This is a genomic window from Pedococcus bigeumensis, assembly GCF_039531795.1.
Classification (GTDB): Bacteria; Actinomycetota; Actinomycetes; order Actinomycetales; family Dermatophilaceae; genus Pedococcus; species Pedococcus bigeumensis.
The window spans coordinates 1757179-1965275 of sequence record NZ_BAAAQS010000001.1 but is presented as its reverse complement, the minus strand read 5'-3'; the positions used below and the strand labels follow the sequence as shown (position 1 = coordinate 1965275).

Annotated in this window: 189 protein-coding genes, 3 tRNA genes, 3 rRNA genes, 1 other RNA gene, 1 pseudogene and 1 riboswitch (1 of these 198 running past the window's edge); of the genes and pseudogenes, 150 read left to right on the top strand and 47 right to left on the bottom strand. The window is 71.3% G+C overall.

What is annotated here, in order from left to right:
- From ABD262_RS09350 to ABD262_RS09335, 3 genes are all read right to left on the bottom strand, one after another.
- On the bottom strand, nucleotides 1-725 hold a 725-nt coding region (locus ABD262_RS09350; protein ID WP_344134447.1), incomplete at its 3' end, for a DUF222 domain-containing protein.
- 974 nt (nucleotides 726-1699) lie between these two features.
- On the bottom strand, nucleotides 1700-2329 hold the full coding sequence (locus ABD262_RS09340) for an alpha-ketoglutarate-dependent dioxygenase AlkB (RefSeq protein ID WP_344134445.1): 630 nt from the start codon (nucleotides 2327-2329) through the stop codon (nucleotides 1700-1702).
- Between the two features lie 33 nt (nucleotides 2330-2362).
- A complete protein-coding gene (locus ABD262_RS09335; RefSeq protein ID WP_344134442.1) occupies nucleotides 2363-2851 on the bottom strand; it encodes an HIT family protein in 489 nt (162 codons plus the stop codon).
- Between the two features lie 76 nt (nucleotides 2852-2927).
- Between ABD262_RS09335 and recO the strand changes: the two genes are divergently transcribed.
- Together recO and ABD262_RS09325 are read left to right on the top strand one after the other, a co-directional pair.
- Complete coding sequence (gene recO, locus ABD262_RS09330; protein ID WP_344134439.1) at nucleotides 2928-3767, top strand: DNA repair protein RecO; 840 nt, start codon at nucleotides 2928-2930, stop codon at nucleotides 3765-3767.
- Nucleotides 3764-4546 (top strand): isoprenyl transferase, encoded by a 783-nt coding sequence (locus ABD262_RS09325; protein ID WP_344134436.1) that lies wholly within the window; start codon nucleotides 3764-3766, stop codon nucleotides 4544-4546. Before recO ends, ABD262_RS09325 begins: the two co-directional genes overlap by 4 nt.
- On the opposite strand, the gene ABD262_RS09320 is transcribed toward ABD262_RS09325, so the two are convergent.
- The 6 genes from ABD262_RS09320 to ABD262_RS09295 are packed head-to-tail and all read right to left on the bottom strand — an operon-like array spanning nucleotide 4543 to nucleotide 9317.
- Nucleotides 4543-4959, bottom strand: coding sequence for a Fur family transcriptional regulator (locus tag ABD262_RS09320; protein WP_344134434.1), 417 nt, complete (start codon nucleotides 4957-4959; stop codon nucleotides 4543-4545). The two genes, ABD262_RS09325 and ABD262_RS09320, sit on opposite strands and share 4 nt — an antisense overlap.
- Complete coding sequence (locus ABD262_RS09315; protein ID WP_344134431.1) at nucleotides 4956-5951, bottom strand: metal ABC transporter permease; 996 nt, start codon at nucleotides 5949-5951, stop codon at nucleotides 4956-4958. The genes ABD262_RS09320 and ABD262_RS09315 overlap by 4 nt, the downstream gene beginning before the upstream one ends.
- Nucleotides 5951-6790: a metal ABC transporter ATP-binding protein gene (locus ABD262_RS09310; protein ID WP_344134428.1), complete on the bottom strand. Its 840-nt coding sequence runs from the start codon at nucleotides 6788-6790 to the stop codon at nucleotides 5951-5953. Before ABD262_RS09310 ends, ABD262_RS09315 begins: the two co-directional genes overlap by 1 nt.
- Nucleotides 6787-7761, bottom strand: a complete 975-nt coding sequence (locus ABD262_RS09305; RefSeq protein WP_344134425.1) for a metal ABC transporter substrate-binding protein — start codon at nucleotides 7759-7761, stop codon at nucleotides 6787-6789. The genes ABD262_RS09310 and ABD262_RS09305 overlap by 4 nt, the downstream gene beginning before the upstream one ends.
- Nucleotides 7762-7803: 42 nt before the next feature.
- A complete protein-coding gene (locus ABD262_RS09300; RefSeq protein ID WP_344134422.1) occupies nucleotides 7804-8088 on the bottom strand; it encodes a DUF6703 family protein in 285 nt (94 codons plus the stop codon).
- Between the two features lie 32 nt (nucleotides 8089-8120).
- A complete protein-coding gene (locus ABD262_RS09295; RefSeq protein WP_344134419.1) occupies nucleotides 8121-9317 on the bottom strand; it encodes an aminotransferase class I/II-fold pyridoxal phosphate-dependent enzyme in 1197 nt (398 codons plus the stop codon).
- Between the two features lie 92 nt (nucleotides 9318-9409).
- Between ABD262_RS09295 and ABD262_RS09290 the strand changes: the two genes are divergently transcribed.
- The 7 genes from ABD262_RS09290 to ABD262_RS09260 all read left to right on the top strand — a co-directional run bounded on the left by ABD262_RS09290 (nucleotide 9410) and on the right by ABD262_RS09260 (nucleotide 16439).
- Entirely contained in the window at nucleotides 9410-10801 is a 1392-nt protein-coding gene (locus ABD262_RS09290; RefSeq protein WP_344134416.1) for a glycine--tRNA ligase, read from the top strand.
- An 81-nt stretch (nucleotides 10802-10882) separates the two neighbouring features.
- The gene (locus ABD262_RS09285) at nucleotides 10883-11479 is read left to right on the top strand and encodes a SigE family RNA polymerase sigma factor (protein ID WP_344134413.1); all 597 of its coding nucleotides are present in this window, start codon (nucleotides 10883-10885) and stop codon (nucleotides 11477-11479) included.
- Nucleotides 11476-12741, top strand: a complete 1266-nt coding sequence (locus ABD262_RS09280; protein ID WP_344134410.1) for a hypothetical protein — start codon at nucleotides 11476-11478, stop codon at nucleotides 12739-12741. Before ABD262_RS09285 ends, ABD262_RS09280 begins: the two co-directional genes overlap by 4 nt.
- Before the next feature lie 68 nt (nucleotides 12742-12809).
- The gene (locus ABD262_RS09275) at nucleotides 12810-13757 is read left to right on the top strand and encodes an ABC transporter ATP-binding protein (protein ID WP_344134407.1); all 948 of its coding nucleotides are present in this window, start codon (nucleotides 12810-12812) and stop codon (nucleotides 13755-13757) included.
- A complete protein-coding gene (locus ABD262_RS09270) occupies nucleotides 13754-14554 on the top strand; it encodes an ABC transporter permease (protein WP_344134405.1) in 801 nt (266 codons plus the stop codon). Before ABD262_RS09275 ends, ABD262_RS09270 begins: the two co-directional genes overlap by 4 nt.
- 59 nt (nucleotides 14555-14613) lie before the next feature.
- A complete protein-coding gene (locus ABD262_RS09265; protein ID WP_344134402.1) occupies nucleotides 14614-15834 on the top strand; it encodes a sensor histidine kinase in 1221 nt (406 codons plus the stop codon).
- On the top strand, nucleotides 15831-16439 hold the full coding sequence (locus tag ABD262_RS09260) for a response regulator transcription factor (RefSeq protein ID WP_344134399.1): 609 nt from the start codon (nucleotides 15831-15833) through the stop codon (nucleotides 16437-16439). Before ABD262_RS09265 ends, ABD262_RS09260 begins: the two co-directional genes overlap by 4 nt.
- A 22-nt stretch (nucleotides 16440-16461) precedes the next feature.
- Here ABD262_RS09260 and ABD262_RS09255 read toward each other — a convergent pair whose 3' ends face one another.
- On the bottom strand, nucleotides 16462-17310 hold the full coding sequence (locus tag ABD262_RS09255; protein ID WP_344134396.1) for a sulfurtransferase: 849 nt from the start codon (nucleotides 17308-17310) through the stop codon (nucleotides 16462-16464).
- 38 nt (nucleotides 17311-17348) lie between these two features.
- On the opposite strand from ABD262_RS09255, the gene dusB reads away from it, so the two are divergent.
- Nucleotides 17349-18578 (top strand): tRNA dihydrouridine synthase DusB, encoded by a 1230-nt coding sequence (dusB, locus tag ABD262_RS09250; RefSeq protein WP_344134394.1) that lies wholly within the window; start codon nucleotides 17349-17351, stop codon nucleotides 18576-18578.
- A 110-nt stretch (nucleotides 18579-18688) separates the two neighbouring features.
- Nucleotides 18689-21082: an ATP-binding cassette domain-containing protein gene (locus ABD262_RS09245; protein WP_344134391.1), complete on the top strand. Its 2394-nt coding sequence runs from the start codon at nucleotides 18689-18691 to the stop codon at nucleotides 21080-21082.
- On the opposite strand, the gene pdxR is transcribed toward ABD262_RS09245, so the two are convergent.
- Entirely contained in the window at nucleotides 21067-22497 is a 1431-nt protein-coding gene (pdxR, locus tag ABD262_RS09240) for a MocR-like pyridoxine biosynthesis transcription factor PdxR (protein ID WP_344134388.1), read from the bottom strand. The two genes, ABD262_RS09245 and pdxR, sit on opposite strands and share 16 nt — an antisense overlap.
- Before the next feature lie 95 nt (nucleotides 22498-22592).
- Between pdxR and ABD262_RS09235 the strand changes: the two are divergent.
- A pseudogene (locus tag ABD262_RS09235) lies at nucleotides 22593-23897 on the top strand (amino acid permease); the annotation flags it as partial.
- Nucleotides 23898-23939: 42 nt separating this feature from the next.
- Here ABD262_RS09235 and ABD262_RS09230 read toward each other — a convergent pair.
- Nucleotides 23940-24500 (bottom strand): type 1 glutamine amidotransferase domain-containing protein, encoded by a 561-nt coding sequence (locus ABD262_RS09230; protein ID WP_344134385.1) that lies wholly within the window; start codon nucleotides 24498-24500, stop codon nucleotides 23940-23942.
- 93 nt (nucleotides 24501-24593) lie between these two features.
- Here ABD262_RS09230 and ABD262_RS09225 point away from each other — a divergent pair, with 93 nt between their 5' ends.
- The 5 genes from ABD262_RS09225 to ABD262_RS09205 all read left to right on the top strand — a co-directional run bounded on the left by ABD262_RS09225 (nucleotide 24594) and on the right by ABD262_RS09205 (nucleotide 29308).
- Nucleotides 24594-25286, top strand: a complete 693-nt coding sequence (locus ABD262_RS09225) for a YdeI/OmpD-associated family protein (protein ID WP_344134382.1) — start codon at nucleotides 24594-24596, stop codon at nucleotides 25284-25286.
- Between the two features lie 10 nt (nucleotides 25287-25296).
- Complete coding sequence (locus ABD262_RS09220; RefSeq protein WP_344134379.1) at nucleotides 25297-26535, top strand: deoxyguanosinetriphosphate triphosphohydrolase; 1239 nt, start codon at nucleotides 25297-25299, stop codon at nucleotides 26533-26535.
- 90 nt (nucleotides 26536-26625) lie between these two features.
- Nucleotides 26626-28623 (top strand): DNA primase, encoded by a 1998-nt coding sequence (gene dnaG, locus ABD262_RS09215; protein ID WP_344134376.1) that lies wholly within the window; start codon nucleotides 26626-26628, stop codon nucleotides 28621-28623.
- Complete coding sequence (locus ABD262_RS09210) at nucleotides 28623-29138, top strand: hypothetical protein (protein ID WP_344134373.1); 516 nt, start codon at nucleotides 28623-28625, stop codon at nucleotides 29136-29138. The genes dnaG and ABD262_RS09210 overlap by 1 nt, the downstream gene beginning before the upstream one ends.
- Nucleotides 29139-29232: 94 nt before the next feature.
- Nucleotides 29233-29308: transfer RNA gene (locus ABD262_RS09205), tRNA-Asn, on the top strand.
- 96 nt (nucleotides 29309-29404) lie between these two features.
- Here the strand turns inward: ABD262_RS09205 and ABD262_RS09200 are convergent.
- From ABD262_RS09200 to ABD262_RS09170, 7 genes are all read right to left on the bottom strand, one after another.
- Complete coding sequence (locus ABD262_RS09200; RefSeq protein WP_344134370.1) at nucleotides 29405-30280, bottom strand: amino acid ABC transporter permease; 876 nt, start codon at nucleotides 30278-30280, stop codon at nucleotides 29405-29407.
- Nucleotides 30277-30948: an amino acid ABC transporter permease gene (locus ABD262_RS09195; RefSeq protein ID WP_344134367.1), complete on the bottom strand. Its 672-nt coding sequence runs from the start codon at nucleotides 30946-30948 to the stop codon at nucleotides 30277-30279. The genes ABD262_RS09200 and ABD262_RS09195 overlap by 4 nt, the downstream gene beginning before the upstream one ends.
- 99 nt (nucleotides 30949-31047) lie before the next feature.
- Nucleotides 31048-31890, bottom strand: coding sequence for a glutamate ABC transporter substrate-binding protein (locus ABD262_RS09190; RefSeq protein WP_344134364.1), 843 nt, complete (start codon nucleotides 31888-31890; stop codon nucleotides 31048-31050).
- Between the two features lie 135 nt (nucleotides 31891-32025).
- Complete coding sequence (locus tag ABD262_RS09185; protein ID WP_425564822.1) at nucleotides 32026-32766, bottom strand: amino acid ABC transporter ATP-binding protein; 741 nt, start codon at nucleotides 32764-32766, stop codon at nucleotides 32026-32028.
- A gap of 201 nt (nucleotides 32767-32967) precedes the next feature.
- On the bottom strand, nucleotides 32968-33588 hold the full coding sequence (locus tag ABD262_RS09180; RefSeq protein ID WP_344134361.1) for an RNA polymerase sigma factor: 621 nt from the start codon (nucleotides 33586-33588) through the stop codon (nucleotides 32968-32970).
- 287 nt (nucleotides 33589-33875) lie between these two features.
- On the bottom strand, nucleotides 33876-36182 hold the full coding sequence (locus tag ABD262_RS09175; protein ID WP_344134357.1) for an ATP-binding protein: 2307 nt from the start codon (nucleotides 36180-36182) through the stop codon (nucleotides 33876-33878).
- A 174-nt stretch (nucleotides 36183-36356) separates the two neighbouring features.
- Nucleotides 36357-36430 (bottom strand) — tRNA-Ile (locus tag ABD262_RS09170).
- Nucleotides 36431-36682: 252 nt separating this feature from the next.
- Between ABD262_RS09170 and ABD262_RS09165 the strand changes: the two genes are divergently transcribed.
- Together ABD262_RS09165 and ABD262_RS09160 are read left to right on the top strand one after the other, a co-directional pair.
- Nucleotides 36683-37198 carry a DUF3145 domain-containing protein gene (locus tag ABD262_RS09165; RefSeq protein ID WP_344134354.1) on the top strand — a complete coding sequence of 172 codons (516 nt, stop codon included), beginning with the start codon at nucleotides 36683-36685 and terminating at the stop codon, nucleotides 37196-37198.
- 124 nt (nucleotides 37199-37322) lie between these two features.
- On the top strand, nucleotides 37323-37973 hold the full coding sequence (locus ABD262_RS09160) for a hypothetical protein (RefSeq protein WP_344134352.1): 651 nt from the start codon (nucleotides 37323-37325) through the stop codon (nucleotides 37971-37973).
- A 51-nt stretch (nucleotides 37974-38024) separates the two neighbouring features.
- Here ABD262_RS09160 and ABD262_RS09155 read toward each other — a convergent pair whose 3' ends face one another.
- From ABD262_RS09155 to fdhD, 10 genes are all read right to left on the bottom strand, one after another.
- Nucleotides 38025-38585: a hypothetical protein gene (locus ABD262_RS09155; RefSeq protein WP_344134348.1), complete on the bottom strand. Its 561-nt coding sequence runs from the start codon at nucleotides 38583-38585 to the stop codon at nucleotides 38025-38027.
- A 104-nt stretch (nucleotides 38586-38689) separates the two neighbouring features.
- Nucleotides 38690-39934 carry a beta-ketoacyl-ACP synthase II gene (fabF, locus tag ABD262_RS09150; RefSeq protein WP_344134345.1) on the bottom strand — a complete coding sequence of 415 codons (1245 nt, stop codon included), beginning with the start codon at nucleotides 39932-39934 and terminating at the stop codon, nucleotides 38690-38692.
- A gap of 130 nt (nucleotides 39935-40064) precedes the next feature.
- Complete coding sequence (locus ABD262_RS09145; RefSeq protein WP_056923461.1) at nucleotides 40065-40313, bottom strand: acyl carrier protein; 249 nt, start codon at nucleotides 40311-40313, stop codon at nucleotides 40065-40067.
- A gap of 96 nt (nucleotides 40314-40409) precedes the next feature.
- Entirely contained in the window at nucleotides 40410-41429 is a 1020-nt protein-coding gene (locus tag ABD262_RS09140) for a beta-ketoacyl-ACP synthase III (protein WP_344134339.1), read from the bottom strand.
- A 1-nt stretch (nucleotide 41430) separates the two neighbouring features.
- Nucleotides 41431-42399: an ACP S-malonyltransferase gene (locus ABD262_RS09135; RefSeq protein ID WP_344134336.1), complete on the bottom strand. Its 969-nt coding sequence runs from the start codon at nucleotides 42397-42399 to the stop codon at nucleotides 41431-41433.
- A 150-nt stretch (nucleotides 42400-42549) separates the two neighbouring features.
- Nucleotides 42550-43740 carry a PucR family transcriptional regulator gene (locus ABD262_RS09130; RefSeq protein ID WP_344134333.1) on the bottom strand — a complete coding sequence of 397 codons (1191 nt, stop codon included), beginning with the start codon at nucleotides 43738-43740 and terminating at the stop codon, nucleotides 42550-42552.
- A gap of 61 nt (nucleotides 43741-43801) precedes the next feature.
- Complete coding sequence (locus tag ABD262_RS09125; protein WP_344134633.1) at nucleotides 43802-44719, bottom strand: NAD-dependent epimerase/dehydratase family protein; 918 nt, start codon at nucleotides 44717-44719, stop codon at nucleotides 43802-43804.
- Between the two features lie 119 nt (nucleotides 44720-44838).
- Nucleotides 44839-47604 carry a pyruvate dehydrogenase (acetyl-transferring), homodimeric type gene (gene aceE, locus ABD262_RS09120; RefSeq protein ID WP_344134330.1) on the bottom strand — a complete coding sequence of 922 codons (2766 nt, stop codon included), beginning with the start codon at nucleotides 47602-47604 and terminating at the stop codon, nucleotides 44839-44841.
- Between the two features lie 145 nt (nucleotides 47605-47749).
- A complete protein-coding gene (locus ABD262_RS09115; protein WP_344134630.1) occupies nucleotides 47750-48316 on the bottom strand; it encodes an SDR family NAD(P)-dependent oxidoreductase in 567 nt (188 codons plus the stop codon).
- Nucleotides 48317-48573: 257 nt separating this feature from the next.
- Nucleotides 48574-49386: a formate dehydrogenase accessory sulfurtransferase FdhD gene (gene fdhD / locus ABD262_RS09110; protein WP_425564837.1), complete on the bottom strand. Its 813-nt coding sequence runs from the start codon at nucleotides 49384-49386 to the stop codon at nucleotides 48574-48576.
- Between the two features lie 92 nt (nucleotides 49387-49478).
- Here fdhD and ABD262_RS09105 point away from each other — a divergent pair, with 92 nt between their 5' ends.
- From ABD262_RS09105 to ABD262_RS09060, 10 genes are all read left to right on the top strand, one after another.
- Nucleotides 49479-50000 carry a PH domain-containing protein gene (locus ABD262_RS09105; protein WP_344134326.1) on the top strand — a complete coding sequence of 174 codons (522 nt, stop codon included), beginning with the start codon at nucleotides 49479-49481 and terminating at the stop codon, nucleotides 49998-50000.
- Entirely contained in the window at nucleotides 49997-51403 is a 1407-nt protein-coding gene (locus ABD262_RS09100) for a PH domain-containing protein (RefSeq protein ID WP_344134324.1), read from the top strand. The genes ABD262_RS09105 and ABD262_RS09100 overlap by 4 nt, the downstream gene beginning before the upstream one ends.
- Before the next feature lie 262 nt (nucleotides 51404-51665).
- A complete protein-coding gene (locus tag ABD262_RS09095) occupies nucleotides 51666-52055 on the top strand; it encodes a DUF3052 domain-containing protein (protein WP_344134321.1) in 390 nt (129 codons plus the stop codon).
- A gap of 22 nt (nucleotides 52056-52077) precedes the next feature.
- Nucleotides 52078-52548, top strand: a complete 471-nt coding sequence (locus ABD262_RS09090; RefSeq protein WP_344134318.1) for a peroxiredoxin — start codon at nucleotides 52078-52080, stop codon at nucleotides 52546-52548.
- Nucleotides 52549-52655: 107 nt separating this feature from the next.
- Nucleotides 52656-52728, top strand: a tRNA-Val gene (locus tag ABD262_RS09085).
- Nucleotide 52729: 1 nt separating this feature from the next.
- Nucleotides 52730-53590 carry a Nif3-like dinuclear metal center hexameric protein gene (locus tag ABD262_RS09080; protein WP_344134315.1) on the top strand — a complete coding sequence of 287 codons (861 nt, stop codon included), beginning with the start codon at nucleotides 52730-52732 and terminating at the stop codon, nucleotides 53588-53590.
- Complete coding sequence (locus ABD262_RS09075; protein WP_344134627.1) at nucleotides 53587-54327, top strand: zinc ribbon domain-containing protein; 741 nt, start codon at nucleotides 53587-53589, stop codon at nucleotides 54325-54327. The genes ABD262_RS09080 and ABD262_RS09075 overlap by 4 nt, the downstream gene beginning before the upstream one ends.
- 3 nt (nucleotides 54328-54330) lie before the next feature.
- Nucleotides 54331-55485 carry a bifunctional RNase H/acid phosphatase gene (locus ABD262_RS09070; protein ID WP_344134312.1) on the top strand — a complete coding sequence of 385 codons (1155 nt, stop codon included), beginning with the start codon at nucleotides 54331-54333 and terminating at the stop codon, nucleotides 55483-55485.
- Between the two features lie 79 nt (nucleotides 55486-55564).
- The gene (locus ABD262_RS09065; protein WP_344134309.1) at nucleotides 55565-56023 is read left to right on the top strand and encodes a rhodanese-like domain-containing protein; all 459 of its coding nucleotides are present in this window, start codon (nucleotides 55565-55567) and stop codon (nucleotides 56021-56023) included.
- Nucleotides 56020-57231 carry an O-succinylhomoserine sulfhydrylase gene (locus ABD262_RS09060; protein ID WP_344134306.1) on the top strand — a complete coding sequence of 404 codons (1212 nt, stop codon included), beginning with the start codon at nucleotides 56020-56022 and terminating at the stop codon, nucleotides 57229-57231. The genes ABD262_RS09065 and ABD262_RS09060 overlap by 4 nt, the downstream gene beginning before the upstream one ends.
- Before the next feature lie 4 nt (nucleotides 57232-57235).
- Here the strand turns inward: ABD262_RS09060 and ABD262_RS09055 are convergent, their stop codons facing one another.
- Complete coding sequence (locus tag ABD262_RS09055) at nucleotides 57236-58333, bottom strand: ArsB/NhaD family transporter (RefSeq protein WP_344134303.1); 1098 nt, start codon at nucleotides 58331-58333, stop codon at nucleotides 57236-57238.
- Between the two features lie 94 nt (nucleotides 58334-58427).
- Nucleotides 58428-59177 carry a YaaA family protein gene (locus ABD262_RS09050; protein ID WP_344134301.1) on the bottom strand — a complete coding sequence of 250 codons (750 nt, stop codon included), beginning with the start codon at nucleotides 59175-59177 and terminating at the stop codon, nucleotides 58428-58430.
- Between the two features lie 74 nt (nucleotides 59178-59251).
- Between ABD262_RS09050 and ABD262_RS09045 the strand changes: the two genes are divergently transcribed.
- From ABD262_RS09045 to ABD262_RS08955, 19 genes are all read left to right on the top strand, one after another.
- Entirely contained in the window at nucleotides 59252-60700 is a 1449-nt protein-coding gene (locus ABD262_RS09045; RefSeq protein ID WP_344134298.1) for an RNB domain-containing ribonuclease, read from the top strand.
- 58 nt (nucleotides 60701-60758) lie between these two features.
- Nucleotides 60759-61156, top strand: an RNA gene (rnpB, locus tag ABD262_RS09040) — RNase P RNA component class A.
- A 682-nt stretch (nucleotides 61157-61838) separates the two neighbouring features.
- Complete coding sequence (locus tag ABD262_RS09035; RefSeq protein ID WP_344134295.1) at nucleotides 61839-62270, top strand: DUF309 domain-containing protein; 432 nt, start codon at nucleotides 61839-61841, stop codon at nucleotides 62268-62270.
- Between the two features lie 184 nt (nucleotides 62271-62454).
- Entirely contained in the window at nucleotides 62455-63633 is a 1179-nt protein-coding gene (locus tag ABD262_RS09030) for a sugar ABC transporter substrate-binding protein (RefSeq protein ID WP_344134293.1), read from the top strand.
- Nucleotides 63634-65190 carry a sugar ABC transporter ATP-binding protein gene (locus ABD262_RS09025; protein ID WP_344134290.1) on the top strand — a complete coding sequence of 519 codons (1557 nt, stop codon included), beginning with the start codon at nucleotides 63634-63636 and terminating at the stop codon, nucleotides 65188-65190. It begins immediately after the preceding gene.
- Nucleotides 65187-66167 carry an ABC transporter permease gene (locus ABD262_RS09020; RefSeq protein ID WP_344134288.1) on the top strand — a complete coding sequence of 327 codons (981 nt, stop codon included), beginning with the start codon at nucleotides 65187-65189 and terminating at the stop codon, nucleotides 66165-66167. The genes ABD262_RS09025 and ABD262_RS09020 overlap by 4 nt, the downstream gene beginning before the upstream one ends.
- 8 nt (nucleotides 66168-66175) lie before the next feature.
- Entirely contained in the window at nucleotides 66176-67057 is an 882-nt protein-coding gene (locus ABD262_RS09015; RefSeq protein ID WP_344134285.1) for an enoyl-CoA hydratase/isomerase family protein, read from the top strand.
- Nucleotides 67044-68282 (top strand): CaiB/BaiF CoA transferase family protein, encoded by a 1239-nt coding sequence (locus ABD262_RS09010; protein ID WP_344134282.1) that lies wholly within the window; start codon nucleotides 67044-67046, stop codon nucleotides 68280-68282. Before ABD262_RS09015 ends, ABD262_RS09010 begins: the two co-directional genes overlap by 14 nt.
- Before the next feature lie 28 nt (nucleotides 68283-68310).
- A complete protein-coding gene (locus ABD262_RS09005) occupies nucleotides 68311-69012 on the top strand; it encodes a GntR family transcriptional regulator (RefSeq protein ID WP_344134279.1) in 702 nt (233 codons plus the stop codon).
- Nucleotides 69009-70418, top strand: a complete 1410-nt coding sequence (locus ABD262_RS09000; protein WP_344134276.1) for an amidase — start codon at nucleotides 69009-69011, stop codon at nucleotides 70416-70418. Before ABD262_RS09005 ends, ABD262_RS09000 begins: the two co-directional genes overlap by 4 nt.
- 16 nt (nucleotides 70419-70434) lie before the next feature.
- Nucleotides 70435-71529, top strand: a complete 1095-nt coding sequence (locus ABD262_RS08995) for a ring-opening amidohydrolase (RefSeq protein ID WP_344134274.1) — start codon at nucleotides 70435-70437, stop codon at nucleotides 71527-71529.
- Entirely contained in the window at nucleotides 71526-72272 is a 747-nt protein-coding gene (locus ABD262_RS08990; protein WP_344134272.1) for a (Fe-S)-binding protein, read from the top strand. Before ABD262_RS08995 ends, ABD262_RS08990 begins: the two co-directional genes overlap by 4 nt.
- Nucleotides 72269-73738, top strand: a complete 1470-nt coding sequence (locus ABD262_RS08985) for a LutB/LldF family L-lactate oxidation iron-sulfur protein (RefSeq protein WP_344134269.1) — start codon at nucleotides 72269-72271, stop codon at nucleotides 73736-73738. Before ABD262_RS08990 ends, ABD262_RS08985 begins: the two co-directional genes overlap by 4 nt.
- The gene (locus tag ABD262_RS08980; RefSeq protein ID WP_344134266.1) at nucleotides 73738-74358 is read left to right on the top strand and encodes a LutC/YkgG family protein; all 621 of its coding nucleotides are present in this window, start codon (nucleotides 73738-73740) and stop codon (nucleotides 74356-74358) included. Before ABD262_RS08985 ends, ABD262_RS08980 begins: the two co-directional genes overlap by 1 nt.
- A gap of 11 nt (nucleotides 74359-74369) precedes the next feature.
- Complete coding sequence (locus ABD262_RS08975) at nucleotides 74370-74882, top strand: gamma carbonic anhydrase family protein (protein WP_344134263.1); 513 nt, start codon at nucleotides 74370-74372, stop codon at nucleotides 74880-74882.
- A gap of 66 nt (nucleotides 74883-74948) precedes the next feature.
- On the top strand, nucleotides 74949-75608 hold the full coding sequence (locus tag ABD262_RS08970; protein WP_344134260.1) for an MBL fold metallo-hydrolase: 660 nt from the start codon (nucleotides 74949-74951) through the stop codon (nucleotides 75606-75608).
- A gap of 70 nt (nucleotides 75609-75678) precedes the next feature.
- Nucleotides 75679-75891, top strand: coding sequence for a hypothetical protein (locus ABD262_RS08965; protein WP_344134257.1), 213 nt, complete (start codon nucleotides 75679-75681; stop codon nucleotides 75889-75891).
- 17 nt (nucleotides 75892-75908) lie between these two features.
- Nucleotides 75909-76733, top strand: coding sequence for an ABC transporter ATP-binding protein (locus ABD262_RS08960; protein WP_344134254.1), 825 nt, complete (start codon nucleotides 75909-75911; stop codon nucleotides 76731-76733).
- Nucleotides 76709-78280, top strand: a complete 1572-nt coding sequence (locus ABD262_RS08955; RefSeq protein WP_344134251.1) for a hypothetical protein — start codon at nucleotides 76709-76711, stop codon at nucleotides 78278-78280. Before ABD262_RS08960 ends, ABD262_RS08955 begins: the two co-directional genes overlap by 25 nt.
- Before the next feature lie 60 nt (nucleotides 78281-78340).
- Here ABD262_RS08955 and ppgK read toward each other — a convergent pair whose 3' ends face one another.
- Nucleotides 78341-79114 carry a polyphosphate--glucose phosphotransferase gene (ppgK, locus tag ABD262_RS08950; RefSeq protein ID WP_344134248.1) on the bottom strand — a complete coding sequence of 258 codons (774 nt, stop codon included), beginning with the start codon at nucleotides 79112-79114 and terminating at the stop codon, nucleotides 78341-78343.
- Between the two features lie 29 nt (nucleotides 79115-79143).
- Nucleotides 79144-80007, bottom strand: coding sequence for a type I methionyl aminopeptidase (map, locus tag ABD262_RS08945; RefSeq protein WP_344134245.1), 864 nt, complete (start codon nucleotides 80005-80007; stop codon nucleotides 79144-79146).
- A 50-nt stretch (nucleotides 80008-80057) separates the two neighbouring features.
- Between map and ABD262_RS08940 the strand changes: the two genes are divergently transcribed.
- On the top strand, nucleotides 80058-80246 hold the full coding sequence (locus ABD262_RS08940; RefSeq protein ID WP_344134242.1) for a methionine aminopeptidase: 189 nt from the start codon (nucleotides 80058-80060) through the stop codon (nucleotides 80244-80246).
- 42 nt (nucleotides 80247-80288) lie between these two features.
- Here the strand turns inward: ABD262_RS08940 and ABD262_RS08935 are convergent, their stop codons facing one another.
- The gene (locus tag ABD262_RS08935; RefSeq protein WP_344134239.1) at nucleotides 80289-80915 is read right to left on the bottom strand and encodes a class I SAM-dependent methyltransferase; all 627 of its coding nucleotides are present in this window, start codon (nucleotides 80913-80915) and stop codon (nucleotides 80289-80291) included.
- Between the two features lie 98 nt (nucleotides 80916-81013).
- Nucleotides 81014-82021: a glucose-6-phosphate dehydrogenase (coenzyme-F420) gene (fgd, locus tag ABD262_RS08930; protein ID WP_344134237.1), complete on the bottom strand. Its 1008-nt coding sequence runs from the start codon at nucleotides 82019-82021 to the stop codon at nucleotides 81014-81016.
- 81 nt (nucleotides 82022-82102) lie between these two features.
- On the opposite strand from fgd, the gene ABD262_RS08925 reads away from it, so the two are divergent.
- Nucleotides 82103-83512 (top strand): ArgE/DapE family deacylase, encoded by a 1410-nt coding sequence (locus ABD262_RS08925; protein ID WP_344134234.1) that lies wholly within the window; start codon nucleotides 82103-82105, stop codon nucleotides 83510-83512.
- On the opposite strand, the gene ABD262_RS08920 is transcribed toward ABD262_RS08925, so the two are convergent.
- Entirely contained in the window at nucleotides 83509-84573 is a 1065-nt protein-coding gene (locus ABD262_RS08920) for a M36 family metallopeptidase (RefSeq protein WP_344134231.1), read from the bottom strand. The genes ABD262_RS08925 and ABD262_RS08920 overlap by 4 nt on opposite strands.
- Before the next feature lie 103 nt (nucleotides 84574-84676).
- On the bottom strand, nucleotides 84677-85576 hold the full coding sequence (gene panB, locus ABD262_RS08915) for a 3-methyl-2-oxobutanoate hydroxymethyltransferase (RefSeq protein WP_344134228.1): 900 nt from the start codon (nucleotides 85574-85576) through the stop codon (nucleotides 84677-84679).
- A 302-nt stretch (nucleotides 85577-85878) separates the two neighbouring features.
- On the opposite strand from panB, the gene ABD262_RS08910 reads away from it, so the two are divergent.
- Both ABD262_RS08910 and ABD262_RS08905 read left to right on the top strand, forming a co-directional pair.
- Entirely contained in the window at nucleotides 85879-88191 is a 2313-nt protein-coding gene (locus tag ABD262_RS08910) for an immune inhibitor A domain-containing protein (RefSeq protein ID WP_344134225.1), read from the top strand.
- A gap of 278 nt (nucleotides 88192-88469) precedes the next feature.
- Nucleotides 88470-88964, top strand: coding sequence for a hypothetical protein (locus tag ABD262_RS08905; RefSeq protein WP_344134220.1), 495 nt, complete (start codon nucleotides 88470-88472; stop codon nucleotides 88962-88964).
- Nucleotides 88965-89058: 94 nt separating this feature from the next.
- Here the strand turns inward: ABD262_RS08905 and ABD262_RS08900 are convergent, their stop codons facing one another.
- Entirely contained in the window at nucleotides 89059-91407 is a 2349-nt protein-coding gene (locus ABD262_RS08900; RefSeq protein ID WP_344134217.1) for an immune inhibitor A domain-containing protein, read from the bottom strand.
- Between the two features lie 376 nt (nucleotides 91408-91783).
- Here ABD262_RS08900 and ABD262_RS08895 point away from each other — a divergent pair, with 376 nt between their 5' ends.
- Complete coding sequence (locus ABD262_RS08895; RefSeq protein WP_344134214.1) at nucleotides 91784-93334, top strand: phytoene desaturase family protein; 1551 nt, start codon at nucleotides 91784-91786, stop codon at nucleotides 93332-93334.
- A gap of 10 nt (nucleotides 93335-93344) precedes the next feature.
- Here ABD262_RS08895 and ABD262_RS08890 read toward each other — a convergent pair whose 3' ends face one another.
- The gene (locus tag ABD262_RS08890) at nucleotides 93345-93851 is read right to left on the bottom strand and encodes a hypothetical protein (RefSeq protein ID WP_344134211.1); all 507 of its coding nucleotides are present in this window, start codon (nucleotides 93849-93851) and stop codon (nucleotides 93345-93347) included.
- Between the two features lie 217 nt (nucleotides 93852-94068).
- Between ABD262_RS08890 and ABD262_RS08885 the strand changes: the two genes are divergently transcribed.
- The 12 genes from ABD262_RS08885 (at nucleotide 94069) to ABD262_RS08830 (ending at nucleotide 108175) form a co-directional block, all read left to right on the top strand.
- Nucleotides 94069-95508: an HNH endonuclease signature motif containing protein gene (locus ABD262_RS08885; RefSeq protein WP_344134208.1), complete on the top strand. Its 1440-nt coding sequence runs from the start codon at nucleotides 94069-94071 to the stop codon at nucleotides 95506-95508.
- A 391-nt stretch (nucleotides 95509-95899) separates the two neighbouring features.
- A complete protein-coding gene (gene glnA / locus ABD262_RS08880) occupies nucleotides 95900-97237 on the top strand; it encodes a type I glutamate--ammonia ligase (RefSeq protein ID WP_344134205.1) in 1338 nt (445 codons plus the stop codon).
- Between the two features lie 64 nt (nucleotides 97238-97301).
- Complete coding sequence (locus ABD262_RS08875; protein WP_344134202.1) at nucleotides 97302-100331, top strand: bifunctional [glutamine synthetase] adenylyltransferase/[glutamine synthetase]-adenylyl-L-tyrosine phosphorylase; 3030 nt, start codon at nucleotides 97302-97304, stop codon at nucleotides 100329-100331.
- An 18-nt stretch (nucleotides 100332-100349) separates the two neighbouring features.
- Complete coding sequence (locus tag ABD262_RS08870; protein WP_344134200.1) at nucleotides 100350-101813, top strand: MFS transporter; 1464 nt, start codon at nucleotides 100350-100352, stop codon at nucleotides 101811-101813.
- A gap of 43 nt (nucleotides 101814-101856) precedes the next feature.
- Nucleotides 101857-103203: a histidinol dehydrogenase gene (gene hisD, locus ABD262_RS08865; RefSeq protein ID WP_344134197.1), complete on the top strand. Its 1347-nt coding sequence runs from the start codon at nucleotides 101857-101859 to the stop codon at nucleotides 103201-103203.
- Nucleotides 103204-103210: 7 nt separating this feature from the next.
- On the top strand, nucleotides 103211-104347 hold the full coding sequence (locus tag ABD262_RS08860) for a histidinol-phosphate transaminase (RefSeq protein ID WP_344134194.1): 1137 nt from the start codon (nucleotides 103211-103213) through the stop codon (nucleotides 104345-104347).
- 41 nt (nucleotides 104348-104388) lie between these two features.
- The gene (hisB, locus tag ABD262_RS08855; RefSeq protein WP_344134624.1) at nucleotides 104389-105021 is read left to right on the top strand and encodes an imidazoleglycerol-phosphate dehydratase HisB; all 633 of its coding nucleotides are present in this window, start codon (nucleotides 104389-104391) and stop codon (nucleotides 105019-105021) included.
- Complete coding sequence (locus ABD262_RS08850) at nucleotides 105018-105644, top strand: hypothetical protein (protein WP_344134191.1); 627 nt, start codon at nucleotides 105018-105020, stop codon at nucleotides 105642-105644. Before hisB ends, ABD262_RS08850 begins: the two co-directional genes overlap by 4 nt.
- Complete coding sequence (gene hisH / locus ABD262_RS08845) at nucleotides 105641-106279, top strand: imidazole glycerol phosphate synthase subunit HisH (RefSeq protein ID WP_344134188.1); 639 nt, start codon at nucleotides 105641-105643, stop codon at nucleotides 106277-106279. Before ABD262_RS08850 ends, hisH begins: the two co-directional genes overlap by 4 nt.
- Nucleotides 106276-106704 (top strand): hypothetical protein, encoded by a 429-nt coding sequence (locus ABD262_RS08840; protein WP_344134185.1) that lies wholly within the window; start codon nucleotides 106276-106278, stop codon nucleotides 106702-106704. The genes hisH and ABD262_RS08840 overlap by 4 nt, the downstream gene beginning before the upstream one ends.
- Complete coding sequence (gene priA, locus ABD262_RS08835) at nucleotides 106701-107435, top strand: bifunctional 1-(5-phosphoribosyl)-5-((5-phosphoribosylamino)methylideneamino)imidazole-4-carboxamide isomerase/phosphoribosylanthranilate isomerase PriA (RefSeq protein ID WP_344134182.1); 735 nt, start codon at nucleotides 106701-106703, stop codon at nucleotides 107433-107435. The genes ABD262_RS08840 and priA overlap by 4 nt, the downstream gene beginning before the upstream one ends.
- A complete protein-coding gene (locus ABD262_RS08830; protein ID WP_344134179.1) occupies nucleotides 107432-108175 on the top strand; it encodes an SseB family protein in 744 nt (247 codons plus the stop codon). The genes priA and ABD262_RS08830 overlap by 4 nt, the downstream gene beginning before the upstream one ends.
- A gap of 15 nt (nucleotides 108176-108190) precedes the next feature.
- On the opposite strand, the gene ABD262_RS08825 is transcribed toward ABD262_RS08830, so the two are convergent.
- Nucleotides 108191-108523 (bottom strand): DUF952 domain-containing protein, encoded by a 333-nt coding sequence (locus ABD262_RS08825; protein ID WP_344134176.1) that lies wholly within the window; start codon nucleotides 108521-108523, stop codon nucleotides 108191-108193.
- A gap of 217 nt (nucleotides 108524-108740) precedes the next feature.
- Here ABD262_RS08825 and ABD262_RS08820 point away from each other — a divergent pair, with 217 nt between their 5' ends.
- Complete coding sequence (locus ABD262_RS08820) at nucleotides 108741-109973, top strand: MFS transporter (protein ID WP_344134173.1); 1233 nt, start codon at nucleotides 108741-108743, stop codon at nucleotides 109971-109973.
- A gap of 51 nt (nucleotides 109974-110024) precedes the next feature.
- On the opposite strand, the gene ABD262_RS08815 is transcribed toward ABD262_RS08820, so the two are convergent.
- Entirely contained in the window at nucleotides 110025-110333 is a 309-nt protein-coding gene (locus ABD262_RS08815; protein ID WP_344134621.1) for a DUF1844 domain-containing protein, read from the bottom strand.
- Nucleotides 110334-110778: 445 nt separating this feature from the next.
- Here ABD262_RS08815 and infC point away from each other — a divergent pair, with 445 nt between their 5' ends.
- The 44 genes from infC to ABD262_RS08595 all read left to right on the top strand — a co-directional run bounded on the left by infC (nucleotide 110779) and on the right by ABD262_RS08595 (nucleotide 159660).
- The gene (gene infC, locus ABD262_RS08810; RefSeq protein WP_344134170.1) at nucleotides 110779-111489 is read left to right on the top strand and encodes a translation initiation factor IF-3; all 711 of its coding nucleotides are present in this window, start codon (nucleotides 110779-110781) and stop codon (nucleotides 111487-111489) included.
- Nucleotides 111490-111582: 93 nt separating this feature from the next.
- A complete protein-coding gene (gene rpmI / locus ABD262_RS08805) occupies nucleotides 111583-111777 on the top strand; it encodes a 50S ribosomal protein L35 (protein ID WP_091783194.1) in 195 nt (64 codons plus the stop codon).
- Between the two features lie 81 nt (nucleotides 111778-111858).
- Complete coding sequence (gene rplT / locus ABD262_RS08800; RefSeq protein WP_344134163.1) at nucleotides 111859-112245, top strand: 50S ribosomal protein L20; 387 nt, start codon at nucleotides 111859-111861, stop codon at nucleotides 112243-112245.
- A gap of 74 nt (nucleotides 112246-112319) precedes the next feature.
- Nucleotides 112320-113111 (top strand): TrmH family RNA methyltransferase, encoded by a 792-nt coding sequence (locus ABD262_RS08795; protein ID WP_344134160.1) that lies wholly within the window; start codon nucleotides 112320-112322, stop codon nucleotides 113109-113111.
- Between the two features lie 10 nt (nucleotides 113112-113121).
- Nucleotides 113122-114240, top strand: a complete 1119-nt coding sequence (locus tag ABD262_RS08790) for a sensor histidine kinase (RefSeq protein ID WP_344134157.1) — start codon at nucleotides 113122-113124, stop codon at nucleotides 114238-114240.
- A 337-nt stretch (nucleotides 114241-114577) separates the two neighbouring features.
- Entirely contained in the window at nucleotides 114578-115684 is a 1107-nt protein-coding gene (pheS, locus tag ABD262_RS08785) for a phenylalanine--tRNA ligase subunit alpha (RefSeq protein WP_344134154.1), read from the top strand.
- Nucleotides 115684-118266 (top strand): phenylalanine--tRNA ligase subunit beta, encoded by a 2583-nt coding sequence (gene pheT, locus ABD262_RS08780; RefSeq protein ID WP_344134151.1) that lies wholly within the window; start codon nucleotides 115684-115686, stop codon nucleotides 118264-118266. The genes pheS and pheT overlap by 1 nt, the downstream gene beginning before the upstream one ends.
- Nucleotides 118263-118997 (top strand): SDR family NAD(P)-dependent oxidoreductase, encoded by a 735-nt coding sequence (locus ABD262_RS08775; RefSeq protein ID WP_344134148.1) that lies wholly within the window; start codon nucleotides 118263-118265, stop codon nucleotides 118995-118997. The genes pheT and ABD262_RS08775 overlap by 4 nt, the downstream gene beginning before the upstream one ends.
- Nucleotides 118998-119078: 81 nt before the next feature.
- Nucleotides 119079-119864: a methyltransferase gene (locus ABD262_RS08770; protein ID WP_344134145.1), complete on the top strand. Its 786-nt coding sequence runs from the start codon at nucleotides 119079-119081 to the stop codon at nucleotides 119862-119864.
- 81 nt (nucleotides 119865-119945) lie between these two features.
- Nucleotides 119946-121016, top strand: a complete 1071-nt coding sequence (argC, locus tag ABD262_RS08765; protein ID WP_344134142.1) for an N-acetyl-gamma-glutamyl-phosphate reductase — start codon at nucleotides 119946-119948, stop codon at nucleotides 121014-121016.
- Nucleotides 121013-121423 (top strand): ACT domain-containing protein, encoded by a 411-nt coding sequence (locus ABD262_RS08760; RefSeq protein ID WP_344134140.1) that lies wholly within the window; start codon nucleotides 121013-121015, stop codon nucleotides 121421-121423. Before argC ends, ABD262_RS08760 begins: the two co-directional genes overlap by 4 nt.
- Entirely contained in the window at nucleotides 121420-122571 is a 1152-nt protein-coding gene (argJ, locus tag ABD262_RS08755) for a bifunctional glutamate N-acetyltransferase/amino-acid acetyltransferase ArgJ (protein ID WP_344134137.1), read from the top strand. The genes ABD262_RS08760 and argJ overlap by 4 nt, the downstream gene beginning before the upstream one ends.
- The gene (gene argB / locus ABD262_RS08750; protein WP_344134134.1) at nucleotides 122568-123551 is read left to right on the top strand and encodes an acetylglutamate kinase; all 984 of its coding nucleotides are present in this window, start codon (nucleotides 122568-122570) and stop codon (nucleotides 123549-123551) included. The genes argJ and argB overlap by 4 nt, the downstream gene beginning before the upstream one ends.
- On the top strand, nucleotides 123551-124759 hold the full coding sequence (locus tag ABD262_RS08745) for an acetylornithine transaminase (RefSeq protein WP_344134131.1): 1209 nt from the start codon (nucleotides 123551-123553) through the stop codon (nucleotides 124757-124759). The genes argB and ABD262_RS08745 overlap by 1 nt, the downstream gene beginning before the upstream one ends.
- Nucleotides 124756-125700, top strand: coding sequence for an ornithine carbamoyltransferase (gene argF / locus ABD262_RS08740; RefSeq protein WP_344134128.1), 945 nt, complete (start codon nucleotides 124756-124758; stop codon nucleotides 125698-125700). Before ABD262_RS08745 ends, argF begins: the two co-directional genes overlap by 4 nt.
- Nucleotides 125701-125704: 4 nt before the next feature.
- Nucleotides 125705-126214, top strand: a complete 510-nt coding sequence (locus ABD262_RS08735) for an arginine repressor (protein ID WP_344134125.1) — start codon at nucleotides 125705-125707, stop codon at nucleotides 126212-126214.
- A complete protein-coding gene (gene argH / locus ABD262_RS08730) occupies nucleotides 126211-127638 on the top strand; it encodes an argininosuccinate lyase (protein ID WP_344134122.1) in 1428 nt (475 codons plus the stop codon). The genes ABD262_RS08735 and argH overlap by 4 nt, the downstream gene beginning before the upstream one ends.
- Nucleotides 127639-127742: 104 nt before the next feature.
- Nucleotides 127743-128033, top strand: coding sequence for a hypothetical protein (locus ABD262_RS08725; protein WP_344134119.1), 291 nt, complete (start codon nucleotides 127743-127745; stop codon nucleotides 128031-128033).
- 1 nt (nucleotide 128034) lies between these two features.
- Nucleotides 128035-128850 carry a hypothetical protein gene (locus ABD262_RS08720; protein WP_344134116.1) on the top strand — a complete coding sequence of 272 codons (816 nt, stop codon included), beginning with the start codon at nucleotides 128035-128037 and terminating at the stop codon, nucleotides 128848-128850.
- 69 nt (nucleotides 128851-128919) lie between these two features.
- Entirely contained in the window at nucleotides 128920-130851 is a 1932-nt protein-coding gene (locus tag ABD262_RS08715) for a fumarate reductase/succinate dehydrogenase flavoprotein subunit (protein ID WP_344134113.1), read from the top strand.
- Nucleotides 130848-131600 (top strand): succinate dehydrogenase/fumarate reductase iron-sulfur subunit, encoded by a 753-nt coding sequence (locus ABD262_RS08710; protein WP_344134111.1) that lies wholly within the window; start codon nucleotides 130848-130850, stop codon nucleotides 131598-131600. The genes ABD262_RS08715 and ABD262_RS08710 overlap by 4 nt, the downstream gene beginning before the upstream one ends.
- Nucleotides 131564-132238: a DNA-3-methyladenine glycosylase gene (locus ABD262_RS08705; RefSeq protein WP_344134108.1), complete on the top strand. Its 675-nt coding sequence runs from the start codon at nucleotides 131564-131566 to the stop codon at nucleotides 132236-132238. The genes ABD262_RS08710 and ABD262_RS08705 overlap by 37 nt, the downstream gene beginning before the upstream one ends.
- 62 nt (nucleotides 132239-132300) lie before the next feature.
- Nucleotides 132301-133563, top strand: a complete 1263-nt coding sequence (gene tyrS, locus ABD262_RS08700) for a tyrosine--tRNA ligase (protein ID WP_344134618.1) — start codon at nucleotides 132301-132303, stop codon at nucleotides 133561-133563.
- Nucleotides 133564-134254: 691 nt separating this feature from the next.
- A 16S ribosomal RNA gene (locus ABD262_RS08695) occupies nucleotides 134255-135780 on the top strand.
- Nucleotides 135781-136143: 363 nt separating this feature from the next.
- A 23S ribosomal RNA gene (locus tag ABD262_RS08690) occupies nucleotides 136144-139257 on the top strand.
- A gap of 69 nt (nucleotides 139258-139326) precedes the next feature.
- Nucleotides 139327-139443, top strand: a 5S ribosomal RNA gene (rrf, locus tag ABD262_RS08685).
- Together the 16S, 23S and 5S rRNA genes form the textbook arrangement of a ribosomal RNA operon.
- A gap of 564 nt (nucleotides 139444-140007) precedes the next feature.
- Entirely contained in the window at nucleotides 140008-140736 is a 729-nt protein-coding gene (locus ABD262_RS08680; protein ID WP_344134106.1) for a tetratricopeptide repeat protein, read from the top strand.
- A complete protein-coding gene (locus tag ABD262_RS08675; RefSeq protein ID WP_344134103.1) occupies nucleotides 140726-141751 on the top strand; it encodes an HAD-IIA family hydrolase in 1026 nt (341 codons plus the stop codon). The genes ABD262_RS08680 and ABD262_RS08675 overlap by 11 nt, the downstream gene beginning before the upstream one ends.
- Nucleotides 141752-141799: 48 nt before the next feature.
- Nucleotides 141800-142483 carry a hypothetical protein gene (locus ABD262_RS08670; protein WP_344134100.1) on the top strand — a complete coding sequence of 228 codons (684 nt, stop codon included), beginning with the start codon at nucleotides 141800-141802 and terminating at the stop codon, nucleotides 142481-142483.
- Complete coding sequence (locus tag ABD262_RS08665; RefSeq protein ID WP_344134097.1) at nucleotides 142480-142770, top strand: hypothetical protein; 291 nt, start codon at nucleotides 142480-142482, stop codon at nucleotides 142768-142770. Before ABD262_RS08670 ends, ABD262_RS08665 begins: the two co-directional genes overlap by 4 nt.
- Nucleotides 142767-143618, top strand: coding sequence for a TlyA family RNA methyltransferase (locus tag ABD262_RS08660; RefSeq protein ID WP_344134094.1), 852 nt, complete (start codon nucleotides 142767-142769; stop codon nucleotides 143616-143618). Before ABD262_RS08665 ends, ABD262_RS08660 begins: the two co-directional genes overlap by 4 nt.
- An 85-nt stretch (nucleotides 143619-143703) precedes the next feature.
- Entirely contained in the window at nucleotides 143704-144696 is a 993-nt protein-coding gene (locus tag ABD262_RS08655) for an NAD kinase (protein WP_344134091.1), read from the top strand.
- Between the two features lie 166 nt (nucleotides 144697-144862).
- Nucleotides 144863-146584, top strand: coding sequence for a DNA repair protein RecN (gene recN / locus ABD262_RS08650; RefSeq protein ID WP_344134088.1), 1722 nt, complete (start codon nucleotides 144863-144865; stop codon nucleotides 146582-146584).
- Nucleotides 146585-146778: 194 nt separating this feature from the next.
- A complete protein-coding gene (gene steA, locus ABD262_RS08645) occupies nucleotides 146779-147963 on the top strand; it encodes a putative cytokinetic ring protein SteA (RefSeq protein ID WP_344134085.1) in 1185 nt (394 codons plus the stop codon).
- Nucleotides 147960-148901, top strand: a complete 942-nt coding sequence (locus tag ABD262_RS08640) for a copper transporter (protein ID WP_344134082.1) — start codon at nucleotides 147960-147962, stop codon at nucleotides 148899-148901. Before steA ends, ABD262_RS08640 begins: the two co-directional genes overlap by 4 nt.
- Nucleotides 148902-148906: 5 nt before the next feature.
- Nucleotides 148907-149749, top strand: a complete 843-nt coding sequence (locus tag ABD262_RS08635; RefSeq protein ID WP_344134079.1) for a hypothetical protein — start codon at nucleotides 148907-148909, stop codon at nucleotides 149747-149749.
- Complete coding sequence (gene murJ, locus ABD262_RS08630) at nucleotides 149746-151398, top strand: murein biosynthesis integral membrane protein MurJ (RefSeq protein WP_344134076.1); 1653 nt, start codon at nucleotides 149746-149748, stop codon at nucleotides 151396-151398. Before ABD262_RS08635 ends, murJ begins: the two co-directional genes overlap by 4 nt.
- Complete coding sequence (locus ABD262_RS08625; RefSeq protein ID WP_344134073.1) at nucleotides 151395-152510, top strand: glycosyltransferase family 4 protein; 1116 nt, start codon at nucleotides 151395-151397, stop codon at nucleotides 152508-152510. The genes murJ and ABD262_RS08625 overlap by 4 nt, the downstream gene beginning before the upstream one ends.
- A gap of 11 nt (nucleotides 152511-152521) precedes the next feature.
- Nucleotides 152522-154228 (top strand): CTP synthase, encoded by a 1707-nt coding sequence (gene pyrG / locus ABD262_RS08620; RefSeq protein ID WP_344134070.1) that lies wholly within the window; start codon nucleotides 152522-152524, stop codon nucleotides 154226-154228.
- Nucleotides 154225-154908 carry an NUDIX domain-containing protein gene (locus ABD262_RS08615; protein WP_344134068.1) on the top strand — a complete coding sequence of 228 codons (684 nt, stop codon included), beginning with the start codon at nucleotides 154225-154227 and terminating at the stop codon, nucleotides 154906-154908. The genes pyrG and ABD262_RS08615 overlap by 4 nt, the downstream gene beginning before the upstream one ends.
- 10 nt (nucleotides 154909-154918) lie before the next feature.
- Nucleotides 154919-155638, top strand: a complete 720-nt coding sequence (locus ABD262_RS08610) for a VOC family protein (protein ID WP_344134065.1) — start codon at nucleotides 154919-154921, stop codon at nucleotides 155636-155638.
- Complete coding sequence (locus ABD262_RS08605; RefSeq protein ID WP_344134059.1) at nucleotides 155635-156039, top strand: YchJ family protein; 405 nt, start codon at nucleotides 155635-155637, stop codon at nucleotides 156037-156039. The genes ABD262_RS08610 and ABD262_RS08605 overlap by 4 nt, the downstream gene beginning before the upstream one ends.
- 93 nt (nucleotides 156040-156132) lie before the next feature.
- Nucleotides 156133-157938 carry an aspartate--tRNA ligase gene (aspS, locus tag ABD262_RS08600; RefSeq protein WP_344134056.1) on the top strand — a complete coding sequence of 602 codons (1806 nt, stop codon included), beginning with the start codon at nucleotides 156133-156135 and terminating at the stop codon, nucleotides 157936-157938.
- Nucleotides 157939-158076: 138 nt separating this feature from the next.
- On the top strand, nucleotides 158077-159660 hold the full coding sequence (locus ABD262_RS08595; protein WP_344134053.1) for a hypothetical protein: 1584 nt from the start codon (nucleotides 158077-158079) through the stop codon (nucleotides 159658-159660).
- Between the two features lie 13 nt (nucleotides 159661-159673).
- Here ABD262_RS08595 and ABD262_RS08590 read toward each other — a convergent pair whose 3' ends face one another.
- The 4 genes from ABD262_RS08590 to ABD262_RS08575 form a co-directional block, all read right to left on the bottom strand.
- Nucleotides 159674-160498, bottom strand: coding sequence for an alpha/beta fold hydrolase (locus ABD262_RS08590; RefSeq protein ID WP_344134050.1), 825 nt, complete (start codon nucleotides 160496-160498; stop codon nucleotides 159674-159676).
- An 82-nt stretch (nucleotides 160499-160580) separates the two neighbouring features.
- Entirely contained in the window at nucleotides 160581-161414 is an 834-nt protein-coding gene (locus tag ABD262_RS08585) for a DUF427 domain-containing protein (protein WP_344134047.1), read from the bottom strand.
- 78 nt (nucleotides 161415-161492) lie between these two features.
- On the bottom strand, nucleotides 161493-162245 hold the full coding sequence (locus tag ABD262_RS08580; protein ID WP_344134044.1) for a GNAT family N-acetyltransferase: 753 nt from the start codon (nucleotides 162243-162245) through the stop codon (nucleotides 161493-161495).
- Nucleotides 162242-164461 (bottom strand): MMPL family transporter, encoded by a 2220-nt coding sequence (locus ABD262_RS08575; RefSeq protein WP_344134041.1) that lies wholly within the window; start codon nucleotides 164459-164461, stop codon nucleotides 162242-162244. The genes ABD262_RS08580 and ABD262_RS08575 overlap by 4 nt, the downstream gene beginning before the upstream one ends.
- A gap of 82 nt (nucleotides 164462-164543) precedes the next feature.
- Between ABD262_RS08575 and ABD262_RS08570 the strand changes: the two genes are divergently transcribed.
- The 12 genes from ABD262_RS08570 to ABD262_RS08515 all read left to right on the top strand — a co-directional run bounded on the left by ABD262_RS08570 (nucleotide 164544) and on the right by ABD262_RS08515 (nucleotide 176613).
- A complete protein-coding gene (locus ABD262_RS08570; protein WP_344134615.1) occupies nucleotides 164544-165878 on the top strand; it encodes a replication-associated recombination protein A in 1335 nt (444 codons plus the stop codon).
- Nucleotides 165879-165916: 38 nt separating this feature from the next.
- On the top strand, nucleotides 165917-166300 hold the full coding sequence (locus ABD262_RS08565) for a DUF948 domain-containing protein (protein ID WP_344134612.1): 384 nt from the start codon (nucleotides 165917-165919) through the stop codon (nucleotides 166298-166300).
- Between the two features lie 5 nt (nucleotides 166301-166305).
- A complete protein-coding gene (locus tag ABD262_RS08560; protein ID WP_344134039.1) occupies nucleotides 166306-166611 on the top strand; it encodes a DUF6167 family protein in 306 nt (101 codons plus the stop codon).
- A 111-nt stretch (nucleotides 166612-166722) separates the two neighbouring features.
- Nucleotides 166723-169425 (top strand): alanine--tRNA ligase, encoded by a 2703-nt coding sequence (gene alaS / locus ABD262_RS08555; RefSeq protein WP_344134036.1) that lies wholly within the window; start codon nucleotides 166723-166725, stop codon nucleotides 169423-169425.
- A gap of 20 nt (nucleotides 169426-169445) precedes the next feature.
- On the top strand, nucleotides 169446-169961 hold the full coding sequence (gene ruvX, locus ABD262_RS08550) for a Holliday junction resolvase RuvX (RefSeq protein WP_344134033.1): 516 nt from the start codon (nucleotides 169446-169448) through the stop codon (nucleotides 169959-169961).
- Nucleotides 169958-171163: an endolytic transglycosylase MltG gene (gene mltG / locus ABD262_RS08545; protein WP_344134030.1), complete on the top strand. Its 1206-nt coding sequence runs from the start codon at nucleotides 169958-169960 to the stop codon at nucleotides 171161-171163. Before ruvX ends, mltG begins: the two co-directional genes overlap by 4 nt.
- Complete coding sequence (locus ABD262_RS08540) at nucleotides 171156-171974, top strand: shikimate dehydrogenase (RefSeq protein WP_344134027.1); 819 nt, start codon at nucleotides 171156-171158, stop codon at nucleotides 171972-171974. Before mltG ends, ABD262_RS08540 begins: the two co-directional genes overlap by 8 nt.
- 13 nt (nucleotides 171975-171987) lie before the next feature.
- Entirely contained in the window at nucleotides 171988-172683 is a 696-nt protein-coding gene (locus tag ABD262_RS08535; protein ID WP_344134024.1) for a prepilin peptidase, read from the top strand.
- A gap of 37 nt (nucleotides 172684-172720) precedes the next feature.
- Entirely contained in the window at nucleotides 172721-173944 is a 1224-nt protein-coding gene (aroC, locus tag ABD262_RS08530) for a chorismate synthase (RefSeq protein ID WP_344134021.1), read from the top strand.
- A complete protein-coding gene (locus tag ABD262_RS08525) occupies nucleotides 173941-174474 on the top strand; it encodes a shikimate kinase (RefSeq protein ID WP_344134018.1) in 534 nt (177 codons plus the stop codon). Before aroC ends, ABD262_RS08525 begins: the two co-directional genes overlap by 4 nt.
- Nucleotides 174475-174487: 13 nt before the next feature.
- Entirely contained in the window at nucleotides 174488-175561 is a 1074-nt protein-coding gene (gene aroB / locus ABD262_RS08520; RefSeq protein WP_344134015.1) for a 3-dehydroquinate synthase, read from the top strand.
- Nucleotides 175562-175632: 71 nt separating this feature from the next.
- Complete coding sequence (locus ABD262_RS08515; RefSeq protein WP_344134012.1) at nucleotides 175633-176613, top strand: intradiol ring-cleavage dioxygenase; 981 nt, start codon at nucleotides 175633-175635, stop codon at nucleotides 176611-176613.
- A gap of 14 nt (nucleotides 176614-176627) precedes the next feature.
- On the opposite strand, the gene ABD262_RS08510 is transcribed toward ABD262_RS08515, so the two are convergent.
- A complete protein-coding gene (locus tag ABD262_RS08510; protein ID WP_344134609.1) occupies nucleotides 176628-177569 on the bottom strand; it encodes an aldo/keto reductase in 942 nt (313 codons plus the stop codon).
- 287 nt (nucleotides 177570-177856) lie between these two features.
- Between ABD262_RS08510 and efp the strand changes: the two genes are divergently transcribed.
- The 22 genes from efp to ABD262_RS08400 all read left to right on the top strand — a co-directional run bounded on the left by efp (nucleotide 177857) and on the right by ABD262_RS08400 (nucleotide 200865).
- Entirely contained in the window at nucleotides 177857-178417 is a 561-nt protein-coding gene (efp, locus tag ABD262_RS08505) for an elongation factor P (RefSeq protein WP_344134009.1), read from the top strand.
- A 17-nt stretch (nucleotides 178418-178434) separates the two neighbouring features.
- Complete coding sequence (gene nusB / locus ABD262_RS08500) at nucleotides 178435-178848, top strand: transcription antitermination factor NusB (protein ID WP_344134006.1); 414 nt, start codon at nucleotides 178435-178437, stop codon at nucleotides 178846-178848.
- Entirely contained in the window at nucleotides 178845-179351 is a 507-nt protein-coding gene (locus ABD262_RS08495) for a GNAT family N-acetyltransferase (RefSeq protein WP_344134003.1), read from the top strand. Before nusB ends, ABD262_RS08495 begins: the two co-directional genes overlap by 4 nt.
- Nucleotides 179352-179484: 133 nt before the next feature.
- The gene (pyrR, locus tag ABD262_RS08490; protein WP_344134000.1) at nucleotides 179485-180096 is read left to right on the top strand and encodes a bifunctional pyr operon transcriptional regulator/uracil phosphoribosyltransferase PyrR; all 612 of its coding nucleotides are present in this window, start codon (nucleotides 179485-179487) and stop codon (nucleotides 180094-180096) included.
- Nucleotides 180093-181127 (top strand): aspartate carbamoyltransferase catalytic subunit, encoded by a 1035-nt coding sequence (locus tag ABD262_RS08485; protein ID WP_344133997.1) that lies wholly within the window; start codon nucleotides 180093-180095, stop codon nucleotides 181125-181127. The genes pyrR and ABD262_RS08485 overlap by 4 nt, the downstream gene beginning before the upstream one ends.
- The gene (locus ABD262_RS08480) at nucleotides 181127-182416 is read left to right on the top strand and encodes a dihydroorotase (RefSeq protein WP_344133994.1); all 1290 of its coding nucleotides are present in this window, start codon (nucleotides 181127-181129) and stop codon (nucleotides 182414-182416) included. Before ABD262_RS08485 ends, ABD262_RS08480 begins: the two co-directional genes overlap by 1 nt.
- A complete protein-coding gene (locus ABD262_RS08475; protein WP_344133991.1) occupies nucleotides 182413-183102 on the top strand; it encodes a PH-like domain-containing protein in 690 nt (229 codons plus the stop codon). Before ABD262_RS08480 ends, ABD262_RS08475 begins: the two co-directional genes overlap by 4 nt.
- Nucleotides 183099-184370 carry a glutamine-hydrolyzing carbamoyl-phosphate synthase small subunit gene (carA, locus tag ABD262_RS08470; RefSeq protein WP_344133989.1) on the top strand — a complete coding sequence of 424 codons (1272 nt, stop codon included), beginning with the start codon at nucleotides 183099-183101 and terminating at the stop codon, nucleotides 184368-184370. The genes ABD262_RS08475 and carA overlap by 4 nt, the downstream gene beginning before the upstream one ends.
- Complete coding sequence (carB, locus tag ABD262_RS08465) at nucleotides 184370-187720, top strand: carbamoyl-phosphate synthase large subunit (protein WP_344133986.1); 3351 nt, start codon at nucleotides 184370-184372, stop codon at nucleotides 187718-187720. The genes carA and carB overlap by 1 nt, the downstream gene beginning before the upstream one ends.
- Complete coding sequence (locus ABD262_RS08460) at nucleotides 187717-188625, top strand: dihydroorotate dehydrogenase electron transfer subunit (protein ID WP_344133983.1); 909 nt, start codon at nucleotides 187717-187719, stop codon at nucleotides 188623-188625. Before carB ends, ABD262_RS08460 begins: the two co-directional genes overlap by 4 nt.
- A complete protein-coding gene (locus ABD262_RS08455) occupies nucleotides 188625-189581 on the top strand; it encodes a dihydroorotate dehydrogenase (RefSeq protein ID WP_344133981.1) in 957 nt (318 codons plus the stop codon). Before ABD262_RS08460 ends, ABD262_RS08455 begins: the two co-directional genes overlap by 1 nt.
- On the top strand, nucleotides 189578-190462 hold the full coding sequence (pyrF, locus tag ABD262_RS08450; RefSeq protein ID WP_344133978.1) for an orotidine-5'-phosphate decarboxylase: 885 nt from the start codon (nucleotides 189578-189580) through the stop codon (nucleotides 190460-190462). The genes ABD262_RS08455 and pyrF overlap by 4 nt, the downstream gene beginning before the upstream one ends.
- Before the next feature lie 167 nt (nucleotides 190463-190629).
- Nucleotides 190630-190947, top strand: a complete 318-nt coding sequence (gene mihF / locus ABD262_RS08445; RefSeq protein ID WP_056923337.1) for an integration host factor, actinobacterial type — start codon at nucleotides 190630-190632, stop codon at nucleotides 190945-190947.
- On the top strand, nucleotides 190944-191528 hold the full coding sequence (gene gmk / locus ABD262_RS08440) for a guanylate kinase (protein ID WP_344133975.1): 585 nt from the start codon (nucleotides 190944-190946) through the stop codon (nucleotides 191526-191528). Before mihF ends, gmk begins: the two co-directional genes overlap by 4 nt.
- Before the next feature lie 68 nt (nucleotides 191529-191596).
- A complete protein-coding gene (gene rpoZ, locus ABD262_RS08435) occupies nucleotides 191597-191860 on the top strand; it encodes a DNA-directed RNA polymerase subunit omega (protein WP_056923335.1) in 264 nt (87 codons plus the stop codon).
- Nucleotides 191861-191912: 52 nt separating this feature from the next.
- Entirely contained in the window at nucleotides 191913-193163 is a 1251-nt protein-coding gene (gene coaBC / locus ABD262_RS08430) for a bifunctional phosphopantothenoylcysteine decarboxylase/phosphopantothenate--cysteine ligase CoaBC (RefSeq protein WP_344133968.1), read from the top strand.
- Nucleotides 193164-193297: 134 nt separating this feature from the next.
- Nucleotides 193298-194518 (top strand): methionine adenosyltransferase, encoded by a 1221-nt coding sequence (metK, locus tag ABD262_RS08425; protein ID WP_344133966.1) that lies wholly within the window; start codon nucleotides 193298-193300, stop codon nucleotides 194516-194518.
- Nucleotides 194519-194545: 27 nt separating this feature from the next.
- Nucleotides 194546-196615, top strand: a complete 2070-nt coding sequence (locus tag ABD262_RS08420) for a primosomal protein N' (protein WP_344133963.1) — start codon at nucleotides 194546-194548, stop codon at nucleotides 196613-196615.
- 86 nt (nucleotides 196616-196701) lie between these two features.
- On the top strand, nucleotides 196702-197247 hold the full coding sequence (gene def / locus ABD262_RS08415; protein ID WP_344133960.1) for a peptide deformylase: 546 nt from the start codon (nucleotides 196702-196704) through the stop codon (nucleotides 197245-197247).
- Nucleotides 197247-198185, top strand: a complete 939-nt coding sequence (gene fmt / locus ABD262_RS08410) for a methionyl-tRNA formyltransferase (RefSeq protein ID WP_344133957.1) — start codon at nucleotides 197247-197249, stop codon at nucleotides 198183-198185. The genes def and fmt overlap by 1 nt, the downstream gene beginning before the upstream one ends.
- Complete coding sequence (locus ABD262_RS08405; protein ID WP_344133954.1) at nucleotides 198178-199752, top strand: RsmB/NOP family class I SAM-dependent RNA methyltransferase; 1575 nt, start codon at nucleotides 198178-198180, stop codon at nucleotides 199750-199752. Before fmt ends, ABD262_RS08405 begins: the two co-directional genes overlap by 8 nt.
- 51 nt (nucleotides 199753-199803) lie before the next feature.
- Entirely contained in the window at nucleotides 199804-200865 is a 1062-nt protein-coding gene (locus tag ABD262_RS08400; protein WP_344133951.1) for an LLM class flavin-dependent oxidoreductase, read from the top strand.
- A 103-nt stretch (nucleotides 200866-200968) separates the two neighbouring features.
- Here the strand turns inward: ABD262_RS08400 and ABD262_RS08395 are convergent, their stop codons facing one another.
- Nucleotides 200969-201979 (bottom strand): tetratricopeptide repeat protein, encoded by a 1011-nt coding sequence (locus tag ABD262_RS08395; protein ID WP_344133948.1) that lies wholly within the window; start codon nucleotides 201977-201979, stop codon nucleotides 200969-200971.
- Nucleotides 201980-202085: 106 nt separating this feature from the next.
- Between ABD262_RS08395 and rpe the strand changes: the two genes are divergently transcribed.
- The 6 genes from rpe to ABD262_RS08365 all read left to right on the top strand — a co-directional run.
- On the top strand, nucleotides 202086-202742 hold the full coding sequence (gene rpe / locus ABD262_RS08390) for a ribulose-phosphate 3-epimerase (RefSeq protein ID WP_344133945.1): 657 nt from the start codon (nucleotides 202086-202088) through the stop codon (nucleotides 202740-202742).
- A gap of 98 nt (nucleotides 202743-202840) precedes the next feature.
- Nucleotides 202841-204526, top strand: a complete 1686-nt coding sequence (locus ABD262_RS08385; RefSeq protein ID WP_344133942.1) for an MFS transporter — start codon at nucleotides 202841-202843, stop codon at nucleotides 204524-204526.
- Between the two features lie 57 nt (nucleotides 204527-204583).
- Nucleotides 204584-204714, top strand: a riboswitch (FMN riboswitch).
- Between the two features lie 121 nt (nucleotides 204715-204835).
- Complete coding sequence (gene ribD / locus ABD262_RS08380; RefSeq protein WP_344133939.1) at nucleotides 204836-205861, top strand: bifunctional diaminohydroxyphosphoribosylaminopyrimidine deaminase/5-amino-6-(5-phosphoribosylamino)uracil reductase RibD; 1026 nt, start codon at nucleotides 204836-204838, stop codon at nucleotides 205859-205861.
- The gene (locus ABD262_RS08375; RefSeq protein ID WP_344133936.1) at nucleotides 205861-206532 is read left to right on the top strand and encodes a riboflavin synthase; all 672 of its coding nucleotides are present in this window, start codon (nucleotides 205861-205863) and stop codon (nucleotides 206530-206532) included. Before ribD ends, ABD262_RS08375 begins: the two co-directional genes overlap by 1 nt.
- Complete coding sequence (locus tag ABD262_RS08370; protein ID WP_344133933.1) at nucleotides 206529-207245, top strand: nicotinamide mononucleotide transporter family protein; 717 nt, start codon at nucleotides 206529-206531, stop codon at nucleotides 207243-207245. Before ABD262_RS08375 ends, ABD262_RS08370 begins: the two co-directional genes overlap by 4 nt.
- Nucleotides 207242-208097, top strand: the 5' portion of a protein-coding gene (locus ABD262_RS08365) for a bifunctional 3,4-dihydroxy-2-butanone-4-phosphate synthase/GTP cyclohydrolase II (protein WP_344133930.1). Its footprint extends 371 nt past the window's final position; 856 of the gene's 1227 nt are visible here — the first part of the coding sequence; it begins with the start codon at nucleotides 207242-207244; its stop codon lies off the right edge, out of view. Before ABD262_RS08370 ends, ABD262_RS08365 begins: the two co-directional genes overlap by 4 nt.

The following is a 208097-nucleotide window of genomic DNA, read 5'->3' as shown; positions in this document are numbered from 1 at the left end:
GCCTGCTGGGCGAACCGGCGCGGGGAGGCGATCTGCTGGATGACCTTCTTCAGGATCTGCCCGGCGAGCGTGGGCACGGTGAATTGTCCGGTGGTCGTGCCGTCGTGGTTGTCGTGCAGGGTCAGCCTGGTCACGGCCAGGGCGCGCTCCTCCTCGCCGCGCAGCACGGTGTCCTCATGGGCGTCGACCTCGGCCTGCGACCGCTGCGCCGCCTCGAGGGCCCGGCGGGCCTTGCGCCGCAACGCGGCCGGGTCGAGGCGCTTGGCCACGGCCACGAGCGACCGTTCGATCGCAGCCCGCTCGGCGTCGTCGAGCCCGCTCGGCAGCTGCTGGGCGGTGGTGGCGATCACCAGCGCGTGCTCGGTGGTCACCTCGCCCTCGCCCAAAGCCGCCTTGGTGGCCGTCAGCCCGTCGTCGAGCGCGGTCGCCAGCGACACCTCCCGCGCCGCGGACGCGCTGTCCCGTCGGGACCGCGCGGCCAGCCAGGCCGCGGTGCCCGTCATCCCGGCGTCGGAGGCGACGTCGGACCTGTCCACCACGGCCACCAGGGACAGCTTGAGGGCCTGCATCCTCGTCACCGCCCGGTCCAGGTCGACGACGAGGCTCGACGCGGCATACCCATCAAGCTCCTCGACGGGCCCGACGCGGTCGAGCACGGCATGCACCTGGCCCACCGCATCGGCGGCTGCCAGGGGCGGCGCCGGATGGATGGGTGCGATGGCCATGGCTCATCCTATTCGAACATCTGTTCGAACGTCAACCCATAAACCTAGCCAGATGTGGCGAGGTGTCCCCCGCCTCACTGCTCGGCAGCCTGCGCGAGACCGCGCCCACAGCGAGCCCGAGCACGAGGAGGAGCAGCTGGTCCCAGGTGCGCTGGCACGACCCGCCCAACACGACCAGGTCGCCGTGGCCGAGTGCGAAGCACCTCGAGGGGCCCCACCGCGCGGGCGCAGCATCAGGGAGCCGGCCCAGCCGACCGAGAGGATGGCCACCATCGTGTCGAGGTCCTTGGACCGCCCGATCCGGTCGCCGTGCCACGCCACTCGGGCTGCTCGCTGGGCTCCGAGCTGCGCCGGGGGTCGCGCCCAGCCGGTCCTCAGCCAACTCTCAGGACGCCGGATCGATAGTGCGAGTCGTGGATGCCCACGGGTCGCGGCGAGGGCTCGCGAGGGGGTTGCTCGTGGCAGCCCGAGTCGCCTGCGGGCTACTCGGTGCCGTGCTGACGGCCACGGCCGTCGGGGCGCTCATCTGGCCGCGGTACCCGAACCTCGTCTTCGAGCGAGGTCCCGTGCTGTGGGGGTTCCTGCTGCCCCTCGGTGTCGTCGTGGCGGCCTGGGTGGTCGGAGACCGGCACAGGGCGGGGCCCGGCGAGGCCAGTGGGGCGCGCCGCCTGCTGCCGACGCGTCGCGATCGCCCTCGCGCCGTGGTCGGTGTCGGTGCTGGCTCGCTGCCTCGAGGGCGGTGGAGGTCGGCGGCGTCGGGCCTGTCGCTCTCGTTGGCTCCCCGTGCGCCGGAGGTGGCCCTGCTCTCCCTCGGCGTGCTTGGCATCCTCGTCTTCACGCTGGCCTTCCAGGGCCGCTCGCGCTACCTGCTCGCCTTCGTGCCGCTCGTCGTCGTCCTGGCCCTGACGGTCACCGGGCGGAGGAGGGGTGCGGGAGCGCAGCCCGCCGCACCCTCGAGGGGTACCGCCGAGGCGTCACCGGACGCCGCGGGGCCGGAACTGGATGGAGATCCGGGGACCGACGGCCTTCGTGGTCTTGGGGATGCTGTGGTCCCAGGTGCGCTGGCAGGAGCCGCCCATGACCACGAGGTCTCCGTGGCCGAGCGAGAAGCCCGTCGACGGGCCGCCGCCACGCGGTCGCAGCATGAGTGAGCGGGCCGAGCCCACCGACAGGATCGCCACCATCGTGTCGGAGTCCTTGGACCGGCCGATGCGGTCGCCGTGCCACGCCACCGAGTCGCGCCCGTCGCGGTAGAGGCAGAGGCCGGAGGTCACGAACGGCTCACCCAGCTCGGCGGCATAGTGGCGGCTCAGCGCTGCCCGGGCCTGGGCCAGCGCGGGGTGTGGCAGCGGCTCGTCCTCGTCGTAGAACTTGAGCAGGCGGGGGACGTCGACCACGCGGTCGTACATCTCGCGCCGCTCCGCGTGCCACGGGACCTCGTGGTGGAGCAGCTCGAACAACGTGTCGGCGCCGGCCAGCCACCCGGGCCGGTAGTCGACCCACGCCCCGCGGCTGAGCGGGGTGCGGTGCAGGCCGTCCTGGAGCGGGCGCAGGGCGATGTCGTCACCGGTGTCGAGCAGCGAGCCCTGGAATGCCGTGGACATGGCAGCACCATAACCCACGTTCGAACAGGTGTTCTAGTCCCTCGCGGGTGATCGTGGGACCTCCAGCTGCGCGGTGAGGTCGGCCCGCAGCGCGTCGTGGGCCGGCCCCAGCACCGTCGTGGGACTCGGGTCGCTCCAGTGGGTCGGGGGGTAGAGCCAGACCGGGCGGCGGACGGCGGGGTCGCCCTCCCACTCGTACCGCGGCCACACGTGCGCGTGCAGGAACGCGTCGGTGTTGCCGAGGATCTCGAGGTTGACCCGGCGGAAGCCGGGGTCCCGTCGCGCGCACACCCGCTCCACTGCGTCACCGAGCCGCTCCAGGTCGTCGAGGAAGGCGAGGCGACGAGGCCGGGGAAGGTCGCTGAGGCGGTCGACGCCCGGGGTGTCGCTGATCAGCACGCTGTAGCCCGGGAGGAACTGCACGTCACCGATCACGGCGAACCCGGCCGACAGGCGGCGCAGCACGGTCGGGTTGTCGCCGCGCAGGGCAGCGCCGACGCGGTCGGATCTCCAGTCGTCCATGCCGCGCGACGCTACCCGGCAGGGCGCGTCGGCACGGCATACCGGCTTCCGGGACGGGACTTGCGACAATGGGGTCATGCCCCTGTACCGCGACGAGGGAATCGTCCTGCGCACCCAGAAGCTGGGTGAGGCCGATCGCATCGTCACGCTCCTCACCCGTGGGCTGGGCAAGGTGCGGGTCGTCGGCAAGGGCGTGCGTCGCACCAAGAGCCGCTTCGGGGCCCGGCTCGAGCCGGCCATGATGGTCGACGTCCAGTGCTACGAGGGCCGCAACCTCGACACCGTGACCCAGGCCGAGTCGCTCGCCTCGTGGGGTGACGTGCTGGCCCGCGACTACACGACCTACACCGCAGCGGCTGCGATGCTCGAGACCGCGGACCGGCTGACCGAGGAGCGCGAGCCCAACCTCCAGCAGTACCTCCTGCTCCAGGGCGCACTGCGTTCCATGGCCGAGGGCCTGCACGACCCCGGGCTGGTCCTCGACGCCTACCTGCTCCGGGCGCTCGCCATCGCGGGCTGGGCACCGAGCTTCCACGACTGCGCCCGCTGCGGGGCCGAGGGTCCGCACCGCGCCTTCAACCTGGCGGCGGGTGGCACGGTGTGCCCGGTATGCCGTCCGGTCGGCTCCGCGGCGCCGGCGCCGCAGACCCTGTCGTTGCTGGCCGCCCTGCTCGCCGGCGACTGGGTCGTCGCCGACGCGTCGCAGGGACGGCACCGCAGGGAGGGCAGCACCCTGGCCAGTGCCTTCCTCCAGTGGCACCTCGAGAAGGGTGTGCGATCGTTGCGCCTCGTGGACCGACGCGACCCCGACGCCCAGCCGAGACTCGACTCCCGCGTGACGTGGGCACCCGCCCCCCTCAGCGTGGTGGACAAGGTCGAGGAAGCCCACGCCGCCGCTCAGGCAGCCCAAGCGTGAGCACGGCATACCCGAAGCCGTTCGCCCACCCGAGCGGAGCCCAACCGCCCTCTCTCCCAACCGAGCTCGTGCCGCGTCACGTCGCCATCGTCATGGACGGCAACGGACGGTGGGCCAACCAGCGGGGCCTCCCGCGCACCAAGGGGCACGAGGCCGGCGAGGCCGCGCTGCTCGACGTCACGGCCGGCGCGATCGAGGCCGGGGTGACCCACCTGTCCGCCTACGCCTTCTCGACCGAGAACTGGAAGCGCAGCCCCGACGAGGTGCGCTTCCTGATGGGCTTCAACCGTGACGTGATCCGCCGCCGCCGCGACCAGCTCCACGAGTGGGGCGTGCGCATGCGGTGGGTGGGCCGGCGTCCACGCCTCTGGGGCTCGGTCATCAAGGAGCTCGAGACGGCCCAGGAGCTCACCAAGGACAACACCGGGCTGACCCTCTACTTCTGCGTCAACTACGGCGGCCGGGCCGAGATCGCCGACGCGGTGCAGCGGATCGCCGAGCAGGTGCAGCGCGGCAAGCTCAAGCCGGGCTCGATCGACGAGAAGACCATCGCGCGCCACCTGCCGGAGCCCGACATGCCCGACGTCGACCTGTTCGTGCGGTCGTCGGGGGAGCAGCGGACCTCCAACTTCCTGCTGTGGCAGAGCGCCTACGCCGAGATGGTCTTCCAGGACACCCTCTGGCCCGACTACGACCGACGGCACCTGTGGGAGGCGATCCAGACCTACGCCGAGCGGGACCGCCGCTACGGCGGGGCGGTCGACCGGACGAAGACCTAGCGCGAGCAGTCCGCGCAGGTGCCGAAGATCTCCAGCGTGTGGTGGACGTCGGTGAACCCGTGCTGGGCACTGACCTTGTTGGCCCAGGCCTCGACGGTCGGGCCCTCGACCTCGACGGTGCGACCGCACGCGCGGCACACCAGGTGGTGGTGGTGGCCCGTCGAGCACGCCCGGTAGACGGCTTCACCGTCGTCGGTGCGCAGCATGTCGATCTCGCCGTCTGCGGCCATCGCCTGCAGGTTGCGGTAGACCGTGGCGAGGCCGACCGTGTCGCCGCCGTCACGCAGGATGGCGTGCAGCTCCTGCGCTGAACGGAACTCGTCGGTCTCGGCGAGCACGGCGGCCACCGCGGCGCGCTGCCGGGTGGGTTTACGGGTGCCCTCGAGGGCCGGGCGTTCGCGGGTGCCGGTCATGGCTGGGCCGCCTCCTTGGCCTGGTGGCTCGAGTCGTGCTCGTCGTAGTGGCCCTCGTGGGGGGCGTGCCGGTGGCCGTCGTGCACGTAGTCCACGTGATCCCCGTGGGCGACCGCCGGGTGGCCGCACTCAGGTCCGTGTTCGTGGTCGTGCCGCTCGGCCCGTCGGTGCTGGTGCGCGCGGGCCCTGGCGACCGCCGCGGTGACCGTGGCCGCCACGACGAAGAACCCGATGGCGAACAGGACGATCGTGCCGCCCGACGGGGTCTCCGCGTAGAACGAGGCGACCACCCCACCCACGCTGGAGACGACGCCGACCGCGACGGCCCAGCGGGTCGAGGCCCGGAAGCTGCGCCCGAGGAGCTGTGCGGTGGCGTTGGGGATGATCATCAGCGCGCTGATGAGCAGCAGCCCGACGACCCGCATCGACACGACGACGGTCACGGCGGTGAGCACGGCGAGCGCGACGTTGAGCCCGGTCACCGGGAGCCCGCTGGCCCGGGCGTACTCCTCGTCGTTGGCCACCGCGAACAGCCAGGGTCGCAGCAGCCAGGTGCCGACGAGCACGACCAGCGCCAGCCCTGCGAAGACCCAGAGGTCCTTCTGGTCGGCCGTGGTGATCGCCCCGAAGAGGTATGCCGTGAGGTTGGCCGGGCTGCTGCTGGGCGACTTGGCGATGATGACCACACCGGCGGCGATGCCGCCGTAGAACATCACCGCCAGGGCGATGTCGCCGCTGGTGCGACCGCGCCCGCGGATCAGCTCGATCGCGACCGCGGCCGCGACCGCAGCCACCAGGGCGGTGAGGACCGGGGCCTGCCCGGTGAGGACGCCGACGGCCACCCCGGCGAGCGCGACGTGGCCCATGCCGTCGCCGATCAGCGACAGCCTGCGCTGCACCAGGAAGACGCCCACGAGCGGGGCGGCGATGCCGACCAGGACCGCGGCGATCAGGGCCTGGCGCATGAAGTCGAGGGAGAGGAGCTCGCTCATCAGTGCACGCCTCCGCGGGGGTCGAGCGGGCCGGCTGAGGGTGCACCCGGGAGCCTGGGGGAGCGCACGCGGTTCTCGTCCTCGTGGTGGTGGTCGACCGACGAGGCGAACTCGCCCGTCCTGGAGGCGAACTCCTCACGTGAGCCGTCGAAGACGAGGTGCCCGCCCTGGACCACGACGATCCTGGTGACGATGTCGGCCAGGGCCGCGAGCTCGTGGGTGACGATGACCATCGTGGTGCCCCGGGCAGCCAGCCGGGCGAGGACCGCGGAAAGCACCTGCTGGTTGGCGGTGTCGACCCCCGCGGTCGGCTCGTCCATGAGGAGCACGTCGGGGTCGGAGGCGAGGGCCCGCGCGATGAGGACCCGCCGCTGCTGTCCGCCCGACAGCGTGGCGACGTCGGCGTGAGCCCGGTCGGCCAGCCCGACGACGTCGAGGGCGCGCTCGATGATCGCGGCGTCCGTCGACGACCGCAGCACCGGACGCCACCACCGGTGGTGCGAAAGGCGCCCGACGGCCACGATCTCGGCGACGGTCGCGCGCACCGACGCGGACAGCGTGTGCCGCTGGGGCACGTAGCCGAGCCGGGCGAAGTCGGTGAACGACGCGCGGGGCCGGCCGAACAGCTCGACGTCGCCGCCGAGGTGGTCGTTCAGACCGAGCAATCCGCGCACGAGGGTGGACTTGCCCGAGCCGTTGGGCCCCAGGACCGCCACCACCTCGCCCGGGTGGATCGCGAGGGTGGCGCCGGTGACGACCGCCTGGTCGGCGTAGCCGAAGGACGCGTGTCGCAGCTCGATGATGGGGGTGAGCGTGGTGGTGGCCCGGTCGGTCGTCATGAGCACTCCTGTCCGGCGCGCAGGACCTGCAGGTTGGCCCGCATCACGCTGGGGTAGTCGCGGCCGGCCGAGGCGGTGGTGATCCCCTCGATGGGGTCGAGCAGGGCCAGTCTGGCACCGGTCTCCCGGGCGATCGTGCGCGCCACGTCCTCGCTGACGAGCGTCTCGGCATACACGGTGCGGGCTCCGGTCTCGCGGATGTGGCGGGTGAGCTGGGCCATGGCGGCCGGGCTCGGTTCGGCGTCGGGGGTCAGCCCGGTGATCGACTCCTGGTGGAAGCCGTAGGTCCGGGCGAGGTAGCCGAATGCGGCGTGCGACGTGACCAGCTCGTCGACGGCACAGGACTCCAGGCCGCTGCGGAACTCGGCGTCCAGGGTGGTCATCGAGGCACGGAACGCCGCGGCGTTGACCCGGTATGCCGCGGCGTTGGCCGGGTCGCGCTCGGCCAGCCGGCCGGCGATGGCGTCGCCGACGTCTGCGTACCGCAGGGGGTCGAGCCAGAAGTGGGGGTCGCGGGCGCCGTGGTCGGCGTGCTGCTCCGTGGTCCCACCGGCGCCCTGGTCGGCGTGGTCGGCGTCGTCGTGGCCGTCGTCGACCGCGAGGAGGTCCAGGCGGGCCGCCGAGGACACGTCGAGGGCCGTCTTCGGCGCCTGGTCGTCGACCGCGGCGTCGACGGCCGGCTGGAAGTGCGACTCGTACACGACGACATCGGCCTGGGCGATCCGCGCGACCTGGCGCGGGCTCAGCTCGAGGTCGTGCGGCTCGGCGCCGGGCTTGGTCAGCCCGGTCACGGTGACGTGCTGGCCGCCGACCTGCTGCACGGCGTACTGCAGCGGGTAGAAGGCGGCGACGACCTGGAGGCGCCCGTCGTCGGCACCCGGGCCCGTGGTCACGCCGCACGCGGAGATCACGGCCGTGCACAGGGAGGTGCACAGCAGGCCCGCGAGCAGACCGAGGGGACGACGCGTCATGACAATGATTCTCATCTCAGATGAGAACGATTGTCAAAACTGTCAGCTGCGGGGGACCGCCTGGGTCACCGTGATGGCCACCGCGAGCAGCAGCACGGCCACTCGCCCGGCCCGTGCTCCGGAGTCGAGCGCGGGCCACGCCAGGTAGAGGGTCCAGGCGAGGAAGGCGACCACCACGGCCAGGAACAGCCAGCCCCAGCCCGGCACGAAGATCCCGGCCACCATGAGGGCGAGCACCACGAGGAACGGGACGGCTCGCGGCAGCCGGTTCAGGGCGTTGACGACGGGCAGGCTGGCGTCGGTGACGCTTTCACGCAGGGAGGACACGGGCGAAACCCTACGTCGTGACCACGCCGGTGTCAGACACTGCGGACCCCGGCGAGCACGGACTCGAAGCGCGGCAGGCTCGCCTCGATCGTGTCCATGGTGGCGGTCAGGCAGATCCGGAAGTAGCCCGGCGTCTCGAACAGCCGCCCGGGCATCACGAGCACCCCGGCGTCGGCGAGCAGGGCCACGAACGCCTCGTCGTCCTCGAGGGGCGACCGGGGGAAGAGGTAGAAGGTGCCCTCGGGGGTCGCGACGTCGTAGCCCATCTCGCGCAGGGCCCCGGCCATCCGGTCGCGCTTGGCCTGCAGGTGGGCCACGTCGAGCGACAGGGTCTCCAGCCGGGGGACGGCGTACTGCATCACGGCGTTCGGGAACAGCCAGCCCGCGGCCACCTGCAGGCTCTCGACGGCGTCGATGACCTGCTCGGCGTCCGGCATCTGCGGGGGCAGGGCGAGGTAGCCGAGCCGCTGGCCGGGAGCCAGCAGCGTCTTGCCGTAGCTGTAGCAGAGCATGGTGTGGGGGTAGAACTCCGCGGGACTGCGGAACCGCGCGCCGTCGAACACGATCCGGTTGTAGGGCTCGTCCGAGATGAGGTAGATCCGGCGGCCGTTGCGGGCCGAGGCGGTCTCCAGCAGGTCGGCCAGCGCGCGCAGGGTGGCCTCCGGGTAGATCCGACCGGTGGGGTTGTTGGGGGAGTTGACCACGACGAGCCGCGTGCGTGGCGTGATCGCGGCGGCGATGGCGTCCAGGTCGAGGTCGAACGTCTCGGCGTCGATCCTGACCTTGACCGGCACCAACCCGGCCTCGAGGGCCAGCGCCTCGTAGAGGAACCACGGTGGGAGGCTGTAGACGACCTCGTCGCCGGGATCGGCCACCGCCTTCATCGACAGCGTGATCGCCCCGAACCCCCCGGTGGTCATCCGGATCCGGTCGCCGGTCCACGGCAGGTCCACCACCTTGCGCAGCGACTCGGCCGCTGCCTCCTGCGCCTCGACGAGGCTGAACTTGTAGGCGAACCAGAGCTCGTCGCCCGGGACGGCTGCCGCGCGCAACGCCTCGACGTACTCGGGAAGGGGCATCTCGTGCGGGTCGCCGAAGGTGAAGTCCAGCACGCCGGGCTCGAGGCGGCGCTCCTGGTAGCCCGACTTCCGGGCGAACTCGAACAACATCCGGAACGGTGCGGCAGCGCCGATGTGGACGCTGCGCTCGGAGACGGGACGGTCGCTCACGGTGCCCCCTCGGTCGGTGGGTGTGCCGTCGAGCGTAGGCCGCACGGCATACCCCGTCGAGGGGCGAGCGGGCGCACAGTAGCCTTGCGCGCATGGCTGCACCCTCCACCGTCGACACCGTCGTCTCCCTCTGCAAGCGCCGCGGGTTCGTGTTCCCCTGTGGCGAGATCTACGGCGGCACGAGGTCCGCATGGGACTACGGTCCGCTCGGGGTGGAGCTGAAGGAGAACATCAAGCGGCAGTGGTGGCGGACCATGGTCACCGGTCGCGACGACGTCGTGGGCATCGACTCCTCGGTGATCCTGCCCCGCCAGACGTGGGAGGCCTCCGGCCACGTCGCCACCTTCTCCGACCCGCTGGTCGAGTGCCTGTCCTGCCACAAGCGGTTCCGTGCCGACCACCTCCAGGAGGCCGTCGCGGAGAAGAAGGGGATCGACAACCCCGACGACGTCAGCCTCACCGACGTCGCCTGCACCAACTGCGGCACGCGCGGCCAGTGGACCGAGCCGCGCCAGTTCTCCGGCCTGCTCAAGACCTACCTGGGGGTCGTCGAGGACGAGTCGGGCCTGCACTACCTGCGTCCCGAGACCGCCCAGGGCATCTTCCTCAACTTCCTCAACGTGATGAACTCCGCGCGACGCAAGCCGCCGTTCGGCATCGCCCAGACCGGCAAGAGCTTCCGCAACGAGATCACCCCGGGCAACTTCATCTTCCGGACCCGCGAGTTCGAGCAGATGGAGATGGAGTTCTTCGTCAAGCCGGGCGAGGACGAGGACTGGCACCAGTACTGGATCGACGAGCGCACCCGCTGGTACACCGACCTCGGCATCAACCCCGACAACCTGCGGCACTACGAGCACGCGGAGGAGAAGCTCAGCCACTACTCCAAGCGCACCGTCGACATCGAGTACCGGTTCGGCTTCACGGGCACCGAGTGGGGCGAGCTCGAGGGCATCGCCAACCGCACCGACTTCGACCTCAAGACCCACAGCGAGCACTCCGGCACCGACCTGGTCTACTTCGACCAGGCCAGCGGTGAGAAGTACACCCCCTACGTCATCGAGCCGGCGGCCGGACTCTCGCGCTCGCTGATGACCTTCCTCGTCGACGCCTACACCGAGGACGAGGCCCCCAACACCAAGGGCGGCGTCGACAAGCGGGTGGTGCTCAAGCTCGACAAGCGGCTCGCCCCGGTCAAGGCGGCCGTGCTGCCCCTGTCACGCAACGCCGACCTGTCGCCGAAGGCGCGCGACCTCGCGGCCACGCTGCGCCAGCACTGGAACATCGACTTCGACGACGCCGGCGCCATCGGTCGCCGCTACCGTCGCCAGGACGAGATCGGCACGCCGTTCTGCATCACGGTCGACTTCGACACCCTCGACGACCACGCCGTGACGATCCGCGAGCGCGACTCCATGGCCCAGGAGCGCGTGTCGCTCGACAAGGTCGAGGAGTACCTCGGCGGACGCCTCCTCGGCTGCTGACCGCGCTGGTTCCGCGCGGACGACCCCGGTCGGGTATGCCGCGCGCCAACCTTTTGGCGCACCCCGTGCGTTACTGGTGGCATGCAGCAGGAGGTGGACGAGGAGTTCGCACGCTACGTGCGGGCCCGACAACACCGCCTGCTGCGTGCCGCGTTCCTCGTCTGCGGTGACGTCCACCTCGCCGAGGACCTCCTGCAGAGCGCCCTGGCCAAGCTTGCCACCCGGTGGGAGCGGCTGCGCCACGAGAACCCGGACGCCTACGTCCGCAAGATCCTCTACCGCGACGCCGTGTCGTCGTGGCGCAGGACCCGGCGCGAGAGCCTGTCCCTCTTCCCCGAGCTCGAGCTCGGGGAGACCGTGCCGGACCGGTCGTCGCGGGCCGGGGAGCGCGTCGACCTGCTGCGAGCCCTCGGGCAGCTGACCCCCAAGCAACGAGCCGTCGTGGTGCTCAGGTTCTTCGAGGACCGCACCGAGGCGGACACCGCCGAGGCCCTCGGTGTGTCCGTGGGCACCGTGAAGAGCCAGACCCACGCCGCACTCGCCAGGCTGCGCACCCTGTTGCCGGACTTCGCGCCGCACCTGACCGGACCGCGGACTTCCGGCCCGCACCTGTCTGCACCGCACCTGTCCGCCCCGCCCCTGTCCGCACCGTCCCCCTCGACCGAGGAGCCGTCATGACCGACCGGGACCTGAGCGCCCTGCTGGAGCGGGCGGCGGAGGACGTCGTCGAGCTCGACTTCGCCGAGAACGCGTGGCGCGTGGCTCTCGCCGGTCGCCGGAGCCGCCGCCGTCGGGCCCTCACCGGCGCCGGCGCCGTGGCCGCGGCGGCGCTCGCCGTGACCGCGGTCCAGCTGGCCGGGACGGGCGACCCGACGCCACGTCCGGCCCTCTCGACCACCACCTCGTCGGCCGGGCGCGGCGTGCTGCCCGACGGCACGGCATACGCGGTCATGCCCCCGGAGGGCAAGGAGGCCGAGCTGCCCGACTTCGACGCCGGGCTGCCCTCGACCATCGACGTCCGCGCGCGGACCGAGGCGTTCTCGTGGGCCCGGCCCCCGGCCTCGGTCGTGGCCGTCTACCTGCGCCGGGACGGCGAGCGCTTCCACCCGGTGCTCGTCACGCGGGACGGCCACCAGGTGGAGGTGGGCGACGTCGACCTCGTCACGACCACCGACGCGGGCGGGAACCAGGCCACCCCGCTCGGGCCGCGGGCGGTCGGAGGAGGTGGTCGCTACGTCGTCTTCCCGCAGCGGGACCACGTCGTGCGGCTCGACACCCAGACGGGGACCACGGTGTCCTACCCGATCCCCTCGGAGCACGTGCAGTCGGCCGGCTGGAACGCTGCGGGCACCCTGGTCGTCGCGCGCGACGACCAGAACACCTGGACCGTCGACCCGGCCACCCCGGGCGCCTCGCCGGTCGCGGTGCGGGGCGGCTACGAAGGCACCTTCCGCGTCACGGCCACCGACACGGTGCCACCCGACGTCAGGGTGACCCGGTTCGACGCGAAGGGGAGGCCGCTGGGGTCCACGTCTGTGCGCAGTCCCGTGTTCGGGCTGTGGGGCGAGACGGTCAACACCGAGGGGCTGGCCGCCACCGGCGCCTTCTTCGACCAGAACATCACCTCGACCGTGATCCGCATGGGCTCGGGCCCGATCTACCAGGGACTGCTGGCCGTGGAGCCCTCGTCCGCCGTGGTCAAGGTCCTGCTCGCGCCCGAGAACCCCGATGGCCAGACCGGGCGGGTCAAGGACTGCTGCACCGTGCTCGGGTGGGCCGACGGCCAGACCGTCCTCTTCCAGTCGGTGGGCAGCCACGGTCGCTGGGTCCTGGCCTGGAAGACGACCACCGGCGAGGTGTTCGACGTCGCGCGGATCACCACCGGAGCGCCCGACGACCCCGAAACCCCGATCGCCCTCGACGTCGGCCGCCGAGACTGACAGAAGTCACGGTCGGCTCGTGACGAGTGTGTGACCAGGGGACGCGGGCTGGTGGAACGGTGGTGCGCATGTCACAGACGGTTCGCACCTCGACGACGCAGACACCGCCCTCGGCGGCCACCACCGCGCTGCCCGCCATCGAGCTCCGGGGGCTCACCAAGAGCTTCGGTGCCGTCCGCGCGGTGCGGGGGATCGACCTGACCGTGCGGCCGGGCGAGATCGTCGCCTTCCTCGGCCCGAACGGGGCCGGCAAGACCACGACGATCGACCTGATGCTCGGCCTCTCGCACCCGGACGGCGGGAGCGTGCAGGTCTACGGGATGGAGCCGTCGGCCGCCGTCCGGCGCGGCCTGATCTCGGCCGTCATGCAGACCGGTGGCCTGCTCAAGGACCTCACCGTCGCGGAGACGCTGCGGCTGACCGCGAGCCTGTTCAGCGACACCCGGCCGGTGGCGGAGGTGCTGGCGCGGGCGGGCATCTCCGACCTCGGCGACCGCCGGGTCGGGAAGTGCTCGGGAGGCCAGCAGCAACGGCTGCGGTTCGCCATGGCGCTCCTCCCGGACCCCGAGCTGCTGGTCCTCGACGAGCCCACCACCGGCATGGACGTCAGTGGTCGGCGCGACTTCTGGGCCGCCATCCGCGAGGACGCCGAGCAGGGGCGCACCGTGCTGTTCGCGACCCACTACCTGGAGGAGGCGGACGCCTACGCGGACCGCATCGTCCTGGTCAGCCACGGACAGGTGGTCGCTGACGGGACCGCCTCCCAGGTGAAGGCACTGGTGTCCGGGCGCACCATCAGGGCGACGCTGCCCGGAGCGGATGTGCCTGCGCTGCAAGCACTTCCCGGTGTCGAGACCGTCGAGGTGCGAGGTGACTCGGTGCTCATCGCCACCACCGACAGCGACGCCGTCGCCCGTCACCTGCTGAGCGCCACCGCCGCGCACGACCTCGAGATCACCTCCCGCGGCCTCGAGGACGCCTTCATCTCGCTGACCGCCGAGGAGGACCAGTCATGACCAGCACCACCACCAGCACCACCAGCGCCGTCCCCGAGCGCGCCGTCCCGCCCCTCGGTGGGTTCAACTCGACGTTGTTGCGCATCGAGCTGCGTCGCATGCTGCGCAACCGCCGCACGGTGATCTTCTCGATCGTGCTGCCCGTGGTCTTCTTCCTGCTCTTCGGCACCGGCAAGGACTACTCGCTGAAGGACGCCGGGCACGGCAACGTCGCGGCCTTCGTGATGATCTCGATGGCCCTCTACGGAGCGATGCTCAGCACCACCGCCGGAGGAGCCATGGTCTCGACCGAACGCAGCCAGGGGTGGAGCCGCCAGCTGCGTCTCACCCCCCTCACGCCGACGGCGTACATCGCGGTGAAGGTCCTCGTGGCGATGCTCCTGGGTGGCCTGTCCGTGCTGGTGGTCTACCTCGCCGGGTCGTTCACGCAGGCGCAGATGGACCAGCACCTGTGGTGGGAGACGGCGCTCATCGCGTGGGTTGGGTCGTTGGTCTTCGCCGCCTTCGGGGTCTTCATGGGTTACCTGCTCCCGAGCGACAACGTCATGCAGATCCTCGGGCCGGGTCTGGCCCTGCTGGCCTTCCTCGGCGGGCTCTTCACCCCCCTCGACCAGATGGGGCAGACCTTCCAGACGATCGCCAAGCTCACGCCCATGTACGGCCTGAGCGAGCTGGCCCACGCGCCCCTCACGGGCGACGCGCCCGGGTGGGCCGCTGCCGTCAACGTGGTGGTCTGGCTCGCGGTCTTCGTGGGAGGCGCGGCATGGCGGTTCCGTCGCGACACAGCGCGCGTCTGACCGTGCTGGAGGCGGTGCGCTCGTTCACCGCGGGCCCGGTCTCTGACAGGCTGGGTGGCGTGAGCGAGCGCAACGCCGAGGGAGGACGCACCACCGGTCCGCGCGCCCAGCTCCTCGACCACACCGGATACGACACCTGGAGCGGCAGGGTCGTCGCGTTCTTCTTCGCCGGCATCTGGCTGGTGTTCCTCTCCGACGCGTTCAGCGCGGCCTGGCAGCAGCGGCAGACCCTCCGGGCCGACGGTGGGCTGGTCGTGCTCGTCCTGTTCGTCGTCCTCTACCTCGTGCACTTCTCCCACCTCCGCGCCGCCGTGTGGGGCACGAGGGGGTCCGTCCCCTCCCGCTGGTACGTCACGCCGATCGGCATCGCCTCCTGGGCCGGACTCTGCGTGCTCGCGGCCCTGGCGACCGTCACGGTGGGGCAGAAGGGCGCGGCGACGTGGGTGTTCCTCGCGGTGTCGGGCCTGTGGACCTTCCGAGTGCGCATCGGGCTGGTCGTCGGCGCCTGCCTCGTCGCCCTCTACGAGTTCCTCACCTTCCACGTCGACGGGTGGACCCACGACGTCAGCATCAGCATGTCGATGGTGCTGGCCATGCTGGCCGTCACGGGAGGCATGATCGCCTCGCAGCGGCAGCGAGCCCTCGCCGAGGCGAGAGAGGAGAACGCCCGCCTCGCCATCCAGGACGAGCGCAACCGGATGGCCCGCGACGTGCACGACATCCTCGGGCACAGCCTCACGGTCATCACCGTGAAGGCCGAGCTGGCCGCCCGACTGCTGGAGGTGAGCCCCGAGCGTGCCAGGGCGGAGGTGGCCGACCTGGAACGGCTGGCCCGCGACGCGCTCGCCGACGTGCGACAGGCGGTGGCGGGCTTCCGTGAGATGTCGTTGCCGGCCGAGCTGGCCCGGGCCCGCGCGTCCCTGGCCACCGCCGGTATCGAGGCCGACCTGCCCACCGCCGCAGACGCCGTGCCCAGCCACCTGCGGGAGCTGTGCGCCTGGACCCTGCGCGAGGGGGTCACGAACGTGATCCGGCACAGCGGGGCGACCAGCTGCAAGGTGATCCTCGACGAGCACGGGATCACGGTCACCGATGATGGGGTGGGCGTGCAGCCGGGCAGCCCGGGCACCGGTCTGCTGGGCCTGCAGGAGCGGGCCGAGGCCGTGGGGGCCCGCCTCGTCGCGGGATCGCTCGAGCCCCGGGGCTACCGGCTGTCGGTGACCGCACCGCCCCACCCGCGACAGTCCGACCCCGACCCGCACGAGAGGGTGGAGGCATGACGATCCGACTGCTGCTCGCCGACGACCAGGCCATGGTCCGGGGCGCCCTCGCCACCCTGCTCGGGCTCGAGCCCGACATGGAGGTCGTCGCCGAGGTGGGCAGTGGTGACGAGGTCGTCGCGGCCGCGCGTGCCAGCAAGCCCGACGTGGCGCTCGTGGACGTGGAGATGCCCGGGCTCGACGGCATCGCCGCCACGGCTGCCCTGCACGAGGCGATGCCCGGGGTGCGGGTGCTCATCGTGACCACCTTCGGACGGCCGGGCTTCCTGCGTCGCGCCCTCCAGGCGGGTGCGAGCGGGTTCGTCGTGAAGGACACGCCGGCTCGTCAGCTCGCCGAGGCGGTCCGCCGGGTGCACTCCGGCTTGCGCGTCGTCGACCCGGCCCTGGCCGCCGACTCGCTGGCCGGTGGCGAGTCGCCCCTGACGGCGCGCGAGACCGAGGTGCTCATCGCCGCTCGCAACGGTGGCTCGGTGGCCGACATCGCCCGTGACGTCAGCCTCTCCGAGGGGACGGTGCGCAACCACCTGTCCTCCGCGATCGGCAAGACGATGGCACGCAACCGCGCCGACGCGGTTCGGATCGCCGACGAGTACGGCTGGCTCTAGGCCGCCCTGCGCGGGGCCGGCCTCAGTCGCCGGTGGCGACGGGCCGGCTCGGGTCGGTGATCCACTCGCTCCACGACCCGGCATACAGGGCGGCTTCGATGCCGACCTCGTGCAGGGCGAGCACCTCGTGCGCGGCGGTGACCCCCGAGCCGCAGTATGCCGCGACCGTGCCCATCGGTGCGGCTGAAGGAATCCCCTTGCGGGAGAACAGCTCTCGCAACTCCGCGACTCCCAGGAAGCGGTCGTCGGGGCGGAGGTTCTCGGTGGTGGGCGCGCTGACCGCTCCCGGGATGTGGCCGGCGACCGGGTCGATGGGCTCGATCTCGCCCCGGAACCGCTCCACGGCGCGGGCGTCGAGGAGGATCCCCTGCCTGGCCACCTCGGCGGCCCCGGCTGCATCGACCAACGGCAGGCCTCCCGCGTGCGCCTCGAAGCTGCCGGCACCGGGCTCGGGCAGCTGGCTGGTCACCGTGCCGCCGGCGGCTCGCCACGCCGCCAAACCCCCGTCGAGGACGCGCACGTCGGTGGCCCCGAAGTAGCGCAGCACCCACCAGGCCCGAGCCGCGCCGAACGACGGGCCCTGGTCGTAGACGACGATGCGCGAGTCGTTGTCGGCCCCGCACCGCTGGGCGGCGGCCGCGACGGAGTGGGCCTGGGGGAGGGGGTGGCGACCGCCGCGACCGGGCGGTCCGGCCAGCTCGGCGTCGAGGTCGACGTGGTGCGCCCCGGGCAGGTGCGCGGCGGCATACCGGTCACGTCCGGGCGGGCCGGCAGCCGTCGTGAGGCTCCACTGGACGTCGACGAGCACGACCGTGCGGGGGTCGCGGACGAGGTCGGCGAGCAGCTCGTCGGCGCTGATCAGGGCACGCATTCGGCCAGTCAAGCACCAGATGGGACACTGGTGCCGCCATGACCGCCACCTCCACCCGCCCCTCGCCCCCGCAGCGCGCACCCGGAGCCGTGCTGCCCCCGTTGCAGATCGGGCGCCACACCATCGAGTCGCCGGTCGTGCTGGCGCCGATGGCCGGCATCACCAACCGGGCGTTCCGCAAGCTGTGCCGCGAGTACGGCAACCAGGGGCTCGACCAGGGTGGCGCCAGCGGCGCCACGTCGCTCTACGTCAGCGAGATGATCACGTCGCGAGCGCTCGTGGAGCGGACTCCGGAGTCGATGCGGCTGATCGAGCACGACCCCGAGGAGGACCCCAGGTCGATCCAGCTCTACGGCGTGGACCCCGCCACGGTCGCGGCGGCGGTGCGGATGCTGGTCACGGAGGACCGCGCAGACCACATCGACCTGAACTTCGGCTGCCCCGTGCCCAAGGTGACCCGCAAGGGCGGCGGTGCGGCCCTGCCGTGGAAGCGCGACCTCTTCGAGGCGATCGTCCGCGGTGCGGTGCGCGAAGCGAGCCCGTACGACGTGCCGGTCACCGTCAAGATGCGCAAGGGCATCGACGACGACCACCTGACCTACCTCGAGGCGGGCCTGACCGCTGAGCGCGCCGGCGTCGCGGCCGTGGCGCTGCACGGCCGCACCGCCTCGCAGGCCTACTCCGGTGAGGCCGACTGGACCGCCATCGCGCGGCTCAAGGAGACCGTGAAGACGATCCCGGTCCTCGGCAACGGCGACATCTGGTCGGCCGAGGACGCCGTGCGGATGACGCGCGAGACCGGGTGCGACGGGGTCGTGGTCGGCCGGGGTTGCCTGGGTCGACCGTGGCTGTTCACCGACCTCGCGGCGGCGTTCGCCGGCACCCCGGCGCGGGTCGAGCCGACCCTGGGTGAGGTGACCGCCACGATGCGCAGGCACACCGAGTACCTCGTCGACTTCTACGACGACGAGTACAAGGCCTGCCGCGACATCCGCAAGCACATCGCCTGGTACCTCAAGGGCTTCCCGGCCGGCTCCACCGTGCGCCACCACCTGGCGCTGGTCGACTCGATGGCGGCCCTCGACGAGCTGATCGCCACGATGGACGCCGGTGCCGTGTGGCCCGGAGACGCCGCCGAGGGCCAGCGGGGCCGTGCGGGGTCGCCGCGCCACGTGGCGCTGCCCGAGGGGTGGCTCGACAGCCGCGAGCTCAGCGACGCCCACCGCGAGGCGGTCGCCGAGGCCGAGCTGTCCGTCTCCGGCGGCTGACGAACGCCGGCTCGACTCGTCAGGAACGAAGAAGACCCGCTCCGAGCGCCGTGGCTAGGCTTGGCTGGGCGCACGGGCGCGCACCGGGGCGCGCTCGAGAGGGAGAGACGATGAGCAGGGGCACCACCACGCAGGCACCGTCGACCGGGGTGCACCCCGCCGACACCCACGACCTGATCCGCGTGCACGGCGCGCGGGAGAACAACCTCAAGGACGTCAGTGTCGACCTCCCGAAGCGTAGGTTGACCGTCTTCACGGGGGTGTCGGGGTCGGGCAAGAGCTCGTTGGTGTTCAGCACCATCGCCGCAGACTCCCAGCGGATGATCAACGAGACCTACAGCGCCTTCGTGCAGGGGTTCATGCCGTCGCTGGCGCGCCCCGACGTCGACCTCCTCGAGGGGCTGACGACGGCGATCATCGTCGACCAGGAGCGGATGGGCGCCAACCCGCGTTCGACGGTGGGCACCGCCACCGACGCCAACGCCATGCTGCGCATCCTGTTCAGCCGGATCGGTGACCCGCAGATCGGCCCCCCGACGGCGTTCTCGTTCAACGTCCCGACCCGCAGGGCCAGCGGGGTGATGAGCACGGAGAAGGCCGGCGGCCGGGTCGAGAAGGCCGTGGTCCAGAACCAGGTCTACCTGGGCGGGATGTGCGCCCGCTGCGAGGGCATGGGCTCGGTGTCCGACTTCGACCTGACCGCGCTGTACGACGACACGAAGTCGCTGCGCGAGGGCGCCCTGACGGTGCCGGGCTACTCGATGGACGGGTGGTACGGCCGGCTCTTCGAGGGCATGGGCCTGCCGATGGACACGCCGATCGGGTCGTTCACCAAGAAGCAGCTCGAGACGATGCTGTACGCGGAACCGACCAAGATCAAGGTCGAGGGCGTGAACCTCACCTTCGAGGGCATCATCCCCAAGATCCAGAAGTCGATGCTGTCCAAGGACGTCGAGGCCATGCAGCCGCACGTCCGCCGGTTCGTCGAGCGCGCCATCACCTTCCAGTCCTGCCCCGAGTGCGAGGGCACCCGGCTGAGCAGGGAGGCCCGGTCATCGAGGATCCTCGGCCAGAACATCGCCGACCTCTGCACCATGCAGATCAGCGACCTGGCGGTGTGGGTCCGCGAGCTCGACGAACCGTCGGTCGCACCGCTGCTCACCGGGCTCCGGCACGTGCTCGACTCGTTCACCGAGATCGGCCTGGGCTACCTCTCACTCGACCGACCGGCGGGCACGCTGTCCGGCGGAGAAGCCCAGCGCACCAAGATGATCCGGCACCTCGGGTCGTCGTTGACGGACGTCACCTACGTCTTCGACGAGCCGACGATCGGCCTGCACCCCCACGACATCGAGCGGATGAACCAGCTCCTCCTCCAGCTGCGCGACAAGGGCAACACGGTGCTGGTCGTCGAGCACAAGCCGGAGACCATCGCGATCGCGGACCACGTCGTCGACCTCGGTCCCGGTGCCGGGACGGGTGGCGGCACGGTCTGTTTCGAGGGCACCGTCGAGGGTCTGCGCGCGAGCGACACCACCACCGGCCACCACCTCGACGACCGGACGACGCTCAAGGGCGACCTGCGCTCGTCGACGGGTGCCCTGGAGGTCCGCGGCGCCTCGACGAACAACCTGCGCGACGTGAGCGTCGACATCCCGCTCGGCGTGCTCTGCGTCGTCACCGGAGTCGCCGGCTCGGGCAAGAGCTCGCTGATCCACGGCTCGGTCGCCGGCCGGGAGGGCGTCGTCGTCATCGACCAGGCGGCGATCAAGGGCTCCCGCCGCAGCAACCCCGCGACCTACACGGGCCTGCTGGAGCCGATCCGCAAGGCCTTCGCCAAGGCCAACGACGTCAAGCCGGCGCTGTTCAGCTCGAACTCCGAGGGCGCCTGCCCCACGTGCAACGGCGCGGGGGTCATCTTCACCGAGCTGGGCGTGATGGCCACCGTCGAGTCGACGTGCGAGGAGTGCGAGGGCCGCCGCTTCCAGGCCGCGGTGCTGGAGTACACCCTGGGTGGCAAGAACATCGCCGACGTCCTGGCCATGTCCGTCACCGAGGCCGAGGCGTTCTTCGCCGAGGGCGATGCCAAGACCCCCGCCGCCCACACCGTGCTCGACCGGCTCGCCGACGTGGGCCTGGGCTACCTGAGCCTGGGGCAGCCGCTGACGACCTTGTCCGGCGGTGAGCGACAGCGCCTCAAGCTGGCCGCGCAGATGGCGGAGAAGGGCGACGTCTACGTCCTCGACGAGCCCACCACGGGTCTGCACCTCGCCGACGTCGAGAACCTCCTCGGCCTCCTCGACCGGCTCGTCGACTCCGGCAAGTCCGTGATGGTCATCGAGCACCACCAGGCCGTGATGGCGCACGCCGACTGGCTCATCGACCTCGGCCCCGGCGCCGGACACGATGGTGGGCTCGTGGTCTTCGAGGGCACACCGGCCGACCTCGTCGCCGCCCGGTCGACCCTGACCGGCGAGCACCTCGCGCTCTACGTCGGGGCCTGACCGGGAGGCGGGAGGACCGACGCGAGCCGGGCCACCGCCTCCGGGACCTGCTCGACGCTGATCCGACGGAAACCCATCGCGAGGCCGGGCCGCGGCGTCATGCCCTGGAACCGCACCGACACCGGCTCGAGGGCGACCTCGGCCCGCGCAGCCGCCGAGGCCACCGCCACGTCGTCGACGGTGCGGTCGGTGAAGTAGGTGCACACGTGCAGGCCGGCCGCCGAGGGCAGCACCTCGAGGACACCCGCGGGCAGTGTGGCCAGCCCGTCGAGGAGGGCCTGCCTTCGCGCCGCGTAGACCTTGGTGACCTTGCGGACGTGGGCCGACAGCAGTCCTTCGCCCATGAACCGCGCCAGGGCCCCCTGGGTCACGGCGTCGCCCTGCCAGTCGGTGAGCAGCTTGGCCTGGCGCACGGTGCCCTGGAGGGACCGCGGGGCGATGAGGTAGCCGACCCGCAGCGAGGGCATCAGGGTCTTGGAGAAGGAGCCGACGTAGACGACGCGGCCGTCGCGGTCGAGGTTCTGCAGCGGCGCCAGGGGTCGGTCCTCGAACCGGAACTCGCTGTCGTAGTCGTCCTCGACGATGACCACGTTGCGACGGGAGGCCCACTCCAGCAACGCGATCCGGCGCCTGAGTGACATCACGGCACCGGTCGGGAACTGGTGCGACGGAGTCACGTAGACCATCCTCGCCACGCTGGGCAGGTCGTCGACGACCAAGCCCTCCTCGTCGACCCGGACCGCTCGCACCAGGGCGCCGTGCGAGGCGAAGAGCCTGGTGGCTGCCGTGTATCCCGGGTCCTCGACGACGACCACGTCGCCCGGGTCGAGGACCGCACGCGCCACCACGTCGAGGGCCTGCTGCGCGCCGTTCGTGAGCAGGACGTCGTCGGGGCTGGCGACCACGGACCTGGCCAGGCCGGCATACCTCGCGACCTCGGCCTGCAGCCCCGGGTGGCCGCCACCCTCGTAGGCGGAGGCGGCGAGCAGCGACGGCCGCAGCGTCGCGGACACCAGGCGGCGCCACACGGCGAGGGGGAACAACGTGGTGTCGGGGCCACCGACCGACAGGTCGAACGCCGTGGGCGAGGCGTCGGGGACCGGAGCCGGCAGGGCCGACCAGACCGCCCGGGGGCGGAGGTCGCCGACCGGTGCCCGTCGGGCCCGTCGTGGCTCGATGTCGGCGCACACGAAGGTCCCGGCGCCGACGCGGGTGACCAGGAAGCCCTCCGCGGTGAGCCGGTCGTAGGCCGTGGTGACGGTGCCGCGCGCGACGCCGAGCGACGACGCGAGCACACGGCTGGGCGGGACCCGGTCACCGGGGGCCAGCCGGCCGTCGAGGACCGCCTCGAGCAGCTCGCGGTAGATGGTCGCGGACCGGTCGCCGGCCGTGTCTGCGTCGAGGTGGAGGTCCACCGCTCCAGCCTAGGGCGTGAACCCTGACATTGGCTCAATCAACTCGTCCAGAAGTGGACCTTCTGGCCGGTCCAATCGACGGTCACGCTGGTCCCATGCCCACGACCCCGTCGACCCCCTCGACCCCCTCGACCCCGTCGACCCCCTCGACCCCCTCGACCCCCTCGATACCGTCGACCCCCTCGACCCGCCCGCCCGCCGGGCTGAGCATCCCGCAGGGCACCGCACTGTCGATCGGGGCGGTGCTCGGCACCGGGGTCATCACCCTGCCGGCCATCGCGGCCGGGATCGCCGGACCGGCCTCACTGGTGGCGTGGGCTGCCCTGGTGGTGCTGAGCATCCCGCTCGCCTCCACCTTCGCCGCGATGGGGGCGCGCTTCCCGGACTCCGGGGGAGTCTCGACCTACGTGCGCCGCGCCTTCGGTCCGCGGGCCTCGGCCGCCGTCGGCTGGTGCTTCTACTTCGCGGTCCCGGTCGGCGCTCCACCTGCCTCGCTGATGGCGGGGCACTACGTCTCCGACGCGGTGGGCGGCGGGCGGGCGCTCGCCGTCGCGGTCGCCGCCAGCCTGGTCGTCGGGGTCGCCCTGATGAACGCCGCCGGGCTCCGGCTCTCCGGCCGGGTCCAGCTGGGGCTGACCGCGGTGCTCGCGACCCTGATGGTGGTCACCATCGTGGCGGCGCTGCCCCACGCGTCGTGGGACAACCTGCGGCCGTTCGCACCGCACGGCTGGGGAGCGGTGGGCCCGGCGGCCGCCCTGCTGGTGTGGGGGTTCGCGGGCTGGGAGGCGGTGGCTTCGCTCGCGGGGGACTACCGGCGCCCGGCTCGTGACGTCCCTCGGGCGACCGCCATCGCGCTGGGCGTCGTGGGCACCCTCTACCTCGCCCTGGCGGCGACCAGCCTGATGGTGCTCGGGCCGGCCACCGGGTCCAGTGAGGCCCCGCTGTCCGACCTGCTGGCCGCGGGCGTCGGGGGCGAGGTGCGGGTCGTCACGGCGGTGGTGGCCGTCCTGCTCACCGTCGGGGCGATGAACGCCTACTACGCGGGCGCCTCGCGGCTGGGTGCCGCGCTGGCGCGCGACGGTGCGCTCCCGGCACCCCTGGCGGTGGGGGCGGAGCGGGGCGCGGTGCCGCGCCGGAGCCTGGCGCTCATCGCCGGGCAGTCCGTGCTGTGGCTGGTCGCCTCGGAGGTGCTCCACCTCGGGCTCACGCCGCTGATGCTGCTGGCCACGGGGTGCTTCACGCTGGTCTACGTCCTGGGCACGGCAGCGGCGGTGAGACTCCTCGAGCGGGGCTCACGGGCGTGGTGGACCGCAGTGGTGGCCCTGGCCTCGGTGCTGGGCCTGCTGGTCATGAACGGCTGGCACGTGGTGTGGGCGCTCGGTGTCGCCGGCGCCGCGGTGACCTACCAGTCGTGGGCAGGTCACCGCGAGCGGTCGCGCGGGTCAGGCGGTCTGGCTGGCGGCGCCGTGCGTCAGCGCCTCGAGGAGGGCGGCGTTGAAGGACGGCAGGTCGTCGGGGTTGCGGCTCGTGATGAGGTTGCCGTCCTGGACGACCTGCTCGTCGACCCACTCCGCGCCGGCGTTGCGCAGGTCGGTCTGGAGGCTGGGCCAGCTGGTGACGGTACGACCGCTCACGACGCCGGCCTCGATGAGGGTCCAGGGCGCGTGGCAGATCGCGGCCACCGGCTTGCCGCTCGCCACGAAGTCGCGGACGAACGCGACGGCGTCTGCGTCGGTGCGCAGCGCGTCGGGGTTCGCGACCCCGCCGGGGAGCACCAGGGCGTCGAAGTCGTCGACGGAGGCCGATGACACGGTCTGGTCGACCGGTCGCGTCTCCGCCTTGTCGAGGTGGTCGAAGGTCTGCACCTCTCCCGACTCGGGGGAGAGGAGCACGGCTCGGGCGCCGGAGTCGGTGACGGCCTTCCAGGGCTCGGTGAGCTCGACGCGCTCGATCCCCTCCTTGGCGACGAGGAAGGCAACGGTCTTGTCTGTGGGTGAGGTCATGCCTCCACCTTCCGTCACGGCGCTGACCAGCGCAAATGCGCCAGCTCTCCGTGCACGCGGCGGGGCGTCAGGGGTGCGTGGCAGGCTGCGTCCATGGGCACCACGAAGCCGCCCGGGCCGCGGGGACGGATCGGCACGCCGGGAGGGACCGAGGAGCGGCCGGCGACGTTCTTCTCGGGGCCCGAGGAGTTCGGCGCCTGGTTGGCGGCCAACCACGACAGCGCCACCGAGCTGTGGATGGGCCTCTACAAGAAGCACGTGCCCGACCGTGGGCTGACCTGGGAGCAGGCCGTGCTCGAGGCGCTCTGCTGGGGGTGGATCGACTCGGTGGCCCAGCGCATCGACGACGACGCGACCCGGCAGCGCTGGACGCCCCGCAAGGCCACCAGCAACTGGAGCTCCATCAACATCGCCGCCGTCGAGCGGCTCAAGGCCGAGGGACGCATGCAGCCAGCCGGGCTGGCGGCCTACGAGCTGCGCCGCGAGGACCGCTCGGGCGTCTACGCCTACGAGTCGCCCGGCGACGTCGAGCTGCCGCCGGAGTATGCCGCGCTGCTGGCGCACGACCCGGCCGCCAGTGCCTTCTGGGAGGTAGCGACGGCGTCCTACAAGAGGGTCGCCGTGCACTGGGTGGTGACCGCCAAGCAGGAGGCCACCCGCGCGAAGCGGATCGCCCAGCTGGTCGAGGACAGCGCAGCCGGCCGGCTGATCCCCAGCCAGCGCTACGGCACCCAGCCCAAGTGGGTGGAGCGGGCCGCCGAGGCGGCGCGGGCCGCCTGGTCGTAGGCTCCCCAGCGTGGCGTACAGCGCGGTCGACCGTGAGCGGTGGGTGCGGGAGGACCCTGCGACCAAGCGCGCCGACCGTGACGACTTCGCCCGCGACCGGGCCCGGCTCGTGCACTCCGCGTCGCTGCGGCGGCTGTCGGCCAAGACCCAGGTCGTGCAGCCCGGCGACGACGACTTCGTGCGCAACCGGCTCACGCACAGCCTGGAGGTCGCCCAGATCGGTCGCGAGTTCGGGCAGGCGCTCGGGTGCAGCGCCGACGTCGTCGACTCGGCGTGCCTCGCCCACGACCTCGGGCACCCCCCCTTCGGGCACAACGGCGAGCGGGCCCTCGACGAGATCGCGCGCCACGTCGGCGGGTTCGAGGGCAACGCCCAGACCCTGCGCCTGCTGACCCGGCTCGAGCCCAAGCGGGTCCACCCGGACGGGCGTCCGGCCGGGCTCAACCTGACCCGGGCCACCCTCGACGCGTCGACGAAGTACCCGTGGCGCCGTGGCGAGGGCGGGGCCGAGGGCGGCACGGGGGAGAAGTTCGGGGTCTACGCCGACGACCTCCCGGTCTTCGAGTGGTTCCGCGACGGTCGGCCTGACGGACAACGCTGCATCGAGGCCGACGTCATGGACTGGTCCGACGACGTCGCCTACTCGGTGCACGACGTCGAGGACGCGATCGCCTCGGGGCGGCTCGACGTGCGAAGCCTTCGCGACCGCACCGACGTCGACTCGGTGCTCGCGGTGGCGACCGGCCTCTACGCCGCCGACCTCGGCGTGGACGCCCTCGGTGAGGCGCTGGAACGCGTGCTGGCCAGCGGTGCCGTGCCCACGGCATACGACGGGTCACGGGTGGACCGGGCGGCGCTCAAGGACATGACCTCGCGACTGATCGGCCGGTTCGTCCACGGGGTGGAGGTGGCCACCCGCGAGCGGCACGGCGACGGATCCCTGACGCGCTACGCCGCCGACCTGGTCGTGCCCGACGAGACGCGGGCCGAGTGCGCCGTGCTCAAGGCGGTGGCGGCCCACTTCGTGATGCACGCGCAGGAGCGGGTCGATGTGCTGACCCGGCAGCGCGAGGTCGTCGCCGACCTGGTGACCGGCTACCAGCAGGACCCGGTGCGGCGGCTCGACCCCGACCTGCTCGGCGACTGGAAGGCGGCCACGGATGACGCCGCAGCGCTGCGGGTGGTCGTCGACCAGGTCGCGTCGCTGACCGACGTGCGGGCGGAGTACCTGCACCGCGCCTGGTCCTGACTTCCTCCCCTAGGGGGAAGGCCGAGCTGTGGAGGTCGGCGGTCGGTGACACCGGGCACCACCTAGACTCAACCGCGACAAGGAGGGCCAGTGGCGGGTCGGATCAAGGCCGAGGACGTCGCGCTCGTGAAGGAGCGTTCGTCCATCGAGGATGTCGTGCGCGAGCACGTGACCCTGCGACCTGCCGGCCCGGGCTCGATGAAGGGTCTGTGCCCGTTCCACGACGAGAAGACCCCCTCCTTCAACATCCGCCCGGTCGTGGGTGCCTGGCACTGCTTCGGGTGCGGCGAGGGCGGCGATGTTATCTCGTTCGTCCAGAAGGTCGAGCACCTCACCTTCAGCGAGGCGATCGAGCGACTGGCCCAGAAGCTCGGGATGGAGCTGCACTACGAGGAGGGCGGACGCCCCCGCGACGGCGAGACCCTCGGCCGGCGCTCGCGGCTGATCGAGGCGCACCGGGTGGCGCAGGAGTTCTACCACCACGCCCTGCTCAACGCGCCCGAGGCGCGGGCCGGGCGCGACTTCCTGCGCGAGCGCGGGTTCGACAGCGAGGCCGCCAAGAAGTTCGGCGTCGGTTTCGCGCCGCGCGGTGGCGAGGAGCTGTCGCGCCACCTGCGGTCGAAGGGCTTCACCGACGAGGAGGTCACCCTCGGTGGCCTGTCCGGGCGGGGTAGCCGCGGCCTCTACGACCGGTTCCGCGGGCGGCTGGTCTGGCCGATCCGTGACATCACCGGCGACACGGTGGGGTTCGGCGCCCGGCGGTTGTTCGAGGACGACCGGATCGCGGCCAAGTACCTCAACACCTCCGAGACCCCCATCTACAAGAAGTCGACCGTCCTCTACGGCCTCGACGCCGCCAAGAAGTCCATCGCGGGTGACCGCAAGGCCGTCATCGTCGAGGGCTACACCGATGTCATGGCGTGCCACCTGGCCGGGATCGAGGGCGCCGTGGCCACGTGTGGCACGTCCTTCGGCGTCGACCACATCAAGCTGCTGCGCCGGATCATGCGCGACGAGGCCGACCTCGCACCGGCCCGGGTGGTGTTCACGTTCGACGGTGACGCGGCCGGGCAGAAGGCGGCCATGCGGGCGTTCGGCGAGGACCAGCGCTGGGCCTCGCAGTCGTTCGTGGCAGTGGCCGACGGTGGCATGGACCCCTGCGAGCTGCGCATCGCCAAGGGCGACGACGCGGTGCGCCACCTGATCGACGATGCGGTGCCGATGTTCGAGTTCGCCGTCCGCACGACCATCGCGCGGTTCGACCTGACGACTGCCGAGGGGCGGGTGCAGGGGATGCGCGCCGCCGCCCCCATCGTCAACTCCATCCGCGACAGCTCGATGCGACCCGAGTACATCCGCACCGTCGCCGGGTGGATCGGGGTCGAGGTCGAACAGGTGCAGGCCGAGGTGTCCCGCGCCCAGCGGATGGCCGCCCGTGACGCCAAGGAGGCTGCGGAGTCCCCGGCCGCGCGCGACGGGCGCGACGGGCGACCCGGCCAGCACGAGCGCTCGCGCGACGGGGGGGCCCACCGGCCCGACGACGACACCGTGCCCGAACCCTCCATCGAGGAGGCGCGGGCCGCGCTGCCCACCCCCGACCTGCGCGACCCCATCGTCTTCGCCGAGCGACAGCTCCTGCAGACGCTGCTGCAGTATCCCGACAGCTTCTCCCCGGACGACGTCGACAAGGTCTCGGCCGACGCGTTCACCGCCCCCGCCCACCGGGCGGTCTTCGACGGAGTCCGAGGCGCAGGCGGGCCGCAACGCGGTCTGTCCGTGCAGGCGTGGGCCGACCGCGTGACGCAGGCGGCGCCGCTGGCCGTGCACGGGCTGATCGCCGAGCTGTCGGTCGCGAGCCTGCCCACGAGGTTCGACAAGGCGACCGGCCTCCCGGAGCGCCGCTACATCGACGCGCTGCTGACCCGCGTCCAGGAGGTTTCGTTGACCCGCAGGATCGCCGACGCGATGTCGGCCATGCGCCGGATGGCGGCCGACCCGCACACCGACCCGGCACTGGCGCGCAGCCTGAGCGGTGAGCTCCAGGAGCTCCAGCGCGAGCTCGCGACGTTGCGCGACCAGGCGTCGTGATGGCGATCTCCCTGCGCCGCCCCGAACGCTTGCCGTCCGACGTGCGCGCCGCGGTCGGGCTGGGCCCGGGTGAGCGAGTGCTCAGCTGGGGGCGCGAGGCCGCCAGCGGCGCGACCGTGGTCGCCACCAACCATGCCCTGTATGCCGTCGACGCGGCCGGGGAGCGCACGCTCCACCGCCCGTGGCACGAGGTCGACGGCGGCACGTGGTCGGCCGAGCTCACCACGCTCACCGTCACCTGGGTGGACGGCTCCCGGCCGGCGCAGTGGGTCCTGGGCGCCACGAGCCTCGTGCCGGAGACCTTGCGCGAGCGCGTGCAGGCGAGCGTCGTGCTGGCCCACCGGATCGAGCTCGGACCCCGCCGGACCGCGAAGGTGGCCCTCCGGCAGGACCTCGCGGGCGGCGGTCTGGTCGAGCAGGTCGTGCTCGGTCGAGGGGTGCGGGCCGACGACCCGGAGCTGGTCACGCGCACCGAGGCGGCGCTGGTCTACCTGCGCGAGCAGGTCGGGCTCTAGCGACGCTGCGGCGACCATCCACCCGTTTTCAGAACTCCGCACATCCTTTGCTATGGTTGCGCAGCGCCGAACGCGGGGGACCGCCGACGGACTTTCCCCTGTAGCTCAATTGGCAGAGCAGCCGACTGTTAATCGGCAGGTTGTTGGTTCGAGTCCAACCGGGGGAGCCACCCCACCACGAGGCCCCAGACCACCCGGTCCGGGGCCTTCGTCGTGCCCGGCCGGCCAACCCGTCAGGCGAGCACCCGCGCTGCCGCCAGCCTGCGTCAGCCTGCGGAGCCTGCCTCCGCAGGAGCCGGGACAGCGGCGGCTTCGCGGACCGTCGTGCGGCCGCGACGCGAGAGCCTGCGCTGCACGCGGCTCGCGATCACGGTCAGGGTGAAGTTGATCAGGATGAACAGCAGCGCGGCCACGATGTAGGCGGGAAGGGTGTTGGCGAAGGCCGAGCCCAGGGTCTTGGACCAGATGAGCAGCTCGCCGTAGGTGATCGAGTAGCCCAGCGCCGAGTCCTTGAGGATGACGACGAACTGGCCGATCAGGGCCGGCAGCATGGCCGTGATGGCCTGCGGCAGCTGGATCGAGCGCAGCGTCTGCGACTCCGTCAGGCCGATGGACAGGCCGGCCTCGGACTGGCCCTTCGGCAGGGAGTGGACCCCGGACCGCACGAGCTCGGCGATGACCGACCCGTTGTAGAGCGTCAGGCCCGTCACGACCCCCGCGAGTGGAGCGGTCTCGCTGGAGAACACGCCGGAGCGCGAGTAGTAGCCGTAGCTGGCGATCATCATGATCAGCACCGGGACGGCGCGGAAGAACTCGACGACCACGCCGGACGCCCAGCGGATGGGGCGGATGCTCGACAGCCGGCCCAGTCCGAACAGCAGCCCGAAGGCGATGGCCAGCGCGATCGAGATCACCGCGGCCTTGAGCGTGCCCCACAGGCCGATCAGGAGGTAGTCGCGCCACACCGAGCGGTCGGTGACGAACGGCTTCCACATGAATCCCTGGAGCTGGTTGGCATCCTGCATCTTGCGCACGACGATGTAGCCGGTCGCGACGACGAGGAGGACGCCGAAGACCGAGAGGATGGCGTGCCGGCGGCGAGCCCGCGGACCGGGGGCGTCGAACAGGACGGAGGTGCTCACCGCTTCACCGCCAGGCGACGGGACAGCGAGGTGAAGAACACGCCGAGCGGCAGGGTCAGGATCACGAACCCGATGGCGAAGATGAGGAACACCGACAGCGTGCCGGTCTCGTTCTCGATGATCTTCTGCATCAGGCCTCCTGCCTCGGCCGCCACGATGACCGCGGTCACGGTGGTGTTCTTGATGAGCGCGATGAAGTTGGAGCCGAGCGGCGCGACGGCACCGCGGAAGGCCTGCGGCAGGATCACCTCACGCATGCTCTGGGAGAACGTGAGACCGATCGAGCGGGCGGCCTCGGCCTGCCCCACCGGCACGGTGTTGACCCCCGACCGCAGCGCCTCGCAGACGAACGCCGCGTGGTAGACCGACAACATGACCGCCGACCACCGCAGGGCGTTCTGGGTGATGTCCTGCTGGTCCAGGTTCAGGCCCAGGATGTAGGTCAGGCCCAGGATGCTGAAGACCATCAGCAGGGTCAGGGGGGTGTTGCGGAAGACGTTGACGTACCACGTGCCCAGCAGCCGCAGGACCCGCACCGGCGACATGCGCATGACTGCGATGAAGGTGCCGATGACCAGCGAGCCGATGCCCGCGACGAGGGCGAGCCGGATCGTGACCCAGAAGGCTCGGAGGATCTCCGGACCATAGGTGCTGAGGATGTCGCCCATACGGGGGTGCCTTCCGTTGCGCGGGTGGTGGGGACGGAGCCCGGGGTATGCCGCGCGCTCAGCCGAGCGCGCGGCATACCCCTTGGTGGGTGGACCCGGTCAGGAACAGGCGTCCTGCTTGGGCGGGTTGGTCGCGCTGTCGACCTTGAACCCGGCCGGGCCGAGGTTGGCGTCGATGGCCTTCTGCCAGTCACCGGACGAGATCATCTTGGCGATGGCCGTGTTGATCTTCTCGCAGGTGGCGGTGTCACCCTTCTTGATGCCGATGCCGTAGCGCTCCTCGGAGAAGGTCTTGCCCACCACCTTGAGCTTGCCCTTGTACTGCGCCTGCGAGGCGTAGCCGGCGAGGATGGTGTTGTCGGTCGTCAGCGCGTCGACGCCCTTGGAGACGAGCGCGGTGACGCACTCGGAGTAGGTGCCGAACTCCTGGAGCTGCACCCCCGGATACTTGTCCTTGACCTTCTGCGCCGACGTCGATCCCGTCACCGAGCAGAGCTTCTTGCCGGTCAGGGCCTCGGGGCCGGTGATCGAGGAGTCGTCGGCGCGGACGAGCAGGTCCTGGCCGGCGACGAAGTACGGACCGGCGAAGGAGATCTTCTCCTTGCGGGCGTCGGTGATCGAGTAGGTCGCCACGACCATGTCGACCTGCCCGGTGGAGATCAGCGTCTCGCGCTGCGCGGAGGGAGCCTGGACCCACTGGATGTCGCCGGCCTCGTGGCCGAGCTCCTTGGCGACGTAGGTCGCGACGTCGACGTCGAGACCGGTGTACTTCGAGCCCTCCTTGAGGCCGAGCCCGGGCTGGTCGAACTTGATGCCGACCTTGAACTTCTCGCCCCCGCCGCCACCTCCGGCGCCCCCGTCCTTGGCGCTGTCGCCGCAGGCGGCCAGGCCGAGCGCGAGGACCGATGCGGCGGTCATGGCGCCAATCTGACGAATCTTCATTCCGTTTCCTCCTGAGATGTCTCCGCTGCGCTGGTGCGCGCCGGTTTTCAGTGCAGTGCGGTCTGGATGTCGTTCTGGGTCAACGGGTCCCGGTGTGACGGGACCCTGAGTGGGCTGGGCTGAGGGTGGGTCGGGCTAGTGGGTGAGGATCTTGCCGAGGAAGTCCTTGGCACGGTCGGACTTCGGGGCGGTGAAGAAGCCCTCGGGGTCGTTCTCCTCCACGATCTGGCCGTCGGCCATGAACACGACCCGGTTCGCGGCCTTGCGGGCGAAGCCCATCTCGTGGGTGACGACGACCATCGTCATACCCTCCTTGGCGAGGGCCACCATGACGTCGAGGACCTCGGTGATCATCTCGGGGTCGAGGGCCGAGGTGGGCTCGTCGAAGAGCATCACCTTGGGGTCCATCGCCAGGGACCGCGCGATGGCCACCCGCTGCTGTTGACCACCGGAGAGCTGGGCGGGGTACTTGTGCGCCTGGTGCGCGACACCCACGCGCTCGAGCAGCTCCATCGCCCGCTTCTCGGCCTCGGCCTTGGGCACCTTGCGGGCCTTGATCGGGCCCAGCGTGACGTTGTCGAGGATGGTCTTGTGGGCGAAGAGGTTGAAGGACTGGAACACCATGCCGACGTCGGCCCGCAGCTTCGCGAGCTCTTTGCCCTCTTCGGGCAGCGGCACGCCGTCGATGGTGATCGAGCCGGTCTCGAAGGTCTCGAGCCGGTTGATCGTGCGGCACAGGGTCGACTTGCCGGACCCTGAGGGACCGATCACGACGACGACCTCGCCCTTGCCGATGGACAGGTCGATGTCCTTGAGGACGTGCAGCTCGCCGAAGTGCTTGTTGACGCCCTTGAGGACGACCAGTGGCTCCGTCATGTGCGGCAACCTACCGGTTTGTCGCACATGGCGGCCTCCTGCGCCACCACATGTCACCCAAAGGCAACCTGAGGAGGCTCTCGGGGAGCCGCGCTCTGCTGCAGGCAGGCGAGACCCTCGACCCTCGCGGCTCTGCCGTGCCACGTGCCCGCAGGCCCGGGACTCGCAGAGCGCCACGCCGACGGTGCGATCTGCCTCGTGCTACGCGGCTGCGGTCGAGACGGCGCGCACGTAGGCCTTGGTGAATGCGCTCCGGGCCCGGTAGCTCAACGCCGCGACGGCGTTCGCGTTGAGGCCCATCGAGGCGCCGACGACGGGCAGCGGTTCCTCGATCACGATGGTTCGCCACAGAACCTCGCGCCAGCGTTCGGGGAGTTCGGCCATCACGTCGAGGACGATCCGGCGCTCGAGGGCCCGCTCGGTCGGGTCGGGTTCGGGTCGGTCCATCGCGCCCTCCTCGAGGGGGTCGACCGAGATCTCGCCGTTGAGCTTGCGGAGCCGGTCGCGGAACAGGTTGCGCATTGTCGTGAGCAGGTACGCACGGACAGCGCGGTCGGGACCACGCCCGTTGAGCAGCGCGGCGACGACCCTCGTCATCGCCTCGGAGGCAAGGTCCTCGGCGATACCGGGGTTGCCGATGCCTCCGGCAGCCCGCACCGCGAAGGGGTAGTGCCGGGCATACAGCGCCCCGGCCGCCTGCATGTCTCCGGTCCGGACCGCCTCGACGAGGGCCGGGTCGTCCCAGTCGGTCATCCGCGGGTGGCCTGCGGCGGCCGGACGGTCGTCGTCTGCAGCGGGGGCGGGGGTGGGTGAGGACAACATGGACGGGGGTTCCTTCGGGAGGCCGTGGACGCGGGCAAGGAGGTGTCGTGAGGTGCGGGCCGGGCGGACCGGGTGGGGGTCGACAGCCCCGCGTGGTCCAGCCACCTGTTGCCTGCATTGCCTCGATCGGCGCGGGGGAGGCTGGCACCCGATGGGGGTGCGTCCCTTGGCCGCTGGTGCTGGGTCCAGTCTTGGGTTCGCGACAGCCGTGCCGCGACGAGGGAAATACCTGACTTCCGGCCTCGACGGAACCAGGTAGTTCCACCGGGTCCGGGGCAGACGGGCTCCTACTGCTGCGGGGAGCGGCGCACGTACCAGGCCGCGATGCCGGCGCGGGAGGTGGCGTGGAGCTTGTCGAGGGTGTTCTGGATATGCCCCTGGACGGTGCGCTCAGAGAGCGTGAGCCGCTCGGCGATGGACCGGCTGCTGAGTCCGTCGGCGACGAGCGCGGCGATCTCGGCCTCGCGACGGGTGAGCGGCGCGAAGGGATCCGCCGCGGTGCGGGGGTCCTGTCCGGTCATGGCGAAGGTCACGAGGGTCTCGAGCGGCGTCGTGGCTCCCGTGGCGAAAGCCTGTTCGAACCGCGCAGTGCCGAGCGCTGACTCGGCGGCTGCCCTGCCGGCGTCCCTGAAGGCAGTGAGCATGAGGGCGACGTGGGCCCGGTCCAGCTCGCGAGCCGCTCCGCCGAACAGCACGGCGGCGTCCCGGGCCCGTCCCGCCGCCGCGTTGACCCAGGCCAGCGCCTCGAGGGTCAGCGCCACCATGAGGTTGTTGCGCAGCTCCCAGGCTCCTGCCAGTGCGGTACGCACCTGCTGGAGAGCGGCATCGACCTCGCCCTGGGGCAGCAGGTGGAGCCCGAGCGCCCAGTGGAAGTTCGTGCGGACGTACACCTCACCCGGGTGGCGCTCGCAGAAGCTGATCGCCTCGTCGATGAGGACCTTGGCCTCCTCCGTGCGGCCGACGGCCGACAGTGTGAGGGCCTGCCAGAACACCGCGTGGAAGTAGTGGTAGCTCTCTCGCCCCTGAGCGGCAGCGAGGGCCGTGATGCCCGCCTCGCCATGCGTGAGGGCCGCGGGAAGGTCTTGGTCGTAGAACGCGAGGAGGGCGATCGCGAACGCGTGGTGGGCCCGTGGCGACGCGGTCTGCGCGGAGTCGAGGATGTCAGTCGCGTGGTCCAGAAGACGGTGGGCGTACGCCATGTCGAAGTGCTCTCCGGCCGCCATCGTGGCCGCCATCACGCTCGCGTGGATCTCGGCGTCACCGGATCCCGGGGCGACGGCCAGTGCTCGGTCGACCCAGAGGCGCCCTTCGTTGAGCAGGCCGTCGCACAGCCAGTAGGGCTCCAGGTCGGTGCACAGCTGCAGGGCAGCGGTGGCGTGGCGCGGCGTCGCGACGGCATACTCGAACGCGGCGCGGATGTTGGCCTGTTCCAGCCGGATCTTCCGCATCCAGGCCAGCTCGTCCGACCCGATCCAGTGCGTGGCGAGGTCGTGGCCCAGCGACGAGACCCAGGCCAGGTGGGCGTCCTGCCAGTGGGTCAGCTCGTCACCGGCCGTCAGGTGTCTTTTCCCGAACTGTCGCACCGGCTCGGGCATCCGGTAGCGCCCGGGAGTAGTCGCGTCCTGGGCGATGATGGACTGGCTGGCCAGTGCTGAGACGAGTGACAGGATCTCGTGGGCGCCGACGCCCTCCCCGACGCAGACCGTCTCGGCGGCCGCTACGTCGAACCCACCCGGGAAGACGGCCAGCCGGCACCACAGCGCCTGCTCGTCGGGTGAGCACAGCTGGAAGCTCCAGTCGAGGTTGGCGGCCAGGGAACGGTGCCGGGGCGGGTGGTCACGGTAGCCCGCGTCGAGCGCAGCGAGGGGGTCATCCAGTCGGGTGGCAAGGAGCTCCGGGGCTATCTCGCGCACTCGCGCGCCGGCGAGCTCGAGGGCGAGGGGCAGGCCGCCGAGGGCGGTGACGATGCTCGCCACCGCCCCTGCGTTCGCGGAGGTGAGCCGGAACGTCGCCGAGGCTGCTTGGGCGCGAGCGACGAACAGCTCGACCGAGGCGACCTCGGCGATCGAGTCGGGCGACAGCTCCGTGCCTTCGTTCCCTTCACGGCGGCTCGCGGCGGGTGGGAGGGCCAGCGGCGGCACGTCGTAGACCACCTCGCGAGCCAGCCCGAGTGGGCTGCGACTGGTCGCCAGGATCTTCACGGCCGGACAGGTCTCGAGGATCTCCACGGCCAGCTCGGCGACCGCGTCGACGAGGTGTTCGCAGTTGTCGAGGACCAGCAGGACGTGCTGGCCGTCGAGGTGGTCCGTCAGGATCGTGGTGGCGAGCTCGGGGCCGGCGACGAACAGCCCGACACGGGACGCGACGAGGTGCCCGAGCAGGGAGGGGTCGGTGAGCTCGGACAACGGTGCGACGAAGGCGCCACCGGCGAACGTGGACTCCAGCTCGTCGAGCGCGTGCAGCGCCAGCCTCGTCTTGCCAGCGCCGCCGAGCCCCACGAGGGTCACCAGCCGCTGGTGGTCGACCAGGTCGACGACGTCACGGACCTCCGTGTCTCTGCCGACGAAGCGGGTGCCAGACGCCACCAACGTCATGCCACTGAGGATAGTTGCACTGTCCGGGCACGGTGGTTGAGGGAGTGCGACTCGCTGATCTGCGGCAGGTGTCAAGGATCAGCCGAAGTAGGTGTCAACCATCAACCGAAACACTGTCAGGCATCAGCCGAAGCCCAAACGTCAGGCATCAGGCGAAGTCGTACACACGTCCTGTGGGGCAGGTCGGGCTTGAACCGACGACCGACGGATTATGAGTCCGCTGCTCTGACCGACTGAGCTACTGCCCCGGCACCAGCTCGGCTCGCACCGGCTGGGCGCCGTGAGCCTACCTTCGTCCGAGCTCGCGGAGACTGCCAGTACCTGTCGCTCGCCGGGCCACGGGCGTGGTGAGAACGAGGTTCGTGGTGGTGCTGGTGCGGATGTGGTTCGTGGTGCACAATGGGTCCCGCACAGCCAACTGAACAACGCGGCAACACGCCGAGCCAGCCGGTGACGAGGTTCGTGGGGAAGACGTCCCTCGCACACCAAGGAGGCCCGGAATGTCTGTCGCGATGCCGCGTGTCATGACCCGCGGGGTGGTTTTCATTCACTCCACCCCCAAAGCACTGTGCCCCCACATCACCTGGGCCCTCGAGTCCGCCCTCGACGGCCGGCTGGCCATCGACTGGACCCCACAGCCCGCCGGTGCCGCACTCGTCCGCGCGGAGTTCCCGTGGGCAGGGGTGCAGGGCACCGGCGCCAAGCTCGCCTCCACCCTGCGCGGCTGGGACAACCTGCGCTACGAGGTGACCGAGGAGCCGAGCGCCGGCGCAGACGGGTCGCGCTGGTCGCACACGCCCGCCCTCGGGATCCACCACACCTGGACCTCGGCCGCCGGCGACGCCGTGATCAACGAGGACCGGCTGCGTGACGTGCTGCGGCTGTCGCAGGGGTCGCCGGAGGCAATGGCCGAGATGGTCGAGGAGCTGCTCGGCACCGACTGGGACGCCGAGCTCGAGCCGTTCCGGTATGCCGGTGACGGGGCCCCCGTGCGCTGGCTCCACAAGGTCGGCTGACCGATGGTTGGCTGACCGATGGTTGGCTGAGCGGCTTCAAGCAGCCGTGTGACTTGCACGTTTCGGGGGTTCGACCGGGTCTTGGGTAGCCTGTCGGGCTGTCCGATCGACTCTGGAGGAACGTGTGACCCGCCCCAAGCTCATCCTGGGGGTGCTGGCCGCAGCCTGTGTGGGGACGCTGCTCTGGTACGCCTGGCTGATCCTGGCCGCCGATCTGCCCCGTGGCGCCACCATCGCCACCTGGGTGCTCTGGCTCTTCTCGGCGGCGGCCGTCGCGACCCTGTTGGCCTACGTCCGTGAGTTCCTCGCACATCGGGCGGCCGTGGGACGGGAGGCCTCGTGGAAGCCCCTGCCGGGCCTGGTGCTGCTGTGGCTCGGCGGCCTGACGGCGATGGCGTCGTTCGCGTTCGTGCTGCCCGACAGGGCGACTGCCGACGGGGCGGACGACCCAGCTGTCACGCGCGGGTCGCTGACCGCCCAGCAGGGCGACCCGACGAGCGGCGTCGCGGACGGAGCCCGCTCGACCACCACCACCTCACGCTCGAGCTCGTCGCGGACGAGCCCACCCGCGCCGGTCTCGACGACGTCGCCCCGGCAGGTGTCCGCAACCTCCTCGCCCTCCGGGGGCTCCGCGGGCTCGTCGACGGCGACCTCGACGTCCAGCACGACCAAGACCCGGGGCAACTCCGGCCACACGTCCACGGGCAAGCCGACCCCCAGCAGCACGACCAACCCGCCGCTGATCGTCATCACGCTCCCGCCGCCGCCCCGGTGAGGCGCATCCCACGCAGCCGCGTCCCGGAGGCCGGGACCGGGAGCGGGCCCCCTAGGACTGCAGCTCGGGCCAGAGCTCGTTGCCCACAGTAGGACGACCTGCACGCGTGCGCAGGACCTCGAGGCTGACGCCGTCGAACAGCTCGATCGGCAGCGCCCAGAAACGCTGCCCGAGGTCGACCACCACGACGTCCCGCAACATCACGACGCCGCCGATAACCGAGTAGGCGAGCTCCGTGCACGAGTCGTGGTCGCGGAAGCGGATCGTCTGGCTCCCGACCGTCAGGCCGAGGATGCGACCCGGCACGAACTCCCGGTCGAAGTGCCTGCCGATGGAGAAGACGGTGTAGCCGAGCATGGCGGCCGTCGCCACCAGGTAGATGCCCGGCGCCGCCAGGAGCGCCGTGGACACCGCACCGGGCCGCCCGCCCAGGAGGTCCGGCGCGGAGACGCAGAGGAGGAGCACGACGCTGGTCACCAGCGCCGAGGTCCAGGTCTGTGGACGCCGCAGCACGTGCCGGCGCCCGGCCCGTTTCAGCCGTCCCGACAAGTGCCCGTCCACGATCACGATGCGCTCGCGACCCCCCAGGGTTCCCCCCGACCTACCCACCATGCGTGCCTCCCCGCATCGCCCCTGCAGCGACCGTCGGCACACGATAGAGCGCCCACCCCGGGGTCCGGGGTGGGCGCTCTATCGTGTGGGCCGAACGGCTGAGGTCAGACCGAGGTGAAGACCACCGCGACGTTGTGTCCGCCGAAACCGAACGAGTTGTTCAGGGCGGCGATGTCACCGGCGGGCAGCTTGCGGGCCTCGCCGTGCACGACGTCCAGCTTGATGGCGGGGTCGAAGTCGTCGAGGTTGATGGTCGCGGGGGCGATCCGGTGGTGCAGCGCCAGGATCGTGAGGACGCCCTCGAGGGCCCCGGCCGCGCCGAGGAGGTGACCCGTCATCGACTTCGTCGCACTGACCGGCATACCGTCGGTGTCGTCGCCGAAGGCGCGCCGGATGGCGTTCGACTCGGCCACGTCGCCCACGGGGGTCGAGGTCGCGTGCGCGTTGACGTGGACGATGTCCTTGGGCGTCAGCCCTGCCCGCTCGACGGCCTCGACCATCGCCCGGGAGGCTCCCGCGCCCTCGGGCTCCGGAGCCGCAATGTGGTGGGAGTCGGAGGACATGCCCACGCCACCGATCTCGGCGTAGATGGTGGCCCCACGCGCCCTGGCTGCTTCGTACTCCTCGAGCACGATCACTGCGGCGCCCTCGCCGAGGACGAAGCCGTCGCGGCCGGTGTCGTAGGGGCGCGAGGCCCGCTCGGGGTCGTCGTTGCGGGTCGAGAGCGCCTGCATGGCGGCGAACCCGGCGATCGGCAGTGCGTGCACCGCACCCTCGGTGCCACCGGCGACCGCGATGTCGGCCCGGCCGTTGCGGATCATCTCGTAGGCGTAGCCCATCGCCTCGAGCCCGGAGGCGCAGGCGGAGACAGGGGTGTGGGCCCCGGCCCGGGCACCGATCTCCAGCGACACGGCGGCGGAGGAGGCGTTGGGCATGAGCATCGGCACGGCGAGCGGGAAGACCCGTCGCGGGCCCTTCTCGCGCAGGTTGTCCCACTGGTCGAGCAGGGTCCAGACGCCGCCGATCCCGGTGCCGATGCAGGCAGCCAGCCGCTCGGGCTCGACCTCGGGGGCGCCGGCGTCGGCCCAGGCCTCCCGCGCGGCGATCAGGGCGTACTGCGCGCTCGGATCGAGCCGGCGCACCTCCACCTTGGTCAGGACGTCGGTCGGCTGCGTGTGGATCGTGGCGGCGAACTTGACCGGGAGCTCGTACTTCTCCACCCAGTCGAAGTCCATCGTCTTGGCTCCCGACCGTCCGGCCAGGATGGCGTCCCACGTCTCGGGGACGGTGCCGCCCACGGGGGTGGTGGCTCCGAGGCCTGTGACGACGACGCGTCGTTCGGCGGTCATGGCTGGGTCTGCTCCTTCGTCGGGTCGTGCGGGGGCTGGTCGCCGGTGCGGGGTGGCGGCTGGAGCGACGGGGTCACTCCACGGCAGAGGTATGCCGCGTGGCCGCCACCCGCGCGGGGAACTGTGGGGCTCAGCCCTGGTTCTTGGCGATGAAGCTGACGGCGTCGCCGACGGTCTTGAGGTTCTTGACCTCGTCGTCGGGGATCCGCACGCCGAACTTCTCCTCGGCGTTGACGACGATGGTCATCATCGACAGCGAGTCGATGTCGAGGTCGTCGGTGAAGGACTTCTCGGACTGCACCGACTCGGTGTCCAGACCGGTCTCCTCGTTGACGATCTCGGCCAGACCCTCGAGGATCTCCTGCTCGCTCTGCGCCATGCGGCTCAGCTCCTTCTCTTGGTGGTGTGACTGTTTGGTCGTCACGTGGTGTGGTCACTGCGGTGGCCCGGTTCACCCGCGGGCCGACGGGAGTCTTCAGGGGAGGACGACGACCTGGGCCGCGTAGACCAGGCCCGCGCCGAACCCGATCTGCAGGGCCAGGCCGCCGTGGGGCACCTCGCCCTCGCGCAGCATGCGCTCGGTCGCGAGGGGGATCGACGCGGCGGAGGTGTTCGCGGTCTCGGCGATGTCGCGGGCCACCGGGATGTCGCTCGGCAGCTTGAGCTGCTTGATCATGGCGTCGATGATCCGCATGTTGGCCTGGTGCGGGATGAACGCGTCGAGGTCCTCGGCCCGCACGCCGGCGGCGTCGAGGGCCTTCTGGGCGACCGGGGCCATGCCCCAGACCGCCCAGCGGAAGACGGACTGGCCCTGCATGCCGATCGCCGGCCAGCCGAGGTCGCCGTCGCGCACCTCGACCCAGGAGTCGCGCTGCGAGATGGTCTTCCACTGCGAGCCGTCGGACCCCCACACGGTCGGCCCGATGGCGGGCACGTCGGACGGGCCGACGATCGCCGCGCCGGCGCCGTCGCCGAAGATGAAGGCGGAACCGCGGTCGGTGGGGTCGGTGAAGTCCGAGAGCTTCTCGACGCCGACGACGAGCACGTGGCGGGCGCTGCCGCCGCGCACCATGTCGCTGGCCAGGCTGACCGCGTGGCAGTAGCCCGCGCAGGCGGCGGAGATGTCGAAGGCCGCGCCGCGGATGCCCAACCGGTCGGCGAGGATCGGTGCGGCAGCGGGGGTCTGGTAGGGATGCGTGACCGTGGCCACGACGACGGCATCGACGTCGGAGGCCTCCAGTCCCGACGCCTTGAGCGCCTCGCGGGTGGCCTCGACGGACATGTCGACGACGGTCTCGTCCTTGGCGGCGAAGCGCCGGCTCTTGATGCCCGAGCGTTCCTGGATCCACTCGTCGGAGGAGTCGATCGCCTCGATGATCTCCGAGTTCATCACCACGCGCTCGGGCCGGTAGCCGCCCACACCCATGATGCGGGCGTACTTCGCACCCTCGGACGGGGTGATGGAACCGGTGCCCTTGGGGGCGGGTGTGCTCATGTCAGGCCTCTTGCGCGTCGGTCGGGAGGGATCCTGCGTCGGCGGGGTCTCCGCCGTGGTCGCGAACCAGCTGCTGCGCCGCCTCGAGGTCGTCGGGCGTCTTGACAGCCAGTGTGGCAACTCCGGGCATCGCCCGCTTGGCGAGACCGACCAGGGTGCCGGCGGGGGTCAGCTCGAGCAGCGCGGTGACGCCGAGGTCGGCCATGGTCTGCATGCACAGGTCCCAGCGGACCGGGCTGCTCACCTGCTTGACCAAGCGCGCCAGGGCGTCGACACCGTCGGCGACCGGTCGGCCGTCGGCGTTGGACAGCAGGGTGACACCGGGGTCGCTGACCTCGAAGTCCGCGGACAGCGTGCGGAGGGCGTCGACCGCGGGGGACATGTGGGTGGTGTGGAACGCGCCGGCCACCTGGAGGGGGATGACCCTGGCCTTGGCCGGCGGGTCGGCGGCGAGCGCCGCCAGCTGCTCGAGGGTGCCGGCGGCCACGGTCTGTCCTGCGCCGTTCGCGTTGGCGGCCGTCAGCCCGTGCCGCGCCAGCGCCTCGGCCACGGCGGCCGGGTCGCCACCGAGGACCGCGCTCATCCCGGTGGGGGTCAGCGCGCTGGCGGCGGCCATGCCGGCGCCGCGCTCGCGGACGAACACCATCGCGTCGTGGTCGGACAGCACCCCGGCGAAGGCGCACGCGGTGATCTCCCCGACCGAGTGCCCTGCGGTGACGCCCACCGTGCCGGCTGGTCCGGCGGGCAGGACGACCGCGGCGGCGGCCAGGCCGGCCGCCACGATGAGCGGCTGGGCGACGGCGGTGTCCTTGATCGTCTCGGCGTCCGAGGTCGTGCCGTGCGCGACCAGGTCGAGGCCGGCCACGTCGGACAACGACTCGAGCCGCGCACGGAAGGCCGGGAGCTCGAGCCAGGGCGCGAGGAAGCCGGGGGTCTGGGAGCCCTGTCCGGGGCAGACGATTGCTAGCACGACTCCACCCTTGCGGTCGGAGCCTGACCCCAGCGTGACCGTTTGGCACGAACATCGCGGAGCTCTGTTGGAGGATGTCTACAAACGGTGCGGCAAACGGCAGTGGTGGCGGGCCACGGTGTGAGCGGGGTCTCAGGGGACGGCATGCGGTCAGCGCTGGGGGAGGGTCCGCTGGCCGGCCGGGCGGCTGAGCCGACCCAGGGCGAGCGCGATGCGGACTGTGTGGGCGTCATGGGGGTCGGTCAGCTGGTAGCCGGTGAGCTCGGCGATCTTGCCCAGGCGGTAGCGCACCGTGTTCGGGTGGACGAAGAGGACCCGGGCGGTGCCCTCGAGGCCGCCGCCGGACTCGAGGTAGGCCGAGGCCGTCTCGAGGAGGGCGCTGCTGCTGGCCGAGAGGGGGTGCCAGATGCGGTCGAGCAGCAGGGCCCGCGCCGGCGCGTCGCCGACCAGGACCCGCTCGGCCAGGAGGTCGTCGGCCGTGACCGGCCGCGGGGCACCGGGCCAGGCGTGCGCGCACGACTGTCCCGCCAGCGCCGCCCGCGCCGACCGACCGGCCGCGAACAGGTGGGGGACCGTCGGTCCGACCACCAGCGGCCCGTCGCCGAAGTGGTCCGCGACCGCCCGGGCCGCCGCCATGGGGTCGTCGACGTTGCCGAAGATGCAGACCAGCCGCCGGCCCTGCACCGCAGCCAGGGTGTCCACACCTACGCGTTCGGCCGCGCGGCGCAGACCGTCGACGACGCCTTCGGACCCGCCCGGTGGGGTGCTGCCGGCGATCACGGCGACCCTGGTCGTCGAGCCCCAGCCGAGGGCGGCGGCCCGCGACTGCATGGAGTCGTCGGCCTCACCACGTAGCACGGCGTCGACGACCAGGCCCTCCAGGCGGGCGTCCCAGGCGCCGCGGGCCTCGGCCGCGTGGGCGTAGACCTCGGCAGCGGCGAAGGCGATCTCGCGGGAGTAGCGCAGGACCGACTCGCGCAGGGCCTGCTCCTCGCCGGGCTCGGCCAGCGCCGTGGCGTCCTGCTCGACCACGTCGACGACCGATCGCACCAGGTCGAGCGTCTGGCGCAGCGTGATCGACCGGGTCAGCTCACGGGGCGCAGTGCCGAAGACGTCGGCCGTGACCGGGGTCTGGTCACCGCCCTCGCGCAGCCAGGCGATGAAGGCCGCGATGCCCGCCTGCGCGACGAGGCCGACCCACGACCGGTCCTCGGCCGACAGCACGCGGTACCAGTCGTGCGCCGCCTCCATCCGCCGCGTCGCCGCGGACGAGAGCTCGCCGGCCGACCGCTCGACCCGCTGCAGGGTGGCGGCCGAGGTGGTGACGCGAGTCGGCGGCATACCGGGAGTCTATTTGTATGCCGCCCACAACGGCGGGCGGCGCGGGCAGGTCGCGGCGCCCTCAGCCCACGTGGTCGCGCCAGGAGTGCGCCGGCTGGTAGCCCAGCAGCCGCCGGGCCTTGTCGATGCCCAGCAGCGTCTCGTGCTCGCCGAGCTCCTTGCGCACCTCGACCCCGGGGAACACCTCGGCCACGAGCTCCGCGCTCGAGCGGTTCATCACGGTGTCGGCGTTGGCGATGACGAAGACCTCGCACCCCGGCTCGGCCCGCTCCAGCCCCAGCCGCACCGCCTGCGCGCCGTCGCGGCCGTCGATGTAGCCCCAGAGGTTCCACTGGCGCAGCGACGGGTCGGCGTCGAACGACGGGAAGGCCGCGTAGTCGGCGGGGTCCATGACGTTGGAGAACCGCAGGCCGACCATGACCAGCTCGGGGTCCCAGCGACAGAAGTGGCGGGCCATCTCCTCCTCGAGCGCCTTGTTCAGCGAGTAGGTCGACTCCGGCCGAGGGGCGTACTCCTCGTCCACGGGGACGTAGGGCGGCGGAGTGTCGAACGGCAGCCCGAGGACCGTCTCGCTCGACGCCCAGACGACGCGACGGACCTTGAGCGCCCGGGCGGCGGCGAAGACGTTGTAGGTCGCGGCCGAGTTGTTCGCGAAGGTCGTCGCGTTGGTGGTCAGACCCGGCGCGGGGATGGCGGCCAGGTGCACCACCGCGTCCACGGGGGTGGAGTGCTCGTCGACGCCACCGGACAGCGCCTCGACGACCTGGCCGTAGTCGGTGAGGTCGACCGCGACGAACGGGGTCGTCGGGCTGTCCGGCCGGACCCGGTCCAGCGCGAGGACGTCGTAGCCGTGCTCGGCCAGGTGGGCCACGACCGTGCGGCCGAGCTTGCCCGTGGAGCCGGTGACGGCGACACGGACCGGGGTGGTGGGAGCGGAGGTGGTGGGAGCGGAGGTGGTGGGAGCGGAGGTGGGGGTCACTGCGGGCTGGGAGGTCACCTCCTCATCCTGCCCCACGAACGGGTATGCCGCCCGCTCAGTGAGCGGGCGGCATACCTTGTCGTGCAACGGGTTTCAGCGCAGAGCAGGTCCGAACGTGGTCAGCTCTCGCCACCCGAGTTGCCGGACGTGCCGGCGGTGACGTCGAGCAGGCGGTAGCGCGCGGCGGCTTCCCGGGCCACCCCGCCCTCGATCTCGCCACGCTGGACGAGCATCTGCAGGGCGCGTACGGCGACCGAGGGGCCGTCGATGTGGAAGAACCGCCGCGCAGCCGGGCGGGTGTCGGAGAAACCGAACCCGTCGGCGCCGAGCGAGGCGAAGTCTCCCGGCACCCACTGCTGGATCTGGTCCTGCACCTGGCGCATGTAGTCCGACACCGCGATGACCGGACCGCGCGTGTGGCGCAGCCGCTCGGTGACGTAGGGAGTGCGGGCCTCGCCGTCCGGGTGGAGGAAGCGCTGCTCGTCGCAGGCCATACCGTCGCGGCGCAGCTCGCTCCACGACGTCACCGACCAGACATCAGCCACCACACCCCAGTCGTTGCGCAGGAGGTCCTGGGCCTCCAACGCCCACGGCACCCCGACGCCGGACGCGAGCAGCTGCACCCGCGGGGCGTCGTCCGGGAGCCCGTCCGGGATGCCCGGGGCGAACAGGTGCATGCCACGCAGGATGCCCTCGCGGTCGACGTTCTCCGGCTCCTGCGGCTGGCTCATCGGCTCGTTGTAGACCGTCACGTAGTAGATGACGTTCTCCGGGTCGTCGCCGTACATCCGGCGCAGCCCGTCCTCCATGATGTGGCCGATCTCGAACGCGAAGGCCGGGTCGTACGCGACCACTGCGGGGTTGGTCGCAGCCAGCAGCGGCGAGTGGCCGTCGGCGTGCTGCAGCCCCTCACCGGTGAGGGTGGTGCGTCCCGCCGTGGCCCCGATGAGGAAGCCGCGCGCCATCTGGTCGGCGGCCGCCCAGATGGAGTCGCCGGTGCGCTGGAACCCGAACATCGAGTAGAAGACGTAGATCGGCACCATTGGCTGGCCGTGCGTCGCGTAGGAGGTGCCGGCGGCCGTGAACGCGGCCATCGACCCGGCCTCGTTGATCCCGAGGTGCAGGATCTGGCCGTCCTTGGCCTCCTTGTAGGCCAGCATCAGCTCCGCGTCGACCGAGGTGTACTTCTGGCCGTGCGGGTTGTAGATCTTGATCGTCGGGAAGAACGAGTCCATCCCGAAGGTGCGGGCCTCGTCGGGGATGATCGGCACCACGCGCTTGCCGAACTCCTTGTCGCGCATCAGCTCCTTGAGCAGTCGCACGAACGCCATCGTCGTGGCGACCTGCTGCTTGCCGGTGCCCTTCTTGACGATCTCGTAGGCCGAGTGGTCGGGCAGCTTGAGCGGCTCGTGCTGCACCCGCCGGATGGGGATCGGGCCACCCAGCTTCTCGCGCCGCTCGCGCAGGTACTGGATGCTGGGGTCGTCGGGTCCCGGGTGGAAGTAGGGCGGGGAGTAGGGGTCGCGCTCGAGCACCTCGTCGGAAATCGGCAGCTTCAGGCTGTCGCGCAGGCCCTTGAGGTCGTCGAGGGTCAGCTTCTTCATCTGGTGGGTCGCGTTGCGGCCCGCGAAGTGGCTGCCGAGGCCGTAGCCCTTGATGGTCTTGGCGAGGATGACCGTCGGCTGACCGGTGTGGTTCATGGCGGCCTGGTAGGCGGCGAACACCTTGCGGTAGTCGTGGCCACCGCGCTTGAGCTTCCACCAGATGTCCTCGTCGGACCAGTCCTTGACCATCTCGCGGGTGCGCGGGTCGCGGCCGAAGAAGAAGTCGCGGACGTACTTGCCGTCGTTGGCGCGGAAGGTCTGGTAGTCGCCGTCGCTCGTGGTGTTCATGAGGTGCACCAGGGCGCCGTCACGGTCCTGCGCGAGCAGCGGGTCCCAGCCGCGGCCCCAGACGACCTTGATGACGTTCCAGCCGGCGCCGCGGAAGAAGGCCTCGAGCTCCTGCACGATCTTGCCGTTGCCCCGGACCGGGCCGTCGAGCCGCTGGAGGTTGCAGTTGACGACGAAGGTGAGGTTGTCGAGCTCCTCGCCCGCAGCGAGCTGGAGCAGGCCGCGCGACTCGGGCTCGTCCATCTCGCCGTCGCCGAGGAAGGCCCAGACGTGCTGCTGGCTGGTGTCCTTCACGCCGCGGTTGTGCAGGTACTTGTTGAACTGCGCCTGGTAGATGGCGTTCATCGGGCCGATGCCCATCGACACGGTCGGGAACTGCCAGAAGTCAGGCATCAGCCGCGGGTGCGGGTAGGACGGCAGGGCCAGCGGCTGGCCCGCGACGATGTGGCTCTTCTCCTGGCGGAAGCCGTCGAGCTGGTCCTCGGAGAGCCGGCCCTCGAGGAAGGCGCGGGCGTACATGCCGGGGGAGGCGTGGCCCTGGAAGAAGACCTGGTCGCCACCGCCCGGGTGGTCCTGACCGCGCCAGAAGTGGTTGAAGCCGACCTCGTAGAGGGTCGCCGCCGAGGCGTAGGTGGAGATGTGGCCACCGACCCCGATGCCGGGACGCTGGGCGCGGTGCACCATGACCGCGGCGTTCCAGCGCAGGTACGCGCGGTAGCGTCGCTCGACCTCCTCGTCACCGGGGAACCACGGCTCCTGCTCGGGCGAGATCGTGTTGATGTAGTCGGTGGCCGTCAGCGACGGCACCCCGACCTGCATCTCCCGTGCCCGCTCCAGGAGCTTGAGCATCACGTAGCGCGCCCGCTGCCGACCGCCCTCCTCGATGACGCCGTCGAGGGAGTCGAGCCACTCCTTGGTCTCCTCGGGGTCGATGTCCGGGAGCTGGCTGGGGATGCCGTTGAGAATCGGTCCGGCTTCCTCGCGTGCGGCCACGGTCGTGAGTCCTTTCTCGCGCCAGTGTTGACGAGGGGCCGCGGGGTTGCCTGCGACCTCCGTGTCCATCTTCCACCCGAACGAGTCGCGGGTCACAACCGGACCGGCCTACTGGCCAGTATCCGGAGCGTCCGCGACATATATCTCAGCTGCGCTGCCCGGGAGCGACCGGGAGCGAGGCCCCCGCGCAGATGACGAGGTGCTGCCCGGTGACCATCGCCCCGGTGTCCTCGAGGAGGAACGAGGCGTATGCCGCGACCTCCTCCGCCCTGACCGGCCGCCCAAGGGGTGGCGTCTGCGGCGGCGTCGCCGCCCGGCGGGGGTCTGCGGTCATCGCGGTCTCGGTGGGGCCCGGCGCCAGCACGTTCACGGTGATGCCCCGCGGTGCCAGCTCGGCGGCCCACGAGCGCCCGAGGGCACCGAGGGCCGCCTTGGTCGCGGCGTACTGGCTCTTGCCCCAGGCCCCTTCAGCGGTGCGGCTGCCGATCAGCAGGATCCGGCCACCGTCGACGAGGCGGCCCTCGAGGCACGAGGCCAGCCGCACGGCAGCCCCGACGTGCACGGCGTGCATGCGGTCGCTCGCGTCCGGGTCGAGGTCGGTGAGCGGGCCCGACTCCTGGAAGCCGGCAGCGTGGACGAGCGCATCGACGTCGCCGAGGTCGGCGACGGCTGCCGCGACCCCGGGTGCGGCAGCGGTGTCACCGAGGTCCACGCGGCGCCAGTCGAGCCCGGGCTGAGCCGGGCCGACCACGTCTACGTCCTGGCCCACGGCGCCAAGCTCGGCGACGCTCCCTTCCACGCCTGGGCGGTGATGCCGGCCCGCTGGACCCTGGTGACCGACGACTCCGCGACCCCGGAGCAGATCCGCCCGTTCGAGGCGGCCGGCGTCGAGGTCGTCGTGGTCGAGGTCACCCAGGACGACCGGCAGGACACCGGGGCCTGACGACCCGGGGTGGGCGTCGGCCCGCCCTACGCCTCGAGCCCGAGCCGGTGTGCGCCGGCGTAGACGGTCAGCCGCGGCGCCCTGGCGAAGCCGACCAGGGTCAGCCCGGACTGCTCCGCCAGCTCGGCCGCGAGCGACGAGGGAGCGGAGACGGCGACGAGGGCGGGCAGGCCGGCCATCACGGCCTTCTGCACCAGCTCGAAGCTGGCCCGCCCACTGACCACCAGCACGTGACCGGTCAGTGGCAGCCGCCCCTCGCGGGCGGCCCAGCCCACCACCTTGTCGACGGCGTTGTGGCGGCCGACGTCCTCGCGGACGACCAGCGGCTCGCCGTCGGCGGTGAAGATCCCGGCGGCGTGCAACCCGCCGGTCCGGTCGAAGACCTTCTGGCGAGCCCGCATCACCTCGGGCAAGCCGGCCACCACCACGGGTGAGAGGACGACGGGATCGTCGGCCACGGCATACGGGCTCGTGGCGGTGATGGCGTCGATGCTGGTCTTGCCGCACACACCGCAGGCGCTGCTCTGGTAGCCCGACCGGGCGCTGCGCTCGAGGTCGGGCACGATCCCGGGGGCAAGCGTGACGTCGACGACGTTGTAGGTGGGGGAGCCGGACTCGTCCTCGTCGAGGCAGTGCATCAGCTGGACCACCTCGTCGCCCCGGCGCAGCACCCCCTCGGTGAGCAGGTTGCCGAGCGCCAGGTCGAAGTCGTCGCCCGGGGTGCGCATCGTCACGGTGACGGAGGTGCCGCCCACCCGGATCTCCAACGGCTCCTCGACGGCCAGCGTGTCCGGTCGAGCAGTGCTGCGCGCCCCGTCAGGGGTCACCTCGACCCTCACTGCCGGCGTCCGTCTCGTCACCCTTCCCACGCCTGCAATGTATGCCGCGCGGTGCGTGCCGCCAGTGCGGGGTCGCCGGATAAGTTGGTTGGGTGAGCGACACCCCCCTCGACCAGCCCCCGCACCCGACCGAGGTGCGCCTCTTCGGCGACGCCGGTATGCCGTGGCGGCCGGTGTCACCGAAGCTCGCCACCGCGCGGCTCCTGGTCCTCGCGGTGCTCCTGGTGCCGCTCCTGCTGGTGCTGCTCGGGCTCGCCGGGTTCGTGTGGGAGGGCTTCTGGGTGGGCGTCGTGGTCGTCGCCGCCGCGCTCGCCGCCGGCACGTGGGTGATCCGTCGGCAGGTGCCGGCGATCACGTGGGCCGAGGGGGCCGAGGAGCTGGTGGTCCGCCGCGGCCGGATGTTCCGCACCCTGGTCAGCGTCCCCTACGGCCGGCTCCAGTTCGTCGACGTCCAGTCCGGTCCGTTGGAACGGCGCTTCGGCATGGCGACCGTCGAGCTGCACACCGCCTCACCCGAGAGCGGCGGCCAGATCCCGGGGCTGCCGACGGCCGAGGCCGAGGCGCTGCGCGAGCGGCTGGCCGCGCGGGGCGAGTCGCAGCGAGCCGGTCTGTGAGCACCGAGCCCGACCCCGGCGCCACGGGACCCAGCCAGGACGGGTGGCGGCACCTCCACCCGCTGTCACCACTCCTCAAGGGGGGCATCGCCTTCCTGGCGGTCCTCGCCTACGTCGTCTCGCAGCAGGCGGACGCGCTGTTCGGCGCCAACCGTGACGACCCCACGCAAGGGCATCTGGGACTCGCCGCCGTGGGGGTGGTCGTCGTCCTCCTCGCGATCATCGCGGGAGCGTGGGTGTCGTGGCGGTTCTCGCGGTTCCGCGTCGCCGAGACGTTGATCGAGCTGCGCACCGGCGTGCTCTTCCGCCAGCACCGACAGGTCCGGTTCGACCGGATCCAGGCCGTCGACCTGGGCCGTCCGCTACTCGCCCGCCTGACGGGGCTGTCCGAGGTGGTGGTCCAGTCGGCGGGGGGCAAGGACTCCCACCTCAAGCTCGCCTTCCTCACCGACGCCCAGGCCCAGCAGGTGCGCGAGCAGCTGATGGCGCTCGCGGGCCGCAGCGACGAAGCCACCGGCTCGGGCCTCAGCGACGCCGACTTCGCCGACCTGCCCGCCCCCGGCCCGGTGGGTGACCGCGTGCTGGCCGTCCCCAACGCGCGGATCCTCCAGTCGGTCCTCTACAGCGGTCCCGGCCTGGCCATCGTGGTCGCCGTGCCCGCGCTGGTGCTGTCGGTCGCGCTGGGCGTGCCGGAGATGGTGGCGTGGCTCGGACCGATGACGCTGGCCATCGGCAGCGCGCACCTCAAGCGGCTCACGCAGGAGTGCAACTTCGAGCTGGTCCACCAGGGTGACCGGCTCCGCATCAGGCACGGGCTCACCGACCTGCGCACGACGACGGTGCCCCTGCACCGCATCCAGGCGATCGAGGTCAGCCAGTCGCTGCCCTGGCGGCTCACCGGCTGGTGGCGCATCAAGGTGAACGTCGCAGGCGCCGGCACGGGCGCGGGCGACGCCGAGACGCAGACCGTCCTGATGCCCGTGGGCCACCGCGAGGAGGCCCTGCGCGTGCTCGCCCTGGTGCACCCCGGCATACCTCGCGACGCGGCGCTGGCGGCGCTGGAAGGGCAGGGGCCGGGGGAAGGCTTCGTCACCTCGACCACGCGAGCCCGCCACCTCGACCCGCTGAGCTGGCGTCGCCAGGGGTATGCCGTGCTGCCCGACGGCCTGCTGACCCGCCGGGGCGCGTGGTACCGCGCGGCCCAGTTCGTGCCGCACGCCCGCATCCAGTCGCTGAAGGTGGAGCAGGGGCCGGTCCAGCGCCGACGGGGCGTGGCCACGGTCCGCATCGTCTCCACGGTCGGTCCGGTGTCGCCGGCCGTCGCACACCTGGACGAGCCCGACGCGACCAGGCTGCTCAACGAGCAGGTCGTGCGATCCGGCCGGGCCCGGCAGCGGGTCTAGGTCGGTCGCCCCGTGAGCCTGGCGGCGGCTGGGCTCCCGGCCCTGGAAGCCGTCTTCCGCGGGCGATCGGAACGGCGCTGGTCAGCCATGGTGCCGACCCAGGTCCGGCCCGTACGGCTGTCCACGCGGTGGGAATGTGTGCCTATTCCGGCGACTCGGTTGAAAAACCCGGCCCAACCCGATGAACTTACCCGCAACTGACCACTTCGAGGGGATGGAGAAAGGTGTGACCACGCCAGCGCAATCTGCGCTGCAGACATCGGTGAGCCGACTGGGCTTCACCGCCGGACAGGTGATCCAGGAGTTCGGCTACGACTCCGACGTCGACGACGACTTCCGCTTCGCCATCGAGGACCACACCGGCACCGACCTCGAGGACGAGGACTACCAGGACGTCGCCGACTCGTCGCTGATCTGGTGGCGCAAGGGCGACGGCGACCTCGTCGACGCGGTCGTCGACGCGCTGACCAACCTCGGCGACGGCGGCTCGGTCGTCGTCCTGACGCTCAAGGCCGGTCGCAGCGGCCACGTCGAGGCCAGCGACATCGAGGAGGCTGCGACGACCGCCGGGCTGCACACGTCGGGCACCGTCAACGCCTGCGACGACTGGACCGCGACCAAGCTGGTCGCCCCCAAGACCGGACGGCGTTGACGGCGCTGGCAGACTGCCGACCATGACGTCACCGATCGCAGTGGGCACCCCGGCGCCGGACTTCACGCTCAGGGACCAGAACGGCCACGAGTTCTCGCTGGCCGACTTCCGTGGCACGAAGAACGTCGTGCTGGTCTTCTACCCGTTCGCCTTCTCGGGGATCTGCACAGGTGAGCTGTGCGAGATCCGCGACGACCTCGGCGGGTTCGTCGGCGACGACGTGCAGGTGCTCGCCGCCTCGTGCGACCACATGTTCAGCCAGCGGGCCTGGGCCGACAAGGAGGGCTACTTCTTCCCCCTCCTGTCCGACTACTGGCCGCACGGTGCCGTCGCCCAGCAGTACGGCGTCTTCAACGAGCAGGCTGGCGCCGCCCTGCGCGGCACCTTCCTCATCGACACCGAGGGGATCGTGCGCTGGACCCTGGTCAACGAGATCGGTGAGCCGCGCGACTTCTCCGGCTACCACGCCGCCCTGGCCGAGCTGCGCGCCTGACCTCAGCCGATGCCGGGCTGACCGCACGGGCTGACCACACGGGACGCGGCGACCTGACAGAATGACGCCGCTGTCCGATCGCGGCGTGCCCGCGGCGTGACGACGCGGGGCCTGTAGCTCAGTTGGTAGAGCGCCACGTTTACACCGTGGATGTCGTCGGTTCGAGCCCGGCCGGGCCCACATGCACACCACCCTCTCCGAGGTCGTCCGGGTGCTCGATCACCTCTACCCGCCGTCGACCGCCCAGTCCTGGGACCAGGTGGGGCTGGTGGCCGGCGACCTCGACCAGCCGGTCCGCCGGATCCACTTCGCCGTCGACCCCACCCTCGCCGTCGTGGAGGAGGCGCGGGCGCTGGGGGCCGACCTGCTGGTGACCCACCACCCGTTGCTGCTGCGCGGCATCCACAGCGTGGCCACCACGGGCGCCAAGGGCGCCACGGTCACGGCGCTCGTGGTCAACGACCTCGCGCTCTACGTGGCCCACACGAACGCCGACGTCGCGGAGCCGGGCGTCAACGACGCGCTGGCGCAGGCCTGCGGCCTGAGCGACCTCGAACCGCTCGCCGTGGTGGAGGGACAGGGGCTGGGCCGGGTCGGCCGGCTGAACCCACCCGTCACGCTCGCCGAGTTCACCGCCTCGCTGTATGCCGCCCTGCCGCCCTCGCCGGGCGGCCTGCGGGTCGCGGGACCCGCCGACGCGCGGGTCGAGCGGGTCGCGGTCATGGGGGGCGCGGGCGACGACCTGTTCGACCACGTCCGGGCCAGCCATGCCGATGTCTACGTCACCGCCGACCTGCGGCACCACCCGGTGCTGGAGGCGCGCGAGGAGGCCAGGGGCGGGCCGCCCTACATCGTGGACGCCGGCCACTGGGCGACCGAGTCGCTGTGGCTGGCCGGCGCGGCGGAGCGCGTGCGGGCGGCGATTGCGGCCAGCGCCGACGGCACCCCTAAGGTGGAGACCCACATCTCAACACTGCGCACCGACCCGTGGGACTTCGTGGTCGGTGCCGAACCGCCCGCTGGCCCTGGAGGTACGTCCTGAAAGCCGACCCGTCCCGTCAGTGGCGACTGCTCGACCTGCAGGCGATCGACACCCGTCTCGACCAGATCGAGCACGCCCGCAAGAGCCTGCCCGAGCACGCCCGGCTGGCCGAGCTCCAGACCAAGGCCGAGGGCCTCGACTCCCTCCTGGTGCGCGCCCGGACCGAGCTGGGCGACATCCAGCGCGAGGTCGCCAAGGCCGAGTCGGACGTGCAGCTGGTCCGTGACCGTGCCGCCCGTGACCAGGCCAGGCTCGACGCCGGGACCGGGTCGGCCAAGGACCTGCAGGCGATCCAGCACGAGCTGGCCTCGCTGGTGCGCAGGCAGTCGGAGCTGGAGGACGTCGAGCTCGAGGTCATGGAGCGGGCGGAGGACGCCGAGTCGGCGGTCACCCAGCTCGAGGCCGAGCGCTCGACCCTCACCGAGCAGCTGACCGCGGCCACCGAGGCCCGCGACGCCGCGCTCGCCGACCTCGAGGCCGAGGCCGTCACGGTCGCTCGCCCCCGGGCCGACATCGTCGCCGGGGTGGGCGACGAGCTGGTCACGCTCTACGAGAAGATCCGCGCCCAGAGCGGTGGTCTCGGTGCCGCTCCGCTGCGCCAGCGTCGCTGCGGTGGTTGCCAGCTCGAGCTCAACAACGTCGACATGAACCGGATCAAGGCGGCTCCCGCCGACGAGCTGCTCCGGTGCGAGGAGTGCCGCCGGATCCTCGTGCGCACCGCCGAGTCCGGCCTCTGACCCGTGCCCGGCAGGAGGCGCACGCTCGTCGTCGAGGCTGACGGTGGTTCTCGCGGCAACCCCGGCGTCGCCGGCTACGGCGCGCTGGTGCGCGACGGCGCCAGTGGGCGGGTGCTGTGGGAAGGCGCTGCCCCGCTGGGCAAGGCGTCCAACAACGTCGCGGAGTACTCCGGTCTGATCGCCGGGCTGGGCGCGGTCCTGCGGATCGAGGCCGGTGCCGACGTCGACGTCCGGATGGACTCCAAGCTGGTCGTCGAGCAGATGGCCGGGCGCTGGAAGATCAAGCACCCCGACATGCGTACGCTCGCGCTCGAGGCCCGCGACCTCGCGGCGCAGATCAGTGCCGCCGGTGGCTCGGTGTCGTTCACCTGGATCCCGCGGGAGCGCAACAAGGACGCCGACGCGCTCTCCAACGACGGCATGGACGGCCGGACCATCGACCGCCTGCTCGTCGGCGATCGTGACGTGGCCGACGACGCGAACGTGGCCGAGGTGGTCGAGGAGGTCATCGACCCCGCACCCAGCCCGGCACCAGCCGGTCCGGGGGAGGGCGCGCCGACCCGCGTCCTGCTGGTCCGACACGGCGTCACCGACTACACCGTGGCCTCCCGGCTCGACGGTCGTGGTGGCGCCGACCCCTCGCTCAACACCGTCGGGCAGGCCCAGGCGGCCGCCGCCGGTCGGGCCACCGCCCACCTGCTCGGGGGCTCCCCGGCGCGGGTGGTCACCTCGTCGCTGGCCCGGGCCCGGCAGACCGGTGCCGCGGTCGCGGAGGCCATCGGGGTCGAGCCGTCCGTCGACGCGGACTGGGACGAGCAGGACTTCGGCGACTGGGACGGCGCGAGCATCCCCGACCTGGTCCGCGACGAGGCCGAGGCACTGACGGCGCTGCGGGTCGACCCGGCCTACGCGCGTCCGGGCGGGGAGTCGCACGACCAGCTGGCTGCGCGCGTGGTGTCGGCGTTCGAGCGGGTCGTCGCCGCCGGTGGCACGACCGTCGTCGTGTGCCACCGCAAGCCGATCATGTGCGTGCTCGCCCACGTGCTGGGCATCCCGCACGACAAGGTGTGGCGGCTCGCTGCCGCTCCGGGGTCGCTGACCGCCCTCGAGGTCTGGCCCGACGGCACCGTCTCGGTCGCGTTCACCAACCGCACCTGAGAGCCTGGTGGCGTGTGGTGGCGCGTCCACGACGTGGGCCCCTCGTCTCGCCATGTGGCGAGAGTTCTACGCTGACGACATGAGCGCTGAGTCGATCGACGCTGAGTCCACCACCCCGGCTGTCAGCAGCTACGCCGGAGACGTCACCCCTGACGACGCGTATGCCGCGCTGGCGGCCGACGACGACGCGGTGCTCGTCGACGTGCGCACCAGGGCCGAGTGGAGCTACGTCGGGCTGCCCGACCTGAGCGCCCTCGGCAAGCGGGTGGTCTGTGTCGAGTGGCAGCGCTTCCCCGACGGGGCGGTCAACGGCGACTTCGTCGAACAGCTCCAGGACGCCGGCCTGCCGGACGGTGCGCCCATCTACTTCCTCTGCCGCTCCGGCGTGCGGTCGGTCGCGGCCGCGAAGGCGGCCACGCGGGCCGGGCTCGGTCCCGCCTACAACGTCCTCGAGGGCTTCGAGGGTCCACCCGACGAGCACCACCACCGCGCCGTCTCCGGGTGGAAGAACGCCGGACTGCCCTGGCGGCAGGGATGAGCGAGGTCACCCCCGGGATGGGGGCGGGCGAGCTGGCCGGCCGCGCGTTCCGACCGGACACCATCGCCGTGCGAGGTGGACTCGCGCGCAGCAACTTCGACGAGACGGCCGAGGCGCTCTACCTCACGTCCGGCTTCGTCTACGAGAGCGCCGAGCAGGCCGAGGCGGCGTTCAAGGACGAGGTCGAGCACTTCATCTACAGCCGCTACGGCAACCCCACGGTCACCATGTTCGAGGAGCGGCTGCGGCAGCTCGAGGGGGCGCAGGCGTGCTTCGCCACGGCGTCGGGGATGTCTGCCGTGTTCGTCGCGCTGGCAGCGCTGCTGGGTCAGGGTGACCGCGTGGTCTCCTCGCGCGGACTGTTCGGCTCGTGCTTCGTCATCCTCGACGAGATCCTGCCGAGGTGGGGCGTCGAGACGGTGTTCGTCGACGGACCGGACCTCGACCAGTGGCGGGAGGCGCTCACGGTGCCGACGCAGGCGGTCTTCTTCGAGACGCCGAGCAACCCGATGCAGGAGCTCGTCGACATGCGGGCGGTGTCCGACCTGGCCCACGCGGCCGGCGCCCAGGTCGTCGTCGACAACGTCTTCGGCACGCCGGTCTTCTCCAAGCCGCTCGAGCACGGGGCCGACATCGTCGTGTACTCCGCGACCAAGCACATCGACGGCCAGGGCCGCACGCTCGGTGGTGCCGTGCTGGGCACGTCCGAGTTCGTCAACGGTCCGGTCAAGAACCTCATGCGGCACACCGGCCCGTCGATGTCGCCGTTCAACGCGTGGGTCCTCGTCAAGGGGCTCGAGACGCTGTCGCTGCGGGTCGAGAAGCAGGCGGCCAACGCGCTTGCCGTGGCCGAGGCCCTCGAGGCACACCCCCGGGTGGCGAAGGTGCTCTACCCGTGGCTCGCGTCCCACCCGCAGCACGAGCTGGCCCGGCGACAGATGCTCGGTGGCGGCACGGTGGTGACGTTCGAGATCGACGGCGGCAAGGACGAGGCCTTCGCGCTGATGAACGGGCTGCGCGTCGTCGACATCAGCAACAACCTCGGTGACGCCAAGTCGATGGTGACCCACCCCGCCACCACCACGCACCGACGGCTGACGCCGGAGGCCCGCGCGGCGGTCGGCATCACCGACGGCACGGTCCGGATCTCGGTCGGGCTCGAGGACCCCCTCGACGTGATCGAGGACCTCGTCCGCGGCCTCGGCTGAGGTCTCAGGCCCGCAGGACCAGGGCGCCCAGCGCCAGGCCGCCGGCCACGACTGCGCACAGCAGGCCCTGGACGGCCAGCGAGCGCACCGGGATGCGGATGCCGCGCGTGCGGCAGCGCTGCGCCCAGAGCAGGGTGGCGAGCGAGGCCCACGGCGTCACCAGGGGTGCGACGTTGACCCCGATCAGCAGGGCCATCAGACGCTGTGGGGCATCGGCCGTGACGGCCTCGAGGGCGATGTAGGCGGGCAGGTTGTTGACGGCGTTCGCCGCCAGCGCGCCCGAGCCGGCCACCCGCGCCAGGGCGGCGGTCGACGTGCCGTCGCCGGCCAGCGAGGCGAGGGCGGGCTTGAGGCCCAGCTGCAGCGCTGCGTCGATGACGACGAAGAGCGCGGCCACCGCCAGCGCCATCTTCCACGGCACTGCCACCCGTCGCACGAGGCCACGGTCGCGCGTCCACGCCGTGCCGACGAGGACCGCTGCGGCCACTCCCGACACCCAGGCCGGTGGAAGACCCACCGCGAAGAGCGGACCCACGGCGACGCACACGGCCGCCGAGACCCTGAGCAGCACCTGGTCGTGCGGGTTGGGCGGAGCGTCGGGCAGGTAGCGACCCGCGAGCTCGCGGCGGTGCAGGACGTAGAGGACGAGGACCGTGCCGACGACGGCCGCCACCGCGGGAAGGACCGCGATCCGGACGTACCCGGCGTGGCCGACCCCGAGCAGCTCGAAGTGGTGCAGGGCAAGGAGGTTGGTGAGGTTGGACACCGGGAGGAGCAGGCTGGCCGTGTTGGCGAGCCACAGGGTCGTGAGGGCGAAGGGCACCGGCGAGATCTCGAGCTGCGCGGCGATCGCCAGCCCGACCGGGGTGAGCAGGACCGCGGTCGTGTCGAGGCTGAGGACGACGGTGCACGCGACGGCGACGAGCACGAACAGCAGCCACAGCACCGGTGTGCGGTGCCTCCCTGCCCGAGTCGCCCAGTGGCCCGCGACGTCGAACACGCCTGCTGCGTCGGCGATCTCGGCCACCACCGTGATCGCCAGAAAGAAGAGGAGGACCGGGAGCACCCGCAGGAGCACGTCACCCAGCTCGGCGGCGTTCACCGCGACGTACGCGGCAGCCGAGTCGACGGCGGCATGCGAGTCGACGGCGACATCCGTGTCGACCGCGACGTCCGCGTCGACCGGGGTGAGCTGCTCACGGGCGGGCGGTGGTGTCGATGACCCACGGCCGCCCGGCCCTGCTCGGCGCGGTGAGCTCGACGTCGAACGACTCCTTGAGCACCGCCGCGAGGTCGGGCACCCGCCGGACGTCGCGCCCCACCCGGCAGAGCTCGCGGGCCACCAGGCCCCTGGTGTGCTTGGCCATGTGGGTGGCGCCGGGGACCCTGACCTGCACCCAGCGGTCGGCGAGGTCGCCCGTGGGTGTCCACGCCGCGGCATACGTGCTGGAGCGGCAGTCGACCACGACGCCACGTCCGGCGACCTCGGGCAGGATCGCGGTCAGCTCGGGCTTCCAGGCGCTCGCGAGTGGTCCGACGCCTGGGAGGTTCACGGCCATCGAGAGGCGGTAGGGCGCGATCGCATCGGTGGGGCGGACGGCGCCGTAGAGGGCCGAGACGACGACGATCCACCGGTTGGCGCGACGCTTCGCGGCCGGGTCGAGGTCGGCGTAGCCCAGCGCGTCGTAGAGCACCCCGGAGTAGACCCGCGAGGCGGGCAGCGCGGGAGCCGTGTCGAGCACGAGGTTGCGGGCGATCTCGGTGGTGAGGTTGGCACTGACGCCCAGCGTGGCCGCCGCGTCGGGGTGCGCGCTGACCTTCGCGACGGCTTCGGCGACGGCTTGTCGGGTCGGTGCCAGCTCGGGGAAGGAGAGCCGCTCGGGGACCACCGGCCTGCCGCGGGTGCGCCCGGTCTTCGACTCCGAGGGCGGCAGCAGGATGAGCACACGGACAGCCTAGGACCCGCCGTGCCACCGTTCTCCGACGGTCCGGGAGGTGACGGTCTGGGTAGGTTGGGGCCATGCCCAAGCGCAGCATCAAGGTCCAGGCACCCACCCGCGAGCAGACGGCCGCGCAGTCGGCCGCGCTGGCCGCCAGGTTCGACGCCATCCGTGCCGAGCTCAAGGTCCCCGAGGCCTTCGCGCCCGAGGTGGAGGCGGAGGCGAAGCTGGCCGCCGACGCGCCCGAGCTGCCTCGACGCGACGAGACCGCCCTGCCCTTCCTCACCATCGACCCGCCGGGGTCGATGGACCTCGACCAGGCGCTGCACATCGAGCGCGCCGGCGCCGGCTACCGCGTCCGCTATGCCATTGCCGACGTGCCGGCCTTCGTGCGGGCAGGGGGAGCCGTGGACGCCGAGACCCGTCGCCGTGGGCAGACCGTCTACGCCCCCGACAAGCGCACCCCGCTGCACCCGCCGGTGCTGAGTGAGGACGCCGCCAGCCTCCTCGCCGGCCAGACGCGACCGGCGTTCGTCTGGGACATGACCCTGCAGGCCGACGGCGAGGGCACCGAGGTCACGGTCTACCGCGCGATGGTGCGCAGCACCGACCGGCTGGACTACGAGGGAGTGCAGAAGGCGATCGACGACGGCTCGGCCGACGAGCGGCTCCTGCTGCTCAAGGAGGTCGGGCTGAAGCGGATCGAGCTCGAGCGCCGCCGTGGTGGTGCGAGCCTGCCGATGCCCGAGCAGGAGGTCAACGAGGACGACCAGGGTCACTACCGGCTCTACTTCCGGCCACCGCTGGAGGTCGAGGACTGGAACGCCCAGATCTCGCTGATGACCGGCATGGCCGCCGCCGAGATGATGACCAAGGCCAAGGTCGGCATCCTGCGCACGATGCCGGCCCCCGACGACAACGCCGTCGGACGGTTCCGGCACGCGAGCCGGGCACTCGGGGTCGAGTGGCGAAAGGGCACGCCCTACGGCGAGTTCCTGCGCACCCTCGAACGCACCGACCCCAAGCACCTCGCGCTCATCCACGAGGCCACCTCGCTCTTTCGCGGTGCCGGTTACACGCCGTTCGACGGGGAGCTGCCCGAACAGACCGAGCACGCGGCCGTGGCTTCGTCCTATGCCCACGTCACCGCACCACTGCGCCGGCTGGTCGACCGGTTCGGGCTGGCGATCTGTGAGGCGCTCAGCTCCGGTGCCGAGGTGCCCGGGTGGGCCCGCGAGGCGCTGCCCTCGCTGCCCGAGGTGATGGCCGCGTCGGACAAGGTCGCCAACGGGGTGGAGCGGGCCTGCGCCGACGCCGTCGAGGCCGCCGCCCTCGAGGACCGGGTCGGCGAGGTCTTCGACGCGATGGTGGTCGACAAGCGCGAGAAGGGCGGCGCCGTCGTGCAGGTGCAGGACCCCGCCGTGCTGGCCAACGCGGATGGGCAGAACGAGCTCGGCACCGCCGTCAAGGTGAGGCTCACCGAGGCCACCGTCGCGACCGGCACCGTGCGCTTCGAGATCGTCCGCTAGGCCCCGGTATGCCGAGTGGCGGGCCACGCGGCATACCTGCCCTATCCTTGGCGACGGATGAGTCGGTCAGGCGGTCGCGTCGGTGAGCAATCACCGCCGAGGAACGTCCGGGCTCCGAAGGGCAAGGTGGTGGCTAACGGCCACCCGGGGTGACCCGCGGGACAGTGCCACAGAGAACAGACCGCCACGGTGGACCACCCGGCCTCGGCCGGGCAGGCACCGCGGTAAGGGTGAAACGGTGGTGTAAGAGACCACCAGCGGGCCAGGTGACTGGTCCGGCTAGGTAAACCCCACCTGGAGCAAGCTCAGACAGTGCACGTTCGAGGGCTGCCCGCCCGAGTGCACGGGTAGGGCGCTGGAGGCAGTCGGCAACGGCTGTCCTAGATGGATGACCGTCTCCCGCTGGCCGGCAACGACCAGCGGTGACAGAACCCGGCGTATCGACCGACTCATCCACCTGAAGCCGTGTGACCCGCGGCGCTGCCCGCCGCAACCTCATGGGTCCTCGGGGGTGCCTGCAGGATCTCCAGGACAGATCCACGGCTGGACCCGATCTGGCGCGCACGACCCCCAGAAGGAGCTGCTTGACCTGCGGGTTCTGGTGGGTCTGGTCGCGTTCCCCCTGCAAGCAACCAGACCCACCAAAGCCCTGCCCCTCCTTGCCGGAATCGACCTCCCCCGAGGTTGTTCCGGCCCCAGGTGGAACGTTAGGGCTTGGTCAAGAAGGAGTCACCACTTGGTATGGGAGCCGTCTTGTCAGATCCGCCTCTGTCACGGTTTGCCCCGGAATGGACTGGCCGTTCGGCTGAGGCTGCCTCAGCCGAACGGTGGACCCGGTCGCTGGCCGGGAGATGGCGAGGAGTCGGCGCACCTGGACGAGGACCGCGGGGGGTCGCCGGTCTGGTCCTGCGGGGTACTGTCGTCACACCGCGGTGGGGGCCTGCACCCCTGCTTGCCCGCGCCGCGTAGCCGCCCCGCCCATCCCCCTGTAGGGCGGGGCGGCGCCCCCAAGGAGCAGCACCCGCGTCCCACGTTGTGCCAGGGGCGCTGTCTTGACGTCGAGGGGTGTGAGGCTTGACGTCGAGGGGTGTCCGGCCGAGTGCGTCCGGCCCGACGATGACGCTGGGAGACTGGTCGCATGACGGACTCTGATCGTGACCGGGACACCGCAGGCCGAGCCCGCCAGGCCAGGCCCCGCGACGCCCTGGGCCGACCCCTGCCCTACGGCGCTGAGGGTGTCGAGCCCGTCTCGGAGGAACCGCTGCCACCCGAGGAAACCCTTGCCGCGGCTCGTGAGCTGGTGGGGGCAGGGCGTCCCTTCTCCGCCCACGAGGTGCTGGAGGCCCGGTGGAAGGCCGCGCCGGTCGAGGAACGCGACCTGTGGCAGGGACTGGCGCAGGTCTGTGTCGCCATGACCCACGCGGCCCGCGGCAACCAGGTCGGGGCCGATCGACTCTTCGAGCGGGCTGCGGGGCGGTTGACCGCCTTTGCTGCCACTGGACGCGAGGCCTACGGAGTCGACCTGGACGCGGTGGTCGCCGCGGCGCGAGGTCATGTCGGAAGGCTTTGACGAGCGAGAGCCTCTGCGTTGGCGCCCTCCCGCCGACCGGATGCGCAGGTCCAAGGCGGGTCTCCGCCATCGCGCAGATTGTCGCTTGAATATTGTAGACAATCGCTGCCAAGTGACTCTACGGTGATGCCACCACGCGGTGAGCAACGGTGCTCGCCGCCCTCGGAGTCAATGGAGGACCGCTATGCGGCGAAACTTCGGAGCCATCGGACTGACCGCCTCGCTGGCGGTCGTCGGGGCACTGGGCCTGGCAGGTTGTTCTGAGGGCACGAGCCCGACCGGCGCCAACGCCAACGGCTCGGGGGCCGCCGTCGACACCTCTGCCGCCAAGGCGGAGATCGAGAAGGCCAAGGCGCTGCCGTCGTTCACGGCACCCGGCCCTGCCTTCGACGCGTCGAAGGCCAAGGGCAAGACGATCGTCAACGTCAGCCTGAACAGCACGGTCCCGTTCAACCAGATCGTCGACGCGGCGATGGGCGAGGCGGGCAAGGAGGCCGGCGTCAAGGTCGTCCAGTTCACGAACCAGGGCCAGGTCTCACAGTGGATCCAGGGCGTCCAGAGCGGCATCGCCCAGAAGGCCGACGCCATCGTGCTCGAGGGCTCGCCCGATCCCAAGCTGCTCGGCCCCCAGCTTGCCGCGGCGAAGGCTGCGGGCATCCCGGTCATCAGCACCCACCTGTACGACGAGTCCTACGTCGAGACCGCGAAGAAGGAGCAGCCGAACGTGGCTGCGTTCGTCGACGCACACCACTACCGCGCCGGAACTCTTCTGGCCGACTACGCCATCGTCCACACGGGTGGTCGCGTCAACGCATACTTCGTGACCTCGAACGAGGTCCAGCCGGCAGCCGGGATCGCCAAGGCGTTCAAGGACGAGCTCGCCGCCAAGTGTCCCGACACCTGCAAGGCGCAGGTCGTGAACATCCCCATCTCCGACTGGGCGACCAAGGTCCCCACGCAGGTCCAGACTGCCCTCCTCAAGGATCCCGCCATCAACATCGTGGTCCCGGTCTTCGACGGCATGACGCCGTTCCTCACCACCGGGATCACCCAGGCCGGCAAGACGGGGAGCGTCAACATCGTCGCCTACAACGGCACGGCCTCGGTCATGAAGATGATCCAGGACAAGAACCTCGTCGTGGCCGAGGTCGGCGAGCCGCTGGAATGGCTCGGTTGGGCGAACATGGACCAGGTGCTCCGGGTGCTGGCGGGCGCCGAGCCGCTTGCCAGTGAGAAGACCCCGCTGCGCGTGTTTGACGCGAGCAACGTCGACGAGGCCGGCAAGCCCGTCAACCAGAAGGACGGGTATGGCGACCCCAACCAGTTCAAGGACGGGTACCGCACCCTGTGGGGACTCAAGTAGATGCCTGACGTCCTCGAGATCGAAGGTCTCGCCAAGACGTTCGGTGGGGTCAAGGCCCTGCAGGGCGTGGACCTCACCGTGCGGGCCGGCGAGATCCACGGCCTGCTCGGACAGAACGGATCGGGCAAGTCCACGCTGATCAAGGTGCTCGCCGGGTTCCACCAGCCGGACCCCGGCGGGCAGCTGAGGATCAACGGCAAGGCGGTGTCCCTGCCCCTGGCTCCGGGCGAGTACAAGGCGCTGGGCATGCGGTTCGTGCACCAGGACCTGGGGCTCATCCCGTCCCTGACGGTCCTGGAGAACCTGTACCTGGACGAGCTGGCGACCGAGGCGTCCGTGTCCATCCCGTGGAAGCAGTGGCGTGCCAAGGCCCGCGAGCTCTTCGACCGGTATGGCGTGAGCCTCTCGACGTCGAAGCTCGTCAGCGACCTGCGTCCCGTCGAACGGGCACTGTTGGCGATCGTCCGGGCCGTCGCGAATGCTCCGAGCAATGGCCTGCTCGTGCTGGACGAGCCGACGGTGTTCCTGCCCCAGGACGACACGCAGATGCTCTTCGACGTGACCCGCAACGTCGCGGCCACGGGGACGGGTGTGCTGTTCGTGTCGCACGACCTCGAGGAGGTCAAGCAGCTCACCGACCGCTTCACCGTCTTCCGTGACGGTCGCGTCGTGGGTGGGGGCGCGACCGCGGACCACACCCGTGACGAGATCGTGCGCCTCATCGTGGGACACGACCTCGAGGCTGTCAGCCACCGCAGCGCGGCGCAGCTCGCGGCATCAGCAGTCGCGGCGACGGTGACCGGTGCTCGCGGTGGCCTGGTCGCCGAGGCGTCGCTCGTCGTCCATCGCGGCGAGGTGCTGGGCGTGACCGGACTGTCGGGGTCGGGCTTCGAGGACCTGCCCTACCTCATGTTCGGCGCTCAGCGGGCCGATTCAGGTCGCATCGAGATCGGTTCTGCAGCAACGGATCTGAAGCGACTCAACCCGACCAAGGCGTTCAACCAGGGTTTGGCGCTCGTGCCCGCGGATCGACCGCGCGACGGGGCGATCCTGACCCTGTCCGTGCTCGACAACGTCAGCATGCAGACCCTCAGGACGTACCAGCAGGGACCGTTCCTGCGCCGCAAGAAGATGCGCGAGGAGGCTCGGAAGGTGTTGTCGTCGTTCGACGTGCGACCCAACGACCCTTCCCTTCCGTGCTCGAGCCTGTCCGGTGGGAACCAGCAGAAGGTCCTGATGGCCAAGTGGCTTCAGACTCGCCCCACCGTCCTCATGGTCCATGAACCCACGCAGGGCGTCGACGTCGGCGCCCGCGAAGAGATCTTCTCAGTGTTGCGGTCAGCGACCGCAGAAGGGATGGGCGTGCTATGCGCCAGCAGCGATCACGAACAGTTGGCCTTGATCTGCGACCGGGTCCTGATCTTTCGGCAGGGCCGCATCGTGGCGGAGCTGACGGGGAGCCAGATCAGCAAGGAGCGGATCTCGGAGCTCTCGTACGCGGTGCCGGAAGCGGAGCCGGAGACGTCTCCGCGACCGGAGAGGGAGGTAGCGTCGTGAGCTCCACCAAGACCAAGGGCGTCAACCGTCTGGACCTCGTGCAGCGGGTTGCTCTTCCCGTCGCCTGGCTCCTGCTCATCGTGGGCTTCGGCATCGCCAACCCCGGCGTCTTCCTCACCGCGGCGACCTTCCAGACCATGCTCGGCTCGCAGGCCGTGCTCCTGGTCCTGACCCTCGCCCTCATCGTCCCCCTGACGGCAGGCGACTACGACCTGTCGGTGGCGGGCGTGCTGACGCTGTCGGCCATGATGGTCGCGATCCTTAACGTGCAGCACGGCTGGCCGATCTGGGCCGCTATCGTCGCCGCGCTCGTCATGGGGCTCGTGGTCGGGCTGGTCAATGGGCTGATCATGGTCTTCTTCGGCATCGAGTCACTGATCGTGACCCTGGGCATGGGCACGCTCCTCACCGGGATCACCCTGTGGGCCAGCGACTCCGCCACGATCTCCGGCATCTCGCAGACCCTGGTCGACTACGTGATCGTCAAGCGTTTCGCCGGGATCTCCCTGGCCTTCTTCTACGCCATCGCCTTGTGCGCCCTGCTCTGGTGGGTCCTCGAGTACACCTCCGTCGGACGGCGCCTGCTGTTCGTGGGCCGCGGACGGAGCGTCTCGAAGCTCAGCGGTGTCCGCGTGGGTCGGGTGCGCATCGGTGCCCTGATGGGCTCAGCCACACTGGCCGCGCTGGCGGGGGTCCTGTATGCCGGCACCTCCGGCGGTGCGGACCCCAGTTCCGGCTCGACCCTCCTGCTGCCTGCCTTCGCGGCGGCCTTCCTCGGAGCGACGAGCATCATGCCCGGGCGGTTCAACCCGTGGGGCACGGCGATCGCGGTGTACTTCCTCGTCACCGGGATCACCGGGCTCCAGCTCATGGGCGTGCAGTCCTACGTGCAGCAGCTCTTCTACGGCGGTGCCCTGCTCGTCGCGGTCGCACTCTCGCAGCTGGCCCGCGGCCGCGTGCCGCTGGACAACGGGTGATGGCCACCATGACAGAGCTCCCAACGCTGCACGACGTCCTCGCGAAGGAGGCTTGCGACGAGTCGGTCGAGGGCATGATCGGGCTCGAGCTCGCTCACGTCGGTGCCAAGCGCACGGCGGCGGTGGTCACCCTCAGCCGACCTGCGCAGCACAACGCGCTCAGCCTGGCCGGCTGGCTCCGGATCGGCGAGGTCTTCACGGAGCTTGCGGACCACACGTCGCTGCGGGCCGTGGTCGTCCGCGGTGCCGGCGGCCGGGCCTTCAGCGCCGGCGCCGACATCAGTGAGTTCCCTGTCGAGCGGCTCACGGCGAAAGCCGCCGACACCTACAACGGCACCATCGCTGCTGCTCTGCAGGCGGTCCAGGCCCTCCCCGTCCCGGTCATCGCGATGGTCGACGGACTCGCGGTTGGCGGCGGGTGCGAGCTGGCGGCAGCCTGCGACATCCGGATCGCTTCGTCGAGGTCGCGGTTCGGCATCCCGATCGGACGCCTGGGCGTCACGCTCGGCCTCACCGAGACGCGGGCAGTTGCCACGGCCCTCGGCCGCTCCAACCTCCTCTACCTCGTGGCCAGTGGCAGGCTCGTCGACGCCACCACGGCCGCCTCGATGGGTTTCGTGCAACAGGTGGTCGCACCCGAGTCCCTGCAGGGCGAGGTGGAGGCCCTCGTGGCGAACATCGCGGCCAGCTCCGAGGTCACCATCCGCTCCACCAAGGTGACGGCAGCCCTTGGCCTCGACCCGGCCGTCACCGACGACCACCCAACGCTCCGCGCCTTCCACGAGCAGGCCTACGACGGAGCAGACCTGAAGGAGGGCGTCGCGGCATTCCTCGCGGGCCGCTCTCCCGACTTCACCACCGAGAGGACCTCTGGACATGGCAGCGCTTGACGGACTGAAGGTCGTCGACCTGACCCGCTATCTCTCAGGGCCCACCCTCACGATGTTGCTCGCCGACCTGGGGGCCGACGTGGTCAAGGTCGAGACGCTCCCGACGGGGGACCCGGCACGGCAGTCGGGACCGTTTCACGACGAGGAGAGCGTCTACTACCTGGCGTCCAACCGGAACAAGCGATCCCTGGCGGTCGACCTGCGCCAGCCGGAGGGCCTCGAGCTTCTGCTTCGGCTCGTCGACGACGCGGATGTCTTCGTCCAGAACTACCGCCCCGGCACCGCTGAGGCGATGGGCCTGGGAGCGGAGACGCTGCGGGCCCGCAACCCGAAGCTCATCTACGTCAACATCAGCGGGTTCGGCACGCGTCCCCCCGGCGATGCCCTTCCTGGCTTCGACCAGACCGCACAGGCCATGTCCGGCCTGATGAGTGTCACGGGCACTGAGGAGACGGGAGCCCTGCGGGTCGGTATCGCCGTCAGCGACTCCTCGACCGGCGTGTTCGCCGCCGTCGGCGTCCTCGCCGCCCTCCACGAGCGTGACCGGTCCGGCCACGGCGCGGTGGTGGAGGCCTCGCTCATGGAGTCGACCCTCACGCTGATGTCCTACCAGGCGCAGAAGTACCTCAGTCTCGGGATCGTGCCCGGGCGCGACGGCAACGACCACCCGATCATGTTCCCCCAGGGGACGTTCAAGACCGGGGAAGGCTCCATCACGCTGGCCTCCGGGAACGAGAAGATGTGGCGTCGCCTGTGCTCGGTCCTCGGCCTCGACGAGCTCGCCGAGGACCCGCGCTACGTCGACAACGCAGCGCGCATGGTGAACCGCGGGCAGCTGCGGCACTCGATCGAGGAGGTGCTCGCCGCGAGGTCCGCAGAGGAGTGGATCCCGGAGATCAACGCGGCCGGGGTCCCGTGCGGCCCGGTCCTCGACCTCGCCCAGGCGCTGAACCACCCCATCACCGAGGCGCTGGACATGGTCCAGACCATCGAGCACCGCGAGCTGGGACCGATGAAGGTGCTTGGCCAGGCGGTCAAGGTCGAAGGCAGCGAGAAGGGCTGGCTGCGCCGTCCCGCCCCGATGCTGGGGGAGCACTCCATCGAGGTCGCCCGCGAGTCAGGTATGGGCGAGGACGTGATCCAGGAGCTCCTGGCGGCTCGGGTGATCGCCGACCTGCAGCACGTCCACCACGACCCGGGCTCGACAATCGATGCTGCACAATGAGCCGCACCGGGGCTACAGGGAGGACACCATGATGGCGGCTGAGGATTATCGGACCGAGCAGGGCAAGGTCGAGATCCCCTCGATGGTCGAGGCCGTCGTCCAGCGCCTGCGCGCGCTGATCGTCTCCGGTGACGTGCGGCCAGGCGATCGTCTGGTCGAGGAGCGGCTGACCGAGATGTTCGGCGTGAGCCGGCCGCCGCTGCGTGAGGCGCTGCGCATCCTGCAGCGCGACGGTCTCGTCCAGAGCCTGCCCCGTCGCGGTTACATCGTTGTCCCCATCAGCGCCGAGGACGTCCGCGAGATCTATTCGTTGCGCTTCGCCCTCGAGAGGCTCGCGATCGAGCTCGGAGTCCCCGTGCAGGACCCAGCGCGCCTGGAGCCCATGAGGGTGGCCCTCGCCGACATGAAGGCTGCGGCCGACAGTGGCGACGACAACGCGGTCCTCGCCGCGAACAGCAGGTTTCACATGGGGTTGGTGTCCTTGGCAGGCCACGGGCGCCTCGTCGCGGCCTACGAGGGACTCCGGCTCCAGCTGGAGCTGTGCATGGCCTACAACCTCAAGTTCCGTGAGCGCCTCTACGGCGACCGGGGCGATGTGCACCCGCGCCACGCGCGCTTGCTCGACAGCATCGAGCGGGGGGACAAGGACGCGGTCCTGCACGAGATCGCCAACCACGGCAACCGGTCCATCCTCGACAACCTCGACGAGTTGATCGGGACGGCCACGTGAGCGCGGCGGCCTCCATCGTCGACTCCGCGGCCGAGATCCGCGCCGGCTCGGTCGAAGCGGACCACCTGGTGCGCGCTGCGGTGGCCCGGATCGCACAGGACAACCCACGGCTGAACGCCGTCGTCGCCGACCGCTCGGAGCAGGCCGTCGAGGAGGCCACAGCGTTGCCCTCCTCCGTGCGCTGGGGCGGGGTGCTTGCGGGAATCCCGTTTACTGCCAAGGACATGCTCGCCACGCAGGACCTCCCCACGACGTGCGGGTCCCGTGCGCTCGAGGGCCACCTGACCGGCGCCGACGCGACCCCCGTCGCTCGGATGCGGGCGGCCGGTGCTGTCCTGGTGGGCAAGACCAACTGCCCCGAGTTCGCCCTCGGCGTCGACACGGACAACGACCTGTTCGGTCCCACTCGAAACCCGTTGGGGCCGTGGACGGCCGGCGGTTCGAGCGGTGGGGAGGCTGCCGCCGTGGCATCGGGGATGTCGATGGTCGGTCTCGGCAGTGACTATGGCGGGTCGCTGCGCTGGCCCGCCCAGTGCACCGGACTGATCGGCTTGCGGCCCACGGTGGGCAGGGTCTCGCGGCACGGCGAACAACCGACGCCCCTGGACGAGTCCGCCCGTTCGTTCCAGGACTCGGTGCAGGTCGTCGGCCCCATCGGCCGCACGGTCCACGACGTGTTCACCGTGCTGCAGGTCATCTCGGGCCCCGACGGCCTCGACCCGCTCGTTGCTGACGAGCCGCTCCACGACTACCGCGACGTGCGGGTCGAACAGCTCGAGGTGGCCTGGGCCCGGACGGTCGTCGGCGTGACGGTCGACGCGGAGGTGGCGGAGGCCGTGGCCACCGCCGCCGAGAGCCTCGCCCGCTCAGGGGCGCGAGTCACCGATGGAGTGCCCTCCGAGGTCGGCCGCGGGCTGACCGTCTACGACCGCCTCCGGTCTGCGGAGCCCATGACCGCCATCCAGGGTCTGTATGATGCCGACCCCGACCTCATCGGCGCGCCCATCAAGGAAATGCTGCGTGCCCGGGTCCAGCTCACGCACGGCGAGCTCGCCGACCTGTGGGACGAGCGCGATGCCCTCATCGAGGGTTTGGGCCGGTGGCTGCACGGTGACCGTGCGCTGCTGCTGCCCGTCAGCACGGAGGCACCCCACGACCTCACCGGCCGGGTCGCCGACTTCCCCCTGCTCGCCCCCAGTCGGGCGATCAGCCTGTTCGGGGTTCCAGCCGTGTCAGTTCCCGTGGCCACCTCCCGCCTGGGGTCGCCCATCTCCGTCCAGGTCGTGGCTCCGGCCTTCCGCGAGGACATCGCCCTGGCGGTCTGCGAACGCCTGAGCGAGCTGCGCCCCCGCGTGGGTCGCGACATCGTCGGTGAGGACGTGGGGCAGGTGCTCGATGCACGTTGACGTCCAGGTCTGTCAGATGCGCTCGCCCGGAGACGTCTCGGAGCTCGCGCGCCTCTTCGACGAGGGCATCGTGGCGCCCGAGAACGTCATCGCACTCGTCGGTAAGTCGGAGGGCACCGGGCTCGGTAAGGACACCGGCCGCGAGGCAGCTGACCGTGCCATCAAGGAGCTCGTGGCTGCACGCCTCGGCACGACCGCGACCGACGTCGGTGACCGCCTCTGCATCGTGCTCTCGGGTGGGAGCCCGGGCGTCATCACCCCCCACGTCGCCGTCTTCACCCGCACTGACGACGCTGGCGAGCCGGCCGTCGGCGAGCCTCGACTCGTGGCCGGCCTGGCCCACTCCGCCGACATCCTCCCCGAGGAGATCGGGCGGATGGGGCAGATCACCAAGGTGCGTGCAGCCGTCGAGCGGGCCCTGGCGGATGCCGGGGTGCAGGACCCGGCCGACGTTCACGCCGTCCTCGTGAAGGCTCCGTCCCTGAGCCCGGAGAGCATCGCCGACGCGAGACGACGCGGCCACGACACGGTGACCCACGACGTGTCCATCGGGCCCGAGGGTGCCATCTGCTACTCGAACGACGCCTCCGCACTGGGGGTCGCCCTCGCGCTCGGCGAGGCGGCCGACGACGACGTCCACGACACCATGGTCCGCCGCGACTACTCGGTCTTCTCCGACGTCGCCCTCACGTCCTCCGGTGGGGAGAAGACGCACGCGGAGGTTCTGCTGCTCGGCAACTCCACCACGTCCTCGAGCGCCCTGCGCATCGGCCACCGGTCGATGCGCAGCATCATCGACGGCTCGGCGGTGGCAGGGGCCTTGGAGTCGGCCGGTGTCGAGGTCGTGGGGGGCGACACGCTCGCCGCGTCCGAGAGCCTCGTCTATGCGCTCGCCAAGATGATCATGCCTGGCACGAGCGAGCTGAACGGGCGACGCATCACCCTGCTCGAGGACCAGGTGGGCTATCACGTCGCCAAGGCGATGGGTGGGTTCCTGCTCGCGTCGACGACAGGACTCACCGAGGTCTTCGTCAGCGGGGGAGAACAGAACTCGCATCAGGGCCCGCCGGACGGCAACCCCCTCGCGGTCATCGTCAGGCCAGCGTCATGAGGGTCGCCCTGTTCGTGACCTGCTTGGCCGACGGGCTCTTCCCGGAGGTCGGCCGGGCGACGGTGGCGGTACTCGAGCGCCTCGGCCACGAAGTGGTCTTCCCGAAGTCGCAGACGTGCTGCGGCCAGATGCACACCAACACGGGTTACGGACGCAAGGCGGTGCCCTTGGTCCGCCACCACGTGGAGACGTTCGAGGAGTATGACGCGATCGTCGCCCCCTCGGGGTCGTGTGTGGGCGCGGTGCGCCACCAGCACGCGATGCTCGCGCGCAAGGCTGGCGACCACGACCTCGCCAACCGTGCGGAGCGCGTGGCAACCCACACCTTCGAGCTGTCCGAGTTCCTCGTGGACGTCCTCGGGGTCGAGGACGTCGGGGCGCACTACCCGCACCGCGTGACGTACCACCCGACCTGTCACTCACTGAGGATGCTGCGCGTCGAGGACAAGCCCCTGCGGCTGCTGCGTGCCGTCAGGGGACTCGACCTGGTCGAGCTCCCCGATGCTGACCAGTGCTGCGGGTTCGGCGGCACCTTCGCGGTGAAGAACTCGGACACGTCCACCGCCATGCTCGCCGACAAGATGAAGAACGTGATGGCAACCAAGGCCGAGGCGGTCACCGCCGGCGACTCGTCGTGCCTGATGCACATCGGCGGCGGACTGTCGCGGTTGCGGGTCGGGACCCGTGCCGTGCACCTGGCCGAGATCCTCGCGTCGACCGAGACCTCGGGGGTCATGCGATGAGCACCTTCCTGGGCATGCCCGCCCAGCACGCGCCCAGGGGTGTCGGAGGCTTGCGTGGCGACGAGTCCTTTCCCCAGGCTGCCAAGGCTGCGCTGGGTGACACCCAGCTGCGAGCCAACATCGGACGGGCGACTCGCACGATCCGCGAGAAGCGCGCGGCCGTGGTCGACGAGGTGCCCGACTGGGAGGAGCTCCGCCTGGCTGGCGAGCAGCTCAAGGCCGCCACCATGGCCAACCTCGACGAGCACCTGCGCACCCTCGAGGAGGCGGTCACGCGTCAGGGTGGCGTAGTGCACTGGGCCCGGGATGCCAACGAGGCCAATGCGATCATCGCCGACCTCATCCTTGCGACAGGGGAGCGCGAGGTGGTCAAGGTCAAGTCGATGGTCACCCAGGAGATCGGCCTCAACGAGGCGCTGGAGGCCCATGGGATCACGGCCACCGAGACCGACCTGGCCGAGCTGATCGTCCAGCTCGGCCATGACAAGCCCTCCCACATCCTCGTCCCGGCGATCCATCGCAATCGGGCCGAGGTGCGCGAGATCTTCCTGCGCGAGATGCCCGGCGTATCGGCTGACCTGACCGACGACCCGCGCGAGCTGGCGATGGCGGCTCGCACCCACCTGAGGCAGAAGTTCCTGACCGCCAAGGTCGCCGTGAGCGGGGCCAACTTTGCGGTCGCCGACTCGGGGACGCTCCTGGTGGTGGAGTCCGAGGGGAACGGCCGGATGTGCCTCACCCTGCCAGAGACCCTGATCACCGTGATGGGCATCGAGAAGGTGGTCCCGACCTGGCAGGACCTCGAGGTGTTCCTCCAGCTGCTGCCCCGGTCGTCGACGGGAGAGCGGATGAACCCCTACACCTCGGCCTGGACCGGGGTCACTCCCGGCGACGGGCCGCAGGCGTTCCACCTCGTGCTGCTCGACAACGGGCGGACCGCGACGCTGGGCGACCACGTCGGCCGCTCGGTGCTGCACTGCATCAAGTGCAGTGCGTGCATGAACGTGTGCCCCGTCTACGAACGCACCGGCGGCCACGCCTACGGGTCCGTCTACCCCGGCCCGATCGGTGCGGTGCTCACCCCTCAGCTGACGGGCATCGAGGACAACGCCTCCCTGCCCTTCGCGTCGTCGCTGTGCGGCGCTTGCTTCGACGCGTGCCCGGTGCGGATCGACATCCCGTCCCTCCTCGTCCACCTGCGGGAGCGTCACACCGAGGAGCAGGCCAGGGAGCGTCGTCTGCCGACGGCCGAGGCTGCGGCGCTGGCGCTCGTGGCGTGGGTCATGCGCAGCCCTGGTCGCTTCCGCGCGGCGGAGACGGCCTCGCGCGTGGTGCGCCCGTTCGCACGACGCGGGCGCTTCAGGTCCCTGCCGTTCCCGCTCTCGGCCTGGACCACCAGCAGGGACGCTCCGGCGCCCCCGCCGGAGACGTTCCGCGAGTGGTGGGAAAGGACCAGGGAGGACTGATGGGCGCTCGCGAAGACATCCTCCAGCGCATCAGGGAGGCCAACGAAGGCATCGAGGTCCTTCCGGTCCAGCGTGACTACAGACGCGGGTCCGCTCCTACTTCCGTCGCCGCAGGCGCCCTGGTCGACCTCCTCGAGGATCGGCTGGTCGACTACCGCGCCACCGTGGTGCGCTGCCGACCGGACGCGCTGGCCGACTCAGTGCGCGGGCTCCTGGCCGCAGCCTCTCCCGTGCTGCGTGCCCCGGGAGTGCCGCAGGAATGGTGCCCGGGTGCCGAGCCCGACCACGAGGGCCTCGGGGCACAAGAGCTCGACAGGTATGCCGCGGTGCTCACCGCCGCGACGGTGGCGTGTGCCGAGACCGGCACCATCGCCCTCGACGCGTCACCGGACCAAGGGCGTCGCGCGATCACGCTCATCCCTGATCTCCACGTGTGTGTCGTGCGCACCGACCAGGTCGTGGCCTCCGTCCCCGAGATGTTGTCGCGGTTGGCGGGCGAACGGCCGATCACCTTCATCAGCGGCCCGTCAGCGACGAGCGACATCGAGCTCGACCGCGTCGAGGGCGTGCACGGGCCGCGCACCTTGTGCGTCGTGCTCGTGGAAACCGACCAGACCTGAGACGGGGCGCCATGCTGATCTCCTTGCCCGACCGGACGCCGCAGATCCACGAGTCCGCATGGGTCGCGCCGAATGCCACCGTGATCGGCTCTGCATCGATGGCTGAGAACAGCAGCGTGTGGTTCTCGGCGGTCATCCGGGCCGACGGCGAGGCGATCACGATCGGTGCCGGAAGCAACGTGCAGGACGGCTGCGTCCTGCACGCCGATCGCGGGATTCCACTACGCCTCGGGGCTGGCGTCACGGTGGGCCACAACGCGGTGCTCCACGGGTGTCTCGTCGACGACAACGTGCTGATCGGGATGGGTGCGGTCGTCCTCAATGGCGCCAGCATCGGGGAAGGGTCGATCGTCGGGGCGGGGGCGATGGTTCCCGAGGGGTCCTCCATCCCACCCCACTCCTTGGTCATGGGCCTCCCCGCCAAGGTCCGGCGCGAGACCACGGACGCCGAGCGCGCCGCGATACGTTCGAACGCCTTCTCGTACGTCGAGCGCGTGGCGGGGTACAGGTCCGCAGTCTCCTAGCGCCGTCACGGGAGAGTGCGGCCGCGAGTGGTGCCGGGTCGGGCGGTTTGTGCCTACGGTGAGGTCATGCGAATCACCCACCTCGGACATGCCAGCCTGCTCGTGGAGATTGCGGACACCCGCCTCCTGCTCGACCCTGGTGCGTGGTCACCGGCAGCCCAGGAGCTGCGCGACCTCGACGCGGTGCTGGTGACCCACCAGCACCCGGACCACCTCGACCAGGACCGGCTCCCCGACCTGTTGCGGGCCAACGCCGGCGCGCAGGTCGTCACCGACCCAGACACCGCGACGATCCTGCGGGACAAGGGCATCGACGTCACCGCCTTCGCCGCGGGTGACACGGCCACGGTCGGCGCGGTGACGGTGCAGGGCGTGGGGGAGCTGCATGCCCTCATCCACGAGGAGATCCCCAGGATCCACAACACCGGGATGCGGATCAGTGCCGACGGCGAGCCCACCTTCTTCCACCCCGGCGACTCCTTGGATGCCGAACCGGAGGGCGTCGACGTGCTGGCGTTCCCGCTCAACGCCCCGTGGGCGCGCAGCCGCGAGATGACCGCCTTCCTGCGGCGCCTGGCGGCTCCGCACGCGATCCCGGTGCACGACGGGCTGCTCAACGCCGCAGGGCGGACGCTCTACCTCACGCAGGCGGCGAACCTCGGATCGAAGGAGACCCGGATCCACGACCTCGCCGGGGGAGCGCCGGAGGAGTTCGACGCCGGCTGACCCAGGTCGGGCGGTCGGTCGCCGACGGGCCGGATTTGGTTCTTAGGATAGCCTCACCTACTCTCGATTCGTGCCCAAGAACTCCAAGGTCCCCAAGGGTGCCAAGGTCGCCAAGGCGAAGAAGAAGTGCTGCAAGGACAAGCCGCGTTGCGCGCAGTGTCCGGTGGTGCTCATGCGCCTGGAGAAGATGGGTTACGCCGAGCACGACCCGGAGAAGCCGCGCCGCTACACGGTGGAGAAGAACGTGCCGAAGAAGGCAATGCTCGTCGCAAGACAGCGGTGACGGGTTAGCGTCGTCCCATGTCGGACTCGCAGACCACGACCGAGCCAGCCGCAGGGGCGCCGCCCGTGACCACGCGACCGCCCGAGGTCGCGCTGGGCCTGCGCGGGCTGACCAAGCGCTTCGGCCAGACCACCGCAGTCGACAGTCTCGACCTCGACGTGCCCAGGGGCTCGTTCTACGGCCTCGTGGGTCCCAACGGGGCCGGCAAGACCACGACGCTCTCCATGGCCACGGGGCTGCTGCGCCCCGACTCCGGCACGGCCCACGTGCTCGGCGTCGACGTGTGGGCCGACCCCGTCGCCGCCAAGTCGCAGATCGGCATCCTCCCGGACGGCCTGCGCCTCTTCGACCGCCTCACCGGGCAGCAGCTCGTGACGTATGCCGGCCTGTTGCGTGGGATGGACCGCCGCCTCGTCGCGGAGCGTACCGCCGAGCTCCTCGCGGCCCTGGGGCTGACCGACGCCAGGGAGAAGCTGGTCATCGACTACTCGGCGGGCATGACCAAGAAGATCACCCTCGCGTGCGCCCTCATCCACGCCCCCCGGCTGCTGGTCCTGGATGAGCCGTTCGAGGCCGTCGACCCGGTCTCGGCCCGCACCATCCGGGGCATCCTCGAGGACTTCGCGGCCAACGGCGGGACCGTCGTCCTCTCCAGCCACGTGATGGACCTCGTCGAGCGCATCTGCACCGATGTGGCGATCATCGCCGCCGGCGTGGTGCGCGCCTCGGGCACGCTCGACGACGTGCGGGCCGGCGCGAGCCTGGAGGACCGCTTCCTCGACCTCGTCGGCGGCAGCACCACCGTGGAGGGGCTGGCGTGGTTGCGCACCTCGTCCGACTGAAGCTCCACCTGCTCCGCAACGGCTTGCGGCGCAGCGTCGCCGCCGTCGTCGGGATGGTGATCGGCGTGATCTACGGCGGTGGGTTCGTCGTGCTCGTCCTCGCCGGGATGATGGCCCTGCGCGCGCAGGGCGACCTCGACCTGGCCCGTGCCGTCGTCGTGGTGGCGGGCTCGGGGCTGGTGGTCGGCTGGTCGCTGCTGCCGATCATCCTCTTCGGTGTCGACCCCACCCTCGATCCGACGCGGTTCGCGACCTTCGCCGTCCGGGAGCGGACGCTGGCCGTCGGGCTGGTCCTCACCGCCCTGGTCGGGCTGCCCGGCGTGGCCACGGTGCTGCTCGTGCTCGGGACGGTTGTCGCTGGGTCACGGTCCGTTGTCGCGACGCTGGCCGCGCTCGTCGGTGGGCTCCTCGGGCTGCTCACCTGCGTCCTGCTCAGCCGGATCGTCACGGCCGCCGCGGCTGCGGTGCTCGCCACCCGGCGCGGACGCGACGTGGCCGGCGTCGGTGGCCTGCTGGTGTTCGTCGTCGCGGGACCGCTCGTCGGTGGCCTGTCCGACGGGGGCATCGACCGCACGACCCTCGACAGCGCGGCGGCGGTGCTCGCCTGGACACCCCTGGGCTGGGCCTGGGCGCCGGCCGGAGACTTCGTGCTGGGGGAGTGGAGCACGGGCCTGGCGCACCTCGCCCTGGCTGCATGCCTGGTCCTCATCCTGCTCGTGGTCTGGGAACGGCTCCTCGTCTCCGTCCTGCGCAACCCGCGGTCGGCCTCCGCGGACGGCGGCAAGGTCTCGGCCGGCCTCGGGCTGTTCGGCCGGCTCCCGGCGACGCCGATGGGTGCGATCGCGGCGCGGGCGGGCACCTACTGGGTCCGCGACCCCCGGTTCAACGTCCCCGCGATCATGACCATCCTGCTGCCTGCGGGGCTGCTGATCCCCGGGGTCGGCTCGGGGTCCGACCTGGCCCTCCTGGCGATGCCGCTCGCGTCTGCATACCTGATCGGCTGGGGTCAGCACAACGACGTGGGTTACGACTCCACGGCCTTCTGGCTGCACGTCGCGTCGGGCGTCGACGGCGTCAGTGACCGGCTCGGCCGCCTCTTTCCCTCGGGGCTGATGGCCGCGGTCTGCGTGCCCGCGTACTGCCTGCTCGGACCCGCGTTGGGTGCACCGTGGCGTATGTTGCCAGCAACCTTCGGCACGGCAGTTGCGTTGGCGCTCAACGGTTTCGCGGTGGCCTGCGTCACCAGCGCGGTGAAGCAGTATGCCGTGCCGGCACCCGGCGAGAACCCGTTCACCAGCCGCCCGGGATCGGTCGGGGTGACGCTCGGTGTCCAGGCCGTCTGCGGGGTCGCCGTGTGGACGCTGTCACTCCCCGCGCTCGGGCTCGCGGTCGCGGCATACCTGGGCGTGGACTGGGCGTCGTGGGCCGCCCTGGTGCTCGGTCCCGTGCTGGGTGTCGTGGCGCTCGTGGTCGGGACGCGCCTGGGTGCCGACCTGTTCCGCCGGCGCCAGGCCCTGCTCCTGCAGGACCTCGTCGCCATGCGCTGAGTCCCTGGCTCGGCTGCGCGCCCTGTCGTTCGGATCCGCCGCCGCCCTCCTGGCTCGCTGCTACTTGTGGGCGGCGAGGTGGGCGGCCCCGATGATGCCCGCCTTGTTCTCGAGGGTGGCGGGCACGATGGGGGTCTTGAGCTTGAGCAGTGGCAGGAACTTCTCGGCGTCCTTCGAGACCCCGCCACCGACCACGATGAGGTCCGGCCACAGCAGGGCCTCGAGGTGGCTGTAGTAGCGCTGCAGCCGCTCCGCCCAGACGGGGTAGGACAGGCCCTCCTTGTCCTTGATCGAGGAGGCCGCGCGCGACTCGGCGTCGAAGCCGTCGATCTCGAGGTGGCCGAGCTCGGAGTTCGGGATGAGCACACCGTCGTAGATCAGCGCCGTGCCGATGCCGGTGCCCAGGGTGGTGAGCACCACCAGGCCCTTCTGGCCCTTGGCGGCGCCGTAGTAGAGCTCGGCGACCCCCGCGGCGTCGGCGTCGTTGACCAGCACGATGTCGTGGCCCAGCACCTCCTCCAGCATCGGCTCGGCATCGAAGTCGAGCCACGACTTGTCGATGTTGGCGGCGGACCTGACCATGCCGTGGGTCACCACCCCGGGGATGGTCACGCCGATCGGGGAGTCACCCCGGACATCCTCGAAGTGGTCGACGATCTGGTTGATCACCGCGGCGACGGCCTCGGGTGTCGAAGGCATGGGGGTGTCGATCCGCATCCGCTTGGCCGCGAAGGCGCCTGTCGAGAGGTCGACGGGCGCACCCTTGATGCCGCTGCCTCCCACGTCGATCCCCAACGGGAGTCCGTGCTTGGCCTGCTTGGCTTCCTTCGCCATCGGTCCGCCTTCCTTGCGGTGTCGCCGGGCTATGCCAGCGTGAGGATCTCGTTGCCGGTCTCGGTGATCAGGATCGTGTGCTCGAACTGTGCCGAACGTCGGCGGTCTGCCGTCACGACTGTCCACCCGTCGTCCCACATCTCCCACTCGGGGGTGCCGAGGTTGAGCATCGGTTCGATCGTGAACGTCATGCCGGGCTCGATCACGGTGTTGTAGGAGGGCGCCGCGTCGTAGTGGGGGATGACCAGGCCGCTGTGGAACGTGCGGCCGATCCCGTGCCCGGTGAAGTCACGGACGACGCCGTAGCCGAAGCGCCGCGCGTAGCTCTGGATCACCCGCCCGATCACGTTGATCTCGCGACCGGGGATGGCGGCCTTGATGCCGCGCATCATCGCCTCGCGCGTGCGGTCGACCAGCTGTCGCGACTCCTCGTCGACGTCACCGCAGAGGTAGGTGGCGTCGGTGTCGCCGTGCACGCCGCCGATGAAGGCGGTGATGTCGATGTTGACGATGTCGCCGTCCTCGAGCGGGCGGTCGTCGGGGATGCCGTGGCAGACGACTTCGTTCACGGAGGTGCACAGCGACTTGGGGAACCCCTTGTAGCCCAGCGTCGAGGGGTAGGCGCCGTGGTCGAGGAGGAACTCGTGGCCGACCCGGTCGATCTCGTCCGTGGTGACCCCGGGCGCGATGACCGCGGCGGCGGCCGCCATGGCCTGCGCAGCGATGCGTCCCGCCACGCGCATCCGCTCGATGGTCTCGGGGTCCTTGACCTCGGACCCGGTGTCGCGTGCCGGAGCGGGCCGGTCGACGTACTCGGGCCGCGCGATCGAGGCGGGCACCGGCCGGCGTGGGGAGACCACGCCCGGCGCCACGCTTGCGTAGGTCAACGGCATACGGTGGAGTCTAGGGACGTACGCAGATCCGTCGAGTTGGAGGGCACCCCATGGCTTACTGGTACAACGTCAGCAGCGGTCAGGTCGAGAGCGACGACAACAAGAGCCAGGGGGACGACCTGATGGGTCCCTACGACTCGCAGGAAGAGGCGGCCAACGCGCTGCAGACCGCGCGCGAGCGCACCGAGAAGTGGGACGCCGAGGACAAGGCCTGGGAGGAAGGCCGCTCCGAGGACTGAGCTCCCCTCGCGGTCCCCAGGCGTCGAGGCGGCGCGCGGTCCTCAGTCGTCGAGGCGGTGGACCGAGACGGCGTAGCCGGAGCCCGGTCGCCAGGCCGCACGGTCCCAGGTGCCGTACCGGCGCAACAGGCTGAGCTCCGCGACCTCGCAGGCCCGGTCGTAGTCCTCCAGCGGCGTGACCGGACACCCTTCGGGCAGGTGGGCGGCATCGAGCCCGAAGCCGGCGACGACCAGACCACCGGGCTGCAGGTGGGCGGCGAGCCGCTGCACGGTGGCGAGGAGGGTGCCGGGGGCCAGCAGGGGGATGACGTTGCCGGCCAGCACGACGAGCTCGAAGGCCTGCGAGCGGAGCTGGAGCCGGCTGAGGTCCTGCCGCACCCAGGTGGTCGACGGGTCCCGCTGCTCGGCGACCTCGATCATCGCGGCGTCGGCGTCGACCCCCACGCAGTGGTAGCCCAACGCGGTGAGCTGGATGGCGACTCGGCCGGTGCCACACCCGGCGTCCAGCACGCGGGCCGGAGGTGACAGCACCGAGGCGACGAACGCGGCCTCGCCGTGGATGTCCATGCCTTGCGCCGCCAGGTCGTCGAACCGGCGCTGGTACGCCGTCGCCGCGCCCGGCCCGCCGGACACCTCCGACCACAGGGTGCGGGGCTCCATCTCCGTCATGCTCGGTCACCCTCGTCCTGGTCGCGGACCATCACGTCACGAGCACCGTCGCCGTGACACCTCCAGCCTAGATAGGGGTGGGGCACAGGGGAACCCGGTCAGCCGAGCTCGCGCAGCCCGGGCACGACCCGGTCGGCGAAGGTGGTGAGGAAGCGGGCCTGGTCCTGGCCCGGGCCGTGGAAGACCAGGTGGTTGAAACCCCAGTCGACGTAGGGCTTCACAGCGGCGACCACCTCCTCCGGGTCGTCGGAGACGATCCAGCGCGAGGCCACCTGTTCGTCGGACAGCTCGTCGCCGAGCCGCTCCAGCTCGATCGGGTCGCTCGTGCCGTGCTTCTGCTCCGCGGTGAGCGACAAGGGCGCCCAGAAGCGGCAGTTCGTCACCGCCTGCTCGCGGTCGGGGTCCCACGACAGCTTGATCTCGATCATCCGGTCGAGGTCGTCGCGGGTGCGGTCCGACTTGGCCAGGCCTTCGTCCACAGCGGGCAGCAGCTTGTCGCGGTAGAGCTCCGCACCCTTGCCCGAGGTGCAGATGAAGCCGTCACCGGAGCGACCGGCATACCGGGCCACGAGGGGGCCGCCGGCGGCGACGTAGACGGGCACCGGCTGCTCGGGACGGTCGTAGACGGTGGCGTCGACGACGCGGTAGTGGTCGCCCTCGAAGGTGACCCGCTCCTCGGTCCACAGCTTGCGCATCAGGGTGACGGCCTCCCGCAGCCGCGCGAACCGCTCCTTGAACTCGGGCCACTCGTCCACCGAGCCGACGACGACTTCGTTGAGTGCCTCCCCGGTGCCGATGCCCAGCATGACCCGACCGGGGTACATCGAGCCGAGGGTGCCGAACGCCTGGGCCACCACCGCCGGGTTGTAGCGGAACGTGGGCGTCATGACCGAGGTGCCGATCTGGACCCGCTCGGTGCGCTCGCCGAGCGCCGCGAGCCACGCGAGTGAGAAGGGGGCGTGGCCCCCGTCGTGGCGCCACGGCTGGAAGTGGTCGGAGATGAGGACGCTGTCGAGTCCCACCTCTTCGGCCAGCACGCCGAAGTCGAGCAGCTCTCGAGGGGGGAACTGCTCGGCGGAGGCCTTGTAACCGATGCGCAGGGTCATGGCCCCACCGTATGCCGCGCGGCCGACTGGGCGCGGACAGGTGCCCGCACCGGGGGCCCCCGGGCGTGACAGTCTCGGGACATGGCCGGACCGACCCCCCAGACCTCCGCACCCGCCCCGGGGCTGCCGCCGCAGCAGCTCGACGACCTCGAGCGGCGGCTGGTCGACTCCGTCGACGTCGACGCGTTGGTGGCAGACCTCGCCGCCCTCGTCGCCTGCGCCGCGGTGGGTGGCTCGCCGGGGGAGTCGGCCATCCAGCGTTGGGCGGCAACGAGGTTGCGGGACCTCGGGCTGGAGGTCGTGGAGTGGGAGGTCGACCTCGCAGCAGAGTCGGCCCAGGCCGGCTTCCCCGGTATGGAGGTCACCCGCGACGAGCTCGTGGGGGTCGTCGGGACATGGCCGGGCGCATCCGCGCCGGGCACGCGCGGCGGCGCCGGAGGGGGCCCGGACGGAGACGCTGACGGAGCCGCTGACGGAGCCGCCGACGAAGGGCTGCCCGCCCTCGCGCTGTGCGGCCACACCGACGTCGTCCCGGTCGACGACCCGGCTCGATGGCGGTCCGACCCGTTCCGGCTGGCACTCGACGACGGGCTGCTGACCGGGCGCGGGGCCTGCGACATGCTCGGCGGGGTGGCGGCGGTGCTGGGCGCGGTCCGTGCGTTGAGGTCGTGCGGGGTGGTGCTGGCACGACCACTGGCCGTGCACCTGGTCAGCGGCGAGGAGGACGGCGGGGCGGGGGCGTTCGCGACCCTCCGGGCGGGGCACTCCGCGAGCGCCTGCGTCATCGCCGAACCCACCGGCGGGGCGGTCATCCCGGCCAACGCGGGCTCGTTGACCTTCCGCCTCGAGGTCGAGGGGCGGGCCGCGCACGGGTCGACCCGCACCGCGGGGGAGAACGCCCTCGACCACCTCGCGCCCGTCCAGGCGGCTCTGCGAGAGCTCGAGGCGAGGCGGAACGTCGACCCACCAGCCGAGTTCGCCCACCTCGACCTCGTCGCCCCGATCTCGATCGGCATCGTGCGGTCGGGCACCTGGGCGAGCACCGTCCCGGACCTCCTCGTGGCCGAGGGGCGGTACGGCGTGCTGCCCGGTGAACCGCTCGAGACGGCCCGGAGCGCGTTCGAGGACGCGATGGCGACGCTGGGGGAGGGTGACGCCTGGCTGACCGCGCACCCCGTGCGGGTCAGCTGGCCCGGAGGCGCGTTCGCGTCCGGCTCGCTCCCGGCCGGTCACGGCCTGCTCGACGAGATGCTTGCGGCTGCCGCCTCGGTGTCGGGCCGGGCGCCCCGGGTCGAGGGTGCACCCTACGGATCGGACCTGCGGCACTACGCGGCGCACGGCATACCCACCGTGCAGTTCGGCCCGGGCGACCTCGTGCAGGCGCACGCCGTCGACGAGTCGGTGCGCCTCGACGAGGTCGTCGCCTGCGCGCAGGCGTATGCCGTCCTGGCGCCGCGGCGGTGCGGTGCACCGCCGCAGCACGGGGACTAGAAGCTGATGCCGCGAGCGGCGAACCGGGCCTTGACCAGCGCCGCGGCGGCCGCACCGTCGCGGGCCAGGGCGGTGTCGTAGGTCGCCTTGGCCGCGGCCGAGAACGACGTGCCCGGCGCGAAGCGGAACTGGGCGTCGATGAGGGTGGTGTCCCAGTCGCGCGTCGTCTTGTGCATCGCGACGTAGCCGAGCCGGATCTCCCAGAGCGCCTGGCTCCAGATCTGGCCATCGGCGTGCACCTCGCCCTCGCGGGTCTGCACGGTCATGCCGGTGTCGAACCGTCGGATGCAGTGCGGCGCAGCGGTGTAGGAGGTCGAGTCCCAGTCCATCGGGCAGGCCTGCTCGGCACGCACCGGCCAGCCGTACTGACCGGCCGCGTCCAGCCCCACCGACACGGCGAGGTAGTCGCCGAACGACTCGCCGATCGACCCCGCGTCCAGGCTGGTGCCGTAGCCGGGGACCTGGGAGGCGTGCACGGCGTGGCCGTACTCGTGGACGATCACCTCGGCGTCCTCCGCGTCGTCGACGCCGCCCTTGCCGAGCCGGATCCGGTAGGGCTTGTCGGTCTGGTACGAGTTGTCGCCGCCGTACTGGTCGATCTTGACGTCGAAGGGCTGCTTGACGATGCCGGGCAGGGTCGACCCGAAGCCGAGCGACTGCAGGTACTCCTGTGCCTGGTTGACCCAGAAGTAGCCCATCACCTGCTCGAACTGGTCCTGGTGGCGGGTGTAGTTGAACGTGTTCGTCGTGCTGTATGCCGGTGTGCCAGTAGCGGACTGGACGTTCGCCCACTTGCCGCGCAGGTAGCCCGAGCCGTCGAGGTTGCGCAGCGGGACGACCGCGTAGGCGCTCTGGGGGACTGCGGCGTCGGAGTCCTTCTGGTCGGTCAGCGACTGGATGCCGGACGACTGGACGGGGTTCACCATGAAGACCGACCCGCTGCCGGTCGCGCTGCCGCTGCCGGGCTTCGTGGCTGAGGCGGGCGTGGCCGCCACCAGGGCGATGGCGGCGCAGGCGGCAGTGACGCTGACGAGTGCGGTGGTGCGAAGACGCTGGGGCACGGGGTGTCCTCCTCGGTGTGGGGGCGGATCCGGTCGGGACCCACCGATGGACGCTAGCGGGTGAATTGCCCGAGTCGCGTCCTACCGATGCAGGAGTTCCGGCCTACTCGAGGAAGGAGTTCTCCGCAGCCGGGAACGCGCCCGAGGCGACGTCCGCGGCATACGCGGCGGCTGCTCGGCCGAGCTCACCACGGAGGTCGGCGTACTTCTTGACGAACCGCGGTGCCTTGCCACCACGCAGGCCGGCCATGTCCTGCCACACGAGAACCTGTGCGTCGCAGTCCGGTCCGGCGCCGATGCCGATGGTGGGGATGGACAGCACCTCGGTGACCCGCGCGGCCAGTGGGGCCGGCACCATCTCCATCACGATGGCGAAGCAGCCGGCCTTCTCCAGCGCGACGGCGTCCTCGACGAGGCGGTCACCCGAGTCGCCCCGGCCCTGGACGCGGTAGCCACCGAGGACGTGCTCGCTCTGCGGCGTGAACCCGATGTGGCCCATCACCGGGATGCCGGCGCGCACCAGCAGCTCGACCTCGGGCACCATCGGCTTGCCGCCCTCGAGCTTGACCGCGTGGGCCAGGCCTTCCTTCATCATGCGGGTGGCGGTGGCCAGGGCCTGCTGCGGACTGGCCTGGTACGAGCCGAACGGGAGGTCGGCCACGACCATCGCGTGGTTCGCGGCCGACGTGACCGCCCGGACCAGGGGTACGAGGTGGTCGACCGTGACCGGCACCGTGGTCTCGAAGCCGTAGACGTTGTTGCCGGCCGAGTCGCCGACCAAGAGGACGGGGATGCCGGCCTCGTCGAAGATCTCGGCGGAGTACATGTCGTACGCCGTGAGCATCGCCCACTTCTCGCCCCTCTCCTTCATCGCCTGGAGGTGGGGGATGCGCACGCGGCGCTGCGGGGCGGCCTGGGCTCCGGTGCCGTAGGGCGCGGCGACCTCTCCGGCTGCGGCGGTGGTGCCGGGGACCGGCGCGGAACTCGGGGGCTGCTCGCTCATGCCACGACCCTACCGACGGGCCGGACCACGTGGGCGCGCACCACGGGAGCCGGCGACGAGCTCGACCGCCAGCCCCGGAGTCCTCCCATTTCCGGCGAGCCGGACAGTTCCGGTCTTGTCGGGCATCGATCCGCTGGGCCACCGATCCTTCGGAGTTCGTGCCCGGGGAGGGGCCCTTCTCCACCGTTCAGAGGTTTCTTTACCAAGTTCTTAACCGTCGAACCATTGGTCTGGTAGCGCAACCGTGTTTGGGTCGCCCTTGTGTGTCCGAACAAGGACCGCCAATTTCAACTGGAGGATTTGTGAAGAGACGTCATCTGAGCGCTCTCTCGGGTGCGGCCATCGCGGCTGTCACCCTGAGTCTGGTTTCCGCTCCTGCGCAGGCGACCCCCGCGCCCAAGGACTCGGAGCCCAAGGCTGCCAACCGGGAGCACGACCTGCCCAACCCCTTGGGGGACGCCGCACGCGCCCTCCGCAAGGAGGCGGTCGACAAGCTCGTCAAGGGTCAGGCCACCACCGAGATGCGTGGCGGCCAGCGCGTCATCAAGCTCGCGGGCAACGCCAAGGCCCCGAAGGGGAGCAAGGCCGCGCGGGACCGCTTCGTGTCCTACCCGGTCGAGCGCGAGGAGGACATCTTCACCGTCCTCACCGACTTCGGCACGCAGACCAAGACCGGCTTCGACGCCACGCCGGGGCCGGTGCACAACAACATCCCCGCGCCCGACCGCGTCTGGGACGGCAACGCCACCGACGACAACTCGACGTACTGGACCGCGGACTTCAACCGCGCCCACTACCAGGACATGATGTTCGGCGACGGTGAGTCGTTCAAGGACTTCTACCTGAAGCAGTCGAACGGTCGCTTCGTGGCCAAGGGTGACGTCTCCGACTGGGTCACCGTGCCCTACAACGAGGCCCGCTACGGCAAGAGCAACAACGCTGACGGTTACTGGAACTACGTCAAGGACACCGCGACCGCCTGGTACAACGCCCAGAAGGCGGCCGGCAAGAGCGACGCCGAGATCACGACGTACCTCAAGCAGTTCGACAAGGTCGACCGCTACGACGCGGACCACGACGGCAACTTCAATGAGCCCGACGGCTACATCGACCACTTCCAGGCCATCCACGCCGGTGAGGGCGAGGAGGCCGGCGGTGGTGCCCAGGGCACCAACGCCATCTGGTCGCACCGGTGGTACGCCTACTCGACCGACGCCGGCAAGACCGGCCCGGAGGGTGCCAAGCTCGGCGGTGTGCCGCTCGGCAACTCCGGCATCTGGATCGGTGACTACACCACCGAGCCGGAGAACGGTGGCCTCGGTGTCTTCACCCACGAGTTCGGTCACGACCTCGGTCTGCCGGACTACTACGACACCGCGGGCGGCGACAACGGCACCGGCTTCTGGACGCTCATGTCCGGTGGCTCGTGGCTCAACCACGGGATCGACTCGATCGGCACCACCCCGGGCTACATGGGCCCGCTCGAGAAGCTCCAGCTGGGCTGGCTCGACTACAAGACCGTGCCCTACGGCCAGGACATGACCGTCAAGCTCAACCCGGCTGACCAGCCGAAGGGGAAGGCGTCGTACCAGGCCCTCGCGGTCACGCTGCCGGACAAGACGGTCAAGACCGACTACAACACTCCGCGCTCGGGTTCGTACGAGTGGTGGGGCGGGGCGAACGACAGCCTCAACAACACCCTGACCCGCACGGTGGACCTCACCAACGCCGCCAGCGGTTCGGTCTCGGCCTGGCTGCAGTACAACATCGAGCAGGACTACGACTACCTGTACGCCGAGGTGAGCACCGACGGTGGCGCGACCTGGAAGGACGCGGCAGCGCCGATCTCGGGTCCGTCCGACAACGCCGGCCTCACCCCGTGGGCCCAGAAGTCGTGGGACCTCACGCCGTACGCCGGCAAGAGCGTCCAGTTCCGCTTCCGCTACGCCACCGACGGCGGCCTGCACTTCGAGGGCCCGTTCCTCGACGACCTGGCCGTCACCGTGGGCGGCACCACCGTCAGCGACGACGTCGAGGGCGGCACCAACGGCTGGACGGCCAACGGGTTCACCCGCATGACCGGCTCCACGTCCGAGGTCGTCAGCCACTACTACCTGGCTGAGAACCGCACCTACACCGGCTACGACAACACCCTCAAGACCGGCCCGTACAACTTCGGCTGGGGCAACACCAAGCCTGACTGGGTGGAGCGGTTCCCGTACCAGAACGGCCTTCTCGTCTGGTATGTCGACGGTCAGTTCACCGACAACAACACCTCGGGTCACCCCGGTGGCGGTCAGTCGCTCCCGGTCGACGCCCGTCCGGCCCCGGTGACGTTCGCCGACGGTGTGAAGCTGGGCAACCGGCGTCAGCCGTGGGACGCCACGTTCGGGCTCGAGCGCACCGACGCGGTGACCTTCCACCGCAACGGCACCGCGCTGAACGTCCCCTCGCAGCCGGCCATCCCGGTCTTCGACGACAGCGACCCGAACAAGTACTGGTCCGCAGCCAACCCTTGGTCCTCGGTCAAGGTTGCCGGCTCGGGCACGGTCATGAAGGTCAACAAGTCGGAGGACGGCGGCAACCAGCTGCAGGTCCAGGTCAGCTTCAAGTGACCTGACGCGCTGACCGAGGTCAGTGCGAGCACGACACGGCAGGGCCCCGGGATCACCGATCCCGGGGCCCTGCTTCGTTGCCCGCGCGGCGGGCGCTGCTCCGGTACGCAAGGCCCGCATCAACGGCCCTGGTTCCTTGCCCCTGGGGCCGGGGTCGCGTGACAACCCGCTCCGGTGGTGCGATATACCCCGTCGGGACAGACTCGGACGAGGTCGCCGACCAGAGGCGACGCCACTGAGCTCCACACCACCGAGCTCGACTACACCCAGGAGGACCGATGGCAGACAGCTTCGAGGTCGTGCAGAGCAGCCCGGAGGACGGGCTGACCGAGGAGCAACGGCACGAGGTCGTGGCCGCGCAGCTTCGTGGGGAGGCGAAGGCGGAGGGACAGGGCCCGGACGCCGTCGTCGCCGCCGTGGCGTCCGAGCTGGAGGAGATCGGCCTCGAGCCCGACCCCTCCGAGCTGCACCGGCGCTACGAGGAGATCGACCCGGACATCCCCGAGCTGGCCGACGCCGATTCCGGCGCCGACGCCGGCGCCGACGCTGATCGCGACGCCCGTGATGCCAGCGACCGCCCGGGCGCGGACGAGCTGCCAGCCGATGCGGGCACCGGCGCGGCCATGGTGACTGACCCGTCGCGGACCGATGGTCCGGTCTCCGCAGGTGTCGACGGCGCGCGCGACCACGCCCCGGTGGACGACCCGGCGCCAGTGGGCGACCCGGCGCCGCACGACGATCCGGTGGCGGGCAACGACCAGGCGCCGCGCTAGCTCAACCTCACGGAAGGGCTCCACGGAAGGGCCCCGTCAGCCTGCTGGCTGACGGGGCCCTTGGTGTGCTGGCGGACCAGCAGACCTGTCGGACCTACTTCGGGGCCACCGTGATGTTGAGGTGACCACCGCTGGCGATGCCGTTGACCGTCACGGTCGTGCCCGTCTTGGGCACGTCCACGCCGTACCAGCCGGGCTGGTAGCGACCGGCGTGCGCGCCGGTCGCGGCGTGCTCGTCGGAGTTGGACCACCAGGACTTGGTGTCGTCGAAGGTCGCCACTCCCGGCTTGGAGGCGATCGAGCCGGCAACGCTGTTGTTGTGCAACGTGATCGCGTCGGTCCGCTCGAGCCCGAAGGTCGAGTCGTACGCCAGGATCCGGTTGCGCATCAGGGTGCCGTCCGGCCAGTGGCTGAACTGCGGGTGGGCATCCACCGGCAGGAGGAGGCCGCCGCCCGGGTGCTCGCCGACGTTGTTGTCGCCGAACGACTCGTCCCAGTAGTTGATGAGCAACCCGTTCTGGTACGGGTAGGTCTCCACCCAGTCGGGCCTGGTGTTGAGGAACCCGAAGTTGTAGGCCGTCTTGAGCGACGCGTCGTAGCCGTCGTACTGGCGGTTCTCCAGCACGTAGGCGTTGAAGTGGAAGCTCTCGGCCTTTCCGGTGGTGCGGATGAAGCCGTCCAGGACCCAGCCCTCGTCGGTCTCGGCGTTGCCCACGACCGTGCCGTTGATGGCGACGTCGTCGACGGCGATGCCGTAGCCGATCACCGCCGGGTCGGTGGTGTAGCGCCACCGCAGGGCGTTGGTGCCGGCCGGCAGGGTTGCCGTCAGGTCGACGTAGGCACCCGTGGCGAACCCGGTCGACGTGCCGGTGATCCCGGTGTGCGACGGGTTGTTGCTGTTCGGGTCCGTGGTGCTGGACCGGTTGGTGAGCACCGGCGTCCAGGAGGTGCCGCCGTTGGTGGAGGCCTCGAGGAACGCGTAGTCGTAGTCGGTCTCGGTGCTGTAGCGGACCTTGGCCGTGAGCGACCCGGCGGTGATCCCGGTCGTCTTGGTCATGGTGTGCGTGAAGTCGTTGCCCTGGCCGCTGTAGAAGAACTGCGTCCCTGACGCGGGCACGCCCACGTCATCGACGCGCTTCTTGTCCGGCAGCACCACGAAGACGGCTTGGGGTGACTTGGTCGCCGGCGTGTTCGGGCCCAGCTTGTGGGTCGACTTCTGGCCGGCATGGGCCACCTCGTAGAACGGGCCCGTGGTGCCCTGGGCGCTGAGCCAGCCGAGCTGGAACTTCTCCCAGTTACCGAGGTCCGTCGGGGCATCGCCGATTCCGTCGTTGCTGCCGTCGCCGATGTTGGCGCCCGAAGACATCAGGGTCCAGAAGGCGGTGTTGTTCTCGGCCCCCCCGGTGTTGCCGGAAGTGTCGTAGAGGTCGGGCAGACCGAGGTCGTGGCCGAACTCGTGCGCGAACACACCGAGTCCACCGTTCTCCGGCTGGATCGTGTAGTCGTAGACCCACACGCCCGTCGGGTTGTTCGGGACCAGCGAGCTGGACACGATGCCGCCGTTGGAGCCGACGTTGACGCCGACGCCGAGCGGGCCACCCGCCTGGATGTTCGCCCCGGAGCGGTGGCTCCAGATGGCGTCGGAGCCCTGGTTCGGGTCACCGGCCGCCTGGTCGCCACCGGCGTGGACGATCTGGAAGTGGTCGATCACGCCGTCGGGCTCGTTGAAGTCGCCGTCACCGTCGATGTCGTAGCGGTCCTGCTGGTCGAAGGTCTTCAGGTAGGCCTGGATCTGGGCCATCGTCTGGCCACTGTCCAGCTGCGCCTTGACCCACACGGCCAGGGCGTCGCGGACGAGCGCCTTGCTCGTGTTGCAGACGATGTCGCCGCAGTAGTCGCGACCGTAGAGGGCCTCGTTGAAGGGGACCTTGACCCACTCGGTGACCGCACCGTCGACGGAGTAGCGTCCCGACGACTGCGTCTCGTAGTACTTCTTCATCCGGTTGAAGTACATGTCTTCGTAGTGGGCCCGGTCGTAGTTCTGCTGCCACAGGGTGGAGTTGTCCACGCTGCGGTCCGGCGCCGGGATCTCGTTGTGCAGCGGTCCGGTCACGTCCGTGGTGCTGCCGTCCGGTGGCGGGCCCTGGAAGATCGGGTTGGGGTACTGCTGGTCACCAAACTCGGCGATCACGACGAAGATCTTGTCGGTGCCCTCGTTCGCGAGGTCCACGTACTGACCCTTGCCGAGCTTGGCCACCGGACCCTGCATCGCCTTGTCACCCTTGAGCTTGCGCTGGAGGGCGGTCTGTCGCATGGCGTCCTTCTTGATCGCCAACGGCGGGCGCAGGTTGTCGCTGCCGTGCTTGATCTTTCCGCCAGCCTTGTCCGTGGGTGGAACGGCTGCGGCAGAGCCGGTGCTGGCGACGAAGCCGGCAAGCACCATGCTGCCAATGGCGACCAGGCTGTATGCCCTGCGCCTTCCTGAGTGGACCGTGTGTGTCACGTGGACCCTGCCTTCTATCGGTGGGAACTCCTCCTGGCGCCCGGCCGCGACGCTCCACAAGAACGCCGGGTGACCTTGGCTTTCACAGTGAAGACCCGCCTGTCTGAAATGTGATCACCCCACAACCGGTTTGTTATCCATTCGTGACCTGCCGACAGGGAGGCAGTGGGCTGAGCAGGACAGATCCGGGCGGATGCCGGTTGACGTCCGCCGCCCGTGACAGATGTCATCCCGGCTCGGACCTCTCGTTGCCGCCATCGAAGGGTGGCCGAAGGGTGGCGTCAGGTCACCCCGCAGGGCCCCGTAGGCTCGCCCGGTGGACTACGACGACGTCGTCATCGGTGCGGGGCACAACGGGCTCACTGCCGCGGCATACCTCGCGCGCGCAGGCCGCCGCGTCCTGGTGCTGGAGGCAGCCGACCACGTCGGTGGCGCCGCCGTGTCAGCGCAGGCGTTCCCGGGTGTGGACGCGCGCCTCTCGCGCTACTCCTACCTCGTGTCGCTGCTGCCGCGGCAGGTCATCACCGACCTCGACCTCGACGTCCGGCTGATCCGGCGCCGGTTCTCGTCGTTCACCCCGGTCCCGTCGGAGCCGGCCCGCGGGCTGCTCGTCGACCACGGCGACCCCGACGCGACCGCGGCCGGCTTCGCGCAGCTCACCGGAAGCCCGCGTGAGTATGCCGCGTGGCAGCGGTTCTACGGGCGGGTCCAGCACCTGGCCGAGCGGGTGTTCCCCACCGTGCTCGAGCCGTTGCGGGCCGAAGCGGACGTCGCTGGTCTCGTCGGCGACGACGAGCTGTGGGACGCGCTGGTGCGCCGCCCGCTGGCCGAGGTGCTCGAGGAGCAGTTCGCCGACGACACGGTGCGCGGGATCGTCGCCACGGACGCCCTCATCGGCACCTTCGCGCGGATGGGGGGCGCCGACCTGCGCCAGAACGTCTGCTTCCTCTACCACCTCATCGGCGGCGGCACGGGCGACTGGGACGTGCCGGTCGGGGGGATGGGCTCGGTGACCGATGGCCTGGCGCGCGCCGCGGTCGCGGCGGGCGCCGAGATCCGCACCTCGACCCGGGTACTGGCCCTCGACCCCGACGGCGAGGTGCACTTCGACGGCGGGTCGGTCCGGGCGACCACGATCCACGCGGCCTGCGCCCCGACCGTCCTCAACTCGTTGCTCGCTGCGGCGGGGGCCGACCCGGTGCCCACCGAGGAGGCGCCCGAGGGCGCCCAGCTGAAGGTCAACATGCTGCTGTCGCGGCTCCCGCGGCTGCGCGACGATTCCGTCGACCCGACCGCCGCCTTCGCCGGCACGTTCCACATCAACGAGGGCTGGACCCAGCTCGACGAGGCGTATGCCGCCGCTGACGCCGGGCGCGTGCCCCAGCTGCCGCCGTGCGAGATCTACTGCCACAGCCTCTCGGACCGGTCGATCCTCGGACCCGAGCTGGCGGCCACCGATGCGCAGACGCTGACGTTGTTCGGGCTGCACCTTCCTGCCCGGCTCTTCCGCGGCACCGGCGAGGAGCACGACGCGGCGAAGGACCTCGCGCTCGCCCGCACGCTGGAGTCGCTCAACTCGGTGCTTGCCGAGCCCATCCAGGACGTCCTCCTGCGTGATCCCAGCGGGGCGTTCTGCCTGGAGGCGCGCACCCCCGTGGAGCTGGAGGCAGACCTGGGCCTCCCGGGGGGCAACATCTTCCACCGGTCGCTGCAGTGGCCGTGGGCCGAGAGCGACTCCGAGGTCGGCACGTGGGGTGTCGAGACGGTCCACCCCAGGGTCCGCATCGCCGGTGCCGGCGCCCGGCGCGGTGGGGGAGTCAGCGGGATCCCAGGCCACAACGCCGCCATGTCGGTGCTCAAGGGCTGACGCCCGGCCCTCAAGCGCCTGCGTGCCCTCCGGTGCGTGCCCCTTGCCGAGGGTCCAGCAGCGCCCGCTCGAAGTCCGGGTGGACGCGGGTGAGCAGCAGTGTCCCGTCCTTCGCGAGCTGGACGCCGACCGTGTTGAACCACTCGTTGCCGGCATAGAGAGCCAGGCCGGCGAACGCGGGCAGGAGCAGGATGGCGGAGTTCTGGCGACCTTGGGCAGTGGCGACGATGGCGAGGACGATCCCCGCGACGAAGAGGAGGAAGGCGGCCCGACGGACACTGCGGTGACGTCGCCACACGGACGCCATCATCGGCACCTCGATCGCATATCGCTTGGAGCTGGCCATGCTGGCGACCAGCCAGGGCAGGAACCCGAAGACGATCATGAACCACGACCAGGCGGGGGCCGCGCTGCCTCGAATGGTCAGCACGTCACCCGTCGGGGTGCCTGTCTTGACGCACACTCGCGGCAGCGCGACGACACGGGAGGTGGACTCCGAGATCGGCACGGTTGGCACCGGGCAAGGCTAGGTCCAATGCTGAGCTGCGGCACGGCCCATCGCTACTTCCGGCGGCACCGAGGCACCAGTCACGGTGAGTAATGAGCTGACAATCCCTTTTCGTCCCAACCCTTTTCCCGGTGGTGGGCGTTCGGCGGGGGTAGTCCGCCGCGCCCACCGGTGCTGCCAACCGACGCCGGTTGGGGTGTCAGTACCGGGAGGTACGGTTGGACACATGTTCGAGAGCGTGGCGGCGGTGCAGGTGGCCGATCCGGCCGTGCTTGCTGGTGCGCTCTTCGCCCTGACGGATGACGAGATCGCCGACCTGCCGGTGGGGGTGGCTGAGGCTGTGGTGCTGGCGGCGCAGCGGGTGGTGAGCGCAGTGACGGCCCGGCAGAGTGCGGCGGTGGAGACCGTGGCTCGGCGGTGTGACGAGCGGGCCGAGCTGGACGCGGCTGACGTGTTCGCGGCGGGTGTGGTGGGGGGTGGGCGGCGTCAGGGGTGGTCGGGTCACGCGGTGGCGGCGGGGTCGTTGGCGGCGTTGTTGCACGTGTCGCCGCGGACCATGTCGGCCCGGATCGCCCGGGCCCGTCGGGTGGTGTGTGCGTTGCCGGGTGTGCAGGCGTTGGCGTGGGCGGGTGACCTGGAGCCGTACCGGGTCGACGCGGTGGTGGCCGAGTCGGCGGCTGCGCCGTCGGAGCGGTTGCACGAGTTCGAGGCCCGCGTGCTCGAGGGCGGGATCAGCCAGACCTCGTGTGCGGCGTTGCGGCGCCGGGCCCGGCGCGCGGCTGACCGGTGCGCCCCCGACGACGCGACCCACCGGGCGCGGTTGGCGCGGGCCCGCAGCGATGTGCGGGTGAGGCCGGGGGAGTGCATCGGTATGACTCGGCTGGTGGCCGACCTGCCGACGCCAGTGGCGATGCGCATCTGGGGTGCCGTGGACGGCCTCGCGGGTGAGTACGCCCGGGCTAACCCGGGCCTGCGGATGGGGGCCGCACGGGTCGACGCCCTGAGCGACCTCATCGCAGCACGTGCCACGATCAGCACCACGATCGAGCTGGTCGCTCCGATCGACAGCGGCCACGCCAGCCGGCCAGACCTCGGCGTCTCTGCGGGGTGTCTCGACGAGCCGTCGGACCTCGAGTCGCCCGAGCCGGGCGGCGGGTACGTGGACCCGGGTGGGTGCGAGGAGCTCGACGACGGGGTCCTGCACGACCACGACGGTGACCTGTGGTTCGTGTCCTGCCACACCGAGGTGCCCCTGCTCGGGTCGTTGCTGCCCGCCGACGTGGTCGGGCTGCTGCACGACCCCGACGTCACCCTCCGCCTGGCCCGCAGCGACTCGGTCACCGGCGCGACCCGCTGGCAGGACCCGCGCACCTACCGCCCCGGCGCGCGGACCGCGCGCGCCGTCCGGTCCCGCGACGGCACCTGCCGGTTCCCCGGCTGCGCCACCGCCGCCGGCCGGTGCCAGCTCGACCACGTCATCCGACATCCCGACGGCCCGACCACCGTCACCAACCTGCAAGCCCTGTGCGCGACCCACCACGGGTTCAAGCACCACGCCGGCTGGCAGGTCGAGATGGACGCACTCGGCGTCTGCACCTGGACCGCCCCCGACGGCCGCACCCACACCACCCGACCCCTGGACCGCCACGGCCACCAAGCCGCTTGACGAGTCGAGACCGGCTCGTCAACGGGTGAGCCAGCAGTTCTTGGCCCGGGGTGCACGCCGAAGGCTTCGGCGGTGAGGTCCCACGCCCATAGCGCGTCGTAGCATCCTGCCCATGGGGGATGCGGGGAAGCCCGGGCGCGCGTGGTGGGTGGCGTGGATGTGGATTCTGAGCGGGGTCCTGCTGACTTCCTCGGCGATCGCGTACGGCTTGGCGGCTGCGACTGAAGGCGTTGGCGGCTTGTACGTGGCCCTCGCGGTGACATGGGGTGCGTGCGGCGTCGTGAACCTCGGCATCGGTCTGCGACAGCGTCGCCGCGCCACCGACTGAGACCTCATACTCCCCGCGTGGCACGTAACGCCGGGGAAACACAACTAGGGCAAGATCCGACACATGGATCGTCAGCAGGAGTTCGTCCTTCGCACCATCGAGGAGCGCGACATCCGCTTCGTGCGGTTGTGGTTCACCGACGTGCTCGGGACCCTCAAGTCCGTAGCCGTCGCCCCCGCCGAGCTGGAGGGGGCCTTCGCCGAGGGCATCGGCTTCGACGGCTCGGCCATCGAGGGCTTCGCCCGCGTCTACGAGGCGGACATGCTGGCCAAGCCCGACCCGGCGACGTTCCAGGTGCTCCCGTGGCGCGGCGAGAACCCGGGCACCGCCCGCATGTTCTGCGACATCACGCTGCCCGACGGTTCACCGAGCCACGCCGACCCGCGCCACGTCCTCCAGCGGGCGCTGGGTCGCGCCAGCGACCTGGGCTTCACCTTCTACACCCACCCCGAGATCGAGTTCTACCTCCTCAAGGCCGGCTTCAAGCCGGGGGAGAGCCCGGAGCCGGTCGACCAGGCGGGCTACTTCGACCACGTGCCGCACGGCACCGGCCACGACTTCCGGCGCGCTGCGATCACGATGCTGGAGTCGATGGGGATCTCGGTGGAGTTCAGCCACCACGAGGGCGGCCCCGGCCAGAACGAGATCGACCTGCGCTACGCCGACGCGCTGTCGACGGCCGACAACATCATGACCTTCCGCACCGTCATCAAGGAGGTCGCCCTCGAGCAGGGGATCTTCGCCTCCTTCATGCCCAAGCCGTTCGCCGAGCACCCCGGCTCCGGCATGCACACCCACATGTCGCTGTTCGACGGCGACAGCAACGCCTTCTACGAGGCCGGCGCCCCCTACCAGCTGAGCAAGGTCGGCCGGCAGTTCATCGCCGGCCTGCTGCGACATGGCGCGGAGATCACCGCCGTGACGAACCAGTGGGTCAACTCCTACAAGCGTCTCTGGGGTGGCGGCGAGGCGCCGGCCCACCTGACCTGGGGTCACAACAACCGGTCGGCGATGGTTCGTGTCCCGATGTACAAGCCCGCCAAGGGTCAGAGCAGTCGGGTCGAGGTCCGCACCCTCGACGCCGCGTGCAACCCCTACCTCGCCTTCGCGCTCATGCTCTCCGCCGGCCTCAAGGGCATCGAGGAGGACTACGACCTGCCTGCCGAGACCGAGGACGACGTGTGGGGCCTGACCACGTCGGAGCGCCAGGCGATGGGCATCGAGCCGCTGCCGACGTCGCTCTACGAGGCCATCCGTGTGATGGAGAAGAGCGAGCTCGTCGCCGACACCCTGGGCGAGCACGTGTTCGACTTCTTCCTGCGCAACAAGCGTGCCGAGTGGGACGACTACCGCGGCGAGATCACCCGGTTCGAGCTCGAGCGCTACCTGCCGGGGCTCTGACGCGCTCACAGAGGCACCGACACCGCCGCGGGACCCTCCGCGGGCCAGCAACTAGGCTGACCCGGTGACCTCCGGCCGCCTTGTCTCGCAGACGGCCACGTTGGCCCGGCTGGGGTTCGCCGACCCGCCGCGTGCCGTGCAGCTGCTCGCAGACCCGGCGCTGGCTGGTCTCGTCGACCCGCTCGACGACCTCTTCAGCGACGGCCTCCCCGACGCCCTCGGCGTCGTGGCCGACCCCGATCTCGCCCTCCTCAGCCTGGTCCGGCTGATGGAGTCACTGCGCGCCTCCGCCCCGCGTCGCCGCGACGACGAGTCCGGGGTCGGCGCGCAGGTCGCCGGACTGGTGGCGGCCCTGCGCCACCGCGGCCCGGCCCGCGACCGGCTGCTGGCGGTACTGGGCGCGTCGACCGCGCTCGGCGACCACCTCGTCGCCCACCCGGAGCATTGGAGCAGCGTGGCGCAGGCCCGCCCCCTGACTCCCACCGAGCGCGTCGAGGAGCTCGTGGCTGCAGTGAGCGCGCCCGGCAGCCACACGGCATACGACGCGCTGCGGATCGGCTATCGACGGCAGCTGTTGGCGATCGCGGCCCTCGACCTCACCTCGGGGGAGCCCGAGCGAGCCCTGCCCGAGGCGGCGGCGGCGCTCGCCGACCTGGCCGAGGCGGCGCTCGAGGCCGCGCTCGTGATCGCCCGTGCCGAGCTGGGGGAGCAGGCCGAGCTGTGCGACTTCGCTGTCATCGGCATGGGCAAGACCGGGGGCCGCGAGCTCAACTACGTCAGCGACGTCGACGTCATCTTCGTGGCCGAGCCGAGGGAGGGCGTCGACGAGGCCAGCGCGATCGCGGCGGCCACGGGACTGGCGACCCACCTCATGCGAGCCTGCTCGACCAGCACCGGTCAGGGCACCTTGTGGCCGGTCGACGCGGCCCTGCGCCCCGAGGGCAAGAACGGCCCGCTGGTGCGCACCATCGACAGCCACCGCGCCTACTACGAGCGCTGGGCCAAGACCTGGGAGTTCCAGGCCCTGCTCAAGGCCCGCCCCGTGGCCGGCGACCGTGAGCTCGGCGCGGCCTACATCGCCGCCGTCAACCCGCTCGTCTGGCAGGCGGCCTCACGCGACAACTTCGTCGAGGACGTCCAGGCCATGCGTCGCCGCGTGGAGCAGCACGTGCCGGCCGGGGAGGCCGCCCGGCAGCTCAAGCTGGGGCCGGGTGGGCTGCGCGACGTCGAGTTCAGCGTCCAGCTGCTCCAGCTCGTGCACGGGCGCTCGGACGACTCGTTGCGCTCGGGCACCACCTTGGAGGCCCTCGACGCCCTGGCGCGGGGCGGCTACGTGGGGCGCGACGACGCAGCCACCCTCGACGCGTCCTACCGGCTGCTGCGGACCCTCGAGCACCGCATCCAGCTCTTCCGGCTCCGGCGCACCCACCTCATGCCGACCGCCGACAGCGACCTGCGCCGCCTCGGACGGGCGCTCGGGCACCGCTCCGACGCCGCCAAGGCGGTCACCACCCAGTGGCAGCAGCAGGCCCGCGAGGTCCGGCGGATCCACGAGCGGCTCTTCTACCGGCCGCTGCTGGCCGCCGTGGCCCGGCTCAGCTCGAGCGACGCGCGGCTGGCTCCCGAGGCAGCCAAGGAGCGCCTGGCCGCCCTCGGCTTCCGTGACCCGGCGGGCGCCATGCGCCACCTCGAGGTACTGACCGCCGGGGTCAGCCGCCGCGCGGCCATCCAGCGCACGCTGCTCCCCGTCATGCTCGGCTGGTTCGCCGACGAGGCCGACCCCGACGGTGGGCTGCTCGCGTTCCGCAAGGTGAGCGAGGAGCTCGGCTCGACGCACTGGTACCTGCGCCTGCTGCGCGACGAGGGGTCGGCGGCGGAGCGGCTGGCGCACACCCTCGCCCGCAGCCGGTATGCCGCGGACCTCCTCGTCGGCGCCCCTGAGTCGGTCGCGATCCTTGGCGACGCCGGTGGCCTCACCCCGATCCCGCGCGACGACCTCGTCCGCCGGATGCGGGCCGCCGCCGGACGGCAGTCCGACCCCGACAAGGCGGTGCGGGCGGCGCGCAGCATCCGGCGCCAGGAGCTCTTCCGCATCGCCGTGGCCGACCTGTCTGGCGCCCTCGACCTGAACGGCGTGGGGGCGGCGCTCACCGACCTGACGGCCGCCCTCGTCGAGACCGCGCTGCAGGTCGCGATCCAGGTCGTCGAGTCCACGCGTGGGCCGCTGGTCACCGACCTCCTGGTGGTCGGGATGGGCCGGCTCGGCGGCGGTGAGATGGCCTACGGCTCCGACGCCGACGTGCTCTTCGTGCACGACCCCCACCAGGGTGCGAACGAGGCGGCAGCGCAGGAACAGGCCCTCGAGACGGTCCAGGAGCTGCGTCGCCTGCTCTCCGCAGCGGGTCCCGACCCGCAGCTGGGGCTGGACGCCGACCTGCGACCCGAGGGCAAGAGCGGACCCCTCGTCCGCAGCCTCGGCAGCTACCGCGCCTACTACGAGCGCTGGTCGCTCACCTGGGAGTCCCAGGCGTTGCTGCGCGCGGCGCCCCTGGCCGGTGACCAGGAGCTGGGACAGCGGTTCGTCGAGCTGATCGACCCGCTGCGCTGGCCCGAGGGAGGGCTCACCGAGCCCCAGGTCCGGGAGATCAGGACGCTGAAGGCGCGCATGGAGGCGGAGCGGTTGCCGCGCGGCGCCGACCCGAAGAGCCACTTCAAGCTCGGCCGCGGGGGACTGTCCGACGTCGAGTGGACCGTCCAGCTCATCCAGATGAGACACGCCCACGCGGTCCCGGCGCTGCGGACGACGAGCACCCTCCCGGCCCTGGCGGCTGCGGAGGAAGCCGGCCTGATCGAGAAGGAGCACGCCGCCGCCCTGCGTGACGCGTGGTCGTTCGCCTCCCGCCTGCGCAACGCCTCGGTGCTCTACCGCGGCCGGCCGGTGGAGAGCGTGCCGTCGGACCTGCGGGTGGCCGATGGCGTGAGCCGCATCCTCGGCGGGGAACCCGGTGGTGGGGCAGATCTTGCCGAGACGTACCGGCGGGCGGCCCGACATGCGCGTACCGTGACAGAGTTCAACTTTTACGGTTCCGCCTAGGAAGGTACGGTCGGGCGCATGGCCACCGGCAGGGACGACTCCGTCGCGGTGCCCTCGTTCGCCGAGGTGCTCCGCACACCGGTCTTCCTGCCTGTCTTCGCCGTCGCGACGCTGTCCACCTGGGGCGACTACATCGCCCGCATCACGGTCGCGGCAGTCGTGTTCAGCTGGACCGGGTCGGCGCTCGCGACGGCGGCGACCTTCGCCGTCTCGCTGGTGCCGAGCGTCCTGGGCCGGGCCCTGCTCTCGCCGATCTGCGACCGGATCCCGCCGCGGATCTGCCTGATCGGCAGTCACCTCATCCGGGCGCTCCTGGTCGGCGCGCTCATCGTCGTGGTGGCCACGACCCAGTCCCTCGTGCTGGTCTTGGCACTGGTGGGGGTGATCGAGTTCGTCGGTGGCCCCGCCATCACGGCGAGCCAGATGCTGCTCACGGACATCTTCCCCGACCGACGTCTCTACACCCGCGCCTTCGGGCTGAGCACCCTTGCGGCGCAAGTGAACCAAGCCATCGGGCTGGCCATGGGCGGCGCTGTCGTGAGCCTGATGGGCGACACCAAGGCGCTGCTGGTCGACCTGCTCACGTTCGTCGTCGGGGCGGCGATCCTCACCTTGGTGAAGCCGCCCAAGTCCGTCGTCACCCCAGACGACGCACCACTGCTCAACATGCTCGCCGACCTGCGCCAGGGGTGGCACCAGATCCGCGCCAGCCGGGTCCTGCTGTCCATGTTGGGCCTGTCGCTCGCGAGCGCGCTGGCCATCGCCGCCCCGGAGGCGGTGGCGCTGCCCTACGCCGCCCAGCACAGCACCTCGTCGACCTGGGGTGGCCTGCTGATGGCCGCGCCGATCCTCGGTGCCGTCGTCGGCCTGCTGCTCATCGGTCGGCTGCCGGCCGAGCAACAGTCCTCCCTGGTCCTGCGCCTGGCCCTGCTGACCCCGCTCCCACTCCTCGCGACGATCTTCGAGCCGCCACTGCAGCTGGTGTGGGCCGCCTGGTTCGTCTGCGGGGCGCTCCAGTGCTACATGCTGCCGCTGCAGGCGGCCTTCACCCTGCTCGTCCCGACGGCCATGCGCGGCCGAGTGTTCGGGCTGGCCGGCGCACTCTCCGTCGGCGTCACCGGGGCCTGCTTCCTGTTCGCCGGCTGGATCTCCGAACGCACCACCCCGGCAGCCTCGGTCGGCATCTGTGCGGTCGTCACCCTGGGCATTCTCGTGCTGCTCGCCGCGCGGTGGCCCAAGGACGAGCTGGCCGGCAGCCTCGAGGCGACCTTCACCACCAGCGAGGAGTCAGTCGCGCGCGTCGCGCCCGCGACGCCGGTCGCGCCGGCCGCACCCGGGGCGCCCTCGGCCATCGAGCAGGGTGCACCCGTCCAGGTCGCCTTCGTGCCCGGCCCTGACGTGGTCGAGGCGGCTGCGTCACAGCCCGCGGCGCAGACCGTGCCCGACTCCGGACTCCACGGTGAGCGTGAGACCGGGGGCTGAGACCGCCCCGGGACGCGCCAGGCGCCCCACCTAGACTTGGCGCATGCTCTCCACGATCGACCTGCGCGGACGGCAGCTGGGCGTCCGCGAGCTGCGTCACCTCCTGCCGCGTGCCGAGTTCGACGTCGCCGCGGCCGTCGAGACGGTCCGGCCGATCTGCGAGGACGTCCGTCATCGGGGGGCGACCGCGCTCTACGAGCTGGGGGAGCGGTTCGACGGCGTCCGGCCGCCCAGCCTGCGGGTGCCCTCCGAGGTGCTTCGCGCCGCCCTCGCCGACCTCGACCCACAGGTGCGGGCCGCGCTCGACGAGGCGATCCGGCGGGTGCGCCTGGTGCACGAGGACCAGCGACGCTCCACCACGACCACCACCGTCGTGCCGGGTGGCGTGGTCAGCGAACGCTGGGTGCCGGTCGACCGGGTGGGTCTCTACGTCCCCGGTGGTCGCGCGGTCTACCCCTCCAGCGTCGTCATGAACGTCGTCCCCGCCCAGATCGCGGGCGTCGGCTCGCTGGCCGTGGCCAGCCCGCCCCAGCGCGACAACTCGGGGGTCTTCACCGGCTACCCGCACCCGACGGTCCTCGCCGCCTGCGCGCTGCTCGGCGTCGACGAGGTGTATGCCGTCGGCGGCGCCCAGGCCGTGGCCGCCTTCGCCTTCGGCTTCGAGGACGCGTCCGACACCAGTGCTGCGCCGGTCGTGTGCGAGCCGGTCAGCCTGGTCACCGGACCGGGGAATATCTACGTCGCCGCGGCCAAGCGCTACCTCAAGGGCGTCATCGGCATCGACTCCGAGGCCGGCCCGACCGAGATCGCGATCCTCGCCGACGACACCGCGGTGCCCGCCCACGTGTCGGCCGACCTGGTGTCGCAGGCCGAGCACGACCCCCAGGCCGCTTCGGTGCTCGTGACCGACTCGGTGCGGCTGGCCGACGCCGTGCGCGCCGACCTCGAGGACCGCGTCGCCGCCACGAAGCACTCCGAGCGGGTCCGCGAGGCGCTCACCGGCCCGCAGTCGGGCATCGTGCTGGTCGACGACCTCGACACGGGACTAGCGGTCGTCAACGCCTACGCCGCCGAACACCTCGAGCTGCAGGTCGCCGACGCCTCGGCGGTCAGCGAGCGGGTGCGCAACGCCGGGGCGATCTTCGTCGGCCCGCACTCGCCGGTGAGCCTGGGCGACTACGTCGCCGGGTCCAACCACGTCCTCCCCACCGGCGGCTGCGCCTGCCACAGCAGCGGGCTGTCCGTGCAGTCGTTCCTGCGGGGCGTGCACGTCGTCACCTACTCCGAGGCGGCGCTGGAGGAGGTGGCCCACCACGTGGTCACCCTCGCGCAGGCCGAGGACCTCCCGGCCCACGGCGAGGCGGTCCAGGTCCGGTTCGGGCAGGGCTGACGCCACCATGACCCAGACCTCCGACGACGGTGGCATCACCGCGCTGCTCCGCGACGACCTGCGTGGTGAGAAGCCTTACGGCGCACCGCAGCTCGATGTGCCGGTCCGGCTCAACACCAACGAGAGCTCCTACCCGGTCCCGCCGTCCGTCGTGGCCGAGATCACCGCTGCGGTGGCTGCCGTCGCGCCCGACCTGAACCGCTACCCCGACCGGGAGTTCACCGAGCTGCGGACTGCCCTCGCGGCCTACCTGTCCTCGTCGGGCACCCACGTCGACCCGGCACAGGTGTGGGCCGGCAACGGCTCCAACGAGGTGCTCCAGCACGTGGTGCTCGCGTTCGGTGGTCCGGGACGCACGGCGCTCGGGTTCACCCCCGCCTACTCCATGCACCCGATCATCAGCGGCTCGGTCGGCAGCACGTGGGTCGACGGTCTGCGCGGAGCGGGCGGCACGCCCTTCGACCTGACCGTCGAGTCGGCGGTTGCCCAGGTGCGCGCCCACGACCCGCACATCGTGTTCCTGTGCTCGCCGAACAACCCCACCGGCACCGCCCTGGGGCTCGACGTCGTCGAGGCCGTGTATGCCGCGGCGGAGCGTGCCGTCGTCGTCGTCGACGAGGCCTACGAGGAGTTCGCCCGCCCGGGGACGCCCAGCGCCCTCACCCTCCTGGAGGGTCGCCCGAGGCTCGTCGTGACGCGGACGATGAGCAAGGCCTTCGCGTTCGCCGGCGGCCGGCTCGGCTACCTCGCCGCCGACCCGGCACTGGTCGACGCCCTCCGGCTCGTGCGGCTGCCCTACCACCTGTCAGCGCCCACCCAGGCGATCGCACTGGCGGCCCTGCGGCACGCGCCCGAGATGCTGGCGACCGTCGAGGTCATCAAGGAGCAGCGCGACCGGATCGTCGTGGAGCTCGCCGAGCTCGGCCTCGCCCCGGTCGCCAGTGACGCCAACTTCGTCCTCTTCGGTGGGCTCGCCGACGCCGCGCAGACGTGGCGGGCGCTGCTCGACCGGGGAGTACTGGTCCGCGACGTGGGGATACCCCACTATCTTCGTGTCACGGCCGGGACCCCGGCCGAGACCGGTGCGTTCCTCGCCGCCATGGCGCAGGTCGCCCGACCTGAGCAGGACAGGAGCGCGCCGTGACGCAGGAGAACGGGACGCAGGAGAACGGCACGCAGCAGGCAGTGACCCCCGACCCCGACCCCGGGACCGGTGACCGCACCGTCGCGGTGAGCCGCTCGACCTCGGAGTCCAGCGTCGAGCTCGAGCTCAACCTCGACGGCACCGGTCGGTCCGACATCTCCACCGGCGTCCCGTTCTACGACCACATGCTCGCCTCGCTCGCCAAGCACTCGCTCATCGACCTGCGGGTCAGGGCCACCGGTGACGTGCACGTCGACGCCCACCACACCGTCGAGGACGTGGCCATCGTGCTCGGCGACGCCCTGCGTGAGGCGCTGGGCGACAAGCGGGGCATCTCCCGCTTCGGCGACGCCACCGTCCCGCTCGACGAGGCCCTCGTGCACGCCGTCGTCGACGTGGCCGGGCGCCCCTACGTCGTCCACACCGGTGAGCCCGAGGGCCAGGCGTACGTCGTGATCGGCGGCACCTACGTCGGTTCCCTCACCCGCCACGTCTGGGAGTCCTTCGCCGGCCGGGCCGGGATCGCCCTGCACGTGCGGGTGCTCTCCGGGCGCGACCCCCACCACATCGTCGAGGCCCAGTTCAAGGCGGTGGCACGCGCCCTGCGCGCTGCGGTCGCCCGCGACCCCCGGGTCAGCGGCATACCCAGCGCGAAGGGCAGCCTCTCCACGTGAGCGTCCCGTGGCAGCCCGCGCAGGAGGCGCGCGGACTGCTCCTGGTCAGCGGCGAGACCGGCCCGGTGTCGACGTGGGTGCGCCGGGGGTTGGTGGCCTGCCAGGTCATCCCGCTCAGGCCGTGGACCGCCGTCGTGCCCACCGAGTCGTCGTCCCGGGCCGAGCCGCCCTACGACGGCGCGGTCACGGTGCTCGCGGCGCGACCCGTGCCCCGTCGCCTGCGCAGTGCGCTCGGGTTCTTCACCATCGACGGCCGCGCCGTCGTGACGGTGCAGGGTCCCGGCTGGCGCAGCGCCGTCCGGTGGCTGGTCTGGGAGCCCGGCGCCGGGCCCGTCCGGGCGCCCGGTCTCGAGCTGGCCCGCCCCGCCGACCTCCTCGCGGCCGCGGGGCGCAGTGGCGACCCACGCGCCGTCGCCGACGTGGTGGGGAGCCGCGACGGGCGGGCCGACGTGATCCTCACCGACCTGCTGTCGGTGCTGGGTCTCCCGGGGTCCGACCTGGTCGGCCCGAAGGTCGGGTTGCGTGGCCAGGTCGTGGCGCCGACCGCACAGTCGGTGGCCCGGTTCGACGCCCGGATGGCCGAACAGGCACGTCATCGTTCAGAGCTGGAGGAGAACTCATGAGCCGGGTGGTCGTCTTCGACTACGGCAGCGGCAACGTCCACTCGGCGGTGCGCGCCCTCGAGCACGTCGGCGCAGAGGTCGAGCTGACGGGTGACCGGGCCACGGCGCTCGGCGCAGACGGGTTGTTCGTGCCCGGCGTCGGCAACTTCCACGCCTGCATGGCCGGCCTGCGCGCGGCGAACGGCCCCGCCGTGATCGACCTGCGGCTCTCGGGTGGTCGCCCCGTGCTGGGCGTCTGCGTGGGGATGCAGGTGCTGTTCGACGGTTCCGACGAGCCGAGCGGCTCCCCCCAGGAAGGACTGGGGGAGTGGCCGGGGTCGGTGTCGCGCCTCCACGCGGAGGTGGTGCCCCACATGGGCTGGTCCGACGTCGACGTCGCCGCCGGCTCCGTCCTCTTTGCGGGCGTCGAGTCCGAGCGCTTCTACTTCGTCCACTCGTATGCCGTTCAGGCCTGGACGCTGGAGGAGCCCACCGGCGCGTTCGCCGCCGTGGCGCCGAAGGTGACCTGGGCCGAGCACGGTGGCCGGTTCGTGGCCGCCGTCGAGAACGGACCCCTCAGCGCGACCCAGTTCCACCCCGAGAAGTCCGGGGACGCCGGGCTGTCCCTGCTGGAGAACTGGGTGCGGTCGCTGTGAGTGCCACGCGGAAGTCCACCAACGCAGCACGGACCGCCAGGAAGGCCACCGCCCGCAAGGCCACGACGCGCAGGAAGACGACGGCGCGCAGGTCCGCCAGCTCGACGCGACGCCGGCGCACGACCTCCACCACCCGTCGTCGGACCCGGCCGAAGGTCGCGACGACGGTCGGAGCCGCGCTCGGGACCCTCATCGTGACCCTGCTGCTCGACGCCTCGTGGCCGGTGCGGATCGGGCTGGTGCTGCTGGCCCTCGTGCTGGTGGGTGGCTACCTCTACCTCCAGGGCCGCCGGCACGCCGCGGCCGAGGTGCCGGGGCCCGACCAGGCACCGCAGGTCGAGCCCACCCCGCCCGCCACATCCCCATCGACATCACCATCCCCATCGCTGCCGAACAACCCACCGACCACCGAGGACACCCCATGAGCGCCCCCCGGCTCGAGCTCCTGCCCGCCGTCGACGTCCAGGGCGGTCGCGCCGTCCAGCTCGTCCAAGGCGTGGCAGGGAGCGGCGGCGAGTTCGGCGACCCGTGGGAGGCCGCGCTCGCGTGGCAGGAGCAGGGCGCGGAGTGGCTGCACCTCGTCGACCTGGACGCTGCGTTCGGGCGGGGCTCCAACCGCGACCTGCTGGCCGACATCGTGGGCCGGCTGGACATCCGCGTGGAGATGAGCGGCGGGATCCGCGACGCCGAGTCCCTCGCCGCCGCACTGGCCACCGGGTGCCGCCGGGTCAACCTCGGCACGGCAGCCCTCGAGGACCCGGAGTGGACGGCCCGCGCGATCGCCGAGCACGGCGACCGGGTCGCGGTCGGGCTCGACGTGCGAGGCACCACGCTCGCCGCGCGCGGCTGGACCCAGGACGGCGGCGACCTGTGGGAGACCCTCGACCGGCTCGACCGGGAGGGCTGCGCCCGCTACGTCGTCACCGACGTCAACAAGGACGGCATGCTCAAGGGCCCGAACCTCGACCTGCTCCGCGACGTCTGCGCGCGGACCGACCGACCGGTGGTGGCCTCGGGTGGCGTCTCGACGCTCGAGGACATCGCGGCGATCCGGGGGCTGGTGCCGCAGGGGGTCGAGGGGGCGATCGTCGGGTCGGCGCTCTACCGCGGGGCGTTCACCCTCCCCGACGCGCTCGACGTGGCGGGCCGCCCGTGAGCGACCACGGTCCGCACGACTCGGCGGGCACCCCGTTCGGCGGCAGGCAGCTCACCGGTAGTGGCTTCGACGACGACACGGGTGCAGCCGACCCGGCACTGGCGAGCGCGCTCGCCGACCCCGCGGACGAGGTCGCGCTGATGGCCGCGCTCGGCGCCGCCCGGCTGCTCGTGCCCATCGTCGCCGAGCCGGTCGCCGTCGACCGGTCCGGCACAGGCGGGGTGGACGGGTTGGCCGTGGAGAAGCAGACCGACATGGCCGCCGTGACCCTGGTGGCACCCGACGGCACCCGCGCACTGCCCGTCTTCTCGTCGATGGCCGCCATCGCAGCCTGGGACCCCGAGGCGCGGCCGGTGCCCGTCACCGCGGCGCGTGCCGGCCAGGCGGCCGTCAGCGAGCGCTGCGACGTGATGGTGGTCGACGTCGCGGGGCCCGCCACGGTCGCCCTGCGACCCAGCATGGTGTGGGCGCTGGCCCAGCAGCGTGCGTGGCTGCCGGCCCACGAGGACGACACCGTCCGGCGCTCGGTGGCCGCGGCGGTCCGTGAGCAGGACGCCGTCCTGTCCCACGAGATCGGCCCGGGTGCTCCCGGCGAGGGCGTCCTGCGGATCTCCCTGACCCTGCGGCCCGGTCTGGATGCGGCCGCGGTCCAGGCCGTGGCCACCGCGGTGGGGGAGCGACTGGCCACCGACGGCGAGATCCGGGCCCGCATCGACGGGCTGGCCTTCGCCATCTCCTAGGAGGTCCGGCGGTACCTACCGGCCGTGGGGCGCCGGCAGCTCGGTGACGCGCACGACCGCGTCGACCGGCAGGGCGGCATACAGGTGGGGGTAGGTCTCGCCGGTCTGCGGGTTGCCGACCTCGATGACGGGGGGCTCGGCGAGCCCGGCCTCGTCGATCTCGAGCAGCAGCAGCGGTCCGGCGAGGTCGCCGTAGAAGCTCCGGCGCACCACGGGCCACTGCGCGTCCGACGAGCAGTGGATGAAGCCCTCCTCCTCCAGCGTGCGGCCACGGGTGGACTGCGTGTAGGAGCCCGCGGCGACAGCGGCCTCCCAGTGCCTGGGCTCGGCCAGGTGGTAGATCGTCACGCCGACGAACCTACCGTCGCCCCGCGAGGGCCCGGTGTCCTCTGACAGGAGCCGGTGTCCTCTGACAGGAGCCGGTGTCCTCTGACAGGAGCCGGTGTCCTCTGACAGGAGCCGGTGTCCTCTGACAGGAGCCGGTGTCCTCTGACAGGAGCCGGTGTCCTCTGACAGGAGCAAAAGTCGTTTGGCCGGTGTCGGTGGCTGGTGCGACAGTAGGGAGGTGCTGCTCGCCAACGCCCGTTACCGTCGCGTCCTCGCCAGTGCCGCCCTGCGGCGGGCGCTGGTGCTGGGCTTCCTGGTGCGCATGCCGATCTTCGCCGGTGGCGTGGTGCTGACCCTCCACGTCGTCAGCCACCTCGGTCGCCCGTATGCCGCCGCGGGGCTCGTGTCGGCCGCGGCGACGGTCGCCATCGCGATCAGTGGCCCCTGGCGCGGCAAGCTGCTCGACCGTCGCGGCCTGCGTCGCGTCGTCGTCCCGTCGATCGTCGTGGCCGCGGTCTGCTGGTCGATCGCCCCGTTCGTCTCCTACTGGTGGCTGCTGGCACTGGCGGCGCTCGCGGGGCTGTTCGTGATCCCGTCGTTCTCGATCATCCGGCAGGCCGTCATCGCCGCCGTCGACGAGGACGACCGCCGCACCGCGATCTCGCTCGACTCGGTCGCGGTCGAGCTGTCCTTCATGGTGGGTCCGGCGGCCGGGGTCTGGGCCGCCACCGTCTGGCCCACCCAGTGGGTCCTGTTCGCCATCGAGATGCTGGGCGTGCTGGCCGGGGTGCTGCTGTGGTTCGCCAACCCGGTGCTGCACGACGAGGCCGAGGCGCCGGTGGACGACGAGGGGGTCGCCGCCGAGGTGCCACGCGTCCTGCGGGCCGAGTGGTTCCGGGCCCGCTTCGTGGTCGTCTGCCTCGCCGCAGCCGCCACGACCCTGGTCCTCGGCGGCACCGACATCGCCATCGTGGCCGCGTTGCGCGACTTCGACGCCCAGCCCTCCATCGGGTGGGTCCTGGCCGTGTGGGGCTTCGGCTCCCTGCTGGGCGGCCTCGTCTACGGCGGGCTGCACAAGTCGGTGTCCGCCTTCTGGCTGCTCGGTGGGCTGGCGCTGGTGAGTGCGCCGATGGCCCTCGCCCACGGCGTCGCGTCGCTGGCGGTCCTGTCGTTCGTCGCCGGCCTCTTCTGCGCCCCGACGATCACGGCGACCGTCGACCAGGTCAGCCGCGTCGTGCCCGGCGCTGCCCGGGGCGAGGCGATGGGCTGGCACGGGTCCTTCATGACCGGAGGCATGGCGCTGGGTGCGCCGCTGGCCGGGTTCGCCATCGACCACCAGGGCTGGCAGGCGGGCTTCCTCGGGGTCGCGGCTGCCGGGCTGCTGGTTGCCCTCGTGGGCGCTGCAGCCACCTCGGGGCGCGCCAGCGAGCGGCGGGCGGCCTCCCGGCTTCGTGCCACCGCCGACGCCTGAGCGGTCACCTCCCGGGGGACGACCGCGCGACCCCGACCCGCGCGGGAACGCTCAGACGACGGAGCCGGTGAGCTTCTCGCCGGGGCCCTGTCCGGGTGGGTCCTGGATCACCGAGGCCTCGCGGAACGCCAGCTGCAGCGACTTCAGCCCGTCGCGCAGGGGTGCTGCGTGCTGGCTGCCGAGATCGGGCGCGCTGGCCGTCACCAGACCCGCGAGCGCCGAGATCAGCCGTCGCGCCTCGTCGAGGTCGAGGTGGTCGGCCGCGTCGGGGCCCTCGGCGAGCCCGCACTTGACGGCGGCGGCACTCATCAGGTGGATGGCGGCGGTGGTGATGACCTCGACCGCCGGCACCTCCGCGATGTCCCGGGTCGCCTGCTCGGTGGTCCGCTCGGTGCTCGGCTGAGTGCTGTGCTCAGGCGCGTGCTCGTGACCTGCGACGACACCGCCGACGACGTCGTGGTCGGCGGCGGGGACGGGATTGGGAGATTCGGTGCTCACGCTGGTAGCCTTTCAGATCGACCGGCCGTGTCCATCGTCGGGTGACCTGAGAGGGTCGCCCAGCAGCGGGCCCGGTGTGCAAGAGAAGCAGCACCTGCTTCCACCCGCGTCAACCTCACGGTTGCCGGGTCCACGGGGTCACCGAGGCGTAGGCCGCGGGCGCGAGCCACGCGGCATACCTCCCTCGGGGGCCAGTGACGGACAGGTGAGGCTTCCCGCGCAACGGCGACGGGGAGCCTTTCTTCGTTGCCGCGGCCACTGGTGACGTCAGCAGGCGTGGGACCTCACCAGCAGAACCGTCCCGGTAGTGAACTTCCGACAGAGGAGCACCAACATCAGCGAACCTCGCATCAACGACCGCATTCGGGTACCCGAGGTGCGGTTGGTTGGCCCCAATGGAGAACAGGTCGGCATCGTGCGCGTCGAAGACGCACTGCGTCTGGCCGCCGAAGCTGACCTCGACCTCGTCGAGGTCGCCCCGATGGCCAAGCCTCCGGTCGCCAAGCTCATGGACTTCGGCAAGTTCAAGTACGAAGCGGCACTGAAGGCTCGCGAAGCGCGCAAGAACCAGGTCAACACGGTCATCAAGGAGATCAAGCTCCGCCCGAAGATCGACCCGCACGACTACGGCACCAAGAAGGGCCACGTCGAGCGGTTCCTCAAGGGCGGCGACAAGGTCAAGGTGACGATCATGTTCCGCGGACGCGAGCAGTCGCGTCCCGAGCTGGGGTTCCGACTCCTGCAGCGCCTCGCCGAGGACGTGCTGGAGCTGGGCACCGTGGAGTCCGCCCCGAAGCAGGACGGCCGCAACATGATCATGGTCCTGGCCCCGACGAAGAAGAAGTCCGAGGCGATGGCAGAGCAGCGCCGCGCCCGGACCTCGTCCGAGCCGGCCGCCGGTGCTGAGCAGTCCGCCGCGCCGGAGCAGGTCGAGGCGCAGGCCACGGAGCAGAGCCCCGCGCAGACCACCCCCGAAGCAGCCCCTGCGGCAGCGGAGGCACCGGCCGAACAGGCCTGAGCACCACCCGCACGACCCGAACAGACGCACGAACCACCGAACAGTCGGTCGCCTCACGAGGCGAGCGCATCGACAGCAAGGAGATCGGCAGCCATGCCGAAGATGAAGACGCACTCCGGTGCCAAGAAGCGGTTCCGGATCACCGGCAAGGGCAAGGTCATGCGCGAGCAGACCAACGGCCGCCACTACCTCGAGCACAAGTCCTCGAAGTACACCCGCTCGATCGCGAACGACGTCGAGGTGTCCAAGCCGGACGCCAAGAAGGTCAAGAAGCTTCTCGGCCGCTGAGCCGAGCCCACCCCCACCAGCACAGCCGGGCTCAGCAACAGCAGTTCCGGACGCTAGACCAACACAGCAAGGAGAACTCACGTGGCACGCGTGAAGCGGGCAGTCAATGCCCAGAAGAAGCGTCGGGTCGTCCTCGAGCGCGCCAGCGGTTACCGCGGCCAGCGTTCGCGGCTCTACCGCAAGGCCAAGGAACAGGTCACCCACTCCCTCGGGTACGCCTACCGTGACCGTCGCGCCCGCAAGGGTGACTTCCGTCGCCTGTGGATCCAGCGCATCAACGCCGGGGCCCGCGCGAACGGCATGACCTACAACCGGTTCATCCAGGGCCTCAAGGCCGCGGAGATCGAGGTCGACCGTCGCATGCTGGCCGAGCTCGCCGTCAGCGACGAGACCGCCTTCAGCGCCCTCGTCGAGATCGCCCGCGCGAACGTGCCGGCGACCACGGAGACCGCGGCCGCGTCGGCCTGATCGACCAAAGCACCGCCGAGCGCCGGGACATGCCCCCGCCGACCCACCGCCAGCCACCCCTGTCCAGCAGGTCTGTGATGACCAACCCAGGGGCGGAGCGCGTGAAGTCGGTGCGGGCGCTGTCCCGGCGTTCCGTGCGTCTGCGGACGGGGCGGTTCCTCGTCGAGGGCCCGCAGTCCGTGCGCGAGGCGGTGGTCCACCACCCCGAGCAGGTGGTCGACCTCTACGTCACCGCCACGGCGTGGTCCCGGCACGCCGACATCGTCGAGGCGGCGACCGAGGCCGGCCTCTATCTGCACGAGGTCAGCGACGAGGTGCTCGCGGCGATGTGCGACACGCCCACACCGCAAGGGCTGGGGGCGGTCTGCACCACGACCACCGCCACGCTCGACGAGGTGCTCGCCGCCGACCCTCGGCTCCTGGTGCTGCTCACCAACGTGCGAGACCCGGGCAACGCGGGCACGGTCATCCGCGGTGCCGATGCGGCCGGTGCCGACGCGGTGCTCGTGAGCGACGCGTCGGTCGACGTGCACTCGCCCAAGGTGGTGCGGTCCACTGCGGGCTCGCTGTTCCACCTGCCGCTGGTGACCGGCCTGGCGATCGAGGAGACCGTGGCCCGGCTCCGAGCCGCCGGCACCAGGGTGCTCGCGGCCGACGGAGCCGGCGCGGTCCTGCTTCCCGACGTCGACCTGACGCCACCCCACGCGTGGGTGATGGGCAACGAGGCGTGGGGCCTGGCGCCCGAGGTGCGTGACCTGTGCGATGAGGTCGTCCGCGTCCCGATCTACGGCAAGGCCGAGTCGCTCAACCTCGCGATGGCCGCCACGGTGTGCCTCTACGCGTCTGCAGCAGCACACAACCGTTAAGGTCGGCGGCATGGACTTCGTGCCGGGCAAGCTGATGGACAACGAGTCCGCCGGTGTTGCCGCCGAGCTGATCCCGGACGGCCTGGTCGCGGCGGACGGCGACGGCCGGATCCTGTTCGTCAACACCCGTGCGACCCGCATCCTCGCGCGTCCGCGGGAGGAGCTCGTCGGCGCAGACATCCGCGAGGCTGTCGACCTCCAGGACAGCGACGGCACGTCGTGGTGGACGGTCACGAACCCGTGGGGTGGGCTGCGGATCCGCACCGGCCACCGCGAGAAGCTGCTGATGCTCCGCCACAACGGTCGTGAGGTGCTGGTCACCGCCAAGTACCTGCGGCCCGGACGCAACCAGCCGGTCAACCGGGTCAACATCCTCATGCGCGACGCGTTGTACCGCCGGCGGGCCGAGGCCGAGAACGCCGCGGTCATCTCGACCGTCGCCCACGAGCTGCGTTCTCCACTCACGTCGGTCAAGGGGTTCTCGTCCACACTGCTGCGCCGCTGGGACCGGTTCACCGACGACCAGAAGCGGCTGATGCTCGAGACCATCGAGGCCGACGCCGACCGGGTCACCCGGCTGATCACCGAGCTGCTGGACGTCTCGCGCATCGACTCCGGCCGACTGCAGATCCGTCCCCTCCCGATCGACGTGACGGCCGTCTTCAACCGCCACGTCGAGCGAGCCGTGGCGCAGGGCCTTGACCGCGACCGCTTCGCGATCGAGGTCTCCGACGAGCTGCCCGAGGTCTGGGCCGATCCCGACCGCCTCGACCAGATCCTGTCCAACCTCATCGAGAACGCCTTCCGGCACGGCGACGGAGTGGTCACCCTCGGGGCCCAGCGCTCCTCCCTCGACGGGCAGGCCGCCCTCGAGGCCAAGGGCCACCATGCCGTCGGTGTCGACCTGCTGGTCGCCGACGAGGGCAAGGGCATCTCCTCGGACCACCGCCACCTCGTCTTCAGCCGGTTCTGGCACGGCTCCGGCCGGGGGAGCACCGGACTCGGGCTCTACGTCGTCAAGGGACTCGTCGAGGCGCACGGTGGCCGGGTCCAGGTGGAGGACGGCGAGAAGGGCGGCGCGCGGTTCCGGATCAGCCTGCCGTCCGAGCCGCCCGACTACCTCGCCTGAGCCGCCACCGGAGCCGCCCACCGGAGCCGCCACCGAAGCCGCCCACCGGGTGGAACCGGGTTGCGCCGGTCGCGCAGCGCCCGGCACAGTGGTCGCGTGAGCTACCCCCTGCAGCGATTTACCGTGCCTTCGGGCGCGGTCGCACCGCTGCACTGAGGGCCACCCGGCGACGCCGCCACGCGCGTCACCTCGCCGCACGAGCGGCATACCTCCGCCACCCAGCGCTCGCCCCCGAAGGCTGAACCCGGACCCCGGGACGCAGGAGTGCGGCCCATAGACTTCACGGCGCCCGCCTTCGGTGTGCCGTGCCGACGAGCTGACGAGCAGAGTGGAAGAGATGTCAGGACCCAACAAGCAGTACGACCCCGTCGAGGTCGCCGCGCTCGACCCGGCCGAGGTCGAGAAGGCCGTGGCGCAGGCCCAGCAGGCGATTGCGGCAGCCGGCACCCTCGAGGAGCTCAAGGCCGCCCGGCTGGCCCACCAGGGGGAGCGCAGCCCGCTCGCGCTGGCCAACCGTGAGATCGGCGCCCTGCCGCCGAGTGCGAAGGCCGAGGCCGGCAAGCGGGTGGGCCAGGCGCGGGGACAGGTGTCCCAGGCGCTGGCTGCCCGGCAGGCAGAGCTCGAGGCCGACCGTGACCGGCGCATCCTGGTCGAGGAGACGGTCGACCTCACGGTCCGCGTGCCGCGCCGGCCCCTGGGTGCGCGGCACCCGATCAGCCTGGTCTCCGAGCGGGTCGAGGACATCTTCGTCTCGATGGGCTGGGAGATCGCCGAGGGGCCCGAGGTCGAGTCGGAGTGGCTGACCTTCGACGCCCTCAACATCGCCGCCGACCACCCCGCCCGCCAGGAGCAGGACACCTTCTTCGTCGAGCCGGCCGGCTCCGGCCTGGTCCTGCGCACCCACACCTCCCCGGTGCAGGTGCGCACCATGCTCGACCGCGAGCCGCCCATCTACGTCCTGTGCCCGGGCAAGGTCTTCCGCACCGACGACCTCGACGCCACGCACACCCCGGTGTTCCACCAGTTCGAGGGCCTGGTCGTCGACGAGGGCATCACCATGGCCCACCTCAAGGGCACCCTCGACGCATTCGTCCAGCGGCTGTTCGGCGAGGGCATCGTGACCCGGCTGCGGCCCAACTACTTCCCCTTCACCGAGCCCAGCGCCGAGATCGACTGCCGGTGCTGGATCTGCGGTGGCTCGGGCTCGCTCGACGGCGAGCGCTGCCGCACCTGCGGTGGCACCGGCTGGATCGAGCTGGGTGGCTCCGGCATGGTCAACCAGCGAGTGCTGCGCGCGGTCGGTGTCGACACCGACCGCTACACCGGTTTCGCGTTCGGCCTGGGCATCGAGCGCTCGCTCATGCTGCGCCACAACGTTGCTGACATGCACGACATCGTCGAGGGAGACGTGCGTTTCTCCCAGCAGTTCGGAATGGAGATCTGATGCACGCGCCCGTGTCCTGGCTGCGCGAGCTCGCCGACGTCCCCGCGGACGCCACCGGTGAGGACATCGCCGCCGCCCTCGTGCGGGTCGGCCTCGAGGAGGAAGGGCTGCACGGTGGTGACATCTCCGGGCCGATCGTCGTCGGACGGGTCCTGTCCGTCGAGCCCGAGCCGCAGAAGAACGGCAAGACCATCAACTGGTGCACCGTCGACGTCGGCCAGCACGGCCAGCAGGTCACCGAGGGCAAGCCGCAGGAGATCGTCTGTGGGGCGCACAACTTCGGCGTCGGCGACCTCGTCGTCTGCGTCCTGCCCGGCGGGGTGCTTCCCGGCGGCTTCGAGATCTCGGCACGCAAGACCTACGGTCACGTGTCCAACGGCATGATCTGCAGCCAGGCCGAGCTCGGCCTGGGCGACGACCACTCGGGCATCATCGTGCTGACCGACCTGCTCGGCCCGGAGGCCGCAGCGGGCCTGAAGCCGGGTGACGACGCCATCGCGCTGCTCGACCTGGCCGACGAGGTCGTCGAGGTCAACGTCACGCCCGACCGTGGGTACTGCTTCTCCCTGCGCGGCATCGCGCGCGAGTACGCCCTGTCGACGGGAGCGGCCTTCCACGACCCTGCCGCGGCCCCGGACCTCCTCGTGCCGCAGGCCAACGACCACGGGTATGCCGTGCACCTCACCGACGACGCGCCCATCGCAGGCCGCGTCGGCTGCGACCGCTACGTGGCCAGGGTGGTCCGTGGGGTCGACGTCAGCGCCGCCAGCCCGCGCTGGATGCAGAAGCGGTTGACCCAGGTCGGGATGCGCCCCATCTCGCTGGCCGTCGACGTCACCAACTACGTGATGATGCTGCTCGGCCAGCCACTGCACGCGTTCGACCTCGACACGTTGTCCGGGTCGGTCGGCACACGCCGGGCGCGGGCGGGGGAGAAACTCACCACCCTCGACGACGTCGAGCGGCTCCTCGACCCCGAGGACCTCCTCATCGTCGACGGCGCCGACACCCCACTCGCCATCGCCGGTGTCATGGGCGGTGCCACCTCGGAGGTCACCGGCACGACCACCAACGTGCTCATCGAGGCGGCCCACTTCGACCCGATCACGGTCGCCCGGTCCTCGCGCCGCCACCGGCTCACCACCGAGGCGTCCAAGCGGTTCGAGCGCGGGGTCGACCACGCGGTGACGGCCGCCGCGGCCCAGCTCGCGGTCGACCTGCTGGTCGTCCACGGCGGCGGCACACCCGACGAGGGCGTCACCGACGTCGACCTGCGGGTCGCCGCGGGGCCGTTCGACTTCGACACGACCCTGCCGACCCGCTACATCGGGCTGGAGTACCCGCGGGCCGAGGTCCTCGCGACCCTGCGCGCGATCGGGTGCGAGGTCGTGGAGCCGGTCGGCGCCGAGAGCGGGCCAGCCGGTGCGCCGTCCGAGGGCACCCAGGTGGCGGTGCTCCCGCCGTCCTGGCGACCCGACCTCACCGACGGCCCCGAGCTGGTCGAGGAGGTCGCGCGGGTGCGCGGCTACGACCAGATCCCGTCGGTCCTGCCGCAGCCGAAGGCGGCCGGGCGAGGGCTGACCCACGGCCAGCGGATCCGGCGCGTCATCGCCACGACCCTGGCCCACCAGGGTCTGGTCGAGGTGCTGAGCTACCCGTTCGTCGCGCCCACCCTCTTCGACCGGCTCGGGCTGCCTGCTGCCGACGAACGTCGTGCCGCCATCCGGCTGGTCAACCCGCTGTCCGACGAGGCGCCGCTGATGCGGACGTCGGTGCTGGACACCCTGCTCGACACGCTGCGCCGCAACGTCGCGCGCGGGTCGCGAGACGTCGCGGTCTACGAGATCGGCCTGGTCACCCTCGCCGGCAGCGAGCCGACGAGCGCACCCGTACCCGGCATCGAGCAGCGGCCGGACCACGACACCCTCGCGGCCATCCTCGGTGCCGTGCCCGCACAGCCGCGTCACGCGGCATACGCGGCCGCCGGTGAGCTGGAGCGAGGTGGTCCGTGGGGGCCGGGGCGGCAGGCCGAGGCGGCCGACGCCGTTGCCTGGGCCCTCGCGGTGGGGCGCTCCGTCGGACTCGACCTGGTCGTCAGTGCGACCGACCGGGCGCCCTGGCACCCGGGTCGCTGCGCCCGGCTGGCGCTCGCCGACGGGACGGTGGTGGGTCACGCCGGTGAGCTGCACCCCAAGGTGACCACCGCGCTGGAACTGCCGCCGCGCACCGTGGCGGGCGAGCTCGACGTCGACGTGCTCGTCGCCGCCACCGGCACCCCCATGGACGCGCGCCCCCTGTCGACCTATCCGCCGGCCCACACCGACGTCGCCCTCGTGGTCGACGAGCCGGTGCCGGCGGCCGACGTCGAGGCGGCCCTGCGCGCGGGGGCCGGCGAGAGCCTGGAGTCCGTGGTGCTGTTCGACGTCTACCACGGCGAGCAGGTCGGCGAGGGGCGCAAGTCGCTGGCCTACCGGCTCACCTTCCGCGCGAGCGACCGCACCCTCACCACCGACGAGGTCAGCGCACTGCGCGACCGCGCCGTCCACGAGGCAGCCGCACGCACCGGTGCGAGCCAGCGGTGAGCGCCCCCGTCGCCATCGTGACCGGCGCCTCGCGCGGCATCGGTCACCACCTGTCCGACGCCCTGGAGGACGCCGGGTATGCCGTCGAGCGGGGTTCGCGGGCGGTCGCGCCCGTCACCGACCCGGTGGCCGTCGACCGGTGGGTGGCCGAGGTGATCGGTCGGCACGGCCGGGTCGACCTGCTGGTCAACAACGCCGGCGTGATCGACCGCGAGGTCGGGCTGCTGGACAGTGACCCTGCGCAGTGGTGGGAGACCATCGAGGTCAACCTCCGCGGTCCCTACCTCATGACCCGCGCGGTGCTGCCCCACATGGTGGCAGCCGGGGCCGGGCGCATCGTCAACATCAACTCCGGTGCGGCGTACCGGAACTACGACATCGCCACCGCCTACAACGTGGGCAAGGGTGCGCTGGCGAGGCTGACCGCCGCCACGGGGCTCAACGCCGACCGCGGCGTCCGGGCCTTCGACCTGGCGCCGGGTGTCGTGCGCACCGACATGACCGAGGCGATGGACGCGCACCGGGACCGCACCGAGTGGACCGAGCCGGCCGTGGTGGCCGAGCTGTTGCTGGCCATCGCGGGCGGCGAGCTCGACGAGTGGAACGGACGCATGGTGCGGGCGGGGATCGACACTCCCGGGTCGTTGCGGGCCAGGGCGGCCGAGGGCCTGACCGACTCGGACCGCACCCTCGGTCTGCTGCGCTGGGGGCCGGACGACCCGCTGACCTGACCCTGCCTTCCGGCCGCGGCTGCAGTTCGCCTCCGTGGGAGCCGCCGACACCACTAGGGTGGCGGCGGACGAGGAGGCGAAGTGGACACGATCGAACACCGCGTTGAGACCGCTGGGGAGCAGCCGGACTACTCCGGGCGCGAGTTCACGCCCGAGGAGATCGAGTCGGGCGCGCATCGCGCCTTCATCGGCGGCATCTGGGGCACCCACGGCGAGCGCCAGCTGACCTACCTGCGCGGCCAGGGGCTGCTGCCGCACCATCGGATGGTCGACATCGGGTGCGGGCCGTTCCGCGCGGGACGCCACTTCGTCGACTACCTCGACCCCGGGCACTACTACGCCGTGGACGCGAACCACAGCCTGATCCAGGCGGGCTACGACGTGGAGCTCAGCGACGAGCAGCGCGCGCGGGTGCCCGTGGCCAACCTGCGCGCCAACGACCGGTTCGACGTCGACTTCGGGGTGCCCTTCGACTACGCGATCGCGCAGTCGGTGTTCACCCACGTGTCCCTCAACCACATCCGGCTGTGCCTCCACCGCCTTGCGCCGGCGATGCGTGAGGGCGGTTCCTTCTACGCGACCTTCTTCATGCGGCCGGCGTCGACCCCCATCGACCTCGTGGTCCCCTCCAAGCGCGGCAAGCCGTTCTTCAACGAGAAGAACGTCTTCTGGCACTACTCGGACGACCTCGCCTGGGCCGCGACGTTCGGGCCTTGGAAGTACGAGTACCTCGGTGACTGGGGGCACCCGGCCGGGCAGAAGATGGCGCGGTTCGTGCGGACAGGGCAGCCGGTCGCCGCAGGGCCCGGCAGCCGGACCCTGGTCCAGCGGGGGAGACGCTGGCTGGCGCGGCGGATCGCGCCCTAGCCGGTCGCGCGGGCGCGCCTGGCCTGGTGTCGTGCGAGCCCGGGTGTGCATGACCCTGCATCAGCGTGTATGTTTATGCACATGGTCAAGGCGGCAGTGGCGGGCGCGAGCGGTTACGCCGGCGGTGAGCTCCTGCGGCTCCTGCTCGGGCACCCAGAGGTCGAGATCGGGGCGTTGACGGCAGGGTCGAGCGCAGGGCGACGACTCGGTGACCTGCACCCGCACCTGACCCCGCTGGCCGAGCGGGTGGTCGAGGACACGACCGTTGACGTCCTCGCCGGTCACGACGTCGTCCTCCTCGCGCTGCCCCACGGGCACTCCGCGGCGCTCGCCGCCCAGCTGCCCGACTCGGTCACGGTCATCGACTGCGGTGCCGACTTCCGGCTGCGTGACGAGCAGGCGTGGACCACCTTCTACGACACCCCGTATGCCGGTGCGTGGGCCTACGGCCTGCCCGAGCTGCCCGTGGGTGATGGCCGCCAGCGCGAGGCACTGCTGGGCACGCGACGGATCGCCGTGCCCGGGTGCTACCCGACGGCCGTCTCGCTCGCGCTCGCCCCGGGCTTCGCCGCGGGGCTGCTGGCTCCGCAGGACGTGGTCGTCGTCGCGGCGTCGGGCACCTCGGGCGCGGGCAAGTCGCTCAAGCCGCACCTGCTCGGCGCCGAGGTGATGGGTGCGATGTCCCCGTACGGGGTCGGTGGCACCCACCGGCACACGCCGGAGATCGAGCAGAACCTCACCGCGGCCGCCGGCGCGGGCGGGGCCGACGTGCAGGTGTCGTTCACGCCGACCCTGGCTCCCATGCCGCGCGGCATCCTGGCGACCTGCACCGCGCGCCTGCGCGAGCCCGCAGCGGACCCCGGCGCACCCGCCCGCACCCTCGGCATACGGGAGGCGTGGGAGAAGGCCTATGCCGACGAACCCTTCGTCCACCTGCTCCCCGAGGGTCAGTGGCCCTCGACGGCGAGCGTGCTCGGGAGCAACAACGTCCACGTCCAGGTCACCGTCGATGCACGCGCCGGGCGCGTGGTCGCGGTGGCTGCGGTCGACAACCTCACCAAGGGAACGGCAGGTGCTGCGGTGCAGTGCATGAACCTCGCGCTCGGCCTGGCCGAGACGACCGGACTTCCAGCGGCGGGGGTGGCGCCATGAGCCTGCCGTTGCACCTGATGCGGCACGCGGTCGAGGTGGGCTTCGCCCGCCTGCCCGGCGGGGAGGAGCCGGGCTGGGACTGGCGGACCGGTCCGCTCGCCTCGATCACCTACACCGACAGCGAGACGTCGGTGGTCTGCGCCCACGACTCGGTGCCGTCAGGCACGAAGGTGCAGGGTCCGCTGGTCGCCTTCGAGATCGCCGGGCCGCTCGACTTCTCCACGGTCGGGGTGCTCTCCGGCCTGCTGGAGCCGTTGGCCAAGCAGGGCATCAGCATCCTCGCTCTGTCGACCTACGACACCGACTGGATCCTCGTCGACGCGGACCGTGCCGACGAGGCCATGACGATCTGGAAGCGGGATGGCAACACCGCCGCACCGGCTCGCCTCGGGGGGACCACGTCATGAGCGTGACGACTCCCCGCGGGTTCCGTGCGTCCGGGGTCACCGCAGGCATCAAGGCGAGTGGCACACCCGACCTCGCCCTCGTCGTCAACGACGGACCCGACCACCACGGTGCTGCCGTCTTCACCAGCAACCGGGTCGAGGCGGCCCCCGTGACCTGGTCCCGCCAGTCGTCGCTCGACGGACGGGTCGACGCGGTCGTCCTGAACTCCGGCGGCGCCAACGCGTGCACCGGCGCCCAGGGTTTCGCCGACACCCACGCGACGGCCGAGAAGGTCGCCGCGGTCCTTGGCGTCTCGTCCCACGACGTGGTGGTCTGCTCGACCGGCCTGATCGGTGAGCTGCTCCCGATGGGCAAGGTGCTCGCCGGCGTGGAGTCCGCCGCCGCCGCGCTGTCCGACGAGGGTGGGCCGGACGCCGCCATCGCCATCAAGACCACCGACACGGTGCACAAGGTGGCGGTCGCCGAGCGCGACGGCTGGTCGGTCGGGGGGATGGCCAAGGGCGCCGGCATGCTCGCGCCCGCGCTGGCCACGATGCTCGTCGTCGTCACGACGGATGCCGTCGTGACCGCCGACCAGCTCGGCGACAGTCTCCGCCGCGCCACCGCGGCGACCTTCGACCGGATCGACTCCGACGGCTGCCAGTCCACCAACGACACGGTGGTCCTGCTGGCGTCCGGTGCGTCGGGGGTGCCGGTCGACACCGAGCAGCTGACGCACGCGGTGGCCGAGGTCTGCGCGAGCCTGGCCCGCCAGCTCATCGCCGACGCGGAGGGCGCCCACCACGACATCGCCATCGAGGTCCGCACGGCCGCCTCCGAGGACGACGCCCTCGAGGTCGCCCGGTCGATCGCGCGCAACAACCTCTTCAAGTGCGCGGTCTTCGGCAACGACCCCAACTGGGGACGGGTGCTGGCCGCGGTCGGCACCACCAAGGCGGCCTTCGACCCGCAGGCCCTCGACGTCTCCATCAACGGCGTCGAGGTCTGCCGGGCCGGGGGAGTCGGCGCGGACCGCAGCCTCGTCGACCTCACGCCGCGCGAGGTGCACCTCGTCGTCGACCTGCACGCCGGTGCCGAGGCAGCCACGATCTGGACCAACGACCTCACCCACGACTACGTCCACGAGAACTCGGCCTACTCCTCATGACCACTCCCGCAGCCACACCCCGCACGCCGACCGGGTCCACGCCGCCCGCGTCGCGGTCGACCAACACCGTCCGCGGGCACATCGGCGCGGCGGCCCTGCGCGTCGCCCAGGGCAAGGCGCAGACCCTCGTCGAGGCGCTGCCCTGGCTCGAGCAGTTCCGGGGCGCGCTCGTCGTCGTCAAGTACGGCGGCAACGCCATGGTCGACGACAGCCTCAAGGCCGCGTTCGCCCAGGACGTCGCGTTCCTGCGGTATGCCGGCCTGCGCCCCGTCGTCGTGCACGGCGGCGGACCGCAGATCGCCGCCATGCTCGACCGGCTCGGCCTCCAGAGCGAGTTCCGGGGAGGCCTCCGGGTCACCACCCCGGAGGTGATGGACGTGGTGCGGATGGTGCTCACGGGCCAGGTCGGCCGCGAGCTCGTGGGCCTGCTCAACCAGCACGGCCCGGTGGCCGTGGGTCTGTCGGGAGAGGACGCCGCCTTGTTCGGGGCCCGTCGTCGCGGCACCCATGTCGACGGTGAGGAGGTCGACCTCGGCCTGGTCGGTGACGTCGAGACGGTCAACCCCGGAGCCGTCCAGGACATCCTCGACGCCGGCCGGATCCCCGTGGTGTCGACGATCGCCCCCGACCTCGACGTCGACGGGCAGGTGCTCAACATCAACGCCGACACCGCCGCGGCGGCGCTCGCGGTGGCCCTGAAGGCGCACAAGCTGGTGATGCTCACCGACGTCGAGGGCGTGTATGCCGACTGGCCCGACCGCGACTCGCTGCTCTCGTCGCTGACGGTCTCGGGGGCGCAGGAGCTGCGGGAGCGGGTCGGCGCCGGCATGATCCCCAAGCTCGAGGCGTGCATCCGCGCCGTGCAGGGCGGGGTCCCGCAGGCCCACGTCATCGACGGTCGCCAGCCCCACTCCCTGCTCCTGGAGGTCTTCACCTCCGAGGGCATCGGCACCATGATCGTCGCGGACGAGGAGTCCTGATGGGCGCGCGCAACGACGAGCTCCTGGAGCGCTACCAGCGTTCGGTCATGGGGGTCTTCGGGCTGCCGCCCCTGGTGCTGTCGCACGGCAGCGGCTGCCACGTCTGGGACGTCGACGGCAACCGCTACCTCGACCTGGTCGGCGGCATCGCCGTCAACGCGCTCGGACACGGGCACCCGGCCCTGGTCGCCGCCATCAGCAAGCAGGCCGGCGAGGCCATCCACGTCTCGAACCTCTTCACCTCACAGGGACAGATCGAGCTGGCCGAGCGGCTGGTCGCGCTGGCCGGGGCTCCCGAGGGCTCGGCGGTCTTCTTCGCCAACTCCGGCGCCGAGGCCATCGAGGCCGCCATCAAGCTCAGCCGCCGCACCGGGCGCAGCGGGATCGTCGCGGCCGAGGGTGCCTTCCACGGCCGCACCACGGGGGCACTGGCCCTCACGCACAAGCTCGCTTACCGCGAGCCCTTCGAACCGCTCATCCCCGGGGTCACGCACGTGCCGTTCGGCGACGAGGCCGCCCTGCGCGCCGCCGTCACCTCCGACACCGCCGCCGTCGTGCTCGAGCCGGTCCAGGGTGAGGCCGGCGTGCTGAGCCCGGGCACGGCATACCTGCGGCTCGCCCGCGAGCTCACGCAGCAGCACGGCGCCCTGCTCGTCCTCGACGAGATCCAGACGGGGATCGGCCGCACCGGCACGTGGTTCGCGTTCCAGCAGGCCGGTGTGGTGCCCGACGCGATCACGCTGGCGAAGGGACTCGGTGGGGGAGTCCCGATCGGGGCCCTGGTCGCCTTCGGTTCCGAGGTCGCGGGCCTGCTCACCGCTGGCCAGCACGGCAGCACCTTCGGCGGCAACCCTCTCGCAGCCGCAGCCGGGCTGGCAGTGCTCGAGACCATCGAGAACGAGGGTCTCCTCGACCACGCCACGCAGGCCGGCCAGCACCTCGTCGACGCGGTGACGGCACTGGCCCACCCGCTGGTGGCGGAGGTGCGGGGAGCCGGGCTGTTGCGCGCCATCGTGCTCACCGAGCCCGTGGCGGCGCAGGTCGCCGCCCTGGCCCGTGCCGCGGGATTCATCGTCAACCCGGTGGCACCGGACGCGCTGCGGCTGGCCCCTCCGCTGGTCGTCACCATCGAGGAGCTCGACTCCTTCGTCGACGCCCTCCCGGGCCTGCTCGATGCCGCCGCCACGACCACCGAGGACGCGCCATGACCCTGCGACACTTCCTGCGCGACGACGACCTGACCCCCGAGGAGCAGGCCCTGGTCCTGCGCCGGGCCGTCGAGCTCAAGGCCGCCCCCTTCTCGCGGCGCCCGCTCGAGGGTCCCCGCACCGTGGCCGTCGTCTTCGACAAGCCCACCCTGCGCACCCAGGTCTCCTTCGCGGGCGCCATCACCGGCCTGGGTGGCTACCCCCTGGTCGTCGACGGCAACCTCGCGCAGATCGGCACCCGTGAGTCGGTGGCCGACACGGCACGGGTCCTCGGGCCGCAGTCGGCCGCCGTGGTCTGGCGCACCTACGGCCAGGACCGGATCGAGGAGATGGCTGCGCACGCGGGTGTGCCCGTCGTCAACGCCCTGACCGACGACTTCCACCCCTGCCAGATCCTGGCCGACCTGCTCACCGTGCTCGAGCACAAGGGAGCCCTCGCCGGTCTCACCCTCGGCTACGTCGGCGACGGTGCCAACAACATGGCCCACTCCTACCTGCTGGGGTGTGCGCTGGCCGGCATGCACGTGCGCATCGGCACGCCGCGCGGACACCAGCCGCAACCGGCGATCCTGGCCAGGGCACAGGAGCTCGCCGCCGCCCAGGGTGGCTCGGTGCTCGTGACGGACGACCCGGTCGCCGCGGTCTCGGCCGTCGACGTGGTGGTCACCGACACCTGGGTCTCGATGGGCATGGAGGGCGAGAAGGGCGACCGACAGGGTGCGCAGAGCCCCTTCGTGCCGTTCGCCGTGACCCAGTCGCTCATGGCGCAGGCGGCCGACGACGCGATCTTCCTGCACTGCCTGCCGGCCTACCGTGGCTTCGAGGTGGCGGCCGAGGTCATCGACGGCCCCCAGTCGGTGGTGTGGGACGAGGCGGAGAACCGCCTGCACGCCCAGAAGGCGCTGCTGTCGTTCCTCCTCGAAGGCGCAGAGGGGGCGTGAGCCGGTGAGCATCGCCGCCACGCGCACCGGTCGCCAGCAGCGGATCGTCGCGATCCTCGGGCGCACCGAGGTGCGCTCGCAGAACGAGCTGCTCGACCTGCTCGCCGAGGACGGCATCGACGTCACCCAGGCGACGCTGTCGAGGGACCTGCTCGAGATCGGCGCGGTGAAGGTCCGCTCCGGGCGCGCCCTGGTGTATGCCGTGCCCGGAGAGGGCGGCGACCGCACCGCCCGTCCGGCGCCGGACGGCACCGAGGTGACCGCGCGCCTGCGCCGCGTGTGCGAGGAGCTGCTCGTCACGGCCGAGCCCTCCCACAACCTGGTCGTGCTGCGCACACCGCCGGGAGCCGCCAACTACCTGGCCTCGGCCATCGACCACGCCGCCCTGACCGGGGTGCTCGGCACCATCGCGGGCGACGACACCATCATGGTCATCACCACCGGCGCCGCCGCCAGCCGGAAGGTCGCCACCGACCTCCTGGGCCGCGCCGCCACGACAGAGGAGAACGCGTGAGCGACGACAAGGTGAGCCTGTGGGGCGGACGCTTCGCGGGCGGCCCGGCGGACGCGCTCGCCGCACTGAGCAAGTCCACCCACTTCGACTGGCGGCTCGCGCAGTACGACATCGCAGGGTCTCGCGCCCACGCCCGGGTGCTGCACGCCGCCGGGCTCCTCGACGACGCGTCGCTCGAGGCGATGCTGGCCGGGTTGGCCACGCTCTCGGACGACGTCGCCGCAGGCACCTTCCTGCCGGCCGACGACGACGAGGACGTCCACACCGCCCTCGAGCGCGGTCTCATCGAGCGCGCCGGGTCGGACGTGGGCGGACGGTTGCGGGCCGGTCGCTCGCGCAACGACCAGATCGCCACGCTCTTCCGCATGTACCTGCGTGACCACGCCCGGTCGGTCGCCGGGCTGGTGCTCGACGTCGTCGACGCCCTGGTCGACCAGGCCACCCGGCACGCCGACGTGCCGATGCCGGGGCGCACCCACCTCCAGCACGCCCAGCCTGTGCTCCTCGCCCACCACCTGCTCGCGCACGCCTGGCCACTCCTGCGCGACGTGCAGCGGCTGCAGGACTGGGACGTCCGTGCGGCGGTGTCGCCCTACGGGTCCGGGGCGCTCGCGGGTTCCTCGCTGGGGCTCGACCCCGAGGCGGTGGCCGCCGACCTGGGTTTCACCGGCTCGGTCGAGAACTCCATCGACGGCACCGCGTCACGGGACTTCGTGGCCGAGTTCGCCTTCGTCTCCGCCATGACCGCGATCGACATCTCCCGGCTGGCCGAGGAGGTGGTGCTCTGGGCGACCAAGGAGTTCTCGTTCGTCACCCTCGACGACGCCTACTCGACCGGGTCGAGCATCATGCCGCAGAAGAAGAACCCCGATGTCGCGGAGCTCGCCCGCGGCAAGGCGGGTCGCCTCGTCGGTGACCTGACGGGTCTGCTCACGACCCTCAAGGCCCTGCCGCTGGCCTACAACCGTGACCTCCAGGAGGACAAGGAGCCGGTGTTCGACGCCGTCGACACGCTCGAGGTCCTGCTGCCGGCGTTCAGCGGCATGGTGGCCACGATGGTCTTCGACACCGAGCGGCTGGCCTCCCTCGCACCCCAGGGCTTCTCGCTCGCCACCGACATCGCCGAGTGGCTGGTGCGCGAGGGGGTGCCGTTCCGCGTGGCCCACGAGGTCGCCGGCGCGTGCGTCCGCGCCTGCGAGGAGCGCGGCATCGAGCTGTGGGACCTCAGCGACGCCGACCTCGCCGGCATCTCGGAGCACCTTGTGCCCGGGGTCCGCGACGTCCTGAGCGTGGAGGGCTCGCTGGCGTCCCGCGACGCGCGCGGCGGCACCGCCCCGGACCGGGTCGCCGAGCAGCGGGACCGCCTGCTGGCCGCCGTCTCGGCCGCCCGCGCCTGGGCGGGCGAACCGATCCGGGTGCGCTGACGGCATACCCGTCCGCCCGCTTCCGAGAAATCTCGGGAAGCACGCGATAGGTTCGTGATGCGGGTCACAGGCGACCCGCATCCGCCTTGCGAAGGGACGGTGTCATGGGCGTCAGCGACGACCTCACAGCGGCTGCAGGTCACGTGGCCGGGCTGCGACGGGCGGTGACCGCGCTCTCGAAGGAGCTCGGCAACACCATCGACGTGCAACGACTGCGAGACGACGTGGTGCGCCTCGCCGACGACGTCGACCTCGTGGCGCGGGGAGCCGGGGTCGGGTCGCAGAACCGCGCCGGCGCACCGGGCGAGATCGTCTTCATCACCGACGAGGAGTACGACCCCTCGCTGTGGTCCGACGCCGAGGACGAGGGCGTCGGCCCCTCCCGGGGCCACTGAGGTGTCGAACGTCCCCTTCAGCGGAGGCGTCCACGCCCCCGGCCGGGCCCGTATCGCCGCGCGCACCCTGCGCGAGGACCGCTGGTGGCTCCAGCCCTTCGTCACGTTCGTCTGCTTCTCGGCCTGGCTGCTCTACGGCCTGGTGCGGGCCAGCCTGCAGAAGGACTACTTCGTCGCCGACTACGGCTACCTGACGCCGTTCTACTCCCCGTGCCTGTCGACCTCCTGCGTGCCCGGCTCGACGCACTTCGGCACGCCGTTCGGCGAGTGGCCCGCCCTGATCCCCTTCGCGGCGCTGACGCTGCCGTTCCTGCTGTTGTTCCGGCTGACCTGCTACTACTACCGCAAGGCCTACTACCGCTCGTTCTGGAACTCGCCCCCGGCCTGCGCGGTGCCCGAGGCGCACCGGGAGTACTCCGGTGAGACCCGCTTCCCGCTCATCATGCAGAACCTGCACCGCTACTTCTTCTACGCGGCGGTGCTCATCAGCCTGATCAACACCTACGACGTGCTGCACGCGTTCCGCGGCGCGGACGGCGGTTTCGGCCTGGGGCTGGGCACGCTCATCCTGCTGGCCAACGTCGTGCTGCTGTGGTGCTACACCCTCGGCTGCCACTCCTGCCGCAACATCGTCGGCGGGCGGCTCAACCACTTCAGCAAGCACCCGCTGCGCTACAAGGCCTGGGGGTTGGTGGGCAAGCTCAACGCCCGCCACATGCTCTTCGCCTGGGTGACGCTCGGCAGCCTCGTGGTGACCGACGCGTACATCGCGCTGGTCTCGGCGGGGACGATCGGCGACTTCCGCATCATCAACTAGCCACCAGCCACCAGCCACCAGCTCAGCGGGCCCGGGACCGGGACCACGGCAGACCACCAAGGAGTGCGAGTGACCGACCTCGAGAGGCACGACTACGACGTCATCGTCATCGGGGCGGGTGGTGCCGGTCTGCGTGCCGCGATCGAGGCGCGGGAGCAGGGGCTGCGCACGGCGATCATCTGCAAGAGCCTCTTCGGCAAGGCCCACACGGTGATGGCCGAGGGTGGCATCGCGGCCTCGATGGGCAACGCCAACGAGAAGGACAACTGGCAGACCCACTTCCGCGACACGATGCGCGGTGGCAAGTTCCTCAACAACCCGCGGATGGCCGAGCTGCACGCCAAGGAAGCACCCATGCGCGTGTGGGAGCTCGAGACCTACGGAGCGCTCTTCGACCGCACGCCCGACGGCCGCATCAGCCAGCGCAACTTCGGTGGCCACGAGTACCCCCGCCTCGCCCACGTCGGGGACCGCACCGGTCTCGAGCTGATCCGCACCCTCCAGCAGAAGATCGTCAGCCTGCAGCAGGACGACCACCGCGAGACCGGCGACTACGAGAGCCGGCTCAAGGTGTTCGCGGAGCTGACCGTCACCGACATCCTCAAGGCCGACGGCGCGGTGGCGGGTGCGTTCGGCTACTGGCGCGAGTCCGGTCGGTTCGTGCTCTTCTCCGCCCCGGCCGTCATCCTGGCCACCGGCGGCATCGGCAAGTCGTTCAAGGTCACCAGCAACTCGTGGGAGTACACCGGCGACGGTCACGCCCTGGCCCTGCGGGCGGGTGCCTCCCTGGTCAACATGGAGTTCATCCAGTTCCACCCCACCGGCATGGTGTGGCCGCCGTCCGTGAAGGGCATCCTCGTCACCGAGTCGGTGCGCGGCGACGGGGGAGTGCTGCGCAACTCCGAGGGCAAGCGCTTCATGTTCGACTACGTCCCGGACGTCTTCCGTGGGCAGTACGCCGACTCCGAGGAGGAGGCGGACCGCTGGTACAAGGACCCGGAGAACAACAAGCGTCCCCCCGAGCTGCTGCCGCGTGACGAGGTCGCCCGCGCCATCAACAACGAGGTGAAGGAGGGCCGCAGCTCGCCGCACGGCGGGGTGTTCCTCGACGTCTCCACCCGTCTCCCGGCCGAGGAGATCAGGCGCCGGCTGCCGTCGATGCACCACCAGTTCAAGGAGCTGGCCGACGTCGACATCACGGCGGAGCCGATGGAGGTGGGCCCCACCTGCCACTACGTCATGGGTGGCGTCGAGGTCGACGCCGACACCGCGGCCACCTCCGTGCCGGGCCTGTATGCCGCGGGCGAGGTCGCGGGCGGCATGCACGGGTCCAACCGGCTCGGCGGCAACAGCCTCTCCGATCTGCTGGTCTTCGGCCGCAGGGCCGGCGTTGGTGCCTCGGAATACATTGCAGCCCTTGGGGATTCGCGCCCGGAGATCCAGGACTCGGATGTCGACCGAGCGGCCGAGACGGCTCTGGCGCCGTTCCGCGACGCATCGGAGAACCCCTACTCGCTCCACCAGGAGCTCCAGCAGAAGATGAACGACCTGGTCGGGATCATCCGCAGGGAGGGGGAGGTCCGCGAGGCGCTCGAGATGCTGGACGACCTCGATGAGCGAGCGAAATCCGTTGGGGTGGAGGGACATCGGCAGTTCAACCCCGGCTGGCACCTGGCTCTCGACCTGCGCAACATGCTGGCCGTGTGCCGCTGCGTCGCGCTGGCCGCCCTCGAGCGCACGGAGTCCCGGGGTGGCCACACCCGCGAGGACTTCCCGGGCATGGACCCCGAGTGGAGAGGGGTCAACCTGATCTGCACCCTCGACGAGTCCGCTGGCGTCCAGCTCAGGCGCCAGCCGGTCCCCGAGATCCGCCAGGACCTGCTCGAGCTGTTCGAGCGCACCGAGCTGTCCAAGTACCTCACCGAACCAGAGCTGGCCCGTCTCGACGGCGGGGGCTCCTCGACCCAGCAGGGCAGTGCGGACGGGAGTGAGCGGTCATGAGCTACGACGCCAGGTTCAAGGTGTGGCGGGGCGACGCCGCAGGAGGCGACCTGCAGGACTTCACCGTGGAGGTCAACGAGGGGGAGGTGGTCCTCGACATCATCCACCGGCTGCAGGCCACCCAGGCCCCCGACCTCGCGGTGCGCTGGAACTGCAAGGCCGGCAAGTGCGGCTCGTGCAGCGCCGAGATCAACGGCAAGCCACGGCTGCTCTGCATGACGCGGATGAGCACCTTCACCGAGGAGCAGGTCATCACGGTGACACCGCTGCGCACCTTCCCGGTGATGCGCGACCTCGTGACCGACGTGTCCTTCAACTACCAGAAGGCACGGGAGGTCCAGGCGTTCAGCCCCCCGGCCGACCTCCAGCCCGGCGACTACCGAATGCAGCAGGTCGACGTGGAGCGCAGCCAGGAGTTCCGCAAGTGCATCGAGTGCTTCCTCTGCCAGGACGTCTGCCACGTCGTCCGGGACCACGAGGACAACAAGACCAACTTCGCCGGGCCGCGCTTCCTCATGCGGGTCGCGGAGCTCGACATGCACCCGCTCGACACCGCCGACCGGCGCCCCGCGGCCAAGGAGGAGCACGGTCTGGGCTACTGCAACATCACCAAGTGCTGCACCGAGGTCTGCCCCGAGCACATCAAGATCACCGACAACGCGCTGATCCCGCTGAAGGAGCGGGTCGTCGACCGTCACTACGATCCCGTGGTGTGGCTGGGCAACAAGATCCGTCGCCGCTCGAGCTAGGCGGCCGGCTGTCGAGGGACTTCTTCGCGGAGGACGTCCTCGACGTGGCCCCGGCGCTGCTGGGGGCGACCATCTCGCACGGGGGAGTCACGGTCCGGCTCACCGAGGTGGAGGCGTATGCCGGGACAGCCGACCCGGGGTCGCACGCGTTCCGCGGCCCGACGCCCCGCACCGAGGTCATGTTCGGCGAGGCCGGTCACCTCTACGTCTACTTCACCTACGGCATGCACTGGTGCGCCAACCTGGTCTGCGGACCCGAGGGCGAGGCGAGCGCCGTCCTCCTGCGCGGCGGCGAGGTCGTGGCGGGGGACGACGTCGCCGCCTCCCGTCGCGCCGGCGTGGCCAGGCGAGACTGGGCGCGGGGACCGGCCCGGCTCGCGACCGCCCTCGGGCTGCGCGGTGAGCAGTCCGGCCTCGACGCCTGTGCCCCGGCAGGACCGGTGGAGCTGCGCGCGCCGGCGCGGCCCAGCCCGGCGCGAGCCATCCGCACCGGTCCGCGCGTGGGGGTGTCGGGAGCGGGCGGTGACGCGGCGGCATACCCGTGGCGGTTCTGGCTCGACGGCGAGCCGACGGTGTCGGTGTACCGACCGGCACCGAATCGACCAACCACGTCCCGTGCACGCAGGCACCCGGCATAGGGCAGGCTGTGCTCGTGCCGCGACCGCGCGGCACGTCGTGCGACGCGAAGGAGCGACCCACCGTGAGCAACATCCTCGACGAGCTGCAGTGGCGGGGACTGGTGGCCCAGACCACCGACGAGTCCGCGCTGCGCGACGCCCTCGCCGACGGGCCGATCACGGCGTACTGCGGCTTCGACCCCACCGCTCCCTCGCTGCACTTCGGCAACCTCGTGCAGCTGGTGGTGCTGCGACACCTGCAACGGGCCGGGCACCGGGTGATCTGCCTGGTCGGTGGCTCCACGGGGCTCATCGGCGACCCACGACCGTCGTCCGAACGCGTGCTCAAGAGCAAGGAACAGACCGCCGAGTGGGTGGCCAACATCGAGCGCCAGGTGCGCCCGTTCCTGACGGTCGAGGGAGACAACCCCGCGGTCTTCGTCAACAACCTCGACTGGACCGCGCCGCTGTCGGCGCTGGACTTCCTGCGTGACATCGGCAAGCACTTCCGCGTCAACCAGATGATCAAGAAGGACGCGGTCGCCGCCCGGCTGAGCTCCGAGGAGGGCATCTCCTACACCGAGTTCAGCTACCAGCTGCTGCAGGGCCTGGACTACCTCCAGCTGTTCCGCGACCACGGCTGCACGCTGCAGACGGGTGGGCAGGACCAGTGGGGCAACCTCACCGCCGGCGCCGACCTGATCCACCGGGTCGAGGGGAAGTCGGTCCACCTCCTCACGACACCCCTGCTCACCGACGCGGCCGGCAACAAGTTCGGCAAGAGCGAGGGCAACGCCATCTGGCTGTCGCCCGAGATGACCAGCCCCTACGCCTTCTACCAGTACTGGATCAACACCGAGGACGCGTCGGTGCTGACGCTGCTGAAGGTCTTCACCGACCGCACGGCGGAGGAGATCGCCGAGCTGCAGCGGTCGTTGGCCGAGAAGCCGTTCCTGAGGGAGTGCCAGAAGACCCTGGCCGCCGACGTGACCACGCTCGTGCACGGGGCCGCAGCCACCGCGGCGGTGCAAGCCGCCTCCGAGGCGCTCTTCGGCAAGGGCGACATCGCGGCCCTCGACGCGGACACCCTCGAGGACGCCACGGGGGAGCTGCCCGGGGGAGAGGTCTCGGTGGGCATGTCGGTGACCGACGCCCTCGTGGCGGTGGGTCTCGTCGACTCGCGCAACGCTGCGCGCCGGGCGATCGGCGACGGCGGCGCCTCGCTCAACAACGTCAAGCTGGCCGACCCCGAGCAGGTGCTCGAGGAGGCCGACTTCCTGCACGGCCGGGTGGCGCTCCTGCGTCGGGGGCGCAGGTCCCTGGCTGCCGGTCGTCGCGCCCGATGAGGTCCGCAGGCCGCTGACCTGCGGATTTGTGTTTTGCGGCGAGCCCCGTCTAATGTTCTCGACGTCAGCCCGACAGGGAGGAACGGACACCACCGCGGTGAACGAACGTTCACGCGAAGTAGGCCGGTCCCGGGGCAGACCCCACCGAAAAGCATCTGGGAAACCAGACGCTCCGGAGCGCCCGCAAGGGTGGTCGGAGGCGGGCCGAGAGGCTGCTACAGTGGGCGCTCCACAGAAAAGCATCCGGTTCGCCGGAGGGCATCTGGGCGGTCCGAAAGGACAGCCGGACGCCGGCTAGCGAGTTTCTGGAAACAGAGACAGCCTGCTACAGTGGGACACCTCGCGGAGAGCCAAGCGCGCTCAATCCACCGCTTCCAGCAGGAAGCGCAAGGATTTGACGCCCAAGAGCGAAGCGAGTAACTTTGAAGGGTTGCCCCGAACGCCGGCCGGAAGGTCAGCGGATGGTGCGCGTCCGAACCTTGAGAACTCAACAGCGTGTCAAAAATCGATGCCAATTACCTCGTCTCGAGGTGGCAGCGAACCAGGCCAAAGGTCTGGGGATGCAGTCACGTCGAACGAAAATCCTTTGGTTGACAATGAATTTCTAGCAATAGCTAGTTGTTCTTGCTCAGTCAGTGAAACAACCCTTCTTGGGTAGCAGTTTCGTGGTCTTCGGATCACGAGCTAAACATCAATGGAGAGTTTGATCCTGGCTCAGGACGAACGCTGGCGGCGTGCTTAACACATGCAAGTCGAACGGTGAAGGTGGGAGCTTGCTCCTACCGGATCAGTGGCGAACGGGTGAGTAACACGTGAGTAACCTGCCCCAGACTCTGGAATAACCCCGGGAAACCGGAGCTAATACCGGATACGAGACGAAGCTGCATGGCTATCGTCTGGAAAGTTTTTCGGTCTGGGATGGACTCGCGGCCTATCAGCTTGTTGGTGAGGTAATGGCTCACCAAGGCGACGACGGGTAGCCGGCCTGAGAGGGCGACCGGCCACACTGGGACTGAGACACGGCCCAGACTCCTACGGGAGGCAGCAGTGGGGAATATTGCACAATGGGCGAAAGCCTGATGCAGCGACGCCGCGTGAGGGATGACGGCCTTCGGGTTGTAAACCTCTTTCAGCAGGGAAGAAGCGAAAGTGACGGTACCTGCAGAAGAAGCACCGGCTAACTACGTGCCAGCAGCCGCGGTAATACGTAGGGTGCGAGCGTTGTCCGGAATTATTGGGCGTAAAGAGCTTGTAGGCGGTTTGTCGCGTCTGCCGTGAAAATTCGAGGCTCAACCTCGAACTTGCGGTGGGTACGGGCAGACTAGAGTGTGGTAGGGGAGACTGGAATTCCTGGTGTAGCGGTGAAATGCGCAGATATCAGGAGGAACACCGATGGCGAAGGCAGGTCTCTGGGCCACTACTGACGCTGAGAAGCGAAAGCATGGGGAGCGAACAGGATTAGATACCCTGGTAGTCCATGCCGTAAACGTTGGGAACTAGGTGTGGGTCTCATTCCACGAGATCCGTGCCGCAGCTAACGCATTAAGTTCCCCGCCTGGGGAGTACGGCCGCAAGGCTAAAACTCAAAGGAATTGACGGGGGCCCGCACAAGCGGCGGAGCATGCGGATTAATTCGATGCAACGCGAAGAACCTTACCAAGGCTTGACATATGCGAGAACGCTGCAGAGATGCAGAACTCTTTGGACACTCGCATACAGGTGGTGCATGGTTGTCGTCAGCTCGTGTCGTGAGATGTTGGGTTAAGTCCCGCAACGAGCGCAACCCTCGTTCTATGTTGCCAGCACGTAATGGTGGGGACTCATAGGAGACTGCCGGGGTCAACTCGGAGGAAGGTGGGGATGACGTCAAATCATCATGCCCCTTATGTCTTGGGCTTCACGCATGCTACAATGGCCGGTACAAAGGGCTGCGAAACCGCGAGGTGGAGCGAATCCCAAAAAACCGGTCTCAGTTCGGATTGGGGTCTGCAACTCGACCCCATGAAGTCGGAGTCGCTAGTAATCGCAGATCAGCAACGCTGCGGTGAATACGTTCCCGGGCCTTGTACACACCGCCCGTCAAGTCACGAAAGTCGGTAACACCCGAAGCCGGTGGCCCAACTCTTTGAGGGGGAGCCGTCGAAGGTGGGACTGGCGATTGGGACTAAGTCGTAACAAGGTAGCCGTACCGGAAGGTGCGGCTGGATCACCTCCTTTCTAAGGAGCACTGGTCGCGAAAGCGATCCAGAGCCTGGTCTGTAGGCGTATGTCCTACACCAGGAGCTCAAGGGTGGAACATCGATTATTTGGCGCTGACACCGACTCGTGTCGCTAGTACAAGTCAGGTCTTCGGACCTGGCAGTGGAACGCAATCGAGAGGGTGCCGGCGCCTGACACGTTGTTGGGTCCTGAGGGCTTCGGGCGAAAGCTTGAACCTCAGGCCGGTAGATCGGCCAGGACCCTCCCCACGGATGAACCGCCGCACGGTGCTGTTGTACAGCGACCAGCGGTAGGCACCGAAACCGGGGAGGGGCCGCCCGTACCTTGAGAACTACACAGTGGACGCGAGCATCTTTGTAAACTCAAGTTTATAAGGGCAAACGGTGGATGCCTTGGCACCAGGAACCGAAGAAGGACGTAGGAATCTGCGATAAGCCTCGGGGAGTCGATAACCAGACTGTGATCCGAGGATTTCCGAATGGGGAAACCCGGCTGGAGGCAAGTCCAGTCACTCCCGCCTGAACACATAGGGCGGGTAGAGGGAACGTGGGGAAGTGAAACATCTCAGTACCCACAGGAAGAGAAAGCAACCGCGATTCCGTGAGTAGTGGCGAGCGAAAGCGGAAGAGGCTAAACCGATCATGTGTGATAGCTGTCAGGCGTTGCATGGTCGGGGTCGTGGGACTTTTCGGTCAGGACTGACATCCTGACATGGAGTCAAAAATTCGCGTTATAGTCGAAGGGCATTGAAAGGCCCGGCACAGAGGGTGCGACCCCCGTAGACGAAATGACGCGAACTCCAGAGAAGTATCCCAAGTAGCACGGGGCCCGAGAAATCCCGTGTGAATCTGGCGGGACCACCCGCTAAGCCTAAATATTCCCTGGTGACCGATAGCGGACAAGTACCGTGAGGGAAAGGTGAAAAGTACCCCGGGAGGGGAGTGAAATAGATCCTGAAACCGTTTGCCTACAATCCGTTGGAGCCTCCTTGTGGGGTGACAGCGTGCCTTTTGAAGAATGAGCCTGCGAGTTAGTGCTCAGTGGCGAGGTTAACCCGTGTGGGGAAGCCGTAGCGAAAGCGAGTCCGAATAGGGCGATTTAGTCGCTGGGTCTAGACCCGAAGCGGAGTGATCTACCCATGGCCAGGTTGAAGCGACGGTAAGACGTCGTGGAGGACCGAACCCACTTAGGTTGAAAACTGAGGGGATGAGCTGTGGGTAGGGGTGAAAGGCCAATCAAACTCCGTGATAGCTGGTTCTCCCCGAAATGCATTTAGGTGCAGCGTCACGTGTTTCTTACCGGAGGTAGAGCTACTGGATAGCTAATGGGCCTCACCAGGTTACTGACGTTAGCCAAACTCCGAATGCCGGTAAGTGAGAGCGTGGCAGTGAGACTGCGGGGGATAAGCTCCGTAGTCGAGAGGGAAACAGCCCAGACCACCATCTAAGGTCCCTAAGCGTGTGCTAAGTGGGAAAGGATGTGGAGTTGCATTGACAACCAGGAGGTTGGCTTAGAAGCAGCCACCCTTTAAAGAGTGCGTAATAGCTCACTGGTCAAGTGATTCCGCGCCGACAATGTAGCGGGGCTCAAGCACACCACCGAAGCTGTGGCATTGACACTTTGCCCGGCCGTGACATCTGAGGATCCACGGTCCAAGCGTGTTGATGGGTAGGGGAGCGTCGTGTGGCCAGGGAAGCGGCGGAGTGATCCAGCCGTGGAGGCCACACGAGTGAGAATGCAGGCATGAGTAGCGAATGACGGGCGAGAAACCCGTCCGCCGAATAACCAAGGGTTCCAGGGTCAAGCTAATCTGCCCTGGGTAAGTCGGGACCTAAGGCGAGGCCGACAGGCGTAGTCGATGGACATCCGGTTGATATTCCGGAACCGGCGAAGAACCGCCCATGACGAACCTAGTGATGCTAAGCGCCTGAAGCTCGATGACGTCTTCGGACTGATTCGAGTGGAGCGCGCGAACCGATCTAGTACTAGTCAAGCAATGGAGAGACGCAGGAAGGTAGCCTCCGCGTGGCGATGGTAGTCCACGTCCAAGGGTGTAGGGAGTGAGGTAGGCAAATCCGCCTCACACATATCCTGAGACCTGATAGTGACCGCGTATGCGGGAAGAGGGTGATCCTATGCTGCCTAGAAAATCTTCTAGCGAGGTTCGAGCCGCCCGTACCCCAAACCGACTCAGGTGGTTAGGTAGAGAATACCAAGGCGATCGAGTGAATCATGGTTAAGGAATTCGGCAAAATACCCCCGTAACTTCGGGAGAAGGGGGGCCCTGATCGTGACGGCACTTGCTGCCCGAGCGTGATCGGCCGCAGAGACCAGGGAGAAGCGACTGTTTACTAAAAACACAGGTCCGTGCGAAGTCGCAAGACGATGTATACGGACTGACGCCTGCCCGGTGCTGGAAGGTTAAGAGGACCGGTTAGTTCTTCGGAGCGAAGCTGAGAATTTAAGCCCCAGTAAACGGCGGTGGTAACTATAACCATCCTAAGGTAGCGAAATTCCTTGTCGGGTAAGTTCCGACCTGCACGAATGGCGTAACGACTTCTCCACTGTCTCAACCATGAACTCGGCGAAATTGCACTACGAGTAAAGATGCTCGTTACGCGCAGCAGGACGGAAAGACCCCGGGACCTTTACTACAGCTTGGTATTGGTGTTCGGTACGGCTTGTGTAGGATAGGTGGGAGACTTTGAAGCCGGCACGCCAGTGTCGGTGGAGTCAACGTTGAAATACCACTCTGGTCGTTCTGGATATCTAACCTCGGTCCGTGATCCGGATCAGGGACAGTGCCTGGTGGGTAGTTTAACTGGGGCGGTTGCCTCCTAAAAGGTAACGGAGGCGCCCAAAGGTTCCCTCAGCCTGGTTGGCAATCAGGTTTTGAGTGTAAGTGCACAAGGGAGCTTGACTGTGAGAGAGGCATCTCGAGCAGGGACGAAAGTCGGGACTAGTGATCCGGCGGTGGCTTGTGGAAGCGCCGTCGCTCAACGGATAAAAGGTACCCCGGGGATAACAGGCTGATCTTGCCCAAGAGTCCATATCGACGGCATGGTTTGGCACCTCGATGTCGGCTCGTCGCATCCTGGGGCTGGAGTAGGTCCCAAGGGTTGGGCTGTTCGCCCATTAAAGCGGTACGCGAGCTGGGTTTAGAACGTCGTGAGACAGTTCGGTCCCTATCCGCTGTGCGCGTAGGAAACTTGAGAAGGGCTATCCCTAGTACGAGAGGACCGGGATGGACGAACCTCTGGTGTGTCAGTTGTTCTGCCAAGAGCACGGCTGATTAGCTACGTTCGGAAACGATAACCGCTGAAAGCATCTAAGCGGGAAGCGTGCTTCAAGATGAGGTTTCCATGGACTTCGGTCCGAGAGGCTCCCAGCTAGACTACTGGGTTGATAGGCCAGACGTGGAAGTGCAGTAATGCATGTAGCTGACTGGTACTAATAAGCCGATAACTTGATTACAAAGATGCTACGCGTCCACTGTGTGGTTCCCGAGATACGGTCGGGAATCGATTGAAATCTCCATAGAGTTTCGGCTGTCATAGCGAAGGGGAAACGCCCGGCTCCATTCCGAACCCGGAAGCTAAGCCCTTCAGCGCCGATGGTACTGCACTGGTGACGGTGTGGGAGAGTAGGACGCAGCCGGACATACTTTCAAAAGGGCCATCCCACACGGGATGGCCCTTTTGCATTGTCTTTTCCGTATTTTCCTTTTGTCATGCCTTTTGGCGTTGGCTAGTGGCAATGCCTTTGTCATCGCCTATTCCTGCAGTGCTATCCCTGCGGGGTGGTGTCACGGGCGATGGTCGTGCTGGCCGTACCGCTGCCGGGGGAGAGCCGGCGTGGACCGTGTGTCCCGCCGGCGCGGACAGTCCGTAGACTGCACACGATTACTGCACAGCGAGGAGCAAAACCGTGCCCGAGAACCAGCCAGGCCGAGGTGGCCAGGATCGTCGACCCTCATCGGGCGGTGGTCGTCCTCCCGGCGCAGGTGGGCGCTCGTCCGGCCCGCGTCGTGACGGCGGCTCCAGCGGGCGCGGTGACGGTCCCCCTCGGGGCGGTCGCGGCGCAGGTGGCCGACCTGAGCGTGGTGGCGCGGGACGTGGCGACCGACGCGACGGTGGGCCGGCCGGTGGAGGCGAGGCCAGGACGACTGGTCCTCGGCTGGCGCCCAAGAAGCCGAAGCTCCCGGAGCCGCGGATCGCCGAGGGCGTGACCGGCAAGGAGCTGGACCGCTCCGTCCACCAGCAGCTGCGCACGCTGAGCAAGGAGAACGCCGAGGGCGTGGCCCAGCACCTGGTCATGGTCGCTGCGTTGCTCGAGGTCGATGACCTCGAGAGTGCCGAGGCCCACGCCGAGACGGCTGTCCGTCGAGCGGGTCGGGTGCCCGCGGCGCGGGAGGCGCTCGGGCTGGTCGCCTATCGCAAGGGTGAGTGGGCGCGGGCCCTCAGCGAGTTCCGCACGGCTCGTCGGCTGAGCGGCTCCTCGCACATGTTGGCGCTGATGGTCGACTGCGAGCGAGGCCTGGGTCGGCAGGAGCGTGCACTCGAGCTCGCCATGTCTCCCGAGGCCAAGACCCTGGCTGTCGAGGACCGCGTCGAGCTGTCCATCGTCATCTCGGGCATCCGTCGTGACCTCGGCCAGTTCGAGGCTTCCCTCCAGGCGTTGGAGATCCCGCAGCTCAAGGGCTCGGCCCGCAAGCCCTGGTCGGCCCGGCTGTCCTACGCCTACGCCGAGGCGCTGCTCTCACTGGGGCGCGACGACGACGCACGCGACTGGTTCGCGCGCGCCGCAGACGCCGACGACGAGCTGGAGACCGATGCCGCGGAGCGACTGGCGGAGCTCGACGGAGTGATCCTCACCGACCTGCTTGACGGCGAGGACGACGAGGACGACGACGCGCCGGCACAGGGCCGCGAGCCCGGTGGCGATGCCCGCTAGCGGGTCCCCCCTGGTCGACCGGTATGCCGCGGTCGTGTGCGACCTCGACGGCGTGGTCTACCGAGGCCCGGACGCGGTGGAGCATGCGGTGGCGGCGCTGTCGGCCCTGACGGTGCCGATCGTCTACGCCACCAACAACGCGTCGCGGCCGCCGGACGAGGTCGCGGGACACCTCACCGACCTCGGCCTGCACGTGCGGGCCAGCGACGTCGCCACGAGCTCACAGGCCGGGGCGGCGGTCCTGCGCGACCTCCTGCCGGCCGGTGCGACGATCCTCGCGATCGGCGGCATCGGGGTGCGGGAAGCGTTGCAGCACCAAGGATTTGTGGTGGCCAGCCCGGAACAGACACGCGAGGCCCCCGGCCGTGTCGTGGCTGGCGTGCTCCAGGGCTACGGCGCGGCCGTCACCGCAGCTGACCTGTCCGAGGCCGCGTATGCAGTCGCGGCCGGAGCCGTGTGGGTGGCCACGAACACCGACGCGACCCTCCCGACCCACCGGGGCACCGCCCCTGGCAACGGCATGCTGGTGGCGGCGGTCCAACGGGCCACCGAGCGGGAGCCTCGGGTCGTCGGGAAGCCCTACGCCCCCCTCTACGAGCTCTGTGCCGCTCGCCTGGACACGGCCCCTGCCCGCGTGCTGGCCGTGGGCGACCGGCTCGACACCGACATCGCCGGCGCGGTTGCTGCCGGGATGGACTCCGCGCTGGTGCTCACCGGCATCGACTCGGTGACCACGCTGGGGTCCGCCCCGGCCACCATGCGACCCACCTACCTGCTGGAGGACCTGCGGTCCCTGTCCGCCACCTACGTCCCCGCCGAGACGGACTACTCGTGGTGGGTCTGTGGGGAGGATCGGCGGCGCGTCGTGGACGGGGCCTGGGAGGTCGCGTCGAAGGGCAGCGCCATCGAAGCGGCCCGCGCAGGCGTGGCGTGCCTCCACGAGGCGCTCGACCTCAGTGACCTCGACGAGGACGCCGTGCGGCGGCTCGTTCCCGAGATCGACGCTTGGCAGTAGCGTGAGGGGCGCGAGCGACCCCCGCCGCTTCATCGAGGAGGACCAACCGTGGCTTTCGAATCCGTGCGCAGCTATGTCCAGCTCGCCAGCGGTCTGGGCGAGATGACCAAGGCAAGGGCGATGGACGCGGCGCAGGGCCTGCTCGCCCTGCCCGGCGCGGACGAGGTGACGAGGCGTGCCGTGCAGGCCTCCACGCTCGCCGACCAGCTCTTGGAGGCGGCCAGGGCCAACCGGGCCAGCCTGCTCGCCCTCATCCAGAGTGAGGTCGAGTCGGCGCTCAAGCGAGCCGACGTCGCCCGCGTCGCGGACGTCGATGCCGCCCGAGCGGCGCTGACCACGGTCACCAAGGAGATCGCCGAGCTGCGGACGCTGCTGCTGGCCACAGGCGCCTCGGCCGTCGCCGGCGCGTCCCGCGGCGCGGCGGGCCGGACGGTCGGTGGCTCGGGCGCGATCTCCACGGCAGCGCGCTCCGCGGCACCTGTCGCGGCACCGTCGGTGCCTGCGGTGAAGGCTGCGCCGGTGAAGAAGGCTGCGGCGACGAAGAAGGCCACGGCGACGAAGAAGGCCACGGCGACGAAGAAGGCCACGGCGACGAAGAAGGCCACGGCGACGAAGAAGGCCACGGCCACGAAGAAGGCTGCGCCGGCGAAGAGGGCCACGGCCACGAAGAAGGCTGCGCCGGCGAAGAGGGCCACGGCGAAGAAGACGACGGCCACGAAGGGAGCAGAGTGAGCGACGAGCACCAGACCGACGCCCCCGGCGTTGACGAGCGGCACGACCCGGAGGCCCACTCCTCGGGTGCTGCCGTGGCCCACGCCTCCCGGCACGAGAACCCCAGCGACCAGGCCGAGTCCCTCGGCACGGGGCTGGGCGACCAGGCGACCGGCGACATCGTCATCGACTCCGCTCTGCAGGACCTGCAGAACGCGCCGCAGGACGATCTCGACGCCCAGATCGACGCGGGTCAGCGTGTGCAGCAGACCCTCCAGGCCCGGCTGTCGGACCTCGGCGGCGAGTGAGCGACTCCACCGCCCGCGACCCCTCGCCGCGTGAGGTCGGACCGCGGGAGACCGCTCGTCTCGACGTGGAGCTGGTCCGCCGTGGCCTGGCCCGGTCGCGGGGGCAGGCCCGGGCGCTCGTCGAGGCAGGCGACGTCAGCGTCGACGGCAAGGCGGCCACCAAGCCCTCGGTCCCCGTCGCGCCCGGCCAGCACCTCGAGGTGCGCGAGGAGGGGCCGCGCTGGGTGAGCCGCGCGGCATACAAGCTGTTGGGTGCGCTGGAGACCTTCGGGCCCCAGGGACTCGAGGTCGCGGGACGACGCTGCCTCGACGTGGGGGCCTCGACGGGTGGGTTCACCCAGGTGCTGCTCCACCACGGCGCCTCCCAGGTGATCGCGCTCGACGTCGGGCACGGGCAGCTCGTCCCTGAGCTCGCCGAGGACCCGCGGGTCACCGACCGGTCGCGGACCACGGTGCGCGACCTGACGGCGGCCGACATCGGCGGACCGGTGGACCTGCTCGTCGCCGACCTGAGCTTCATCTCGCTGACCCTCGTGCTCGAGACCTTCCGAGCCCTCCTGCGCGAGGACGGCGACGCCGTGGTGCTGGTCAAGCCGCAGTTCGAGGTCGGCCGCACCCGGCTGGGCAAGGGCGGCATCGTCCGGGCGCACGGTGACCGCGCGTGGGCGGTCACCGAGGTCGCCCGTGCGGCCGTGGCCGCCGACCTGCATCCCAGGGCCCTGGCCCGCAGCCCGATCGAGGGGGGCGAGGGCAACGCCGAGTACCTCCTGTGGCTGACCCCCCGCGACGCGCAGTCGATGGGATGGGAGGCTCTGGTGAGGGCCGCCGACGAGGTCACCGCCCCGTGACCCCGACGAAGGCCGCCGGCGAAGGCGCCGAACCACACCCTCGACGACGGACCGCGAAGGGACACCAGACCGTGGGGAGCACACCATGAGCTCAGGCAGCACCGACCCGGGCAGCGCGCTCTCGGGCAGCGCCGCGCGGACCCGCCGGATCCTGCTCGTGGCCCACCCGCGGCGCAAGGAAGCCCAGGACCTGGCCACCGCCGTGGTCGAGCGGCTGAGTGCCGCAGGCATCGAGGTGGTCGTCCAGCGCGACGAGGCCACCGCGGTCAACCTGGCCCAGCACCCGAGCGTGACCCTGGTGGATGACGGGGTCGCCGCCGCGGACGGCTGTGAGCTGGTCTGTGTGCTGGGGGGTGACGGCACGATCCTGCGCGGCGCCGAGGTGTCCCGTGGCACGGGCGCGCCGCTGCTCGGCGTCAACCTCGGCCACGTGGGCTTCCTCGCCGAGGCCGAGCGCGAGGACATCGACGCGACGGTGGAGCACATCGTCGCCAAGACCTACGCGGTCGAGGAGCGGATGACGCTCGAGGTCACGGCGCAGGTCAACGGCGACCCGGTCTACACGAGCTGGGCCCTCAACGAGGTCACCGTCGAGAAGGCCAACCGCGAGCGCATGCTCGAGGTGGTGGCCGAGATCGACGGGCGCCCGCTGACGACCTGGGGCTGCGACGGCGTCGTGGTCGCCACTCCCACGGGGTCGACCGCCTACGCCTTCTCGGCCGGGGGACCGGTCGTCTGGCCGGATGTCGAGGCCCTCCTGCTCGTCCCCATCAGTGCGCACGCGCTCTTCGCGCGGCCGCTCGTGCTCGGCCCCAGCTCGCACCTCGCCCTCGAGGTGGTGCCCGACACCCTCGGCACCGGCGCACTCTGGTGCGACGGCCGCCGAGCCGTCGACCTGCCCCCGGGCGCGCGGATCGAGGTGGTGCGCTCACAGACGCCGGTGCGCCTGGCGCGCCTCAGCACCTCGCCGTTCACCGACCGGCTGGTGGCCAAGTTCGACCTGTCGATCCACGGGTGGCGTGGTCAGGCGCGACGCGAGGATGCGGCGCGGGTCGCGCAGGTGCCGCCGCCGGCTTGACCGACGAGCTTGACCGACGAGCTTGACCGACGAGCTTGACCGACGAGCTTGACCGACGAGCTTGACCGACGAGCTTGACCGACGAGCTTGACCGACGAGCTTGACCGACGAGCTTGACCGACGAGCCTGACCGAGCCGGTCGGCCCTGCGTGAGAGGCTGTGCCACGTGCTGTCCGAACTGAGGATCCAGGGACTCGGCGTCATCGACGACGCCGTGCTCGACCTGCACGCCGGGCTCAACGTCGTCACCGGTGAGACCGGCGCGGGAAAGACCATGGTGGTCACCGGCCTGGGGCTGCTCCTGGGCGCACGGGCCGACGCCGGCCTGGTCAGGTCGGGTGCCGGCAGCGCGGTGGTCGAGGGCCTCGTCGACGTGGCCAGCGACCACCCGGCCGCCCAGCGCGCGGCCGAGGCCGGCGCCGACGTGAGCGACGGGCTGGTGCTCGTGCGGTCGGTCAGTGCCGAAGGCCGCTCGCGGGCCCACGTGGGCGGGCGCTCCGCACCGGTGGGTGTGCTGGGCGAGATCGGTGAGCACCTCGTGGCCGTGCACGGCCAGGCCGACCAGTGGCGGCTGCGCCAGAGTGACCAGCACCGGGCGGTGCTCGACCAGTTCGGGGGAGCGCCCCTGCAGAAGGCCCTGTCGGCCTACACCGACGTCTACGACGCGCACCAGGCCGCGGCCGCCGAGCTGGCCGACCTGCGTGAGCAGGCGCGTGACCGCGCCCGCGAGATCGAGGTGCTCCAGCACGGCCTCGAGCAGCTCGAGCAGGTCGACCCGCAGTCCGGGGAGGACGCCGACCTGCGGGTCGAGGACGAGCGGCTCGGCCACGCCGAGGGGCTGCGCGGCGCCGCAGCGCTGGCCCACGACCACCTCGCCGGATCGGCGGAGTATACCGCGGAGCCGGCGCCCAGCGTCGTCGAGCTGCTCGCCTCGGCCCGGCAGGCCCTCGCCGGTGAGGTCGACCACGACCCCGCCCTGCGTGAGCTGGACCGGCGGATGGCAGACCTCGGCTACCTCGCCGCGGACCTTGCCGCCGACCTGAGCAGCTACCTGTCCGACATCGAGGTCGACCCGGCCCGCATGGCCTGGGTCCAGCAACGACGAGCCGACCTCACCGCCCTGACCCGCAAGTACGGCGAGACCATCGACGACGTCCTCGCCTGGGGCCAGGCCTCGGCCCAGCGGCTCGACGCCCTGCTCAACTCCGACAGCCGGATCGAGGCCCTCGAGCCGGAGGTGGCGCGGCTCGACGCCGAGCGCACCTCCACCGCCCAGGCCCTCGGCAAGGCCCGGCGCACGGCGGCCAAGCGGCTCGCCTCCGCGGTGACCGGCGAGCTCGCCCACCTGGCGATGGGGCAGGCGACCGTCGACGTGGCGGTCACCCCGCGCCCGTCCGGCCTGGCCCGCCACGGCAGCGACGACGTCGAGATCCTGCTCGCCGCCAACCCCGGCAGCCCGGCCCGCACCGTCGCCAAGGCGGCCTCGGGCGGTGAGCTGTCACGCGTGATGCTCGCCCTCGAGGTCGTGACCGGGGCCGCCGGCGGCAGCGACGTGCCCACCTTCGTCTTCGACGAGGTCGATGCCGGGGTCGGGGGAGCGGCAGCCCTCGACGTCGGGGCCCGGCTCGCGGCGCTGGCCCAGCACGCCCAGGTCGTCGTCGTCACCCACCTGCCCCAGGTCGCGGCCTACGCCGACCGCCACCTGGTCGTCCGGAAGGCCAGCGACGGCCACATCACCTCCAGCGGAGTCCACGCGCTCGAGGGGGAGGATCGGCTGCGTGAGCTGGCCCGCATGATGGCCGGGGTCGACACGGGCACCGCGCTCGACCACGCCCGCGAGCTCGTGGCGGAGACCGCCGCCCGGCGCGCCACCGCCGTTCGCACCTAGGCCGCGCAAGACCTGGGCCGGTTGCACCTAGACCGTTCGCACCTAGACCGTTCGCACCCAGGCCGAGCAAGACCTGGGCCGAGCGACACCTGTTCCGGTCGACACGCGACCGATGCGGGCGTGACGCAGGTCGCCCGGTGCGCGCCCGCGTGGGCCGCACGGCATACCCCTTGCACCGTGGGAGGATGGTCAGGATGCCTTTGAAGTTTCCCCGCCAACGTGCCCGCGACCCCGAGACCCCGGGGGTGCGCGGTTTGGTGCGCGTGGACGCCCGCACCAAGAACCTCACCAAGCGGCTCAAGCCAGGCGAGATCGCGGTCATCGACCACCAGGACATCGACAAGGTGAGCGCGGAGGCCTTGCTGGCCTGCCGACCGGCCGCCGTCGTCAACGCCTCCTCCTCGATCTCCGGGCGCTACCCGAACCTGGGTCCGGAGATCCTCGTCGACGCGGGCATCCCCCTGCTCGACAACGTCGGCAAGGACGTCATGCACGACCTCACCGACGGTCAGCTCGTGCGGATCGACGGTGACCAGCTCTGGGTCGGCGACGAGGTGGTGGCCAAGGGGCAGGCCTTCGACCACGAGCTGGTGCAGTCGTCGATGACCGAGGCCAGGGCCGGGCTCGCCGTCCAGCTCGAGGCGTTCGCGGCCAACACCATGGAGTACCTGCGCCGGGAGCGAGAGCTGCTCCTCGACGGCGTCGGCGTGCCCGACATCACCACCAAGATCGACGGGCGGCACGCGTTGATCGTGGTGCGCGGCTACCACTACAAGGAAGACCTGCGGATGCTGCGCAGCTACATCCGCGAGTACCGCCCGGTGCTCATCGGTGTGGACGGCGGCGCCGACGCCCTCCTCGAGGTCGGCCTCAAGCCTGACATGGTCGTGGGGGACATGGACTCCGTCTCCGACGCGACCCTGCGCTGTGGCGCCGAGATCGTGGTGCACGCCTACCGTGACGGCAACGCGCCGGGTCTCGAGCGCGTCCACCGCCTCGGTGTCGAGCCGGTGGTCTTCCCGGCGACCGGCACGAGCGAGGACGTCGCGATGCTCCTGGCCGATGACAAGGGCGCCGAGCTGATCGTGGCCGTCGGCACCCACGCAACCCTCGTCGAGTTCCTCGACAAGGGCCGCAGCGGCATGGCCAGCACCTTCCTCACCCGGCTGCGCGTGGGCGGCAAGCTCATCGACGCCAAGGGCGTCAGCCGGCTCTATCGCTCCCGCATCTCCAACCTCGCCCTCGCCCTGATGCTGCTGGGGGGCTTGAGCGCGCTCTTCGCGGCGCTCTGGTCCACCACCGGTGGGCGCGCGTTCCTCCAGGTGCTCGGCGCCCGGTGGGACGACCTCTGGTCCTTCGTCGTAGGAATCGTCACGTGATCGACTTTCGTTACCACCTTGTCTCCATCGTCTCGATCTTCATGGCCCTCGCTGTGGGGATCGTGCTCGGTGCCGGACCGCTCAAGGAGGACATCGGCAACACGCTCACCTCCGAGGTGAAGAACCTGCGCGCCGACAAGGCCTCCCTGCGCAGCGAGCTCGACGCCGCGGAGAAGGCGAGCTCGGCGCGCGACGAGTTCACCTCGGCCAGCAACCGGAGCCTGCTCGCGGAGCGGCTCAAGGACACCACGGTGGCCCTGGTCGTCCTCCCGGGCGCGGACCCCAACCTGGTGAAGTCCACGCAGAGCACGCTCGCCTCGGCCGGAGCGGTCGTCGGGTCCACGATCTCGGTGCAGGACAACTGGGTCGACCCCGAGAAGGCTGCCTTCCGGGCCACCCTGGGCCAGCAGCTGGCCAGCCAGGTGGGGGTCCCGGTCGACCAGTCCGGGAGCGACGTCGTCGACGCCGTCCTCGCCAGGTCGGTGCTCGCCAAGGCGGGGTCCACCGCCGCCGGGGCCGCGTCGGCGCTCGAGGCGCTGCGCACCGGTGACCTGATCCGCTACACCCCCGACACCATCAAGGTCGCCTCCGTCGCCGTGGTCGTCGCCGGTCCCGTCACTGGCTCCGACGCGTCCGTGCGTGAGGACAAGGCGAGCGCCCTGAGCCACCTGGCGGGCGAGCTCGACGGGGCCGGCGCAGGAGCCGTGCTGGTGGCCCCCAGCGTGAGCCCCGGCGCCAGCAACACCACCTCGGTCGTCACCACCTCCCGTGACGACGGCGAACAGTCCAAGCTGCTGTCCACGGTCGACAACGCCGAGCTGCCGATGGGGCAGGCCAGCCTCGTGTTCGGGCTGCTCGAGCAGGAAGCGGGCAAGTCGGGGCAGTACGGCCTGGCCTCCGACGCGACCGCGGCCTTCCCCCAGCTGGCGACCAAGTAGCCACCGTGCGCGCACTCGTGTCCGGTGCCGTTGCCGGGGCGCTCGCCGCCACCGCCCTGCGCCTGTTGCGGGACCGCCCTCCGGGCGGGACCGACACGTGGGACCGGACCAACCATGCCGGCCGCACGGTCACCCTCCTCGAGGGCCCCGCGTATGCCGTGGGCGCGGCCGGTGCCGCCGCGCTCCTGGGCGCCGGGCCGGGTCCGGTCGTCGCGGCCAGCTCGTCGGCGGCCTTCGGGGCCCTGGACGACCTCCGGGGCGACTCCAGCAGCAAGGGGCTCAAGGGTCACCTCGGCGCGCTGGCCCGCGGAGAGGTCACGACCGGCGCGGTCAAGATCCTCGGCCTGGGCCTGACCGGGCTGGTGTCCGCAGCGCTCGTCGACCGCCGCGGCCGCGCCGCACTCGGCGCCGGCACCGACGGCCGACCCGACGGCATACCCGGTGTGTTGGACACCCTGGTGGGCGGGGCGGTCATCGCGGGGTCGGCGAACCTGCTGAACCTGCTCGACCTGCGTCCCGGTCGCGCGCTCAAGGCGACCATCGTCCTGGGCGCCCTCACCGCGACGGCACCGCGCAGCGCGACCGCCGCCGGTGCCGCGGTGGGCGCGGCCGCCGGACTGCTCGGACCCGACCTGGCAGGGGAGGCCATGCTCGGTGACACGGGGGCCAACAGCGCCGGTGCCCTGCTCGGCGCCGCCCTGGTCCAGCGCACCGGCCGCCGCGGCCGGTGGGTGGCACTGGCCGCGCTGACCGCCCTGACCCTTGCGTCGGAGAAGGTGTCGTTCACCCGCGTGATCGAGTCCACGCCGGGGCTGCGCGAGCTCGACGCACTGGGTCGCCGCCGATGACCGCACGGGCGGTGGGCACCTCGGTCGCCAAGGCCGCGGCGGTGATCGCGGTCGCGACCCTGCTGGCCCGGCTGGCGGGGTTCGCGCGCACCCTCGTCTTCTCGCACGGGGTCGGTGCCGGCGGGGTGGGTGACACCTACCAGACCGTCAACATGCTCCCGAACGTCATCTACGAGGTGGCTGCCGGCGGGGCCTTGGCTGCCGTGGCGGTGCCCCTCATCGCCTCCCAGCTCGCCTCCGGCCGGCACGAGGACGCGGACCGCACCGCCTCCGCCCTGCTCACCTGGGCGCTTGCGGTGCTGGTGCCGCTCTCGGCCCTGCTGGCCCTGTCGGCGCCCTGGCTCAGCGACGCCCTCTTCCGCAGGTCGACGGTGCCGGGAGCCGCAGACCTGGGCACCACCATGCTCCTGATCTTCGCGCCGCAGGTGGCGCTCTACGGCGTCGGCGTCGTCCTGGCCGGGGTGCTGCAGGCGCACCGCAGGTTCCTCGCCGCCGCGTTGGCGCCGCTGCTCTCGAGCCTGGTGGTGATCGGCGCCTACCTCGCCTACCGGTTGGTGGCCGAGCCGGGCACCACCCCTGCCGACCTCTCCGCCGGCGCGACCTGGGTGCTGGCCGGTGGCACGACGCTGGGTGTCATCGTGCTGAGCCTGCCCCTGCTGGTGCCGGTCAGGCGGACCGGGGTGCGCCTCCGGCCGACCTTCCGCTTCCCGGACGGGGTGGCCCGCCGCGCTGGCTCGCTGGCCGGGGCCGGGGTCCTGGCCCTGGTCGCCCAGCAGGCAGCGGTGGCCGCCACCCTGTGGCTCACCCACGCCCCGCGCACCGTCGACACCGGTGTGGTCAACGTCTACACCTACGTCCAGGCGGTCTACCTGCTCCCGTATGCCGTGCTGGCCGTCCCGATCGCGACGTCCGCCTTCCCGGCGCTGGCGCACACCAGCGCCGTGGAGGAGCTGAAGGAGCAGGTCGGGACCTCCGCGCGCGACACCCTGGCCGCGGCCCTGCGAGGGATCCTGCTGCTCACGGCCGGGGCGGTCACCGTGCTGATGGCGGTCTCGCGACCTGTCGGGGTGTTCTTCGAGTCGTTCGACCGGGCTGCGAGCTCCGGCGGCGGCGCGGCGCTGGCCGCCCTGCCCGGCGCCCTGTCCGCGTATGCGCCGGGTCTCGTCGGGTTCTCGGTCGCCGCCCTGCTCACGCGGGCCCTCTACGTCCGGGGCCGGCCGATCCACGCCGCACTGGCCGTGGCCGCGGGCTGGGCGCTGGCCGCGCTCATCCCGGTCGCGCTGATCCCGGAGGGTTCCGCAGCCGGGACCACGCTCGGCATCCTCGGCATCGGCTCGACCATCGGGATGACCGTGTCCGCCGGGGTGCTGGCCCTCCTCGTGCGCGGCGCCTGGGGGAGCGAAGCCGTCCAGGGGGCGGGTCGGACCCTCGGTGCGGCCGTCGTCTCGGTGGCGGTGGGTCTCGCGGTGGGCGACACCGTGGCCAGGAGCCTGTCACCCGACTCGCTCTGGTCGGCCCTGGGCAGCGGCCTCCTGGTCGGGCTGGTGACCCTGCTCGCCTACCTCGGCGTGATGATGGTCGCCGACCGCAAGGCCATGACTGCCCTGCGGGAGCGCGGTCGCAGCCGGCGCAAGGGGACCTCGGCGTGAGGGTCGTGATGCTCCTCGGCCGCAGCGCCGGTGGCATCGGCACCCACGTGGCCGACCTGTCCGCCGACCTGCGCGACTTGGGTGACGAGGTCACGGTGGTCACCGACGCGTCCACCGCCCGTCGCTTCGACCTGCCCGGCGCGCGCCTGTGGTGGCCGAGCAGGGCTTCCGGTGCCCTCGGCTCGCTCAGGGACCTTTGGCGGCTGCGCCGACTCGTGCGCGCCGCGGACGTCCTGCATGCCCACGGCCACCAGGCGGGGCTGGTCGCGGTCGTGGCGGCGGCGGGCACCCGGACGCCGGTGGTCGTGAGCCAGCACAACGCCGTCCTGGGCGGTGGCGTCCGACGGCTGGTCCTCGACCTGGTGCAACGCCTGGTCGCGCGGCGGGCCACCCTCGTCACCGGTGCCAGCAGCGACCTGGTCGCCGAGGCCGTGCGTCTCGGCGCGCGGGACGCGCGCCTGGCCGCGGTGCCCTCACCCCGCGTGCCCGGCCTCCTCGCCGCGGAGCCGCTGGATGCTGACGAGCGGCGCGCACTGGCGTCAGAGCTGTTGCAGCAGAACGGGATCGAGCCACCGACGCCCGCCGCTGCGCTGGTGCTGACGATCGCGCGGGTGGCGCCGCAGAAGGACCTGCGCACCTTCGTCGACACCATCGCGCGCCTCACGATGCCGGTGACTGCAGTGGTCGTCGGGGGTGGCGACGACGACCTGCGCGAGGCCCTGGCCCGACGGATCGCTGGCGACCGGCTCCCCGTGCACCTGGTCGGTCCGCAACCCGACCCGGCACGCTGGCTGCGCGCGGCCGACGTGTTCGTCCTCACCTCGACCTGGGAGGCCCGGGCCCTGGTCGTGCAGGAGGCGATGGCCGCCGGAGTGCCGGTGGTCGCCACCGACGTGGGCGGGCTGCCCGACCTGGTCGACGGCATCGGCACGTTGGTGCCGGTGGGCGACGCGCGGCAGGCTGCCGACGCCGTGGGGCGCTACCTCACCGAGCCGGCCACGCGGCATACCGCCTCGGTGCAGGGCCGCGAACGCGCCACATCGTGGGACGACGGGAAGGCGACGGCGAGTCGCTGGCACGAGTGGTACTCAGGCATGCCCGGAATGACGTAGGCTTGAATCCCGTGGTGGAGCAGACGAAACACATCTTCGTAACCGGGGGCGTTGCCTCCTCACTCGGCAAGGGGCTGACGGCCTCGAGCCTCGGGCATCTGCTCCGGGCCCGCGGTCTGCGGGTCACGATGCAGAAGCTGGATCCCTATCTGAACGTGGATCCGGGCACGATGAACCCCTTCCAGCACGGCGAGGTCTTCGTGACCGACGACGGGGCGGAGACCGACCTCGACATCGGTCACTACGAGCGGTTCCTCGACAGCAACCTCGTCGGCAAGGCGAACGTCACGACCGGGCAGATCTACAACCAGGTCATCGCCAAGGAACGGCGGGGGGAGTACCTCGGCGACACCGTGCAGGTCATCCCGCACATCACGAACGAGATCAAGGAACGGATGCGGGCGCAGGCCGCCGGCAGCCCCGGGGTCAAGGCGAGCGAGGCGCCGGACATCATCATCACCGAGATCGGCGGCACCGTCGGTGACATCGAGTCGCTGCCGTTCCTCGAGGCGGCCCGCCAGGTGCGCCACGACGTCGGCCGCGACAACGTGTTCTTCCTGCACGTCTCGCTGGTGCCCTACCTCGCCCCCAGCGGCGAGCTGAAGACCAAGCCCACCCAGCACTCCGTGGCCGCGCTGCGCCAGGTCGGCATCCAGCCCGACGGGCTGGTCCTGCGGGCCGACCGGGAGATCCCGGACAGCATCAAGCGCAAGATCTCGCTGATGTGCGACGTCGACACCGAGGCCTGCGCCGCGGCGGTCGACGCACCCAGCATCTACGACATCCCCAAGGTCCTGCACAACGAGGGCCTCGACGCCTACGTGATCCGACGCCTGGGCCTCAACTTCCGCGACGTGAACTGGCACGACTGGGACGAGCTCCTGCGCCGTGTGCACAGCCCGGAGCACACCGTCGAGATCGCGCTCGTCGGCAAGTACATCGACCTGCCCGACGCCTACCTCTCGGTCACCGAGGCGATGCGCGCCGGTGGCTTCCACCACGACGCGAAGGTCTCGATCCGCTGGGTCGCCAGCGACGAGTGCCAGACCGAGTCCGGGGCGCAGAAGGCGCTCGGCGGCGTCGACGCCGTGCTGGTGCCCGGTGGCTTCGGCGTGCGGGGCATCGAGGGCAAGCTCGGCGCCCTCAAGTGGGCCCGCGAGCGCCAGGTGCCCACCCTCGGCATCTGCCTCGGACTCCAGTGCATGGTCATCGAGTACGCCCGGAACGTCGCGGGCATCGAGGGCGCGAGCTCGACCGAGTTCGACCCCAGCACCCCTGCCCCGGTCATCGCGACCATGGAGGAGCAGAAGGCCTTCGTCGAGGGTGCTGGTGACCTCGGTGGCACGATGCGCCTGGGCTCCTACCCGGCCAAGCTGCTCGAGGGCTCGGTCGTCGCCGAGGCCTACGGCGCGGTCGCCGTGGACGAGCGCCACCGACACCGCTACGAGGTCAACAACGCCTACCGCGCGGAGCTAGAGGCCGCCGGCCTGGTCTTCTCCGGGCTGTCGCCGGACAAGAACCTCGTCGAGTTCGTCGAGCTGCCCCGTGAGGTGCACCCCTACTACGTCTCGACCCAGGCCCACCCGGAGTTCAAGTCGCGTCCGCACCGTGCCCACCCACTCTTCGCGGGTCTCGTCGAGGCCGCGATCAACGCCCAGCGCGCCGCCCGGCTGGTCGAGGTGGAGCGTCCGCGCAGCACGGCGGACGCCACCGCGTGACGCCGGACGCCGAGGCCCCCAGGGCACTGGAGGCCCCGGACACGGTCTCTGGCCCTGACGACGAGCTGGCCGACCGGGCCGCCGACCTGCCCGTCCTGCACTCCGAGGTGGCGATGCACGGCATCGTCTGGGACGTCGTGCGCGACCGCGTCGACCTCGGCGAGGCGGGCGAGGTCACCCGTGAGTACGTCCGCCACCCCGGCGCGGTGGCGGTGGCGGCGCTCGACGACCAGGGCCGGGTCTGCCTCGTGCAGCAGTACCGTCACCCGGTGCGGGCCTACGAGTGGGAGATCCCTGCGGGGCTGCTCGACGTCGACGGCGAGCCGCCGCACCTCGGCGCGGCCCGGGAGCTGCACGAGGAGGCCGACCTCGTCGCCGACACGTGGCACGTGCTCGCCGACTACGTCAGCTCACCCGGTGGCCTCGACGAGGCGCTGCGCATCTACCTGGCACGCGACCTCGCCCCGGTGCCGGCAGGGGAGCGCCACGAGCGCGAGAGCGAGGAGCTGGGTATGCCGGTGCGCTGGGTCTCGTTGGAGCAGGCCCGTGACGCGTTCCTCGGCGGACGGGTGCACAACGCCACCCTCGGCATCGCCGTCCTCGCGGCCCTCGCGGCCCGGGAGCAGGACTGGGCCACCCTGCGCCCGGTGGACGCGCCCTGGCACCGCCCCCGCGCGTAGGGTCGCTCCCATGTACCTGGAGAACCTCGTCCTCGACGCTGCCCAGCCGCAGGTGCGCGGGCAGTTCTGGGAGCAGGCACTGGGCACGCAGACCCTGACCGACGAGCCCGACATCGTCGAGACCAGGCTGTCCGTGGACGGTGGACCGACGCTCGACCTCTGCTTCCAGCAGGTCACCGATCCCGTGGTGCCCGCACCACGGCTCCACCTCGACCTGCACGCGGGTGCCGACCAGGCGGCCACGGTGCAGCGACTGCTCGGCCTGGGGGCGACCCACCTCGACCTCGGTCAGGGCGACGTGCCGTGGGTGGTGCTGGCCGACCCGGAGGGACACCCCTTCTGCGTGCTGGAGGACCGCGAGACCTACCGCGACACCGGACCGGTCGCGGCGGTCGTCGTCCAGGGCCACGATCCCGGGCGCGATGCGGCGTTCTGGGCGGAGCTGACCGGCTGGCGCGAGTACGCCGGGAGTGCGCCGCAGTCCCTGCGCCACCCGTCCGGACGTGGGCTGGTGCTCGAGTTCCTTCGTGGCGCGGCACCCAGGGCGGGGAAGAACCAGCTGCACCTCGACCTGCGACTCGAGGCCGACGACGACCTGGCCGCCCTGGTCGAGCACGTCGAGGGCCTCGGAGCGGTGCGCCTCGACCACGACTGGGGCGACCTGCCCTGGACCTCGCTGCAGGACCCCTCCGGCAACGAGTTCTGCTTCCTCCCGGCGCGGTCCGAGTGAGCGCGTTCGGGGTGGTGGCCCACGACGCGGGCACCGCGGATGCCTGCCCGTGCGGCACCGGTCTGGGCTATGCCGAGTGCTGCCGACCCCTGCACGAGGGGTCGGCGCAGGCCGACTCCGCCCTGCGGTTGATGCGCAGCCGATACAGCGCCTACGTCGTCCACGACACGGCATACCTGCTGCGCACGTGGCACCCGCGCACCCGGCCGAGCGACCTCGACGCCTCGAAGGGCCCGGCCTGGCAGGGTCTGACCGTGCTCGAGACCGCGGACGGCCGCGACAGCGACTCGGTCGGTGAGGTGGAGTTCGAGGCGGTGCACGCCGAAGGAGTGCTGCACGAGCGGAGCCGGTTCGTGAAGCGGGCCGGCCGATGGGTCTACGTCGACGGCGAAGTCGGCTGAACCAGAGCGCTCGAGCGGAACTGATTCGTATGCCGCGTGGGGCGGTCCGTAGAATGGCCGGGTTCACCACCCGACTGAATCGAAGGATCTCTCGTGCTCCGCACCCATGAGGCCGGCACCCTGCGCGCCGACCACGCTGGTCAGACCGTCACGCTCACGGGCTGGGTTGCTCGTCGGCGCGATCACGGCGGAGTGGCCTTCCTCGATCTGCGCGATGCCAGTGGCATCGTCCAGGTCGTGGCTCGTGACGAGGTCCTCACCGGTGCGGCCCACGACCTGCGCAACGAGTACTGCATCCGCGCGACCGGCGAGGTCGTCGCCCGCAGCGAGCACAACGTCAACCCCGACCTGCCCACCGGTGCGGTCGAGGTCGTCGCGAGCTCGATCGAGGTGCTCGCCCCCTCGGCGCCGCTGCCGTTCCAGATCGACGAGCGCGTGACGGTGGGCGAGGAAGCGCGGCTCAAGCACCGCTACCTCGACCTGCGCCGCCCCGGTGCCTCGTCGGCGGGGGCGGCCATCCGCCTGCGCTCGCGGGTCAACGCCGCGGCACGTGCGGTGCTGGGCGCCCGCGACTTCGTCGAGATCGAGACCCCGACCCTCACCCGGTCGACGCCGGAGGGGGCCCGCGACTTCCTCGTGCCCGCGCGCCTCGCGCCCGGCTCCTGGTACGCCCTGCCGCAGAGCCCGCAGCTGTTCAAGCAGCTGCTCATGGTCGCCGGCATGGAGCGCTACTACCAGATCGCGCGCTGCTACCGCGACGAGGACTTCCGCGCCGACCGCCAGCCCGAGTTCACCCAGCTCGACATCGAGATGTCCTTCGTCGAGCAGGCCGACGTGCTCGAGCTCGGCGAGGAGGTCGTCAAGGAGGTCTGGAAGCTGATCGGGGTCGAGCTGACGACGCCCTTCCTGCAGATGACCTACGCCGAGGCGATGCGCCGGTTCGGGACCGACAAGCCCGACCTGCGGTTCGGGAACGAGCTGGTCGAGTGCACCGAGTACTTCGAGGACACGCCGTTCCGGGTCTTCCAGGCCGAGTACGTCGGCGCCGTCGTCATGCCCGGGGGCGCCGCGCAGCCGCGCAAGCAGCTCGACGCCTGGCAGGACTGGGCCAAGAGCCGGGGCGCCAAGGGCCTGGCCTACGTGCTCGTCCAGGAGGACGGCACGCTCGGCGGCCCGGTCGCCAAGAACCTCAGTGACGCCGAGCGCGACGGCCTCGCCGCCCACGTCGGCGCCGAGCCCGGCGACTGCGTCTTCTTCGGGGCCGGGCCCACCAAGTCGTCGCGGGCCCTGCTGGGCGCCGCCCGGCTGGAGATCGGCCGTCGCTGCGAGCTCATCGACGAGGACGCCTGGTCGTTCCTCTGGGTGCTCGACGCCCCGCTGTTCGAGCCGTCGTCCGACGCGGTCGCCGCCGGTGACGTCGCCGTGGGAGCCGGCGCCTGGACCGCCGTGCACCACGCGTTCACCTCGCCCAAGGCCGAGTTCCTCGACACCTTCGACACCGACCCGGGTCCGGCCCTGGCCTACGCCTACGACATGGTCTGCAACGGCCACGAGATCGGGGGTGGGTCGATCCGTATCCACCGCCGGGACGTGCAGGAGCGGGTGTTCAAGGTGATGGGGCTGTCCGAGGAGGAGGCACAGGAGAAGTTCGGCTTCCTGCTCGACGCCTTCGCCTTCGGCGCTCCGCCGCACGGTGGCATCGCGTTCGGCTGGGACCGCATCGTCTCGCTCCTCGCGGGCACCGAGTCGATCCGCGACGTCATCGCCTTCCCCAAGTCCGGTGGCGGCTTCGACCCGCTGACCGCCGCACCCGCGCCGATCACCCCCGAGCAGCGCAAGGAGGCAGGGGTCGACGCCACGCCCGAGCCGGCCGAGGCCAAGGCCGAAGCCCGGGTCTGAGGTCCCACCAGGCACGACCGGTATGCCGCCCGCTCATCCGAGCGGGCGGCATACCTGCATCCGGGGCGACCCTCGGCCGATCGGCCGAGCCGTCCGGAACCCGCGAACACCGGGCCCACCGGTGGCTAGGCTCCGCGCATGGTCCGGACGCCTGTCCTCATCCCGAGCCCGGACGGTCGCCATGCCGTGCGCAAGGACATCACCCGGGTCGCGGTCGACGACGTGCCGATCCTCGCCGCCGGCACCGCGCCCAAGGGCCTGTTCGGTCGCGCGAAGACCGCCCCCGTGGTCGTCGAGCGCAGGTACGGGCTGTGCTACCAGCTGTGGGAGGTCGACCCGGCCAGGTTCGTCGGCCGGGTGGTGGTGGCGTGGCTCTCGGTCGAGGACATGCCCGATGCGATGGGCTACTTCCGTGACGCGGACCGCAGCCGTGCCCTGGGCCTGCGCCAGGCGTACTGGGACGCGATCGCCTGGACCCAGCTCGAACACGGTGGGGGTCCGGAGGACGACGTGCCGCCACCCACCGCCTTCCCGTCGTGGTTCCAGGCCGACGACCGGCTGCTCCGCGCCGCCGTCGACGACCTGGACGCGGTGGCCGACCGGTGGGCCGACTTCGTTGCCTGGCAACCCGATGGGCAGGCCTTCTGGGTGCGGACCAACGGGTTCCACACCTGCGTGGGGCTCGACGGGACCGCCTCACCCCGGTTGTGGCTCGAGCGCAAGGGCCTGATGGGCAACACCTGGGTGCCGTGCGCGGAGTACGCCTACGACCTCGAGGCCCTGCCGGGTCGCCAGGCCCGCGAGACGTTCGCCGACGGCGCGGCGATCCTCGACGGCGCCCCCTCGGTCGACGTCATGCACCCCGTGATGATCCCGGTCGAGCGGGACGGCTGGGTCCCGACCGACCCGTCAGCCCGAGCCACGCCGTCCGGAGCGGTGTCTGGAGCACCGGCAGGGGCACCGGCGGGGGAGCCGGCCGGTGAACCCGGGAACCGCATCGTCGTGGTCGTGCCCGCGTGGACGGTCGTCGGCGTGACGGAGGCGATCGACGCACTGACGGCACGGATGACACCCGACCTCGCCGGGCGGGCGGAGGACGACGAGATCGAGCTGTGCTTCGCGGTCGACGGTTGGCGCCTGGCCGAGGGAGAGTTCTTCGACCGGGTCGGGCAGGAGCTGCCGGACACCCTCCCCGCGCTGCGGCGGCTGGTCGAAACCGCCTCCGACGCGATGGCGCGCAGTGCCTTCCTCTACTCGGACAGCGCCGAGGGCGTCGGCCTGCTTTCCCGCGCGGTGCGGTGGCTCGGTGTGCTCGACACCAGCACCCTGCCGACCCTGATGGCCTACGGGCGGGTGGTCGACGCCGAGCACGAGCACACCTTCGTCGGCGAGACGGTGCCGGGGATCGTGCGGGTGCACGGCTGGACCGACGAGACGATCGACTTCGTCTTCTGGGTGCTGGTCCGCAACTTCTTCAACGGCCTCCAGGACTTCGACGAGGTGTGGTCGGGCCAGCACCTGCGCGGCGCCATCGTCCAGCGGGACCCCGTCGAGGTCGCCCGACGGGTCGTGGAGCTCAACCGGGACGCCATCACCTCGCGCCGCTATGCGGTGCCCGGGCGGCCCGGTGGGCTCGAGCAGCTCGCCGCCGACATCCCCCAGCCGCACGAGCCCTGGGCCGTCGCCTTCTTCGCCGCGGCCAAGGAGGAGCTGAGCCGCTAGGGCATCCCAGGCGCTACTTCGCCAGGAAGGCGACGACGGCCGCGTTGACCTCCTCGGCATGGCTGGTGTTGATGCCGTGTGGACCGCCCTCGATCACGACGAGCTCACTGCCGTCGACCGCCTCGTGGGTGCGCCGGCCGGAGACCTCGAACGGCACGATCGCGTCACTGTCGCCGTGCACGACGAGCGTGGGCACGGTGACCTTGGCGAGGTCGGCGGTGAAGTCGCTGACCCACGAGCGGATGCACTCCGCCGCGGCGTGGACGTCGGCCTGGGCCGCGAGCGCGAGGGCCTCCTGACGCTGCTCCTCGGTGACCTTGAGCTCACCGTTCGCGCTGAAGAAGTTGGTCGTGAACCCGTCGAAGAAGCCGGGCGGGTCGGCGCGGAGCTGGCCCTGCATGCCGCTCACGGTGTCGAGGTCGAGGGCGCCGTCGGGGTGGTCGTCGTCCTTGAGCAGGCACGGCGGGATCGCAGCAGCGAAGACGATGCTGTGCAGGCGGTCCTCGCCGTGGGTGCCGACGTAGCGGGCCACCTCCCCACCGCCCATGGAGAAGCCGACGAGGCTGGCATCGGTGAGGTCCAGCTGCGTCACCAGGGCGTCCAGGTCGCTGGTGAGGGTGTCGTAGTCGTACGACGAGGCCTCGCCGGGCTTGGCCGACTGCCCGAAGCCGCGCCGGTCGTAGGCGATGACGCGGTAGCCCTCGCCCGCCAGCACGGGGGCCAGGTCGGACCACGACGCGCCACTCAGCGGCCAGCCGTGGATGAGGACGACAGGGCGGCCCGACCCGCCGGTGTCCTCGTAGTGGATCTCGACGTCGCCGTTGGTCAGGGTGGGCATGTCAGTCCTCTCGCCGCAGTGGTGTCAGGACGAATGTAGGCACAAGATCGGCGTGCGCGCAGTTCGGCGGGGGCGCGGGAGGTCAGCGGCTGTCGGCGTCGGACTGACCGGCGTCGGGCCGCTCGGCGCCAGGCATCCCGCCGACGACCCGCTCGCCGTCCACGGTGACGACGGCACGCTCCGACCAGAACGCGATGTGGTCCCGGACCCGGAGGGCGTCGTCGAGCGGCTCGGGGTAGAACCACGCGATGTCGGTGCCGCCCGCCAGGTCGCTGCTGAGGTAGCTCGCCCGGCCCTTGTAGGCACAGACGGTGTGGGTCTGCGACGGGGCCAGCAGGTCCATCCGCACGTCCTCGGGAGGCAGGTACCAGCGGGGGATCATCGGCGTCTCGAAGAGGGCGAGCGGCCGTCGCGAGTCCGCCAGGACCGTGCCGGCCAGCTCGACCACGACGTGCCGGTCACTGGCCAGCACGTCGATCCGCTTCCACGGGTCGTGGGCGTGCCCCATCACGGGCTGGTCCTCCTCGACCCAGCTGAACAGCGAGAAGTCGAGCACCACCCGTCCGCCGAGGTCGGGGTCGTCGGGTCGGAACCCCACCTCGACGAGTGCACCGTCCTCCGACCGCATCGCCACGGGGGTCCCCGGGCAGGTGTGCAGCTCGAAGTGCCGGGGGCCGAGCACCGGCGGCAGGCCGTCGGGCTCCTCTCGCCGCGGGAGGTCGACCACGGCCACGGTGAGGGCGTCGGACGGCACCGCATACTCCGGCACCACCCGACGGGGCTCCCACACGAGCAGCGCGTCGGTCGTGTCGACCACCACCTGCCCGTCCCGGGAGGCGCGAAGACGCTTGGGGGTCGCCGTCGTGCGCAGCTGCGAGATCCCCTGGGACCACTGCTGGTGGAGGTCGAGTGCCATGGTCCAACCATGCGCCGCCTCCGCGCTCGCGGGCAACGCCGGGGACAGCTGCCCCGGCGTCAGTCGGCACCGCGCCTCTCAGCCGAAGCGGCGGCTCGACCACTCGTGCACGTCGCCGTAGCCGAGGCCGAGGTAGAGCCGGCGCGCGACGGCGTTGTGCGAGTACATGCCGAGCGTGCAGACCCCGGCGTTGGCGACCGCCTGACGGGTGAGGTGTGCGGTGACGGCCAGTCCCAGCCCGAGGCCGCGCTGCGTGGGGTCGACGGTGATCCCGGAGAGGATCGGGTGCCCGGCGAGGCTGGGCTCGCAGACGCCGCAGGCGACGAGCCGTCCGCCGTCGTCGCGCACCCCGACCCAGTGCTGCCCGGGGTGCTGGAACGGGCGCGCGTCCGTGCCCGGGTTGGCGGCGGCGAGGAGGTCCTCGATCTCGCGCTGGTCGTCGCTGGTCAGGCGCACCAGGCGCGACTCGGCGGCGACCGGCGGCGGGGGAGAGGTGGTGCAGAGCCACTCCCACTCGTTGCCCTCCCGCAGGGGGAGGTGTCCGGCGACCGCGTCGAGCGAGCCACGCTGCACCGTGACCGACCGCACCGCGGGGTCGAGCAGGTCTCGAGCGACGATCGCCGCGACCAGGGAGTGGACGTCGGCCGGCGGCCCGAGGACGAGCAGCCCGAGGCGACGGGTGTGGGTGCGACGGGGGAGCGCCAGGGCCCGGCCGAGCGCGTGGCCGACACCTTCGAGCGGCGCCGGCACGTCGTAACGCACGAACGCGCTCCCGGCGCTCGCCTCGAGCGCCTCCTCGTGCGTCCGGACCGGGCGCAGCCCTTCGGTCACTCGGTGATCCCGAACCGGGCGTGCAGCCCGCGCAGCCGCTTCGGGGCCCACCAGTTCCAGTCGCCGAGCAGCGACATCGTGGCGGGCACGAGCAGCATGCGGACGAGGGTGGCGTCGAGGGCCACGGCTGTGGCGAGGCCCACGCCGGTCTGCTTGATGATGAGCAGCCGGCCGGCCACGAAGCCCGAGAAGACGATGACCACGAGCAGGGCTGCCGAGGTGATGATGCGGCCCGAGCGCTGCAGTCCGACGACGACGGCGTCGTCGTTGGAGTAGCCGCGCTCGTGCAGCTCGACGATGCGCGACAGCAGGAACACCTCGTAGTCCATCGACAGCCCGAACCCGAACGCGAGCACCAGCAACGGGATCGTGGACTCGACGGCCCCGACCGAGTCGAAGCCGAGCAGCCCCTCGAGGTGGCCCTGCTGGAACACCAGGACGACGATGCCGAGCGACGCCCCGAGCGAGACGATGTTGAGCAGGAGGGCCTTGACGGGGATCACGACCGACCCCGTCATCAGGAACAACAGGACCAGGGTGGCGAGGGCGACCAGGGCGAAGGCGTAGGGCGCCCGCTCCCACATCGAGTCGGTGAAGTCCTTGAGCCCCGACGCCTGCCCGACCACGTAGGTGGCGAAGCCGGGGCGCTGGTCACGGAGCCGGTCGACCAGGTCGCGGGCCGGCTGGTCCAGGGGGCCACCGGGCACGTCGATCCGCAGCATGCTCTCGGCACCCTGCAACGTCGTGACGTCGAGGACCCGGGCGCCCGCGGGGAGCCGCAGGTCCGCGGCATACCGCTGTGCCTGGTCGAGGGGGGCCTTGGCGACGACGGTCACGTCGGCACCACCCAGCACGGGGTAGTCCTTGGCCAACCCGTCGAAGAAGACCCGTTCAGGAGCCGACACGGGCAGCAGCTGGGCGCCGGAGGAGGTGAGCCGCAGGTCGAGCGCGGGAGCCGCCAGCGCGAGCAGCGCCGTCGCGACGACGACGATGATCGGGATCGGGAACCGGTGGACCCACTGCGCCAGGCGCGAGAAGACACCGTGCTCGGGCGCCTGCTCGGTGCCGCGGCGCAGCAGCCGTCGCGCGCCCAGCACGCACAGCGCGGGCACGAGCGTCAGGGCGACGAGGACGGCGATGACGACGACCGAGACGCCGGCCGCACCGATCCCCTTCATCAGCGGCGACTGGAAGACGAGCAGGCCCCCGAGCGAGATGGCCACGGTGAGGCCGGAGAAGACCACCGTGCGCCCGGCGGAGTCGACGGTCCGCGCCACGGCGTCCACGACCATCGAGCGGGGGATCTGGGCGACCGGCATCCCTGCCGCACGGGCCCTGAGCTCCTCCCGGAAACGGCTCACGACGAGCAGCCCGTAGTCGATGCACAGGCCGAGCCCGAGGACCGTGACGACGTTGACCGCCGTGGTGTCGAGGTCGATGAGGTAGGAGAAGCCCAGCAAGGACACGAGGGCCCCGGAGATCGAGGCGATCGCCCCGGCGATCGGCATGCCGGCGGCGACGAAGCCGCCGAACACGACGATCATCACCAGGAAGCTCACGGGCAGCGCGATGCCCTCACCGGTGCGCAGGTCGACCTCCAGCTGCCCGGTGATCGCGTCGACGAGGTCGCGGACCCCGCCGGACGTGACTGTCACCCCTTCAGCGGCGGTCGCCGTGCGGACCGTCTCCGTGACCCGCTCCTCGAGCGCGTGGTAGGCCGCGTCGTCGGGGAGGTCGGCGACGGTCACGACGGTGACGTAGCCGCGCGAGGTCGGGGAGCCGCCCTGGAGCATCGTCGCGGCGGCGGGGGAGGCGGGGCCGCCGGGCACGACGAACGGCGACGCCACCCGCGTCACCCCGGGGAGCGCGCCGACCTGCTGGGCCGCCCGTTGCGCGGCCTGCCCGACCGCCGCGTCGCTGGTGTCCACGCCGTCGATGCGCACCGTGATGGTCTGGAACCCCGAGCTGCCGGAGTCGGCGATCAGGGCGCGCCCGGTCTCGTTCTCGCCGGGCACGGTCGGCTCGCCCGTGGTCAGCCGGTCGAAGAGCCGCTCGTTGCCGAAGACGCCTCCCGCCGCAGCGAAGCCGAGCAGCACGAGCAGCACCCAGGTGACGACGACGGCCCCCGGGTGTCGGCCCAGGGCGGCGCCCAGGCGGCTGAGCCCGGAGCGAGACCTGTCCGGGTGCGAGGCGTCGAGGTCTGGGGCGTCGGGCACGGGGGATAGCCTGCCACCCGTGGGAGTCGACGCCGGAGGTGACCTGTTCGGCGCGGCCACGGCCGCGCGGGACGGCGACGGCATGCCGTCGGGCGCCTCGCTCCCACCGCTGGCCGTGCGCATGCGGCCCAAGTCGCTCGAGGAGGTCCGCGGCCAGTCCGACGTCCTGCGCCCCGGCAGCCCGCTGCGCCGCCTGATCGAGGGGTCCGCGGGAGCTGCCGGTCCGTTGTCGGCGATCATCTGGGGCCCTCCCGGCACCGGCAAGACGACGCTGGCCAACCTCGTCGCGACCGCGGCAGACCGGCGGTTCGTCGAGCTGTCCGCGGTCACCGCCGGGGTCAAGGACGTGCGGGCGGTGATGGACCAGGCGGCCCGGGACCGCGACATGTACGACCGCCAGACCGTGCTGTTCCTCGACGAGATCCACCGGTTCACCAAGGCCCAGCAGGACGCCCTGCTCCCGGGTGTCGAGACCCGGCAGGTGATCCTCGTGGCGGCGACCACCGAGAACCCGTCGTTCTCGATCATCGCCCCGCTGCTCTCGCGCTCGATGCTCATCACACTCGGCCCGCTGTCCGACGACGAGGTCCGCGAGGTGCTGGCGTCGGCGGTGACCGATGACCGCGGGCTCGGCGGCGCCTACGCGCTCGCAGCCGACGCCACCGACCACCTCGTGCGCATCGCCGGCGGTGACGCGCGGCGCGCCCTCACCTCCCTGGAGGCCGCCGCGGGAGTGGCCCAGGACGGCATACCGCCGGGCTCGTCGCACGAGGGGCCGGTGGAGATCACGCTGGCGCACACCGAGCAGGCGGTGGCGTTCGCGAGCGTGCGCTACGACAAGACCGGCGACCAGCACTACGACGTGGCCTCGGCGCTGATCAAGTCGATGCGGGGGTCCGACGTCGACGCCGCGCTGCACTACCTGGCCCGGATGCTCGAGGCGGGTGAGGACCCCCGGTTCATCGCCCGACGCATCGTCATCTCCGCGTCCGAGGATGTCGGGATGGGCGACCCGACCGCGCTGCAGACCGCGGTCGCCGCCATGCACGCGGTCGCCCAGATCGGCATGCCCGAGGCGCGGATCATCCTCGCCCAGGCGGTCGTGCACAACGCCCTGGCCCCCAAGAGCAACGCGGCCTACACCGGCATCAACGAGGCGATCGCCGACGTGCGGGCGGGCAAGGGCGGCCTGGTGCCCCCTCACCTGCGCGGCAGCGGGTACGCCGGTGCCACCCGGCTCGGTCACGGCGACGGCTACGTCTACGCCCACGACCAGGCCGACGGAGTGGCCCAGCAGGACTACCTTCCGGACGACCTGCAGGGCAGGACCGACTACTACCGGCCGACCGACCGCGGGTTCGAGGAGCGCCTCGGACCGCGCTGGGAGTGGCTCAAGGCGCGCATCCGCCGCTCCTGACCTGCGACGCAACGGGGTAGGGTGCCCGCATGGATTCAGTGAGTTTGGGCGACATCGCGGGCATGATCGCGGCGCTGGCCTTCGCGTTCCTCGTCTTCCGACTGGGCAGCGTCATCGGCAAGGCCGGCAAGATCCTCGACGAGACGAGGCTCAGCCTGCGCAGCACCACGGAGAACGTGCAGCCGACCCTGCTCAAGCTCACCGACACCGTCAGCCTCACCAACGAGCAGCTCGCGCGGGTCGACGGCATCACGACCAACGTGTCGGCGATGACGACCAACGCCAGCGCGCTCACCTCGCTGTTCGCGGCCACCCTCGGCTCGCCCGTCGTGAAGGTCGCAGCGTTCACCTACGGTGTCCGCTCGGCGCTGAGCGCGAGCGGCACCAAGAGCGCAGGCGGCCGTCGCCGCCGCAGGGGCTGATCGCCGTGGCACGTCTCTTCTGGGTGGCGCTGGGCGCCGCAGCAGGTGTGTATGCCGTGCGCAAGGTCAGCAAGGCCGCCGAGGCCTACACACCGACCGGCGTCGCGAACGGCCTGTCCGACTTCGGCGAGGGCCTGCGTGAGCTGGCGGCCGCGGTGCGCGAGGGGATGGCCGAGCGCGAGAGTGAGCTGCGCCTGGCGCTGGGCATCGACGCCGGCACGGCCGACGACCCCGAGGCGAGTGCGGCCCGCCTCGACGCCGCGTCGGCGCGCGCCCTCCTCGACGACCCCACGGGCCCGCGAGCTCGGTAGGGGCGCCGGCGCACCCGCGTCGCCGCCCCGGCACACCCCCGTTGTTTGCCCGTACGATTCGTCATGCCGGCCCGTCGGTGGCCCCGCATGCGCCTAAGGACTGAGTACTTCATGGAAACCGCCGAGATCAGGCGCCGCTTCCTCTCGTTCTACGAGAGCAAGGGCCACACCATCGTTCCCTCGTCACCGCTGCTCTACGACGACCCCAACCTGCTGTTCGTCAACGCCGGCATGGTGCCGTTCAAGCCCTACTTCCTGGGCCAGCAGGCCCCGGAGTGGGACCGCGCCACGTCGGTGCAGAAGTGCGTGCGCACCGGCGACATCGAGGAGGTCGGCAAGACTTCCCGGCACGGCACGTTCTTCCAGATGAACGGCAACTTCTCGTTCGGCGACTACTTCAAGGAAGGCGCCATCCGGTTTGCGTGGGAGCTCATCACCACGCCGCAGGGACAGGGTGGCTACGGCCTCGACGCCGACAAGATCTGGCCCACCGTCTACGAGGACGACGACGAGGCCTACGAGCTGTGGCACAAGACCATCGGCGTGCCCGCCGAGCGGATCACGCGGCGCGGCAAGCTCGACAACTACTGGCACATGGGGGTGCCGGGTCCGGGTGGCCCGTGCAGCGAGATCTACCTCGACCGTGGCCCGGAGTACGGCCGCGAGGGCGGTCCGGCCGTCGACGAGGACCGCTACCTCGAGTTCTGGAACCTCGTGTTCATGCAGTACGAGCTGTCGGCCGTCCGCGCCAAGGACGACTTCGACATCTCGGGTGACCTGCCCAGGAAGAACATCGACACCGGCATGGGTCTCGAGCGGATGGCGACGCTGCTGCAGGGCGTCGACAACCTCTACGAGATCGACGAGGTCTACCCCGTCCTCGAGCGGGCGGCCGACCTCACCGGCAAGAAGTACGGCGCCCACTCCGGGCACGCTGCCAGCGAGTCGCACCCCGACGACGTGCGGCTGCGGGTCGTCGCCGACCACGTGCGTTCCAGCCTGATGCTCATCGGTGACGGGGTGACCCCCGGCAACGAGGGCCGCGGCTACGTCCTGCGCCGGATGCTGCGCCGCGCGGTGCGCTCGATGCGCCTGCTGGGGTTCGACGAGCCGAGCCTGCCGCTCCTGCTGCCGGTCTCCGTCGAGCGGATGAAGAACTCCTACCCCGAGCTCGAGGCGGGTTTCGACCGCATCTCGCAGATCGCGTATGCCGAGGAGGAGGCGTTCCGTCGCACCCTCGCCTCGGGTACGACCATCCTCGACACGGCCGTGGCACGGACCAAGTCGTCCGGCGGCAGCACGCTCGCCGGAGACGAGGCCTTCGCGCTGCACGACACCTACGGCTTCCCGATCGACCTCACCCTCGAGATGGCGTCCGAGCAGGGGCTGGAGGTCGACCGCGAGGGCTTCACGCGACTCATGCAGGAGCAGCGCGAGCGGGCCAAGGCCGACGCGAAGGCCAAGAAGGGCGGCCACGTGAACACCGAGGTCTGGACCGAGCTGCGCGCCCTGGGCGCCACCGACTGGCGGGCCTACCAGGAGCTCACCTCCGACGCGACGGTCCTGGGACTGGTCGTGGACGGCGTCGCCGTGCCCGAGCTCGAGCCCGGCCAGCGGGGTCAGGTCGTGCTCGACCGCACCCCCTTCTACGCCGAGTCCGGTGGCCAGATCGCCGACGAGGGCATCATCACCGCCGACGGCGCGCACCTCAAGGTGGTCGACGTCCAGCGCCCGGTCAAGGGACTGGTCGCCCACACCGTCGAGGTCGTCACCGGCCCGCTGCGGGTGGGGCAGGACGTCTCGGCCGCGGTGGACCCGGACTGGCGCATCTCGGCCTGCCAGGCGCACTCCGGCACCCACGTCGTGCACGCCGCGCTCCGCCAGGTGCTCGGCCCGACGGCGCTGCAGTCCGGCTCCTACAACAAGCCCGGCTACCTGCGCCTGGACTTCGCCTGGGGGCAGGGCCTGTCGCCCGAGACCCGCAGCGAGATCGAGGAGGTCGCCAACCTCGCGGTGCGCCAGGACCTGCCGGTGTCGGCGCAGTACATGACGCTGCCCGAGGCCCGCGCGTTCGGCGCCCTGGCGTTGTTCGGGGAGACCTACGACGAGCAGGTCCGGGTCATCGAGATCGGTGGGCCCTGGTCGCGTGAGCTCTGCGGTGGCACGCACGTCGGCCACTCCAGCCAGATCGGCGCCCTCACCGTCACCGGGGAGTCCTCCGTCGGCTCCGGCGTGCGTCGTCTCGAGGCCTTCGTCGGCATGGAGGCGCTGCACTACCTCGCCAAGGAGCGGGCGCTCGTCGCCGAGCTGACCGACATCGTCAAGGTGCAGCCGGGCGAGCTCAAGGACCGGGTCGCCGCGCTGGTGGCGCGCGTCCGAGACGCCGAGCGCGAGCTCGAGAAGCTGCGCCGCGAGCAGGTCCAGGCCGCGACGGGCAAGCTCGTCGAGTACGCCCACGACGTGGACGGGGTGCGTGTCCTGACCCACGACGCAGGTGACGGGACGACAGCCGACGACCTGCGCACCATGGTGCTCGACCTGCGCAACCGCCTGGGCGACGCGGCACCGTCCGTCGTCGCGCTGACCGGGATCTCCGGGGGCCGTCCGGCGATCGTCGTGGCCACCAACTCCGGGGCCCGCGACCGCGGGATCAAGGCGGGAGCCCTCGTCCGGCTGGCCGCCCAGACACTCGGGGGCGGCGGCGGCGGCAAGGACGACCTCGCCCAGGGCGGCGGCACCGACGCCACCCGCACGGGTGAGGCCCTCGGCCAGGTCGACCGGGCCGTGCAGGCCGCCAGCCAGGGCGCTGGGTGAACCACCCCACCCCCACCTCGATGCCCACCCGCCCAGGACGGCGGGTGGGCATCGACGTCGGCAGCGTGCGGGTCGGGGTCGCCGCGAGCGACCCCGCGGGCCTGCTGGCCACCCCCGTGCGGACCGTCGCGCGGGATCCAGACACCGCTGCCGCGCACCCCACCGACCTCGAGGAGGTCGCCGCCGTCGTCGCCGAGCTGGCGGCGGTGGAGGTCGTGGTCGGCCTCCCGCGGACACTTGCCGGGGAGGAAGGTGCCGCCGCGGAGGCCGCACGCACGTATGCTGGGCGGCTGTCGGAGCGCATCGCCCCCGTGCCCGTCCGTCTGGTCGACGAACGACTCACGACGGTCGATGCCCACCGCAACCTCCGTGCGAGCGGGGTCGACGGCCGGCGGCAACGATCGGTGGTCGACCAGGCGGCTGCAGTCCTCATCCTGCAGACGGCGCTCGACACGGAGCGCAGCTCCGGGCGGCCGCCCGGAGAGCTGGTCAGGACAGGTGGGCGCAAGCCCCGGACGAAGGACAGGCGGCGATGACCGAGCCCCATCTGGAGCACACGATCTTCGGGGGGCACGAGGACGGACACGAGGGCCCGCACGGGGCGGCCCACACCGGTGAGCAGCCGGTGCGCCGGCGCGCGGACCGTCACCTCAGCGCCCGCCCGAAGAAGCGCAGGGGCCGGCGCACGGGGTGCCTTTTCGTCGCCATGGCGATCGTCGCGGTCGCGGCGTTCGCGGCATACACGGTGCTGCGACCCGTCGTCGACGGCTTCTTCGAGAGCAACGACTACCCCGGTCCCGGCACCGGGGAGGTGCAGATCGTCGTCAACGACGGCGACACGGGCAGCGCGATCGGCGCGACGCTGGAGAAGGCCGACGTGGTCAAGAGCTCGGGGGCGTACCTCGACGCCGCAGCCGGCGACTCCCGCGCAGCCGCGATCCAGCCCGGCACGTACACGATGAAGAAGCAGATGTCGGCAGCCGGCGCACTGGCGATCCTGCTCGACCCGAAGAACCGCAGCGTGCCGCGCGTGACCGTGCGGGAGGGGCTGTGGAAGAGCGAGGTCTTCGCCGCGCTGTCCAAGGGCACCGGTGTGCCCGTCGCCGCGTACACCAAGGCGGCCAAGGACGCGTCCGCGATCGGTCTGCCCTCCGTCGCGAAGGGCAACATCGAGGGCTACCTCTACCCCGCCACCTACGAGTTCCCGGCCAAGTCCACCGCGACCCAGCAGCTCAAGATCATGGTGGCCCAGGCCGTCAGCGAGCTCGAGAAGGCCGGCGTCGGAGAGGCGGACTACCAGAAGACCCTCATCGTGGCCTCGATCGTCGAGGGCGAGGCGGGGGTGGCCGACCGCGGCAAGGTCGCCCGGGTGATCGACAACCGGCTGGAGAACCCGACCGGTCCGACCGTCGGCCTGCTCCAGATGGACTCCACCGTGAACTACGCGCTCCAGAAGCGCGGCAACCTCACCAAGAGCGAGTACGACTCCGCGAAGTCGAACCCCTACGACACGTATGCGCACAAGGGGCTCCCGCCCGGCCCGATCAGCAGCCCCGGCGCGGCCGCGATCGAGGCTGCCGCCAACCCGACCGAGGGTCCGTGGTTCTACTTCGTGACGGTCAACTACGACACCGGCGAGACGTTGTTCGCGACCACCCAGGCCGAGCACGACCGCAACAACGCCCAGCGCCAGGCGTGGTGCGAGGAGAACAAGCCGAAGTGCGAGGGCGGTGGCTGAGCCGCGCCGGGCGGCGGTCCTCGGCTCCCCGGTGGCGCACTCGCTGTCCCCGGTGCTGCACACGGCGGGCTACCGCACGCTCGGGCTGACCGACTGGTCGTACGTCGCACACGAGCTGACCGAGCGTGAGCTGTCCGGGTGGGTGGCGGGCCTGGACGCCACCTGGCGGGGGTTGAGCCTGACCATGCCGCTCAAGGAGGCGGCCTTCTCGGTCGCGACCACGGTCACCGAGACGGCCAGGGTCACCGGCTCGGTCAACACCCTGGTGCGACGCCGCGACGGGGGCTGGGACGCCCACAACACCGATGTCCGGGGACTCGAGGCAGCCCTCGCCGACGTCGAGCACGACGGCACCGCGACGGTGCTCGGTGGCGGTGCCACCGCACGGTCGGCCGTCCTGGCCCTCGGGTCACTCGGCGTGCAGCGGATTCGGCTCGTGGTGCGCGGCGACGCCCGCCCGGAGACCCTGCGGCTCGCCGTGCACGCGGGGATCGCGGTCGACCTGGTGCCGCTGGCCTCGTGGGGGACGGCCCACGCCGGTGGGCTCGTGGTCAGCACCCTGCCGCCCGCGGCGGGTGAGCTGGCGGCCGGGGCGCTCGGCCCGCGCAAGCGCCGGGGGACCCTGATGGACGTGGTCTACGCCGACTGGCCGACCCCGCTGGCCAAGGCCGCGGCGGCGGCCGGGATGGACGTGGTGTCCGGGCTCGACATGCTCGTCTACCAGGCCGCGGAGCAGTTCCGGCTCTTCACCGGCCAGCAGCCACCGGTCCAGGCGATGTATGCCGCCGGGCGACAGGCGCTGGGTCGATGAAGGGGCAGCGCCGGTGATCGAGCTGGCCGACGGCGCCGGGACCGCTCCCTGGGCGCTGGTCCTGCTCGCGCTCGCGGGAGCCGTCGTGGGCGGGCTCACGGGGCGTGCGCTCGCGACGGGCGGCTACCGGGTCGAGGCGGACGGGGCCGGCGCCCTGCCGCGCCACTCGTGGTGGCCGGCGGTCGCGGTGGCGCTGCTCTGGGCGGCGCTCGGCTGGCGAGTCGGCGACCAGGCCGGCTGGGCCGCGCTCCCGGCCTTCCTCTACTTCGCGTGGCTGGCCGTGGCGCTGGTGTGGATCGACGCCGACGTGCACCGCCTGCCCGACGGGCTGGTGCTGCCGTCCTACCCGGCGCTGCTGGTGCTCGTGGTCGTGGCGACCGCCGGGCTCGGCGACTGGGGGGTGCTCGTGCGGGCCGTGGCCTGCATGGCTGGCATGTACGCCGTCTACTTCGTCATGATGCTGCTCTCGCCGAGCTCGCTGGGCTTCGGCGACGTGAAGCTGTCGGGCCTCATCGGCCTCCTGCTCGGGTGGCTCGGAGTCGGGGAAGCCGTCGTGGCACTGATCGCGGGCTTCCTCGTCGGTGGGGTGATCGCCCTCGCCATGCTGGTCGGACGCCGCGTCGGGATGCGGTCGCACATCGCCTTCGGGCCCTCGATGCTGGTGGGCGCGTTCGTGGGCGTGCTGGTGCAGTACCACGTGGTGGCCTAGCCGAAGCGCAGCACGACCTGCATGGGAGGATCGACCCATGCTCCGCTGGTTGACCGCAGGTGAGTCCCACGGCCCGGCCCTCCTCGCGACGATCGAGGGTCTGCCCGCCGGGATCGAGGTGACGACCAAGGACGTCGCTGCCGCGCTGGCCCGGCGTCGTCTCGGGTTCGGGCGGGGGGCCCGGATGAAGTTCGAGCAGGACGAGGTCGAGTTCCTCGGGGGAGTGCGGCACGGCGTGACGATGGGTTCGCCCGTGGCGATCCGGATCGGCAACACCGAATGGCCGAAGTGGGAGACGGTGATGTCACCCGACCCCGTCTCCGACGAGGCCTATGCCGCGTCCGACGACGTCAACGCCGAGAAGGAGGTCGCCCGCAACCGGCCGCTCACGCGTCCGCGTCCCGGGCACGCCGACCTCGTCGGCATGCAGAAGTACGGCTTCGACGACGCGCGGCCGGTCCTCGAGCGGGCCTCGGCCCGCGAGACGGCCGCTCGCGTGGCCCTGGGTGAGGTGGCCGCCCGCTTCCTCGAGCAGGCCTACGGCATCCGGCTCGTCTCGCACACCGTGGCGATCGGTGCGGCGGGGGTCGCCGAGGACGCCCCGCTGCCCACGCCCGAGCAGGTCGAGCAGATCGACGCCGACCCGGTGCGCACCCTCGACGGCGCCGGCTCGGCAGCCATGGTCGCCGAGGTCGAGGCGGCCAAGAAGGACGGCGACACCCTGGGTGGCGTGGTCGAGGTGGTGGCCTACGGACTGCCCCCGGGCCTCGGCTCGCACGTGCACTGGGACCGCCGGCTCGACGCCCAGCTCGCCGCGGCCCTGATGGGCATCCAGGCCATCAAGGGGGTCGAGGTCGGTGACGGCTTCCGCACCGCCGCGCGGCGCGGGTCGGCCGCCCACGACGAGATGGAGCGCGACGCGGCCGGGGTCATCCACCGGCGTACCGGCCGCGCGGGCGGCACCGAGGGCGGCATGTCCACCGGTGACGTGCTCCGGGTCCGCGCCGCCATGAAGCCCATCTCCACGGTGCCGCGCGCGCTCGACACGGTCGACACCACCGGTGCCGAGGCGGCCAAGGCCATCCACCAGCGCTCCGACGTGTGTGCCGTCCCGGCCGCCGGGGTGGTCGCCGAGGCGATGGTCGCGCTCGTGCTCGCGCAGGCCTGCGTGGAGAAGTTCGGCGGCGACTCGGTCGCCGAGACGTCCCGCAACCACGCGGCATACCTCGCTGCGATCCCCGAGGCGATGCGCACGTGGTGAGCGGCGCGACGACCCCCCGACTGGTCCTCATCGGTCCGCCCGGGGTGGGCAAGAGCACGATCGGGCGCCGGTTGGCGCGGGCCCTCGACCTGCCGGCCCACGACACCGACCACGCCATCGAGGTGGCGGCCGGCCAGAGCATTCCCGACCTGTTCGTCGACCACGGTGAGGCGCACTTCCGTGACCTCGAGCGCGCCGAGGTGCTGCGCGCGCTGGCCGAGGAGATCGGGGTCGTCTCGCTCGGTGGGGGCGCTCCGATGGACCCCGAGGTGCAGGCCGCCCTGGCCGGGCACACCATTGTCTTCCTCGACGTGGGCATCGCCGACGCCGCGCGTCGGATCGGCTTCGACGCCAGCCGCCCGCTGCTCATGGTCAACCCGCGCGCCAGCTGGACCAAGATGATGAACGAGCGGCGCCCGACCTACCAGCGCCTCGCCACCGTGCGGGTCGACACGGCTGGCCGCAAGCCGGCCGCCGTGGTCGAGGAGATCCTGGCGTTCCTCGGCGCCCCGACCGGAGACCTCACATGAACAGACCCACCGCATGAGCACCACCCGCATCAGCGTCGGAGGGGACTACGACGTCGTCGTGGGCACCGGTCTGCTGGGCGAGCTGCCCGAGCTGCTCGGTGCGGGCACCCAGCGGGTGCTCGTCGTCCACCCCCGTGCGCTCGCCGCGACTGGTGAAGGCGTGCGAGACGCCTTGGTGGCCAAGGGTTTCGAGGCGTATGCCGCGGAGGTGCCCGACGCCGAGGAGGCCAAGACCGCACAGGTGGCGGCCTTCCTCTGGGGTGTCCTCGGGCAGGCCGGCTTCACCCGCACCGACGCCGTCGTCGGCGTGGGGGGAGGGGCGACGACCGACCTGGCGGGGTTCGTGGCGGCCACCTGGCTGCGCGGCATCCGGGTCGTCCACGTGCCGACGACGCTGCTGGCGATGGTCGACGCCGCGGTGGGTGGCAAGACCGGCATCAACACCGCGGAGGGCAAGAACCTCGTCGGGTCGTTCCACCCGCCCGCGGGAGTGCTGTGCGACCTCGCGACGCTGGAGACCCTGCCCAAGCACGACTTCGTGGCGGGGCTGGCCGAGGTGGTCAAGTGCGGCTTCATCGCCGACCCGGTCATCCTCGACCTCGTCGAGTCCGACCCCGACGGGGCCACGCGCGCCGACGGGCCGCACGTCCGTGAGCTGATCGAGCGGGCCATCCGCGTGAAGGCCGAGGTCGTGGCGCAGGACCTCAAGGAAGCCGACCTGCGCGAGATCCTCAACTACGGCCACACCTTCGGCCACGCGGTGGAGCAGGTCGAGCGCTACGCGTTCCGGCACGGCGCGGCCGTCTCGATCGGCATGACCTACGTCGCCGAGCTCGCGCGCCTCGCCGGCAAGATGGACGACGCGCTCGTCGACCGGCACCGGGCGGTGCTGACGTCTCTCGGCCTGCCCGTGTCCTATCGCGGAGACCGCTGGCCGCAGCTGCTCGACGCGATGAAGCGCGACAAGAAGTCGCGTGGCTCGTTGCTCCGGTTCGTGGTCCTGACCGACGTGGGACGCCCCGTGCGGCTCGAGGGCCCCGACCCGGCGCTGCTCCAGGCCGCCTACGCCGAGGTCTCCCGCGACTGACCCCACCAGCCCACAGGAGCCGCACAGCCGGCTCACTGACGCGCGACGGGACGGTCCCGCACTGTGGCCGCATGACCACGAACCAGCCGACGCCCCCAACCGCCCCGCTCGCCGAGGAACACGCCGCCGACCACGCCGCCGCCGACCACGCGGCCGAGGACCACGGCACCGACCACCTCGGGTGGCCGCACGACGACCGGCACGACCGCGGGCTCGAGTTCGACATCGCCACGCTGTTGGACCGGCGCCGCGTGCTCGGCCTGTTCGGGGGGCTGGGAGCCACCGCCGCGCTCGCCGCCTGCGGGGCGGCAGGCGACTCCGCCGGCTCGACCGGCGGCTCGAGCTCGTCTGCCTCCGGCACCAGCTCGGCGACGTCCCCGACGTCCTCGACGTCCTCCTCGGGCGCGGTCACGGGCAGCACCCCGCAGGCCGAGGTGCCGGCCGAGACCGGCGGACCCTACCCGGGAGACGGCTCCAACGGCCCCAACGTCCTCGACGACTCCGGCATCGTGCGGTCCGACATCACCAGCAGCTTCGGCTCGTCGACGACCAGGGCCCAGGGCATCCCGCTCACCATCAACCTCACCGTGACCGACGCGGGCAACGGGTATGCCGCCCTGCCCGGCGCCGCCGTCTACCTCTGGCACTGCGACCGGGACGGCCAGTACTCGCACTACTCCCAGGCCGTCACGGCGGAGAACTACCTGCGCGGGGTGCAGGCGACCGACGCCGCCGGCACCGCCACCTTCACGAGCATCTTCCCCGCGGCCTACTCCGGTCGCTGGCCGCACATCCACTTCGAGGTCTACCAGTCCCTGTCGCAGGCCACGAGCAGCGGGCAGATCGTCAAGACCTCCCAGATCGCCCTCCCCGAGGCCGCCTGCGCCGAGGTCTACGCCACGTCGGGCTACGAGGCCAGCGTCGGCAACCTGGCGCAGACCTCCCTCACGTCGGACAACGTGTTCGGCAACGACGGCGGGATCTACCAGCTCGCGACGGTGACCGGGAACGTCACCGACGGCTATGTCGCCAACCTGACGATCGGCGTCTGAGCGGCCCCGCCGGCCTAGAGGTCGTCGAGCGCCGCGAGGTCGGCGGCGTCGGGCTCCCACAGGGCCGCCCGCGCGTTGCGGGTCACCTGCTCCGCCGACGTCGCGCCGCTGATCACCGAGGCCACCGCCGGCTGGGCGGCGAGCCCACCGATCGCCACGTCGAGGAGCTCCACGCCACGCTCGTCGGCGAACGACCGGAGCGCCTCGACCCGGTCCCAGTCGGCCTCCGCGAGCCACCCGGCGCGGTCGGCCTCCAGCGCCGCACGTGAGCCCTCCGGCGCCGCGGCGCCGCGCCGGTACTTCCCGGTCAGGAGCCCACGGGCCAACGGGAAGAACGGGAGTATGCCGAGCCCGAACCGCTCGCAGGCCGGCGTCAACTCGTCCTCGACCGTGCGGTCGAGGAGGGAGTACTCGTTCTGCACGGACACGAAGGACGCCAGCCCTGCCGTCGAGGAGGTCCACGAGGCGTCGGCGACCTGCCACCCGTCGAAGTTGGAGCACCCGACGTAGAGGACCTTGCCCTCCCGCACGAGGTCGGTCAGCGCCTCCAAGGTCTCCTCGAGCGGGGTCAACGGGTCGGGGCGGTGCAGCTGGTAGAGGTCGATGTGGTCGGTCTGCAGGCGGCGCAGGCTCGCCTCGACCGCGCGGCGGACGTAGCGTCGCGACCCCAGCGCCCCGAAGTCCTGGCCGTTGGCCCCCTGCATGTCCATCCCGAACTTGGTGGCCAGCACGAACTCGTCGCGCTGGCCCTTGAGCGCCGCACCGAGCATCGCCTCGCTCTGACCGGGCTGGCCCCCGTAGATGTCGGCGGTGTCGAGCAGCGTGACGCCGCTGTCCCGCGCCGCAGCCACGATCGAGGCGACGCCGTCCTGGTCGACGCGTCGTCCGAACGCGTTGCAGCCGACACCCACGACGCTGACCATGAGACCGCTCGACCCCAGCGGTCGGTAGGTCATCTCCGGCGTGCTCGGCTCCGGGGGCGCAGTCGTGGCGGTCATGCCCCCACCCTAGGCAGGTCGCAGCGCCGGGGGCCGAGGGCCGGCCCGGCAGCGATTCGGGGGAGCGTGGGGCCGACGGCTAGACTGTCCGCCGACTCCCACCCCGCACCCTTCCGGGACTGTCGCGCGCTCGCACGCCCGCGGCATACCGGTGGCCGCGAAACGGCCCTTGCACCCGGACGCCCGGGTCCCTGAACACCCGGGCCCGTGAACGCGCGGGCACCTGAACAGAGAGAGACACTCACGTGGCATCGACCAACGACCTCAAGAACGGCCTGGTCCTGAACCTCGAGGGCCAGCTGTGGTCCGTCGTGGAGTTCCAGCACGTCAAGCCCGGCAAGGGCCCGGCGTTCGTCCGGACCAAGCTCAAGAACGTGCTGTCGGGCAAGGTCGTCGACAAGACCTTCAACGCCGGCGTCAAGGTCGAGACCGCGAACGTCGACCGTCGCGACATGCAGTACCTCTACAAGGACGGGTCGGACTACGTCTTCATGGACGGGTCGACCTACGACCAGATCCACATCCCGGAGACCACGGTCGGCGACGTCGCCAACTACCTCCTGGAGAACCAGATGGCCCAGGTCGCGACCCACGAGGGCACCGTGCTCTACGTCGAGCTGCCGACCTCGGTCGTCCTCGAGATCACCTACACCGAGCCGGGCCTGCAGGGTGACCGGTCCACCGGTGGCACCAAGCCCGCCACCCTCGAGACCGGCGCGACCATCAACGTCCCGCTGTTCCTCGAGCAGGGCACCAAGGTCAAGGTCGACACCCGCGACGGCTCCTACCTCGGCCGAGTCAACTAAATCGGAGCCCGGACACTGTGTCTGCTAGAAGCAAAGCCCGCAAGCGGGCCATCGACCTCCTGTTCGAAGCCGAGAGCCGCGGCATGAACGCGCGCGACCTGCTGGCCGAACGCCTGGCCAAGCCGGTCACCGAGGTGCCGCTCAACCAGTACACCTCCGACCTGGTCGAGGGTGTCGTCGCCCACTGGAACGACATCAACGAGCTGCTCTCGACCTACTCGCAGGGCTGGACCCTCGACCGGATGCCCAGTGTCGACCGGGCGATCCTGCGGCTCGGGGCGTTCGAGGTGCTCTACGCGACCGAGGTGCCGGAGAGCGTCGCCATCGCCGAGGCCGTCGAGCTGGCCAAGAGCCTCTCGACCGACGACTCGCCGAAGTTCGTCAACGGCCTGCTGGCCCGCCTGGCCGAGGTCAAGCCCACCCTGGCATGACACCCTCGCGGCCCGTGGTGCGGTTCGCCGAGGCGGCGGACCTGCCCTGGCTGCAAGCGATCGAGGACTCCGGAGAAGCTCTCCTCGCGACCCTCATGGACACCTCGCACTGGGGTCCGTCCCGGTCGGGGGAGCAGCGTGCCGAGGAGCCGGGGTTCATCCTCGTGTCCGGCGCGCCGCCGGTGGGCTACGCCCACGTGCTCGACCTCGACGGCCACTTCCACCTGGAGCAGCTGGACGTCATGGCTGGGCACCGTCGACGGGGCATCGGAGGGGCGCTCGTGCGTGCGGTATGCCGCGAAGCCGCCTCTCGAGGTGCCCGGGAGGTCACCCTGACGACCTTCGCGGACGTCCCGTGGAACGCACCGTTCTACGCGCGGCTCGGGTTCGTCCCGGTTGCCGAGCCCCTTCCGCCGCTCCTGCGGCTCGTGCGCGACCGCGAGATCGAGGCTGGCATCGACCAAGGCGGCTCCCGGCTCGCGATGGTCCGCACGCTGCCGTGACGCGACTGCTCCGGAGGTTCGCCCCGGTTCGGTGGGCCGGTATGCGGTGGGCCCACCGCACCGGGTAGAGTCGCCCGCGAACGACATCCTTTAACGACCTGTCCCGTGAGGCAGGGAAGGAGGTCCTGACGCGATGCGTCCTGACTTTGCTGCACCCTCGGTGGTCGAGCCCACGGCTCCCACCCCCGAAGCCGTCTCCGACGACTCCCGCTCGGTGATGACCGAGGCCGACATCGCCCGCGTTCTGCGACGGATCGCCCACGAGATCCTCGAGCACAACAAGGGCGCGGCCGACCTCGTCGTGCTCGGCATCCCGACCCGTGGCGTGGCGCTGGCGCGACGGCTCGCGGCGCTCATCGAGGAGGTCGAGGGCACGCCGGTCGCGGTGGGTGCGCTCGACGTGACGATGCACCGTGACGACCTGCGCCGCCAGCCCACCCGCAGCCCGATGCACACCGACATCCCACCCACGGGGATCGACGACAAGGTCGTCGTGCTGGTCGACGACGTCCTCTACTCCGGCCGCACCGTGCGGGCCGCGCTCGACGCCCTCTCCGACCTCGGACGCCCGAGGATCGTGCGGCTCGCCGTGCTGGTCGACCGTGGCCACCGTGAGCTGCCGATCCGCGCCGACCACGTCGGCAAGAACCTCCCGACGTCGAGCAGCGAGAAGGTCAGGGTGCGGCTGAGCGAGCCCGACCACGTCGAGGACCAGGTCACCATCGCCGGAGGGGAGGCCCGATGACCACCACCACAACCGCCTCCAACACCGCGTCGGCCGGCCTCGCGCCCACGGCCACCCCGCTGGCCGCGGCCGACGGGCCCCCCGCTCGCCGTCACCTGCTGTCCTCCGCGGACCTCTCGCTCGAGCAGGTGCGGGCCATCCTCGACACCGCCGCCGAGATGCACGCGGTGCAGCAGCGTGAGGTCAAGAAGCTGCCGACCCTGCGTGGGCGCACCGTGGTGAACCTCTTCTTCGAGGACTCCACCCGCACCCGGAGCTCGTTCGAGATCGCCGGGAAGTGGCTGTCGGCGGACGTCATCAACATCAGCGGCAAGGGGTCCTCGACGTCCAAGGGCGAGTCCCTGCGCGACACGGTCCTGACCGTCGCCGCGATGGGAGTGGACGCGCTGGTCGTCCGGCACCACGCCAGCGGTGCCGCCCACCAGGTCAGCCAGTGGGTCGACGCCCACGTCATCAACGCCGGTGACGGCACGCACGAGCACCCGACCCAGGCCCTGCTCGACGCCTACACGATGGAGCGCCGGCTCGGCAGCCTGGAGGGCCGGCACGTCCTCATCGTCGGTGACCTCACCCACTCGCGCGTCGTCCGGTCCAACCTCATCACCCTCAAGACCCTCGGCGCGCGCGTCACGCTCGTCGCGCCGCCGACGCTGATGCCCAGCGGGATCACGGCCTGGGCGCAGGCGGAGGGCTTCGACCTGTCGAACGACTTCGACGCCGTCCTGCCGACCGCCGACGCGGTGATGATGCTCCGGGTCCAGCGTGAGCGGATGAGCGGCGGCTTCTTCCCGACGGCCCGCGAGTACACCGTCGGCTACGGGCTGACCCGGCCACGGCTCGACACCCTCGTCGCTGCGAACCCGGACGTCGTCATCTGCCACCCGGGACCGATGAACCGCGGGCTGGAGATCGGCGCGGACGCCGCCGATGCGGCCCAGTCGCTCGTCCTCGACCAGGTCAGCGCCGGGGTCGCGGTGCGGATGAGCGTCCTCTACCACCTGCTGTCCGGCAGCGAAGGAGGCGAGGCCTGATGGCCACGTTGCTCATCACCGGAGCGGACCTCGCGGGAGGGGGGGCCCAGGACCTGCTCGTCGAGGACGGCCGGATCGTCGAGGTGGGCACGATCCGCTCGGCCAAGGGCGCCGACGTCCTCGACGCCGACGGTCTCGTGGCCCTGCCCGGGCTGGTCGACCTGCACACCCACCTGCGCGAGCCCGGCCGGGAGGACGCGGAGACGATCGCCTCAGGCTCGGCCGCGGCCGCCGTCGGTGGCTACACCGCCATCCTCGCGATGGCCAACACCGACCCCGTGACGGACACCGCGGAGGCCGCCGAGCGCATCCTCGACCTCGGGCGGGCAGCCGGGCTGGTCGACGTGGTGCCGGTCGGAGCGGTCACCAAGGGGCTCGCGGGCGAGGAGCTCGCCGAGCTCGGGCTCATGCACCGCTCGCGGGCCGGGGTCACGGTCTTCTCCGACGACGGCCACTGCGTCGCCGACTCGCGGGTCATGCGCCGCGCCCTCGAGTACGTCCGGGCCTTCGGTGGCGTCGTCTCCCAGCACGCGCAGGACCCGCACCTCGCCGGCCCGCACGCCTGCGCCCACGAGGGTGAGCTGTCCGGCCGGCTCGGGCTGCCCGGATGGCCGGGCATCGCCGAGGAGTCGATCGTCGCCCGCGACGTCATGCTCGCGCGCCACACCGGCTCCCGGGTGCACGTCGCCCACGTGTCGACGGCCGGCACGGTGGAGGTCATCCGCTGGGCCAAGGCCCAGGGGATCGCCGTCACCGCCGAGGTCACCCCCCACCACCTCGTCCTCACCACCGACCTGCTCACCGGCTACGACCCCACCTACAAGGTGAACCCGCCGCTGCGGCCCCAGGAGGACGTCGACGCCCTGCGCGCCGCGCTCGCCGACGGCACCATCGACGCGGTCGCCACCGACCACGCGCCCCATGCCCGGCACGACAAGGAGCACGCCTTCGTCGACGCCGCCTTCGGCATGCTCGGGCTCGAGACCGCACTGTCCGTCGTCAGCGACGTGATGGTGGGCAGTGGCCTGCTCGACTGGGCGGGGGTGGCGCGCGTGATGTCGCAGGCACCGGCCCGCATCGCGGGGCTGACCTCCCACGGCCAGGCCCTCGCCGAGGGGTCCCCGGCGCACCTGACCCTGGTCGACCCCACTGCCACGGTGACGGTCGACCGCAGCGCCTCCCTCTCGCTGTCGCGCAACAACCCGTGGCACGGCCGCACCCTGCAGGGTGCCGTCCACGCCACGGTCTTCGGCGGTCGCGTGACCGCCCAGAAGGGAGCCATCGCGTGACCCGTCTGCAAGCCGTGGGCGTCATGCTCGTGGCCCTCGGGCTCATCTACGCCCTCCTGTATGCCGCGTGGGTGCGCAAGCGCCACCAGCACGAGTCCGCAGCCATCGCCGCGGAGCGCAGCCGGACGTCCCGTGACCACTCGCTCGAGGCCCCGGCGCTGAAGGAGAAGCCCGCCCAGGTCATCGCCGAGGGCACCTATGTCAGCACGACCACGGCCGACGACCGCCTCGAGCGGGTCACCGTCGAGGGACTGGGCAACCGCGCCCGGGCGACGCTGGTCGTCAGCCGCGGCGACGTCGACGAGCTGGTGCGGATCGACCGGCAGGGCGAGTCCAGCGTGATCATCCCGGCGGCACGACTGCGCTCGGCCCGGCGGGAGCGCGGCATGGTGGGCAAGTTCGTCGGTGCCCCGCGGCTGGTCGTCCTCCAGTGGCGGGCCGAGAACGGCGACCTGTACGAGACCGGCTTCCTGCCGCGTTACAAGGCCGACGTCGACCGGGTCGAGTCGGCGCTGTGGTGGCACACCGGCGAGACCGCCGACCCCAGTGCAGAGCACGGCAGCGCCGAGCACGGCAGCGCCGACCCCAGTGCTGGGCACGGCAGCGCCGAGCAGCCGGGCGACGAGGAAACCCCTGACCAGCAGTCCGACGAGCACACCGACACCACCGGAAAGACGACATCATGAGCGCCGTTGCCACTGGGCCCGACCGCCTCCTGCACCTCGATCTCGACCGCGCGCCTGCCGTGCTGGTCCTCGAGGACGGTCGCACGTTCCGTGGGGACTCCTACGGTGCCACCGGACAGACCGTCGGCGAGGCGGTGTTCTCCACGGGGATGACCGGCTACCAGGAGACGCTGACCGACCCGAGCTACCACCGCCAGGTCGTGGTGATGACGGCGCCGCACGTGGGCAACACCGGGGTGAACGACGAGGACGACGAGTCGAGCCGGTTCTGGGTCGCCGGATACGTCGTGCGCGACCCCGCCCTCCGCCCGTCCAACTGGCGGTCGCAGCGCTCCCTCGAGGACGCCCTGGTCGAGCAGGGTGTGGTCGGCATCAGTGGGATCGACACCCGCGCCCTGACCCGCCACCTGCGCGAACGCGGCGCGATGCGCGTCGGCATCTTCTCCGGCGAGGAGTCGGAGCGGGCCGTCAGCGAGCTCGTCGACGCGGTCCGGCAGGCGCCGCTCATGAAGGGCGCGGCCCTGGCCGCCGAGGTGAGCACCGACGAGGTCTACGTGGTGCCGGCCGTGGGGGAGCGTCGGTTCACCGTCGCCGCCCTCGACCTGGGTATCAAGGCGATGACCCCGACGCTGTTGGCCCAGCAGGGCATCGAGGTGCACGTGCTGCCGGCCACCTCCACCATCGAGGACATCAGGGCAGTCGGGGAGGACGGCCCGGACGGGGTGTTCTTCTCCAACGGTCCCGGCGACCCGGCCACCGCCGACGCCGAGGTGGCCGTCCTGCGCGAGGTGCTCGATGCCCGGATCCCGTTCTTCGGCATCTGCTTCGGCAACCAGCTGCTCGGGCGCGCGCTCGGGTTCGGCACCTACAAGCTCAAGTACGGGCACCGCGGCATCAACCAGCCGGTGATGGACCGGACCACCGGCAAGGTGGAGGTGACCGCCCACAACCACGGGTTCGCCGTGGACGCCCCGACCGACCGCGAGGTGACGGCACCCGCCGACGCGGACGGCACGGCATACGGCCGGGTGAGGGTGTCGCACGTGTGCCTCAACGACGACGTGGTCGAGGGACTGGAGTGCCTCGACCTGCCCGCCTACTCGGTCCAGTACCACCCGGAGGCGGCCGCCGGTCCACACGACGCCGGCTACCTGTTCGACCGGTTCGTCACACTCATGGAAAGCAGGAATATGAGCTCCCCAGACATTCGGGGTCCCCGTGAAGTATCGGAGCGAGGCACGAGCGCAGAACTTCGTGGGGTGAACTGATGCCGAAGAGGGATGACATCAAGAGCGTGCTCGTCATCGGGTCGGGGCCGATCGTCATCGGCCAGGCCTGCGAGTTCGACTACTCCGGCACCCAGGCCTGCCGGGTGCTGCGCGAGGAGGGCATCCGGGTCATCCTCGTGAACTCCAACCCGGCGACGATCATGACCGACCCGGAGTTCGCCGACGCCACCTACGTCGAGCCGATCACCCCCGAGATCGTCGAGGCGATCATCGCGCGGGAGCGCCCCGACGCGGTGCTCGCGACCCTCGGCGGCCAGACCGCCCTCAACTGCGCCATCTCGCTGCACGAGTCGGGCGTCCTGGAGAAGTACGACTGCCCGTTGATCGGCGCCAACGTCGAGGCCATCCAGCTCGGCGAGGACCGCGAGAAGTTCAAGGGCGTCGTCGAACGCTGCGGAGCCGAGTCAGCCAAGTCGGTCATCTGCCACTCGATGGACGAATGCCTCAGTGCCGCAACGCAGCTCGGCTACCCCGTGGTCGTCCGTCCGTCGTTCACGATGGGTGGCCTCGGCTCGGGCTTCGCCTACGACGAGACCGACCTGCGCCGGATCGCCGGTGCCGGCCTGCAGTACTCACCCGTGACCGAGGTGCTCCTCGAGGAGTCGATCACCGGGTGGAAGGAGTACGAGCTCGAGGTGATGCGCGACCACGCCGACAACGTCGTGGTGGTCTGCTCGATCGAGAACCTCGACCCGATGGGCGTGCACACCGGCGACTCGATCACCGTCGCCCCCGCGCTGACCCTGACCGACCGCGAGTACCAGCGGCTGCGCGACATCGGCATCGCGGTGATCCGCGAGGTCGGCGTCGACACCGGTGGCTGCAACATCCAGTTCGCGGTCAACCCGGTCGACGGTCGCATCATCGTCATCGAGATGAACCCGCGGGTCTCGCGCAGCTCGGCCCTCGCCTCCAAGGCGACCGGCTTCCCGATCGCGAAGATCGCGGCGAAGATGGCGATCGGCTACACCCTCGACGAGGTGCCCAACGACATCACCCGCAAGACCCCGGCGTCGTTCGAGCCGAGCCTCGACTACGTCGTGGTCAAGGTGCCGCGCTTCGCCTTCGAGAAGTTCCCCGCCGCCGACCCGACCCTCACGACGACGATGAAGTCCGTCGGCGAGGCGATGGCCATCGGTCGCAACTTCACCGAGGCGCTCCAGAAGGCGCTGCGCTCGATGGAGCGCAAGGGCAGCAGCTTCCACTGGGAGGGCCCGGCCCCGAGCGAGGAGCAGGCCCGCACCTTCCTGCACACGGCGCGGACGCCGACCGACGGCCGGCTCGTCACCGTGCAGCAGGCCATGCGGGGCGGGCTCTCGGTCGAGGAGGTCCACGAGGCCACCGGCATCGACCCGTGGTTCCTCGACCAGATGGCCCTCGTCAACGCCATCGCCGACCGCGTCGCGGCGGCGCCCGAGCTGACCCCGGCCCTCCTGCGGCTGGCCAAGCGGCACGGCTTCAGCGACGCCCAGCTCGCCTCCCTCAGGGGTATGCCGGAGGCGGTCGTGCGCGGCGTGCGGCACGCCCTCGGGGTGCGGCCGGTCTACAAGACCGTGGACACCTGCGCGGCCGAGTTCGCCGCGACGACGCCGTACCACTACAGCGCGTACGACGAGGAGACCGAGGTCGCCCCCCGCGAGCGGCCGGCGGTCCTCATCCTCGGCAGCGGTCCGAACCGGATCGGCCAGGGCGTCGAGTTCGACTACTCGTGCGTGCACGCCAGCTTCGCCCTGCGCGACGCCGGCTACGACACGGTGATGCTGAACTGCAACCCCGAGACCGTGTCCACCGACTACGACACGAGCAGCCGCCTCTACTTCGAGCCGCTGACCCTCGAGGACGTCCTCGAGGTCGTGCACGCCGAGCAGCAGGCGGGCCCGGTGGCCGGGGTGATCGTGCAGCTCGGTGGCCAGACGCCGCTCGGGCTCGCCAAGGCACTGAAGGAGGCCGGCGTGCCCATCGTGGGCACCAGCCCCGAGGCGATCGACCTCGCCGAGGACCGCGGCGCCTTCGGCCGGGTGCTCGCCGAGGCGCAGCTGCCGGCGCCCAAGCACGGCACGGCCTACAGCGCCGCGGAGGCCGTCGAGGTGGCGCGGGAGATCGGCTACCCAGTGCTGGTGCGACCCTCCTACGTGCTCGGCGGTCGCGGCATGGAGATCGTCTACGACGACGAGACCCTCGCCACCTACGTCACCCGCGCCACGATCGCGAGCCCCGAGCACCCGGTGCTGGTCGACCGCTTCCTCGACGACGCGATCGAGATCGACGTCGACGCCCTCTACGACGGCACCGAGATGTACCTCGGCGGGATCATGGAGCACATCGAGGAGGCCGGCATCCACTCCGGCGACTCGGCCTGCACCCTGCCTCCCGTGACGCTCGGGGTCGCCGAGCTCGAGCGCGTGCGCGAGGCCACCCTCAAGCTCGCCGAGGGGATCGGCGTGCGCGGGCTGATGAACGTGCAGTTCGCCCTCGCCCAGGACATCCTCTACGTGCTGGAGGCCAACCCGCGGGCCTCGCGGACCGTACCGTTCGTCGCCAAGGCCACCGGCGTGCCCGTCGCCAAGGCGGCCGCCCGCGTGATGCTGGGCGCGACCATCAAGGAGCTGCGGGAGGAGGGCCTGTTGCCGCCGCACGGCGACGGAGGGTCGATGCCCAGCCACGCCCCGGTCGCGGTCAAGGAGGCGGTGCTGCCCTTCAAGCGGTTCCGCACCAAGGATGGTCAGGTCGTGGACAGCCTGTTGGGGCCGGAGATGCGCTCCACCGGCGAGGTCATGGGCATCGACCAGGACTTCGGGACCGCCTTCGCCAAGGGCATGCTCGCGGCGGGCTCCGGCCTGCCCCGCGAGGGCAGGATCTTCGTCTCGGTCGCCAACCGCGACAAGCGGGCGATGATCTTCCCGGTCAAGCGGCTCGCCGACCTCGGCTTCACCATCGTCGCGACCACGGGCACCGCAGATGTGTTGCGGCGCAACGGGATCCCGTCGGAGGTCGTCCACAAGCACAGCGAGCGCGAAGAAGGCGACTCCAGCATCGTCGACCTCATCCTCGACGGTCAGATCGCCATGGTCGTCAACACCCCGAGCGGTCCCAACGCGCGCGCCGACGGCTACGCGATCAGGGCGGCGACCACCTCGATGGACAAGCCGATCGTCACCACGGTCCAGGAGCTGGCCGCGGCCGTCCAGGGCATCGAGGCCCAGATGCAGGGCGAGTTCACCGTCAAGCCGCTGCAGGAGCATGCCCGCGACCTCGACCTCTACGGCGTTGGTACCGGAGTGGGCGCCCCGGCCAGGCAGCCGGGCGCGGCGGCGGGGGTGGGAGCGTGAGCGAGGCGAGCACGCGGCATACCGAGGTCAAGGGGTCCGGGGTCGTCCAGGTGACGGGGGAGCTGATCGCCACCCGCCGGGCCGGCGCGTACCACCACCTCACCTTCGTGGCGCCCGGGTTGGCCGAGCTCGCCCGCCCGGGCCAGTTCGTGGCCCTGGCGGTCGGTGGGGACACCAGCGCGAACCTGCTGCGACGGTGCTTCTCGATCCACAAGGTGAGCCCGTCCGGCACCTACGGCGGCACGGTCGACGTGGTGATCTCCGCGGTCGGCGCCGGGACGCGGTGGCTCAGCACCCTGCGAGCCCATGACGAGGTCGACATCATCGGACCGCTCGGCCGGCCGTTCCCACTGCCCAAGGAGCCGGTTCCCTGCGTCCTCGTCGGGGGCGGCTACGGCACCGCGCCGCTGTTCTGGCTCGCGGAGCTGTTGCGCGAGCGGGGCTGCCACGTCGAGATGGTGCTCGGCGCCGCCACCGAGTCGAAGCTCTTCGGGGTCGTCGAGGCCCGGCGCCACGCCGACGGTGTCTCGGTCACGACCGATGACGGGTCGAGCGGCACCAAGGGCTGGGTCTCCGACGTCCTCCCGGCGGTCATCCGTCGCACGGGCGCGGCCGTGGTCTACGGCTGCGGACCGATGGGGATGCTGAAGTCGGTCACCGACGTGGCCGCGGCCGAGGGCGCCGTGGCGCAGGTGGCCGTCGAGGAGTCGATGGCGTGCGGGGTGGGGGTCTGCATGACCTGCGTGATGCCCGTGACCGGGAAGGACGGGACGACCCGCATGGTGCGCTCGTGCGTCGAGGGCCCAGTGTTCCGTGGCGACCGGGTGCGCTGGGACGCGTTCTCCGACGGGCTGTGCACCGTGCCTGCCGACGCCGTCGGCGCACCCCGGGTGGGCGGTCACTGATGCCGGTCGACATGTCCGTGCGGCTCGGCGCCGCGACCCTGCCGAGCCCCATGATGACTGCCTCCGGCTGTGCGGCCAACGGTCGCGAGCTCGCCCGCTTCTTCGACATCCGTGAGCTCGGTGCCTTCGTGACCAAGTCCGTGATGGCCGACCCGCGGTCCGGGCGCGGCACCCCACGCATGGCCGAGACCCCCTCGGGGATGCTCAACTCGATCGGGCTCCAGGGCCCGGGCATCTCGGCGTTCGTCGACCAGGACCTCGCCTGGCTGAAGCAGGCGGGGGCCCGCACCCTCGTCTCGATCGCCGGCAACACCAGCGGCGAGTTCGCCGACGTGGCTGCGACGCTGCGGGCCAGCGACGCCTTCGACGCGGTCGTCGGGGTCGAGGTCAACATCTCCTGCCCCAACGTCGCCAACCGCGGCCTGGTCTTCGCCTGCGACCCGATGGCCAGCGCCAAGGTGATCGCCCTCGTCCGCGAGCAGCTGCCGCGGGACGTGCCGGTCTTCGCGAAGCTGACGCCTGACGTGACCGACATCGTCGGCGTCGCGCAGGCCTGTGTGAAGGCCGGCGCCGACGGGCTCACGATGATCAACACGCTGCTGGGCATGGTGATCGACATCGACCGGCTCCGGCCCCAGGTGGCCGGGGTCACCGGCGGCCTCTCCGGGCCCGCGATCAGGCCGGTCGCGGTGCGGGCGATCTGGCAGACCCGGGCGGCGATGCTCGAGGGACGGCTCCCCACGGTGCCGATCATCGGGGTCGGGGGAGTGCGCACCGGGCGCGACGCCCTCGAGCTCGTCGCGGCCGGCGCCAGTGCCGTCCAGGTGGGCACGGCGACCTTCAACGACCCGAGCGCCCCCGTGCGCGTGGGTCGCGAGCTGGCAGCGCTTCTGCAGGACAAGGGATTCGACCGGTTCGCCGACGTGGTCGGTGTGGCCCACGGGAGGGTGGCATGACCACGACCACGACCACGGACACGTCGGTGACCGGACTGACCTTCGGCCAGCGGCTGCGGGCGACGACCGACACCCACGGCCCGCTCTGCGCCGGCATCGACCCCCACCGCGCGCTGGTGGAGTCGTGGGGCCTCGGCTACGACCTCGACGGGCTGGCGCGGTTCACCGACGCCTGCGTCGAGGCGTTCGCGGGGCACGTCGGCGTCGTGAAGCCGCAGTCCGCGTTCTTCGAGGTCTTCGGGTCGCGGGGGGTGGCCATCCTCGAGGGTGCCATCAGCGCCCTGCGCGAGGCGGGCACGCTCGTGATCCTCGATGCCAAGCGTGGCGACATCGGGTCGACCATGGCGGCCTACGCCGAGGCGTACCTCGGCAAGGACGCGGTCGCCCCCGGCGACGCCCTGACGGTCAGCCCCTACCTGGGGTTCGAGTCCCTGCGTCCCGCGCTGGACCTCGCGGCGCAGACCCACCGGGGGGTCTTCGTGCTGGCGCTCACCTCCAACCCGGAGGGACGCACGGTGCAACACGCCCGGCTGCGCGAGACGAGCGTCGCTGAGAGCATGGTCACGTCGGCAGCGGCGGAGAACGCCGCGGCGGCCGCCCGGGGAGAGCTCGGCAGCGTCGGCCTGGTCGTGGGTGCGACCGTCGGGACGGCCGTCCAGGAGCTCCAGCTCGACCTGGCCGCGGTCAACGGGCCCCTGCTGTCACCGGGGGTGGGTGCCCAGGGAGGCACCAGCGACGACCTGCGCAGGGTCTTCGGTGACGCGCTCCCCAACGTGCTGCCGGCCAGCAGCCGTGAGGTGCTGACGGCCGGACCCGACGTCGCCGCACTGCGCGACCGCGCCCTGCAGACCAGCGCCTCGCTGGCCGCGCTCCTGCGCTGACCGGCGCGCAAGGGACGACCAAGGTGGTCGGATGGTCGCCGGAACTACGCTGGAAGGCGTAGCCGACGCCGACCTCGGCGCGAAACCCCGCGGGTCGGTTGCTATTGTCGGAAGACATCACCAAGACACGAGATACGTGCCGATCTGCCTGCGCAAGGAGTACCACCGTGGCCCTACCCCCGTTGACCCCGGAGCAGCGTGCCGCGGCCCTCGAGAAGGCTGCCGTCGCACGCCGTGAGCGTGCCGCCGTGAAGAACCGACTGAAGTACGCGCAAGGCTCCCTCAAGGAGGTCATCACCGACGGCAAGGCCAACGAGGTCGTCGGCAAGATGAAGGTCTCCGCGCTGCTGGAGTCGATGCCCGGCGTCGGACGGGTCCGCGCCCGCCAGATCATGGAGGAGGTCGGCATCTCCGAGAGCCGCCGCGTCCGCGGTCTCGGCGCCAACCAGATCTCGGCTCTGCTCACGCGCTTCGACGAGGCGTGAGCCGGCCCGCTCCCGCAGGCGAGGACCGCCCCAGGCGGCTCGTCGTGCTCGCCGGTCCCACCGCGGTCGGCAAGGGCACTCTCTCCGCCTACGTGCGCGACCACTTCCCGGAGGTCTGGCTCTCGGTGAGCGCCACGACCCGCAAGCCGCGTCCCGGTGAGGTGGAGGGCACGCACTACCACTTCGTCGACACCGACGAGTTCGCCCGGATGGAGCGCGACGGCGAGCTGCTCGAGTCGGCGGTCGTGCACGGGGTGAACCACTACGGCACCCCTCGCGCCCCCGTGGAGCAGGCCCTGCGGGAGCACCGGATGGCGCTCCTGGAGATCGACCTGCAGGGTGCGCGACAGGTGCGCGCGTCCATGCCGGAGGCGCTGTTCGTCTTCCTCGCGCCCCCGAGCTGGGACGAGCTGGTCCGTCGGCTGGTCGGCCGCGGCACCGAGGACGAGGCGGAACGGTCCCGTCGGCTCGAGACCGCCAAGGTCGAGATGGCCGCCGAGGACGAGTTCGACGTCACCATCGTGAACGACGACGTTCGTCGTGCGGCCGAAGAACTCGTATCATTGATGCGATCGCACTGACGACGCCGTCATCCGAGCCCGTCAGCAGCAGGACCTGCAGCCAAGCCCCAACAGAAGTGAGTACCCCCGTGTCTGGAACCGTCGCCAACCCGATCGGCATCACCAACCCGCCGATCGACGACCTGCTCACCAAGGCCGACTCGAAGTACGCCCTGGTCATCTACTCGGCCAAGCGCGCCCGCCAGATCAACGCCTACTACTCCCAGCTCCAGGAGGGGCTGCTGGAGCACGTCGGCCCGCTGGTCGACAGCCAGGTCCACGAGAAGCCGATGTCCATCGCGCTGCGTGAGATCAACGAGGGCCTCGTCACCTCCGAGCCGATCGAGGGCTGAGCCCGAGCACGGACCCGGACCGGACGCGACGAGAGCACGGGACAGGAGCGCGATGGCGCGCATCGTCCTCGGGGTCAGTGGTGGCATCGCCGCCTACAAGGCCTGCTCGCTGTTGCGCCTGTTCACCGAGGCGGGACACGACGTCACGGTCGTGCCCACCGCCTCGGCCCTGCAGTTCGTCGGCGCCCCCACGTGGGAGGCGCTCTCGGGCAAACCCGTGCACACCGGGGTCTGGGACTCCGTGCACGAGGTCCCGCACGTCCGGCTGGGACAGACCGCTGACCTGGTGGTCGTCGCCCCGGCCACCGCCGACCTGCTCGCCAAGGCTGCCCACGGGCTGGCCGGCGACCTGCTCACCAACGTGCTGCTCACCGCTCGCTGCCCGGTCGTCATGGCCCCGGCGATGCACACCGAGATGTGGGACCACGCGGCCACGCAGGCCAACGTGTCCACGCTGGCCGAGCGCGGCATACACATCATCCCGCCGGCGTCGGGGCGCCTGACCGGCGCCGACACCGGTCCCGGGCGGCTCCCCGAGCCCGAGGCCCTGTATGCCGTGTGCGAGCGAGTTCTCGCCCACCCCGCGCCGCACACCTCCCCGCGCTCCCCGGCCGCGACTTCCGAGCTCGCCGGTCGCACCGTCGTCGTGTCGGCCGGTGGCACGCGCGAGCCGCTCGACCCCGTGCGGTACCTCGGCAACCGCAGCTCGGGCAAGCAGGGGTACGCCCTCGCCGCCGTGGCCGCCAGCCGGGGAGCCTCGGTGACGCTGGTCGCCGCCAACACCTCGCTGGCCGCCCCCCGCGGTGTCACGGTCGTGCCCGTGGCGACCGCGCTCGAGCTGCAGGCTGCCGTGGAGCGGGCCGCCAAGGACGCCGACGTGGTCGTGATGGCGGCCGCCGTGGCCGACTTCCGCCCGGCGCACTACACCGAGGCCAAGATCAAGAAGACGCACGACCCGGACGACCCCGAGGCGGCTCCCACCATCGAGCTGGTGCGCAACCCGGACGTCCTCGCCGGGCTCGTCGAGGCGCGCGGCGAGGAGGCCACCCCGGTCATCGTCGGGTTCGCCGCGGAGACCGGTGACGAGCAGGGCGGGGTGCTCGAGCACGGGCGCCAGAAGCTGCTGCGCAAGGGCTGCGACCTCCTCGTGGTCAACGAGGTGGGAGTCGACAAGACCTTCGGGCGCGACGACAACACCGTGCACATCCTGCGCCAGGGCTCGAGCCACGTCGTCGACGCGGGTCCGGCGTCCAAGGAGGTCGTCGCCGCCGCGGTGTGGGACGCCGTACAGGAGATTCTCTGACCTAGGTACACTCTCGGGGTCGCGCAGCCGTGCCGTCGTCGCGGCCCATTGTCAACACCGCCAGCAACGTCAGTACTGCCACCACCGTCAGCACCGTCAGCACGACGGCGTTCGCCGCCCCGAAGGAGACTTGAGTGTCTGCCCGCCTCTTCACGTCCGAGTCCGTCACCGAGGGTCACCCGGACAAGATCTGCGACCAGATCTCCGACGCCATCCTCGACGCCATGCTGAGCCAGGACCCGGGCAGCCGGGTCGCGGTCGAGACGATGGTGACCACCGGTCTCGTCCACGTGGCCGGCGAGGTCACCACCGAGGCCTACGTGGAGATCCCGAAGATCGTCCGTGACACCGTGCTGGGCATCGGCTACGACTCGTCCACCAAGGGCTTCGACGGCGCCTCGTGCGGCGTCGAGGTGTCGATCGGGCAGCAGAGCCCTGACATCGCGCAGGGCGTCGACACCGCCTACGAGAACCGCACCGGTGGCGTCGACCCGCTCGACAAGCAGGGCGCCGGCGACCAGGGTCTGATGTTCGGCTACGCCTGCGAGGACACCGCCGAGCTGATGCCGTTGCCGATCCACCTCGCGCACCGCCTGGCCGAGCGCCTGACCGCGGTCCGGCAGAGCGGCGACGTCGCCTACCTGCGCCCCGACGGCAAGACCCAGGTCACCATCGGCTACGACGGCGACCGGGCGGTCCGGCTGGACACCGTCGTGCTGTCCACCCAGCACGCCGAGGACATCTCGCTCGAGGGCCTCCTCGCCCCCGACATCATCGACCACGTGATCAAGCCCGTGCTGGCCGAGCTCGCCGACGAGGGCACCGACCTCGACGTGTCGGACTACCGCACCCTGATCAACCCCACGGGCAACTTCGTCATCGGTGGCCCGATGGGTGACGCCGGTCTCACGGGTCGCAAGATCATCGTCGACACCTACGGCGGCATGTCCCGCCACGGCGGCGGCGCCTTCTCCGGCAAGGACCCGTCGAAGGTCGACCGCTCGGCCGCCTACGCCATGCGCTGGGTCGCCAAGAACGTCGTCGCCGCCGGGCTCGCCCGCCGGTGCGAGGTCCAGGTCGCCTACGCCATCGGGAAGGCCCAGCCGGTCGGCCTCTACGTCGAGACCTTCGGCACCGAGTCGGCGCCGGTCGACAAGATCCAGGCTGCGATCGCGTCGGTCTTCGACCTCCGGCCGGGGGCGATCGTCCACGACCTCGACCTGCTCCGCCCGATCTACAAGCCGACCGCCGCCTACGGCCACTTCGGCCGCACCGTGGCCGGGAACGTCGAGAACCCGTTCACCTGGGAGCGCACCGACCGCGTCGAGGAGCTGCAGAAGGCAGTCAAGGGCTAGTCGGACCCGTTCGCTAGGTTCGCTCCCGTGAGTGGACAGGGCGGATCGGGTGAGCAGGCGGGCGAGCAGCTCGCGCTGATCCGTTCTGCCCTCGCCAAGCCCGCCCGCCCGCCTCGCACCACCGACCAGGCCACCGCGTCCACCGACCCGGTGGCCTCGGTCGTGGTCGACACCGGGCTGGCCCACCTGGCACGTCCGTTCGAGTACCTCGTGCCCGAGGCGCTGGCCGACACGGCGGTGCCGGGCGTCCGGGTCAAGGTGCGCTTCGCCGGGCAGGACCTCGACGGGTTCGTGGTCGACCGGCAGCCGCAGGCCGAGCACGAAGGGCGGCTCGTCCCCATCCGCCGGGTGGTGTCGGCCGAGCCCGTCCTGACGCCGACCCAGCTGCAGGTGGCGTCCGAGGTCGCCGCCTCGTGCGCCGGCACGCTCGGCGACGTGCTCAGGTTGGCCGTCCCGCCGCGCCACGCGGCTGCCGAGAAGGCACTGGCCCTGGAGCCGCCCACCCCCGACCCGCTGCCCGCGCCAGCGGCCCTGAGCCCCGCGTGGAGCAGGTATGCCGCGGGCCAGGCCTTCCTCACACGGCTGGCTGCGGGGGACTCCCCGGCCGCCTCGTGGCTGGCGCTGCCGACCGTGTCTGCCGACCAGGACTGGCCGGCGGCGCTCGCCACGGCTGCCGCCGCCACCCTGGCCGCTGGTCGCGGGAGCGTGCTGGTCGTGCCCGACCACCGCGACGTCGCCCGCGTCGACGCCGCACTGACCGCCACGCTCGGCCCGGGGCGGCATGTCCGCCTCACCGCCGACCAGGGCCCCCAGGCCCGCTACACCGCCTGGCTCAAGGTCCTGCGTGGCCACGTGTCGGTCGTGGTCGGCACCCGTGCGGCGGCCTTCGCGCCGGTGCGCGACCTGGGTCTGGTCGCCTGGTGGGACGACGGCGACGACCTGCTCGACGAGCCCCGTGCTCCCTACCCCCACGTGCGTGACGTGCTGCTCACGCGGGCCCGGCTCGAGGGGGCCGCGGTGCTCTCCGGCGGCTTCACCCGCACCGCCGCCGTGCAGCGCCTCGTCGAGTCCGGCGACCTGCGGGTCATCGCAGGTGCCTCCGTGCGCGGGGTGGTCCCTCGGGTGCAGGTCGCGGGCGAGGGGGTCGAGGTCGAGCGCGACGCCGCGGCCGCGTCGGCCCACCTGCCCTCGATCGCCTGGCGCACGGCCAAGGCCGCCCTGGAGAGCGGGCCGGTGCTCGTGCAGGTGCCCCGCCGCGGCTACGTGCCCTCGCTCTCCTGCCAGACCTGCCGCACGGCCGTGCGGTGTGGCCACTGCGGGGGCCCGGTCGCGCTGGGCTCACGCCAGGCCGAGCCGGCCTGCCGCTGGTGCGGTCGCGGTGTGGGCCGCTTCGAGTGCCGGCACTGCGGGGGGCGCGAGCTGCGCTCGTCGGTCGTCGGGGCCCGGCGCACCGCCGAGGAGCTGGGCCGGGCCTTTCCCGGGGTGCCGGTGCACACCTCGGGGGCCGGCGCCGTCCTCGAGCGGGTGGCGGCGACACCGGCCCTCGTCATCGCCACGCCGGGTGCCGAGCCCGTGGCCGAGGGCGGGTATGCCGCGTGCCTCCTGCTCGACGCCTGGGCCAGCCTCGACCGACCCACCCTCGATGCGGGCGAGGAGGCGCTGCGGCGCTGGACCGCTGCCGGCGCCCTCACCCGCGGCGCCGTCGCCGGTGGGCAGGTGGTCCTGTGCGGCGCCCCCAGCCACACCACGCTGCCGGTGGTGGAGGCGCTGGTGCGCTGGGACCCCGCGTGGTTCGCGGGTCGCGAGCTGGCCGACCGGCGCGAGCTCTCGCTGCCTCCGACCGTGGCGCTGGCCGCGGTCACCGGTGAACGCCGTGCCGTCGAGGCGGCCCTGCGGTTGGCTCACCTGCCCGACGGCGTCGAGCGGCTCGGGCCGCTCCAGGTGGCCGACGACACGGTGCGCATGCTCCTGCGGTGTCCCCTCGACCAGCGCGCCGGCCTGGCCGAGGCGCTGGCGGCGATGAAGGCGATCCGCAGTGCCCGCAAGGAGAAGGCCTCGATCCAGGTGCGGATGGACCCGCGCGACCCTGCCACCTGAGCGCGGGTCGACTCCGGCCGCGAGCCTGTCCCGGCGTGCCGTTCCCCGGCGTCCTGGCCCGAGCCGGCCCGCCTAGACTGGCGCGCGTGTCGATCCAGAACATCCGTCTCTTCGGCGATCCAGTCCTCCGCACGCCCGCGGAGCCGGTCGTGGACTTCGACCGGGAGCTGCGCCAGCTGGTCAAGGACCTGACCGAGACGATGGTGGACGCGCCCGGTGCCGGCCTGGCTGCACCCCAGATCGGCGTGGGCCTGCGGGTGTTCACCTACTGGGTCGACGGTGAGCTGGGGCACCTGGTCAACCCCGACCTCGACCTCTCGACCGAGCTGCAGGAGGGGGAGGAGGGCTGCTTGTCGTTCCCCGGGCTGCGGTTCGAGACGCCCAGGGCCCTGCGCACGGTCGCCAAGGGCTTCAACCAGTTCGGTGAGCCGGTGGTCGTCGAGGGCTCCGAGCTCCTCGCCCGCTGCCTCCAGCACGAGACCGACCACCTCGACGGGATCCTGTTCATCGACCGGATGGACCGGGAGCAGCGCAAGGCCGCCATGCGCGCGATCCGCGAGGCCGACTGGGCTGGTGGCACGACTCCGGTGGTCAAGGTCAGCCCGCACGCCACCTTCGGCCGGGGCATGTGATGCGGCTGGTCTTCGCCGGCACCCCAGCGCCGGCGGTGCCGTCGCTCGACGCCCTGGTGGCGTCGCCCCACGAGGTCGTCGCCGTCGTCACCCGCCCCGACGCCCGGGCCGGCCGCGGTCGAGGGGTCGTGACGTCGCCGGTGCGCCAGCGGGCCGAGGAGCTCGGCATCGAGGTCCTCACCCCCGATCGCCCGCGAGACCCCGACTTCCTCGACCGCCTGCGCGAGATCGCGCCTGACGCCTGCCCCGTCGTCGCCTATGGCGCCCTGATCCCCCCGGTCGCGCTCGACATCCCGCGGCACGGCTGGGTCAACCTGCACTTCTCGCTGTTGCCTGCCTGGCGCGGGGCCGCACCGGTGCAACACGCCGTGATGGCCGGCGACGAGGTCACCGGAGCCACGACGTTCCGCATCGAGGCCGGCCTCGACACCGGTCCGGTCTTCGGGCTGATGACCGAGCGCATCCGCCCCCGCGACACGTCGGGCGACCTGCTGCACCGGCTGGCCGAAGGCGGGGCGGCGCTGCTGGTCGCCACCATGGACGGCCTCGCCGACGGCTCCCTGACCCCGGTCCCGCAGGCCACCGACGGGGTGTCCCTCGCGCCCAAGATCGAGGTCGCCGACGCGCAGGTGCGTTGGGACCGCCCGGCGGTCGCCGTCGACCGCCAGGTGCGCGGGTGCACCCCGGCACCCGGGGCCTGGTCGACCTTCCGCGAGACCAGGGTCAAGCTCCTGCCGGTGTTCCCCGAGCCCGCGTACGCCGGGCCCTCCCTCGCGCCCGGGGAGCTCGTCGCAGGCAAGCGTGCGGTCCACGTGGGCACCGGGGGCGGCGTGGTGCGGCTCTCGGCCGTGCAGCCACACGGCAAGAAGGAGATGGCCGCGGCCGACTGGGCCCGCGGCGTCCGCATCGATGTGGGAGAGCGGTTCAGCCATGAGTGAGCAAGGACCAGGCGCCCCACGACGGGACGGCGACGGCGGTCGACGTGGTGACCAGGGCGGCCGGCGCAATGCCAAGGGCCGCCAGCGGCCCGAGCGGGCGCACGGTGGTCGGGAGCGCTCCGCGCAGCGACCCAGTGAGCGCAACCGCGGCGGCGACCCGCAGCGGCTCGCCGCCTACACGGTCCTGCGGGCCGTCGCCGACGGGGCCTACGCCAACCTCGAGCTGCCCAAGGTGCTGCGCGACCGGGGCATCCACGGGCGTGATGCGGCGTTCACGACCGAGCTCGTCTACGGCGCGGTCCGGATGCACGGGCTCTACGACCCGATCATCGCGGTGGCGGCCGGTCGTGGCGTGGACAAGATCGACCCCAACGTCCTCGACACCCTGCGGCTGGGCGCGCACCAGCTGCTCGGCATGCGAGTGCCGACCCACGCGGCCGTCGACGAGACGGTGGGCCTGGCGCGCAAGGTGAACGGCGCCGGGGCGGCCGGGTTCGTCAACGCGGTCATGCGGCGGGTGAGCGAGCGCGACCTCGAGGCCTGGCTCGCGCAGGTCGTCCCGTCGGGCGAGCTCACGGCCCAGCTGGCCGTGGAGCAGTCCCACCCGGAATGGGTCGTGAAGGCGTTGCGGGCTGCCCTGCTCGGCCATGGGGCGGCGACCGCCGAGACGGTGGATGCCGAGCTCACGGCCCTGGTGACCGCGGACAACGCGCCGGCCAAGGTCTCGCTGGTCGCCCGACCCGGCCTGGCCACCGTCAGCGAGCTGGTCGACGCCGGCGCGTCCCCCTCGCTGCTCTCACCGCTCGGTGCGGTGCTCGAAGGTGGCGACCCGGGCGGCATACCGGCGGTGCGCGAAGGCCGCGCTGCGGTGCAGGACGAGGGCTCGCAGCTGGTCGCCCTCGCGCTGGCGAGCGTGCCGGTCGAGTCCACGGACGCTGCGTCCGGGGGCGTCGAGCAGTGGCTCGACCTCTGCGCGGGCCCCGGCGGCAAGGCCGGGCTGCTGGCCGGGCTGGCCATCGAGGCCGGCGCCGACCTGACGGCCAACGAGATCAGTGACCACCGCAGCGACCTGGTGCGCCAGACGCTCAGGCCGGCCATCGCACGGGCCCGCGCCGAGGGACGCTCGGTCACCGTGCGGACCGGTGACGGCCGGCTCGTCGGCGAGGACGAGCCCGGCCGGTACGACCGCGTGCTGGTCGATGCGCCGTGCACCGGGCTGGGCGCCCTGCGTCGTCGGCCGGAGGCGCGGTGGCGGCGCACGCCGGCCGATCTGGCCGACCTGGGCAAGCTCCAGCGCGAGCTGCTGGCGGCCGCGATCGACGCCACGGCTGTCGGCGGGGTCATCGCCTACGCGACCTGCAGCCCGCACCTGGCCGAGACGTCGTTCGTCGTGGGTGACGTGACGAAGCGACGCACCGACGTCGAGCTCCTCGACGCCCGGGAGTTCGTGCGGGCGGCCGACGGCTCGCCGCTGGTCGTGCCGGGCGCGGGGCCGACCGTGCAGCTCTGGCCGCACGTGCACGGCACGGACGGGATGTTCCTCGCGCTGCTGCGCAAGAAGGCCTGAGCTCGCGCAGGCGACCGGAATAGCCGTCGACGGTGGCCGGTTGGCCCACAGGTGAACACCCCCGCGCTGTCCGTCCTCGACCTCGTTCCCGTCCGCCAGGACCAGACCACCGGACAGGCCCTCGCGGCGACCCGGTCGCTGGCCCAGGTCGCCGACCGGCACGGCTACCGGCGCTACTGGCTGGCCGAGCACCACAACATGCCCGCCGTCGCGGCGACGAGCCCGCCGGTGCTCATCGCCATGGTCGCGGCGGCCACCGAGCGGATCCGCGTGGGCTCCGGCGGTGTCATGCTGCCGAACCACGCGCCGCTCGTCGTGGCCGAGCAGTTCGCCCTGCTCGAGGCTGCTCATCCCGGACGGATCGACCTCGGGATCGGCCGGGCTCCCGGCACCGACCCGGTGACCAGCTACGCGCTGCGACACGGCGCCGGTGGGGTCGAGGCGGACGCGGTGGCGCGGTTCCCGCAGTACGTCGACGACGTGATCTCGCTGATGTCCACCGAGGGGGTCGGCATCAGGGTGGGCGGCGACGTCCACCCCCTGAACGCCACGCCCAGGCCCGTCTCCGTCCCGGAGGTCTGGTTGCTGGGCTCCTCGGACTACTCGGCGCGGCTGGCGGCTGAGCGCGGTCTGCCGTACGTCTTCGCCCACCACTTCTCCGGGCGGGGCACTGCGGCTGCCCTCGAGCTCTACCGGTCGGGGTACACCCCGACCGCGAGCCACCCGACCCCCCGCACCTTCCTCACCCTCAATGTCGTCGTGGCACCCACGCAGGCCGAGGCGGACCGGCTCGTGCTGCCCAACCTGGCGTCGATGGTGGCGCTGCGCACCGGCGGGCCGCTGGCGCCCCAGCTGCTCGTCGAGCAGGCCGAGGAGGCCGGTATCGCCGACGCACACCGTGCGCTGGCCGACGAGATGCGCAGGCGCTGGGTCGTCGGCACCCCCGACCGCGTCGCCGAGCAGGTCGCCGCGCTGGCGGCCGAGCACGCCGTCGACGAGGTCATGGTGCACCCAGTCGCCGGAGCCCTCGTCGGCACGCCGGCCGACAGTGCCCCTGCGCGTGAGGCGACGTTGATCCTGCTCGCAGACGCGTTCGGGCAGCGGGCCGCCTGAGCGCGGGCGATCGGTCCGTGGCAAGGGGCTGCGTCAGCCACACGTGAGGTACCTCGTGACCTCAGCTCAGTGCCCTCGGCCCAGTGCCCTCAGCCCGCTGGCATCAGCTGGTGGCGTCCAGCTCGGTGAGCAGCCCGGCGATCCAGTCGGCGGCGGGCGTCTCCGCCAGCGCGAGGTGGCCGGCCCGGGCGTTGCTCAGGTGACGCCGTGCGTCCTCGACCCGTCCCAGGTGGAGCGCGACCAGACCGTGGCTGCGCTCGACCATCGACGACAGGCTGGGCGAGCCCACGCGCTCGCAGAACTGTCGGGCCTCGTGCAGGTGCTGTTGCGCGGGCTCGGGCTTCCCCGACAGGGCGTAGGCCTCGCCCAGCCGGGCATGGACGGTCGCCAGGCCGGGGGCGTTGTCCGGGCGGACTGACAGCAGGGCCAGTGCGGTCGTGAGCTGCGCCAGAGCGCCAGCCGCGTCGGTGCGCGCCAGCGCCGCCTCGCCCAGGTGGTAGTGGCAGTAGCCGGTGTCGACCTCATGGGCGGGCATGGCGGAGACGGCGTAGGCGGCGCGAGCCCGTCGGACCAGTGCCTCGCCCTCTGACAGTCGGCCCCTGCGGATGTGCAGGTCCCCAAGGATGCGGAGGCGACCGGCTTCCTCGTCCGGCTCGGTGTCGGGGACCTCGAGCAGGCGCAACGCGGTGGCGTCGTCACCAGTCTCGACGCCGATCTGGGCGCGCTGGTGGCGCGCTATCGCGCCGCTCGGGTCGTCGCCGAGGACGGCGACGGCCTCACCGTAGCGACCCATCGCGATGAGGGCGCCAGCTCGCAGGTGCAGATCGATGGCACCGACCTGGCCAGCGACGGCGGCAGAGACCCGACCCGTGTCGAGGAGCCGCAGGGCGAGGTCGTTCCGGCCGGTCAACAGCGCGCTCGTGGCGCGGAGCCGGTCGGCCAGGGGGCGGTAGGCCTTCGGCGGCGCCCGGTGGGCCAGCACCCGGTCGTGCTCGCCAGCCATCATCAGCGTCGACATGGCGGCGATGGTGCGTCGAGCACGCCAGTGCTGGACAGCGGCGATCAGGATGGCCACGAGGGTGAGTCCGAGCACACCGGTGATCAACGGGGTCACACGGGGATTCTCGCGGGTCGGACCACGGGGCAGGATGGGTCTGGGGAGAGGCCGCCCATAGGGACTAGGTCCGTTCGACGTCCAGCCGTCCCACTACTGTGGCCGCGTGCAGATCTCGCCCAGCATCCTGTCCGCGGACTTCGCCAACCTCGAGGCCGAGCTCCGCCGCATCGCCAACGCCGACTGGGCCCACGTCGACGTGATGGACGGGCACTTCGTGCCGAACCTCACCCTCGGGCTGCCCGTCGTCGAGGCGTTGGCCCGGGTCAGCCCCATCCCGCTCGACTGCCACCTCATGATCGAGGATCCCGACCGGTGGGCGCCGATGTATGCCGAGGCGGGCGGGTCGTCGGTGACGTTCCACATCGAGGCGGCGCACGATCCCCGCGCCCTGGCGCGCACACTGCGCGGGCTCGGCGCCCGCGCGGGGATGGCCATCAAGCCGGGGACGACGTTCGCGCCGTACGAGGACCTCCTCCCGGACCTCGACATGGTCCTCGTGATGACGGTCGAGCCGGGGTTCGGCGGACAGTCGTTCATGGCCGACCAGATGCCCAAGGTGGCCCAGGTCCGCGAGGCGGTCCGGCGCCACGGTGGCGAGATCTGGGTGCAGGTGGACGGGGGAGTGTCGGCCACCACCATCGAGCAGTGCGCCGAGGCCGGGGCCGACGTGTTCGTGGCGGGGTCCGCCGTCTACGGAGCGCAGGACGCCGCCGCCGCGGTCGACGAGCTGCGCGCCCTGGCGACCGCGCACGCGCACTGAGCCCGGCGCAGATCCGGGCGGATCCCGGATCCCGGAAGCCGCCCCGGCGCCGGCCGCGGGTCTGGAGTGGGCCCGTGGTGCAGCCCTAGAGTCTGCTCATGGCGGAGGCGGGCAGTCGCAGCCGGCTGGCCGACGCCGCGGTGGCGTTCACCAGCAACGCCCGCAACCCCCAGCTGCGGCGTGCGCAGCTGAGCTTCCTGGGCGCCTGGACCGCGGAGTGGGCCTTCACCGTGGCCCTCGGGATCGTCGCCTACCGAGCCGGCGGGGCCACCGCCCTCGGGCTCGTCGGTCTGATCCGGATGGTTCCTGCTGCCGTCTTCGCGCCACTGCTCTCGCCGCTGGCGGACCGGGGGCGACGTGAACGAGTCCTCGTCGTGGTCTCCACGGTGCGTGGGGCCGTCACGGCCGCCGCTGCGGTGGTCGCGGCGGTCTCCGGGCCCCCGGTCCTGATCTACGCGCTCGCCGTCCTCTCCACGATCGCCGCCACGCTCTTCCGGCCGGCCCACTCCGCCCTGCTCCCGTCGCTGTGCCACACGGGGAGCGAGCTGGCCAGTGCCAACGTCGTGCGAGGGCTGCTGGACTCCGCAGCCACCCTCGTCGGGCCGCTGCTCGCCGCCGTCCTCCTGGAGGTGGCCGACGTGTCCGCGGTGTTCTGGGTGGCGGCTGCCTCCTCGTGGTGGGCGGCCGCCCTCCTGCTGCGCCTGCGCTACGACGCGCCGCCCCGCCCGTCCGTGTCGACCCGACCTCGCCTGGTCCGGGAGGCGGTCGACGGGCTCAAGGCGGTCGCGCGCCACCGCGGCCTGGCCGTGATCCTCGGCCTGGCGGCTGCCCAGTCCTTCACCCGTGGCGCGCTCACCGTGCTGTCGGTGGTGGTGGCCATCGAGCTGCTCGGCACGGGTGAGCCGGGGGCCGGCGCGCTGATGACGGCGGTCGGGGTGGGGGCGGTGCTCGGCTCGCTGGCGGCCTCGCTGCTCGTGGGCACCCGCGGGCTGGGCGCGTGGTTCGCGGTCGGGGTGGCCCTGTGGGGTCTGCCGATCGCACTGGTCGGCGTCGTCCCGCACCAGGGCGCGGCACTCGGTCTCATCGCCCTCGTCGGCGTCGGGAACGCTCTGGTCGACGTCGCCGGGTTCACGCTCCTGGCGCGGATGGCCCCCGACGAGGTGCTGGCCCGGGTGTTCGGCGTGCTGGAGAGCCTGGTCGCGGTGTCCATCGGCATCGGCGCGCTGGTCGCGTCGTGGCTGGTCGACGAGCTCGGCCCTCGCGCCGCGCTGTTCGGCATCGGCCTGGTGTGTCCCGTCCTGGCGGTGGCCTCGTGGAGGCGGCTGCGACAGCTGGACCGATCGGTGGGCGGCCACGACCTCGACGTCGAGCTCCTCCGGCAGGTCCCGATGCTCCGCACCCTGCCACTGCCGTCCGTCGAGCAGCTGGCTCGCGGGCTGGAGCCGGTGCAGGTCCCGGCCGGGCAGGCGGTGTTCAGCCAAGGTGACGTCGGCGACTGCTACTTCGTCATCGAGTCCGGCGAGGTCGACGTGCTCGGCGACGGCGTGCGCGTCACCACCCTGGGGCCGGGTGAGGGCTTCGGCGAGATCGCCCTCCTGCGGGACACACCGCGTACGGCGACCGTGGTGGCGCGCACCGACCTGCGGCTGCGCGCCCTGGTCTCGCACCGCTTCCTCGCGGTCGTCCTCGGCTTCACTCCCGCTGCCCGCGCCGCGGCGGCCGAGGTGGACCGGATGGTCACCCGGTTCACCCCGAAGGACCCGGGGTCCTCGGGTCGCCCGTGAGGACCATCACGCGGACCGGGCGGCGCCGCTCTGGCGACACTGCGGCATACTGGGAGCTGACGTGCTCCGGGGTCGGTGCAATTCCGAACCGGCGGTGACAGTCCGCGACCCGACCGCAGCCAGCGGCCGGTTGACTGGGTGGAACTCCCAGACCGACGGTGAGAGTCCGGATGGTAGGCAGCACGCGACAGCGGGACCAGTGCGTTCGCGGTGTGGCACCAGCCTCCCCGCGCCACTGTCCTCGCTCAGCAGGCTCGCCCTGCACCCCCCCCCGGAGCTCGACCATCGGTCTCGAGCAAGGGCAGGACAGTGGCAGAGCAACCCACCGGCGACGCGGCGATGATGCGTCGTGCCCTGGCGCTGGCTGCGCACGGCCCCGACGCCGACGCGAACCCCCGGGTCGGCTGCGTGCTGGTCGACCCAGCCGGCGAGGTCGTGGCAGCGGGCTGGCACCACGGGGCCGGCACCCCTCACGCGGAGGCTGACGCGCTCGAGGCGGCAGGGGAGCGTGCGGCGGGCACGACGGCATACGTGACCCTCGAACCCTGCAACCACGTCGGGCGCACGCCCTCCTGCGCCAAGGCCCTGTATGCCGCGGGCGTGAGCCGGGTGGTGTACGCCCAGGACGACCCCAACCCGGTCGCGGCAGGCGGGGCGGCCTGGCTGCGCCGCAAGGGTGTGGTCGTGGAGGCGGGCGTCCTCGCCGAGGAGGCGCTCGCGCTGAACCCGACCTGGACGCACCTGGTCACCACGGGCCGCCCATGGGTGACGTGGAAGCTGGCGACCACCCTCGACGGCCGCAGTGCGGCCGCCGACGGCACCAGCCAGTGGATCACCGGCGAGGAGGCGCGCGCCGACGTCCACGAGCAGCGGTCGCGGTGCGGGGCGATCCTCGTGGGCACGGGGACGGCCCTGCTCGATGATCCCCAGCTGACCGCCCGCAAGCCGGACGGCTCGCTCTACCCGCACCAGCCGATTCGGGTGGTCATGGGTGAGCGCGACCTGCCCCCCACGGCCCGGGTGCTCGACGATGCCGCGCCGACGTGGCAGCTGCGGACCCGGGACCCCAAGCAGGTCCTGACGACGCTGGCCGGGGCCGGGGTCCACCACGTGTGGCTGGAAGGAGGGCCGACCGTCGCCGCCGCGTTCATGGCCGGTGGCCTGGTCGACCAGATCATCGCCTACGTCGCCCCGGTGCTGCTGGGCCGTGGCCGGCCGTCCGTGAGCGACCTCGGCATCACCACCATCGACCATGCCCTTCGCCTGCGACCCACCGACATCACGCTGATCGGCCACGACGTGCGGATCACGGCGGCCTTGAAGGAGAGCATCTGATGTTCACCGGAATCGTGGAGGAGCTCGGCCACGTCGTCGCGCTCGAGCCCGGCGCGGCGTCCGCCCGGCTGACTGTCGCCGGTCCACTCGTCACCTCCGACGCGGTCCACGGCGCGTCCATCGCCGTCAATGGTGTCTGCCTGACGGTCGTCGAGCACGGCGACGGGGAGTTCACCGTCGACGTGATGGCCGAGACGCTCGACCGCAGCAGCCTCGGCAGCCTCGCCGTGGGGGACCGGGTCAACCTGGAGCGGGCGATGTCGGCCACGAGCCGGTTCGGCGGCCACATCGTGCAGGGCCACGTCGACGGCACCGCGCAGATCCTGAGCCGCACCCCCGGGGACCGCTGGGAGGTGGTCCAGCTCAGCCTCCCGGAGCCGCTGTCCCGCTACGTGGTGGAGAAGGGCTCGATCACCGTCGACGGCGTCAGCCTCACGGTGTCCGCCCTCACCGAGGCCGGCGCCGGCCACGAGTCCACGGCTGACCGCCAGTCCACTGCGGGCCGCGAGTCCACCGGGGGCGACGCCACCTTCAGCGTCTCGCTCATTCCTACGACGTTGGCCCTGACCACGCTGGGACACAAGGGAGTTGGCGACCGCGTCAACCTCGAGGTCGATGTCCTGGCCAAGTACGTCGAACGCCTGATCACCACCAAGGAGACCACCACATGAACCTCTTCACCCGGCTCTACGAGGCGCACCTGACGATCGCGGGCCACCCCATCACATGGCGCGAGATCATCGGGAACGGTTTCGGCTTCGCCTCCGCCATCGGTGGGCTGCGACGCCGCGTCTGGGCCTGGCCGATCGGGATCGTCGGCAACGTGCTGCTCTTCACGGTCTTCATCGGCGCCACCTTCGACGCCCAGGCGCAGCAGCCGCTGTTCGGGCAGGCCGGCCGCCAGGTCTTCTTCATCCTCACGAGCATCTACGGCTGGTGGCGCTGGAACCAGGTCCGCACCGCGCGGGAGGTCGCCGGCGGCGACTCCGGTGCCCCCGCCATCACGCCGCGGTGGGCCTCCGCCAGCGAGCGGGTGGCCTACCTCGCGGCCGCCGCCGCAGGCGTGCTGGTCTTCCAGTGGGTCTTCTCCGTCATCGGCGCGGGGTGGCCGGCACCGCGCTGGTACTTCTGGTGCGACGCCTGGATCTTCGTCGGGTCGATGGTCGCGACCTACGCGATGGCACGCGGCTGGAACGACTTCTGGCTCGCCTGGATCGCGGTCGACCTCGTGGGTGTGCCGCTGCTCTGGCACTCCAAGTACTACCCGACCGCCATCCTCTTCATCGTCTACGGCGCCCTGGTGGTCTACGGCTTCTTCGTCTGGCTCAAGGCCTCCCGTGAGGAGCGCGACCCGGCACGCGAGCTGAGTGAGGTCGCGGCATGATCGGCCTGGCCACCGTCGAGGAGGCCCTCGCCGCCCTGCGCGACGGGCGCCCGGTGCTGGTCACCGACAGCGAGGACCGGGAGAACGAGGGTGACGTGATCCTCGCGGCGCAGACCCTGACCGACGACTGGCTCGCGTGGACCATCCGGCACACCAGCGGCTACCTCTGTGCGCCGGTCACGGAGGCCGCGGCCGACCGCCTCGGTCTGCCGTTGATGGTGGCCGACAACCGCGACCCGCTCCGCACCGCCTACACCGTGACCGTCGACGCGGCCGAAGGCGTCAGCACCGGCATCAGCGCGGCCGACCGGGCCCGCACGATCCGGCTCCTGGCCGACCCGCTCTCGACTCCCGAGTCGTTCGTGCGACCCGGCCACGTGATCCCGTTGCGGGCCAAGGCGGGTGGCGTCCTCGAGCGGCCGGGTCACACCGAGGCGGCCGTCGACCTGTGCCGGCTCGCCGGGCTGGCTCCGGCCGGGGCGATCGGTGAGCTGGTCAACGACGACGGCACGATGATGCGCCTGCCGGAGGTGCTCGCGACCGGCGCCGTCCACGACGTGCCGGTGATCACCATCGAGCAGCTCGTGGCCTGGCGACAGCTGCACGACCGGGTCGAGCAGCTGGCCGAGACCACCCTGCCCACCCGGCACGGCGAGTTCGCCGCCATCGGCTTCCGCGACCGGCTGACCGGTGACGAGCACGTGGCCCTGGTCAGCCCGATGGGTGCCACCGGTCCGGCCCCCCTGGTGCGACTGCACTCCGAGTGCCTGACCGGTGACGCCTTCGGGTCGCTGCGCTGCGACTGCGGGCCCCAGCTCGAGCGGTCGATGGAGCGGGTCGCCGCCGAGGGTG

Coding starts and splice junctions, on each gene's coding strand:
- ABD262_RS08405 (WP_344133954.1), top strand. CDS start 198,178: ATGAGTGAGCAAGGACCAGGCGCCCCACGACGGGACGGCGACGGCGGT.
- ABD262_RS09090 (WP_344134318.1), top strand. CDS start 52,078: ATGACGTCACCGATCGCAGTGGGCACCCCGGCGCCGGACTTCACGCTC.
- ABD262_RS08925 (WP_344134234.1), top strand. CDS start 82,103: ATGGCCGGACCGACCCCCCAGACCTCCGCACCCGCCCCGGGGCTGCCG.
- priA (WP_344134182.1), top strand. CDS start 106,701: ATGAGCGCCCCCCGGCTCGAGCTCCTGCCCGCCGTCGACGTCCAGGGC.
- ABD262_RS08570 (WP_344134615.1), top strand. CDS start 164,544: ATGCCGTCGGGCGCCTCGCTCCCACCGCTGGCCGTGCGCATGCGGCCC.
- ABD262_RS09280 (WP_344134410.1), top strand. CDS start 11,476: ATGACCGACCGGGACCTGAGCGCCCTGCTGGAGCGGGCGGCGGAGGAC.
- ABD262_RS08760 (WP_344134140.1), top strand. CDS start 121,013: ATGAGCCTGCCGTTGCACCTGATGCGGCACGCGGTCGAGGTGGGCTTC.
- ABD262_RS08960 (WP_344134254.1), top strand. CDS start 75,909: ATGTCGGACTCGCAGACCACGACCGAGCCAGCCGCAGGGGCGCCGCCC.
- hisH (WP_344134188.1), top strand. CDS start 105,641: ATGAGCCGGGTGGTCGTCTTCGACTACGGCAGCGGCAACGTCCACTCG.
- ABD262_RS09060 (WP_344134306.1), top strand. CDS start 56,020: ATGAGCGAGGTCACCCCCGGGATGGGGGCGGGCGAGCTGGCCGGCCGC.
- ABD262_RS08675 (WP_344134103.1), top strand. CDS start 140,726: ATGCCCGCTAGCGGGTCCCCCCTGGTCGACCGGTATGCCGCGGTCGTG.
- ABD262_RS08935 (WP_344134239.1), bottom strand. CDS start 80,915: ATGACGGAGATGGAGCCCCGCACCCTGTGGTCGGAGGTGTCCGGCGGG.
- ABD262_RS08710 (WP_344134111.1), top strand. CDS start 130,848: ATGAGCTACGACGCCAGGTTCAAGGTGTGGCGGGGCGACGCCGCAGGA.
- ABD262_RS08515 (WP_344134012.1), top strand. CDS start 175,633: ATGACCACGAACCAGCCGACGCCCCCAACCGCCCCGCTCGCCGAGGAA.
- ABD262_RS09340 (WP_344134445.1), bottom strand. CDS start 2,329: ATGTCCACGGCATTCCAGGGCTCGCTGCTCGACACCGGTGACGACATC.
- ABD262_RS09260 (WP_344134399.1), top strand. CDS start 15,831: ATGACGATCCGACTGCTGCTCGCCGACGACCAGGCCATGGTCCGGGGC.
- ABD262_RS09165 (WP_344134354.1), top strand. CDS start 36,683: ATGTCTGTCGCGATGCCGCGTGTCATGACCCGCGGGGTGGTTTTCATT.
- fgd (WP_344134237.1), bottom strand. CDS start 82,021: ATGACCCTGCGCATCGGTTACAAGGCCTCCGCCGAGCAGTTCCCCCCT.
- ABD262_RS08510 (WP_344134609.1), bottom strand. CDS start 177,569: ATGACCTACCGACCGCTGGGGTCGAGCGGTCTCATGGTCAGCGTCGTG.
- panB (WP_344134228.1), bottom strand. CDS start 85,576: ATGAGCGAGCAGCCCCCGAGTTCCGCGCCGGTCCCCGGCACCACCGCC.
- ABD262_RS09035 (WP_344134295.1), top strand. CDS start 61,839: ATGACGGACTCTGATCGTGACCGGGACACCGCAGGCCGAGCCCGCCAG.
- ABD262_RS08745 (WP_344134131.1), top strand. CDS start 123,551: ATGGGCGCGCGCAACGACGAGCTCCTGGAGCGCTACCAGCGTTCGGTC.
- recO (WP_344134439.1), top strand. CDS start 2,928: ATGCCCCTGTACCGCGACGAGGGAATCGTCCTGCGCACCCAGAAGCTG.
- carB (WP_344133986.1), top strand. CDS start 184,370: ATGCCGAAGAGGGATGACATCAAGAGCGTGCTCGTCATCGGGTCGGGG.
- map (WP_344134245.1), bottom strand. CDS start 80,007: ATGCCGTTGACCTACGCAAGCGTGGCGCCGGGCGTGGTCTCCCCACGC.
- ABD262_RS09275 (WP_344134407.1), top strand. CDS start 12,810: ATGTCACAGACGGTTCGCACCTCGACGACGCAGACACCGCCCTCGGCG.
- ABD262_RS09065 (WP_344134309.1), top strand. CDS start 55,565: ATGAGCGCTGAGTCGATCGACGCTGAGTCCACCACCCCGGCTGTCAGC.
- ABD262_RS08385 (WP_344133942.1), top strand. CDS start 202,841: ATGGCGGAGGCGGGCAGTCGCAGCCGGCTGGCCGACGCCGCGGTGGCG.
- pyrR (WP_344134000.1), top strand. CDS start 179,485: ATGCGTCCTGACTTTGCTGCACCCTCGGTGGTCGAGCCCACGGCTCCC.
- ABD262_RS08655 (WP_344134091.1), top strand. CDS start 143,704: ATGAGCTCAGGCAGCACCGACCCGGGCAGCGCGCTCTCGGGCAGCGCC.
- fmt (WP_344133957.1), top strand. CDS start 197,247: ATGCGGCTGGTCTTCGCCGGCACCCCAGCGCCGGCGGTGCCGTCGCTC.
- ABD262_RS09045 (WP_344134298.1), top strand. CDS start 59,252: ATGCCCAAGCGCAGCATCAAGGTCCAGGCACCCACCCGCGAGCAGACG.
- pheT (WP_344134151.1), top strand. CDS start 115,684: ATGCACGCGCCCGTGTCCTGGCTGCGCGAGCTCGCCGACGTCCCCGCG.
- ABD262_RS09305 (WP_344134425.1), bottom strand. CDS start 7,761: ATGACGCGTCGTCCCCTCGGTCTGCTCGCGGGCCTGCTGTGCACCTCC.
- ABD262_RS08990 (WP_344134272.1), top strand. CDS start 71,526: ATGAGGGTCGCCCTGTTCGTGACCTGCTTGGCCGACGGGCTCTTCCCG.
- ABD262_RS09140 (WP_344134339.1), bottom strand. CDS start 41,429: ATGAGCACACCCGCCCCCAAGGGCACCGGTTCCATCACCCCGTCCGAG.
- ruvX (WP_344134033.1), top strand. CDS start 169,446: ATGCCCACCCGCCCAGGACGGCGGGTGGGCATCGACGTCGGCAGCGTG.
- ABD262_RS08455 (WP_344133981.1), top strand. CDS start 188,625: ATGCCGGTCGACATGTCCGTGCGGCTCGGCGCCGCGACCCTGCCGAGC.
- ABD262_RS08485 (WP_344133997.1), top strand. CDS start 180,093: ATGACCACCACCACAACCGCCTCCAACACCGCGTCGGCCGGCCTCGCG.
- ABD262_RS09315 (WP_344134431.1), bottom strand. CDS start 5,951: ATGAGCGAGCTCCTCTCCCTCGACTTCATGCGCCAGGCCCTGATCGCC.
- ABD262_RS09155 (WP_344134348.1), bottom strand. CDS start 38,585: ATGGTGGGTAGGTCGGGGGGAACCCTGGGGGGTCGCGAGCGCATCGTG.
- ABD262_RS08995 (WP_344134274.1), top strand. CDS start 70,435: ATGCGCTCGCCCGGAGACGTCTCGGAGCTCGCGCGCCTCTTCGACGAG.
- ABD262_RS08860 (WP_344134194.1), top strand. CDS start 103,211: ATGACCCAGACCTCCGACGACGGTGGCATCACCGCGCTGCTCCGCGAC.
- argJ (WP_344134137.1), top strand. CDS start 121,420: ATGAGCGTGACGACTCCCCGCGGGTTCCGTGCGTCCGGGGTCACCGCA.
- glnA (WP_344134205.1), top strand. CDS start 95,900: ATGGATCGTCAGCAGGAGTTCGTCCTTCGCACCATCGAGGAGCGCGAC.
- ABD262_RS08480 (WP_344133994.1), top strand. CDS start 181,127: ATGGCCACGTTGCTCATCACCGGAGCGGACCTCGCGGGAGGGGGGGCC.
- ABD262_RS08900 (WP_344134217.1), bottom strand. CDS start 91,407: ATGGTGCTTGCCGGCTTCGTCGCCAGCACCGGCTCTGCCGCAGCCGTT.
- dusB (WP_344134394.1), top strand. CDS start 17,349: ATGACCGCCACCTCCACCCGCCCCTCGCCCCCGCAGCGCGCACCCGGA.
- ABD262_RS09175 (WP_344134357.1), bottom strand. CDS start 36,182: ATGACGTTGGTGGCGTCTGGCACCCGCTTCGTCGGCAGAGACACGGAG.
- ABD262_RS09005 (WP_344134279.1), top strand. CDS start 68,311: ATGATGGCGGCTGAGGATTATCGGACCGAGCAGGGCAAGGTCGAGATC.
- ABD262_RS09210 (WP_344134373.1), top strand. CDS start 28,623: ATGGCGATCTCCCTGCGCCGCCCCGAACGCTTGCCGTCCGACGTGCGC.
- ABD262_RS08585 (WP_344134047.1), bottom strand. CDS start 161,414: ATGGCACTCGACCTCCACCAGCAGTGGTCCCAGGGGATCTCGCAGCTG.
- ABD262_RS09185 (WP_425564822.1), bottom strand. CDS start 32,766: ATGACGGAGCCACTGGTCGTCCTCAAGGGCGTCAACAAGCACTTCGGC.
- ABD262_RS09320 (WP_344134434.1), bottom strand. CDS start 4,959: ATGACCGGCACCCGCGAACGCCCGGCCCTCGAGGGCACCCGTAAACCC.
- ABD262_RS08975 (WP_344134263.1), top strand. CDS start 74,370: ATGCTGATCTCCTTGCCCGACCGGACGCCGCAGATCCACGAGTCCGCA.
- ABD262_RS08375 (WP_344133936.1), top strand. CDS start 205,861: ATGTTCACCGGAATCGTGGAGGAGCTCGGCCACGTCGTCGCGCTCGAG.
- steA (WP_344134085.1), top strand. CDS start 146,779: ATGCCTTTGAAGTTTCCCCGCCAACGTGCCCGCGACCCCGAGACCCCG.
- alaS (WP_344134036.1), top strand. CDS start 166,723: ATGGAAACCGCCGAGATCAGGCGCCGCTTCCTCTCGTTCTACGAGAGC.
- ABD262_RS09270 (WP_344134405.1), top strand. CDS start 13,754: ATGACCAGCACCACCACCAGCACCACCAGCGCCGTCCCCGAGCGCGCC.
- carA (WP_344133989.1), top strand. CDS start 183,099: ATGAGCGCCGTTGCCACTGGGCCCGACCGCCTCCTGCACCTCGATCTC.
- ABD262_RS08885 (WP_344134208.1), top strand. CDS start 94,069: ATGTTCGAGAGCGTGGCGGCGGTGCAGGTGGCCGATCCGGCCGTGCTT.
- aroB (WP_344134015.1), top strand. CDS start 174,488: ATGAGCACCACCCGCATCAGCGTCGGAGGGGACTACGACGTCGTCGTG.
- ABD262_RS09130 (WP_344134333.1), bottom strand. CDS start 43,740: ATGCCGCCGACTCGCGTCACCACCTCGGCCGCCACCCTGCAGCGGGTC.
- ABD262_RS08610 (WP_344134065.1), top strand. CDS start 154,919: ATGTACCTGGAGAACCTCGTCCTCGACGCTGCCCAGCCGCAGGTGCGC.
- mltG (WP_344134030.1), top strand. CDS start 169,958: ATGACCGAGCCCCATCTGGAGCACACGATCTTCGGGGGGCACGAGGAC.
- ABD262_RS09310 (WP_344134428.1), bottom strand. CDS start 6,790: ATGACGACCGACCGGGCCACCACCACGCTCACCCCCATCATCGAGCTG.
- ABD262_RS09015 (WP_344134285.1), top strand. CDS start 66,176: ATGACAGAGCTCCCAACGCTGCACGACGTCCTCGCGAAGGAGGCTTGC.
- ABD262_RS08790 (WP_344134157.1), top strand. CDS start 113,122: ATGGACTTCGTGCCGGGCAAGCTGATGGACAACGAGTCCGCCGGTGTT.
- ABD262_RS09285 (WP_344134413.1), top strand. CDS start 10,883: ATGCAGCAGGAGGTGGACGAGGAGTTCGCACGCTACGTGCGGGCCCGA.
- ABD262_RS09195 (WP_344134367.1), bottom strand. CDS start 30,948: ATGGGCGACATCCTCAGCACCTATGGTCCGGAGATCCTCCGAGCCTTC.
- ABD262_RS08980 (WP_344134266.1), top strand. CDS start 73,738: ATGGGCGCTCGCGAAGACATCCTCCAGCGCATCAGGGAGGCCAACGAA.
- argF (WP_344134128.1), top strand. CDS start 124,756: ATGACCCTGCGACACTTCCTGCGCGACGACGACCTGACCCCCGAGGAG.
- ABD262_RS09245 (WP_344134391.1), top strand. CDS start 18,689: ATGAGCAGGGGCACCACCACGCAGGCACCGTCGACCGGGGTGCACCCC.
- ABD262_RS09010 (WP_344134282.1), top strand. CDS start 67,044: ATGGCAGCGCTTGACGGACTGAAGGTCGTCGACCTGACCCGCTATCTC.
- ABD262_RS08590 (WP_344134050.1), bottom strand. CDS start 160,498: ATGCCCACCCTGACCAACGGCGACGTCGAGATCCACTACGAGGACACC.
- ABD262_RS09030 (WP_344134293.1), top strand. CDS start 62,455: ATGCGGCGAAACTTCGGAGCCATCGGACTGACCGCCTCGCTGGCGGTC.
- murJ (WP_344134076.1), top strand. CDS start 149,746: ATGACCGCACGGGCGGTGGGCACCTCGGTCGCCAAGGCCGCGGCGGTG.
- rpmI (WP_091783194.1), top strand. CDS start 111,583: ATGCCGAAGATGAAGACGCACTCCGGTGCCAAGAAGCGGTTCCGGATC.
- argB (WP_344134134.1), top strand. CDS start 122,568: ATGACCACTCCCGCAGCCACACCCCGCACGCCGACCGGGTCCACGCCG.
- aroC (WP_344134021.1), top strand. CDS start 172,721: ATGCTCCGCTGGTTGACCGCAGGTGAGTCCCACGGCCCGGCCCTCCTC.
- ABD262_RS08495 (WP_344134003.1), top strand. CDS start 178,845: ATGACACCCTCGCGGCCCGTGGTGCGGTTCGCCGAGGCGGCGGACCTG.
- ABD262_RS09335 (WP_344134442.1), bottom strand. CDS start 2,851: ATGGACGACTGGAGATCCGACCGCGTCGGCGCTGCCCTGCGCGGCGAC.
- ABD262_RS09080 (WP_344134315.1), top strand. CDS start 52,730: ATGCACACCACCCTCTCCGAGGTCGTCCGGGTGCTCGATCACCTCTAC.
- ABD262_RS09180 (WP_344134361.1), bottom strand. CDS start 33,588: ATGTTGTCCTCACCCACCCCCGCCCCCGCTGCAGACGACGACCGTCCG.
- ABD262_RS08985 (WP_344134269.1), top strand. CDS start 72,269: ATGAGCACCTTCCTGGGCATGCCCGCCCAGCACGCGCCCAGGGGTGTC.
- ABD262_RS08595 (WP_344134053.1), top strand. CDS start 158,077: ATGGTCCGGACGCCTGTCCTCATCCCGAGCCCGGACGGTCGCCATGCC.
- argC (WP_344134142.1), top strand. CDS start 119,946: ATGGTCAAGGCGGCAGTGGCGGGCGCGAGCGGTTACGCCGGCGGTGAG.
- ABD262_RS08970 (WP_344134260.1), top strand. CDS start 74,949: ATGCGAATCACCCACCTCGGACATGCCAGCCTGCTCGTGGAGATTGCG.
- fabF (WP_344134345.1), bottom strand. CDS start 39,934: ATGACCGCCGAACGACGCGTCGTCGTCACAGGCCTCGGAGCCACCACC.
- ABD262_RS08870 (WP_344134200.1), top strand. CDS start 100,350: ATGGCCACCGGCAGGGACGACTCCGTCGCGGTGCCCTCGTTCGCCGAG.
- ABD262_RS09190 (WP_344134364.1), bottom strand. CDS start 31,890: ATGAAGATTCGTCAGATTGGCGCCATGACCGCCGCATCGGTCCTCGCG.
- ABD262_RS09290 (WP_344134416.1), top strand. CDS start 9,410: ATGGCTGCACCCTCCACCGTCGACACCGTCGTCTCCCTCTGCAAGCGC.
- ABD262_RS08725 (WP_344134119.1), top strand. CDS start 127,743: ATGGGCGTCAGCGACGACCTCACAGCGGCTGCAGGTCACGTGGCCGGG.
- hisD (WP_344134197.1), top strand. CDS start 101,857: ATGCTCTCCACGATCGACCTGCGCGGACGGCAGCTGGGCGTCCGCGAG.
- pheS (WP_344134154.1), top strand. CDS start 114,578: ATGTCAGGACCCAACAAGCAGTACGACCCCGTCGAGGTCGCCGCGCTC.
- ABD262_RS09225 (WP_344134382.1), top strand. CDS start 24,594: ATGGGCACCACGAAGCCGCCCGGGCCGCGGGGACGGATCGGCACGCCG.
- ABD262_RS09025 (WP_344134290.1), top strand. CDS start 63,634: ATGCCTGACGTCCTCGAGATCGAAGGTCTCGCCAAGACGTTCGGTGGG.
- ABD262_RS09230 (WP_344134385.1), bottom strand. CDS start 24,500: ATGACCTCACCCACAGACAAGACCGTTGCCTTCCTCGTCGCCAAGGAG.
- ABD262_RS08905 (WP_344134220.1), top strand. CDS start 88,470: ATGGCAGACAGCTTCGAGGTCGTGCAGAGCAGCCCGGAGGACGGGCTG.
- ABD262_RS09255 (WP_344134396.1), bottom strand. CDS start 17,310: ATGCGTGCCCTGATCAGCGCCGACGAGCTGCTCGCCGACCTCGTCCGC.
- ABD262_RS08940 (WP_344134242.1), top strand. CDS start 80,058: ATGGCTTACTGGTACAACGTCAGCAGCGGTCAGGTCGAGAGCGACGAC.
- coaBC (WP_344133968.1), top strand. CDS start 191,913: ATGGCGCGCATCGTCCTCGGGGTCAGTGGTGGCATCGCCGCCTACAAG.
- ABD262_RS09145 (WP_056923461.1), bottom strand. CDS start 40,313: ATGGCGCAGAGCGAGCAGGAGATCCTCGAGGGTCTGGCCGAGATCGTC.
- ABD262_RS08370 (WP_344133933.1), top strand. CDS start 206,529: ATGAACCTCTTCACCCGGCTCTACGAGGCGCACCTGACGATCGCGGGC.
- ppgK (WP_344134248.1), bottom strand. CDS start 79,114: ATGGCGAAGGAAGCCAAGCAGGCCAAGCACGGACTCCCGTTGGGGATC.
- pyrF (WP_344133978.1), top strand. CDS start 189,578: ATGACCACGACCACGACCACGGACACGTCGGTGACCGGACTGACCTTC.